This window comes from Arthrobacter sp. 260 (assembly GCF_013116745.1).
In the GTDB taxonomy this organism is placed as follows: domain Bacteria; phylum Actinomycetota; class Actinomycetes; order Actinomycetales; family Micrococcaceae; genus Arthrobacter_D.
The window spans coordinates 113832-339241 of sequence record NZ_JABFOE010000002.1; the positions used below are offsets into that span (position 1 = coordinate 113832).

At 65.2% G+C, this 225410-nt stretch carries 226 protein-coding genes, 1 tRNA gene, 1 pseudogene and 1 riboswitch (1 of these 229 only partly in view); of the genes and pseudogenes, 102 read left to right on the top strand and 126 right to left on the bottom strand.

All coding sequences use genetic code 11. From position 1 onward, the window contains the following. On the bottom strand, positions 1-876 hold the 5' portion of the coding sequence (locus HMI57_RS02970; RefSeq protein WP_171584420.1) for an aldo/keto reductase. It extends 108 nt beyond the left edge of the window; only the first 876 of its 984 coding nucleotides appear in the window; it begins with the start codon at positions 874-876; the stop codon falls past the left edge of the window. 107 nt (positions 877-983) lie between these two features. Between HMI57_RS02970 and HMI57_RS02975 the strand changes: the two genes are divergently transcribed. Beyond that, entirely contained in the window at positions 984-1772 is a 789-nt protein-coding gene (locus HMI57_RS02975; RefSeq protein WP_171584421.1) for an NAD(P)H-binding protein, read from the top strand. Between the two features lie 155 nt (positions 1773-1927). Here the strand turns inward: HMI57_RS02975 and HMI57_RS02980 are convergent, their stop codons facing one another. Then, the gene (locus HMI57_RS02980; protein ID WP_346655117.1) at positions 1928-3409 is read right to left on the bottom strand and encodes a glyceraldehyde-3-phosphate dehydrogenase; all 1482 of its coding nucleotides are present in this window, start codon (positions 3407-3409) and stop codon (positions 1928-1930) included. Between the two features lie 233 nt (positions 3410-3642). Here HMI57_RS02980 and HMI57_RS02985 point away from each other — a divergent pair, with 233 nt between their 5' ends. The 3 genes from HMI57_RS02985 to HMI57_RS02995 all read left to right on the top strand — a co-directional run bounded on the left by HMI57_RS02985 (position 3643) and on the right by HMI57_RS02995 (position 6276). After that, on the top strand, positions 3643-4476 hold the full coding sequence (locus HMI57_RS02985) for an ACT domain-containing protein (RefSeq protein WP_171584422.1): 834 nt from the start codon (positions 3643-3645) through the stop codon (positions 4474-4476). A 50-nt stretch (positions 4477-4526) separates the two neighbouring features. Continuing rightward, positions 4527-5483, top strand: a complete 957-nt coding sequence (locus HMI57_RS02990) for an acyl-CoA thioesterase (protein WP_171584423.1) — start codon at positions 4527-4529, stop codon at positions 5481-5483. Positions 5484-5784: 301 nt separating this feature from the next. Continuing rightward, positions 5785-6276: a MarR family transcriptional regulator gene (locus HMI57_RS02995; protein WP_171584424.1), complete on the top strand. Its 492-nt coding sequence runs from the start codon at positions 5785-5787 to the stop codon at positions 6274-6276. A gap of 42 nt (positions 6277-6318) precedes the next feature. Here the strand turns inward: HMI57_RS02995 and HMI57_RS03000 are convergent, their stop codons facing one another. Beyond that, a complete protein-coding gene (locus HMI57_RS03000) occupies positions 6319-6612 on the bottom strand; it encodes a DUF4287 domain-containing protein (protein ID WP_171584425.1) in 294 nt (97 codons plus the stop codon). Between the two features lie 114 nt (positions 6613-6726). Between HMI57_RS03000 and HMI57_RS03005 the strand changes: the two genes are divergently transcribed. The 3 genes from HMI57_RS03005 (at position 6727) to HMI57_RS03015 (ending at position 8361) form a co-directional block, all read left to right on the top strand. Then, positions 6727-7218 (top strand): GNAT family N-acetyltransferase, encoded by a 492-nt coding sequence (locus tag HMI57_RS03005; RefSeq protein ID WP_346655118.1) that lies wholly within the window; start codon positions 6727-6729, stop codon positions 7216-7218. A gap of 73 nt (positions 7219-7291) precedes the next feature. After that, on the top strand, positions 7292-7822 hold the full coding sequence (locus HMI57_RS03010; RefSeq protein WP_171584426.1) for a GNAT family protein: 531 nt from the start codon (positions 7292-7294) through the stop codon (positions 7820-7822). Continuing rightward, positions 7819-8361, top strand: a complete 543-nt coding sequence (locus HMI57_RS03015; protein WP_346655119.1) for a GNAT family N-acetyltransferase — start codon at positions 7819-7821, stop codon at positions 8359-8361. The genes HMI57_RS03010 and HMI57_RS03015 overlap by 4 nt, the downstream gene beginning before the upstream one ends. Here the strand turns inward: HMI57_RS03015 and HMI57_RS03020 are convergent. The 4 genes from HMI57_RS03020 to HMI57_RS03035 all read right to left on the bottom strand — a co-directional run bounded on the left by HMI57_RS03020 (position 8353) and on the right by HMI57_RS03035 (position 11156). After that, positions 8353-8871, bottom strand: coding sequence for an ASCH domain-containing protein (locus HMI57_RS03020; RefSeq protein ID WP_318779185.1), 519 nt, complete (start codon positions 8869-8871; stop codon positions 8353-8355). The two genes, HMI57_RS03015 and HMI57_RS03020, sit on opposite strands and share 9 nt — an antisense overlap. Before the next feature lie 72 nt (positions 8872-8943). Continuing rightward, positions 8944-10119, bottom strand: a complete 1176-nt coding sequence (locus tag HMI57_RS03025; RefSeq protein ID WP_228720899.1) for an MFS transporter — start codon at positions 10117-10119, stop codon at positions 8944-8946. A gap of 4 nt (positions 10120-10123) precedes the next feature. Continuing rightward, positions 10124-10861 carry a GntR family transcriptional regulator gene (locus HMI57_RS03030; RefSeq protein ID WP_171584428.1) on the bottom strand — a complete coding sequence of 246 codons (738 nt, stop codon included), beginning with the start codon at positions 10859-10861 and terminating at the stop codon, positions 10124-10126. A gap of 67 nt (positions 10862-10928) precedes the next feature. After that, positions 10929-11156: a hypothetical protein gene (locus HMI57_RS03035; RefSeq protein WP_171584429.1), complete on the bottom strand. Its 228-nt coding sequence runs from the start codon at positions 11154-11156 to the stop codon at positions 10929-10931. Between the two features lie 73 nt (positions 11157-11229). On the opposite strand from HMI57_RS03035, the gene HMI57_RS03040 reads away from it, so the two are divergent. Beyond that, positions 11230-14100 (top strand): FAD-binding and (Fe-S)-binding domain-containing protein, encoded by a 2871-nt coding sequence (locus HMI57_RS03040; RefSeq protein ID WP_171584680.1) that lies wholly within the window; start codon positions 11230-11232, stop codon positions 14098-14100. On the opposite strand, the gene HMI57_RS03045 is transcribed toward HMI57_RS03040, so the two are convergent. Continuing rightward, positions 14101-14550, bottom strand: coding sequence for a pyridoxamine 5'-phosphate oxidase family protein (locus tag HMI57_RS03045; RefSeq protein WP_171584430.1), 450 nt, complete (start codon positions 14548-14550; stop codon positions 14101-14103). 37 nt (positions 14551-14587) lie between these two features. Beyond that, positions 14588-14824, bottom strand: a complete 237-nt coding sequence (locus HMI57_RS03050; protein WP_171584431.1) for a PLD nuclease N-terminal domain-containing protein — start codon at positions 14822-14824, stop codon at positions 14588-14590. An 86-nt stretch (positions 14825-14910) separates the two neighbouring features. Between HMI57_RS03050 and HMI57_RS03055 the strand changes: the two genes are divergently transcribed. Next, positions 14911-17292: a phosphoketolase family protein gene (locus HMI57_RS03055; RefSeq protein WP_171584432.1), complete on the top strand. Its 2382-nt coding sequence runs from the start codon at positions 14911-14913 to the stop codon at positions 17290-17292. A 116-nt stretch (positions 17293-17408) separates the two neighbouring features. Here the strand turns inward: HMI57_RS03055 and HMI57_RS03060 are convergent, their stop codons facing one another. Together HMI57_RS03060 and HMI57_RS03065 are read right to left on the bottom strand one after the other, a co-directional pair. After that, a complete protein-coding gene (locus HMI57_RS03060) occupies positions 17409-18119 on the bottom strand; it encodes an S-layer homology domain-containing protein (protein WP_171584433.1) in 711 nt (236 codons plus the stop codon). A 317-nt stretch (positions 18120-18436) separates the two neighbouring features. Continuing rightward, a complete protein-coding gene (locus HMI57_RS03065; RefSeq protein ID WP_171584434.1) occupies positions 18437-19525 on the bottom strand; it encodes a Gfo/Idh/MocA family oxidoreductase in 1089 nt (362 codons plus the stop codon). Positions 19526-19647: 122 nt separating this feature from the next. Here HMI57_RS03065 and HMI57_RS03070 point away from each other — a divergent pair, with 122 nt between their 5' ends. Next, positions 19648-20493, top strand: coding sequence for an aldo/keto reductase (locus HMI57_RS03070; protein WP_171584435.1), 846 nt, complete (start codon positions 19648-19650; stop codon positions 20491-20493). Between the two features lie 37 nt (positions 20494-20530). On the opposite strand, the gene HMI57_RS03075 is transcribed toward HMI57_RS03070, so the two are convergent. From HMI57_RS03075 to HMI57_RS03090, 4 genes are all read right to left on the bottom strand, one after another. Then, entirely contained in the window at positions 20531-21382 is an 852-nt protein-coding gene (locus tag HMI57_RS03075; RefSeq protein WP_171584436.1) for a universal stress protein, read from the bottom strand. Continuing rightward, complete coding sequence (locus HMI57_RS03080) at positions 21379-21831, bottom strand: universal stress protein (protein ID WP_171584437.1); 453 nt, start codon at positions 21829-21831, stop codon at positions 21379-21381. The genes HMI57_RS03075 and HMI57_RS03080 overlap by 4 nt, the downstream gene beginning before the upstream one ends. 93 nt (positions 21832-21924) lie before the next feature. Next, positions 21925-23577 (bottom strand): SulP family inorganic anion transporter, encoded by a 1653-nt coding sequence (locus HMI57_RS03085; RefSeq protein ID WP_171584438.1) that lies wholly within the window; start codon positions 23575-23577, stop codon positions 21925-21927. After that, positions 23574-23969 (bottom strand): metalloregulator ArsR/SmtB family transcription factor, encoded by a 396-nt coding sequence (locus HMI57_RS03090; protein WP_171584439.1) that lies wholly within the window; start codon positions 23967-23969, stop codon positions 23574-23576. Before HMI57_RS03090 ends, HMI57_RS03085 begins: the two co-directional genes overlap by 4 nt. 167 nt (positions 23970-24136) lie before the next feature. Between HMI57_RS03090 and HMI57_RS03095 the strand changes: the two genes are divergently transcribed. Both HMI57_RS03095 and HMI57_RS03100 read left to right on the top strand, forming a co-directional pair. Next, complete coding sequence (locus HMI57_RS03095; RefSeq protein WP_171584440.1) at positions 24137-24595, top strand: universal stress protein; 459 nt, start codon at positions 24137-24139, stop codon at positions 24593-24595. A gap of 46 nt (positions 24596-24641) precedes the next feature. Further along, positions 24642-25499 carry a universal stress protein gene (locus HMI57_RS03100; protein ID WP_171584441.1) on the top strand — a complete coding sequence of 286 codons (858 nt, stop codon included), beginning with the start codon at positions 24642-24644 and terminating at the stop codon, positions 25497-25499. On the opposite strand, the gene HMI57_RS03105 is transcribed toward HMI57_RS03100, so the two are convergent. Then, positions 25500-25949, bottom strand: coding sequence for a pyridoxamine 5'-phosphate oxidase family protein (locus HMI57_RS03105; protein WP_171584442.1), 450 nt, complete (start codon positions 25947-25949; stop codon positions 25500-25502). Between the two features lie 137 nt (positions 25950-26086). On the opposite strand from HMI57_RS03105, the gene HMI57_RS03110 reads away from it, so the two are divergent. Next, positions 26087-27757, top strand: coding sequence for a GAF domain-containing sensor histidine kinase (locus HMI57_RS03110; RefSeq protein ID WP_171584443.1), 1671 nt, complete (start codon positions 26087-26089; stop codon positions 27755-27757). A gap of 108 nt (positions 27758-27865) precedes the next feature. Here the strand turns inward: HMI57_RS03110 and HMI57_RS03115 are convergent, their stop codons facing one another. After that, entirely contained in the window at positions 27866-28522 is a 657-nt protein-coding gene (locus HMI57_RS03115; RefSeq protein ID WP_171584681.1) for a response regulator transcription factor, read from the bottom strand. A 191-nt stretch (positions 28523-28713) separates the two neighbouring features. Between HMI57_RS03115 and HMI57_RS03120 the strand changes: the two genes are divergently transcribed. After that, positions 28714-29814 (top strand): SDR family oxidoreductase, encoded by a 1101-nt coding sequence (locus HMI57_RS03120; protein ID WP_171584444.1) that lies wholly within the window; start codon positions 28714-28716, stop codon positions 29812-29814. 2 nt (positions 29815-29816) lie between these two features. Here HMI57_RS03120 and HMI57_RS03125 read toward each other — a convergent pair whose 3' ends face one another. The 7 genes from HMI57_RS03125 to HMI57_RS03155 all read right to left on the bottom strand — a co-directional run bounded on the left by HMI57_RS03125 (position 29817) and on the right by HMI57_RS03155 (position 36373). Further along, positions 29817-30863: an LLM class flavin-dependent oxidoreductase gene (locus HMI57_RS03125; RefSeq protein ID WP_171584445.1), complete on the bottom strand. Its 1047-nt coding sequence runs from the start codon at positions 30861-30863 to the stop codon at positions 29817-29819. A gap of 35 nt (positions 30864-30898) precedes the next feature. Further along, positions 30899-32800, bottom strand: a complete 1902-nt coding sequence (locus tag HMI57_RS03130; RefSeq protein WP_171584446.1) for an alpha-amylase family glycosyl hydrolase — start codon at positions 32798-32800, stop codon at positions 30899-30901. Between the two features lie 125 nt (positions 32801-32925). Then, on the bottom strand, positions 32926-33396 hold the full coding sequence (locus HMI57_RS03135; RefSeq protein ID WP_171584447.1) for a GNAT family N-acetyltransferase: 471 nt from the start codon (positions 33394-33396) through the stop codon (positions 32926-32928). 50 nt (positions 33397-33446) lie between these two features. Continuing rightward, positions 33447-34112 carry an SDR family NAD(P)-dependent oxidoreductase gene (locus HMI57_RS03140; RefSeq protein ID WP_171584448.1) on the bottom strand — a complete coding sequence of 222 codons (666 nt, stop codon included), beginning with the start codon at positions 34110-34112 and terminating at the stop codon, positions 33447-33449. Next, positions 34109-35446, bottom strand: a complete 1338-nt coding sequence (locus HMI57_RS03145; RefSeq protein WP_171584449.1) for an LssY C-terminal domain-containing protein — start codon at positions 35444-35446, stop codon at positions 34109-34111. Before HMI57_RS03145 ends, HMI57_RS03140 begins: the two co-directional genes overlap by 4 nt. An 87-nt stretch (positions 35447-35533) precedes the next feature. Then, positions 35534-35794 carry a hypothetical protein gene (locus HMI57_RS03150; RefSeq protein ID WP_171584450.1) on the bottom strand — a complete coding sequence of 87 codons (261 nt, stop codon included), beginning with the start codon at positions 35792-35794 and terminating at the stop codon, positions 35534-35536. A gap of 117 nt (positions 35795-35911) precedes the next feature. Continuing rightward, the gene (locus HMI57_RS03155; RefSeq protein WP_171584451.1) at positions 35912-36373 is read right to left on the bottom strand and encodes a Fur family transcriptional regulator; all 462 of its coding nucleotides are present in this window, start codon (positions 36371-36373) and stop codon (positions 35912-35914) included. Between the two features lie 60 nt (positions 36374-36433). Between HMI57_RS03155 and HMI57_RS03160 the strand changes: the two genes are divergently transcribed. The 3 genes from HMI57_RS03160 (at position 36434) to HMI57_RS03170 (ending at position 38796) form a co-directional block, all read left to right on the top strand. Beyond that, positions 36434-37006: an MOSC domain-containing protein gene (locus HMI57_RS03160; RefSeq protein ID WP_171584452.1), complete on the top strand. Its 573-nt coding sequence runs from the start codon at positions 36434-36436 to the stop codon at positions 37004-37006. Positions 37007-37102: 96 nt separating this feature from the next. Further along, a complete protein-coding gene (locus tag HMI57_RS03165) occupies positions 37103-38149 on the top strand; it encodes an NAD(P)-dependent alcohol dehydrogenase (protein ID WP_171584453.1) in 1047 nt (348 codons plus the stop codon). Between the two features lie 68 nt (positions 38150-38217). After that, positions 38218-38796 carry an HhH-GPD-type base excision DNA repair protein gene (locus HMI57_RS03170; RefSeq protein WP_171584454.1) on the top strand — a complete coding sequence of 193 codons (579 nt, stop codon included), beginning with the start codon at positions 38218-38220 and terminating at the stop codon, positions 38794-38796. Positions 38797-38824: 28 nt separating this feature from the next. On the opposite strand, the gene HMI57_RS03175 is transcribed toward HMI57_RS03170, so the two are convergent. Together HMI57_RS03175 and HMI57_RS03180 are read right to left on the bottom strand one after the other, a co-directional pair. Beyond that, positions 38825-39199 (bottom strand): SdpI family protein, encoded by a 375-nt coding sequence (locus tag HMI57_RS03175; protein WP_171584455.1) that lies wholly within the window; start codon positions 39197-39199, stop codon positions 38825-38827. Between the two features lie 222 nt (positions 39200-39421). Next, complete coding sequence (locus HMI57_RS03180) at positions 39422-40156, bottom strand: response regulator transcription factor (protein WP_346655120.1); 735 nt, start codon at positions 40154-40156, stop codon at positions 39422-39424. A gap of 159 nt (positions 40157-40315) precedes the next feature. Here HMI57_RS03180 and HMI57_RS03185 point away from each other — a divergent pair, with 159 nt between their 5' ends. From HMI57_RS03185 to HMI57_RS03230, 10 genes are all read left to right on the top strand, one after another. Further along, positions 40316-40504 (top strand): hypothetical protein, encoded by a 189-nt coding sequence (locus tag HMI57_RS03185; protein ID WP_171584456.1) that lies wholly within the window; start codon positions 40316-40318, stop codon positions 40502-40504. Between the two features lie 175 nt (positions 40505-40679). Continuing rightward, positions 40680-41825 (top strand): cofactor assembly of complex C subunit B, encoded by a 1146-nt coding sequence (locus HMI57_RS03190; protein ID WP_171584457.1) that lies wholly within the window; start codon positions 40680-40682, stop codon positions 41823-41825. A 416-nt stretch (positions 41826-42241) separates the two neighbouring features. After that, the gene (locus HMI57_RS03195; RefSeq protein ID WP_171584458.1) at positions 42242-43180 is read left to right on the top strand and encodes an ABC transporter ATP-binding protein; all 939 of its coding nucleotides are present in this window, start codon (positions 42242-42244) and stop codon (positions 43178-43180) included. Continuing rightward, positions 43177-44100 carry an ABC transporter permease gene (locus tag HMI57_RS03200; protein WP_216607084.1) on the top strand — a complete coding sequence of 308 codons (924 nt, stop codon included), beginning with the start codon at positions 43177-43179 and terminating at the stop codon, positions 44098-44100. The genes HMI57_RS03195 and HMI57_RS03200 overlap by 4 nt, the downstream gene beginning before the upstream one ends. Before the next feature lie 40 nt (positions 44101-44140). After that, complete coding sequence (locus HMI57_RS03205) at positions 44141-45592, top strand: YcaO-like family protein (RefSeq protein ID WP_171584459.1); 1452 nt, start codon at positions 44141-44143, stop codon at positions 45590-45592. A 13-nt stretch (positions 45593-45605) separates the two neighbouring features. After that, positions 45606-46016 carry a hypothetical protein gene (locus tag HMI57_RS03210; protein ID WP_171584460.1) on the top strand — a complete coding sequence of 137 codons (411 nt, stop codon included), beginning with the start codon at positions 45606-45608 and terminating at the stop codon, positions 46014-46016. Between the two features lie 43 nt (positions 46017-46059). After that, positions 46060-47022: a hypothetical protein gene (locus tag HMI57_RS03215; RefSeq protein ID WP_171584461.1), complete on the top strand. Its 963-nt coding sequence runs from the start codon at positions 46060-46062 to the stop codon at positions 47020-47022. Positions 47023-47043: 21 nt separating this feature from the next. After that, on the top strand, positions 47044-48831 hold the full coding sequence (locus HMI57_RS03220; RefSeq protein WP_171584462.1) for a SagB/ThcOx family dehydrogenase: 1788 nt from the start codon (positions 47044-47046) through the stop codon (positions 48829-48831). A 1-nt stretch (position 48832) separates the two neighbouring features. Continuing rightward, a complete protein-coding gene (locus HMI57_RS03225) occupies positions 48833-49597 on the top strand; it encodes a CPBP family intramembrane glutamic endopeptidase (RefSeq protein ID WP_171584463.1) in 765 nt (254 codons plus the stop codon). After that, a complete protein-coding gene (locus HMI57_RS03230; RefSeq protein ID WP_171584464.1) occupies positions 49594-50634 on the top strand; it encodes a hypothetical protein in 1041 nt (346 codons plus the stop codon). Before HMI57_RS03225 ends, HMI57_RS03230 begins: the two co-directional genes overlap by 4 nt. Positions 50635-50665: 31 nt before the next feature. Here the strand turns inward: HMI57_RS03230 and HMI57_RS03235 are convergent, their stop codons facing one another. From HMI57_RS03235 to HMI57_RS03270, 8 genes are read right to left on the bottom strand one after another with little or no spacing between them, the layout of a single operon-like run. Continuing rightward, entirely contained in the window at positions 50666-51961 is a 1296-nt protein-coding gene (locus HMI57_RS03235) for a hypothetical protein (RefSeq protein WP_171584465.1), read from the bottom strand. Positions 51962-51989: 28 nt separating this feature from the next. Then, positions 51990-53300 carry a glycoside hydrolase family 36 protein gene (locus HMI57_RS03240; RefSeq protein ID WP_171584466.1) on the bottom strand — a complete coding sequence of 437 codons (1311 nt, stop codon included), beginning with the start codon at positions 53298-53300 and terminating at the stop codon, positions 51990-51992. A gap of 18 nt (positions 53301-53318) precedes the next feature. Beyond that, complete coding sequence (locus tag HMI57_RS03245) at positions 53319-54380, bottom strand: Gfo/Idh/MocA family oxidoreductase (RefSeq protein WP_171584467.1); 1062 nt, start codon at positions 54378-54380, stop codon at positions 53319-53321. Beyond that, the gene (locus HMI57_RS03250) at positions 54377-55558 is read right to left on the bottom strand and encodes a trehalase family glycosidase (protein ID WP_171584468.1); all 1182 of its coding nucleotides are present in this window, start codon (positions 55556-55558) and stop codon (positions 54377-54379) included. The genes HMI57_RS03245 and HMI57_RS03250 overlap by 4 nt, the downstream gene beginning before the upstream one ends. Then, positions 55555-56610: a zinc-binding alcohol dehydrogenase gene (locus tag HMI57_RS03255; protein WP_171584469.1), complete on the bottom strand. Its 1056-nt coding sequence runs from the start codon at positions 56608-56610 to the stop codon at positions 55555-55557. The genes HMI57_RS03250 and HMI57_RS03255 overlap by 4 nt, the downstream gene beginning before the upstream one ends. A gap of 28 nt (positions 56611-56638) precedes the next feature. Next, on the bottom strand, positions 56639-57562 hold the full coding sequence (locus HMI57_RS03260) for a carbohydrate ABC transporter permease (protein WP_171584470.1): 924 nt from the start codon (positions 57560-57562) through the stop codon (positions 56639-56641). Then, a complete protein-coding gene (locus HMI57_RS03265; protein WP_346655121.1) occupies positions 57562-58569 on the bottom strand; it encodes a sugar ABC transporter permease in 1008 nt (335 codons plus the stop codon). The genes HMI57_RS03260 and HMI57_RS03265 overlap by 1 nt, the downstream gene beginning before the upstream one ends. Then, complete coding sequence (locus HMI57_RS03270; RefSeq protein WP_171584471.1) at positions 58566-59969, bottom strand: extracellular solute-binding protein; 1404 nt, start codon at positions 59967-59969, stop codon at positions 58566-58568. Before HMI57_RS03270 ends, HMI57_RS03265 begins: the two co-directional genes overlap by 4 nt. 299 nt (positions 59970-60268) lie before the next feature. On the opposite strand from HMI57_RS03270, the gene HMI57_RS03275 reads away from it, so the two are divergent. Further along, positions 60269-61447, top strand: coding sequence for an ROK family protein (locus tag HMI57_RS03275; protein ID WP_171584472.1), 1179 nt, complete (start codon positions 60269-60271; stop codon positions 61445-61447). On the opposite strand, the gene HMI57_RS03280 is transcribed toward HMI57_RS03275, so the two are convergent. Further along, positions 61444-62037, bottom strand: a complete 594-nt coding sequence (locus tag HMI57_RS03280; RefSeq protein ID WP_171584473.1) for an SGNH/GDSL hydrolase family protein — start codon at positions 62035-62037, stop codon at positions 61444-61446. The two genes, HMI57_RS03275 and HMI57_RS03280, sit on opposite strands and share 4 nt — an antisense overlap. 93 nt (positions 62038-62130) lie before the next feature. Between HMI57_RS03280 and HMI57_RS03285 the strand changes: the two genes are divergently transcribed. Both HMI57_RS03285 and HMI57_RS03290 read left to right on the top strand, forming a co-directional pair. Continuing rightward, positions 62131-63969, top strand: a complete 1839-nt coding sequence (locus HMI57_RS03285; protein WP_171584474.1) for a class I mannose-6-phosphate isomerase — start codon at positions 62131-62133, stop codon at positions 63967-63969. Beyond that, positions 63966-65018: a LacI family DNA-binding transcriptional regulator gene (locus HMI57_RS03290; protein WP_171584475.1), complete on the top strand. Its 1053-nt coding sequence runs from the start codon at positions 63966-63968 to the stop codon at positions 65016-65018. Before HMI57_RS03285 ends, HMI57_RS03290 begins: the two co-directional genes overlap by 4 nt. A 37-nt stretch (positions 65019-65055) precedes the next feature. Here HMI57_RS03290 and HMI57_RS03295 read toward each other — a convergent pair whose 3' ends face one another. Beyond that, complete coding sequence (locus HMI57_RS03295; RefSeq protein WP_171584476.1) at positions 65056-65865, bottom strand: nitrilase-related carbon-nitrogen hydrolase; 810 nt, start codon at positions 65863-65865, stop codon at positions 65056-65058. Between the two features lie 115 nt (positions 65866-65980). Here HMI57_RS03295 and HMI57_RS03300 point away from each other — a divergent pair, with 115 nt between their 5' ends. The 4 genes from HMI57_RS03300 to HMI57_RS03315 are packed head-to-tail and all read left to right on the top strand — an operon-like array spanning position 65981 to position 69369. Beyond that, on the top strand, positions 65981-66154 hold the full coding sequence (locus HMI57_RS03300; RefSeq protein WP_171584477.1) for a hypothetical protein: 174 nt from the start codon (positions 65981-65983) through the stop codon (positions 66152-66154). After that, positions 66151-67614, top strand: coding sequence for a cytosine permease (locus tag HMI57_RS03305; protein ID WP_171584478.1), 1464 nt, complete (start codon positions 66151-66153; stop codon positions 67612-67614). Before HMI57_RS03300 ends, HMI57_RS03305 begins: the two co-directional genes overlap by 4 nt. Continuing rightward, entirely contained in the window at positions 67611-68705 is a 1095-nt protein-coding gene (locus HMI57_RS03310; protein WP_171584479.1) for a Zn-dependent alcohol dehydrogenase, read from the top strand. Before HMI57_RS03305 ends, HMI57_RS03310 begins: the two co-directional genes overlap by 4 nt. 25 nt (positions 68706-68730) lie before the next feature. Continuing rightward, positions 68731-69369 carry a TetR/AcrR family transcriptional regulator C-terminal domain-containing protein gene (locus HMI57_RS03315; protein ID WP_171584480.1) on the top strand — a complete coding sequence of 213 codons (639 nt, stop codon included), beginning with the start codon at positions 68731-68733 and terminating at the stop codon, positions 69367-69369. Positions 69370-69450: 81 nt separating this feature from the next. Here the strand turns inward: HMI57_RS03315 and HMI57_RS03320 are convergent, their stop codons facing one another. Next, positions 69451-70461 carry an aldo/keto reductase gene (locus tag HMI57_RS03320; protein WP_171584481.1) on the bottom strand — a complete coding sequence of 337 codons (1011 nt, stop codon included), beginning with the start codon at positions 70459-70461 and terminating at the stop codon, positions 69451-69453. Positions 70462-70967: 506 nt separating this feature from the next. Here HMI57_RS03320 and HMI57_RS03325 point away from each other — a divergent pair. Then, positions 70968-72395: a bifunctional diguanylate cyclase/phosphodiesterase gene (locus HMI57_RS03325; protein WP_171584482.1), complete on the top strand. Its 1428-nt coding sequence runs from the start codon at positions 70968-70970 to the stop codon at positions 72393-72395. Positions 72396-72408: 13 nt separating this feature from the next. Here the strand turns inward: HMI57_RS03325 and HMI57_RS03330 are convergent, their stop codons facing one another. The 8 genes from HMI57_RS03330 to HMI57_RS03365 all read right to left on the bottom strand — a co-directional run bounded on the left by HMI57_RS03330 (position 72409) and on the right by HMI57_RS03365 (position 80206). Next, positions 72409-72834 carry an SgcJ/EcaC family oxidoreductase gene (locus HMI57_RS03330; RefSeq protein WP_171584483.1) on the bottom strand — a complete coding sequence of 142 codons (426 nt, stop codon included), beginning with the start codon at positions 72832-72834 and terminating at the stop codon, positions 72409-72411. A gap of 120 nt (positions 72835-72954) precedes the next feature. Next, positions 72955-74361, bottom strand: a complete 1407-nt coding sequence (locus tag HMI57_RS03335) for a gluconate:H+ symporter (RefSeq protein WP_228720902.1) — start codon at positions 74359-74361, stop codon at positions 72955-72957. Between the two features lie 91 nt (positions 74362-74452). Further along, the gene (locus tag HMI57_RS03340; RefSeq protein ID WP_171584484.1) at positions 74453-75220 is read right to left on the bottom strand and encodes a triose-phosphate isomerase family protein; all 768 of its coding nucleotides are present in this window, start codon (positions 75218-75220) and stop codon (positions 74453-74455) included. Between the two features lie 10 nt (positions 75221-75230). Then, positions 75231-76181, bottom strand: coding sequence for a 3-hydroxyacyl-CoA dehydrogenase family protein (locus HMI57_RS03345; RefSeq protein WP_171584485.1), 951 nt, complete (start codon positions 76179-76181; stop codon positions 75231-75233). A 4-nt stretch (positions 76182-76185) separates the two neighbouring features. Then, positions 76186-76653, bottom strand: a complete 468-nt coding sequence (locus HMI57_RS03350; protein WP_171584486.1) for a ribose-5-phosphate isomerase — start codon at positions 76651-76653, stop codon at positions 76186-76188. Further along, the gene (locus HMI57_RS03355; RefSeq protein ID WP_171584487.1) at positions 76646-78385 is read right to left on the bottom strand and encodes a dihydroxyacetone kinase family protein; all 1740 of its coding nucleotides are present in this window, start codon (positions 78383-78385) and stop codon (positions 76646-76648) included. Before HMI57_RS03355 ends, HMI57_RS03350 begins: the two co-directional genes overlap by 8 nt. A 55-nt stretch (positions 78386-78440) precedes the next feature. Beyond that, on the bottom strand, positions 78441-79433 hold the full coding sequence (locus tag HMI57_RS03360; RefSeq protein WP_171584488.1) for a sugar phosphate isomerase/epimerase family protein: 993 nt from the start codon (positions 79431-79433) through the stop codon (positions 78441-78443). Positions 79434-79519: 86 nt separating this feature from the next. Then, the gene (locus tag HMI57_RS03365; protein WP_171584489.1) at positions 79520-80206 is read right to left on the bottom strand and encodes a GntR family transcriptional regulator; all 687 of its coding nucleotides are present in this window, start codon (positions 80204-80206) and stop codon (positions 79520-79522) included. Positions 80207-80339: 133 nt separating this feature from the next. Then, positions 80340-80457: riboswitch (SAM riboswitch) on the top strand. Between the two features lie 208 nt (positions 80458-80665). On the opposite strand from HMI57_RS03365, the gene HMI57_RS03370 reads away from it, so the two are divergent. The 3 genes from HMI57_RS03370 (at position 80666) to HMI57_RS03380 (ending at position 83306) form a co-directional block, all read left to right on the top strand. Then, a complete protein-coding gene (locus HMI57_RS03370; RefSeq protein WP_171584490.1) occupies positions 80666-81547 on the top strand; it encodes a MetQ/NlpA family ABC transporter substrate-binding protein in 882 nt (293 codons plus the stop codon). 71 nt (positions 81548-81618) lie between these two features. Next, a complete protein-coding gene (locus HMI57_RS03375; RefSeq protein WP_171584491.1) occupies positions 81619-82647 on the top strand; it encodes a methionine ABC transporter ATP-binding protein in 1029 nt (342 codons plus the stop codon). After that, positions 82647-83306, top strand: a complete 660-nt coding sequence (locus HMI57_RS03380) for a methionine ABC transporter permease (RefSeq protein ID WP_171584492.1) — start codon at positions 82647-82649, stop codon at positions 83304-83306. The genes HMI57_RS03375 and HMI57_RS03380 overlap by 1 nt, the downstream gene beginning before the upstream one ends. Here the strand turns inward: HMI57_RS03380 and HMI57_RS03385 are convergent. Beyond that, positions 83296-84498, bottom strand: a complete 1203-nt coding sequence (locus tag HMI57_RS03385) for an MFS transporter (RefSeq protein WP_171584493.1) — start codon at positions 84496-84498, stop codon at positions 83296-83298. The genes HMI57_RS03380 and HMI57_RS03385 overlap by 11 nt on opposite strands. A 26-nt stretch (positions 84499-84524) precedes the next feature. Here HMI57_RS03385 and HMI57_RS03390 point away from each other — a divergent pair, with 26 nt between their 5' ends. Continuing rightward, the gene (locus tag HMI57_RS03390; RefSeq protein ID WP_171584494.1) at positions 84525-85109 is read left to right on the top strand and encodes a TetR/AcrR family transcriptional regulator; all 585 of its coding nucleotides are present in this window, start codon (positions 84525-84527) and stop codon (positions 85107-85109) included. A 152-nt stretch (positions 85110-85261) separates the two neighbouring features. On the opposite strand, the gene HMI57_RS03395 is transcribed toward HMI57_RS03390, so the two are convergent. The 4 genes from HMI57_RS03395 to HMI57_RS03410 all read right to left on the bottom strand — a co-directional run bounded on the left by HMI57_RS03395 (position 85262) and on the right by HMI57_RS03410 (position 88216). Beyond that, positions 85262-86140, bottom strand: a complete 879-nt coding sequence (locus HMI57_RS03395) for a TPM domain-containing protein (RefSeq protein WP_171584495.1) — start codon at positions 86138-86140, stop codon at positions 85262-85264. Continuing rightward, positions 86137-87039, bottom strand: a complete 903-nt coding sequence (locus HMI57_RS03400) for an alpha/beta hydrolase (protein WP_216607085.1) — start codon at positions 87037-87039, stop codon at positions 86137-86139. Before HMI57_RS03400 ends, HMI57_RS03395 begins: the two co-directional genes overlap by 4 nt. A gap of 255 nt (positions 87040-87294) precedes the next feature. Beyond that, positions 87295-87663 carry a TfoX/Sxy family protein gene (locus tag HMI57_RS03405; protein WP_171584496.1) on the bottom strand — a complete coding sequence of 123 codons (369 nt, stop codon included), beginning with the start codon at positions 87661-87663 and terminating at the stop codon, positions 87295-87297. Between the two features lie 55 nt (positions 87664-87718). Next, positions 87719-88216 (bottom strand): DUF4188 domain-containing protein, encoded by a 498-nt coding sequence (locus tag HMI57_RS03410; protein ID WP_171584497.1) that lies wholly within the window; start codon positions 88214-88216, stop codon positions 87719-87721. A gap of 66 nt (positions 88217-88282) precedes the next feature. Here HMI57_RS03410 and HMI57_RS03415 point away from each other — a divergent pair, with 66 nt between their 5' ends. Both HMI57_RS03415 and HMI57_RS03420 read left to right on the top strand, forming a co-directional pair. Beyond that, on the top strand, positions 88283-88858 hold the full coding sequence (locus HMI57_RS03415) for a TetR/AcrR family transcriptional regulator (RefSeq protein WP_228720903.1): 576 nt from the start codon (positions 88283-88285) through the stop codon (positions 88856-88858). A 936-nt stretch (positions 88859-89794) separates the two neighbouring features. Then, positions 89795-91195, top strand: a complete 1401-nt coding sequence (locus tag HMI57_RS03420; RefSeq protein ID WP_346655122.1) for a DUF222 domain-containing protein — start codon at positions 89795-89797, stop codon at positions 91193-91195. Between the two features lie 293 nt (positions 91196-91488). On the opposite strand, the gene rbsD is transcribed toward HMI57_RS03420, so the two are convergent. The 6 genes from rbsD to HMI57_RS03450 all read right to left on the bottom strand — a co-directional run bounded on the left by rbsD (position 91489) and on the right by HMI57_RS03450 (position 97461). Beyond that, positions 91489-91872: a D-ribose pyranase gene (gene rbsD, locus HMI57_RS03425; protein ID WP_171584499.1), complete on the bottom strand. Its 384-nt coding sequence runs from the start codon at positions 91870-91872 to the stop codon at positions 91489-91491. Continuing rightward, a complete protein-coding gene (locus tag HMI57_RS03430; protein WP_171584500.1) occupies positions 91869-92933 on the bottom strand; it encodes a ribokinase in 1065 nt (354 codons plus the stop codon). The genes rbsD and HMI57_RS03430 overlap by 4 nt, the downstream gene beginning before the upstream one ends. Then, positions 92930-93871 (bottom strand): substrate-binding domain-containing protein, encoded by a 942-nt coding sequence (locus HMI57_RS03435; protein ID WP_171584501.1) that lies wholly within the window; start codon positions 93869-93871, stop codon positions 92930-92932. The genes HMI57_RS03430 and HMI57_RS03435 overlap by 4 nt, the downstream gene beginning before the upstream one ends. A gap of 68 nt (positions 93872-93939) precedes the next feature. Next, positions 93940-94923 (bottom strand): ABC transporter permease, encoded by a 984-nt coding sequence (locus tag HMI57_RS03440; protein ID WP_171584502.1) that lies wholly within the window; start codon positions 94921-94923, stop codon positions 93940-93942. Next, positions 94916-96451 (bottom strand): ATP-binding cassette domain-containing protein, encoded by a 1536-nt coding sequence (locus HMI57_RS03445; RefSeq protein ID WP_171584503.1) that lies wholly within the window; start codon positions 96449-96451, stop codon positions 94916-94918. Before HMI57_RS03445 ends, HMI57_RS03440 begins: the two co-directional genes overlap by 8 nt. Next, positions 96448-97461: a LacI family DNA-binding transcriptional regulator gene (locus tag HMI57_RS03450; RefSeq protein ID WP_346655123.1), complete on the bottom strand. Its 1014-nt coding sequence runs from the start codon at positions 97459-97461 to the stop codon at positions 96448-96450. The genes HMI57_RS03445 and HMI57_RS03450 overlap by 4 nt, the downstream gene beginning before the upstream one ends. Before the next feature lie 145 nt (positions 97462-97606). On the opposite strand from HMI57_RS03450, the gene HMI57_RS03455 reads away from it, so the two are divergent. The 4 genes from HMI57_RS03455 to HMI57_RS03470 all read left to right on the top strand — a co-directional run bounded on the left by HMI57_RS03455 (position 97607) and on the right by HMI57_RS03470 (position 99893). Then, positions 97607-98446: an alpha/beta hydrolase gene (locus HMI57_RS03455; protein WP_171584505.1), complete on the top strand. Its 840-nt coding sequence runs from the start codon at positions 97607-97609 to the stop codon at positions 98444-98446. Then, a complete protein-coding gene (locus HMI57_RS03460) occupies positions 98443-99114 on the top strand; it encodes a TetR/AcrR family transcriptional regulator (protein WP_171584506.1) in 672 nt (223 codons plus the stop codon). Before HMI57_RS03455 ends, HMI57_RS03460 begins: the two co-directional genes overlap by 4 nt. 81 nt (positions 99115-99195) lie before the next feature. Beyond that, positions 99196-99540, top strand: coding sequence for a lycopene cyclase domain-containing protein (locus tag HMI57_RS03465; protein ID WP_171584507.1), 345 nt, complete (start codon positions 99196-99198; stop codon positions 99538-99540). After that, entirely contained in the window at positions 99537-99893 is a 357-nt protein-coding gene (locus HMI57_RS03470; RefSeq protein ID WP_171584508.1) for a lycopene cyclase domain-containing protein, read from the top strand. The genes HMI57_RS03465 and HMI57_RS03470 overlap by 4 nt, the downstream gene beginning before the upstream one ends. On the opposite strand, the gene HMI57_RS03475 is transcribed toward HMI57_RS03470, so the two are convergent. The 7 genes from HMI57_RS03475 to HMI57_RS03505 form a co-directional block, all read right to left on the bottom strand. Further along, the gene (locus tag HMI57_RS03475) at positions 99883-100806 is read right to left on the bottom strand and encodes an NmrA family NAD(P)-binding protein (RefSeq protein ID WP_171584509.1); all 924 of its coding nucleotides are present in this window, start codon (positions 100804-100806) and stop codon (positions 99883-99885) included. The two genes, HMI57_RS03470 and HMI57_RS03475, sit on opposite strands and share 11 nt — an antisense overlap. Before the next feature lie 64 nt (positions 100807-100870). Further along, the gene (locus HMI57_RS03480) at positions 100871-101464 is read right to left on the bottom strand and encodes a small multidrug efflux protein (RefSeq protein ID WP_171584510.1); all 594 of its coding nucleotides are present in this window, start codon (positions 101462-101464) and stop codon (positions 100871-100873) included. Positions 101465-101570: 106 nt separating this feature from the next. Then, entirely contained in the window at positions 101571-102311 is a 741-nt protein-coding gene (locus tag HMI57_RS03485; RefSeq protein WP_171584511.1) for a GPP34 family phosphoprotein, read from the bottom strand. Then, a complete protein-coding gene (locus tag HMI57_RS03490) occupies positions 102308-103084 on the bottom strand; it encodes a MerR family transcriptional regulator (protein WP_171584512.1) in 777 nt (258 codons plus the stop codon). Before HMI57_RS03490 ends, HMI57_RS03485 begins: the two co-directional genes overlap by 4 nt. 95 nt (positions 103085-103179) lie before the next feature. Next, positions 103180-103443, bottom strand: coding sequence for a hypothetical protein (locus HMI57_RS03495; protein WP_171584513.1), 264 nt, complete (start codon positions 103441-103443; stop codon positions 103180-103182). Between the two features lie 67 nt (positions 103444-103510). Continuing rightward, on the bottom strand, positions 103511-103828 hold the full coding sequence (locus tag HMI57_RS03500; protein WP_171584514.1) for an SMR family transporter: 318 nt from the start codon (positions 103826-103828) through the stop codon (positions 103511-103513). Then, on the bottom strand, positions 103828-104184 hold the full coding sequence (locus tag HMI57_RS03505; protein WP_171584515.1) for an SMR family transporter: 357 nt from the start codon (positions 104182-104184) through the stop codon (positions 103828-103830). The genes HMI57_RS03500 and HMI57_RS03505 overlap by 1 nt, the downstream gene beginning before the upstream one ends. A 149-nt stretch (positions 104185-104333) precedes the next feature. On the opposite strand from HMI57_RS03505, the gene HMI57_RS03510 reads away from it, so the two are divergent. The 3 genes from HMI57_RS03510 to HMI57_RS03520 all read left to right on the top strand — a co-directional run bounded on the left by HMI57_RS03510 (position 104334) and on the right by HMI57_RS03520 (position 107404). Then, entirely contained in the window at positions 104334-104624 is a 291-nt protein-coding gene (locus tag HMI57_RS03510; RefSeq protein ID WP_171584516.1) for a zinc ribbon domain-containing protein, read from the top strand. Between the two features lie 31 nt (positions 104625-104655). Beyond that, positions 104656-105912: a formamidase gene (gene fmdA / locus HMI57_RS03515; protein WP_171584517.1), complete on the top strand. Its 1257-nt coding sequence runs from the start codon at positions 104656-104658 to the stop codon at positions 105910-105912. Between the two features lie 187 nt (positions 105913-106099). Next, entirely contained in the window at positions 106100-107404 is a 1305-nt protein-coding gene (locus tag HMI57_RS03520; RefSeq protein WP_171584518.1) for a cation:proton antiporter, read from the top strand. A 51-nt stretch (positions 107405-107455) separates the two neighbouring features. Here HMI57_RS03520 and HMI57_RS03525 read toward each other — a convergent pair whose 3' ends face one another. Together HMI57_RS03525 and HMI57_RS03530 are read right to left on the bottom strand one after the other, a co-directional pair. Beyond that, entirely contained in the window at positions 107456-107866 is a 411-nt protein-coding gene (locus tag HMI57_RS03525) for a VOC family protein (RefSeq protein WP_171584519.1), read from the bottom strand. A 4-nt stretch (positions 107867-107870) separates the two neighbouring features. Beyond that, complete coding sequence (locus HMI57_RS03530; RefSeq protein ID WP_171584520.1) at positions 107871-108314, bottom strand: AraC family transcriptional regulator; 444 nt, start codon at positions 108312-108314, stop codon at positions 107871-107873. Between the two features lie 140 nt (positions 108315-108454). On the opposite strand from HMI57_RS03530, the gene HMI57_RS03535 reads away from it, so the two are divergent. Both HMI57_RS03535 and HMI57_RS03540 read left to right on the top strand, forming a co-directional pair. Next, complete coding sequence (locus tag HMI57_RS03535) at positions 108455-108919, top strand: DUF1801 domain-containing protein (RefSeq protein WP_171584521.1); 465 nt, start codon at positions 108455-108457, stop codon at positions 108917-108919. A 56-nt stretch (positions 108920-108975) separates the two neighbouring features. After that, positions 108976-109704 (top strand): VIT family protein, encoded by a 729-nt coding sequence (locus HMI57_RS03540; protein WP_171584522.1) that lies wholly within the window; start codon positions 108976-108978, stop codon positions 109702-109704. A 67-nt stretch (positions 109705-109771) separates the two neighbouring features. Here the strand turns inward: HMI57_RS03540 and HMI57_RS03545 are convergent, their stop codons facing one another. Next, a complete protein-coding gene (locus HMI57_RS03545) occupies positions 109772-110140 on the bottom strand; it encodes a PDGLE domain-containing protein (protein ID WP_216607086.1) in 369 nt (122 codons plus the stop codon). After that, on the bottom strand, positions 110119-110715 hold the full coding sequence (locus tag HMI57_RS03550; RefSeq protein WP_171584523.1) for an energy-coupling factor ABC transporter permease: 597 nt from the start codon (positions 110713-110715) through the stop codon (positions 110119-110121). Before HMI57_RS03550 ends, HMI57_RS03545 begins: the two co-directional genes overlap by 22 nt. Before the next feature lie 248 nt (positions 110716-110963). Here HMI57_RS03550 and HMI57_RS03555 point away from each other — a divergent pair, with 248 nt between their 5' ends. After that, positions 110964-112370 carry an acetamidase/formamidase family protein gene (locus HMI57_RS03555; RefSeq protein ID WP_171584524.1) on the top strand — a complete coding sequence of 469 codons (1407 nt, stop codon included), beginning with the start codon at positions 110964-110966 and terminating at the stop codon, positions 112368-112370. A 6-nt stretch (positions 112371-112376) separates the two neighbouring features. Here the strand turns inward: HMI57_RS03555 and HMI57_RS03560 are convergent, their stop codons facing one another. From HMI57_RS03560 to HMI57_RS03600, 9 genes are all read right to left on the bottom strand, one after another. Further along, positions 112377-113987 (bottom strand): glycoside hydrolase family 32 protein, encoded by a 1611-nt coding sequence (locus HMI57_RS03560; RefSeq protein WP_171584525.1) that lies wholly within the window; start codon positions 113985-113987, stop codon positions 112377-112379. Positions 113988-114022: 35 nt separating this feature from the next. After that, positions 114023-115540: a glycoside hydrolase family 32 protein gene (locus tag HMI57_RS03565; protein WP_171584526.1), complete on the bottom strand. Its 1518-nt coding sequence runs from the start codon at positions 115538-115540 to the stop codon at positions 114023-114025. Further along, a complete protein-coding gene (locus tag HMI57_RS03570) occupies positions 115537-116580 on the bottom strand; it encodes an ABC transporter ATP-binding protein (RefSeq protein WP_171584527.1) in 1044 nt (347 codons plus the stop codon). The genes HMI57_RS03565 and HMI57_RS03570 overlap by 4 nt, the downstream gene beginning before the upstream one ends. After that, positions 116577-117512, bottom strand: a complete 936-nt coding sequence (locus tag HMI57_RS03575; protein ID WP_171584528.1) for an ABC transporter ATP-binding protein — start codon at positions 117510-117512, stop codon at positions 116577-116579. The genes HMI57_RS03570 and HMI57_RS03575 overlap by 4 nt, the downstream gene beginning before the upstream one ends. Beyond that, positions 117509-118540 carry an ABC transporter permease gene (locus HMI57_RS03580; protein ID WP_171584529.1) on the bottom strand — a complete coding sequence of 344 codons (1032 nt, stop codon included), beginning with the start codon at positions 118538-118540 and terminating at the stop codon, positions 117509-117511. Before HMI57_RS03580 ends, HMI57_RS03575 begins: the two co-directional genes overlap by 4 nt. A 10-nt stretch (positions 118541-118550) precedes the next feature. Continuing rightward, on the bottom strand, positions 118551-119528 hold the full coding sequence (locus HMI57_RS03585) for an ABC transporter permease subunit (RefSeq protein ID WP_171584530.1): 978 nt from the start codon (positions 119526-119528) through the stop codon (positions 118551-118553). Between the two features lie 92 nt (positions 119529-119620). Continuing rightward, entirely contained in the window at positions 119621-121291 is a 1671-nt protein-coding gene (locus HMI57_RS03590) for an ABC transporter substrate-binding protein (protein ID WP_171584531.1), read from the bottom strand. Between the two features lie 68 nt (positions 121292-121359). Next, positions 121360-122382: a LacI family DNA-binding transcriptional regulator gene (locus HMI57_RS03595; protein WP_171584532.1), complete on the bottom strand. Its 1023-nt coding sequence runs from the start codon at positions 122380-122382 to the stop codon at positions 121360-121362. Positions 122383-122636: 254 nt separating this feature from the next. Then, positions 122637-123656: a LacI family DNA-binding transcriptional regulator gene (locus HMI57_RS03600; protein ID WP_171584533.1), complete on the bottom strand. Its 1020-nt coding sequence runs from the start codon at positions 123654-123656 to the stop codon at positions 122637-122639. Between the two features lie 148 nt (positions 123657-123804). Here HMI57_RS03600 and HMI57_RS03605 point away from each other — a divergent pair, with 148 nt between their 5' ends. The 7 genes from HMI57_RS03605 (at position 123805) to HMI57_RS03635 (ending at position 131029) form a co-directional block, all read left to right on the top strand. Further along, entirely contained in the window at positions 123805-125172 is a 1368-nt protein-coding gene (locus tag HMI57_RS03605) for an ABC transporter substrate-binding protein (RefSeq protein WP_228720904.1), read from the top strand. Between the two features lie 2 nt (positions 125173-125174). Further along, complete coding sequence (locus HMI57_RS03610) at positions 125175-126158, top strand: sugar ABC transporter permease (RefSeq protein WP_171584534.1); 984 nt, start codon at positions 125175-125177, stop codon at positions 126156-126158. Beyond that, positions 126158-126982: a carbohydrate ABC transporter permease gene (locus tag HMI57_RS03615; RefSeq protein WP_171584535.1), complete on the top strand. Its 825-nt coding sequence runs from the start codon at positions 126158-126160 to the stop codon at positions 126980-126982. Before HMI57_RS03610 ends, HMI57_RS03615 begins: the two co-directional genes overlap by 1 nt. Before the next feature lie 36 nt (positions 126983-127018). Continuing rightward, entirely contained in the window at positions 127019-127999 is a 981-nt protein-coding gene (locus HMI57_RS03620) for a glycosyl hydrolase family 32 (RefSeq protein WP_171584536.1), read from the top strand. Continuing rightward, a complete protein-coding gene (locus HMI57_RS03625) occupies positions 127996-129174 on the top strand; it encodes a serine hydrolase (RefSeq protein WP_171584537.1) in 1179 nt (392 codons plus the stop codon). Before HMI57_RS03620 ends, HMI57_RS03625 begins: the two co-directional genes overlap by 4 nt. Before the next feature lie 139 nt (positions 129175-129313). Then, positions 129314-130546 carry a saccharopine dehydrogenase NADP-binding domain-containing protein gene (locus HMI57_RS03630; RefSeq protein ID WP_171584538.1) on the top strand — a complete coding sequence of 411 codons (1233 nt, stop codon included), beginning with the start codon at positions 129314-129316 and terminating at the stop codon, positions 130544-130546. A gap of 246 nt (positions 130547-130792) precedes the next feature. Further along, complete coding sequence (locus tag HMI57_RS03635) at positions 130793-131029, top strand: serine hydrolase (RefSeq protein WP_171584539.1); 237 nt, start codon at positions 130793-130795, stop codon at positions 131027-131029. A 387-nt stretch (positions 131030-131416) separates the two neighbouring features. On the opposite strand, the gene HMI57_RS03640 is transcribed toward HMI57_RS03635, so the two are convergent. From HMI57_RS03640 to HMI57_RS03750, 23 genes and pseudogenes are all read right to left on the bottom strand, one after another. Further along, positions 131417-131974 carry a hypothetical protein gene (locus HMI57_RS03640; RefSeq protein WP_171584540.1) on the bottom strand — a complete coding sequence of 186 codons (558 nt, stop codon included), beginning with the start codon at positions 131972-131974 and terminating at the stop codon, positions 131417-131419. Between the two features lie 410 nt (positions 131975-132384). After that, positions 132385-133422 (bottom strand): hypothetical protein, encoded by a 1038-nt coding sequence (locus HMI57_RS03645; protein WP_171584541.1) that lies wholly within the window; start codon positions 133420-133422, stop codon positions 132385-132387. Positions 133423-133495: 73 nt separating this feature from the next. Continuing rightward, positions 133496-134281 carry a DUF4238 domain-containing protein gene (locus tag HMI57_RS03650; RefSeq protein WP_171584542.1) on the bottom strand — a complete coding sequence of 262 codons (786 nt, stop codon included), beginning with the start codon at positions 134279-134281 and terminating at the stop codon, positions 133496-133498. Positions 134282-134451: 170 nt separating this feature from the next. Continuing rightward, positions 134452-134925, bottom strand: a complete 474-nt coding sequence (locus HMI57_RS03655; RefSeq protein ID WP_171584543.1) for an ASCH domain-containing protein — start codon at positions 134923-134925, stop codon at positions 134452-134454. Next, positions 134922-136823 carry a GNAT family N-acetyltransferase gene (locus tag HMI57_RS03660; protein ID WP_171584544.1) on the bottom strand — a complete coding sequence of 634 codons (1902 nt, stop codon included), beginning with the start codon at positions 136821-136823 and terminating at the stop codon, positions 134922-134924. The genes HMI57_RS03655 and HMI57_RS03660 overlap by 4 nt, the downstream gene beginning before the upstream one ends. Positions 136824-137111: 288 nt before the next feature. Continuing rightward, positions 137112-137193: pseudogene (locus tag HMI57_RS18995) on the bottom strand (helix-turn-helix domain-containing protein); the annotation flags it as partial. A 136-nt stretch (positions 137194-137329) separates the two neighbouring features. Then, positions 137330-139048, bottom strand: a complete 1719-nt coding sequence (locus tag HMI57_RS03670) for a dihydroxy-acid dehydratase (protein ID WP_171584545.1) — start codon at positions 139046-139048, stop codon at positions 137330-137332. Further along, positions 139045-140205, bottom strand: a complete 1161-nt coding sequence (locus HMI57_RS03675; protein ID WP_171584546.1) for an acyl-CoA dehydrogenase family protein — start codon at positions 140203-140205, stop codon at positions 139045-139047. The genes HMI57_RS03670 and HMI57_RS03675 overlap by 4 nt, the downstream gene beginning before the upstream one ends. 44 nt (positions 140206-140249) lie before the next feature. Beyond that, on the bottom strand, positions 140250-141443 hold the full coding sequence (locus HMI57_RS03680) for a CoA transferase (RefSeq protein WP_346655124.1): 1194 nt from the start codon (positions 141441-141443) through the stop codon (positions 140250-140252). Further along, the gene (locus HMI57_RS03685; RefSeq protein ID WP_171584692.1) at positions 141436-142335 is read right to left on the bottom strand and encodes a fumarylacetoacetate hydrolase family protein; all 900 of its coding nucleotides are present in this window, start codon (positions 142333-142335) and stop codon (positions 141436-141438) included. Before HMI57_RS03685 ends, HMI57_RS03680 begins: the two co-directional genes overlap by 8 nt. Before the next feature lie 70 nt (positions 142336-142405). Next, positions 142406-143179: an SDR family oxidoreductase gene (locus HMI57_RS03690; protein ID WP_171584547.1), complete on the bottom strand. Its 774-nt coding sequence runs from the start codon at positions 143177-143179 to the stop codon at positions 142406-142408. Next, positions 143179-144087, bottom strand: coding sequence for a dihydrodipicolinate synthase family protein (locus tag HMI57_RS03695; RefSeq protein ID WP_171584548.1), 909 nt, complete (start codon positions 144085-144087; stop codon positions 143179-143181). Before HMI57_RS03695 ends, HMI57_RS03690 begins: the two co-directional genes overlap by 1 nt. Beyond that, the gene (gene lhgO / locus HMI57_RS03700; RefSeq protein ID WP_171584549.1) at positions 144084-145322 is read right to left on the bottom strand and encodes an L-2-hydroxyglutarate oxidase; all 1239 of its coding nucleotides are present in this window, start codon (positions 145320-145322) and stop codon (positions 144084-144086) included. Before lhgO ends, HMI57_RS03695 begins: the two co-directional genes overlap by 4 nt. After that, entirely contained in the window at positions 145319-146551 is a 1233-nt protein-coding gene (locus HMI57_RS03705) for an MFS transporter (protein WP_171584550.1), read from the bottom strand. The genes lhgO and HMI57_RS03705 overlap by 4 nt, the downstream gene beginning before the upstream one ends. Next, positions 146548-148701 (bottom strand): TRAP transporter fused permease subunit, encoded by a 2154-nt coding sequence (locus HMI57_RS03710; protein ID WP_225667922.1) that lies wholly within the window; start codon positions 148699-148701, stop codon positions 146548-146550. The genes HMI57_RS03705 and HMI57_RS03710 overlap by 4 nt, the downstream gene beginning before the upstream one ends. Next, positions 148698-149219: a hypothetical protein gene (locus tag HMI57_RS03715; protein WP_171584551.1), complete on the bottom strand. Its 522-nt coding sequence runs from the start codon at positions 149217-149219 to the stop codon at positions 148698-148700. The genes HMI57_RS03710 and HMI57_RS03715 overlap by 4 nt, the downstream gene beginning before the upstream one ends. A gap of 6 nt (positions 149220-149225) precedes the next feature. Then, positions 149226-150245 (bottom strand): TAXI family TRAP transporter solute-binding subunit, encoded by a 1020-nt coding sequence (locus HMI57_RS03720; protein ID WP_171584552.1) that lies wholly within the window; start codon positions 150243-150245, stop codon positions 149226-149228. After that, positions 150242-150955, bottom strand: a complete 714-nt coding sequence (locus HMI57_RS03725; protein WP_228720905.1) for a carboxymuconolactone decarboxylase family protein — start codon at positions 150953-150955, stop codon at positions 150242-150244. The genes HMI57_RS03720 and HMI57_RS03725 overlap by 4 nt, the downstream gene beginning before the upstream one ends. Continuing rightward, complete coding sequence (locus HMI57_RS03730) at positions 150948-151685, bottom strand: SDR family NAD(P)-dependent oxidoreductase (protein ID WP_171584554.1); 738 nt, start codon at positions 151683-151685, stop codon at positions 150948-150950. The genes HMI57_RS03725 and HMI57_RS03730 overlap by 8 nt, the downstream gene beginning before the upstream one ends. 173 nt (positions 151686-151858) lie before the next feature. After that, positions 151859-152530 (bottom strand): FCD domain-containing protein, encoded by a 672-nt coding sequence (locus HMI57_RS03735; protein WP_171584555.1) that lies wholly within the window; start codon positions 152528-152530, stop codon positions 151859-151861. Positions 152531-152685: 155 nt separating this feature from the next. Next, positions 152686-153237 (bottom strand): NAD(P)H-dependent oxidoreductase, encoded by a 552-nt coding sequence (locus HMI57_RS03740; protein ID WP_171584556.1) that lies wholly within the window; start codon positions 153235-153237, stop codon positions 152686-152688. Then, entirely contained in the window at positions 153234-154292 is a 1059-nt protein-coding gene (locus tag HMI57_RS03745) for an LLM class flavin-dependent oxidoreductase (protein ID WP_171584557.1), read from the bottom strand. The genes HMI57_RS03740 and HMI57_RS03745 overlap by 4 nt, the downstream gene beginning before the upstream one ends. A gap of 6 nt (positions 154293-154298) precedes the next feature. Next, positions 154299-154700 (bottom strand): helix-turn-helix domain-containing protein, encoded by a 402-nt coding sequence (locus tag HMI57_RS03750; RefSeq protein WP_171584558.1) that lies wholly within the window; start codon positions 154698-154700, stop codon positions 154299-154301. A 138-nt stretch (positions 154701-154838) separates the two neighbouring features. Here HMI57_RS03750 and HMI57_RS03755 point away from each other — a divergent pair, with 138 nt between their 5' ends. Continuing rightward, positions 154839-155198: a DoxX family protein gene (locus HMI57_RS03755; RefSeq protein WP_171584559.1), complete on the top strand. Its 360-nt coding sequence runs from the start codon at positions 154839-154841 to the stop codon at positions 155196-155198. A gap of 48 nt (positions 155199-155246) precedes the next feature. Here HMI57_RS03755 and ybaK read toward each other — a convergent pair whose 3' ends face one another. Then, positions 155247-155732 carry a Cys-tRNA(Pro) deacylase gene (ybaK, locus tag HMI57_RS03760; RefSeq protein WP_171584560.1) on the bottom strand — a complete coding sequence of 162 codons (486 nt, stop codon included), beginning with the start codon at positions 155730-155732 and terminating at the stop codon, positions 155247-155249. 146 nt (positions 155733-155878) lie between these two features. Here ybaK and HMI57_RS03765 point away from each other — a divergent pair, with 146 nt between their 5' ends. Beyond that, positions 155879-156421 carry a hypothetical protein gene (locus HMI57_RS03765; protein ID WP_171584561.1) on the top strand — a complete coding sequence of 181 codons (543 nt, stop codon included), beginning with the start codon at positions 155879-155881 and terminating at the stop codon, positions 156419-156421. A gap of 195 nt (positions 156422-156616) precedes the next feature. On the opposite strand, the gene HMI57_RS03770 is transcribed toward HMI57_RS03765, so the two are convergent. After that, a complete protein-coding gene (locus tag HMI57_RS03770) occupies positions 156617-158731 on the bottom strand; it encodes an acyltransferase family protein (RefSeq protein WP_346655125.1) in 2115 nt (704 codons plus the stop codon). Between the two features lie 112 nt (positions 158732-158843). On the opposite strand from HMI57_RS03770, the gene HMI57_RS03775 reads away from it, so the two are divergent. Both HMI57_RS03775 and HMI57_RS03780 read left to right on the top strand, forming a co-directional pair. After that, a complete protein-coding gene (locus HMI57_RS03775; protein ID WP_171584562.1) occupies positions 158844-159053 on the top strand; it encodes a DUF2945 domain-containing protein in 210 nt (69 codons plus the stop codon). 1 nt (position 159054) lies between these two features. After that, positions 159055-160275 carry an FAD-dependent oxidoreductase gene (locus HMI57_RS03780; protein ID WP_171584563.1) on the top strand — a complete coding sequence of 407 codons (1221 nt, stop codon included), beginning with the start codon at positions 159055-159057 and terminating at the stop codon, positions 160273-160275. A gap of 30 nt (positions 160276-160305) precedes the next feature. Here the strand turns inward: HMI57_RS03780 and HMI57_RS03785 are convergent, their stop codons facing one another. Continuing rightward, complete coding sequence (locus HMI57_RS03785; protein WP_171584564.1) at positions 160306-160590, bottom strand: MerR family transcriptional regulator; 285 nt, start codon at positions 160588-160590, stop codon at positions 160306-160308. Positions 160591-160747: 157 nt separating this feature from the next. Between HMI57_RS03785 and HMI57_RS03790 the strand changes: the two genes are divergently transcribed. From HMI57_RS03790 to HMI57_RS03800, 3 genes are all read left to right on the top strand, one after another. Further along, positions 160748-161173 carry an Hsp20/alpha crystallin family protein gene (locus tag HMI57_RS03790; RefSeq protein WP_171584565.1) on the top strand — a complete coding sequence of 142 codons (426 nt, stop codon included), beginning with the start codon at positions 160748-160750 and terminating at the stop codon, positions 161171-161173. 147 nt (positions 161174-161320) lie between these two features. Further along, positions 161321-161692, top strand: coding sequence for a hypothetical protein (locus HMI57_RS03795; protein ID WP_171584566.1), 372 nt, complete (start codon positions 161321-161323; stop codon positions 161690-161692). A gap of 294 nt (positions 161693-161986) precedes the next feature. Further along, entirely contained in the window at positions 161987-162622 is a 636-nt protein-coding gene (locus HMI57_RS03800) for a uracil-DNA glycosylase (RefSeq protein WP_228720906.1), read from the top strand. Positions 162623-162716: 94 nt separating this feature from the next. Here the strand turns inward: HMI57_RS03800 and HMI57_RS03805 are convergent, their stop codons facing one another. Then, positions 162717-163349 carry a class I SAM-dependent methyltransferase gene (locus HMI57_RS03805; protein ID WP_346655126.1) on the bottom strand — a complete coding sequence of 211 codons (633 nt, stop codon included), beginning with the start codon at positions 163347-163349 and terminating at the stop codon, positions 162717-162719. Positions 163350-163410: 61 nt separating this feature from the next. Here HMI57_RS03805 and HMI57_RS03810 point away from each other — a divergent pair, with 61 nt between their 5' ends. Continuing rightward, positions 163411-164070 (top strand): Pr6Pr family membrane protein, encoded by a 660-nt coding sequence (locus tag HMI57_RS03810; protein WP_171584567.1) that lies wholly within the window; start codon positions 163411-163413, stop codon positions 164068-164070. Continuing rightward, positions 164063-164788, top strand: a complete 726-nt coding sequence (locus HMI57_RS03815) for a DUF2071 domain-containing protein (RefSeq protein ID WP_171584568.1) — start codon at positions 164063-164065, stop codon at positions 164786-164788. Before HMI57_RS03810 ends, HMI57_RS03815 begins: the two co-directional genes overlap by 8 nt. A 31-nt stretch (positions 164789-164819) precedes the next feature. On the opposite strand, the gene HMI57_RS03820 is transcribed toward HMI57_RS03815, so the two are convergent. After that, entirely contained in the window at positions 164820-165506 is a 687-nt protein-coding gene (locus HMI57_RS03820; RefSeq protein ID WP_171584569.1) for an SDR family oxidoreductase, read from the bottom strand. 197 nt (positions 165507-165703) lie between these two features. Between HMI57_RS03820 and HMI57_RS03825 the strand changes: the two genes are divergently transcribed. After that, positions 165704-167449 (top strand): choice-of-anchor I family protein, encoded by a 1746-nt coding sequence (locus HMI57_RS03825; RefSeq protein ID WP_346655127.1) that lies wholly within the window; start codon positions 165704-165706, stop codon positions 167447-167449. A gap of 125 nt (positions 167450-167574) precedes the next feature. Here HMI57_RS03825 and HMI57_RS03830 read toward each other — a convergent pair whose 3' ends face one another. Both HMI57_RS03830 and HMI57_RS03835 read right to left on the bottom strand, forming a co-directional pair. Continuing rightward, positions 167575-168807, bottom strand: a complete 1233-nt coding sequence (locus HMI57_RS03830) for a saccharopine dehydrogenase C-terminal domain-containing protein (protein WP_171584570.1) — start codon at positions 168805-168807, stop codon at positions 167575-167577. Beyond that, positions 168807-170366, bottom strand: coding sequence for an APC family permease (locus HMI57_RS03835; protein ID WP_171584571.1), 1560 nt, complete (start codon positions 170364-170366; stop codon positions 168807-168809). The genes HMI57_RS03830 and HMI57_RS03835 overlap by 1 nt, the downstream gene beginning before the upstream one ends. Before the next feature lie 107 nt (positions 170367-170473). Between HMI57_RS03835 and HMI57_RS03840 the strand changes: the two genes are divergently transcribed. After that, on the top strand, positions 170474-171016 hold the full coding sequence (locus tag HMI57_RS03840) for a TetR/AcrR family transcriptional regulator (RefSeq protein WP_171584572.1): 543 nt from the start codon (positions 170474-170476) through the stop codon (positions 171014-171016). A 33-nt stretch (positions 171017-171049) separates the two neighbouring features. On the opposite strand, the gene HMI57_RS03845 is transcribed toward HMI57_RS03840, so the two are convergent. Further along, positions 171050-172168 carry an alcohol dehydrogenase catalytic domain-containing protein gene (locus tag HMI57_RS03845; protein WP_171584697.1) on the bottom strand — a complete coding sequence of 373 codons (1119 nt, stop codon included), beginning with the start codon at positions 172166-172168 and terminating at the stop codon, positions 171050-171052. A 106-nt stretch (positions 172169-172274) separates the two neighbouring features. Here HMI57_RS03845 and HMI57_RS03850 point away from each other — a divergent pair, with 106 nt between their 5' ends. Next, the gene (locus HMI57_RS03850; RefSeq protein WP_171584573.1) at positions 172275-173501 is read left to right on the top strand and encodes a TerC family protein; all 1227 of its coding nucleotides are present in this window, start codon (positions 172275-172277) and stop codon (positions 173499-173501) included. 74 nt (positions 173502-173575) lie between these two features. On the opposite strand, the gene HMI57_RS03855 is transcribed toward HMI57_RS03850, so the two are convergent. From HMI57_RS03855 to HMI57_RS03865, 3 genes are all read right to left on the bottom strand, one after another. Continuing rightward, a complete protein-coding gene (locus HMI57_RS03855) occupies positions 173576-174949 on the bottom strand; it encodes an MFS transporter (RefSeq protein ID WP_171584574.1) in 1374 nt (457 codons plus the stop codon). A gap of 177 nt (positions 174950-175126) precedes the next feature. Next, entirely contained in the window at positions 175127-176155 is a 1029-nt protein-coding gene (locus HMI57_RS03860; protein WP_346655128.1) for a nitronate monooxygenase, read from the bottom strand. 150 nt (positions 176156-176305) lie between these two features. Then, entirely contained in the window at positions 176306-176530 is a 225-nt protein-coding gene (locus HMI57_RS03865; protein ID WP_171584575.1) for a hypothetical protein, read from the bottom strand. A 196-nt stretch (positions 176531-176726) separates the two neighbouring features. On the opposite strand from HMI57_RS03865, the gene HMI57_RS03870 reads away from it, so the two are divergent. The 6 genes from HMI57_RS03870 to HMI57_RS03895 all read left to right on the top strand — a co-directional run bounded on the left by HMI57_RS03870 (position 176727) and on the right by HMI57_RS03895 (position 182901). Continuing rightward, entirely contained in the window at positions 176727-178046 is a 1320-nt protein-coding gene (locus HMI57_RS03870) for a M20 family metallopeptidase (protein WP_171584576.1), read from the top strand. A gap of 73 nt (positions 178047-178119) precedes the next feature. Then, complete coding sequence (locus tag HMI57_RS03875; protein WP_171584577.1) at positions 178120-179694, top strand: AbgT family transporter; 1575 nt, start codon at positions 178120-178122, stop codon at positions 179692-179694. Between the two features lie 90 nt (positions 179695-179784). After that, positions 179785-180759, top strand: a complete 975-nt coding sequence (locus HMI57_RS03880; RefSeq protein ID WP_171584578.1) for an alpha-L-glutamate ligase — start codon at positions 179785-179787, stop codon at positions 180757-180759. Between the two features lie 84 nt (positions 180760-180843). Beyond that, entirely contained in the window at positions 180844-181239 is a 396-nt protein-coding gene (locus HMI57_RS03885; protein WP_171584579.1) for a ChaB family protein, read from the top strand. A 111-nt stretch (positions 181240-181350) separates the two neighbouring features. After that, the gene (locus HMI57_RS03890) at positions 181351-182415 is read left to right on the top strand and encodes an ABC transporter substrate-binding protein (RefSeq protein ID WP_171584580.1); all 1065 of its coding nucleotides are present in this window, start codon (positions 181351-181353) and stop codon (positions 182413-182415) included. Positions 182416-182595: 180 nt separating this feature from the next. Further along, positions 182596-182901, top strand: a complete 306-nt coding sequence (locus tag HMI57_RS03895; RefSeq protein ID WP_171584581.1) for a PRC-barrel domain-containing protein — start codon at positions 182596-182598, stop codon at positions 182899-182901. Positions 182902-183036: 135 nt separating this feature from the next. Here the strand turns inward: HMI57_RS03895 and HMI57_RS03900 are convergent, their stop codons facing one another. Both HMI57_RS03900 and HMI57_RS03905 read right to left on the bottom strand, forming a co-directional pair. Then, positions 183037-183270 carry a DUF6480 family protein gene (locus HMI57_RS03900; RefSeq protein WP_171584582.1) on the bottom strand — a complete coding sequence of 78 codons (234 nt, stop codon included), beginning with the start codon at positions 183268-183270 and terminating at the stop codon, positions 183037-183039. 10 nt (positions 183271-183280) lie between these two features. Next, positions 183281-183547 (bottom strand): hypothetical protein, encoded by a 267-nt coding sequence (locus tag HMI57_RS03905; protein ID WP_171584583.1) that lies wholly within the window; start codon positions 183545-183547, stop codon positions 183281-183283. Positions 183548-183722: 175 nt separating this feature from the next. Between HMI57_RS03905 and HMI57_RS03910 the strand changes: the two genes are divergently transcribed. Continuing rightward, the gene (locus tag HMI57_RS03910; protein WP_171584584.1) at positions 183723-184733 is read left to right on the top strand and encodes a bile acid:sodium symporter family protein; all 1011 of its coding nucleotides are present in this window, start codon (positions 183723-183725) and stop codon (positions 184731-184733) included. On the opposite strand, the gene HMI57_RS03915 is transcribed toward HMI57_RS03910, so the two are convergent. Next, positions 184730-184921 (bottom strand): hypothetical protein, encoded by a 192-nt coding sequence (locus HMI57_RS03915; protein WP_171584585.1) that lies wholly within the window; start codon positions 184919-184921, stop codon positions 184730-184732. The two genes, HMI57_RS03910 and HMI57_RS03915, sit on opposite strands and share 4 nt — an antisense overlap. Positions 184922-184930: 9 nt before the next feature. Further along, on the bottom strand, positions 184931-186316 hold the full coding sequence (locus HMI57_RS03920; protein WP_171584586.1) for an NAD(P)/FAD-dependent oxidoreductase: 1386 nt from the start codon (positions 186314-186316) through the stop codon (positions 184931-184933). A gap of 108 nt (positions 186317-186424) precedes the next feature. Between HMI57_RS03920 and HMI57_RS03925 the strand changes: the two genes are divergently transcribed. Further along, on the top strand, positions 186425-187246 hold the full coding sequence (locus tag HMI57_RS03925) for a CPBP family intramembrane glutamic endopeptidase (protein WP_171584587.1): 822 nt from the start codon (positions 186425-186427) through the stop codon (positions 187244-187246). Positions 187247-187338: 92 nt separating this feature from the next. Next, positions 187339-188391, top strand: coding sequence for a mechanosensitive ion channel domain-containing protein (locus HMI57_RS03930; protein WP_171584588.1), 1053 nt, complete (start codon positions 187339-187341; stop codon positions 188389-188391). Positions 188392-188422: 31 nt separating this feature from the next. On the opposite strand, the gene HMI57_RS03935 is transcribed toward HMI57_RS03930, so the two are convergent. Next, positions 188423-190294 (bottom strand): glycogen debranching N-terminal domain-containing protein, encoded by a 1872-nt coding sequence (locus HMI57_RS03935; RefSeq protein WP_171584589.1) that lies wholly within the window; start codon positions 190292-190294, stop codon positions 188423-188425. Positions 190295-190452: 158 nt separating this feature from the next. Here HMI57_RS03935 and HMI57_RS03940 point away from each other — a divergent pair, with 158 nt between their 5' ends. The 4 genes from HMI57_RS03940 (at position 190453) to HMI57_RS03955 (ending at position 195112) form a co-directional block, all read left to right on the top strand. Then, complete coding sequence (locus tag HMI57_RS03940; protein WP_171584591.1) at positions 190453-191496, top strand: substrate-binding domain-containing protein; 1044 nt, start codon at positions 190453-190455, stop codon at positions 191494-191496. A 58-nt stretch (positions 191497-191554) separates the two neighbouring features. Next, a complete protein-coding gene (locus HMI57_RS03945) occupies positions 191555-192820 on the top strand; it encodes an extracellular solute-binding protein (RefSeq protein ID WP_171584592.1) in 1266 nt (421 codons plus the stop codon). Between the two features lie 208 nt (positions 192821-193028). Then, positions 193029-194207, top strand: a complete 1179-nt coding sequence (locus HMI57_RS03950) for a sugar ABC transporter permease (protein WP_346655132.1) — start codon at positions 193029-193031, stop codon at positions 194205-194207. Next, positions 194204-195112 carry a carbohydrate ABC transporter permease gene (locus HMI57_RS03955; protein ID WP_171584594.1) on the top strand — a complete coding sequence of 303 codons (909 nt, stop codon included), beginning with the start codon at positions 194204-194206 and terminating at the stop codon, positions 195110-195112. Before HMI57_RS03950 ends, HMI57_RS03955 begins: the two co-directional genes overlap by 4 nt. A 54-nt stretch (positions 195113-195166) precedes the next feature. On the opposite strand, the gene HMI57_RS03960 is transcribed toward HMI57_RS03955, so the two are convergent. Then, on the bottom strand, positions 195167-196204 hold the full coding sequence (locus tag HMI57_RS03960) for an NAD-dependent epimerase/dehydratase family protein (RefSeq protein WP_171584700.1): 1038 nt from the start codon (positions 196202-196204) through the stop codon (positions 195167-195169). A 123-nt stretch (positions 196205-196327) separates the two neighbouring features. On the opposite strand from HMI57_RS03960, the gene HMI57_RS03965 reads away from it, so the two are divergent. The 7 genes from HMI57_RS03965 (at position 196328) to HMI57_RS19000 (ending at position 203973) form a co-directional block, all read left to right on the top strand. Next, a complete protein-coding gene (locus HMI57_RS03965; protein ID WP_171584595.1) occupies positions 196328-197437 on the top strand; it encodes a YihY/virulence factor BrkB family protein in 1110 nt (369 codons plus the stop codon). 103 nt (positions 197438-197540) lie between these two features. Continuing rightward, positions 197541-198527 carry a glutathione S-transferase C-terminal domain-containing protein gene (locus HMI57_RS03970; protein ID WP_171584596.1) on the top strand — a complete coding sequence of 329 codons (987 nt, stop codon included), beginning with the start codon at positions 197541-197543 and terminating at the stop codon, positions 198525-198527. A gap of 392 nt (positions 198528-198919) precedes the next feature. Next, positions 198920-199900, top strand: a complete 981-nt coding sequence (locus HMI57_RS03975) for an iron chelate uptake ABC transporter family permease subunit (protein ID WP_228720925.1) — start codon at positions 198920-198922, stop codon at positions 199898-199900. Positions 199901-200001: 101 nt separating this feature from the next. Next, positions 200002-200970, top strand: coding sequence for an iron chelate uptake ABC transporter family permease subunit (locus tag HMI57_RS03980; protein ID WP_171584701.1), 969 nt, complete (start codon positions 200002-200004; stop codon positions 200968-200970). A gap of 1 nt (position 200971) precedes the next feature. Continuing rightward, complete coding sequence (locus tag HMI57_RS03985) at positions 200972-201859, top strand: ABC transporter ATP-binding protein (RefSeq protein WP_171584598.1); 888 nt, start codon at positions 200972-200974, stop codon at positions 201857-201859. Further along, complete coding sequence (locus HMI57_RS03990; protein ID WP_171584600.1) at positions 201856-202992, top strand: siderophore-interacting protein; 1137 nt, start codon at positions 201856-201858, stop codon at positions 202990-202992. The genes HMI57_RS03985 and HMI57_RS03990 overlap by 4 nt, the downstream gene beginning before the upstream one ends. A gap of 291 nt (positions 202993-203283) precedes the next feature. Further along, on the top strand, positions 203284-203973 hold the full coding sequence (locus HMI57_RS19000) for a M23 family metallopeptidase (protein ID WP_228720907.1): 690 nt from the start codon (positions 203284-203286) through the stop codon (positions 203971-203973). A gap of 11 nt (positions 203974-203984) precedes the next feature. Here the strand turns inward: HMI57_RS19000 and HMI57_RS04000 are convergent, their stop codons facing one another. Further along, a complete protein-coding gene (locus HMI57_RS04000; protein WP_171584602.1) occupies positions 203985-204947 on the bottom strand; it encodes a diacylglycerol kinase family protein in 963 nt (320 codons plus the stop codon). Positions 204948-205056: 109 nt separating this feature from the next. Here HMI57_RS04000 and HMI57_RS04005 point away from each other — a divergent pair, with 109 nt between their 5' ends. From HMI57_RS04005 to HMI57_RS04050, 10 genes are all read left to right on the top strand, one after another. Then, complete coding sequence (locus tag HMI57_RS04005; RefSeq protein WP_171584603.1) at positions 205057-205827, top strand: GDSL-type esterase/lipase family protein; 771 nt, start codon at positions 205057-205059, stop codon at positions 205825-205827. 56 nt (positions 205828-205883) lie between these two features. Further along, positions 205884-206381 (top strand): MarR family transcriptional regulator, encoded by a 498-nt coding sequence (locus HMI57_RS04010; RefSeq protein WP_171584605.1) that lies wholly within the window; start codon positions 205884-205886, stop codon positions 206379-206381. Beyond that, on the top strand, positions 206378-207499 hold the full coding sequence (locus HMI57_RS04015; protein WP_171584606.1) for a sugar phosphate nucleotidyltransferase: 1122 nt from the start codon (positions 206378-206380) through the stop codon (positions 207497-207499). The genes HMI57_RS04010 and HMI57_RS04015 overlap by 4 nt, the downstream gene beginning before the upstream one ends. A 238-nt stretch (positions 207500-207737) precedes the next feature. Then, on the top strand, positions 207738-207974 hold the full coding sequence (gene rpmB, locus HMI57_RS04020) for a 50S ribosomal protein L28 (protein WP_019481733.1): 237 nt from the start codon (positions 207738-207740) through the stop codon (positions 207972-207974). After that, positions 207974-208141 (top strand): 50S ribosomal protein L33, encoded by a 168-nt coding sequence (gene rpmG / locus HMI57_RS04025; protein ID WP_019481734.1) that lies wholly within the window; start codon positions 207974-207976, stop codon positions 208139-208141. The genes rpmB and rpmG overlap by 1 nt, the downstream gene beginning before the upstream one ends. A gap of 4 nt (positions 208142-208145) precedes the next feature. Beyond that, a complete protein-coding gene (rpsN, locus tag HMI57_RS04030; protein ID WP_171584607.1) occupies positions 208146-208451 on the top strand; it encodes a 30S ribosomal protein S14 in 306 nt (101 codons plus the stop codon). Positions 208452-208582: 131 nt separating this feature from the next. Beyond that, positions 208583-209752 carry an MFS transporter gene (locus HMI57_RS04035; RefSeq protein ID WP_171584609.1) on the top strand — a complete coding sequence of 390 codons (1170 nt, stop codon included), beginning with the start codon at positions 208583-208585 and terminating at the stop codon, positions 209750-209752. A gap of 138 nt (positions 209753-209890) precedes the next feature. Further along, complete coding sequence (locus tag HMI57_RS04040) at positions 209891-210181, top strand: HU family DNA-binding protein (protein ID WP_019481737.1); 291 nt, start codon at positions 209891-209893, stop codon at positions 210179-210181. A gap of 188 nt (positions 210182-210369) precedes the next feature. Then, positions 210370-212526: a cytochrome c oxidase assembly protein gene (locus tag HMI57_RS04045; RefSeq protein WP_171584611.1), complete on the top strand. Its 2157-nt coding sequence runs from the start codon at positions 210370-210372 to the stop codon at positions 212524-212526. Then, positions 212523-214529, top strand: coding sequence for an NHL domain-containing thioredoxin family protein (locus tag HMI57_RS04050; RefSeq protein ID WP_171584613.1), 2007 nt, complete (start codon positions 212523-212525; stop codon positions 214527-214529). Before HMI57_RS04045 ends, HMI57_RS04050 begins: the two co-directional genes overlap by 4 nt. A gap of 29 nt (positions 214530-214558) precedes the next feature. Here HMI57_RS04050 and HMI57_RS04055 read toward each other — a convergent pair whose 3' ends face one another. From HMI57_RS04055 to HMI57_RS04090, 8 genes are all read right to left on the bottom strand, one after another. Then, a complete protein-coding gene (locus tag HMI57_RS04055; RefSeq protein ID WP_346655133.1) occupies positions 214559-215539 on the bottom strand; it encodes a hypothetical protein in 981 nt (326 codons plus the stop codon). Between the two features lie 32 nt (positions 215540-215571). Further along, positions 215572-217203, bottom strand: a complete 1632-nt coding sequence (locus HMI57_RS04060; RefSeq protein WP_171584614.1) for a helicase HerA-like domain-containing protein — start codon at positions 217201-217203, stop codon at positions 215572-215574. Positions 217204-217220: 17 nt separating this feature from the next. Then, positions 217221-218555 (bottom strand): sn-glycerol-3-phosphate ABC transporter ATP-binding protein UgpC, encoded by a 1335-nt coding sequence (gene ugpC / locus HMI57_RS04065; protein ID WP_171584615.1) that lies wholly within the window; start codon positions 218553-218555, stop codon positions 217221-217223. 52 nt (positions 218556-218607) lie between these two features. Beyond that, complete coding sequence (locus tag HMI57_RS04070) at positions 218608-219456, bottom strand: carbohydrate ABC transporter permease (protein ID WP_171584617.1); 849 nt, start codon at positions 219454-219456, stop codon at positions 218608-218610. After that, positions 219456-220433, bottom strand: a complete 978-nt coding sequence (locus tag HMI57_RS04075; RefSeq protein WP_318779141.1) for a sugar ABC transporter permease — start codon at positions 220431-220433, stop codon at positions 219456-219458. The genes HMI57_RS04070 and HMI57_RS04075 overlap by 1 nt, the downstream gene beginning before the upstream one ends. Next, entirely contained in the window at positions 220430-221677 is a 1248-nt protein-coding gene (locus HMI57_RS04080) for an extracellular solute-binding protein (RefSeq protein ID WP_228720927.1), read from the bottom strand. The genes HMI57_RS04075 and HMI57_RS04080 overlap by 4 nt, the downstream gene beginning before the upstream one ends. A gap of 245 nt (positions 221678-221922) precedes the next feature. Beyond that, on the bottom strand, positions 221923-222351 hold the full coding sequence (panD, locus tag HMI57_RS04085; RefSeq protein ID WP_171584620.1) for an aspartate 1-decarboxylase: 429 nt from the start codon (positions 222349-222351) through the stop codon (positions 221923-221925). 213 nt (positions 222352-222564) lie between these two features. Next, positions 222565-223425 carry a LysR substrate-binding domain-containing protein gene (locus HMI57_RS04090; RefSeq protein WP_171584621.1) on the bottom strand — a complete coding sequence of 287 codons (861 nt, stop codon included), beginning with the start codon at positions 223423-223425 and terminating at the stop codon, positions 222565-222567. Positions 223426-223597: 172 nt separating this feature from the next. Between HMI57_RS04090 and HMI57_RS04095 the strand changes: the two genes are divergently transcribed. Next, positions 223598-224920, top strand: a complete 1323-nt coding sequence (locus HMI57_RS04095) for an MFS transporter (protein WP_171584705.1) — start codon at positions 223598-223600, stop codon at positions 224918-224920. Positions 224921-224958: 38 nt separating this feature from the next. Beyond that, complete coding sequence (locus HMI57_RS04100) at positions 224959-225297, top strand: YnfA family protein (RefSeq protein WP_171584622.1); 339 nt, start codon at positions 224959-224961, stop codon at positions 225295-225297. A 39-nt stretch (positions 225298-225336) separates the two neighbouring features. Here the strand turns inward: HMI57_RS04100 and HMI57_RS04105 are convergent. Then, positions 225337-225410 (bottom strand) — tRNA-Gly (locus HMI57_RS04105).

A 225410-nucleotide genomic window follows, 5' to 3' on the forward strand; every position in this document is an offset into this window, starting at 1 on the left:
GCGTGCCTGCTCCACGGTGCGGGCACCAGGAATCACGCTGGTGACTCCGTCCTGGGCCACAATCCAGGCGATGGCCGCCTGGGCGGTGGTGACGCCGTCGGGAACCAGTTCCTCGAACTCCTTCACCGCGGTGAGTCCGGTGGTGAAGTCGACGCCCGAGAACGTCTCACCGACATCGAAGGCTGACCCCGTGCGGTTGTAGTTCCGGTGATCGTTCTCGGCGAACGTCGTATCCTTCGAGTACTTGCCCGACAGGAGGCCCGAGGCCAGCGGGACCCGCGCGATGATGCCGACATCGGCGGCCTTCGCTGCCGGCAGCACCTCGTCGAGAGGCTTGAGCCGGAAGGCGTTGAGGATGATCTGGATGGTGGCAATATTGCCGTGCTTCAGGGCGGCCAGGGCCTCGTCGGTGCGTTCAACGCTGACACCGTAGTTGCGGATGGCGCCTTCGCTGACCAGGGTGTCGAGCGCATCGTAGACCTCCGCGTCCGAGTACACGGACGACGGCGGGCAATGCAGCTGCACCAGGTCGAGGGTGTCCATGCGGAGGTTGGTGCGCGACCGGTCGATCCACTGGCGGAAGTTGGCCAGCGTGTAGTTCTCCGGCTGTTGTTCCACCCGGCGGCCCATCTTGGTGGCGACGGTGATGTCCAGCCCGGGGTTATCCGCCAGGAAGGCGCCGATGGTTTGTTCGCTGCGCCCATCGCCGTACACATCGGCGGTGTCGAAGAAGTTGATCCCCGCGTCGACTGCGGCGTGGAGGATCGCGGTGGCGTCCTTCGGGTCGACATCCCCCCAGTCAGCGCCGAGCTGCCAAGTGCCCAGCCCTACGGTCGAAACGGAGCGTGCGGTTTTGCCTAGAGTTCGTTGTTCCATGCTTCGACTCTAGTAGTCCGGCGCGGGTAACCTCCGCTTCCGGGAGTCCGGATGACCTAGCTTCCGCCCTCTGGCACGTCCTTCCACCCTCGCGTACCCTGAGGGCCATGGCGAGAGTAGTGGTTGTCGGGGGCACAGGCCTGGTGGGTCACCACGTGGTGGACGAGTGCGTCAGACGCGGCCACCAAACACGCTCAGTGAGCCGCCACGTTCCCGCCCATCACTCGCGCCGCTGGGTCTCAGGTGCCGATTACGTCCAGGCCGATGTGACGGAAGGCGACAATCTGGCGGAGGCGCTGGACGGGGCCGACGTCCTGATCGACGTCCTGGACGGCCGGGTCGGGAAAGGGGCAAGGGTGCTCGACGACGGCGCCCTGAACCTGCTGGCGGCCGCCCTCCAGGCCGGGGTGCACCGGGCGGTACTGCTCTCGATCGTCAACGCGGATCGCGCGGACTTCTCGTACTACCGTGCGAAGGTGCGGCAGGAGAAGATCTACCAGAACTCGGCGGTCCCCTCAGTCATCGTGCGGGCCACCCAGTTCCATAACCTCGTGGCCGGAGTGTTTGACGCGGGAGGGAAGGTGGGACTTGTTCCGGTTCTGAAAGGCGCAGCGTTCCAGCCGATCTCCGTCCAGGATGTGGCGGGCGCCCTGGCTGATGCGGCAACCCACGAGCCTGCCCCCACCGGAGTGATCAACATCGGCGGACCGCGCGTGCTCGCCATGGCCGAGCTTGCCCGGATCTACCGCGACGTCACCGGAACCACCAGCCGGCAGGTCACCGTCCCGTTGCCCGGTGCGCTGGGCAAATTTTTCAGCAGCGGCGACAACCTCGCCCCGGACAGCCCGGTCGACGGGCTCTCCTTCGAGGACTGGCTCCGCCACCGCTCGCCGTAAGGACCCTGTTCCGAGCAAGATCCCCTGACGCGGCCGCCGACCCGGGGCCGCCGAACGCAGAATCGCCGGTTAGGGCAAGATCCGCCGCTAGCAAGCGGCGAACCTGACCCTAACCGGCGATTCTGGTGGCGGTGCTGTGGTGCGGGCGGCGTGTCTTAGACCGCGGAGGACCGCACGGTCGCCGCGACGGGTTCCTTCGCGGGGAACGACGGCGGGTTAACGCCGGCCATCTCCTCCATGACGCGAACCACCTGGCAGCTGTAGCCGAATTCGTTGTCGTACCAGACGTAGAGCACCAGGTTGGTGCCGTTCGCGATGGTTGCCAGCCCGTCGACAATCCCGGCCCGGCGCGAGCCGACAAAGTCGGTCGAGACGACGTCGGGCGAGTCGATGTAGTCGATCTGTTTCCGCAGATCGGAGTGCAGCGACGTCTCGCGGAGGTAGGTGTTGACCTCGTCCTTGCTGGTGCCGTCGGCCAGGGTCAGGTTGAGGATGGCGATCGACACGTCGGGAGTTGGTACGCGGATGGAACTGCCCGTCAGCTTGCCCTCAAGCTCGGGTAGCGCCTTCGCGACGGCCTTCGCTGCGCCGGTCTCAGTGATGACCATGTTCAACGCCGCCGAACGGCCGCGCCGGTCGCCCTGGTGGAAGTTGTCGATCAGGTTCTGGTCGTTGGTGAAGGAGTGCACCGTCTCCACATGCCCGTGCACGACGCCGAACCGGTCGTTGATCGCCTTCAGCACCGGGGTGATGGCGTTGGTGGTGCACGAGGCGGCAGTGACGATCTGGTCGGTGGGCAGGATCGTGTTGTGGTTGATGCCGTGCACGATGTTCTTCAGCGCGCCCTTGCCCGGTGCGGTGAGGAGCACGCGGGCGATGCCCTTGCTCTGCAGGTGCTTGGACAGTCCCTCCTCGTCGCGCCAGCGGCCGGTGTTGTCGACCAGCAGTGCGTCCTTGATGCCGTAGGCGGTGTAGTCGACGGTGGAGGGGTCGTTCGAGTAGATGACCTGGATGTGGACACCGTTCGCGGTGATCGTGTTGGCTTCCTCGTCAATCCGGATGGTGCCCTCGAAGCTGCCGTGCACCGAGTCGCGGCGGAGCAGGCTGGCCCGTTTCATCAGGTCATTGTCGGCGCCCTTGCGGACCACGATGGCGCGCAGGCGCAGCCCGTGGCCACCGCCGGCCTTCTCGATGAGGAGCCGGGCGACCAGGCGGCCGATACGGCCAAATCCGTAGAGCACGACGTCGGTACTGGTGCGTTCGTCAGCGCCGCGCTTGTCGACGACGTCGGCCAGTTCCGCCCGGAGGAAGTCCTCCAGGGAGGCCCCGCCGCCGTCGGCCTTGAACTTCTGGGTGAGCCGGGCGATATCGATGGCCGCGGCACCCAGATCCAGGTCCACCAGGGTGCGCAGCAGGGGTGCGGTCTCCTCCAGGAACAGCTCTTCCTTGCTGATCCGGCGGGCAAACCGGTGGGCTTTGAGGATGTTCATCGCCGACTTGTTGATGAGGCTCCGCCCGTGAATGCTGATCACCACGTTGTTCTCGCGGTACAGCCGCCCGATGACGGGGATCATTCCCTCGGCCAGAGCCTCTCGGCTCATCCATGTGTCAAGGCATTCCGATGGGTCGCGGTGCACTATCTGTCCCTTCCTGCCGCTGGGTGTTCCAGCGCTGTGTCCGGCCAGCTGCCCTGGTCGGGCGGACCCGGTCTGCGGGTGCTGGCTCAGTCGCGCGTTCCGCCCGGACGACGGTGTCGGGGGCTTCGGTGGTGCGCGGGTAGTGACCCCAGAATATCGTCCCCACGGCGTTTGGTGATAAACGGTCACGACATCGCAATGCAGGCGAAACAGCTGGACCGCATGCTGGAGGTATGAAGCGACACCTGACCCATGCGGCGACTGCCGACCTGATCTGTGATTCGTGCGGTCAACTTCCCGAACCGGGAAAGACCCGGGTGACGCTCGCCAATGTGGCGGTGATGCTCCCCATCGAGTTGCTGGTGCACGCCGCCGTGGTCAACACCCACCTGCCGTACCTGGCCAAGGTGTTGGTCCTGGCGGTCACGGCGACCGCGCTGGTGATCTTCGTGGCTGACCCGGCGGCTGCCAGGCTGCTGCGTTCCTTCCTTCACGCTCCGGCGATCCGACGGCGACGCCGTCTCGACACGGCGGCGGCCCTGTGGCGGGCGCGCGTCCTGGTGCGTGACGAACCCGGAGCGTTGGAGCGGATCACGCGGCGGCTGGCCCGGCTCGACATCAATATCCTCAGCATCCACGTGCACCCCGCCGAGCTCGGCACGCTGGACGAGTTTGTGCTGTCCGCGCCGGGCGGCCTCAGGGAGGATGACATTCTGGGGGTCCTGCACGACGCCGGCGGGCGGGCTGCCAGCATCTGGCCGACGACGGCGCTTGCCCTCGCGGATGGGCAGACGAAGGCGTTGACGCTCGCGGCCCGGCTGACCCGGGATCCCAGCGAGCTGCGGCATGTGGTGGCCGAGTTGCTGTCCGCTGAGGTGGTGCAGCCCTGTGAGGTGGCGCCGTCGTCGTCGACGGACCGGACCATCCTGAAGATCCCGACGGCCTGGCACGGGCCGTTGCTGTTCCGGCGGACGGGCGAGCCGTTCACCCTCGCGGAATCCGCGCGGGCGCACCGTCTCGCGGAGATTGCAGAGAGTGTGGAGCGTCAGCCGGTCGGTGGTGGCTAACCGTCGACACAGATAGCCGCGGCCGGGCGGTTGTGAGCAATACTGTCTCCATGGATCAGACCAACTCGGTGACCTTGCGGTTCCTGGCCGCGCCCACAGACCTCGGGCACAGCGGGTCCGTCGACGCCGGGACAGTGCTGGAGTGGGTGGACAAGGCCGCCTACGCCGCAGCGGTCGGCTGGGCGAAAAGCTACTGTGTCACCGCGTATGTCGGCAACATCCACTTCTCCGACCCGGTCAACGTGGGCGACATGGTGGAGGTCGAGGCGACCATCGTGTACACCGGCCGGTCGTCGCTGCACATCCAGACGGTTGTCTCGTCTGGTGATGTAAAGGGCAGCGGGCCCACCATGCGCAGCCGGTGCCTGGTGATCTTCGTGGCGGTGGGGGAGGACGGCAAGCCGGTCCCGGTCCCGACGTACGAGCCGTCAACGCCCGAGGAGATCAGTCGTCGCGACGCGGCCATAGCCCGCATCGCCGTGCGCGAAGAGATCGTTGAGGCGATGCGCGGGCAGGTCTACACCGATGAAGGCACCGCCGAGAAGGTCGTGCTGCGGTTCCTTGCCGCGCCCACCGACGTGAACTGGGGTGGGAAGGTACACGGCGGCACGGTCATGGACTGGATCGACGAGGCCGCCTACGTCTGCTCGGCGCGATACTGCGGGCAGGACACTGTGGCGGTGTTCTCCGGCGGGGTGCGGTTTTACCGTCCGCTGCTGATCGGCGACGTGGTCGAGGTGGAAGCGCGGCTGGTCTACACCGGAAACAAGGGCATGCACATTGCGGTCCACGTCAGGTCCGGGAGGCCCACCGAGGATGAGATGCACCTGACCACCTACTGTCTGACCGTCATGGTGGCCCGGGATGAGACGGGGACGGCCGTTGCGGTACCGGGGTGGATTCCCCGGTCGGAGGAGGACCGCCGGCTGGAGGCCCATGCGCGGGAGCTCCTGGAGATCAGGGGCCGGGCGCCCGGGAACCGGCTCCCGAATCACCTGATCAGCTAAGGCGGATGTGGCGCCGTTCGTTTTGGTTAGTACACTAACTGTTAGTAGACTAACTAATACCGACACTCCCCTTGTTCTAAGGATCATTCATGGCTCGAAAGACACCCTTTGCGGTCCGTTTCATGAAAGCGACCAGTAAACTACAGGTAATCCTGGGTCCTGCAGCGCGCGGTAACACCGGCGGAAAGATCGTGTACCGGGGCGATGCGGCTGAACGGGGTAGGCAGCAAGAGCTGGAGCAATGGGAGATAGTCCGAAACGCCGATGGGTCGACGTACCTCAACCCCCGGACGCCGGAGCGATGAGCATTCCTCCCAAAGACGTTTCCCCCGAAGCTAATAGCACGGACACCAGTCCTGCCGCAGAGGATGATCTGCTGCTTGAGCACCAACTCTGTTTTGCCCTCTCGGTAGCCTCCCGAAGCGTGGTCAACGCCTACCGCCCCGTTCTGCAAGACCTCGACCTTACGCATCCTCAATACTTGGTGATGCTCGCCCTATGGGAGCAGAGCCCGCGGACCGTGAAATCCCTGAGCGCAGTTCTCCTGATGGAGTCTGCGACCCTCTCACCAATGCTCAAACGCCTTGAAGCGTTAGGGTTCATCACTCGGGAACGGGTTAGTGGGAATGAACGGGCCCTCAACGTAGGCCTGACCGATGCTGGGATGAAACTACGTGCGCAGGCGCTTTCTGTGCCCGGGACGATGATGGAACGCTTGAACCTTTCCCGGGACCAGGTGAGCGAACTGAACCGCACCATGCGTGCGCTTATCGCCGCCACCTCCCAGGACTAGTACTTCGTAGCCAAGGGGCTTGCCGGGATACTTCCGCAGCGTTCAGTAGTCCTCTGGCTTAGTGGCAATACCATCCAGCCACAGGTGATCCTTCGGGTCATTGTGGGTGGTCCCCGTGCCTACGTGTTTGCTACCGATGCTGTCGCCCTTTGTGATGACATGCACCATGGCCATACCGTGACCCCGGCCAAGTCCGTACTCCTCAGAGAGCCAGGTCAGGATGGGACCTGCCTTGGTGTCCGGACCTAAGCCGCGCCGATGAGCGATTTCGATCAGCTCGCGCGGGGTTAGCCCCGTCTTCTTTTCGACCGCGTCGAGGTAAGCCTGGAATGACATGGATCTTCCTTTCCTTCGGGCTACTGTTCCGCATCTGCTGAGAGTTCGCTAGCCCATCTTCACTGAAGATAGCGCTCCGGCTACGGGTCTCGTGGGGCGAGATAGGGTGGGGGAGTGCTGCGCATCACTCCATTTGTTGAGAGCCAAAGGGAAGACGTTCTGGCCTTATCACTGCGCGCGTGGGAACCGGTCTTTCCCTTAGTCAAACAGGCCGTATCTCATTTTGTTTACGATGCTTTCTACCCCGAAGGGTGGAGGGAAAGACAGCACAACGACCTTGCGGCGGTCCTCGACAAGGAGCCTGAAAACGTAAACCTGGCGTTTGTCGGCGCGGATCTAGCCGGATGGGTATGTACCCGGCTGCACCCGGAGGACAGCATGGGCGAAGTCTATGTACTCGCGGTGGATCCCCAGTTCCAGCGACAGGGAGTTGGGCGCGCCCTCCTGCGACATTCGTTCGAACGATCAAAAGCCGCGGGGATGCGAATGGTCATGGTGGAAACAGGGGATGACCCCGGCCACGCCGCAGCCCGGCAGGCGTATGAAGCCGTTGGCTTTGAGCGGTGGCCGGTAGCACGCTACTTCAAGGACTTATCGACGGAGTAGACGCCCTGCAGTGTGTATGAGCGACCGGCTGGGAACCGAGCGGTCACACTCGGGCCTGTGCCATGATCGGGAGATGGCGTTTCCTATCCCATTCCCGGAAGAAATCGGCGGTGAGTATCTCCAACTCCGGTGCCTGACAGAGGAAGACTGGCAGTTGGAATTCGACCTGAGCCGAGTTGCAGATGTTCCCCAGTGGACCTTCTATCCACCGAATCTCGAGGAACTAGGTGCCCGCAGCCGGATAGTACGAACCCAGGAACGTCACAGGAGCCGGCTCGCTGCCCGCTACGCGATAGTGATCGATGGCTCGGCGATGGGCACGGTTGGAATGGGGTGGCGCGACGGCGGTGAACCGGAAATCTTCTATGTGCTGAAACCCGACGCCCGCGGCCGCGGGATGGCCACGCAGTCAGTTCGGCTGCTTGCAACCTGGCTCTTCGACAATGGTTTTCCTGCAGTGGCACTGGAGACAGTCGCCGGTAACACCGCAAGTGAAAAGGTCGCTGAACGTGCGGGTTTTCTCCAAGTGGACTCCTACTGGGGGTCTCAGGGAGGAACCTCAGTGCAGGTCAACCGATGGCTCCTGTACCAGGGGGCCATGTGAAGACTTTGACGACCGACCGTTTGTTGCTCCGAGGGTGGGAGCCAACGGATGCCGAGTTTGTTTACGACCTGTACTCACGGTGGGAGGTCCAGCGCTTCATTGGGTTGGTTCCGCGGGTGATGGAGGATCGCTCTGCGGCAGACAGGCTGATCGAGAAGTGCCGGAGCTTCGATCACCCTGTCCAGGGTTTTTGGGCGGTGCAGCGAGCGAGTGATTCCCAAGTGGTGGGGACCATCCTGTTGAAGGGGATTCCCGCGTCGGGTGAGGCACCGCTTCAACCATCGGGTGACACGGAAATTGGGTGGCACTTCCATCCCGATTACTGGGGGAAGGGATACGCCACCGAAGCAGCATCAGCTGTGCTGGCACACGGTTTCGGGGAGGGCCTGGACCGGGTCATCGCGGTAACCTCGGTTGAGAACACAGCCTCTCAAAGTGTGTGTAGGCGCATCGGGATGAAGCATCAGGGTGCGACGAATGACTATTACAACGCAACGTGTGAGCTGTACCTGGCAGAGGCTGCCGGACGTCTAGCCTAGGGCGGAGTCAGCATGTTCCGGCGGCCACACCACGCCAAAACGCTCGAACACGATCTCATCGCTTTCGGACCAGTGCCTCCCCTGGGCTGCTGCTACCCGGGTCCAGTACCGGCGGTGTTCGCGCCGCCAGCTCTCCAGGCTCAGATCGTCCTCGCCTTCGTCGACGGCGAACGCAGCATCTGCACTGGTGAAATCACCGATCCGGAGTTCCAGGCTGCGAATGATGATGCGAGGTATCCCACCTCCGTCACAGGCTATCCAGTGGGATCCGATGCGGGGCACCTGATCGCCGCGGGCGATGAAGTCGAGCACAAGCTCCGCCGTCGCACGCTTCCGTCCGCTGAGGACATGGGCAAGCAGTTCATCAGCCAGTCGCCGGGTGTCTCCGAAATGTTCGATCGTGTACTCGGGTGACGCCGCGACGGCCTCGGGATGAGCGGCGCAATAGTCCTGCCACATCCGAATACCTGCTTGCTGGTCTACGGGGGCGACAGATTGAGATTCCACCACACCATCGTGCCAGAAGTCGCACCGCAGGCCGACCAGCTCGGGACGGTGTCCTGGACTTCTGACGGCTGACACTCAGGAGCGTGCCGCAGCCAGGACTCCAAGGGTTGCCACCCCAGCCATGGCCAGCGCCATCGCCGGATATCCTCCGAGCAGCCCCGCGAGGAGAGGCCCCGCTGCTGGAGCCAGAGCACCGACGGCTGTCACCGGCGCCACGAACACGCCCTGCACGGCCCCGAAGTTCGCGGTACCCCAGCGGTCGGCAACCGCTGTCGCCTGGAGCAGGGTGACGCAGCCGCGGACCGCGCCCGCCAGAACCGTCACCGCAATGAGCGCAAACGCCGGCCCGGGCAGCAGGCCCAGTAGCCACAGGCTGGTCGCGCCCGCGGCCAGCAACAGCACCGCACGGCGCACCGGGTTCGCCTTACCGGGGAGAACGGCGAAGAACAGCCGGCCGATGACCTGGCCCACCCCGATCAGGCTGAACGCGAGCACAGCGGTCCGGTAGTCGAGGCCGCGTTCCAGCAGGAGGGGAATCAGGTTGAACGTCACCGCGAAGAGGGCAAGGGTGGCCGCTGCAACCGCCACCTGCAGCATGATGAACCGACGGCTGCGCGTCGTCATCCGGACGTCGCGGGTGACTGCCTGCCGGGGTTGAACAGGTACCGGCACCGACCACTGCGCATTCAGGAAGAACCAGTGCAGCGGGATGGTGACTACCGCCAAGGCGACCGCGAGCACCACGTAGGCCGAGCGCCAACCGACACTCTCGATCAGCAGCGCCGTCAACGGCGCGTAGATCGGCGACGCAAACCCAGCAACCAGGGTCAGGGTGGTCAGGGCACGTACCCGGGCCGGCCCATACCAACGGGTCAGCACCACAAAGGCGGGTTGATAGAACACGGCGGCCTGCGCCAGTCCTGCCACCAGCCAGGCGGCAACAAAGACGGGCAGGTTCGGAGCCGCTGCCACCAATAACAGTGCAGCAACACCGACCAGGCTGCCGGTCACCATCAGGCGCCGGGGTCCGCGCTGGTCCAGCAACCGGCCCACCCAGATCCCCACCACCGCCGAAACAATTAGCCCGGCAGAGAACGCGGCGGTGATCGCTGCTGCGCTCCACCCGGTGTCCTGCGCGATGGGCACCACGGCCACGGGCAATGAGTAGTACAGCAATCCCCAGCTCGTGGTCTGGGTGATGCACATTGCGGCGAGCCCACCCCGGGGGCGCCGCTCCACCTCTTCGGTCATCCGGTTACCTGTCGCCCGGTCCGGACACCGGATCGACCAGGTCCTCCCACAGCGACGTATCCCTGGCTCCCATTGCACCCCGCAGGAGCAGCTTCCCAGTGGATTCCAGGTGGAGGCGCATGGCGGCACCGGCGGCGCCCGGGTCGCCGTCGTCGATCGCGTCCAGGATGGGCCGGTGCTCCCGGTACACGTCGTCCAGGGACCGCGATTGTTTGATCGTCGACGCGCCGACCAGCCGGGTGGCATCCCGCAGGTTGTCAATGATCCGGGCAGCGTGCGCGTTGCCGGCGAGATCCAGCAGCAGCCCATGCAGGCGATGGTCGTGCAGCATGAAGGCCGTTTCGTCGCCCGCGAGCACCGCCTCCTGCATCGCCAGGTGTTCGGCATGTAGGGCGGCTCGGTCGACGTCGGTGGCCCGGACCGCCGCCCGTTCCGCCGCGGGCACCTCAAGGGCCAGCCGGACAGCGATGATCTCGGTCAATTCCCTGGCGCCGGGCACCACCACCCGGAACCCGCGGTTGCGTTCGAACGCCACCATCCCGGTTTCCGCCAACCGCAGCAGTGCGTCGCGGACCGGACTGCGGGAGACACCCAGTTCATCAGCCAACCGGTAGACCGAATACAGCTCGCCGGGGACCAGTGAGCCGTTCCGGATTCCCTCCCGAACGGCCTCGATGGTTCGGTCGGTGAGGGACGGCGGCCGCGCGGTGGGGGTGCGGGCGTCGTCGTCGGCGGGTGACATGACTCCAAGGGTAATGCGCGACGGCGGCGCACCCGCCGTCCGCGCAGCGTGCCGGACGGAAAGCCGCCTAGAAATCCTCGCGGTAGGCGTGAACCAGGGTGGGATTGGGGCTGAACTGGCTGGTGAACGCCTCGTCAGCCTTCCGCCGGCGTTGGATGACCACCTCATTGACCAGGGTCAGGAGGACGGCGGCAATGGGGAAGCAGAGAGCTAGGGGCAGCTCGACAGTGCCAGCCATCATGGGCCAGAAGGACAGGATGAACAACAGGGAGGTCACATGCCGTAGATACTCCATGAGCCTCACGCTACGTTCCCCATGTGGGTTCCACAATGGTTCAGGGAAGGATGGGCTGGACACGGTGAGTAACATGTTACTCATGGCGACGACGCTCACAGCACCTACCTCCCTGGTTTCCGAACTCCAGTCCCGGGGCGTCCCCGACGTACGGGTGGATCCGACGTCGCGCGCCACCTACTCCTCGGACGCCTCGCTGTACCGGGTGCAGCCCACCGCCGTGGTCTTCCCCCGCCATCTCGACGAGGTGTTGGCCACCCTGGACGTCTGCCGGGAACGCGGGATCCCCTTCACTTCCCGCGGCGCTGGCACCTCGCTGGCCGGGAACTCAATCGGCGCCGGCGTGGTGATCGACTTCAGCCGTCACCTGAACCGGGTGCTGGACTTCAACGCCGAAACCCGCACCGCCGTCGTCGAACCCGGCGCCGTGCACGCCACCCTGCAGAAGGTGGCCCTGACCCACGGGCTCCGCTTCGGACCCGACCCGTCCACCCACACCCGCTGCACCGTCGGCGGGATGATCGGCAACAACGCCTGCGGATCCCGGGCACTCGCGTACGGTCGCACCGCCGACAACGTGACCCACCTCGACGTCGTCACCGGCTCGGGCACCCGGCTCTACCTTGGCGCGGACGGCACGCCGTCGTCGCCGGAAACCGACGCCCTGCGCTCGCTGGTGGGCGCCGAACTCGGCACTATCCGGACCGAACTCGGCCGCTTCGGCCGTCAGGTCTCCGGCTACTCCCTCGAACACCTGCTCCCGGAACGCGGCTTCGACCTGCGCCGGGCGCTGGTCGGCAGCGAGGGCACCCTCGCCGTCGTGCTCGAGGCCGGCGTGCGGCTCGTCGCCGACGCACCGCACAAGACCATGGTGGTGCTCGGGTTCGACACCATCGGCGACGCCGGCGACGCCGTCACTTCCGTCCTGCCCTTCCGTCCCACCGCCTGCGAAGGCCTGGACTCGCGCATCGTCGAGGTGGTCCGTTCCCGGAAGGGACCGCAGGCGGTGCCGGAACTGCCCGGCGGTGCAGCCTGGCTGTTCGTCGAGATCTCCGGGGACGACGCCGTCGACGTCGTAGATCGCGCCGGACGCCTCAGCGCCATCGAGCAGGCCAGGCATGCCCGGATCATCACCGATCCGCGGGAAGCGCTGGCGCTCTGGCGGATCCGTGAGGATGGCGGCGGACTCGCTGGCCGCTCACCCACCGGCGCACCCGCCCACGCCGGCTGGGAGGATGCCGCTGTGCCTCCGGAACGGCTCGGCGATTACCTCCGCGAATTCGACGACCTGCTGCTCACCCACCAGTTGACCGGCTTCCCCTTCGGCCACTTCGGCGACGGCTGCGTCCACATCCGTCTCGACTTCCCCCTGGGCAACGACGGCACCACAGTCTTTCGCGCCTTCCTCACCGACGCCGCGAAACTGGTGGCCCGCTACGGCGGCTCCCTCTCCGGTGAACACGGCGACGGCCGCGCCCGCAGCGAACTCCTGCCCTACATGTACTCGCCCGCAGCCATCTCCCTGTTCGGGAAGGTCAAGGGCATCCTCGACCCGGACAACATCCTCAATCCCGGCATCCTCGTGAACCCGGAACCGCTCGACGCGAACGTCCGGGTGGCCGAGGCGGGTCCACTGCGCTCCAAACTGGGCTTCGGGTACCTGCACGACGACGGCGACTTCAGCCAGGCGGTCCACCGCTGCACCGGCGTGGGGTTGTGCCGGGCATCGCACGCTGACAACAGCTCAGTGATGTGCCCGTCCTACCTGGCCACCCGGGAGGAAAAGGACTCTACCCGGGGCCGGGCTCGGGTGCTGCAGGAGATGATCAACGGGTCGGTCACCGGCGGCACCACGGGCGGGAAACCGAACTGGCGGGCACCCGAGGTACACGACGCCCTGGACCTCTGCCTGTCCTGCAAGGGGTGCGCCTCGGATTGCCCCACCGGCATCGACATGGCCGCCTACAAAGCCGAGGTGTTGCACCAGAGCCACAAGGGCCGGATCCGGCCCGCTTCGCACTACTCGCTGGGCTGGCTACCGCGCTGGGCGAAACTGGCCGCCTTCGCACCTCGGCTGGTGAATGCCCTGGTCCGGTTACCCGGCGTCCGTCAGCTGGGACTCCGGCTGGCCGGCGTCGACCAGCGGCGCTCCATCCCCGCGTTCGCGCCGCAGACCTTCCACTCCTGGTTCACCGCGCGGGCCAGCGCCAGTGCCGGAACCAGTGCCAAGGACCGGCCGCAGGTGCTGCTCTGGGCGGATTCGTTCACCAACAACTTCTCGCCGGACGTAGGACAGTCAGCGGTACGGGTGCTGGAAGCCGCCGGCTATGAGGTGCTGATCCCCGACGCGCCGGTCTGCTGCGGTCTTACCTGGATTTCGACCGGCCAGCTCGATGCCGCCCGGAAAATCCTGCGCTCCAGCGTCACGGTGCTGGGGGAGTCGGTTGACCGGGGCATTCCCATCGTCGGCCTGGAACCGTCCTGCACGGGCGTGCTCCGGTCCGACGCCGTCGAGCTGCTCGGTCACGCCACGGCCGGTCGGGTGGCCGAGGCCACCCACACCCTCGCCGAGTTTCTCGCGAAGGCCCCCGGCTACACCCCACCGTCGCTCGTTGGGACCTCTATTGTTGCGCAGCCGCACTGCCACCACCATGCGGTGATGGGCTGGAGCCCCGACGCGGCCCTTCTGGAGGGCGCGGGTGCCACGCTGCAGAAACTTGGCGGGTGCTGCGGTCTCGCAGGGAACTTCGGTGTGGAGCGCGGGCACTACGACATTTCGGTGGCGGTCGCCGAGCAGCAGCTCCTCCCGGCAGTCCGGGGAGCCACTGACGCCGCCGTCGTGCTGGCCGACGGGTACTCCTGCCGGACCCAACTGGAGGACCTCAGCGAGCGCCGCGGCATTCACCTGGCGCAACTGCTGGACCCGGAACGACCCGAGGGGTAGCTAATGGGTCGGGTGGACGCGCCGTCCACTGATCTTGTCGGCGGTGATGCCGCAGAAGAGGTTGCGCTGGCCGGGGGCCCACGGCTCGTCGGTGGGCCGGCCCCACAGCGTCGTCAGCAGTTCGGGGTCCGCGACCCGTTCCACCCTGCCGTTGACCAGGATGGTCCAACCGCTCCGGGCAACCGTGTCGATGTGGTCGAACTGGAACGCTGCCCGCTCCAAGGCGCTCCGGGCGATCACGCCGTCTTCAGCGGTGCGGAAGTACACGCCCCGGTCGTAGACGATGCAGTTCAAGGGGAAAATCGTCACCAGCCCCTCGTTCAGGAACCCGATCCGCCCCGTGGTTTGCCCAGCCATCAGAGCCCAGCATTCGTCGGTGCCCAGCGGCTCGGAGGCGCGGAGAAGGCCAGGACCGTCCCAGAATTCGTCGTTGGTGGTGGAGGAGGTCATGGAAAGCCTTCGTTTGTTGGGGCGGGTGAGGTGGTGTCTAGCGGCGACGTCCGATGACGAAGTACAGCACCGGGCCAACGAAATTGATGGCGATGATCGCGGTCCAGGCGAGCTTGGGCCCGTTCACCTGTTCGGGCGGACGCTTGGCGAGATCCGTCCAGGCGGTCGCCGCGAGGGACAGCTGGATGGAGCCCATCACCAGCGTCATAGCCTTCTGGCGGTCCGACAGGTCGCTCCACTTGCGGGACTTTTTACCTTCAAGTTTCTTGTCCATTTATTCACCGTAGCTTCAGCGCCGGGCTCACGATAAGGGCCTTTCGGCACTAGATCCTCGGCACCGTTGGGCGCACGCTTGAACCCATGAGCCAGCAGCCGGTCCTGAATCCTGCCCAACTGTCGAACATCCACGCCTGGTGGCGTGCGGCCAACTACCTGTCGGTGGGACAGATCTACCTGATGGACAATCCCCTCCTGAAGGCACCCCTGGAACCAGAGCACATCAAGCCCCGGCTGCTCGGACACTGGGGGACGACGCCCGGGCTGAACTTCATCTACGCCCACCTGAACCGGGTGATCATGGCGCGTGACCTCGACATGATCTACATCATGGGACCCGGCCACGGCGGGCCGGCGGCGGTCGCCTCGGCCTGGCTCGAAGGGACCTACAGCGAAACCTACCCGGACATCTCCTTCGACGGCGACGGGATGCGGCGCCTGTTCCACCAGTTCTCCTTTCCCGGCGGCATCCCCAGCCATGTGGCACCGGAGACCCCCGGCTCGATCCACGAGGGCGGCGAGCTGGGATATGCGCTGTCCCACGCGTACGGGGCGGCGTTCGACAACCCGGATCTCACCGTCGCGGCAATTATTGGCGACGGCGAAGCTGAGACCGGCCCCCTCGCGGCCAGCTGGCACTCCAACAAGTTCGTCGACGCCCGCAGGGACGGAGCCGTCCTGCCGATCCTGCACCTGAACGGCTACAAGATCGCCAACCCCACGGTCCTGGCCCGGATCAGCCACGAGGAACTCGAAGGGCTGCTCCGCGGCTACGGCCACACCCCGCACTACGTGGAGGGCTCGGATCCGGAGCAGATGCACCAGGACTTCGCCCGGGTCCTGGATGACTGCCTCAACAAGATCCAGGAAATCCAGCATCGCGCCCGGATCGAGGGTGACGATCATCGTCCGCTCTGGCCCATGATCGTGCTGCGCTCGCCGAAGGGCTGGACCGGGCCCGCCGACGTCGACGGCGTCAAAGTGGAAGGCACCTGGCGTGCCCACCAGGTTCCCTTCAGCAAGGCGCGGGAAGACCCGGGGCACCGGAAGATTCTCGAGGAGTGGTTACGGAGCTACCGGCCCGAGGAGCTGTTCGACGACGACGGCGCACCCGTCCCGACCATCCGTGAGCTCCACCCGGCGGGCCCTCGCCGGATGAGCGCCAACCCGCATGCCAACGGTGGGCTGCTGCTCCGGGATCTGACGATGCCCGACTTCCGGGACTATGCGGTGCCCGTGGAGACGCCCGGGACGGGCGCTGTGGAGTCCACCCGGGTGCTGGGCACCTTCCTGCGGGACATCATGGCGTCCAACATGGACTCCTTCCGGGTGTTCGCACCCGACGAGAACAACTCCAACCGGTTGGATGCGGTGTTGGAGACCACCGATCGGGCGTGGAACGCCGAGGTGGTCCCCGGGGACGATCATCTGGCCCGCGACGGCCGGGTGATGGAAATCCTGTCCGAGCACACCTGCCAGGGGTGGCTGGAAGGCTATTTGCTGTCCGGCCGGCACGGGTTCTTCTCCTGCTACGAGGCGTTCATCCACGTCGTCGATTCGATGTTCAACCAGCACGCCAAGTGGCTCGACACCACCAACCGCATCCCGTGGCGGCGGCCCGTCGCTTCCCTGAACTACCTGCTGACCTCGCATGTCTGGCGGCAGGACCACAACGGGTTCTCCCACCAGGATCCCGGCTTCATTGACCATGCCGTCAACAAGAAGGCGGACGTGATCCGGGTGTACCTGCCACCGGATGCGAACACGCTCCTGTCGGTGGCCGACCACTGCCTGCGCAGTCGGCAGTACGTGAACATCATCGTCGCCGGGAAGCAGCCCCAGCTGCAGTACCTCGACATGGAGTCAGCGATCCAGCACTGCATCAAGGGGGTCGGGATCTGGGAATGGGCGAGCTCCGACGCCGGGCTGGAGCCCGACGTCGTTATGGGCTGCGCCGGTGATGTGCCGACGATGGAAACACTCGCCGCCGTCGAAATCCTGCAAACCTACTTCCCGGATCTGCGGATTCGGGTGGTCAACGTGGTGGATCTGATGAGGCTGCAGGACCAGGGCAACCATCCGCACGGCCTGTCCGGACCGGAATTCGACGCGGTATTCACCCAGGACAAGCCGGTGATTTTCGCGTACCACGGCTACCCGTGGCTGATCCACCGCCTGACCTACCGCCATACCAACCACGACAATTTCCACGTGCGGGGATACAAGGAGGAGGGCACTACCACCACACCGTTCGACATGTGCGTGATGAACCAGATCGACCGGTTCAACCTGGCCATCGACGTCATCGACCGGGTGCCCCGGCTGCGGGACGTCTCCTCCCACGCGCGGGAGGAACTGAAGGACAAGCTCATCACCCACCACCAGTACATTCGCGCGGAGGGCGAGGACCTACCCGAGGTGAGAAACTGGCAGTGGACGGGCCGGTCTTCGGTTGGCGGGCCCTAGCCGTCCATCAGGTGAGTGACCGGGTCCCTTGGTGGGCACTCTGAATTTTCGGCTGAAAATGCTGGCCAACGAAGTCCAAGTTGCCCACCGGAAACGGTTTGGTGATTCGCCGGGGCTTACCGCAGCTGACCCCAGGCCAGGTAGCTCCTGTAGAAGAAGGCCGCCGAAGCTTCGCGGGGAAGTTCCGTCATCGGGCGGAAGACCCGCGTGCCGTCGCCGAGCATCCACCCGGTGCCAATGCCGCTCTGGTACAGCCAGGCTATTTCTCGGTAGAACATATGGTTCAACGGGATATCGGCGAACGGGGACTGCGCCGGGGGCCGGTAGGTCGCGGTTCCCACGCCGATCGCGCGGAAGAAGAACGCCGCAATAGCGTCGCGATCGACTGGCTGGTGGGGGCGATAGGTTCCATCCGGGTACCCCGTGGTGATGTCATTTTCGGCCAGCCAGTGGATCTCCGTGAAGAACTGGTGGCCAACCGGGACGTCGGTGAACCGCGACACTGCGGGTGCAGTGTAATCACCCGGAGCCGTAAAGTACCGGTAGAAAAAGGCTGCGGCAGAATCGCGGTTAACAATGGCGCCCGGTCGGAAGGAGAAGTCGGGGTAGCCGGTGCTGATTCCCTCGTGCCCCATGAAGTCGATCTCCTTGAAGAACATGTGATCGTAGGGAACATCAATGAATCCGACGGGCGAGTGGTATACCGGCGGAGGCTTGGCGGGTGTCACCACGGGGCCAGCCGCGGCAGGCAACGCCAGGGGGAAGAGGAGGGCGAGGGCGGCCATGCTGGCTGTTCCTGCGCGGACTGCACGTCGAACAAAGGTCATGGTGCTCCTTTCGGAGGCAATACGGCTACTCCACGGGGCAGCAGCGGGCGAGTGACGGTGGCACGCCGCAGCGAGGCGCCCCCATATACCGAACAGTATCCGCGGGGTGCTGGGCTGAACAGCACAATCCAGCCACGGAATCGAACCGTTACTTACGTCAAGTGCCCATCCTGGAGGTAGCTCATCTCGCGACTCAGCTGTCCATCAGGAGCCCGGTCCGAGGAGCGTCCGATCGATGTGGAGGATGCCAGCGTCGTCGGGGGCTCCGGCCAGCTCCTCAACCATCCCTGCGACGTCCGCCACCTTCGGGGCCGGGTTCATGGTGCCCACGGTTGCCGTGAGGAGGTCACGACCTCACCGGTGGCGACAGCCTGCCTCATCAGCAGCTGGAGGTAATGATCCTGCGACGCCTCGGCGAGACTGTAGAACTCGGGGCCGCCGTCAACATGGTCACTCATGCGGGCCAGGCATTCAGCGATCGCCAGTTCGTCGTCCATCAGCCGGGCGGGCATGAACTGGTTGCGGTACACCCATTCATCACCACAGATGAGCCCCCGGAGGAACTTGCCTTCAAGGTTCCCGCCAACACCGGTGTCGACGCGACTGATGGTGCTAAATATCGGAGTGCGGAAGTCCTGGAGGTAGCTCACCTCGTGGTTGTTGATCTCTCCCCGATCCCCACGGATGAGCAGCCGGTTGGCGCGAATCCAGGAGCGGTAGTGCTCGTTGGCGAAGTCGTACACCCCCAGTTGGCCACCGAAATCCAGCCGGGCGGTGATCTGGTGCGACGTCACCCGGGTCTCCCGAGTGGGATCGCCGGTCCGGTCCGGACCCTGCACCAGGGGCGACTCGAAGGCTGAGGCGCTGATCCGGACGTCCGAGAATCCGACCCCGAGTGCCCGGCGGATGAGGCTGACCCCGTGGTAATCGTGGCACTGCGCCACCGTCGCCTGGCTGATCTCCCCCAGTTTCCCGGACCGGGCGATCGCCAGCTGGGCGGCGAGCAACGGGGAAAGGTGGTACTGCTCGGCCACCTGGATGAGCGCGCCGTCCGCCACGAGCTGGTGCAGGGGAAGCATTGACTCCACGTCGGGTCCGGGAGGGGTTTCGGTGAGGACCGGAACGCCGTGGCCTGCCAGACGGGTGATCGTCTCGGGAGCCACCGTCCGAGGAACCGACACCACAGCAAATTTCGGCATGGTGTGGTTCAGGAGCTGGTCGATCGTCCGGTAGGTGGGAACACCCCACGCGCTTTCAATATTGGCTCCGGTAGCGTCGCTGCGGGTCACCAGCCCGACGACCCGGAAGCGTTCCGGTAGTTCACGGGCTATCCGGAGGAAGAAGAGGCTACGCCAGCCGCTGCCGATGACTGCGAAGTCGGTGCGCACCGGGTCGGCAGCGGTCACGGGGCTGCCGTCGGGGCAGGGGCTGCGGGAGTCAGGCTCATGGCCCCATTCTGCACTGCCGGCTCCCAATTCCGGTACAGTCCTATCCGACGAAACCAATCCGACCACCCGAGGAATTGATGATGTCCCAGCCAACTGAAAACACCGTTCCCACCGTGACCCTCAACAACGGCGTCGAGATCCCGCAGCTGGGGTTCGGCGTCTTCCAGATCCCGCCGGCCGAAACGCAGCGGGTTGTCGAGGACGCACTGGAGGCAGGCTACAGGCACATTGACACAGCTGCCGCCTACCGGAATGAGGCGGGCGTCGGGGCGGCACTCGCCGCATCCGGCATCCGGCGGGAGGAACTGTTCATCACCACCAAGCTGCGCAACGGTGAGCAGGGCGAGGCCTCCGATGCGTTCAACCGCAGCCGCGATGCCCTCGGGCTCGACTACCTCGATCTGTACCTGATTCACTGGCCGGTGCCGTCGCAGGGGTTGTTCACCGGCGCGTGGAAGGAAATGGAAAAGTTCTACGCCGACAAGAGCATCCGGGCCATCGGTGTCTCGAACTTCCTGTCGGACCACCTCGACACCTTGCTCGCCGCGTCGGAGATTGTCCCGGCGGTCAACCAGATCGAAATCCATCCCACCTTCCAGCAGCAGGATCTCGCAGCGAACAACCGTTCCCTGGGCATTGCGGTGGAGGCCTACAGCCCGCTGGGCCAGGGCGCAGACCTCACAGCCGCACCCGTCGAAGCGCTGGCGGGCAAGTACGGGGCCACCCCGGCCCAGGTAGTGCTCGCCTGGCATCTCGCGCAGGGCACCATCGTTATCCCCAAGTCGTCGGATTCCACCCGCATGCGGGAGAACCTGGCGGCCGTCAGCCTCACCCTGACCCCGGCTGAGGTGGACGAAGTGTCAGCGCTGGAGTCGGGTGGCCGCATCGGCGCCGATCCCGCCGTGGCTGCTTTCACCCAGATGTAGGCACCGGCCGCCCGGATGGTGGGCTGAGACCGAGGGATCAGCCCCGGGGTCTCCGGGAGATCATGATGTTTCCGGGGGCGTGGTGCAGGATGGTTTGCGCTGTCGAACCGACCGCGCCCAGGAAGTTTCCCTGACCCGTCTCGCCCACCACCATGATCCGGGCGGTGGTGGCCGCTTCGAGGAGGGTGCCGGCCACTGAATGGCCGGTGACCAGCACCGATTCGAGCTCGATGCCGGGAACGGCCGCCCGGGCGCGGATCGCCGCATCCGCGAGGATCTGCATGGCCAAAACGTCAGACCCCGGGTAGGAATGGTTGCGCCCAAACAGGCGGACGTCGTCGCGCACGTGCATGAGCTTAAGCGGAGCCTTCCACGCCGCCGCGAGCGCGATGGCGTCATCGAGTGCAGTGTCACTTTTCGGCGAACCGTCGAGGCCAATGAGGACTGGTCCGGCAGGGTTCGCCCGGGACCGCACCACCACGACCGGACAGTGGGCCGTACCTGCCAGCTTGAGACTGACCGATCCGACCAGCAGACCCATGAATCCGCCTAGCCCTCGGCTCCCCACCACCACCAGATGCGCGGTGCGCGACATCCTCTCCAGCACCCCCGAGGAGACGCCTGAGACGAGGCTTGTCCTCACCTCAAGGTCCGGGGCCAGCCGCTTCGTCTCCTCGACGCCTTCGGCCACGATCGCCTCGGCTGCGTGCCTCAGCCCGCTGTCCGCCACTCCTTCCACCGGACCTAGGTCATCCGTGAAGAGGGGCCAGATCCAGCAGTGCACCAGATGCAGGGACCGCTCCTCGAGTACCGCCTGCCGGACGGCCCATTCAAGAGCCAGGCGTGACTGATCCGAACCGTCGTAACCGACGACGATGCTGTGCTTCATCCGATGCTGCTTCCGCTAGGGGGAGAGTGCTTTTCTGGTTCATGGGCGATCAAAACGGCACAGCTGGCGTGCTCAGCGACCGCGGAGCTCACCGACCCAAGCAGCAGGCCGACGAATCCGCCGTGGCCCCTACTGCCCACAATGAGCATTTCGGCGTTCCGGCTCTCCTCCATGAGCACACCAGCCGCCGGGCCCTGACGGGTTTCTGCGCTGACAAACGGCGGGGGTTCGCTGTCGAAGGCCTCATCCAAGGCTTTGGACAGGATGGTCCGGGCGACACTCTTCGGGTCCCACCCCGAGACCGGGAACTCGTAGTAGGTGAAGGGCACCTGCCAGGCGGCCACCGCAGTGACCGAGTCGGCGACGGTGGGAACCAGTCGGGCCGCCCACTGCAGCGCGAGGAGTGACGACGGCGAACCGTCGACGCCGACGACGATGCGGTGTTCCATGGGTGTCCCTCCCGGCAGTGGTAGCTGTCTACCCACCGTGGCGCGTCAGGGTTGGCTGGTCCAGAGGCTTTGGTCCCGCGGCTGGCGGGAAATCTAGGCGAGAGGATGGGCCGCGGCGGGTGTCTCCCGGTTCCGGGCGACGTGGCTGCGCGCGTGCTCGATGGCGGGCTCCAGTGCCGTGAAGAGATGATTCCGATGCCGCAGGGACTCGAGGACCCCAACCTTGGTAATCAGACGCAGGTGCTGCTCCTGGACACCCTTCACGAGCACGGTGATGCCGCGCCGTTCAAGAGTGTTGATCAGCTCCGCGATGACCCGCGCGCCGGTCGCGTCAAGGGACTGCAGCTGGGACATCCGGATGATGGCCACCTCGACATTGTCGATGTCGCTGACCCGTTCCAGGACCCGCTCCGCGGCGGCGAAGAAGAGTGCGCCTTCGATGCGGTAGACGGCGATCCGCGCATCACCGTCCCTCGCGGGGCCGGTGATCTCCTCGCGGTGGACCCCACCGGACTTCACCAACGCCCGCAGGGCGAAGAACGCTGCCGCCAGCACTCCGATGCCCACCGCTTGGATCAGGTCGAAGGAGACCGTGACGACGGCGGTGATGACCAGGACCACGGTGTCCCCGCGGGTCGACCCGACGACGCTGCGCAGGGTTGAGATCGAGACCATTCTGACCGCCGTCACCATCAGGACGCCGGCGAGGGCAGCCAACGGTATGCGGGACACCGGTCCCGTTGCCAGGTAGACCACGAACAGGAGGATCAGGGCATGGGTGACGGCGGCGAGCCGTGTCCGGCCGCCCGACCGGATATTTACTGCGGTCCGGGCAATCGCACCTGTTGCGGGCATGCCGCCGAAGAACCCTGACGCGACGGATGCCAGACCCTGCCCGAAGAGCTCGCGGTCCGCGTCGTAGGGGCCGGTGTCGGAGATGGAGGTAGCCACCCGTGCTGACAATAGTGACTCGATCGCAGCGAGGATGGCGATCGTGGCGGCTGGTCCGGCCAGCATCAGGATGAGTTGCCAGTCCCAGCCGGGCACGGTGGGGGCGGGCAGGGAATCCGGGAGGGCGCCGATGCGCGCCACCGGCAGGGCGAGTAGCTCGGCCAGGAGGCTGGCTGCGATGATCGCGATGATGGAGCCGGGAATGCGGTGGTGGATCCGCGGCGCCACCACCATGATGAGGGCGACGAGCGCGACGAGGGCCGCGGCCGCCAGGAACTCGGCCGACGAGGCGCCGCTGGCCGCCTGCAGTGCTGAGATGGCCGCGTTGCTGCTGGGGCCGGCGTCCTCACCAATGGCGGCGGGTACCTGCTGCAGGAAAATGATGATGGCGATCCCGAGGGTGAAACCCTCGATGACGGGCCAGGGCAGGAAGGACACCACCCGCCCCAGCTTCAGGACCCCGGCTGCAACGACCATCACCCCGGCGAGCACGCTCACCAGGGCCAGAGCCTCGATTCCGTGGGTTGCAATGACCGGCCCCAGCACCACGACCATCGCACCGGTCGGACCCGACACCTGGACATGGGAGCCGCCGAAAATAGCTGCTACCAGGCCCGCGACGACGGCCGTGATGAGACCGCTGGCCGCCCCGGCACCGGAGCTGACACCGAATGCGAGCGCCAGGGGTAAAGCGACAATGCCGACCGTGAGGCCAGCAATGAGATCCCCCTTCCAGGTGCGGGGCAACTGGGCATAGTCCTTGACCGAGGGAAGTAGTGCCGGGAGGGCCCTCACAGGGTGTCCCTGGTGGTGGACGAAGGACGGGGGACAGTCGCCGTTTCAAGGTCTTCCTTGGTCGCGTGGAGCACGTTCTCAAGGAGTCCGCGGGCAACCGCCAGCAACTCCGCCACGAGGGGATCGGCAAGAGTGTAAAACTGCTGGAGTCCCCGGCGGTCCGACGTCACGAGTCGGTAGCGCCGCAGGACCGACAGGTGCTGCGACAAGTGTGAGGCTTCCAGTCCTGTCGCCGACAGGAGATCGGACACCGACACCTCGGGGGCGGCGGAGAGGAGTTCCAGGACTCGGATGCGCACCGGGTGGGCAAGCCCCTTGAAGAGGTTGGCCTTCACCTCATACAGGGGCGCACGGAAGTCGGCGAACGCGGGCCCTTGGTTTTCCTGTTCCATTGACATCCGGCTCCCTCTACTTGATTGTTTGATGATTCTATCATTTAAGAAGTACCGACGGTCTTTACCCCAAGAACGGGCCGTAAGACCCTAACGCCGGTGGGTCCCGCGGGCGACACTGAATGAAGCTGCTGCAAACCCTGCCGCGCTGACCCGGGAGGCACACCATGGACGCATCCACCTCACCCCGCATCGTCGTCGGAGTGGACGGTTCAGAACAGTCAATTGCCGCGCTGCGCTTCGCGAGGAAACTCGCGCCGCCGTTCGGGGCAGTGATCCAGGCGGTCAGCACCTGGGACTACCCGCCGGAGTACGCCGGCTACGTCCCTTTGGGGAGCGACAACTTCGAGGCAATCACCCAGAAGCACCTCGATTCGGCAGTCGAGGCCGCGTTCGGGGGGAATCCGCCGGAGGGGCTGGAGAAGCTGGTCATCTTCTCCCATCCGTCCAAAGGGCTGGTCAAGACGGCTGAGGGGGCAGTGATGCTGGTGCTGGGTCGCCGCGGTCACGGTACCTTCAGGGGGTTGCTGATGGGGTCGGTCAGCGGCGCCTGCGTGGCGCACGCCAAATGCCCGGTCCTGGTGGTTGAAGGATCCACCGGTGAGATGCCCGAGGATGGCGCGTGAAGGCGGTGCCTAGCCGGGCGGTCATCGTCCCCGAGGGACCTACGGCATGACCGATGCGCAGCCCTCCTCCCGGGTCCGCGAACACCCGATCGTTGTCGCCTTCAGGGACCAGGTCACAGGTCCAGCGATCCTGCGCTGGGCGGTGGCGCGTAGTGCGCTCACCGGACACCACGTCACGGTGCTGCACGCTATCCCCGACCCATCGCTTGTCCCTCCGGTGGCGGCCGGAGGGACCCCCTACGGCAGCCTGATCGCCGCGGCACGGCAGATGCTGGATGAGGAGTCGAGAAAGGTGTGTACCGACTATCCGGCGGCGCATGTCACCGCTAATGTGCACTCCGGGGACATCGTGGACGCTCTCGTGAATCTTTCAGCTGACGCCTCCCTCATTGTGGTGGGCGCAGACAGGATGGACCATCGCAACGGTGAGTATTTGGGGTCAGTGGGGCAGCAGGTGGTGCTGGGAAGCTTTGCGCCGGTGGTGGTGATCCCCCGGGATGCGCCAGCCGTGCGGCAGGAGGACGGAGCGGTGGTGGTGGGCGTTGATGGTTCAGCTGAGTCCCTGACGGCCCTCCAAGCGGCTGCCACCGAGGCGTCCAGTGCGAACCGTGGGCTGGCGGTCGTCACGGCGGTCGATGGTTCCACTGAGGATCCGTTCGGGGAAGGTAAGACCCAGGAGACGCTCGCAGAGGTGCAGGCAGCCCATCCGGGCCTCGTAGTGTCGAGGGTGGTCGACCGGGAGCGCGCACCGACCGAAGCGCTGTCGTTTCACGCGGCGGGTGCATACCTGTTGGTGATCGGCAGGCACGGACGTGGGGCTCGACCCGGCATCCAGTTGGGCTCGGTCACGCATACGCTGCTGCTGACTCCGCAGTGCCCCACCTTGGTGGTCACCCGCCGGTAGTCACTCGTCGCTGGCTACCGGGGCCCCGTGCTGAGGAGGGGCGGGAGTGACAGTGAAGCTCCGCCCGGAGATGGACGCTGGAACGATCCGCATGAAACGGTCTTTACGCCCCGGCTCCCACGCGTGCAGCGGGAGGTGGATGGTCGCGATCAGCTCGGCGGTCAACTGGATCGTTGACGCATGCCCCTTGATCACCACGCTCCAGGCCCGCGTCCCGTCCGCCATGACGCCGTCGGCCTCGAAGGCAATGGGTGCGCCCTCGGCCGCCCGCTGTTTGGCGCCTTCGGCGGTCCGGAAAACCAGGGTCCCGTGGTCCACCTGGGTATTGATCGGGAAGATCTCCGGCTGACCGTCGATGCAGAGGGCAAGCCGGCCATAGGGGGCATCCCTCAGCAACTCCCAGCAGGTGTGGGCGGGCAAAACGGTGGTGGGTGTATCCTCGGAGTCCATAGCCCGAGAGTATGGTTTTCATACCCGCTGGACTAGGGCCGGAAGACCTTATCAGCCGGGTCAGCTTAAGCAGGCGCCTTCACCATCAGCAGGCTGACGGAGTGAAGGTTCACCGGTTCAATCACTGGAGCCGCACAATGAGTCCCGCACGAACCACTCAGGTCGCCGATCCCGATGATGAATTTCCGGCCGACAGCGCGCCACCCGGCGGGATCGACCACTTGCTCGCCGGCTTCGCCGCAATTGCCGAGAACCAGGGCCTGCAGACGGTGCTTGAACGGGTGGTTTCGGCGGCCTGCCGGTTGGTGGATGCCAGGTTCGCTGCCTTGGGGGTCATCGGCCCGGATGGCATTCTGAGTCATTTCATCACTGTGGGCTTGGACGAGGACCAGATCAGCAGGATTGGTGAGCTGCCGGTGGGGCACGGCGTGCTTGGTCTCCTCATCACCGAGCCGAAGCCTCTCCGGCTGCATGATTTGCGCAAGCACCCGTCGTCGTTCGGTTTCCCTGCCGGCCACCCCCAGATGACGTCCTTCCTCGGCGTGCCGATCAGGGTCCGCGACACTGTCTTTGGCAACCTGTATCTGACCGAAAAGAACGGTGGTGGGGACTTCAGTCAGTCCGATGAGGATCTGACGGTGGCCCTTGCTGCCGCTGCCGGGGTCGCCATCGAGAACATGCGCCTGTTCGAAGCCGAAACCCGGCGGTCCCGCTGGCTTGAGTGTGGGCAGGACGCCGTCCGGGCGCTGCTGAACACGTCCCCCGAGCGGAGCCTCAGCGATGTGGAACTCGTTGCCGAATACGCGAAAGAGGCCTCAGGATCGTCCCTGGTACTGATCCTCACCCGGATGGAGCCCGAGGAGTCCCTCTACTGCGAGGTGGCGCTCGGGCTGCACAGCGACAGCCTGCGCGGCAGGCTGGTCGGTGACGGGTCCGCCCTGCGCAAGGTGATGCTTCCCTACCGGGACACTGCGGTGCTGAACGGAGACTTGCTGCACAATGTGCTCCCCGCCACCGAAGCCAATCTGTTCGATGCCGCGATGTATACGAGGATCAGCGACCGGGGGAACCACGCCCGATTCCTGGTGATTGTTCGAACCCGGGAAGATCCGCCCTTCTCACCGGTGGACCAGAGGATGGTCGCGGCCTTCGCCTCCCAAATCTCGACCGCCCTGGAACTGACCCAGATGCAGATCCAGCGGGAACAGGACGCCGTCTTCGGGGATCGTGACCGGATCGCCCGGGACCTGCACGACCTCGTGATCCAGCGGATGTTTGCTGCAGGCCTGAGTATCCAGAGTCTCCGGAAGCACGTGGTCGGGGAGGAACCCCTTGCCAGGATTGCCTCGGTGACCACTGAGCTCGACGCCACCATTGGCGAGTTGCGGGACACCATCTACTCGCTGCAGTCGGACACCCACAGCGGGGACGCGCTCAGTTCGCGGATCCTGGCGTTGGTCCGCAGGGTGCTCGATGGGTCCGAGGTTGAACCGGTGATCCACTTCTCCGGGCCACTGGACACAGCGGTCCGGGAGGCGACAGCCACGCAGCTGGAAGCGATCCTGAGCGAATCGCTCTCCAACGCCCTGCAACACTCCGAAGCAACCACGGTCACGGTTGCCCTGATTGCGGGAAAGCAGTCAGTCAATCTGCGGATCTCCGACAACGGGCAAGGGTTTGAGCAGAACGGGCGGCGCAGTGGCCTGCGGAACATGCAGCACCGCGCTGAAGCACTCGGGGGGACCGTGACGATCACATCGGCGCTGGGGCAGGGCACCACCATTGACGTGACGCTTCCACTGGGCTGATGATCCGGTGAGCAACCTGGACCGGCGGGATCAACCTGGACTTTCGGGTCGAAGATGTTGCCCACCGTTGTCCAGGTTGCTCACGAAACCCCAGCCAGGGGGTGGTACTCAGGTCGGTGGACGTGAAATGTAGACGGCTGCCTGGGTGCGGCGCTGGAACCCCAGCTTCGCCAACACGGAGGAGACGTAGTTCTTGATGGTCTTCTCAGCGAGGAACAGTTCCGCGCCGATTTCCCGGTTGGTCATCCCAGCCCCGATCAGTGCCAGTACCTTCTTCTCCTGGACTGTCAAACCGGCGAGGCGCGGATCCTCGGGCTGCGCCGCCGAGAATCCGGCAATGACCCGCGCCTTGACCTCTTCGTCGAAGAGCGTCTCGCCGCGTGAGGCGCGGCGCACCTTGTCGAGCAGGTCGGAGCCGAGGATCTCCTTGAGGATGTACCCGGCAGCACCGGCAAGGATCGCGCCGCGGACGGCGTCGTCGTCGTCGTAACTGGTGAGGATCACGCACTGCAGCGAGGGGTCCACCGACCGGACGTCCCGGCACACCTCGATGCCATTCCCATCGGTCAGCCGCGCATCAAGGATGGTCACGTCGGGCGCCAGCGCCGGAATGCGGCGGACGGCCTCCACCGCCGAACCGGTTTCGCCGATTACGGTGAACCCCTCACCCTCCAACAGGTCCCGCAGTCCTCGTCGGACCAGTTCGTGGTCATCCAGAAGGAAGACCGTCACGGGTCGGGTGGGACTGGGTGCATCGTGTGTCATCATCGTCTTTCATCATCCGTCAGTTGTTCCATCATCGACGGTGACACCCCCTATGGGCAGTGCCATAAGACCCGGTCACGGGTGCCAGCGGCGGAATTATTCGGTGTGGAACCGGCTTGCCGTAGGTAGGACAGTTCGACGTTCCGCTGGAATGTGCCTGTCACCCGAGGTTCAACGCAAGGAGACCACCCATGAGTCATAGCGAACTTTCATCCCCGTCCGACGGACCAGCAGGCGGCACCGCGCTGGTCGTCGGCTCCTCAGGCATTGCCGGGTCCGCCCTGGTGGAGAAGCTGACGGGGGAGGGATGGCAGGTGCTCGCCATGTCCCGCAGCGCCGGGGCACCACGGGACAACGTGCAGTACGTCCCTGCCAACCTCTCCTCACCCCAGTCGCTCAGCGACGCCCTGGCGGAGGTTGCCCCCACCCATGTGTTCTTCACCGCGTGGGCGCGGCAGGACACCGAGGAAGCCAACATCCGGGTGAACGCCGCGATGCTGCGGAACCTGTTGGAGGCGCTCGCCGACAAGCCGGTGGCCCACGTGGCATTGATGACCGGTCTGAAGCACTACCTCGGCCCGTTCGAAGCCTACGGCGAAGGGGACATGCCGGACACGCCCTTCCGCGAGGAGGAGCCTCGTTTGCCCGTCAACAATTTCTACTACGCCCAGGAAGACGAACTGTGGGCTGCGGCAGCCAACCAGGGCTTCACCTGGTCAGTGCACCGCGCGCACACAGTGATCGGTCACGCCGTCGGCAACGCCATGAACATGGGCCTGACCCTCGCTGCCTACGCGGCCCTCTGCAAGGAGGCCGGCCGGCCGTTCATCTTCCCCGGGTCCGCTACCCAGTGGAACTCCCTGACCGACATGACCGACGCCGGGCTGCTCGCGGACCACATGGTCTGGGCGGCAACAACACCCACCGGTGCCAACGAAGCGTTCAACGTGGTCAACGGCGACGTGTTCAGATGGCGCTGGATGTGGCAGCAGCTCGCCACCTATTTCGGGGTCGAAGCCGAAGGATTCAGTGATGAGCCGCGCACCCTGGAAGTCCAGATGGCAGGAGCGCAGCCACAGTGGGAGCAGCTCGTCGCAGCACACGGCCTGGCCGAGCCGCGCCTCGACCGGGTGGCGTCCTGGTGGCACACCGACGGCGATCTAGGCCGCAACCTCGAGGTCGTCGCTGACATGAGCAAGAGCCGGGTCGCCAGATTTACCGGGTACCGCCGGACCCTCGATGCGTTCACCGACCTCTTCGAGCGTTACCGCGCCGAGAAGCTCATTCCCTGACGTTACCGGTTGGCGGCGTCCTCGAGCTGTGAGGAGCGCCGCCAGCCGATGGCGGGAGCAACATGGGCGGCAACGTTCTCCAGCAGCCGCGCGTTGTAATCGACCCCCAGCTGGTTGGGCACGGTGAGCATCAGGGTGTCCGCCGACTGAACGGCGGCGTCGTTGGCCAACTGCTCGGCGATGACGTCCGGCTCACCGATGTAGCTCTTCCCGAAACGGGACAGGGCCCCGTCGAGCACTCCGACCTGGTCGCGGGTTTCCCTGAGGGCGCTCAGCGCGAAGTACTGGCGGTCCTCGTCGCTGACCAGGGGAATGACGCTCCGGCTGACTGACACCCGTGGCTCAAAACCATGCCCCTGCTCGGCCCAGGTGTCGCGGAACATCTGAATCTGCTCGGCCTGCAACTCGTCGAACGGCACTCCGGTGTCCTCGGTCAGCAGGGTGGAGCTCATCAGGTTCATACCCTGCTCGGCGGCCCAGACGGCCGTCTTGCGTGTCCCTGCGCCCCACCAGATCCGCTCGCTCAGCCCGGGAGACTGCGGTTGGATCGGCAACAGCCCCGACCCCATCCGAGGGTCGGCTTCGGCGATACCGGCGCCGCTGATCCCATACCTGAACACTTCGGTGTGGCGGCGGGCCAGGTCTGCGTAGTCCTCGCCGTCGCCCGGGACATAGCCGAAGGTTGCGGCCCCGTTGAGCGCTGGCTCGGGTGATCCCCGGCTGATGCCCAGCTGCAACCTGCCGCGGCTGATCAGATCGGCAGCAGCAGCCTCCTCGGCCATATATAACGGGTTCTCATACCGCATGTCGATGACGCCGGTGCCGATCTCGATCCGGCTGGTGCGCGCAGCAACCGCAGCGAGGAGCGGGAAGGGCGAGGCATGCTGACGGGCAAAGTGGTGGACCCGGAAGGACGCGCCGTCAATCCCGATCTCCTCGGCCGCGACTGCCAGGTCAATCGCCTGGAGGAGCGCCTCACCGCCGGTCGGGGTGCGTGATCCCTGCGCCGAGGACCAGTTACCAAAGGACAGAAACCCAATCTTCTTCATACCGGGTGCAACCACTGTGGGCAGGGCGGCATTCCCTAACGGGGCTGCGCCCGGAGCCAGAGGTAATCGCGGGGTTCCAGCGTGATCCCGCCGTCGAGCCGCTGGGCCGCATGGGTCAGCAAGTTGACGACGTCGGCCGCAAACCCGCTCAGCGTAAGGGCGTCCACGGTCTGGGGTTCGTCGCTGAAGTTCGCCAGCACCAGGATGGTTGAATCCTCTCCGGGACGCTGGTAGCCCAGCACGCTGCGGTTGCCGGTGGCGAAGTCGACCAGCCAGGTACCCGCGAATTCGCGGGTGGCAGCACGGACTTCGATCATCCGGCGCAACCCGGCGAACACCGCCCCCTCGGGGGTGCTGGCGTCGTGACGGCGCGCGTAGCGGTCCTCCGGGAAGCGTGGGCGGTGCACCCAGCGGCTATCGGCGGCGTGGCCGTCCTCGAACATGTACTCGTCGTCGTTGACCTGGGCCACCTCGTCGCCGAGGTACAGCAGGGGAAGGCCACCGGTACTGAAGATGATTGAGTGCGCCAGCAGGATGCGCTCGACGGCGGCCGCCTCGTCGTGGTCCACCCCGCACAGCGACGCCGTCGTTCCGGAAATCCTGCAGTCCCCCGTGCGCGGGTTGTCCTGGAACGGCACCCCACGGGCAAAGCTGCCGGGGAACCGGTTGACGTAGAAGGAGTTCAGGAACTTCCGGTGATCGAAGCCGTTGATCCCCAGCTCGGCGGCGTCCTCGTCGGCGAAAGTCCAGCCGATGTCGTCGTGGCTGCGCACGTAGTTCACCCAGGCGGTGTTTTCCGGGATGGCGTGGCGCCGTTCCAGCGCCTGGCCGAGCAGCGACGCGTCGCGGGTGGCGAGGGCTTCCCAGATCAGGGCCATCTGCAGCGGATTGTAGGAGAGCTGGCATTCGGCGGTGTCGATGTAGCGTGCCACCTCGTCCGGGTGCACGATGGCCTCGGATTTGAACAGGAGCGACGGCGCAGCCAGCCGGCAGAGGGCGTTGAAGGCTTGCAGCAGCGTGTGCGCTTCCGGGAGGTTCTCGCTGGTGGTGCCCAGTTGCTTCCAGATGAAGGCGACTGCGTCCATCCGCAGGATGTCGATGCCCTGGTTGGCGAGGAACAGCATCTCGCGGGCCATCGCCCTGAAGACCGCCGGGTTGGAATAGTTCAGGTCCCACTGGAAACGGTGGAAGGTGGCCCAGACCCACCGTCCGTCGGGGGTCGGCACGAAAGATCCGGGATGGTCATCGGGGAAGATCTCCCGGACATGCTGCTCGAAGGCGTCCGGCATGGTCCGGTCCGGGAAGATCCAGTAATAATCGCTGTACTCGGGGTCCCCGGCGGCTGCCTTCCGCGCCCACTCGTGCTCGTTGGAGGTGTGGTTGAAGATGAAGTCCACCACCAGGGAGATCCCGTTGGCGCGGAGCTCCGCGGCCAGTGCCCGTAGCTGCTCCATGGAACCGAGTGCCGGGTTTACCTCCCGGTAGCTGGAGACCGCATACCCGCCGTCGGAGTGCGGCTCCGGTGCGAGGAAGAGCGGCATCAGGTGCAGGTAGGTGAGCCCCAATTCTTTGAAGTAGGGGATCTTCGCGTGGACGCCGTCGAGGTTCTCCGCATAGCGGTCGACGTAGCAGACACCGCCGAGCATCGAATTGGAAAGGAACCATCCGGGGTCCGATTCCTTCGCTGCGTCGATGGCTTTCAGGTCGCTGGGGCGGTCCCGCCAGGAACCGGCTGCCTCAAGGACCAGACGGGTGAGCTGGTCGAGCCAGTCGTTCTGCGGTCCGTAGAGCGAATAAAACAACCGGCACAGCTCAGGGAAGTTCTTGTCGAACCGGCGCAGGAACGCGGCGCCGTCGTCGTCCGCCACCCACGCTGGCTGGGTGGCAAGGGCCGCGAGCACATGCTGCCGCGCGTCCTGGGCGACGATCTCGTCCATTGAGGAGGGTCCTTCCGTGAGGTGGTCAGCACCATCCTTTCATCTTCGGGCTGGAGTCCGCCGTCGCGCTGTTCATGGGGTACGACGGCGGACCCGGTCATGCCGCTAGATGATGCTGCGCGCGCCTAGGGGAGGGTGGGCAGCTCGAGGTGCATGAAGACGCTGTTGGGGTCCAGGCGGTAGTGCGCAAACGGCGGGCATTCGGCGAATCCGTGGCGCTGATAGAGCCGGCGGGCCGGAGCGAAGTACTCCTGGGTCCCGGTCTCCAGATAGAGCCCATCGAGCCGGTCCCGGCGGGCAGTGTCGACGAGGTGCGAGAGCAGAAGCGAGGCGACACCACGGCCACGTGCGGAGGTGGCGGTGCGCATGGACTTGATTTCGCCGGCATTGGGCAAAATCCGCTTAAGGGCGGCGCAGCCCAGGAGGGCCGGTCCCTCGCGGGCCGTCCAGAACCTGATGTCCGGACCGGAGAGCGCTGTGTGGTCGAGTGCGTGAACGCTGTCGGCGGGCGAGGTGGCGAACATGTCCAGAAGGTGCTCATCCAGGAGCCGCGCGACGTCGTCGCGCGCTGGGTTGTCGAGCTCAATCCGGATCATTGAATCATCCTCGCCCGCCGAAGCGGTGAAACCTAGTTGTCCCAGTAAATCTAGTCTTCGCTGACCTGGTGGCGGAAGCGGTCGCGCTTGGTGTGCAGGTCCCACAGGATCTCCGCGAGGACAGCGGGGTCCTTCTCCGGGTCGCCGGCCTCGATGCGGCCGCCGATGATCAGCTGTGACACCTGGATTCCCTCCTCGCCGAGCACCTCGTTGAGGAGCTGGGCGTAGGCTGCCTGACCGGCGAAGGCCACCGAGGTTCCAGTGACCCCGCGGCCCGGCTTGACCGCAGATCCGCCGTTGACGAAGAGGATGGTGCCACGGTTCTCACCGAGGAAACGCATGCCGGGCACCACCTGGTGCACAGCGGCGACCGGGCCGTAGATGGAGAACTCGATGGGTCCCACCAGGTCCGCCGGGGTGGTCTCCAGCACGGGGCGCATGAAGTCCTTCTGCGGCAGCGGGCTGTACTGGAGGACCTCGATGGGGCCGAGGGTCTCCGTCACCTGCTCCAGCGCCTTGGCGATGGAGTCCGGGTTGCGCACGTCGGCGACGAATCCCTTCGCGTGGACCCCGTCCTTTGCGAGGTCGTCAGCCAGGGCGTCGAGGCGGCCCTGGTTCCGTGAGATGAGTCCCACCGAGTAGCCTTCAGCGCCAAACTTGCGCGCGACGGCGGCTCCGAGACCTGCTCCTGCTCCGATAATTGCAATAGTTGTCATACTTCGTGCAAGTGCTCAGGGGACTGAGGTATTCCTTCGGCGGTGTTTTGCCGGCTGCGATTCCTGGTCCGGTGCCCGCTGCGCCGATGAGCGTAGGTGCGGGAACGCTGACTGGTCAGCGCAATGATCAGGAGAATATCCAGGCCCACCCCGATCAGGTTGGTGCTGAGGGTGATCCCCGGGCCGCCATTGACGACGTCGGTCGCCGCAGTGATGATTCCCGCCACACTCAGCAGCATGGCCGCGATCCGCGCCCTGTTGCTTCCGCGCAGCAACAGCCACGCCAGGAGGACCTCGAGCAGCGCGAAGGCACCGACGATGCCGGCGACCACTGGCGCGTACTCGTCGAGCTCCTGCCCCGCGACGACCGTCAGGTCACCGGTCCAGAGCAAGGCGGCAAGGATGAGCGCCGTCAGGCCACGCAGAAACACCAGGGAGGCGCCGAAGGTGGTGGGCGCCGGGCGGCGGTCCCGACTGTCGGTAACCAGGGATTGGGCCGTGGAACCGACGTCGACGGGCCGCAGATCGATGACCGGCAGGTGCCCGTCGGTCTGGATATTGTCCCCGCCCCCGTTGCGGGAGTGGTAGCCGGTGGAGAAGTTCCGCAGGATCCGCACCGTCGCCTCCGGCTCGGAGGAGGTGAGCGAGTCGATGACGTAGTCGCGCTCTTCGTCGATGTCGGTTTCGATCTTGTGCGTGATCTGCAGGGTGAAGAGCGAGAACCCCACCGATTTGTCGTAGGTGCCCGCCGCCAGCCAGTCCACGTCGGTGCCGCCCGGCAGAACCCATCCCGGAGGGCAGCGCCAGAACCGGATGTGGTGCCGCTTCCCCGGGTTCCCATTCACCTCCTGCTGATAGGCGAAATCCTGCTGCCGTCCGAAGACGAACAGGGGGCTGACGGGTGCTTCGTCGTAGCTCCGGCGGGTGACTGTGGAAACGATGATGCGCCGGGTGCTGGTTGCGTCGATCTCGTCGGCGCGGGTCCAGCCAGCCCTCAGCATGGAGGTATGGACCGCGGCCTCGGAACCGAGCAGGGTCACGTTGATGGGATCGCCCAGCAGTCCATCGCTGGTGCGCGCCCTGCCGATGAAATAGTCGGGAAGGTAGATCCTGCTCAGGATCCGGTGCAGTCGGGGCAGGACCAGGTAGGCAAGCACCGCCCAGAAGATGATGGTGAACCACCAGTGGTTCCACTGGAAGCTCTCCTGAAACAGGAGCGCAGCCAGCCAGATCGCGGCCAGGCCGCTGAAGACGAACAATGCCGTGTCGAGGGGGCTGCCCGTCGCGGGCTCATCGTCCGCCACGGCGCCCGTCCCGGAAGGGGAACCGGTCATGGGTCAAGGCAAGCATCAATCAGGGGCTATTTGAAGGGACTTCAGGCCCTGGTTTCGTCCCTGTTGCCGGAGTTCCCGGAGTGCCGCCTAGCCGCGGTCGGTGTAGCGGCCTTCGGTGCGTCCGGCGGGCCGGTTGGTGGACGTCACGTAGGTACCCCGGGAGACAACCGCGGCGTTGGAGCCGGTGGTCACATACCGTCCCTCGGCCGCTGAGCCGGGGCCCCCGGTGGTGACGTAGCGTCCGCCCAGCAGGGGCAGCGGTGAAGTTGCCGTGCCGGAAGTGGCAAGTGTGTCTACGGTGCGACGGGTGGCTGAGTGAGCGGGGGCGGTACGGTTCAGGACTGACATGGTGGATCTCCTTTTTGGGCACGACAAAATAGCCGGGCTGTTCAGCGTTGAAAGTTTGGGTGGGCATGACAGATCGCGGTGTGCCGCGTCGGCAATACCTAGGGGAAGTGCTGTGGTCTACCCGGTTTCGGGCGGACCGTTGGTCTGGCAGGAACGGCACAGACCGTTGAAGGTGACCTCGGCCGAGTAGATGGTGAAACCTGAGTCGTCGGACGGGGTGAGGCAGGGCGCCTCGCCGATGACGCAGTCGACATCTTGGATCAACCCACAACCAACACACGACAGGTGGTGGTGATTGTCGCCTACCCTGCATTCAAACAGGGCCGGTGAGTTGGGAGGATCGAAGCGCCGCACCAGTCCGGCGCCGGTGAACGACGCCAGAATTCCATAGACCGCCTGGGCGGAGGTTCCACTCAGGGTTTTCCGTACCTCGGCAAACACCTGTTCCGCGCTTGAATGCGGTGCGTGCTGGAGAACCTCCAGCACGGCGACACGCGGGGCAGTCACCTTCAGGCCCGATGCCCTGATGGTGCCCTTGAGCTCCTCGGGATGAGTCTGCGGTTTAGTGCCGGTGGCCATGCCTCAACTGTACCAGTTGTTTTGATTAGGTCAAAACAACTAAGACGATAGCCTTGGACGATGAGTGAGACCTACCGGTACGACGTCGAGGTGCTGCACCTGCTCGTCTCGCCAGCGCACGCCTACTTCGGCCGCGCCCGCGACGGTGCAGCCGACGTACCCACTGCCGACGCCGACCGGGCTGAGGTGGTTGCCGGGAAGGGGATCGTGGGGGACCGCTTCTTTGGCAAGGCCGCCCACATGGACGCCGCCGTGACGCTGATGGCCGTGGAGGCGCTCGAAGACATTGCCTCTCTCCTGGGTGCCGACCCGTTCGATCCCCTGCTGACCCGGCGGAACGTCATCGTGCGGGGCGCCCAGCTGCACCCACTGCTCGGCTACGAGTTCGAACTGCACTCCCAGGGTGATGTGGTGCGGCTGCTGGCAGGGCGGCCCGCCCACCCCTGTGCCTGGATGGACCGGATGCTGGCGCCTGGAGCCCACGCGGCAATGCGGGGGCGCGGTGGGGTGCGCTGCCAACCGGTCTCCGACGGGGTGCTTCACCGTGGTCCCGCGGTACTTATCAGCCCGGTCCCGCTTCAGCCGGAGCTTGCCGGAGAGGCGACCATCCGCCGTCCCTCCCGGCTGCCCTGACCCACAATGACTTCGCTGGCGGGGAATACGCAGCCGGCTGACGACGTTGCCGCTAAGGAACCAGAATTTCCAGCAACCAACCTGCAGGAGCTATCTATGCCTACGACCGTCAACGCTTACGCCGCGCCCTCGGCCTCAGAAGACCTGATTGCCACCACCATTGAGCGCCGCGACGTCGGCCCCGATGATGTCATGATCGACATCAAGTTCGCCGGAATCTGCCACTCTGACATCCACACCGTCCGCGGCGACTGGGGACCCCAGTCCTACCCGCTGGCACCCGGCCACGAAATCGCCGGCATTGTCACCGAAGTCGGCTCCAACGTCACCAAGCACTCGGTCGGCGACCGCGTGGGTGTCGGCTGCATGGTGAACTCCTGCGGCGAGTGCAAGAACTGCGAAGCCGGCGAGGAGCAGTACTGCCTCAAGGGCAACACCGGCACCTACGGCGCCAAGGACCGCGACGGGTCGATCACCCAGGGCGGCTACTCCACCCACGTCGTCGTGACCGAGGACTTTGTTGTGCGGATCCCTGAGGGCATCGAGCTCGACGTCGCCGCGCCGCTCCTCTGCGCCGGCATCACCACGTTCTCACCCCTGAAGCACTGGGGTGCCGGACCCGGCAAGAAGGTCGCCGTCGTCGGGCTGGGCGGACTCGGCCACATGGCCGTGAAGCTGGCTGCCGCGATGGGCGCCGAGGTCACCGTGCTGTCGCAGTCCCTGAAGAAGCAGGAAGACGGTCTGCGTCTGGGCGCAAAGCACTACTACGCGACCAGCGATGAGAACACGTTCTCCGAACTCGCCGGCTCGTTCGACCTGATCATCAACACGGTCAGCGCCACCATCCCGATCAGCGACTACCTGGGCCTGCTGTCCCTGGACGGCGCCCTGGTCAACGTTGGCGCACCGGCTGAGCCGTTGCCCGTCAACGCCTTCGCCCTGATCGGTGGCCGCCGCTCCTTCGCTGGCTCCATGATCGGTGGCATCCGCGAAACCCAGGAAATGCTGGACTTCTGCGCCGAGCACCACCTGGGCGCCGAGATCGAGGTTATCTCCGCTGACAAGATCAACGAGGCCTACGAGCGCGTCCTCGCCTCGGATGTTCGCTACCGCTTCGTCATCGACACCGCGACGCTGAACTAACCTCTTGAGTTGCTGAACCCCCGGCGGGAGCTACTCCCGCCGGGCGTTCGCCCGTTAAACTCAGGGTTATGACTGCGCACCTGAACATCACCGACGATCCCGCCGCCGATCAGCTCCTGTCCGAGGAACCACTGGCCCTGCTGATCGGGATGCTGCTGGACCAGCAGGTTGCGATGGAGACCGCGTTCATCGGTCCCGCGAAAATCAAGGACCGGCTCGGGGCATTCGACGCAGTGACGATCGCCCACAAGGACCCCGACGAGTTCGTCGACCTCTGCCGCACCCCTCCCGCCGTCCACCGGTACCCGGGAAATATGGCAGCACGCATCCAGACACTCTGCACCACTCTTCTGGAGGACTGGGACGGCGACGCCTCCCAGATCTGGACCCGCGGCAACCCCGACGGCGCTGAAGTCTACAAGCGGCTCAAAGCCCTGCCCGGATTTGGGGAACAGAAGGCCAGAATCATCCTGGCGCTGCTGGGCAAGCAATACGGGTACGACGGCGACGGCTGGCGTGAGAGCGCCGGCGCCTATGGCGAGGAAGGCAGCTTCCGCTCAGTAGCCGACATCGTGGATCCTGAGTCTCTGACCAAGGTGCGCGAAACCAAACGTGCGGCGAAGGCTGCCGCGAAGGCGAAGGGCTGATCAGCCCCGGTTGATCAGCGGGGCTGATTCACCCGGGGGCGGACTCCGGCGGCAGGTTCCGCGCCGCCCGGCTACCTTGTTTCGCGCCGTACAGCACGAAGCCCAGCAGGGCCATCGAACCGATGAACACGGCCACCATGGCAACCGACATGGAGACCGGAAGAATTGACGGAATGCCGCTCGCGACGGCGCACCAGCCAGCTATGTGCGTGGGCCTCTTGGCTGCCTGATGGGCCGCGAGCCACGCTTGGTCGCTCGCCATGGTCACCGGGACCCGGATACCCGCATACGGGTTCCGTTTCAGTCGTCCGCTCGCCGCGGCCCCCGCCAGCCACAGCATCAGGATCCCCGATCCCACCATGACGACGAACAGAAGCCCCCGAACCACAATCTCCCCATCCATGATTTCACCCTAGCAACCCGTTTTTTTTTGGGGGGAGTCCTCCGAGCGGGCGGGTGATGTGCAGCTGTGGCGGGTGCGGGCCGGGTGGGGGCCGCCGTCGTGACCAGAATGTGCAGTTGTGGCGGGTGTAAAGCCGGACAACACGCCAGAGCTGCACGAGTTATCCAGGCCACCCGCCACAGCTGCACACCCCAGGGCAGGAGGATACGATCGCCCGGCAGGTTAGTGGGGGTTCCGCGAGGGATGGATGCTGGGTTGATGGATGCCGGGCTGCCCGGGAGTGCCGCTATTCAGCTGGATGACCCCGTTCTTCGCCGCGAAGATCACCACCTGCACCCGATCCCGCACTTTCCACTTCGCCATGATGCGACCCAGATGGGTCTTGACGGTGGCTTCTGCGAGGTGCAGTTCGCGGGCGGTCTCGGCGTTGGACATTCCCTGGCCGAGTAGCTGGACGATCTTCGTCTCCCGGGGAGTCAGCGCCTCGACCGACGCGGGGGAGGACGGCGGGAGCTCCTCGGGAATCTCGGGCGCCTCGCGGATCGAGGAAATCAGCGCTTCGGTGACGTTGCGGGAGAGGACGCAGCCGCCGTCGTGCACCGCCCTGATCGCGTCGATGATCTCCTCGGGTTCGGCATCCTTGACCAGATACCCGGAGGCGCCAGCCCTGAGCGCGGGCACCAGGTACCGTTCGGAGGAAAACGTCGTCACCGCGATCACCCGCACGCCGGGACAGGTTTCAATGATCTTCCGGGTGGCTTCCACGCCATTCATGACAGGCATCTGCATATCCATGAGCACCACGTCGGGCTTGAGGGCGGCGCATTGCTGGACGGCGATGTTTCCGTCAGTTGCCTCACCCACTGTCGTCATGCCGCTGGCAGCGTTGACGAACATCTTCAGTGCCCGCCCCATGAGCGGCTGATCGTCCACCACGAGAACCCGGATATCTTCCACGATCGTCAGTCTAACGTCGTCACCGGCCGGGCAGTATGCGACAAAAGTAGGAAGTATTCAGCAACGATAGACGTCTGCCTTTCCCCCGACGCAGCGCCAATGATCAAGGTGGTTGCACTGCTACCGCGTGCAGCATCACAGTATCTGCCAGGGGGAACCATGAAAACTGCATCTCTTGCTCTTGCTCTGTCACTGCTTTCGGTGAGCACCTCGTCCGGAACGCCGGCGCTCGCCCACACGTTGCCTGCAGCCACCCACCAGGCGCAGAACGCACCGGAGTCGGCGTCTCCCGATGGCCTCGGCGACAGCATGCGCCGCTACCTGTGTCGTTTCGTTGACTGGTGTTGATCCCGATTCAAGGTCTTGCCTCTTGTCGGCCCGGCACAAATAGGGGCGGGAATAGCCCCTCAAGCGGGGGTGTCTTGGTCATAATAGGTGAATGAAACTCTCGGATGCGCGCCCTCGCCCCGTCCGACAGTCCGTGGAACGTGTCGTTGGCCGTGACCGGACCCCGGGAAAGGCAGTGTCGCGGCCTAAGAAGTTCTGGGACGCACGGCCCATCCCCGCTTTCGTCAGGGTCTTTGTCATTCTTGCGGCCCTGCTCTCCTCGGCCTCGGATCTGTTCCTCATCACCCAGGAACAGTCATCGCTGACATCGGCGGCGCTTCCCACCCTGATCTGGTCCACGCTCGCAGTGTGCCTCCTGGTATGGCGGTCCACTTTCAGCGCGGCAGTCTTCATCCCCGCCGGGTTCATCTGTATCGCCACCGGCAACACCACCTACGCCGCCCTGGCCTTCAGCATCATCGGCGGGTTCGTCGCCGCGACCGCCGTCCAACGGTTCTTGGTCAGTTACCTCGCAGTCTTTGGTGTGTGGTGCCTGGTGGTTGCCGTCGCCGTCCCACGCGAAGTTCCCTTTCTGGTGGCCTACATCCTGCTTTTCGCCATCGGGTGCACCACCGGCCTCTACTTCCGTCGGGCGGCCGCGAGGACCGAGCGGCATCAACTCGACCTCCAGCAGCGCGAGGAACATGAGCAGGAGGCTATCTGCGCAGAACGGCAACGCATCGCCCGGGAGTTGCACGACGTCGTCGCTCACGGCCTGACCATTGTCGCCATGCATGCGCGGGTCCTCAACGGCACCGTGACCGACGTCGAGCGCAGGGAGTCGCAGGACGTCATTGGCGACGCCGCCCGGCAGACCCTCGTTGACCTGCGACGGATGTTGCAGGTGCTGCACGGCCCCGACTGGGATGCCGCGCGATCCGAGGCGGACGACCCGGCCGTCACCCTGGAAGGCCAGCTCCAAAAGGTCGTGGGAACAATGCGGTCAATGGGGATCGCTGTCACCTGCGATGTCCCCGAGCAGCTGCAATTACCCCGAAGCATCGAACTGGCGCTGATCAGGATCACCCAGGAATCCACCACCAATATCCTCAAACACGCTGGCACCTCCACTTCCGTGTCCATCTCCATCACCGAGGGCGAGCACGGCGTAATCCTCGTGGTCAGCAACACCCCTCCGCGGGACGCGCGGCCCATGAGCCTTCCCGGCTCCGGGATCGGACTGGTCGGCATGAAGGAACGGGCCACCCTGTTCGGGGGCACCCTCTTCGTGGGTCCCGACGCCGACGGCTGGACCGTACGGGCCATCCTCCCCCACGCCTGAGCCCGGTCCTGCGAGGCCATACCCTGCTTTGCGGTCTTTTTGGCGTGCTCCTTTAGTCGCACAAGGTCGACACGTTTGACCGATACCCCCTGGTGTTTCCCGTTGCGAGGATGAGCCATGAAGGTCGGACTGGCCGACGCATCCGGTGCTCTGCCGGAGAGGCCGGTGATGGTCCGTAAACCTTCCAAAAGGAGGTGAACAACATGCTCTCAACTCTTGGACGCACTGAAGAAAAGCACTTCACCGGCGAGAACGCAGTGGCCCCCGGCGGGTGGTGCTGCTCCTGCTGCTGCTGGTGTTGGGCATCCATTTTCTAGGACCCCACCAGGCAGGTGGTGTGGGTGGTGCCGGACATTCAGAGGGCGGCACCGCCCACACCAAACACCCACCCGCACACTACGAGGAACGGTTACCTCATGACTATCGCGACTATGACAAACGTATCGAAACGCTATCCGGGGATTGATCGCCCAGCCCTGGATGAGCTGAACCTGAGCATCAGCCCAGGCAGCATCGTGGTTCTGGTCGGCGCCAACGGCTCCGGCAAGACGACAGCGATGGAAATTCTCTCAGGCCTTCGATCGGCGGACTCCGGCACCGTGGTCATCAATGGCAAGAAGGTGGTCCCCGGTGGTCTTCACCGGTACGACATCGGGGTCCAGCTGCAGGAGGGCGGACTGCCGCAACGGCTCAAGGTCAAGGAAGCCGTGAGGTCCGTTTCAGCCCTGTACCAGGATCCGGGGCCGGTGGATTCCATCCTGCGCCAGCTGGGCCTGACTGACCGGATGAACCAGATGGTGGACCGCCTTTCCGGAGGCTGGCAGCGCCGGCTGGACATCGCCCTCGCCTGCGTCGGACGGCCGCAACTGCTGATCCTCGACGAACCCTCCAGCGGACTGGATCCGATGGCCCGCGCCGAGCTGTGGGAGTTCCTCCGCAGCCTCCGCTCCCGTGGGACGGCGGTGCTGGCATCCACCCACGACCTGACCGAGGCCGAAGCCTTCGCCGACCGCCTGCTGCTGCTGCACCGGGGAAAGCTGCTCCTGGACGGCACGGTGCCGGAGGTACTGGCCTCCGCCGGCGGCGCCTGGCGCATCCGGCTCACCGAGGCTGGCGACCGGACCTCGGACTTCTTCAGGGACCGCGGCGAACATCCCCTTCGCCAGGGGGAGAACATCAGCGTGATCGGCGAGCGGCAGCACCTCGAACGGCTTGCGCAGGATATTGACCTGGAACGCTCGGCCGGTGGGCTCACCTATTCGGACCTGCTCAGTGGCCCCATCCGCCTTGAAGACGTCTACGCCTACGCGGCAAACCTCACCTCAACAGCTTCCCCAGCTCAAGGACCGTCATGACCCGCAAACTCACCGACCGGCCCACCCCAAGTGGTCCCGCCGCAGACAACAGCACTCCTCCCGTGGATGGCACCCGTCCCGGAGACAGCCCCAATGCCATCACCGGCCACCGTCCCGGTGATACCGATGGGCCGGGAACGCCCGGACCGCGCGGCATCACCGCCCAGCGGGCCCCCGCCGGTCGGATGCTCTGGGCCTGGCTCCGGCAGGAACTGACGCTGCTGCTCCGTGAACCTGTCGCAGTCTTCTTCTCGCTGGCCTTCCCCCTGGTGATCTATGTCTTCATCGGCATCCCCTACGCGAGCGAGATGTTGCCCAATGGCGCGCGGTTCATCGACGTGATGTTCCCGGCACTGGTGGGAACGGTGGCAGCGAACCTGCTCCTGATGGGGCTGCCCATCTACCTGTCGGAACTGCGCATGCGGTCAGTGATCCGGCGCTACCGGGTGCTCCCGCTGCCCGGCTGGCTGTTCGCGTCCGCCACGCTGCTGTCGATGCTCACCCTGGTGGTCGCGGCGTGCGCCGTCATCACCGGAATCATCGCGGCACAGCACGGACTGCTGCCCGCCGCCGGCAACTGGCGCTTCATCGCGCTGGCCCTGGGCCTGATCGCCTGGCTCAGTGCGCTGGGCTTCCTGCTGGGTACCCTTCCCGTGGGATCGCGCACCATCCAGGCACTGAGCGCCGTCGTCTTCTTCGTCATGTTCTTCGGATCCGGTGCTGCAGCGCCGGTCGACGGCCTGCCCCAACTGCTGCAGGACATCCTCGAGTGGAACCCCCTGAAGCAGTGGTTCGACGTCATGACCGGTGTGTACGCCGGGCTCGAGCTCACCAGCACCCAGTGGCTGCGCCTCTGGGCGGTGCTGCCACTCACGGTGGGAAGTGTCCTGCTCGGGCTGCGCTTCTGGAAACGCGCCTGAACCCACTTCCCTAGCACCCACCAACCAGCCAGGAGGCATCATGAAGCACACCGTCTACAACCACGAAATTCCGTGGGCCCCCGTCGCGCAAAGCCACGAACGCGACGCCGCGCTGCAGGACATGCTCGCCGTCTACAGCCCCTTCGGACAAATTCGCAACGTGTTGACGACCTTTCGTTCGGGCCTCGGCACCGGCGGGTTCCAGGGATCAGCCAGCCCCTTCTCGCTGGACCACACCTTCCGCCGGATGCTGGGCCTCGGCGCCCTGAATGCCGGGCTGGACCGCGACATCTACGGCGGCGGCAAGGGCCTCACCCTGTTCGACTCGGTGGCGTCCTCCCTCGGCGAAGCGATTGAACGCATGCTCGGTTCCTTCTCCTCAATGACCCAACTGGGACCCGAGGACAAGTTGGTGGCGACAGCAGCCCAGATGCAGGACCGGGGCCTGACGTTCGTCAGCCCGGAGGACTACAGCCTGTTCACCGAGGAACAGCTCAGCGCCGAAGGGTTCAGGTGCGAACGATGGACCTGGGACACATCGCTGGCCTGGCACCGCGGAACCAACCTCCTGACCGGGGAGGACCACTGGGTGCCAGCCCAACTGGTGCACCTGTTCTACATTTCCGAACCGGGGGAGGCCCGCATTGGGGCTTCCAGCTCCGGCGGCCTGGCCACCCATGTCAACGACGAGGAAGCGCTCAGCCACGGCCTGCTGGAGGTCCTCGAACGCGACGCCGTGAACCTCTCCTGGTTCTGCAAGGTCCCGTTGACCAAACTGACCGTGGACCGGACCTTCAACGACCCCCGGATCAACAGCTGGCTCGCGGACGCCGAACGTGCCGGCGTCACCATGGATTTCTACCTGCACCAGCTCGACCTCGAGGGCATCTACGTCGTCACCGCAATCACCTGGGATGAGGGCCTGAAGGAAAACGCCTACATGGCCGGCGGTGGCGTGGGGCTGACCATCGATCAGGCGGTGCGCAGCGCCCTCAGCGAAGTGGTCCAGGCCGAGCGGATGGTGCGCACACCGCTGCTGGCCGCCGAATGGGAACTCGCGATGGGCTTCAGCCGGATGTTCGGCATCAACCGGGACGCCAAGCCCCAGGATTTCAAGAACTTCATTCAGGTGGTCCCCTACTACGGCTACCAGGAGAACCAACCGAAGCTCGACTGGTACTTCAGGGCACCCGACCAGCCGACGGTCCTGCTGTCCGAGCTCCCGGTGGAGAAGCCCGCCAACGAGTACCAGGCCATCCTCGACCTCTTCGCCCGCCACGGGCTGACACCCATCGCCTTCGATCTGACCCCTGAAGGGTTCGACAAGGTCCGGCTACGGAAGGTCTTCGTCCCCGAGGTGGTTCCCGCCTTCCCGCCAAACCTGCCCATGCTCGGCCACTCCCGTTACCGCCACCTCCGGACGAAGCTCGGTCTCCAGTCCACCGACTGGACCCTGGCGGACATGCCCACCGACCCCCTGCCCTACCCCTAAGGAAGGACACACCATGGAAACCACCCAGCATGGCCTCACCGAAACCACACCGCGCGCCATCACCCCGGTCTGGCTCGTGGCGGCCATTGTCGCACTGGGCCTGAAGGCTCCACTGATCGTGATCGGACTCCTCAACCCCGAAGGAATCGCCGGTGTGGTGCCGCCGACGGCGGTGGGCCCGGGCCTGTTCCTCACCCTCGCCTTCCTCGGCTCAAGCATCGTGTTCCTGGCCCTGCGGTCCTGGTTCGGCGTGGTCTCCACCGGTGCCTACTGCCTCTACTCGGCTATTGGCGGTGCCCTGCTCCTGGCCGAATACCCGTGGTGGGCTGCAGCCATCGTGGCAACCAGCGTCGGCGCGCTCATCTTCACGCTGCTGGCCACCCGGTCCGGCATCTTCTCCGCCCCAACCGCCTCCACCCGCTAAACCCAACAGCTAAGGCCCTATCTAAGTCCACCAAGGAGCAGCCATGACTGACACCATCTCCACCGAAACCCCGCAGGACTCCGCAGGCATCCCGACGGACGCCGATGCGCCACGACTGATCATCAATCCGGCGGTGGCCATCATCCGATGTTCAGACAACGAGGTATTCGTCCGCCACGGATCGCGGTCCAGCAGCACTCACCGGATTGAAGACACGAAGAATCGGCGGCAGCTCGCCAACTTCACTGAGGCCTTCTCCTCACCCGTCACTGCCGAAGAGGCAGCGACGGCCAGTGGGCTGGACCCGCAGACGGCGGCCGAGTTCACCCGGCATCTGCTGGACGGCAAGGCGCTGATCACTGAGGCTGCCCGCGACTACGGATACCTGGTGGCGGGGATGGGAGTCGACAAGGCGCCGCCGCCCGCCGTCGTCGTCGTCCTCGGCGAAGGTAGGGTGGCCGAGGCGATAGCCCGCCAGCTCGGTGACCTGCTCGCGGCCGAGGTACCGGTGGTGGGTGAGCTGGCCGGGTCGTTCGAGTCCAGCGACCTGGTGGTGGTGGCATCCGACACGCTCAATCCCGGGCTGTTCTACGACGCGGATGAGGCCGCGATGGAGACCGGCACCCCCTGGCAGCTGGTCTATGTGGACGGCGGGGAAGCGATGGTGGGCCCCACCTTCGTGCCGGGAATCACCGTGAGCTACTACGACCTGGACACCATGGACGAGGCCGGCCGCACCATGCGGATGGACTACCAGTTCATGAAGACCGCCGCCCCGTCGATACCCGCGACAGCGCAGGTGCCGCTCGCGGTAGCCGATCTGGCCGCGTCCTATGCCTCCTTTGCGGCGCTCCAGCACCTGACCGGGAAGGGCAGTTTCCTGGAGAACCACGTGATCAGGATCGACGTGGAGCGCCTCCACATCATCCGTGACCGCGTCATTCGCCTGGCGCGCACCCCGCGTGACATCGCCAGCCGCGACGACCTCCGCCACCCCTTCCTCTAACCGAAGTCCGAGGAGCACACCATGACCACACGCCCGGATGACCAGCTGCGCCGCATGCTGGAGCAAACCCTCATCCCGCCGACCACCGTGACCGAGCTTGACCCCGACACCATCGACTCAACGACCAGCCGGGTGGGATCCGTCGCCGGTTCCCTGGCCGAGTCGTACCAGCTGAACTCCCAGCACACGCTGGCCAGCTACACCCGCCTGCCCGACGACGACACCCGGTCCACGGTGCGGAAGTTCTACTTCGAGACCACGCTCAACGCGTTCAACAGGCTCCATGAGCAGGAGACCCGGTGGACGCTGCACGCCAGCGAACTGCCGGCACGACTTCAGCAACTGCTCAGCCCGATGTGGAGTAACCCCGCGGTGGTAGATTCCCTGTACGCGCTGGACGTGCTGGTGCTGATCGACGGAGCGCTGTGGCGGTGCGTGCCCGGGGCGCCCGGATTCCTGCTTGAGAAGAGCTGGGAGAGTGCCCACCAGAGCAAACTGCAGGCAGCAGTTCCGGACCAGGATCTGGGTGCCAGCGACGGGCTGATCTTCGTGGTGGGGCACCTGGCCCGATCCTCGTACCTCTCCGGGGACCGGGCGGTGCGCAGCGTCGGGCTGACCGCCGGGGTGCTCACCGGGGCGATCTTCGCTGCTGGAGCCCACCCCGCCGTCGAGATCGGCGTGCGGATCATCGAGAACTTCATCGACGCGACAGCGAACCAGGTGCTGGGGTGCGACGGCGTCGAGCGGTCCCTGGTGGCCGTCCTGAACCTGGCAGCGGCACCGCAGCCCGGCCCGCCGCCGTCAGCACCCGCACCAGCAGCATCAGTGCCGACCTCCCCTCCGACCCCTTCTCCAGCAGCGGCTGACGCAAAGGCGGACCCGGCGACGGACGCGGTTCCGGGCTCGCATCAGCCGGGTCCGGTGGCTGGACGAAGCGCCGAGGCGTTGGAGGTGGCCGCGCAGTTCGACGGGCTCACGGCAAGTGACCGGCTGGCGGTAAACGAGGCGCTCGCGGCGACAGCCGACGTACTCGAGCTGGGTCTGCCGGCGACGCTGCAGCGGGTGACTCACCGGATCTTCGAACGCTCGGTGCAGGAATTCTTCACCGCTGAGCAGGGCAGCACCCAACTCCCTGATGAGCTGGTGCATTTCACGCGGCCGGATGGGGCCGGGATCCCGCTGCCCGAGGTGCCCGACGTCCCGGAGGCAACCCTCGCCGAAGCACTGCAACTGCGCCGCTCGGTCCGCAGTTACGAAAACATCCCCCTGGAACTCGACGAACTGGCCGGGCTGCTCCATCTCGCAGCAGGCAGCACCGGGACGGAGGACGGTTACGGGGTCCGGGGCATGCCCAAGTTCCCCTACCCGAGCATCGGCGGCCTGGACAGTAACGAACTCGGGCTGATCATCAGCCGGGTCGAGGGCGTTGTCCCGGGGTACTACGTCTACGACAAGGTGGGGCACGCGCTGGTCCCACGCCTCAGGGGAGATCTGCGCCTGTCCCTGGTGACCGCCACCTTCGAATCGGAGTGGCTGTTCTACGCTCCGGTGGTGCTGGCTCTGGTGAACGACCAGAAGAAGGTGAACTGGAAGTACAAGACCCGCGGGTACCGGATCTCCCACCTGGACCAGGGTGCGCTAATGCAGAACCTGGGACTGGTGGCGGCGGCGCTCGGGCTCGGCTCCTGTGCCGTGGCCGGCTACTTCGATGAGGTGTTGAACCGGATCCTCGGCTACGAGGGCCAGGACGCGTTCGTTGCAGCGCTGATGGCCGTCGGGCGCCCCAACAGGTTGAGTCACGGCGGTTGAGATGAGCCAGGTGCTGGCGGTTGCACTGGGGGTCTTTGTTGCGGTTGCCCTGAGCGTGGCGGCCTGCAGCATCCGGCCGGCGTGGCGCCGCCACATTGTGGTGGCAGCGCCGGTGACGCTGGGATTGGCGAGTCTGGTGGGCGCCTGGCTGCTGCTCTCCGACGTGGCCCTGCTGGCTGGGGCCGGCGGTACCTCTCTCGCGGTCGCCTGGACCCTAGGAGGGGCCGCAGCCAATCCCTGGGTGACCGCCGGTGTGCTGGTGGCCTGTGGGTTGGCTGCCCGGGCGGCGTTCCGCGCCGAGTCGCTGATCCTGCGGTGGGTCAGCCGGATGAAGAAGCCACGCAGCGGCGCACTGCCCGCCGAACTGTTGGCGTTGAATCTCCCGGAGCGGGCCGAGACGATGAGCGAGGTCGGCCGGACCGCTGCCCGGCCGGGACGCTACTGGTCGGTGTCGCTGCTGGCCGTCGCCGGGGAGGAGTCACTGTTCCGTGTCGCCATGCCCGTGGTGCTGGTGCTGCTGGGGTTCCCGGTCTGGGTGGCCATTGTGGTGCCCGCGGCACTGTACGCGGTGAACCACATCGGGTTCGGCCTGGCCTCGGTGCTGGGGAAGTTGCTCTTCGGCGTCGTCCTGGGCTGCGGGGCCTGGGCGGCCGGCGCGTTGTTTGTGTCGGCTCCGATCCACCTGCTCTACCAAAGTTGGGTCCGCCGCCAGTTCGTCAGCCGGAAGCCCGGCCGTCCAGCCAGAATCAAGGAGACAGTCGAATGAATCCCCTTCACGGCACCCGCGAGCACGGCGGAATGGTGCCGGGTGCCCACGCCACAACACCGCTCGCCATCGACGCCTCGGTGGGAATCGGGGGGTACCGGAATTCCCTCACCGACCCGCTGGAACGGGCGACCGTTGCCATTCTCGGCTTCTGGGCCGAGCATGGGCTGACAGGGGTCCGCATCGAGAGTTCCACCTGGGAGGAACTTGCGCTGCTGCGCGCACTGGTCGCACGCCGGGACCCCGGCGAGCGGCCCCTTCCCCGGATCACCGGCGGGGGACCCACACTGGTTGACGCTTCACCCCGGTCGGAACGGGACTACTGGGTGGGCGATCCGGCGTCGATAGCGGCAGCAGTCGACACAGCGGTGGCGCATCACACCGGATGGGTCAACGTCCGGGTCAGCAGCACGGCGGCGGCGCATGACATCCTCACGGCCGCCCACGCCCGGGGACAGCGGGTGTGCTACCGCGGCCCCTGGCACGGAACCGAGGACCTGCTCCCCGGCGACCACATCCCCTCGGTGGCTGACCTGCTCCGTGAAGGCGACGAGGGAGCGGTCGGGATTCTGCACCGCTGGGCCGACGACGCATCGCCCGGCGTCGGCCGGGGCCAGGAGTTGCACGACCGCGGTGTCACAGTGGGCACCGAGCTCCTGGCGCTGCGGCGCTCGGTGTTCCTGCGGGAGGCGCTGGAGGCGCCGTTCCTGGAGGAACTTGAGCCGGTCCTTCCCCACGCCGCGTACGTGCGGCAGATGAAACGGCCCGGCGGGTACCTGGTCGGCAAACGGCAGTTGCGCCAGCACGCGGGCCTGATCGAACCCACCCGGGACGACGCGGTCCGGGCCGAGGACGGCTGGGCCAACCTGCTCACAACGGTGGGCCAGCTGCCCGGGCCGCTGATTCCCGCCACCCGGTCACCCCAGCTGACCTCGCTCCCGGGCTATTCCTGGCGGGAGGAGTGCAGCATCCTGCGGCACGCCGGCATCGTCGATCCACAGCTGCTGGGGGTCGCCCTCTTCGGGCCGCCTGACTGACGGCGCCACTGGTCGGGCGCCCCGTCCGGGCTTACACCGACCGGTGCAGCAGATCCAGCGCCAGGGCGGCGGTCCAGCTGAAGTTCCGGGTGCCGTGCGGGGCGCCGGTCAGGGGATCCACATACTCGGGGAACCCGTGCTCCAGGGCCAGGGACTGCAGGTTGGCGGCCAGGCGATCCGCCTCGGCGGAGTGGGCGCCCTGCACCCGCAGCCCGAAGATGACCAGCCAGGTCATGTTGAACCACGCGGGTCCGCGCCAGTACTGGGCCGGTTCGAAGTCGGGGGCGCGCAGGTCGTAACTGGGCACCATGTGGGGTGCGGCGGCCAGGAACCCTGGCCCCATCAGGGTTGCCAGTACCGCCTCGGCGTGCGCGAGGCCCGGCAGGATCAGCGGAATGATCCCGGAGATGGTGGGTTTGCGCACCAGGGCGCCCGTGGTGACATCCCGGGCAACGTAGAGCCCCAGGTCGTCGTCGTACAGGTGCTCCAGCGCATCGGTCAACGTTTGGGCGCGCGCCAGATGGCCGCTGTCGTCCTTGCCGAGTGCGGCGGCGATGAGGGCCAGGGCTAACTCCGACTGCGCCCAGAGCGCGTTGAACGTGGGGTCCTCGAGCACAAAGCTGTCCTTCCCGCCGAGGTCGTCGCACCCGTGGTCGCGGTACTGCTCCGCCAGCCAGAAGTAGCGGCCGTACTCCTTGGTACTGGGGCGCTCGCCGGCGTCGGCGTGCAGGAGGTCAGGGCGGCGGATCGTGTGCTGTGGGGTGTCGGGGATGCGCGCCAGCGCTTCATCCCACAGCGGTGAGTTGTCCATTCCCGACTCCCATGGGTGGATGACGCTGGCCAGCCCCCTCCCGCCGCGGTTCCTGCGGGTGGCGAGGTACTCGTGCCAGGCCACCAGGCGCGGATACACGCGGGGGAGGAAATCGTTCCGCTCCGACGCCGCCGGATTGGTGCGGTGCACTTCCCACGCAGCCCACGCGTGGTTGGGCGGCTGGATCAGCCCGGTGGTGGGCACCACCGGTGCCGCGGGCAGGTCGGTCGACCGCCAGAACGAGGCGCCCGGCGAGTAGTCGTCGTCGCGGCTGACGTCGTAGATGATTTGCGGGAGCCGGCCGTCGTCCCACTGCCCGCTGAGGATGGACTCCAGCTCCTGTTGGGCGCGGTCGGGTTCAACGTGTCGCAGCCCGAGGGCAATGAACCCCGAGTCCCAACTCCACTGGTGGGGGTAGAGGCCGCTGGCGGGAAGGGTGTGCGATCCTGCCCAGTTCTTGCTGAGTACCGACACCGCGGCAGTGGATAACGCGGTTGGGGCAGGCAGGGCGGTCATGAGACTCCATCCAGGGGTTGAGGAAACATCAGGCACCCGGCAATTCGGCGAACGGTCTGGGTGGTGGGACATTGCCGAGCACCTGCCGGGTCAGCTCCAGTCCCCGCTGGTCGAGGTCGGCGATGCGGTCCGAGCTGGACCTCAGCCCACCCCAACGGTCGACGACGGCGGCCCACTCCTCGCGCAGAGCAAAGGTGGGACGGGCGACCAGGCAATCGGGGTCGTTGACCCAGAACCGGCCATGCTGCCACGCGCGGGCAGTGGTTCCCATGGCGCCGCGGAGTTCACCCGCCGCATCCTGAGCGTGTTCGTGGAACGTATCGGGGGAGACGCGCATCCCGTCGAGAAGCCCCACGCTGGGCAAGATGGGTGCACCGCAGCCCAGCAGGAAGCTGTCGGGCCCGACGGCGTCGCGGATCAGTTCCAGCCCCGACCGGTAGGCGTCAACCGCCGTCGCCTCCCCATGCCGGGCACCGGGGAGGGCACCGCCGTAGAGGAAGTCGAGTTTGAAGTAGTCGAAGCCGTCGTCGCGCAGGCCCCTGAAGGTGGTCCACAGGTAGTCCTGCAGCCCCGGCTGGGTCAGGTCCAGTCCACGGAAGTCGTGTCCCCAGTTGAAGCCTGCCTCGTCCATCAGCCAGTCGGGATGATTGAGGGCCAGCTCGCTGGTGGGGCTGGCGATGAAGGGGGCCAGCCAGATACCCGCCCGGCGGCCGGTCCCGCGGATGCGTTCAGCCAGGCCGGGCAGGGAGCTGAACTTGTGGTGCAGGGGAGTCCAGTCGCCGATCCCGGCTTCCCACCCATCATCGAGCTGGATGACCTCGACGGGGAGCGCTAACCGGTCAATGGCCTGAAGATTCTCGATGATGTCCTGTTCCACCACGCCCTCGAAGTAGCGGTACCAGCTGCACCACGCCGTCGGCGGTGTCGTGAGGGTCGGCACACCGGCCGTTGCGGCGAACCGGTCGCCGAACTGGGCAAGCCCGGTCGCGGCGTCGGTGGCGTCGAACGCGGTGACGGGGCCGGAAGCGGTGATCCGCAGGGTCTGACCCACCAGCTCAGCCCTGATGGAGGGAATGTCGTCAGGGGTTGGCGCCCCGTAGACGCGCATGGGTGCGCCGGTTCCCGGGTCCACCAGCAGCAGCCCCTCGGCGTGGAACCCGGTGGCGGGCTGCTCGGCGCCGGCGCGGAACCGCATCCGGTGGCGGAGCATCGACTCCGGCCGCCGGGACGTCTCGGTGACCCCATAAAGGGTGGTGGGGCTCCAGCTTTGCCAGCCCTCCTCATACACGCGGCCACGGTTGAGTGAGACGGCGACCTCGTCGATCAGGGTGTAGGTCATGGGAAAACTCGCTTCACTCTAGAGCCGCAGGGACAACGGCTGGCGTGCCCCCGCGGGATCGTCGGCGGAGGTGCGGGCGGCAAGCATCAGTGCAAGCGAGGCCACATTGTGGGCCGCACTGTTGAAGGGCTGCCGGTCCTCCGCAATGGCACACATCAGCTCACCCATCGCGCCAGCGAACCCGTCCACAAACCATTCGCCGTCCAGCGCATACTGCGTCACGACGTCGTCCCGCTCGAGTTCCAGCCGATCCGATCCGCCCAGCACACTGCCTCGGAGGGTGCCTGCTGTCCCGTGGATCCAGAACGGGCAGGACGGCTTCCTCGTCTTGACGTCGCCGACCACCCGCAGCAGGGCCTGCGCGCCGTCGGCGCACGCCACCTGGATCGACGCCGACCACTGGTTTTTTGCCGCCGCCGGTTGCCCCGGAAGCCGCGCGTCGGTGGCCTGCACCCAGGCCAGGCTCTTGCCGCCCAGCCAGCAGCGGGTGATGTCGATCCAGTGCATCAGGTAGTCCGTGATCAGCATGTGGGGAAGGTCGTCGAAGGGGGTCCCGACGATCGGGGGGAGGGGCTTGTCGTGCAGGTGGGTCACGCCGACCACCTCGCCGATCGCACCGTCCTCGACGAGTAGGGTCGCCAACCGCCAGGCCGGAGCCCAGCGGGCGTTCTGGTTGACCGCGATCAGCACCCCGCGCTCCGCGGCATCGGCGAGGATGGGCGCCAGCGCCTCCAGGTCTGTGGTGAGAGGCTTCTGTGCCAGCACATGTTTCCCGGCTGTGACGGCTGCCTTCAGCCAGACGAGCCGGTCAGCTGCCGGGGTGGCGAGGTCAACGATCCCGACGTCGGGATCCTCCAGCAGCTCCTCCGGCGTCGCGTAGACGCGCCGGACCGACGGGAAGCGATCGGTGATTCCCTCGGTCGTGGCGGGGGTGCGGCTCCACACCCCGGCCAAGTCCAGGTCGTACTTCTGATAGGCGGGCAGATGGGCGGTCTGGGCGATGGCGCCGCACCCGAGAATCCCGATGGCAGGTTTGGTGCCGGTGGGGAACTGCGGGCGGTAATCGGGTACCGGTGTCATGGGGTGCCCCGTTGCATGACAAGGGCCAGGCCCGTCCACGACTGGGGGACCGCGCCCAGGCCCTCGCCCGTTTCCGGGTTCCAGTACTCGGCCCAGCCGCTGTGCAGAGCCGCAGTGGTGGTCTGTGCGGTGAGCCGGGCTGCGGCGTCGGCCCGTTTCCACCGCAGCTGCGCGAGCCACAGCAGGTAGTTCAGCGGCGGCCAGGCGGGACCCCGCCAGTACATGCCGGGATCGTAGGAGGGGTGGGTCCGTGCCACGTTGGTGGGCCCGAACGGGCTGCCGAACCGGGCCGGGTCCTCCAGTTGGTTCAGGGCCGCGGCGGCCTTCGCCCAGTCCGAGGTCACCAGGGCGCCCATCACCCCGTCGCTGGTGGGGTACCGGGTGGACGGCCCGCCGCCCACCACTGCCAGATCCGACCAGAGCTGTTCCTCCTCGTCCCAGAGGTGGGTGTCGATCGCGGCGCTGAGCCGTTGGGCGCGGGCCGTGAGATCGCCGTCGTCGAGCGCCTTTCCGAGCTCGGCCAGGTTGAACGCCACATAGGCGTTGAAGCTGGCGGAGCAGGTGACGAAGCTTGAGGACCACTGCGCGGCGCCGTCGTCGGCGAAGGAAATGTCGTGCACCCGCTCCTTGTTCCAGGCGGTCCGGGCGGGCCGGCTGTAGTTGTCCTTGGTCCGCCCGGGTGCGCCCCAGTCGTCCCACCGGGGTGAGTGGTCGTTGCCGCCTTCCCACGGGTGAACGATGTAGATCAGGCCGTCGTCGGTGCGCCGGCGGTCCCACAGCCAGTCGAGACCCTTCCTCGCCCTGGCCTTCGTCTCGGGCGAGGGGTTCAGGCCCAGATCCTGCAGCACCTTCACCGCGTGGCCGAACATCGGCGGCTGGGTGAGGGATGACGACGACGCCAATGGTCCCAGCCAGGTGTCGGCCGGGTCGATGCCGTACCGCATGTGGGGGACCATCCCATCGGGGAGTTGTCCCGCCAGCACCGCCTCGAGTTCGAGCAGCGCCCGGCTGTCCCCGAGCGTCGCCCAGATGATCGAGTGGAAGCAGGAATCCCACAGCCACAGGTGGGGGTAGGTGTCGGGGCTGGGCACACACCAGCCGCGGTCGCTGTCCCAGTGCGCCTCGAGGAGTGAACGGACCTGCGCGCTGAGGTCCCCGGGGGGCTGCTGTCCGCTCACCGTTCCGGCGCCCCGTCGAAGCGGAGCACTGTTTGAAGGGTTTCCGGTGCGCCGTCGTCGAGGCGTCGGAAAGCCTCAGCGACCTCGCTGGCGTCCACCACATCGGTGATCAGCGGGGCAACGTCGACGGCGCCTGCCGCCAGTTGCCCCATGAAGACCGTCACCAGCCGGGCGGGGGTCCAGCGGGCGCCGAGGTTCGCAGGCGTCCCACCGATCTGGCTGGCAATGATCCGGACCCGGTTGTGATGGAACTCCTCGCCGAGGGAGAGGTGCCCGCCGCCGCCCTGGTAGAAGCCGGCCGCGATCACCCGACCATCGACTCCCACCGACCGGACCGCCTCATGCAGCGCGCGGTAGCTGCCGCTCAGGTCGATGGCAACGTCAACACCCGCCTGGCCGGTGAGGTCGCGGATCTGCTGGCCGGCGCCGGCGGGCGTATCGGCGGCGACGACGTCGTGGGCGCCCATAGCCAGCGCGAGGGCCCGGCGGGCTTCGAAACCGTCGACGGCGATGACCCTCGCCCCGCTCAGGTGAGCCAGCCGGGTGGCGAGCAGCCCAATGACCCCCTGCCCGAAGATGGCGGTGTCCTCCCCGAGGTGCAGGTTGGCTCCGAGCACGGCGTTCAGGGCGATTGCCCCGACCCGCGCGAAAATGCCGTGCAACGGGTCAAGGCCGGGCGGGATCTGCTTGCCGGCGACGGCCTGGGCGTTGAGCACTGCCTCGCTGCGGTGCCCCCAGATTCCATAGACAACGTCGCCGACCGCCACTCCTGACACGTCAGGGGCGGCCTCGACCACCTCGCCGACCTCGGAGTAACCCCACCCGGCCACCGGGTAGCTGAACGACGGCGCTCCCTCGGTGAACAGCCGGCGCTCCACGTCCCAGGTCTTGGTCAGGTAGGGGTTCGACCCACGGTAGGCCGTGAGTTCGGTGCCAGCGGAAATCCCCGAGTACCAGGTGCGGATGCGGACCGTGCCAGGCATGAGCTGCTGCTGGTCACAGTCGACGAGTTCGACCGATCTGGGCGCGGAGAATTGCACGATGTTGGGCATAACTTCTTTCGTTGTAATGAGTGGTGGGTCAGCCCTTCTCCGCGCCCGCCGTGAGTCCCTCGGTGAGAAGGCGCTCGGCCGCGAAGAAGATGATGATGATCGGCAGGGTCAGGATCACCGATCCGGCCATCAGGACGGTGGTGGGTACCTCGATGCTTCCCGCGAGCTGTGACAGGCCCAGGGACACGGTCCAGTTCTGTCGGGATTCAACGAGGAACAGCAGTGCGAACAGGAACTCGTTCCACGCGATCATGAAGATGTAGAGGCCGTTGGACACGATTGCTGGCATGGCCAGCGGGAGGCTGATCCGCCGCATAATGGTGAAGCGGTTGGCCCCGTCGATGGACGCCGCTTCCTCGAGGCTGATCGGAATGGTCTCGAAGTAGTTGCGCAGCATGTAGATGCTCACGGGCACCACCTGCGCCACGTAGACCAGGAGCAACCCCAGCAGTTCACCCCGCAGGCCGATGCGGGTGAAGAACACGAACAGGGGGATCGCGAGCAGGATGCTGGGAAACAGGTACACGGCCAGGAACAACGCGCTGACCTTCCGCCGGCCGAAGAAGTCGAGGCGGCTGATGGCATAGGACCCGGGGATCGCCAGCAGGAGCGTCGCGAACACGGTGCCCACGGCCACCAGCGCACTGTTGCGCATGAAGATCAGGAAGCCCTGCCCGCCCTCGGACGGGTTCTGCAGCACAGAGGTGTAGGTGTCCAGGCTGAACTCGCTGGCGGAGACCCAGAGCGACCCCGGGTCCTGCAGCAGGCTCGAGATCGGGCGGACCGACAGGATGATCATGTAGTAGAACGGGAACAGGGTGACGAGGAGGATCCCGGCGATGACCACCCATCTCAGGATGGTCAGGATCAACGTCTCCACCCGGTCGCGTGACCAGGGGCGTCGGGCAGCGATGGCGCCGCGTTCACGACGGGTGCGCACGTTAGTCGACATCAGCTGACCTCCTCTTTCTTCGCAAAGAACTTCAGGTAGATGCCCACCAGGACTGCCAGGATGGCGGCGAGCACCACTGCCTGGGCGGCCGCGGCACCAATGTCACCGCGGGAAATCAGGAAGTTGTAGACGCGGACGGCCACCACTTCGGTCCCGGCTCCACCGCCCGTGAGCAGGTAGATGTCATCGAAGCTGTTGAAGGTCCAGATGAAGCGCAGCACCGAAAGCACCGCGATCGTGGGGAGAAGCTGGGGCAGCAGGATGTAACGGAACCGCTGGGTGGGAGTAGCGCCGTCAACCCGTGCTGCCTCGTCGAGGCTCGCGGGGACCGCCTGCAACCGTGCGGTCAGGAACAGGAACGCAAACGGGAAGGACCGCCAGGCTTCGAAGGCGATGACGGTGAAGAGCGCCGTCGGGACGGTGAAGGTGATCCCCAGGAAGGACACTTCGCGCTGGCGTTCGCTCAGAAAGGGCACTGCCTCTTCCCAGCCGAGGAAGGTGGTCCCCCAGTGGTTGATGATGCCGAACTGCGGGTTGAGCATGGTGGTCCACACGAACGTCACCGCAACGATCGGAGCCACGTAGGGGATCAGGGTGGCGGCCCGGACGAAGGTCCTGCCGCGGAAGGGCTTACGGAGGGCGAGCGCCGTGACCAGTCCCAGGCCGATTGCCAGTCCGGTGCCGGCGACCGAGTACACCAGGGTGATGATCAAGGCTTCGAGGAAGCCGGGGGAGGAGAAGACTTCGGCGAAGTTGGAGACCGTGTAGTTGCCCAGGACCCCCGCGGTGCGGAGGTTCAGAAGCCTGATCTGTTGGAAGGAGAGCATGATCGTCCACAGGATGGGGATCACGATCAGGACCAGCACAATGATTAGGGTGGGCGAGATCAGGGTGAGACCAGCCCGCTGTTCCGCCTTCGCCATCGACGACCGTTTGTTACGGGTGCGCTGCACCGGCGCGCTGTCGCGTGCCGGTGCAGCGCTGTCCCCGCGAGGGGTGGTACTCACTCCAGCGAGTCCTGAATGGAACGCAGGGTCTCTGCAGCCTGTTCAGCCGCAGTGGCCGGATCCACTCCGCCGTTGGTCACCTCGGCGACCGCGTCAGAGATGGGCAGTTCGCCCAGTGCGGCTCCAGCCAGGTCACCCTGGCCCTGCGGGATGCCCCACAGCAGCAGGTCGTCAACACCAACCTGCAGGGCTTCGAGCACGTCCTCGGAGTAGAAGTCCTCGAGGGGAGCCTTGGTATCGACCCCCACCGGGAGGGTCTGCCAGGCATCCGAGAACTCGGTGGGATTCTCGGCAGTGCCGAACCTGACGGGCACCTTTCCTTCGGGGGCGATCGCCAGCCAGTCGACATAGCCGTCGCTCATCATGTATTCGACGAACTGCTTGGCAGGCTCGGTATCGGCGCTCGCGGTGATGGACCAGTTGGTGATCTGGCCGAACTGGGCCGGAGTGTCGCCGTCCGGCCCCAGGATGGCGGGCACCACTCCGGTATTCTCGGCCAGGAACGCCGGGTTGTCGGCGCACTCCGGGCAGGTGGGCAGCGCGTCCGCCCGCAGTCCTGCCATCTCGTCGAGGACGAAGGTGGACCAGATGAACATCGCCGACTGGCCAGCGAAGTAGTTCGCGCGGACCGTGTCGACGTCCTGGGCTCCGGAGACCGAGTAGTTCCCGATCAGGTCACCGTAGAACTCCAGTGCGCCGACACATTCAGGGCTGTTGAAGGTGATTTCTCCCGCTTCGTCGACCATCTCGCAGCCGTTGCCGAGCGCCACGTGCTCGATGGTCTGCTGGGTGAAAGCATCTCCCGGGGAGGTGGCGCCCACGAACCCGGCCATTTCGGGTGAGTCCAGGGCTTCGGCGGCGGCCAGGATGTCGTCGTAGGTTTCGGGGGCGGCCAGCCCGGCTTCCTCGAAGAGGTCGGTGCGGTAGTAGAGGAGCTGCGCCCAGGATTCGCCGGGAATGGCAAGGAGTTCGTCGCCGTCGCGGTTGAGTTCCAGTGCCCGCGGGGAGAAGGTGTCTTCGCCCAGCGCATCCAGCACCTCCTGGTTGGCCTGGGCGTTCACCAGGTCGTTGGCGGCGAGGGTCCGCACCTGGGTGAGGCCGATGGACCCCATGACGTCAGGCAGTTCGCCGGCCGCCGCACCGGAAGTGAGGACCTGGTTGAACTGGTCCTCGGCGACGCCGACGAGTTCCACCTCGATGCCGGTCTCCGCGGTGAACGCGTCGATGATTTCCTGGGTGGCTGCAACGCGGTCGGGGATGGTGTCAGTGGTCTGGACGGTGATCGACTCTCCGTCGCTTTCCCCCTCACCGCCACTGCCGCAAGCGGCCAGTGTGCTCATGACCAACGCCGCCAGTGCGACGGTCGTGACCACATTCCGTTTGGGGATCCTACTTGTCATTCGAAGCTCCTATTCGCTGTACACGGAACACCCTTGTCCATGCGCACCATTGGTTAGGTGACACACTGCGTTCCCGCTATCGGGATGCCCTCGTCGCGAGGGGATGTGGCCCCCGCCATGAGTGTTTGGGCCCACGGTGAGACCCTCATCACAAACTTATGTCTAAACAGTAGCCTCAGGCTAACTAGCTGTCGAGCATTTATGTATAAGTTGTTACCAAATTGGATGTACACACTGGGCAGATCGCGGCAAGCTGTGGGGAAGCGGGATATTCTTACACGGCACCTAAGGAGTAGCTGATGACGACTGGACCGGGGGAGTTCTTCGACCTGATTCGCTATGGTCATGCACGGACGCGGGGAGACCTCCAGGCGGTCACCGGGTTGTCGAGGATGACCGTTGCCCAGCGGGTGGACGCCCTGCTCTCCGCCTCGCTGATCCGGGAGGCAGGCTCGGACCGCCCGTCGGGAGGTCGCCGTCCCACCCGCCTGGAGTTCAATACCGAGCACTCGTTGGTTGTCGCTGCAACCATTGACACCACCCATTCACGGGTGGCGCTGACCGACCTTGCTGGACTGATGCTGGCCGAGGAAAGTATTGACCTCGCCGTGGTTGACGGCCCGGAAAAGGTGCTGCACGGCATCACCGAGGCGATTCACCGGCTGCTGGCCCAAACCGATACAGCGGTCAGCGGGGTGTCGGGGATCGGCATCTCGGTTCCCGGCCCGGTGGATCCGCGCTCCTCCCGTCCCAGCCAGCCGCCGATCATGCCCGGATGGGATGCCTACCCCATAGCCGAGTACCTCCACGACGCGGTGCCGGTTTCGGTGCCAGTGCTGGTGGAGAACGACGCCAACGCGATGGCCATTGGCGAGCACAGCGTCGGGTTCAAGGACTGCCCCTCCCTGGCGCTGGTGAAGATCTCCACCGGTATCGGGACGGGGATTGTGATCAACGGACGCGTCTACCAAGGGATTGACGGCGGTGCCGGGGATATCGGTCATGTGCGGTTGGGGGACCACCCCGATGTCATCTGCCAGTGCGGTGCCCGCGGGTGTCTTGCAGCGGTGGCGAGCGGCCGGGCGATTGCCCAGAAGCTGACCGCTCTCGGTATTAAGGCGTCCTCAGGACGGGACGTGGGGGATCTGCTGGCCCAGGGGAACGTGGAGGCGCTCCGGCTGACCCATGAGGCAGGGCGGCGCATCGGTGAGGTGATGGCAACCCTGGTTTGCCTGATCAACCCGGGGGTGCTCCTCATCGGCGGTCCGCTGGCCTCCTCGTCCCTCCTCAGTGGCGTCCGGGAAACCCTGTACCCGATGTCGCTGCCGCGGGCCACGCGCAACCTCGATGTCCGGCTGGCAACCACCGGCGACATGGCAGGCATTACCGGGCTGACCCGCCTGGTCGTGGACAAGGTTTTCTCCAGCAGTGCCGTCAATGCCCGGCTGAACGAACCGGACTTGGCCCCCGCACGTTAGCGCTGGAGGTCAGGACTGCTGGCTGGAACGGCCCGGGCCGTGGCAGCGACGGTCTCCGCCAGGCAGGCGTGGCCCGCGTCGTTCGGGTGCACCGTGTCGGCGTCGAGCATGAGTGTCGGGACCCAGCGGTCGGCCACCGCCACTGTCGCGCGTGAGTGACCTGCGGCGACCCGATCGAGGATCAGGTTGTACTGGTCGATCAGGGTGTTCGAGCCGCGGTGATGCGGCGCATGCCGGCTGAAGTCGAGGAGGTGGGGCTGGGCCACAGCGATGACGGGCGCACTGGGGGACGTTCGGCCGAGGGTAGCGAGGATGCTGTGCAGCGATTCCTCATAGCGCCGGGCCGACGGCGCCGAGTCCCCGCCGAGTCGCAGATCGTTCAGCCCGGTCATGAGCAGGTAGCACTCCGCCACCGGGGGTGGTTCAGTGGCGAGCAACTCGGCGGTGCTGACGCTGGCGCTTCCGCCGGCGGCGCGGTTGTCGAGGAGAATTCCCAGTTGTCTGGCCGCGAGCGTGGCGAAGCTGGTCTCCACCGAGGAGGCGCCATCGCCGTCGACCCAGGAGTGACCATACGCCACCATCAGAGCCATGATGAAGCACCTCTTTGTTCGCCCACATTAGGAGCCTTCCTGCTGACAACAGCAATGGTAACGTTATCAGCCAGAGTCCACGAGGGGGTTCCGATGGCAGCATCCAGCAACGAGAAATCCGGCTACGGGAAGTTTCCGCGTGTGATTGTGCCTGCAGCCAGCGGGGCCGGGGCCGGCCGGGTCTGGGCTGGCACGGAAGCGTGGGCTGAGGTGGCGCGTCACGCGGGGGCGCACGGCTCCTCAGTGCCCATTGTGGTGGACACCTATCCCGGGGTGGACCTCGACGAGCTGGAAACGTTCATCCGCCAAGCCCTACCGGGGTACCTGGTCCTGAATGTTGAGGCGCTGGCGGCACGGCCCATCACTGAGATCGACACGATGATCGCCACCAACCTGACCGACGATCGCGTCTTCGGTGTGCTGAGTCATCACCGGCTCGTCGACTTCTATCTGGAGGACCGGCTGGCCGACGTCGCCGCCCGGGTGGATGCGTCCGAATCCCCGGTGGCCCTGGTGGGGTGGGGTGCGGCCCTGGTCCCCCTCCGGGAGCGGATCCTGGTGCTCGCCGATCTGGCGCGCTGGGAGATCCAGCAGCGACAGCGCGCGGGCGCCCCCAACTGGCGCAGCGCCAACGGTGCCGAGGACAATCTCCGCAAATACAAGCGCAGCTTCTTCGTGGAGTGGCGGGTGGCGGACCGGCACAAACGGGACCTGTTCCCCGCACTGGACTACGTCCTGGACACCAATGGCGGTGTCAGCGGCGGGAAGGTCATCAGCGCCGACACCTTTCACCGCGGGATGGCGGCGGCGGTATCCGGGCCCTTCCGGGTGGTGCCGTTCTTTGATCCCGGGGTGTGGGGCGGCCAGTGGATGAAGGAGGTGTGCGGTCTGGATCCCGACGTCGAGAACTACGCCTGGTGCTTCGACTGCGTACCCGAGGAGAACAGCATCCTGCTCGACGTCGACGGCGTCGTCGTGGAGCTGCCGGCCCTCGACGTGGTGCTCACGCAACCGACCGCGCTCCTGGGGCAGCTCACCCGTGCCCGGTTCGGCGCCGAATTTCCCATCCGATTCGACCTCCTCGACACGATGGGCGGAGGGAACCTGTCCCTGCAGGTGCACCCGCTGACCGAATACATCCAGGACCGGTTCGGCATGCCCTACACGCAGGACGAAAGCTACTACCTGCTCGACTGCGATGAGGAAGCGGTGGTCTACCTTGGCCTGAAAACCGGGGTGGACGCGCAGACCATGGTGGGGGCGCTGAAGGACGCGTCCGACGGCGGTGGCTCCTTCCCAGCGGAGGACTTCGTGAACGTGTTCCCGGCGAAGAAACACGACCACTTCTCCATCCCGGCGGGCACAGTGCACTGTTCGGGTGCCAACTCAATGGTCCTGGAGATCTCCGCAACCCCCTACATCTTCACTTTCAAGATGTGGGATTGGGACCGGGTGGGACTGGATGGCAGCCCCCGGCCGATCCACCTTGACCATGCCCGCCGCAACATCCAGTGGGACCGGGATACCGAGTGGGCACGCCAGCAGCTCCTGGACCAGGTCCGGGTGGTGGACTCCGGCCCAGGATGGACCGAGGAGCACACCGGGCTCCACGAGCTGGAGTTCCTCGAAGTCCGCCGGCACTGGTTCACTGAGGCAGTCCACCACCACACCCGCGGCACGGTGAATGTGCTGAACCTGGTGGAAGGAGCCGAAGCCGTGGTCGAGAGCCCCGACGGTTCCTTCGCACCCTTCACCGTCCGGTATGCGGAAACGTTCATCATTCCAGCCGCAGTGGGGGCGTACACCCTCCGCCCATCAGGGGCAGGGGTTGGACAGCGTTGCGGCACGGTGAAGGCGTACGTCCGGGGCACCCACACCGACGCTTGCATCCAGACTGACGCCGGTCCGGACCGCGGAGAATCACCCTCATGACCGGGTCCGTGCCGAACGCCCCGCGGATCCCGACCGTCAGGGATGTCGCGGCGCTCGCCGGGGTGAGCCCGATGACCGTGTCCCGCACCATGTCCGGCGGGCAGAACGTCAGCGCCGAGGTGCGGACGCGGGTCCATGCTGCCGCCGACCAGCTGGGGTACCGGCCCAACCAGAACGCCCGCAACACGCGGTTGCGCCAACCCACCGGTCTGATCGGGGTGGCGGTGACAAACCTGGGGAACCCCTACTACGGACAGTTCGCGCTCGGGATCGAGGACGAGGCTGCCCGGCACAACCGGCACATCCTCATCGGCAACAGCCGGGAAGATCCGCTGCGGGAAGCCGAACTGCTCGACGGGTTCACCGGGCGGCAGGTTGAAGGACTGATAGTGGTGCCCGCCGGGAATGGGCTGGGCTTTGCGGACCGGCTTGGTTCCTTGCCGCGGGTTCCGTTGGTCCTGGCCACCCGCTCCATCGAAGGACTGGAGAAGGACACGGTGCTTGTTGACGACGTCGGCGGCGCCCACGCTGGCACGGCATCCCTGATCGGGGAGGGCCATCGGCGGATTGCTTTCCTCGGCGACGTTGACGGGATTCCGACCGCCCGCCGGCGCTTTCAGGGGTTCACGGAGGCGTTGGCGGCCGCCGGGATCCCCTTCGACCGCGCACTGCTCGCCCCGGTCCGGGACACCGCGGCTGCCTCTGTGGCGGTGCAGCAGTTGCTCGGACAGCCCGACCCGCCCACCGCCTTCTTCTCGGTCAACAACCGCACCACCGTCGGTGCGCTGAGGGCGCTGAGCGGGCATCGGTCAACGACGGGGGGTCGTGCCTCAGCTCTGGCCAGTTTCGACGATGTGGAGCTGGCGGACCTGTTGGGCATCCCGCTGACGGTGATGTCTCACGACCCGCGGGCCCTCGGGGCCCAGGCGGCGTCGTTGCTCTTCGACCGCCTTGCCGAAGACCGCCTTCCCGAACATGGGCCGGCTCGCCCTCGGCTGGTGCAGATGCCCGTCACGGTACGGCGCTACCCCTCCCCGCCGAAGGGTTAGATCTGCCGACTTCACCGGCGCCCCGACCCGCCAGAGCTCACGCTTCGGCGGAAGCGGGGACGTAGTAGCCCAGATCGGGAAGGTAGGTGTTGATGCGGCGGGCCCGTTGCACTTCGTCTCGGCTTAGCTCAGCGACCAGCAGTTCCTCGTCCTGGTCCGCCAGCGCGAGGACGTTTCCGTGCGGTCCAACAATGCAGCTGAGACCGGTGAAATCCGGGGGAGTGTGGTTGGCGTAGGCAATGTAGATGCCGTTCTCCAGCGCCCGACACGGCACCATGATCGTTGAGATCCGCTCGGCGTTGTACGTCTGCTGGGAGGGGAAACCGTCCACATCGCCCGTATGTGGCACCGCAGTCGGAATCAGGAGCGCGTCGGCGCCGCGTACCGCAGCTGCCCGGGCAAACTCCGGAAATTCGATGTCGTAACAGATGCCCAAGGCCAGGCGAAGGCCTGCGTACTGGAACACCTCGGCTGGCTCGGACCCCGGCATGAAGACCGACTTCTCTTCCTCCCCGAACAGATGAGATTTCCGGTAACGCGACAGCTCCGTACCGGCGGGGTCAAAGAAGGAAGCACTGATGTACCGCAGGCCGTCAGCCTGATCAACGCTGGACCCGACGATAGCTATCCTGTGACGCTGGGCAATAGCTGCCAGCCCCCGGCGCACCTCACCGCCATCCAGGGTGTGAATTTTCGCTGGTGCATAACCGGTGGCGAACAGCTCCGGGGTGACGACGACGTCGATCCCCTCCCGGGCGGCCCGGGTGGCCGTCTGATCCAACCGCGCCAGATTCTGTTCACTGCTGCCTACCGTTCCGGTAGCTTGCCAGACGCCGATCCGAACCACGATGCCTCCTTCATATAGAAAAGCTTTCGCCAATTCTATTGACACTTCGATGCCTTTGGGTCTCTTATGAACCTGGAAACCGAAACATATTCGATTAGTTGGTAAGGAGACCGTCGTGGCTAGAGATTCCGCCCAGGTACAGCAGGAATTACATCGTCGCATCGAGGAAATCAGGACGGTCGAGGGAGCCGATCCGGCGCGGCGTGCGCTCAGCCGCGCCGACCTGGTCATGTATGTCGGCGCCACCGTCCTGATCAGCCTGCTCGGCGTGCTGGTGATGGTCCTGTGAACCGGCCCAAGGACACCGCAACCGAAGAAATCGAGAATGCCAACACCTTTGGATCCCTTCCCCTGCTGAAATCCGAGCGGGTCTGGAGCGCACTGGACTTCAGCTGGGTGAACGTTGCCCTGGCGATCGCCACCTGGGCCTTCCTGGTGGGCGGAGCGACCGCGTCATTCGTGGGTTTCCAGCAGGGTATTGCGGCGATGATCATCGGCAACGCGATCGGGCTGTGCTTCATGGTGCTCGCCAGCACGGTAGCCAGCCAACGGTACGGCGTCGAGCAGTACACGATCCTCCGGCCGGTCTTCGGAGTGGCGGGCGTTGCGGCGCTGGTCTTCACCGTCGTGTTGATCACCGAGATGGGATGGTCCTCGCTGCTGGGCATCATGGTGGGCCGGGCAACGACCCAGGTCGCCGGGGTGGCTACCGGGATGGAGTTCGACGAATACGGGCTGATGGTTACCGCGGGAGCGCTGGTGGCCCTGGCCATCGCCTGGTACATCCTCTCCCGTGGCCCCATCACGATTGGTCGCCTCAACAAATTCATCGCCCCCGGGCTTCTGGTGATTACCGCCCTCCTGATGGTCTTCCTGGTGGTCAATACCTCATGGGCTGACCTGTTGGATGCCGGACCGCTCGCACCCTTCGATGACCCACAGCTGAACTTCATGATCGCCGTCGAGTTCAACGTTGCGGTGGGTGTGTCCTGGTATCCGGTGATGGGCTCTTTGGCGCGCATGACCACGTCGCCCAGGGCCGCCATCTGGCCTGCCTACGGGGGACTGCTGATCGCCACCCTGCTCGCGCAGATTGTTGGGATGGGCGCGGCCCTCACCCTGGGGGACTCCGATCCCACAGTCTGGATGATCCCCTTCGGCGGTCCGCTGCTCGGAGCCTTCATCCTGCTGTTTATCTGCTTCGCCAACATCACCAGCATGTCCTCGATCGTCTACTCAACAGTCCTTGCCCTGCGCCAATCCAGTGGCGAGCTGCTCACCGGCCTGCACTGGAAATGGCTGTGCGCGGGATTCTTCGTATTGCCCGCACTGCTGGCCTTCTTCCCGCAATTTATGTACGAGCGTTTTGTCCTGTTTGTCACGCTCAGCGGTGCATTCCTCGCCTCCATGTGCGGTGCGATTATTGTTGACTATTTCATTTTGCGTAAGCAGCACATCGACCTGTCCGAGCTATACGCACCGGGAGACCGGAGCGCCTATCACCTGCCGGGCGGGGTCAACTGGGCGGGGATCGCGGCCGTGCTTGCCGGCGCCGCGTTCTACCTGTGGATCTACAACCCCGTCACGCTTGCAACCCAGCCAATCTTCAACATCATCTCCGCTTCCCTGCCCGCCGCCGTTCTCGGCGGGATCGTGTACTGGATTCTGGCCGTGGTGCTGTACAGGAATCGCGGCGTCGGCGGATTCCAGCTCGCCGCATCCCACAAGCAGAAAGAGCCACGTTCATGAGCATCAGTTCACGCGCTGCAGTGCACCGCGGCGGACCTTCGTTGGAGATCACGCAGGTAGAGGTCGCTGCGCCCGGGCCAGGGAGCGTCCTGATCCGGCTGGGAGCCTCAGGGGTGTGCGGTTCCGATCGACATGTGCTCGACGGCGAGTGGGAGATGCCTTCCCCCACGGTAATGGGCCACGAGGGCGCGGGAGTGGTGGAGGCGATCGGCGAGGGTGTCGAGGACGTGGCAGTCGGGGACCATGTGGTCCTCAGCTGGTTCTACCCCTGCCGGCGCTGTACTGCCTGCCTTTCCGGCCGGGCCTTCGTCTGTACCGGAAGCCGCTCCGAGGAATGCGTCCTGCCGGATGGCAGCACGCCACTGTCGGAGAACGGCACACCCGTGTACCCCTATCTTGCGGTCGGGTCGATGAGCGAATACACGGTGGTCCCCGAATCAGCGGCTGTGAAGATACCGTCGGACGTGCCGTTTGATGTTGCCTCACTCCTCGGCTGCTCGGTGTCTACCGGTGTGGGAGCAGTCGTCAACGATGCGATGGTCGCGCCGGGCAGGTCGGCCGTCGTCGTCGGGACCGGCGGAGTGGGACTGTCGATCATCATGGGCCTGAATCTGGTGGGAGCGTACCCGATCATTGCCGTCGACCTCAGTGAGGAAAAGCTGGCGATAGCCCGGCGCTTTGGGGCCACGCACTCAGTGATCTCCGGGCCTGACAGCCAGGAGCAGATCCGGAGCATCACCGGGGGTGGAGCTGATTACGCGTTCGAGGCGATCGGACGCAAGGACACCATCGAGTCGCTGCCGGGCCTGTTGGTGCGCGGTGGCACCGCAGTCCTGGTGGGCCTGCCACCGGCTGACCAGACCATCAACTTCGATGGGCTGGCACTGGCCGAGGGCGGGATCAGGATCGTCGGATCCAATTACGGTTCAACGGTTCCCGGCCGTGACTTTCCGCGGTTGGCCGCGCTTTACCTGGCGGGCAAACTTCCGGTGGATGAGCTGATCTCGGATCGGATCCGCCTCGATGATGTCAACGAGGCCTTCGAGGCGATGCGCCGGGGCGAGCGGGCCCGCAGTGTCATAGTGTTTTAGCTTTCCGCAACCACTAAGGAACTCCATGGCCAGGCCAACTACCCAGATCCTTACGCCTGGCAAGATTTTCCGGGCGGCTCTTGAACGGTTTGACGAGCGACAGGAATTTTCCATCCCTCAACTCGCCAAACGGCTGGGCGTGAGTCCGTCCTCCCTGTACCACCATGTGAAGGGAGGACGGACCGAGATTATCGAGGGGATCCGTTCCCTCATCAGTCAGGACGCCCATGACCGTGGGGATTTCCCGCCGGGGGATGGCAGCTGGCAGGAGCAGACGCGCCGCTGGGCGATCAACTACCGTTACGCGCTCGGGCTTCACCCGATGGCTATTCCGGCCCTTGTGGGTGAATCGGTCGACGACGCGCCTACCCTCGAGATCTACGAAACGTTGGCGCAGATCCTTGAGTCGGCAGGATTCCGGGACGACCGACTTCTGGACGCTCTTTCCCTCATCGATCTGCTGGTTCTCGGCTCAGCGATCGACGCGGGATCTCCCGAACCGCCGTGGGAGCCGTCGGAGACCGACTATCCCTCCCTGTCCCGGGCGCTGGCGGCTCAGACCGGTGCCCGGCGACAGGACAGGGCCTTCACGCTTGGCCTTGACGCGGCCATCGCCGAACTGGACCGCCAGTTGACCACTCGCCCCTACCCGCCGAAGAGTTAGATCGGGCGACTCATCGGCGCCCTCACCCGCCCGGGCTCACGCTTAGGGGGAGGGGACAGGGGATGGTCGGGTCAGGCGTTACTAGTTCGTCGGAACGGGAGCCAACGGTGAGATGAGCTGTTCCTCACGCAGCGCGTCCCAGAAGGCGGCCGGGATCGTCTCCTGGAGTGCGGCGAGGTCCTCAGCGATGCGGCTTGGCTTGGTGGCACCTGGGATCACCGCGGCCGTTGCCGGGTGGGCGAGCGAGAACTGCAGTGCTGCCGCTTTGATGCCGATCCCGTGCACAGCAGTCAGCGCCTTGATGCGTTCCACCTTGGCGATGATCTCGGCTGACGCTTCCTGGTACTCAAAGTGCTTGCCGCCGGCGAGAATGCCCGAGCTGTAGGGCCCGCCCACCACGATATCGACCTGCCGCTCGACTGCAGCCGGGAGCAGACGCTGCAGGGCGCGATCATGGTCAAGGAGCGTGTACCGTCCGGCCAGCAGGAAGGCATCGGGCTGGGGCTCATCCAGGTCGAGGGTCAGTTCCAGCGCCTCCACGCGATTGACGCCGACGCCCCATCCCTTGATGACACCCTCGTCCCGCAACCGGGTCAGGGTGCGGAATGCACCGGTCCGGGCCGATTCGAACACGGACAGCCATTCGTCACCGTAGAAGTCCTGGGCGATGTCATGAACCCAGACAATATCCAGCCGGTCGGTCTGCAGTCTCTTGAGGCTGTCCTCGATGGAACGGAGGGTGGCGTCTGCCGAGTAGTCGTTGACCACCTTGTTCGGGCGGCCGTGGGCGAACAAGCCGCCTTTCTCCCCCAGATCGCGGGCTGAGACGTCCTCCGTCTCGTCGAGGATCACGCGGCCCACCTTGGTGCTGAGCACGTAGTCGTCCCGGGGATACGCGGAGAGTACGTCGCCGAGGCGGATCTCGGCGAGTCCGGCACCGTAGAACGGTGCGGTGTCGAAGTACCTGATGCCCTGGTCCCAGGCGGCTGTGACGGTGGCCGCGGCCTCTTTCTCGGGGATGGCCCGGAACATGTTGCCGAGCGGCGCAGTGCCGAACCCAATGGGTGCCGACAGCAGGGATGTGATCGTCATGGAGGGGTTTCTCCTTCTGGGAGTTCGGCGGCGTCCCGCGCAGGTTTGGCGCAGGTTCTTCAAAGTAAGGCGCCTTCGCATCTAGGCGGGGTTACAATGGAAAAACCGGCGCGAAGGTGGCAAACGTGAAGAACAACAACACTGATTAAGCATATCGGTCGGGCTGGGCGGGTCTGCGCGAACCTCTGACACCCCACATGTTGGTCTCTCATTCACTACTCTTCTTTGTCGGCTTCGATTTTTCGTCAGCCGGTTTCACAGAGCAGGTCACCCTGCACTTAGCGACATCCTGGCCTGAACTCTCGTCCAAGATTCATCCGTATGCCCCGGTCGTTCCGGCACTCTCGCCGTGGAAGCACCTCGCTGTTCGAAGAAATCGGACGCGCGGGACTTCAGACTTCCACCGATTCATCCGAAAGCGAATTGCCCACATGCTCGACCCCGCAAGTGATTCATCCCCCGCCTTTTCTTCGGACACTCAGTACACCCAGGAATACACCGACTTCATGGCCGGGCACAGTGCCCGGTCTTATGTGCTTGCCCTCGAGGACGTCCGTCGCGGCATCGGTGACCAGCCCACCCGGGCTGCGGCCGAGGCCGGACTGGCCCACCTGATGAGCCACGACCCCCTGACCGGGTTGGTCAACCGGCCCGGATTCCTTTCCGATTTGTGGGTCCTGCTCGCGGAAAGTAGCGCTAACCAGTCGTCAGTGGGTGTCCTGATTCTGGATATTGACCACTTCATGGCGGTCAATGAGGGCCTGGGCGTCGCCGCCGGCGACGAGGTGCTCCGCATCGCGGCATGGCGGCTCGGTTCAACTGTGAGCAACACAGCGGTTGTCGCGCGCCTCGATGGTGACGAGTTCGCGGTAGTCGACACCTATGCCGACACAGCGGCGGCGTGTCAGGTGGCGGCCTCGCTGCTCGCCGCACTGAACGCGCCAATGATCATCGGCGACTCCACGCTCGATCTTTCGGCCAGTATCGGCTTCGCGATGGCTGGCCCCGGCGATACCGCCGACGGAGTGCTGGGCAGGGCCACCACAGCGGTGAACCGGGCGAAGAAGCTTGGCCGCAACCGGTTCGAAGTTGAACTTGCCAGCACCACGGATCCAACGGATGGTCGGCTCAGGCGCCGAAGTGAACTGCGGCAGGCAATTGACGACGACGAGCTGCTGCTCTTCTACCAGCCGCAAATCGACCTGGCCAACGGGCAGATGAGCGGTTTCGAAGCACTGGTCCGCTGGGATCATCCGGACCGGGGACTGCTTGACCCGGCAGCCTTCATCGATTTCGCTGAGGAGTCAGGGCTTATCCTGCCGCTCGGCGCGTGGGTCATCAACGCCGCAGTGGCGCAGCAGGCTGACTGGCACCGCTCCTCACCCGGCCGGGCGCCGGTACGCATGTCAGTGAACATCTCGGCCATCCAGTTGAACGACCCCCATCTGGCGGACATCGTCACCTCGGCCCTGGAACGCCACAAGGTGGCCGCAGGACTGCTCACTCTTGAGATCACCGAGACGGCGCTGACGGTTGACCCAGAAAGTGCGCTCCGAACCCTCAATATGCTCAGCGCGTTGGGCGTCAGGTTGTCCATTGATGACTTCGGCACCGGCCACTCCAGCCTGGTCTACCTGCGGCGCTTCCCCATCGATGAGCTCAAGATTGACCGCTCGTTCATCGCCGGTCTCACCTCGGATACCAAGGACCACGCGATCGTGACCTCCTGCATCCAGCTTGCCCACGCAACGAACATGTCTGCAGTGGCCGAGGGCGTCGAAACGGCCGACCAGTTGGAAGCCCTGCTGGAGCTCGGCTGCGACCTGGCTCAGGGTTACTTCTACACCCGGCCCATGACTGCAGTTGATCTGGAGCCCTGGTTCGTTCCGCGTCCCGACAACCAGATCCTGTCCCGGCAGCAGCTCACCGGCTAGTTACGCCGCAGCATTACCCGCGGTGCAGCATCACCGTCGAGGTGTCGAAGTCCACCGGAGCCGACGTGTGTTCGTGGATGATCTTCCACTTATCGTCGGTGTTCTTGAGCACCCACGTGAGCCGGTTCTGCATTGACCCTTCCTCAGTGCCGTCGGGGCTGAGGTCCCGGTAGGTGATGATGGCGTTCACCGTCGCGAGGTCGTCACCCCCGATGATGCTGACATCGTCGAAGCCGACGCCCACCCGCTGGGCGCCCAGGGACGCGAACCAGTCAGCGACCGCCTGCCGCCACGCGGGAGCACCCTCGTAACTCCACACGCCCCACAGGTCGAACAGCCGTACGCCGTCGTCGTACAGGCCGAGCAGTGCATCGACGTCCTTGGCGAATACCGCCGCTGCGTAGCGCTCCGGGAATTGATCAACCGTCAGTGAATTCATGGGAGCGAGTGTGGCACATCCGCAGCCGGAGCGGAACGGAAAGCACAGGTTAACCTCCAGGAGCGGCCCCCATTGGGAGGCCGCGCCTGGCGTGGTGTTTCGGTGGACGCCCCGGTCGGGTTAGACGAACAGGTACAGGATCCAGACCAGGCCGAAGGCCATGAATCCGATGGCTGTCGCGATGACCGACCAGGTCATCAGGGCCTGCTTGGTGGTCATGCCGAGGAACCGGCTCACCAGCCAGAACCCGGAGTCGTTGACGTGGGAGAACGTAATGGCTCCGGCAACAATCGCCACGACCAGGCAGGCGAGGGCCAGCGGACTGGTTTCGCCCGAGGCGGCGACGGCGGGTGCCATCAGGCCGGCGGCGGTGGTGCCGGCAACGGTCGCCGAACCCTGGGCCACACGCATGATGACGGCAATCAGGAACCCGGCGAGGATGAGGGGCAGGCCGATCGCGTCGAGCCCGTCAGCCATCGCGCCACCGATACCGGTGGCTGTCAGGACGCCGCCGAACATGCCGCCCGCGCCGGTGATGAGGATGATCGAGCAGACGGGTGCCAGCGCGTCGTCGACCAGGTTCTCCAGCGCGCCGTCCAGCTTCTCGGTACGGCGACGGATCACCAGCAGGTACATGGCCAGCAGCGTGGAGATCAGCAGGGCAATCGGCGTGTTTCCGATGAACACCAGGACGTTCACCCACAGCGCGTCTTCCGGCAGGGCGCCAGCGGTGCCCAGGGTGTTCAGTCCCGTGTTCATGAAGATCAGGACCAGCGGAAGCAGCAGCACCAACAGGACGGTGCCGAACTTCGGCGGGTTGGGGTTGTCCTTGGGAGGCTCGCCCAGGAGATTGGGTACCGGCATATCGGGGTGCTGCCGGGCGAGAACCAGGGCCAGACGGTAGCCGGCCACATACCAGGTGGGAAGACCCACGAGCAGGGCCACCATCAGGACCAGGCCGACGTCGGCGCCCAGAATTCCGGAGGCGGCAACGGGGCCCGGGTGGGGCGGAACCAGGGCGTGCATCATCAGGAACGCGCCGGTTGCGGGCAGCGCGTACAGCAGCAGTCCGCCGCCCAGGCGCCGTGCAACGGTGTAGATGATCGGCAGCATCACAATGAAACCGGCATCAAGGAAGATGGGGAAGCCGAAGAGCAGCGACGCGACCGAGAGGGCCAGGGGAGCGCGCTTTTCGCCGAACCGCTTCAGCAGGCTGTCCGCGAGGACCTTGGCGCCACCCGAGGTTTCAACGATGCGGCCCAGCACGGCGCCGAAGCCCACCAGGAGCGCAATGTTGCCCAGAGTGGTGCCGAACGGCCCCACCAGAGTGGCCAGGAGCTCGTCGGCGGACACGCCCGCCACCACCGCGGTGATGAGGCTGACGATGATCAGCGCGAAGAAGGCGTGCATCCGCACCTTGATGATCAGGAACAGGAGCACCACGATGGATGCCACCGCGATGCCCAGGAGGGCGGGGATCGGTAACCCGCTGGTCACCGCCTGGGTTGTCATGGGTATTAAGGGCATGTCAAAACTCCTCTTCGCAACTACGTTGGTGCTTGGGTAGACGGCTTCCGCACGGTGCTGGAGCCGCCGGTCGTTAGATGGTGGTGCCCGGTTAGGAGGTCCGGGCGTCCGTTCTGGCCAGTGCTTCATCGAGCACCAGGCCAAAGTTTTGTGGCTCATGCGCGAACCGGCCCAGGAACAGGCCGTCCACGGCGTCCAGCCGGGGCAGCAGGCCGGGACCGGCACTGCCGCCGTAGATGATCGTCGCGCCCTGGCCGTCGCGGCCCGAGTCCAGCTGGGCGCGCAGCCCGGTGACGACGTCGTTCACGTAGTCCGCCGGGGCGGGTTCAGCGGCGCCGATCGCCCACACGGGCTCGTACGCGAGGACGACGTCGTCAATCGCCGCGTTCCCGAGCACTGCGTCCACCTGGGCCCGGCAGAAGTCAGCTGCGTCCGACGCGCTGGTCCGCTCCGCTTCGCCGACGCACAGCAGGGGTGTCAGCCCGGCGTCGACGGCGGCGGCCACCTTCAGCCTGGTCACCGCATCGTCTTCGCCGAACAGCCGACGGCGTTCCGCGTGTCCCAGCTCCACCAGGCTCACGCCGAGCTCGGCCAGGAGTCCCGCACTGACCTCACCGGTCAGCGCGCCGTCGGCGGTGCTGCAGTTCTGTGCACCGACACGCACCCCGGTCCCGGAGAAGATGCGCTGGGCACTCTCCAGAACCGGGAACGACGGCGCCACGAACGTGTGGACCAATCCCGCCAGCGCGGGGCGCGCCAGTACCTCGGCGCGGATCCCGTCCATCCAGTCAAGGCTCTGCTGGTAGCCGAGGTACATTTTGGTGCTGACCCCGATGTACTGGGGGCGTGGAGCGGTCATGGGTGCCGGCTCAGTTCAGTGGTGCAGGACCGAGGTCCTTCATCAGCTGCTGCATCGCGACGTACGCCTTGTTGCGGTACGCGATCAGCTCGGGGGTCCGGTCGGCGGGCACGTTGAGGAAGCCGGCGCCGGTCTTGGTGCCGAGCTTGCCGGCGTCCACCAGGTCGGACAGCACCTTCGGGGTGGCGAACCGCTCCGGGAAGTCAGTCTGCAGCGACTTGTAGCAGAAGTTGTAGACGTCCAGACCGGCCATGTCGGCGATCGCGAACGGCCCGAAGAACGGCAGCCGGAAGCCGAAAGTGGTGCGGACCAGGGTGTCGATGTCCTCGGGCGTGGCGACTCCCTCTTCCACCAGCTGGGTGGCTTCGTGGAACAGCGCGTACTGGAGCCGGTTCAGCACAAACCCGGTGACATCCTTGACGACTGCGGTTTCCTTGCCGGTCTCGTGGACAATTTCCTGTGCGGTGGCCACTACGGCGTCGGAAGTGCCGGTGTGGGGGATGATCTCGACGCCCGGGATGAACGGTGACGGGTTGGAGAAGTGCACCCCGAGGAAACGCTCCGGGTTGGTGACCGACTTGGCCATCTCGCCGATGGAAATGGTCGAGGTGTTGGAGCCGATGATGGCGTCTGCCGGCGCCGCGGTGCTGATCCGGGTGAGGATGTCGTTCTTGATCTCCAGGACCTCGGGGACGGCTTCGACGATGAAGTCGGCGTCGGCGACGGCGGCTTCCACCGAGGCGGCGGCAAAGATGTTCTTCTCAATGGTCTCGGTGGCGCCGTCAGGGAACAGTCCGGCCGAGACGAAGTCGCGGGACTCTGTGATCAGACGCTGGTAGCTCTTCTGCGCGACCTCCTCGGAGATGTCCGAGAGGGCCACCCGGGCGCCGGACAGGGCCAGCACCTGGGCGATGCCGCCGCCCATGTAGCCGGATCCAACAATTGCAACTGTGCGTGTCATGCGCTTAGTCCTCTTTCGGTTCGTAGGAGCTGATGGCGTCCACCTTGGCGGCGGAGGAGCTGGTCTCGTCGAAACGGTGCTCCAGCCACTCCTTCACGAGCTTCTTGGCGAGCTCCAGGCCGATGACGCGCTGGCCGAGGGTGAGGACCTGCGCGTTGTTGCTGAGCACCGACCGCTCCACCGAGTAGCTGTCGTGGGCGGTGACGGCGCGGATGCCCGGCACCTTGTTGGCGGAGATCGCGACACCCAGGCCAGTCCCGCAGATCAGCAGGGCACGGTCGGCCTCGCCGGCGGCAACCTTGCGGGCCGCGGCGACGGCCACGTGGGGGTACGCGGTCGTGTCGTCGGAACCGACGCCGACGTCGAGCACCGACTCCACCCGGCTGTCCGCTTCCAGCAGCGCTTTCAGCGCCGTCTTGAACTCGACTCCTGCTTCGTCATTTCCGATGACGATGCGCAGCTTTTCACTCATGGCTGTTCTCCTTTGTGGTGATCAATTCTTGATAGGTGCGGGCCACCGCTTCGGCGATGAGCGCAAACGAAATGGCTCCCGGATCGGCGTGGCCCACGCTCTTCTCGGCCAGGGGCCGGGCGCGGCCCTTGCGGGGGCTGAGCGCCGCCGTCTCGTCGGCGGCAGTGGTGGCGGCCGCGGCGGCGTTGCTGAGGTTCTCCGTGACTGACGCGCCGCCCGTGTGGCTGGAGGTGTACGCCTCGACGTAGGGGAGGAGGGCGTCGACCATGGTCTTGTCCCCGGCCTCGGCTTTGCCCAGCCCCACGATCGCTCTCTGGAATGCAACGGCCGCGGCGTGGGCTTCGGCGGCGGTGTAGGCGTCACGGTTGCCGAGGGCATGCCCGACGGCGATGATCCCCGATCCCCATAGGGCTCCGGAGGTGCCGCCCGCCTTCTCGGCCCAGGCTTCACCGGCAACGACCAGCACGCGGTCCACGCCGGCGTCGGCGGCTGCAGACGCAGCGGCAGCAGCTGCCGCTGCGTCGACCCCGCGGCGCATCCCGATACCGTGGTCGCCGTCGCCGGCGACCGCGTCCAGCCGGCCGAGTTCTTCCTCATGCTCGATGACGACGGCGCGCACCGACTCCAGGAGGGTGACGGCGGCGCTGCTGAGCGCTGCCGCTGCGGCGGTGGGGGGTTCCACGGGGGCTTCGGCTGCCGCGGCGAGCTGTTCGACGTCGCGGTGGGCACGGGCCGCGACGTTGCCCTTGCGGAAGGCGGGGGTGTCGGCGGGTGCGGCCCAGTGGGTTCCGATTTCCTCATCCAGCCACAGCAGGGTCAGGGAGACCCCCGCCATGTCCAGGCTGGTCACCAGTTCACCGCACTCGGGTTCAACGATCTCGAGCCCTTCGGCGGTCAGCAGCGACTCGATCCGGCCGTACAGCAGGAAGAGCTCGTCGTATTTGACCGTCCCGAGCCCGTTGACGATGGGCACCACGCGGGTGCCGGCGTCGTCGGGCTTGTCCTTGAGCAAAGTGCTGACCAGCAGCTCGGCGAGCTCGGTGGCGGTGGGCATGGGGTGGTCGGATATCCCTGGTTCGCCGTGGATCCCCAGACCCAGGGACATGTGGCCGGGCTCAACGGTGAACAGTGGTTCCTTCGCCCCGGGAAGGGTGCACCCGTCAAACGCGACGCCGAGCGAGCGGGTGCGGTAGTTGGTCTTCTGCGCCAATCGCTCCACCTCGTCCAGGCTCAGCCCGGCTTCGGCGGCGGCGCCGGCGACCTTGAACACGGTCAGGTCCCCGGCGATCCCGCGGCGCTTCTCCAACTGGTCGATGGGGGCGCTGGCAATGTCATCGGTGACCACCACGGTGCGCGTCTCAATGCCTTCGGCGTTGAGGCGCAGCTGGGCCTGGTCGAAGTGCAGAACGTCGCCGGCGTAGTTGCCGTAGCTGAGCAGCACCCCGCCGCCGTTGTTCGCGGCACGGGCCACCCGGTAGACCTGTCCCGCGGCGGGGGACGCGAACATGTTGCCGCAGGCTGACCCGGCGGCAAGGCCTTGGCCCACCAACCCGGCGAAGGCAGGGTAGTGTCCGGAGCCGCCGCCAATAACCAGGGCAACCTGGCCCTCGTCCATTTCGGTGGAGCGGACCACGCCGCCGTCTACGCGGGCAACGTACCGGCGGTTGGCCGCAGTGAAGCCGTCAAGGGCATCATCGGCGAAGGTGGCCGGCTCATCAAAGATACGTGTCATCATTCCTCGTTGAATCGATGTGTCCCGGCTGGGCCGGGCGGGCTGGTGGGATGCGTTAGACCGAGGCGCCGCGTGGCTGCTGCCGGCCCTGCGCCACGAGCGGCTGCCCGAGCGCGTAGTCCACGGTCTTGGGGAGGATGCGGTTGCGCAGGTAGTCCTGGTTGGACGCTGACACGCTGAGGCCGTCTCCGCCGTAGTGCTCGGCGCAGATGATGCCCTGGAACCCGTGCGCCAGCGCGGTGCGGAAAGCCTCGCGGTAGCTGATCACTCCGGATTCGAGAGGAGCGGGGATGGCCACGAACTGGTTGCGGGCCAGGTTCTCGTCCCGTGTGTAGTTCTTGACGTGCCAGTAGTTGGCGTAGGGAACGGTCTTGGCGATCATTTCCTGGATGGACTCGATCGGGCGGTGCAGGCGTACCAGGTTGCCCAGGTCCGGGTTCAGGCCAACGTTGGGCAGATCGATGTCCTGCACCAGCTGGGCGGCGGAGTCGCCGGTGCCCAGATAGGTGTCTTCGTAGAGTTCGAGGGAGAGCAGCAGGCCCAGGTCGGCGGCGTGGTTGCCGAGTTCACGGAGGCGGGTGACAGCCTTCTGCCAGACTTCGGGATCGTTGACCGGGTCCTTGTGACCTTCGACGGTCCAGAACCACAGCTGCTTCTTCTGCTCGGCGGTCAGCGCCTGGTGCAGTCCGAAAGAGACCACTTCGCAGCCCAGCTGCGCGCCGGCCTCGAGGGTGCGGTGGCTGTAGGCGAGGTTGTCTTCCCAATTCTGCTCGTCGATGACGCTGCGGCGGATGGCGGAGATGGCGGGTGCACCCACTCCCACTTCGGTGGCAGCGAGCTTCAGCTCGTCGAGGCGTTCGGTGGACAGGTCCCCGGGCTTGATCCAGGTGTCGAAGAAATCGACGTTGTCGAAGCCGGCGTCGCGCACTTCGGTGAAGACGCTCTTCCAGACCTCTGCGTCCGCGTCCTGCATGGACCCGGAAGAAGTCTCGTGCGGGAACTGAAGCAGGGCGGCCGTGATGGGCCAGGTGTCAGCTGTATAAACCATTAGTCACTCCATTGTGTAATCGTATTTCCTATAGGATTGTCGATCACACGCCGAGAGTCAAGGGTTCCGCATCAGGACGGGAAGTTCTAGGGGTGCTCTGCGCTGTCCAGGATGGACCGCTGCTTGACGCCATTGAGGTGGGCAACCATCGCTGCGCGGGCCGCGGCAGCGTCCCCCGCCGCGAAAGCATCGAGGATGGCGGTGTGCTCAGCGATGGCGTTGTCGGCGTCGGTGACGCCCAGGCCGGCGAAGAACCTGAAGCGCTGCACCTGGCCGCCGAGGGTGCGGTAGGCGTTGAGGATGAAGGGGTTGCCGGTGTGCTCGGCGATCAGACGGTGGAAGTCCTCATCAGCCTTCCAGTATTCGCGGAACTCAGCGTAGGAGGCACCGGTGGGGGCATGACGTAGATCCTCGATGGTCTGCTTCAAGTCGTCGACCAGCTGCGGAGTGCTCCGGGCGCAGGCGAGCTCGGCGTTCACGGGTTCGATCATCAGCCGGGCATCGACCAGCTGTGCCAGCTCGGGCGCGGTGAAGAGCGGCGCCACCTTGTAGCCCTTGAGCGCAACGCGGCGCACCATGCCGGTATGTTCCAGACGGGCCAGCGCCTCGCGGACCGGGGTGGGGGAGACATCCAGGTCACGGGCGATGCCGTCAATGCTGAGGTTCGCCCCTGCTTCCAGCCGGCCGTCGATCAGCCAGGACATGAGCTCCTCGTGGACATGATCGGCGAGCACCTGACGGTTCAGGGTGCGGCGGGGAGCGGCGGCGGACATAGATAAATCCTATAGGAACTACCGATACAGGTCGGCGGGCATGAATTCCTGAAGGTCTCCGGAAGGTCATTTATGACGATCCTTTTCGCTAAATTTTTGACCCGGTGAATTATCTGCTTTAGGTTGAACTCAGAATCAAGAGTTCAACCAATGGCTCCCTGGCCGGTTGAACAGCAACCCTCTCCCGTAGTGGGGTGCTTCAGGTGAAGATTCGGCCGCCGGAACAAGTCCCCGGATGGCAAGTACGGCGTATCCAGGAGTACCCACAAAGGTCTCGGCGATACCGCCCGCAATCTCGAAGCGAGCCAGTATGTAACACCCGAGGAATCCCCACCCGATTGTCGCTGCAGTTTCCGCAGCGCATTCGCCTCCCTTTTCTTTAAGCCGATCCAGCAGGAGCCTCCGGCCGATTTCGCCTGCCCGCTGGACTTTTCCAATATCCCGTTCAAAGGAAAATCAATGAATTCCCGCAAACTCCTGTCCCTTGCCGTGGTCCCCTTTCTGGCCCTCACCGTCGCCTGCGGTTCGTCGGAAGGCTCCGACTCCGGCAATGAAAGCATCAGCCTCGGCGTCGTCGGAGCCAGTGACCCGGAATGGGGGCTGCTGACCGAAGCCGCGGCGGAGGAGGGCATTGACCTCGAGGTCATCGACTTCGCCGAGTACACCCAGCCCAACCCCGCCCTGAGCGAGGAGGAACTTGACCTCAACCAGTTCCAGCACCTGGTGTACCTGGCCCGCTACAACGTCTCCAGCGGTGAGGAGCTCACCCCGATCGGGTCCACGGCGATCTACCCCCTCGGTCTGTACTCCACCCAGTACGGGTCGGTCGACGAGATCCCCGAAGGCTCCACTGTCGCCGTCCCCAATGACGAGAGCAACCTCGCCCGGGGTCTGCTCGTGCTCCAGTCCGCTGGACTGGTGGTGCTCGACGGCGGTGGCAGCGCCTTCTCGACCATCGACGACATCGACGAGGAGGCCTCCAAGGTCACCGTCACCACCCTCGAAGCCTCGCTGACCCCTACGTCGCTTCCCGACGTCGCCGCTGCGATCATCAACAACGACTTCGTGCAGGACGCGGGGCTGAACTTCGAGGACGCCATCGCGCAGGACGATCCGACGGATCCCGCCGCCGTGGCGTACGTGAACGTGTTCGCCGCCCGCGCCGGTGAGGAGAACAACGAGACCTACCAGAAGCTGGTGAGCATCTACCAGGAGAACCAGGAGGTGCAGGACGCCGTCCAGGAGACCTCGGGTGGGACGGCCGAGTTCCTGGTGGTCACTCCCGAGGAACTGCAGTCGACCCTCGACACCGTTGAGGAAGACACCGCAGCCCAGGGCTGACCAGGCCCGCCAACTCCTGCGGCCGGCCGGCGATCCCGGCTGGCCGCAGGGCTCTTCCGACAAGGAACACCATGCCCCTCATCTCTTTGCAGGACGTCACCAAAAGCTTCCCTCCGGGGCGGCGCGGTGGCGATCCCGTGCGCGCTATCGACAACGTCAGCCTCGACATTGAGGCTGGCGAGATCTACGGGATCATCGGATACTCGGGTGCCGGCAAAAGCACCCTGGTCCGGCTGATCAACGCGCTGGAAAAGGCGACCAGTGGCACGATCATCGTCGACGGACACCAGGTCACCAACGTGCCGGACCGCCAGCTACGCAAGCTGCGCCTCGACATTGGCATGATCTTCCAGCAGTTCAACCTGTTCAACGCCAAAACGGTCTGGAACAACGTGGCCTACCCGCTCCGCGTCGCCGGGAAAAGCCGGGAGGAAATCCAGGCCCGCGTCACTGAGCTCCTCGACTTTGTGGGGTTGGCCGACAAGGCGTCGAACTACCCTGAACAGCTTTCCGGGGGCCAGAAGCAGCGCGTCGGGATTGCCCGGGCGCTGGCCACCTCACCGAAGATCCTCCTGGCCGATGAGGCCACCTCGGCGCTGGACCCCGAGACCACCCACGAGGTGTTGCGGCTGCTGCGCCGGGTGAACGAGGAACTTGGCATCACCATTGTGGTGATCACCCACGAGATGGACGTCATCCAGACCCTCGCCACCAAGGTGGCGGTGATGGACGGCGGGCGGATCGTCGAGCAGGGCGACGTGTTCGACGTCTTCTCCAACCCGCGCCAGGCCTCATCCCAGCGGTTCGTCTCCACAGTGGTCCGGGGCATCCCGGCACCCGACGAGCTCGCCGCACTGCGCGAACGGCATGCCGGGCGGATCGTCACGTTTTCCTTCCGCGACGGCGACTCATCCCAGGCATCGGTGTTCCTTGAACTCGCCGCCGCAGGGGTCGAGTTCGAGCTGATCTACGGCGGGATCAACGACATCAGGGGCCGCGCGTTCGGGCATCTCACCCTCGCCCTCACCGGACCGGGAGCCTCGATCGACGCAGCACTCGCCAGTCTCGCCGCCCGCACCACTGTGAAGGAGCTCAGCTGATGGATTCCGTCATCGACCTCTCCCCGGAACTGTGGGTTGCCACCTACGAGACCCTCTACATCGTCGGGTTCAGCCTGTTCTTCGGTGGCCTCGGTGGGCTGCTCCTCGGGATTGGCCTGTACACCACCCGGGCGGGCAGCATCCTGGGGAACAGTGCCGTGTTCGGCACCTTGAATATCATCGTCAACATTTTCAGACCCATCCCGTTCATCATCTTCCTGGCCGCGGCGCAACCCCTGGCCCGGGCTGTGACCGGGACCGGTATCGGCAACAGTGCCATCATCTTCACACTGTCGCTGGCGGCCGCATTCGGGATCAGCCGCATCGTGGAGCAGAACTTGTTGACTGTGCAGCCCGGCGTGATCGAGGCAGCACGCTCGGTCGGCGCAGGCCGGCTCCGGATCATCCTGACCATCCTGATCCCGGAAGCCCTGGGGCCGCTGATCCTTGGCTACACGTTCATCTTCGTGGCCCTGGTCGATATGTCGGCGGTCGCCGGGTATGTGGGCGGTGGCGGCTTGGGTAACTTCGCCATCCAGTACGGTTACCGGCAGTTCAACCCCTGGGTCACCTGGGCCGCGGTGATTGTGATTATCCTGCTGGTGCAGGCGGTCCAGTTCCTGGGGAACGTGCTCGCCCGGAAGGCGCTCAGGCGGTAGTTTCCAGTTCCGGCGCCGAGGCTTTCCCTTCAGCTGTAGAGTGAGGTCGCGGCGCCGGTTTCAGCACCCCGAGCAGGCAGATCACCGCAGCGATGGCGAAGGCCGCGGGAAATCCGAGCCTCTCGATCAACGAGCCGGTCAGGGGTGCCCCGACCGCCTGTCCGAGCACCAGGCTGGTGAAGAGGATCGACGTTCCGGCGGCGCTGTGCGTGGCCGAGTGGGTGGCCCAGATAATCAGTACCGAGGTGGCGGCGGTGTAGGCCAGGCCAAACAGCGCTGCGGCTGCGAAACTGAGGGGCAGGTTCTGGGGTGCCAGGGCGAACACGCCCGTTGCGGCGGCCACGGTGACGACGGTGGCCGGCCACGTGGTCCGGAGGGTGTGCCGGGCCAGCCACGGTGCCGTCAGCACAGCGCCCGCTCCGCCGACGCCGAGCGCAATCCACGCTCCGGCCGACAGGGTCACCGCCATGCCCTGATCCTCGAGGAGGGTGCGGCCGTGCACCCAGATGGCTGACGCGCCCACTCCGAAGCTGAACGCCGCCACGATCGGGTGCCACAGGGCGCGCAGTTCGGCGCCCGTCCTTGTTGACGTCACCGGATGATCCGTGGTTCCTTCAGCGATGCGCGACTGGTCGGTCCTGAGCACGCCGATCAGGGCGCCGAGCGCGACGACGGCGATCAGCGCCCACGCCAGTCGCCAGGAGGAGGCGACCACCAGGGCCAGCACCCCAGCGATCACCACGCCGAAGCCGGTCCCCGAATTCACCACCGACTGTACTTTGTTCTGCTCCGCGAGAGGGATATTGCGGCGCACCAGTTCCACCAGTGCCGGCGAGGCAAAGCCGGCGCCCATCCCCGCAATCAGCACTGCCGCAGCGAAAAAGACGGTGTTCTGCGCGGCGGCAATTCCTGCGCTGCCCGACGCCGCAGTGGCACCGGCGAGGATGGTCACCAGGCGTGGCCGGGTGGGCGCGAAGCGGAACCCGATCAGTGCCGACACGCAGTAGATCACCGACGCACCGGAGGCCAGCAGGCCACCGACCGTCGGCGTCAAGGCGAACGCTGCGGAGAACGAGGGGAGAAACAGTCCGTAGCCCAGGCGGGCCAGGCCGTAGGTGGCGGCGATTAGCGCCAGCGCCATCACTGAGAAGCGGGGAGCTGTCGGCTGCGAGGACTGTAACGTACGTTTCATTGAAACGAACGTTATAGGATGGAGGTATGACTGCACAACCCAGCGCACGAGAACGCCTCCTGGAAGCCGCCGAGGATCTCGCCTTCACCCAGGGTGTTGCAGCCACTCCCGTGGACGTAATCCTGAAGCAGGCGAACGTTGCTCCGGCCACGCTGTACGCCCACTTCGGCAACAAGGAGGGGCTCATCATCCAGGCGCTGCAACGCCGTCTGGGCCGCTGGGATGAGGCCTGGCGGCTGGCGGTGGACGAAGCATCGACGCCTCGGGACCGCCTCGTGGCGCTGCTGCCCGCACTGCAGAACTACAGGGAGAGTGTCACTCCCGCACGGTGGTGCGCATTTCTCGGTGTCGCTGCCGAGTCGCCCCAGCCGGGCGACGCCCTGCAGGAGACGCTGGCCAGTGACACGCACCTCCTCAGTACCCGTCTGCGCGAACTGGCAGTCCCGGTGGTGGGGCCAGCGGGTGCTGATGCTTTGGCGGAGCAATTACTCCTCATCTATACGGGGGTGCTGGGGATGATTCTCCGCGGGGTGGCGACCGTTGACGCCGTCGCGCTTGGACTGAAAACCTCTCACCTCGCGATCGACGCCGCCGTCAGCCAGCCGGCATGACACCTGGGTTTGGCGCCGGACGCTAGGGTCCCTGGTTCGCTGGCCTGTGATCGGGAAAGTCTTCCTCGCCGATTCCGCCCGTCTCGTAGAACGCCTCGACGAACCCCCGTGCCTCGGCCGTCAGGAGTCAACAGTTCGAAGTCATCCGGGGTTCAGTACTTGCCGGATGCTCCGCCGCCGGTGAAGCCGCCGCCCCCGCCGAACGACGAGCCCGCCTGAGTGCCGGTACTGGCCCCCGAATACAGTGCCGGGTTGGCGATATACAGGGGGAGCCAGGTCGGCGGGTAGTTCACGGCGTCGTCGCCGCGATTGCTGTAGCGGTACTTTCGGTACGCCTTGCGTTGTTCTTCGGTGAGGCGGAAGGTCGGATCCTTCTCTTCGGCCTCCCGGATCTCGGCGTCGGCCACCCGACGATGGCGGCGGGAGTCGACGGTGATAGCGGAGATGATGATGCCCAGCAGGGCGGTGATCCCTCCGACGACCCACGCGAGGAGTGCCCAGTTGAATGGTTCCTGGACCGGCTCCTGCCCGTCGGCGTGCAGGTAGATCTGTTCGACCGCCTCGGTGAGGCCTTCGGCATACTGTTCATCGGCGAACGCCGGTTCAAGAACGTCCTCGATCACCACTGCCGCCTCATCGTCGGAGAACTGCTGGCGGACGCCGTCGGCGGTTTCAATCCGCAACTCCCGCTCAGCGGTGTCGGCGACCACGAGCACACCGTTGTCCGCGCCCGCGTCGCCCACTTCCCACTCGTTGGCGACGCTGCGGGCATAGTCCTCGATGGAACCGCCGGCGTTCTCGACGGTGAGCACGGCGACGCGGGCGCCATCGGTGCTGATGTTCCGTTCCTCGATCAGCGCGTTGAGGCTCTGCTCCTCCGCGGTGGTCAGGACGTCGGCACTGTCGAGCACGTTGCCCTCGGCGGGGCGATCCGGCGCCGTCGCCGGTTCGCTGTTGCCGCATCCGGTGAGTACGAGGAGCAGCATCGACAGGGTGGCTGCTGCTCCGCCGGCGCGTCTGCTGATCGTCATGGTGCCCCCTTGTGGCTGCCCGGTGGTCCTTCCGTGAGTCTAACGATCGCCGTGACAACCTCCGGCCAGAACGTGCGGGGCGATGTCTGGTGGCCTACGCCGTCGAGCATCAGGAGCGGGGCGTCCAGCGCGGCTGCCAGCGCCCTGCCATGTGCGGGAGGGAAGAGTGGGTCCGCCGATCCGTGGACCACCAGCGTCGGGATGCCCCGCAGAGCGTTCAGGTCCACTGACGGTCCCGACGACGCAATCATGAAGTGGTTAGTGAAGGCACTCGCCATTGACGGGGTGCGATCCCACACCCGCGCCACCAGATCGCGGACGGCTGCCTCGTCGAAATAGCCCGGGCCTGCGTAGGGCCGTTCGCCGTCAACCACCCAGCTAACGGTACTTTCGCGGTCCGACCAATCCGGCTCCGGTGGCGCATTGGCGAAAAGGGCAGCGACCTCAGGTGACGGTCCGGGGAGGTCGACGCCGGTGTGGCTCACCGGGCTGGTCGACATCAACACCAGGGCGGCAACCCGATCGGGGTGAAGCGCGGCGATCTCCTGTGCGATACCGCCGCCCATGGACAGGCCGGCAATTGTCGCCGTCCGGGCGTCGAACGCGTCAAGGATCGCGACGGCGTCGCGGATCAGGTCCTCTCCGGTGTAGGCGGGTTCACCCGGGGGAGACCAGGTGGATTCCCCGGTATCCCGGGTGTCATAGCGGATCACCCGTAGACCCTGGTCAGCGAGTGTGCCGCAGAAGTCCTCAGCCCACCAATCCCGCGACCAGGTGGCTCCGCCGATCAACAGGATGACAGGGTTGGTTGGGCTCCCGGTCGCCTGGGCAGCGATCACTCCGCCGGTCACCTCGACCATCACCGACTGCCACTGCACGCCTGGCTCTCGTTCAGTCATGGGGCCAGCATAGGGAAACCGTCGATCGCTGCACAGGGTGGGCAGCTTCGCTCCTTTACCCCCAATTCGCGCAGCAGCAGCCTGTCGGCACAAGCCGCCCGGGCAGGAGTCTCACCGGGCGCGGGGTTGAACTGTCCGAGATGCAGGTCTATGCCCGTGATGGTCTCCGCCCCCGGCTCCCCGAGGATGATCTGAACAACGTCGGTTTCTGCACCTTTGCTGACCCGGATGGCAACCGCTGGACCATCCAGCAGATCAGTGATCGTGAGCGCTGACGGGTTTACCTTTGGCAGGTTCCCCGGAGCTGATGCCGACGTTCACCCAGTACGCGAGCTCGGCGTCGTCGTCGAGCTGGTGGCGTGGCACGGTCAGCCATCCGCGTCCCATCGGTTTGTCCTGGCCCATCAGCGCCGGAACCGCGCCGCGTCGGAGGAGGTCGTCGTAGTCGGTTGGGTTGGTTCGCACCAGCAGGTCGCCAGCACGATCGGCGGCTACTGCCATGCGGTCATTCACCATGAAAGAGATTCCGCCGAACATTCGGATCTCCCGCACGTCCGGGTAGGAGGCGAAGAGGTCTCGAAGCCGAACGGAAAGATACTCACGCGATGAAGAAGTGTTGATCACGGCAGCCCCCTCGGTTACGGATGCCCTTTGAATATGAGACGAGGGGCGGATTCTGTCAAGGGACCTTCGGCCCGGGTACCCGGCCCATCCGTTGCTTCGCCGTATTGTTGCGCACCCCGATGGGAACGTGCGCAGTCGCTTTTGCCAGGCCGAACAGTGGCATTCCGTTGTAGACGGTCTCGATTCCGGTGGTGGGGACCTGGTACGTTTCGTGCCAGATACCTACATCGCCGGTGCCCGAGAGTTCTTTCATAAACCGTCGCCAGGGTTCCAGGTGGGGCGATTCCCTATCCGCCGCGAATTTTCGCAGGTGTTCAGGACTCTCCCAGTAGCTGAGCAGCATGGTGGTACGGCCGAACCACTGCTCGTAGCCCAGCATTCCCGCGGCCGGGTCGGAGGCCAGATGCTGGAGCATCCGCGGCATGGCGGCTGCGACCCTGCTGACTTTCCTGATCTTCCACCAGCGGTTGGCCCGCATGCCGATGAGGAACACCGTGACGGTTTCACTTGCCGGGTCAGCAGTGTGCCGGCCCGCGTAGATCTGCTGTGCCATCGGAACTCCCTCGGCTCAAACTTCTGTAACGTTGTTATGGAACAATGTTATGAAACAATGGATCTCATGGCAAGACCTGTAGTTCATAACGATTCCCTGCGGCAGGACCTACTGTCCGTGGCTGCCGACCTGCTTGACCGAGACGGGCCCGCGCGGGTGACACTGCGCGATGTTGCCTCGGCGGCGGGGACGTCCACGTCGGCTGTTTATTCGCTGTTCGGTGGGAAATCCCAACTGTTGACGGCCGTCGTCGACGACGGGTTCCGCTCGTTCCGTGATTCGCAGCTGGCAGCCGCCGACGGCGGGTTGGATGCTTTGGGGGTCGCTTACCGGACCTGGGCGCTGGAGCATCGGGCCCTGTACCGGCTGATGTTCGGGGGCGCCCTGGCTGCGTATGCCGATTGTCAGCCCAGCCCGGACGCCGCGAGCGATGCGATGCAGCCGCTGATGGAAGCGGTCGCGGCAGCGCAGTCAGCCGGCGTGCTGGTGCAGGCACCGGTGGAGTTGGTTGCCGTCGCGATCTGGGGTCAGGTGCACGGGATTGTCAGTCTGGAGCTGGCGCAGATGGGTCGTCCCGATGCCGATTGGGCTGCGGTTTACCGTTCGGCACTCGACGCCATTGCCCGTGGCTGGGCTGCCTGAGTCAGGTGGCAACTGGGCGGGGCTTCTTTGCCTGATGGAGCGACGCAACTTGTGTGATCGTCTTACCACCTGAGTCGGATGGGAAGCGGGGGCGGTCGGCCAGTTGAAGTATGGGTATCATCCGAGGAGGGTTCGAGTGGATGTGAGAAGGTTTGCACCGGACAAGGCGGCAAGCTTGCATGAACGCTTGGGGAAATTCAGCGGTTTCCCGATGACCAGACTCGCTAATTTTCGGCACTCGACAGTGGTGAAGCTTTGGACTGGAGCCTGTTAACGCCCCGTTCAGTGTCCTTTGCCACCCCTGAAAATTCATGGAAATTCTTTTTGCGCAGCCCCCAGTTGGGACCTTATTTTGGGGGTGGCGGGTGATCGAATAGAGGTATGGAAAGCAGTGAAGCTTCTTCTACCGGACCGGTGATTCCTCCCGGATCCGCGGATTCCGCTTCTAATAGCCGGACCGCGGACGTGTCCGCGGAGACCGCCGCCGATACGTCTACGGAGGCGCCCACCGGGTGTTCTTCGGGGTATGGGGCTGCTGGTCCGTTGGGTGTTGAGTCGGTGTGGATGGCTCCGGTCGTTGCGCCGCCGGAGCCCGCGGCGGATACTGATTCGGCTGAGACCGAGGCCGATCGGAACGATGCAGACCCGGCTGAGTCCGACTCAGTCGGGTCCGAGGTAACAGGGCCGGACTCAACAGGGCCAGAATCAACGGGGCCAGATTCAGCGGGGTCGGGTTCAACAGGATCCGATTCAACGGAGGCGGATTCAGCAGAACCAGATTCGGGTGAGCCGGGTCCTGAGTGGTTGTTTTCTGAAGCGTGGGAACTCTTTCACTTCGGGGATGACCCGGATGTGCGGGTGCGCTCCAGTAGTGAGCCTCCCGCACTGACTGGGCAGTTACGGTTGGCTGCTGTGGGTGGTTTGGACGCTTGCCAGGTGTTGGACACGTTGAAGGACATCGACGAGGCACGGTCCTGGTTGGACGCCCAGGAAGCCAAAGTCGTGACCCGGGCCCTTGACCTGCAAACCGAACACACCCACCACGATCCGAGGGACTGGGGGTACGAGAAAACCGTGACCGCGTCGGAGATCAGTGCAGCCCTGCACGTGCCCGAGCGGACGGCTGGGTTCCTCGTCGAGCACAGCACCCTGCTCACCCGGTATTGCCCAGCCACCCTGGAAGCGTTGGAGGCCGGGAAACTCAGCAAACGGCACGCGTGGGCTGTGGTCGAGGAAGCCACCAGCATCCCCGACACCAACCCAGCCGTCACCGCGGATTTTGAGGCACGACTCATCGGCATAGCGGCCCTGACCACGGTGACGAAGTTCCGACAGCAAGCGAACCGGCTCCGCGAAGAACTCCACCCCGAATCCATCACCACCCGGCGTAAGAGGGCGGTGAAGGAACGCGGGGTGTTCCTGACCCCCAGCTACGACGGGATGGCCTGGCTCGAAGCCTACCTACCCGTGGATCAGGCTGCCGGGATTTTCCACCGCGTCGACACCGCCGCCCGTGCGTTGCAAGGCCCCGACGAACCACGGACCCTCACCCAGCTACGCGCCGACGTCCTCGCAGACGTCCTCACCAGTGCCGGCGCCACCGGGCACATGACGGACCACGAAGGGCACCCCACCACCGGAAGCACCACCGCCGGGGGCACCACCACCGGCGAGATGAGTTCCGGGCAACAAGTCGCCGATGGTGCCAGCGAGCCGGATCAGACCTTCAGAACGACGACGCCGGACAGTATCAGCGGACTGGGCGGGACGCCGGGGAACAGCGGATCGACTGTCGTGGGCGAGCCAGCTAGCCGTGGTGGTGCAGGTGCGTATTGGGGTGTGCAGGCGAAAGTGTTCGTCACCGTCCCCGTGATGACCCTCCTCGGCGGGGATACCCCGGGCGAACTCGAGGGGTACGGGCCGATTGACCCGGAGACGGCGAGGAAGCTCGCCGGGCACGCCCCATCGTTCACCCGGATCCTTACCCACCCGTTCACCGGGGCCAGGCTGGGGGCCGACGCCACCACCTACCGGGTCCCCAAAGACCTCCAGGACGCGGTCCGGGTCAGGGATCGGACCTGCCGGCATCCGGGATGTAACCGGTTGGCGGTGTTCTGCGAACTCGACCACACCAAACCCTGGTCACACGGCGGGAAAACCAGCTATTCGAATCTGGCCGCGCTGTGTAAACGCCACCACAAACTCAAATCCGAAGGCTACTGGCACTACCGACAACCCGAACCCGGAATGATCATCGCCATCTCACCCGCCGGCGAAACCTACCTCACCAGACCAGACCCACCACCGGCACCAAAGAAAGACCCACCGCCCTTCTAAGCGGCACCTCTTCCACAACTGCGCAGTTTTCAAGACCCAGGGATCAGCCAGTCTGTCCACGAGGTGCGGGCACCTCCTGACCATGAGGTGCGGGGCCCTACGGTTCCGAGTTTCTGTGGTCCCGAAGTCCCGAGGCTCAATGCCCACGATGCCCCGAAGTCTGCTGTTCACGATGTTTAGGGCGAAGGACGAGCTAGTGCGGCAAATCTAGCCAGTGAGCAAGAACGTCTCCGGGACGCACCGAACCAGTGAGGCAGAGCAACCAGCGACCCATCAGATCCGCCTGACAGCTGTTAGAAGGTGACTCCGCAGCGCAACACCACGTTGGCGTATGGAGTCGCCTCGCCGGTCCGAATGATCAACCGTGCCGAGGGCAACAAAGCCTTCAGGTCTTCGTGGCTCACAAAGTCCGGATTCAGCCCTTCGGCGCGGACGATCGTCTCAACGGAGGATCCGGTCGCTTCGGAGGCCAGCAGCGACGATTCGACCTGAACATCAGCCAGCACAGCCTGCAGCACCTCGGTGAAGGACGGGATGCCCTTCACCAGCGCCAGATCAACGACCGTGTCCGCGTCGGGCAGTGGCATCCCGACGTCGGCAATCACCACTAGATGTCCGTGACCCAGAGTGCCGAGGATCCCGTTCAGAGGTCCGTTGAGGATTCCGGTCTTCTTCACGCGTCAGTGTCCTGTTCAGCAGATGATTGCGCACCCGCAAGCGAGTGTGCGGTGGTTCCCGGTGCAGCAGGCAGCGGATCCTCAAGCGACGGGTAGGACGGCTGGGCGCCCTCGGTCCCGACGGCGTACGCTCCGACCAGCACGGCAACCCGAACAGCGTCGGGCAGCGAATCCCCGGCACTCAACCGGGCAGCCAACGCGCCGGTGAAAGCATCACCGGCGCCGGTGGTGTCCACGACGGGCACCTTCGGCGCAGGGATCTCCAGCAGGTCAGAGGCAGTAGCCAGCAGAGCGCCGCTCCCACCGAGAGTCATAACAACCGAAGCAAACCCACACTCAACCAGTGCCCGCGCCGTCGCGGCGTGCTGGGAAGGAACAGCGTGGTTGGAAGGCGCAGCATGCGAAGAAGGAACAGCAGGCTCAGTAGAATCAGCATCCTCGGAAGGCAAAGCCCCACCAGAAGCAGACCCGGCCAGCTGAGCCAAGACCAGCGCGCCCTCGTGCTCGTTGACCACCAGGGGATCGGCCCGGAGCAGCGTCGAACGGTCCAACACGATAACCGGCGCCAGGTTTATGACCACCCGGCCGCTAGCCACCCCGACTGCCGCCGTGACCGACCCCGCAGGGATCTCACCCTGTAGCACCAGCACGGCGGCGTCGGCAATGGCCTGCGACGAGGCGGCGACCAGCTCGGGGGTCACCTCGGCATTCGCGCCGGGGATCACCACAATGGTGTTCTCGCCTGAGTCGTCGACCTCCACAATGGCAACACCGGTGCTGACACCAGCGACGCGCTCCACGGCCCCGGTATCAACCCCGGCGTCGTTCAGCCCGGACAGGGCAACCTCTGTATACGTGTCCTGACCGACTGCGCCGATCATGACGGTACGGGCGCCAAGCTTCGCCGCAGCAACGGCTTGGTTGGCGCCCTTGCCGCCGGGCATCACTGTCATGGTCCGCCCCAGCAGGGTTTCGCCCGGCTGGGGGTGGCGTTCCAGGGTGACTACGAGGTCGGCGTTGATGGACCCTACGACGACGACGCCCGACGGCTCAGTGCTCATTCGGTGAATTCTCCGACATTGTCAGCGTTCACGGTGGTGACGGGAACGGGGATGGTCTCTTCGACGGTTTCGCCGGCGAGGATCTGTTCCAGAACTTCAACTGCCTGGCGGCCCAGCTCGGCTGGCTGCTGTGCGATGGTCGCGGTCAGGGTGCCTGCCTCGATCGCAGCAAGACCATCCTCGGTGCCGTCGAAGCCAACAACGCTGACGTCGTCGCCTGCGCGGTCGCCCAGGGCCTGGATGGCGCCGAGCGCCATTTCGTCGTTCTCGGCGAAGATGCCGGTGACATCAGGGTTGGCCTGCAGCAGGTTGGTGGCAACGTTCAGTGCCTCGGCACGGTCGAAGTTGGCGGTCTGCATCGCCACAACGGTGATGTTGGGGTAGGCGGCCATGCCCTCCTCGAAGCCTGCACCGCGGTCGCGGCTGGCTGAGGTGCCGGCGACGCCCTGGAGGACAATCACTTCGCCCTCTTCGCCCATGGCTGCTGCCAGCTCATCGGCTGCCTGGCGGCCGCCCGCTACGTTGTCGCTGGAGACGAGGGACTGGACCTCGGCGCCGTTGACGGTGCGGTCAACTGCCACTACCGGGATGTCAGCCTCGATCAGCGGTGCCACCGAGGCGGCAGCTGCGTCGGAATCCACTGGGTTGATCAGAACGGCGTCGGTGCCGCTGGTGGCGGCGGTGGCCAGCTGGTTGGTCTGCGTGGCGGAGTCGTTCTGCGCGTCGACGACGTCGAGCTCCATGCCGGCAGCCTCGGCTGCTTCTTCGGCACCATCGCGCAGTTCCACGAAGAACGGGTTGTTCAGGGTGGATACGGCGAGCGTGGCCGACGCCGAACCCTCGGCGCTTTCGCCGCTGTCGCGGTTGCAGGCGGTCATGCTCAGGGCAAGTGCCAGTGACACGGTCAGTGCGGCGGTCTTGCGGGAAGTGAACTTCATTGTTGATTCCTTACTCGGTGAATGAACTTACTCAGTGATTGATCGGTCGATTACGGGGGAGGAAAGTTTTAGTGCGGTGAGTTCTTGCGGCGCAGGGAGTCGATGCCGACGGCGACGGCGATCACCACGCCGATCACCACCTGCTGCCAGAACGAGGAGACGTTCAGCAGGTTCAGGCCGTTGCGGATGACCACCAGCACCAGCGCACCAACCAGGGTGCCGGTGATGCGACCGACGCCGCCGGCCAGCGACGCGCCACCGATGACGACGGCGGCAATCGCGTCCAGCTCATACCCGGACGCTGCCTGTGGCTGCGCGGAATCCAACCGGCCGGATAGCAGGAGACCCGCGACGGCGGCGAACAACCCGGACAGCGCGAAGACCGTCACCAGGACCTTGCGGACCGGGACGCCCGAGAGCCGTGCGGCTTCCCTGTTGCCGCCCACCGCGTACATGTAGCGGCCCATCACCGTGAAGTTCAGGATGAACGCGGCCACCAGGCCAGCGACCACCAGAACCACGATCGGCATCGGGATGATCCCCAGGTTCCCGCCGAGGAAGGACACCTCGGGGGCGGTGGCGATGGGGCGGCCATCGGAGATGACCAGGGTCAGGCCGCGGGCGATGCTCAGCATGGCCAGCGTGGCGATGAACGACGGCAGCCTGCCGAACGCCACCGCGTACCCGCTCACCGCACCGCTCAGGGTGCCGATCGCGAGACCGCCGACGACGGCAACCCAGCCCGGCATCGAGCCCGTCGAGAAGATCCATGCGGAGCCCATCGCTGACAGCGCCGCCACGGAGCCGACCGACAGGTCAATGCCCGCCGCGACGATGACGAAGGTCAGCCCGAATGCCAGAACCGCGATGACCGAGGCCTGGATTCCGATGTTCAGCAGGTTGGGCCCGGTCAGGAAGTCGGGGGTGGCGATGAACAGGGCGAGGCCCAGCACCACCAGGCCCACGAGCGCCCCGTTGTCGGCGAGGAACTTCTTCGCCTTCGCACCGCTGGACACCTGCTTCCTCGCGGTGGTGGTTGCTACCTTATTCATGCCCGTCCTCCATTGACTTGTCTTCGAGATCGCGCTGCACGTCGCGGACGGCGAGCGTCATGATGGCGTCCTGTGTGGCATGCTCGGCCGCCAGTTCACCTGAAATATGTCCACCGCTCATCACCAGGATCCGGTCGCTCATCCCAAGAACCTCGGGGAGTTCACTGGAAACCATGACGACGGCGCCACCGGCTGCGGTGATCGCGTTCATCAGTTCGTAAATCTCTACCTTCGCGCCGACGTCGACGCCGCGGGTCGGCTCATCGAGCAGCAGCACCGACGAGTTCGCCACGATCCACCGGGCAAACACTGCCTTCTGCTGGTTTCCGCCCGAGAGCGAACCGACCGGCTGGTCAAGGGTGTGCATCCGGATCCTGAGCTTGTCAGCGATGTCCTGCGCCCGGCTGCGCTGACCGGACCGGTCCACCAGGCCGGACTTCGAGGTCGAGGCGAGCGTCGCATAGCCCACGTTCTCGTTGACCGTCGCGCCGAGTACGAGGCCCTGGCCCTTCCGGTCCTCAGGCACGTGCCCGACGCCGGCCCTGATGGCCGCGCCGATGTTGGACTTGGGGAGGTCCTTGCCGCGGACCTTGACGCTGCCGCCCACATACGGGTCGGCTCCGGCGATGGCTCGGATGACTTCGGTGCGGCCTGCGCCGACCAGGCCGGCCAGACCCACGATCTCCCCCGCACGCACCGAGAACGTGACGTCGTTGATGACTCCCTTGGTGGAGAGGCCCTTCACCTCAAGGAGGGTGTCGGCGGGGCCGTCCCATTCGCGGCGGCGGGGGAACTGCGCTTCGATGGAGCGGCCCACCATCAGGCGGACCAGCTCGTCCTCGTGGGTGTCCGCGGGCACCTCGGCGATGAATTCGCCGTCGCGCAGCACTGAAACCGAGTCGCCGATCGAGGCGATTTCGTCCAGGTGGTGGGAGATGAAGACCATTCCGACGTCGCGCTTGCGGAGATCCTCGACGACGGCGAACAGTGCGGCGATCTCCCGCTTGGTGAGGGCCGCTGTTGGTTCGTCGAGAACCAGCATCCGCGCGTTGAGGCTGAGTGCCTTGGCGATTTCGACGAGTTGCTGGCGGGCGATGCCGAGGTCGCCGACCCTGAGGTCCACGTCGATGTCGAGGCCGATCATCGCCAGGGCCTCCCGGGCGGTCTCGCGCATCTTGCGCTTGTCCACCAGGCCGAAGCGCCGGGGGAAGCGACCCATCGAAATGTTCTCGGCAACGGTCATGGAGCCCACGAGGTTGAGTTCCTGGTGGATGGTGGCGATGCCAAGGGCTTCGGAGTCCTTGGTGTCGGTGATCTTCACTTCCTTGCCGTCGACCAGGATGCGGCCGCCGTCGGGCTGGTGTACTCCCGCCATCATCTTGATCAGGGTGGATTTGCCGGCACCGTTCTCGCCGAGCAGCACCTGGACCTTGCCGGGGTAGACGTTGACCGTCACCCCCTTGATGACGGTGACGGGTCCGAAGGACTTGGTGACGCTGTCCAGGGTGAGGATGGGTTGGGTGTTCACAGTGCTGTGCCTCCTGGGAGGGGCGGGGTGGAGCCACGGATGATGAGCCTGCTGGGAAGGATGACTGATGCGGGGGTTTCCCCGGCGATGACCTGGGTCAGCATTTCGACGGCCTGACGGCCCATGGCGTCGACGTCGTGAGCGATGACGGTCAGCGCTGGGTTCAGGAGGGCGAAGGCTTCGATGTCGTCGTACGCCACAAAGGCAAGGTCAGCTCCGATTCCGATACCCCGCTCGTTGCAGACCCCGATGGCACCGATACTCATGAGGCTGTCAGCGGCGAGGAGTGCGGTCGGCGGCTCGGCAAGTTCGAGAAGGTGCCGTGCTCCAGCCGCGCCGCTGGCTGCCTGGAAGTCGCCGAAGAAGATGAGGTCGGCGTCGTCGTCGGCCTCGGTGCTGGCAAGCGCGTCCTGGTAGGCGGCGAGCCGCTCGCGGCCGGTGGAGGTGGACTGCGGTCCGGCGATGTAGCCGATGCGGCGGTGGCCCTGGTCGGTCAGGTGGCGGACGGCTTCTTGGACCCCGGTGACGTTGTCGGGGGTGACGCTGGGGACGTCGGTGTCAGCGATGACGCGGTCAACGAAGACGGTGGGAATGCCGCTGTCGAGGATGCTGCGCAGGCTTTCGAGGTCGCCCAGCGGTGCGGCGATGAGTCCGTCGACGCGCTGGGAGAGCATCACGTCGAAGTAGCGATCCTGCTGCTCAGCGCTTTCATTGGCGTTGCCGAACAGGGTGAGGTACTTGAAATCGCGGGCGCGCTGTTCAATGGCGTGCGCGAGGTCGGCGAAGAAGGGGTTGCGGACATCAGGGAGGACCAGGCCGATGGTTTCGGTGGTGGTCTTGCGGAGGGAGCGGGCCTGCGCGTTGGGCCGGAAGCCGAGTTCCTGGGCTGCCTCGGTGACGGCGGTGCGGGCCTCGGCGGAGGTGGAGGGATGTCCTGAGAGCACGCGGGATGCAGTTGCTACTGAGACACCCGCCTTGTCGGCGACGTCTTTGATCGTCAGTGATCGCACCCTGTTGCTCCTCGGCCGCCATGGAATCGTTTCCATGGAATCGATTCCAAACTATGCCACAGGTTCTGGAGGCGGTCAACGCGTCTTGTGAAAACGAACCTATGACCGATTGACCGTTTGCGGTCATCCGGTCAATACTTGGCTCATGAGCAGCACTGCCGACCAGTCACGCGTGATAGTCCTTGACCGTGCGGACAGTCGGTTGCATGCCTGGGTGAGCGGCCCGACGTCGGCCCCGCTGGTGGTGCTGGTGCATGGAGCGACGATGGATCACCTGATGTTCAACGGGCAACTGGAACCGTTGCTCGCCGCGGGATACCAGGTGATGGCAGTCGACCTTCGAGGGCACGGCGAGTCCAAGCCCCTGGGTCTCACCACCCTGACGGTCTCGGATTTGGCCGACGATGTCCTTGCCCTGGTGGATGAGGAAGGGGTGGGCCAGTTTGTCGTCGTCGGGCAGTCGCTCGGCGGATATGTCGCCCAGGATCTGGTGCTGCGCTACCCGGAGCGGATCACTGCGCTGGGAATCATCGGGTCCACCTGCACGACGGCGCCCATCTCGCGCTGGTCCCTCTTCCTCCTGCGCAGTTCCCTGACGTGGTTCCGGTGGTGGCCCTACCGCCATCTCCAGGAAACAATGGTGAAGTCCCTCGCCCACAGTCCCGAGGTGCGCTCCTATGCGCGGGAGGCGATGAACTCACTGAGCAAGCAGGAGTTCCTTACCGTCTGGGAGGCGGTTACACGGGTCGCCCGGCCACAACCCGGTTATCGCATTGAGCACCCGCTGCTGCTCACCCACGGTGACCATGATCAGACCGGCAACATCCGGAAGGCGGCACCTCTCTGGGCCGCGCGCGATCCTCTTGCACGCTACCGGGTGATCCCTGATGCCCGTCACAATGCCAACCAGGACAACCCGAGGTTCTTCAACCGGGTGCTGATGGAATTCCTCACAGAACACGCGCCAGTGACGAGTACCTCATGAGCGGTCAGAACGCCGATCGGCGGGAAAACCTTCTCGATGCCACAGTCGCACTGATCCTCCGGGGAGGGGTGCGGCGTGCTTCGGTAGATGGGATCGCGCGCGAAGCCGGGGTCTCCAAGGGTGCCGTGTACCTGGAATTTCCGAGCAAGACCGACCTCGTCGATGCCGCTGTGCAGCGGGAGATGGGCCGCTACCTGGACTCCACCGCGGCCCGGATCGCCGCCGATCCCGAGGGTGGGCGCCTCTCCGGGATCTATCGTCATTCGATTGCGGAGTTGCTCGCACGCCCGTTCATGCGGGCGATCTACGAGGATGACGGGCAGATCCTTGCCGGCCTGATCCGGGGACCAGAACGCTACCGCCCCCGTGTCCTTCTCGGAGAAGATTTCCTCCGCACAATGGCCGACGCCGGACTGGTCAGGACCGATCTCGACCCCGCGACCATGAGTCACCTGCTCAGCGTGCTTTCCGTCGGTCCGCTACTCGCCGAGCCTGTTCTGCGGGATGAGTCCGCACCGGGGCTGGAAGCCACCTTCGAGCTCCTGGCCGGTCTGGTTGTCGCCGGGCTGGAGCCCACGTTCCGGGCCGACCCAGCAGCAGGGGTGGCGGCCTTCCAGAAACTCGCTGACGGTGCCGCCCTGACATTTGATGGCGAGCGGCCCCGGTAGTCTTCGATCATGACATTTCGCCAGCAACGGGTCCGGCCTTTGCGCTTACGGCAGCGGCCACCGGCGAAGCGACGGTAGGGAATGGGCCTGATCTATCTGGGGGCGCTGCTCTTCTCGCTCGGGGGTTCGATGCTCCTGGACTGGAGGTTCCGCCTCACCTTCTGGCGGGACGCCCGCAAGGCGACCTGGACCATGCTTCTGGGGATCAACTTCTTCATTGTCTGGGACCTGTTCGGCATTGAGCTCGGGATCTTCTTCCGTGGCGTGACTGACCTGATGACGGGAATCCTGCTCGCCCCCGAACTGCCCCTCGAGGAAGTGTTCTTCCTCGCGCTGCTCTGCTACACCACCCTCAATGTGCTGGGTGCGGTCGCCGTGTGGGACGAAAAACGGGACCATAAGCGTGAGCGGAGGATGGCTGCATGACGTATCTGGTCCTCAACATCATCTTCTTCGTCCCGATCCTGGCCATCGCCGCGTGGGCGTACCGGACACGACGTCGTCAGCTCCCCACCCGACGGGCAGTCGGTATCACCCTGCTCGTGCTGCTGGTCGCTACGGCCGTGTTCGACAATGTGCTGATCGCTATCGGCATCGTCGACTACAACCCCGACCTCATTCTCGGAGTCCGGCTGGGGTCGGCCCCGATCGAGGACTTCGCCTATACCGTCGGCGCCTGCATCCTGCTGCCAGCGCTGTGGGCGCTGATTCCAGGCCGGGCCGCACGCCAGACGGCGGGGCCTACTCCGCCGACGGCGGACCCCACAACTACGCTGTGACCGGTTGGTCAGTGGTGGCGAGATGGGCGCCCAAGAGGTCCCGCACGGTGCTCCACTCGCGCTGACCGTAGCGGAGATTGTCGACATGGTGCAGCTGCGCCTCCCCGCTGAACATGCTGACGAAATACTGCATACCCTGCCAGACAGGGAACGGCTCGGCGCCGTCCTTCGAGAAGCGGCGCATCGCCTTGCTCATCACCGAGAGGGAACCGGCGGTCCCCGCCCACTGCAGTTTGAACGGGGTGCCGGTGAGCTCCGTCAGGACCGCTGCCACATCCCGGGCGCTCACCCGGTCTCCGGCGATCTCGACGACGCGCGGCGCGTCCCGGTCGAGGGCGACGAGGGCGGTCACTGCTGCGACGTCGTCCTTGGTGGTGAAATCGAGGATCTGATCCGGTGACGACCAGTACATCACCCGACGGCGGGTGAACGAGATCATCGGCATCTGGCCGGTGAGCATGTCCATGAAAGCCCCGTTGAGGATCGAGGTCACGCGGATCGGTGCCGTGTCGAGGTCGGCAGCAAACTCTCTCCGGAGCTCGAAGTTGCGGTTGCTTCCGACCGAGATCCGACGGTAATCGGATGAATAGTCGGAGGGGATGAATCGTGCCACGCCGGCGTCGACGGCGGCACCGAGGAGTGCGCGTTGGGCATCGACGATCACCGGGCGGGTACCGCTGACTGCGGAGATGACAGCCTCCACGCCGCTCATGGCGGTGCCCAGCGCGACTGGGTCCGTGTAGGCGGCCCGCACAATGTTGATCCGGGGATGATGGGAACCGTACAGTTCCTCGGCCACTCCGCTACCCGGTCGGGTGAGGACCCGGACGTCGACGTCGTGAAGCAGGAGTTCTCTGACGATGCGTTGCCCGAGGTCGCCGGTCGCACCAGCAACGAGGATTTCAGTGGTCATAAGACCTAAGAGTACTGATCAATGCTGACCCCGCCGGCCGGACGCCAGCGGGGTCAAGCCGAAGTCACCAGCCCAAGAGGCTGATGAAGCCCAACGCGGCTGCTGCAACCAGTCCGGTCCACAGCACGATGGCCACGACCTGCCACAGAATGACCCAGCTCTTCTTGACCCCTGAGGCGACGAAGAACGCCGCCGTGAGTTGTGTCGGCAGGGCGAGCGGAGCGAGCAAACTTGCCCCGGGAACGCCGAAGCGGTGCATCCAGTCGTTGAGCCGCTTCCGACCCTTCGTTCGACGCGTCGGTTTACCGCCGTCGTCCTGAAGGTCGTCCCGGGTACTCTCGGCCGGTGACCGGTGTGGGTGGTCGAGCGTCAGGGTGGTCCCCGTAGCCGATGGGGCGCCGGCGGTCGCGGCTCGCCGGGCCACGACCGACTGGCGGATCCGTGAGCTCACGAGCACGACGGCGATGACACTGAGGATATTGCCGGCCGCCCCCGCGACGGCGGCGACTATCGGGTTGATCCCAGCGATAATGCCGAGTGCCGCCGAGCCCTCGCCTTCGACGTAAGGGATCATTCCCAGTGCGGCGACGATGAGGGGCTGGAAGACGTCGGGCAGCTGGTCAATGAAGTTCTGGAACCCTTCGTACGGGTTGGACATCGTGGTCTTCCTTCGGTGATTGGTGGTTTACCGACAGGCCTTTCGCGCCCATCGGGGTCGTACCAATCCAGTCAAGACCGTGTGGTTACCACAGGGTCAAGACCCATCAGGGGTGCGGCACCTGCACCGCCACCGCACTCAGCGCACCGGTGATAACTGCTGTCATGGTCCGGGTAACCGCCGACGATGCGGCAGCCGCACCCCAGTCGCCCTTCTCCAGTTCCTTGCCGCGGGTGTAGACCGCACCGCTCCAGGGGATCTCGCGGTGGAACTGGGGGAGGGTGCCGCTCGCGGAGAGCAGGGCAGTGGTGGCCGCGGTCCGCGGGTCGGGATCCTCGCCGCGGAGCAGGACCCCCTGCACGCGGCCGAGGAGGTCCTCCCGTCGTCCGCTGTTCAGGACGTACTTAGTCGACGGGATGAAGCCAAGAGACTTGTAGCGCTCCCTCCGGAGGTCGCCGCGTGCCACCAGACGATCCAGTACCGGCGCACGCAGCTGCGGCCCGATCGCAGCGAGGACGGTCTGTGCGCCCCTCGGTTTCTCGGTGAGATAGTCCCACACAGGGGTTAGGAGATTGTCCGTGGGCGGGACCGTGCCGATCGGATGGATCGGTTTCGAAAAGAGCCCGGTGGGGCGGGGCTCGGCGCGGCCGGACAGGGCCAGTTCCGCGACGGCAGCGCCGCCCAGGACGTAGAACAGGATGTTCTCGCCCGCGATCGTCCCCGAGTCCGGCTGGAAAAGCAGCAGCAGGACGTCCTCCACCAGGGTGCGGTCGGCGGGGATCGTGTCGGGCTGGCCGGGCTCCGGTTGGTCTGCTTCGGTGGCAGGTACGTCGTCGTTGGTGGTCATGCTGGCTCCTCGCCGTCGTCGTGGTTGGTGTGCGCAGCTGCGGCCCGGCCCGCGGCCAACCGCTCCATCGCCAACAGGCTTGCGCGGCCCAGCACATCCAGCTGCGCCGGATTGAAGAGGGCAGCGACAGACTCCATCAGCGTCTCCCGGGTCACGTGCGGCCCCTTGGACTGGTGCGCCCCCGGGTCGGTCAGCCACGCATACTTCGTCAGGTCACGCACCATCGGTATCGCATAATCCTCGGCCAGCTGCTGGCGGGTACGCTCATCGGCGTCCGGGGTCAACGCGTCAAAGGCGACGCTGGCGTCATCCACCTCGGCGGCCACCATGTCCCGCACATCGGCCATCGCCTCGTCGTCGTACAGCTGCGAATAGATCAGCATCAGTGACCGTTCGCCGGTGGTGAGCCGGGCGCCGACGTTCTCAAACCCTGCCGGTAGGTCCGCGGCAGCCGACCCCTGCAGGATCGACCTGATCTCGGCGCGTGCGCGCTCCAGCTGCTCGATTGTCGTGGTGAGGTCAGCCTCGATGGTTTGGAGCGCCTCCACCGAGGTGTCGCCGCCCACCCCCACCTTCTCGATCTGATCCAGCGGGACGCCCAGCTCGCGAAGGCGCCGGATCTGGAGAATCCGGACCAGGTGACGCACCTGATACTTCTTGTAGCCGTTCGACAGCCGGTCCGGCTGCTCCAGGAGGCCGATCTGATGGTAGTGCCGCACGGCGTTCACCGTGGTGCCCGCGAGATCCGCGACCTCCCGTGTGCTCCATGACATGTCTGAAGTTCCGCTTCCCGTTGTTCGTTCCCTCCAAGGGAACACCATGTGGTCACCACACAGTCAAGAGGTCTTGCCAACAAAGGTGGCCGGTACTACCGTCGCTCGACAGGTGGGTGCACGTCACGAGGGGAAGGCATTCCCATGCTGAAGCAGGTCGCTGAAGGCTGGAGGCGGCTGACCCGCTGGAAGATTACCTGACCGCGCTGCGGCAGTTCGACGGCGTGGCCGACGGCGTCCACGCCGTCATCCCCGGCCACCAACGTGGCGTCGACCCCCACGATCCCCGGGTGGGGCCCGACGCGCCGCTGGAATGGCTGCGCGACGTCGACGACTGGCAGCGCGAACAACTGGTTCATCCTCGTGAGGAAGCCTGAGCGGCACTCAAGCTCAGGCGACCATGCCGCCGAACAGCTGGAACTCACCTCAGTGGGCCGCGCCGAGTTCGATCAGCAGGACGCCGCCGACAATCAGGATGATGCCGAGCCCCATGAGCCAGGTGAAGGGTTCCTTGAACAGGAACTTCCCGATCACGGCGGTCAGCGCGACGCCGGACGCCGCCCAGATCCCGTAGGCCACCCCGAGGGGGAGACCGGACGCGAGGGTGAGGGTGAGCATGGTGAAGGCAACGAGATAGCCGACGACAACGGCACCGTACCAGCGCTTGTCGTCCACCGCGAGGCGGAGGGAGACGGTGCCGCCGACCTCAAAGAGTATTGCTCCGAGGAGGAACAGGTAGGCCACTACGCCACCCCCGGCTTGTCATGCGCGGCCTGAGCACCCAGTTCGACGCAGAGCACCCCGGCGATGATGACGACGATGCCCAGGCTCATCAGCGGGGTGATCGGCTCGCCGAACACAAGGAGCGATCCGATTGCGGTCAGGGCGACGCCCGCCGCAGCCCAGATGCCGTAGGCGACACCCAATGCCATCCCGGTGCGGAGCACGATGGCGAGCAGGATGAACGCACCCACATAGCCGGCGGCAACCACGGCGTAAAGTGCAGGCTGGTCAAGCGCCCCCTTGAGGGACAGGGACCCGGTCACCTCGGCCAGTATCGCGGTGGCCAGGAGCAGCCATCCCTTGAGGGTCTTGTTCATCGGTCGGTTCCTAGGTCGGTCAGCTGGTGGTGGGAGCTCGCTGTGTGAGTGTAGCCGCGAGGACCGGCGGCTGCCGAGTCGGCACCCATTGACAGCAAATTCGGGCACTACTACCGTCGCCGTCACCCCCAGAGAGGACGGTCCGGCCGATGCCGATCTATGAATACCGTTGCCCCGCCTGCAGTATCTTCGAGGTCATCAGCCCGATGGGGGCGGCGTCCGACCAGCAGTCCTGCCCCACCTGTGGGCAGGCATCCCAGCGGAAGATCAGCGCACCCAACCTCTCCAAAACCTCATCGGCGGCCTTCCAACTCATTGACTCAACCCACCGCAGCGCCTCGGAACCCCAGGTGGTCTCCGGGTCGCTGCCCAGGGGCGCACCGCGCCGCAGCCAGCCCTACACCTCCAACCCACTGCACCGTAAGTTGCCGCGCCCTTGAACCCAGCCGCGGCCAGATCAGAGGAGATCAGATGCCCGATGTGATATTCCCGCTCGATTCCACCCGGAAGTTTGAGGATCAGGAGAAGCTCGGCCACAACCGGTGGCACCCGGAGATCCCACCAGTGGCTACGGTCAAGCCGGGGGATTCCTTCAGGGTCCACTGCCGGGAATGGTTCGACGGGGCGATTGTGAACGACGACTCCGCTGACGACATCCTCAACGCGCCCCTGCTGACGGTGCACAAGCTCAGCGGTCCGTTCGCCGTCGACGGCGTCAAACCCGGCGACCTGCTGGTCGTCGACATTCTCGACGTCGGTCCGATCCCGCAGGAGGACTCGGGCCCGCTCGCCGGACAGGGCTGGGGGTACACGGGGATCTTCTCGCGGAACAACGGCGGCGGCTTCCTGACCGAGCAGTTCCCCGACGCGTATAAGGCCATCTGGGACTTCACCGGCCAGGTGGCAACCTCGCGGCACGTTCCAGGGGTGTCCTATGTGGGGCTGATCCATCCGGGGCTGATGGGGACCGCTCCGTCCGCCGAACTGCTGGCCAGGTGGAACAAGAGGGAGGGCGACCTGATCGCCACAGACCCCACCCGGGTCCCACCGTTGGCGCTGCCACCGGAACCACAGTTCGCGGTGCTCGGGGGAGTGCCGGCGTCGGACTTTGACCGGGTGGCGGGGGAAGCGGCCCGCACCGCACCGCCGCGGGAGAACGGCGGCAACCAGGACATCAAGAACCTGTCCAAGGGGTCCCGCATCTTCTACCCGGTGTTCGTGGACGGCGGGAACCTGTCGCTCGGGGACCTGCACTTCTCCCAGGGCGACGGCGAAATCACCTTCTGCGGTGCCATCGAGATGGGCGGGTTCATCGACCTGCGGGTCGACGTCATCAAGGGCGGGATGGAAACCTACGGGGTGAGCGAAAATGCTATCTTCATGCCCGGCATCGTGGATCCCCGGTACAGCGAATGGATCGCCTTCTCGGGCACCTCGGTGACCCTGGACGGCACACAGCACTACCTGGATTCGCACCTGTCCTACCAGCGGGCCTGCCTGCACGCGATCGACTACCTGACCAAGTTCGGGTACAGCCCGGAACAGGCCTACCTGCTGCTCGGGTCGGCGCCGATCGAGGGCAGGCTGTCCGGCGTCGTGGACATCCCCAACTCCTGCTCGACGGTATACATTCCGACGTCGATCTTCGACTTCGACGTCCGCCCATCGGCCGCCGGACCGCACCAGATCGATCCGGGGATGGGGGCGCCCAGGTCTGCCAACGCCTGATCCCCACAGTGCCTGATCTCCACAGTCCACCGGTGCCAGTGCGCGCTACTAGCCGCTGGCATCGGTGCTGTGGATTTCTTCTCTGACCGGGGTCGGATGGCAGTAAGATCTGATTCGAGGATCTAGCGGAACCACACTGACATGGTTCATAGAGGGTGCACCGATCCGCATACGGAAAGAGGCACCGGTGTTCGAAGCGCAAAGTCTGATGTTTGTTGCCGCCGGGATTGCGGTCTTCGCCGCTGCATTGTTGCCCCGCCTGCTGATGCGTGCTCCGGTGTCAATGCCGATGATGTTTCTGGCCGCCGGCTTCCTGACGTTCACCTTCGCCACGGACCTCCCGGATCCGGACCCCATCGCGTACAGCGATATCACCATCCACCTCAGTGAAATCTGTGTGATCGTTTCACTCATGGGTGCAGGACTGGCCCTGGACAGGAAAGTGGGCCGCAAGAGGTGGGCCACCACCTGGCGGTTGTTGGGTATCGCCATGCCTCTGTGCCTGATCGTTTTCACCTTGCTGGGGATGTGGGTGCTCGGCCTGGGACTGGCCGGGGCGATCCTGGTCGCCGCTGCTCTGTCACCGACCGATCCGGTGTTGGCATCGGAGGTGCAGGTCGGGGAGCCCTCCGAAACACAAGAGGACCTTGCGTCTGAGGATGAGGTGCGGTTTGGCCTTACGTCCGAGGCGGGACTGAACGACGGCCTCGCTTTTCCCTTCGTCTACCTCGCCATCGCTATAAGCCTGGTGGGTGCTGCACCCTCGGCCTGGTTCCCTGAGTTTTTTGCCCTGGATGTTGTCTGGCGGATCGGCATCGGATGCCTGCTCGGGTTTGGGATGGGCAAGCTTCTGGGCCGGATCTTCTTCCGGTCAAGTATCGAAAGCGCGCGGATGGCGAGTCACTCGGAGGGATTCGTTGCGCTCGCAGCCACCTTCTTGACCTACGGGGCCACCGAGATGATCGAGGGGTACGGATTTGTTGCGGTGTTCGTGTGCGCAGTGACCATCCGATCGGAGGAGCAAACCCACGGGTTCCACGGTGTTCTGCATAGCTACATCGAGCAACTTGAGCGCCTCCTCACCGTGGTGGTCCTCGTGCTCCTGGGTGGCGCCGTCGCGCGCGGCATGTTGGCGGGGGTCACCATCGACGAAATCCTGCTGGCCCTCGCTTTCCTTCTCCTGGTAAGGCCCATCGCCGCCTGGATCAGTCTCGCCCGCGGGACCACTGGGCCGTGGGAACGTGGCGTCATCTCCTTCTTCGGCGTCCGCGGCATCGGTTCCATCTACTACCTGAGCTACGCACTCTCGAAAGGGGAGTTCGCCAGCGAGGACGAAGCCCTGTGGCGCTTCGTGGGTCTCGTGATCGTGATGTCCATCCTGCTCCACGGCGTCACGGCCGCACCCGTCATTAACGCACTAGATCGGGCGCGAAAACGCAAAGCGCTTCGGGAATCCGGGACCGAAGACGCTGCGCCAACAACCGCCATCTAGCACCGCGGTTCGCGTTGCCCATGTTCCGGCTAGGCAGCCGGAACCGTTGTCCTAGGTGAGCTGGTTGAAGCGGAGCAGGTTGCCGGCCGGGTCACGGAAGGCGCAGTCGCGCACGCCGTAGTCCTGGTCGGTGGGTTCCTGGATGACGTCGGCACCGGCGGCGGCGAGGCGTTCGAACAGCCCGTCAAGGTCGTCAGTGCCGAACGTGATCGCCGTGTAGGCGCCCTTGGCGATCAGCTCCAGGATGGTGTGCCGCTCGTCGTCGGTGATGCCCGGGTCGACGGCGGGCGGGTGCAGCACGATCGACGTGCCCGGTTGGCCTGCGGGGCCCACCGTGATCCAGCGCATGTCTTCGTAGCCGACGTCGTTGCGGACCTCGAACCCGAGGACATCGCGGTAGAAGGTCAGTGCCGCCGCGGCATCGGTGTGGGGAAGGAAGGTGTAGTGAATGGTGATGTTCATGCGATCACCCTAAACCCGGCTTGAGGAGCGGCGCTTCTTGATTCCTGACCGGTCTCATGACCTGCCGAGCCAGGCAGGGCGGGATTCCCGCTCCGGCCTGCGAATGGTCGCGGCGGTACACACTGGGTGGCACTCCAACCAGCTCGGTGAACCGGGTGCTGAAGGTGCCCAGCGAGGAGGAGCCCACAGCGAAACACACCTCGGTGACGCTGAGCTCGCCGCGGCGCAGCAGGGTCATGGCTCGTTCGATGCGCCGCGTCATCAGGTAGGAGTACGGCGATTCCCCATAGATGCGCCGGAACTCCCGGCTCAGATGGCCCACCGACATATGGGCGCCCCGGGCCAATTCCTCAAGGTTGAGCGGCTGGGCGAACTCGCGGTCGATCCGGTCGCGGACCCGACGCATCACCACAATGTCCCGCAACCGCCCGGTCTCATCGACAGCCATGTGGTCATCCTGCCACGACGGGCGCGCCCGTGGGCCGGCAGTGGCCAGCGAACCCGCATCGGTCAAGAATAGAGAAGCGGCAGGCGTCGCGAGCAACTAGCGTCGGAAGGACCACAGACGATCACTGGAAGGGGACCACGATGAGCACGGACACCACCAAGCAGCGCAGCGGGAGAAGCGGGGGCTTCTCGGAAGAGGAGCGCGCCGCCATGAAGGATCGTGCAGCCGAACTGAAGAAGGAATCCGGCCGGGGCCGCGGCAACAAAGCAGCCGCCGAGGAACTTGATGTACTGACAAAGATCGCCGAGATGGAATCACCCGACCGGGCGGCCGCTGAACGGATCCATGCCATCGTCACCAGCAACGCCACGGATCTTGCGCCGAAACTCTGGTATGGCCAACCGGCTTACGCGCGGAAAGGGAAGGTAGTGTGCTTCTTCCGGAGCGGGAGCCAGGACAAGGAACGGTACTCGACGTTCGGTTTCACGGCCGAGGCTCACCTTGACGACGACACAGGCCTGTGGCCCACCTCGTACGCGGTGGGCGACCTCAGCGAGGAAGCGGAGAAGGCCATCACTGCACTGGTGAAGAAGGCGGTTCGCTAACTAACCGCAGGCTAACCTTGCTGGTGCGTCAACACGGCTGGGCTTACATTACGGGCATGACTAGTTCGCAGATCAATGGCGCACATGATGAAGAGCCCCATGACAGTTCCATTCATGGTCGGCTCAATTGGTTGCGAGCGGGAGTTCTTGGAGCGAACGACGGCATCGTTTCGGTCGCGGCGCTCGTCGTCGGCGTTGCAGGGGCAACCACCGCGACGCCGGTCATTCTCACCGCGGGTATCGCCGGTCTGGTTGGTGGTGCGATTTCGATGGCGCTGGGGGAATACGTTTCGGTGAGCAGCCAGAAAGACAGCCAGGAGGCCCTGATTGCCAAAGAGCGCCTCGAGCTCGAAACGGAACCCGAAGCGGAGCTGATCGAACTTGCGGGGATCTACGAGTCCAAGGGGCTCAGCCCGGATACAGCCCATCAGGTTGCGGTTGAACTTACCAGGCACGATGCCCTCGGGGCCCACCTTGAGGCAGAACTTGGGCTGAGTGAGGATGCGGTGGCCAGTCCGCTCGCCGCTGCCGGTGCATCTGCCCTGGCATTCACTCTCGGAGCCATTCTTCCGCTTCTCACGATCCTCTTTTTCCCTGAAAGTACGCGTGTTCCCGCAACGTTCGCCGCAGTGCTGATTGCCCTCGCCGCAACGGGTTATGGAAGTGCGCGGATCGGCGGGAACTCAGCCACCCGCCCGACTCTGCGGATTGTGGTGGGCGGGGCGCTGGCGTTGGCGGCGACGTTCCTGATCGGATCGCTGCTCGGCACTACGGGCGTGGTCTAACACCTCTCGCGGCTGACTGCATGCTCAGGCTGAGCGCGAGTTTTGGACACAGGTGCGGCAACAGAACCTAACTGGCCGGGGACACCGACGACGATCGCTTCAGCGGAAGTAAGACGGCGGCAGCCACCAGTGCGGCGAGCACGGTCCCCACAACGCCGACGACGCTCACCGGAATACCCGAGACCGCACCATAGTCGGCGAACCAGGCCGACGCGAAGGCGTGCGATCCCGCCGCATCGGCGAAGTTGAAGGCGGCGGCCACCGATTCCAGGCCGTCTGGGTTCGACGACGCCGCGACTGACAGCACTGCCCCGCACAGCACGGCGGCAGCCCCGAGTCCTGCCACACCGGGAACGAGCGCGGCAGGGGAGCACGCGCGGGTGTCGGCAGCAGCCAGACCCGGTGCCAGGGCCATCACGAGGGCCAGCACCGCCACGGCAACGGCGGCTTCGCCAGACCAATGAGGGCGTGCACCCCCACCATCGAGGCCACCAGCTCATTTAGCGGTACTGGCACAGCACCTCCTATTGCATACAGGGCGCAGAAGACGAGAGCCGACGCTGGCACGGACAGCGCAGCACCCAGGCCAGCTGCCAGCAGCGGCAGGGGGTGTCCTGACACTTTTCGGACCAGCGCCGTCAGACCGGTGGCGACGACGACCCCCACCACCGCCATCAGCAGCACGTTCGCGCCCAGGGCACTCAGGCCTCCGTCGGCGAAGACCAGCGCCTGAACGGTCAGCACGGCCGACACCACAACAATCCCCAGCCAGGGGCCCAGCAGTGCGGCAGCAAGAGCCCCGCCCATGAAGTGCCCGCTGGTACCTGGGAGAACTGAAAAATTGACCATCTGTGCCGCGAAAACGAAGCCCGTCGTGACGGACGCCAACACCAAACGTTTCCGCGAGGCTGCCGCGCGGGCCCGGTGCAGGGAGTAGGCGACGCCGCCTGCCGGCACCACGGCGGCGGATGCACTGACTACGGGGCTGAGGAAGTGATCCGGCAGATGCATGGGTAAGACCTTCCACCACAGGCCCGGCTTTCCAGGCCACTTGAGAAGATAGTGGCACCTCGGTGTTTCCAATGGAATACGGCCGGGTAAGCACCTTCGCGAACTTCTGCGGGGTCACAGTTCCCAGTCACCCGTGACCGCACCGTCATCAGCAGCATCTCTCCAACGACTGGGAGACATCTACCAGAAATTCGCCCGAAACAAACCCTCAGTACGGTCGGCAAAACGACCTGCGGAGGGAAATGATCATGAGTGACAGTTTCAATAGGGAAGCAGCCGAAACCCTGGTCAAGGGGCTGGGCCGGCGAAAATTCATGGGAGTGGTTGCGGCGTTCGGAACGCTGACAGCGGTCACTGCTTGCTCGTCGCAGGCGGTGGGAGCAGGGTCGAGTGGTTCCACACTGGCGGCGGTGCCGGCAGCGGCCGGGTCTTCCGGCGGTGGCGGAAAGGCAGGATCGGCCAGTGGGTTTGGGCAGATCCTGCAACCCAACAGTGGCACGATCATGGGTGACGCCTATCTGGCGTCCACCCCCGAGGATGTCCTGTGGGGGTACGTGCCGACGGTCCATGCGACGCCGGTGATGACCATCCGCTCCGGCCAGACGGTCACCATCGACGCCATGTCCCACGAAGGGATTCTCGAGGACCAGGGCCGGAACCCGCTGGAGTACTTCGGTGGACTGGGGGTCCCCGAAAGCAGCATCCTGCAGGACGCGGTGAGTATCGCCGCCGAGTACAACCGCACGCCGCGGGACTTCGACGTCGACGGGCCACACATTGTGACCGGCCCGGTGGCTGTCGAGGGGGCGCGGCCGGGTGACGTGCTCAAGATCGAAACGCTCGAAGCTGTGCCGCGGGTTCCCTACGGGGTGGTCTCCAGCAGGCACGGCAAGGGCGGGCTCGCGGTGCAGCCGGAGGTCCAGCCGCCGGCCGGCATCAGCCTTGAGGAAGTCATGCCTCCCGTCGACACCGACAACAGGTCCTCCGGTGTCCCCTCGGACTACGGGAACGTCTCAGTCTTCACGGCCATCGAAGACGGCAAGGGGGTCATGAGAAGCGGTGACATGTCCGTCCGGTTCCCGCTGCGTCCCTTCATGGGCATGATGGGTGTGGCCTTCGCCGAGACCGACGGGCTGACCTCACCGGAGGCGAATTCGGTGCCGCCCACGCTTGGTGGCGGAAATATCGATATCCGGCACCTGGGTGCCGGGTCGACCTTCTACCTGCCGGTCAAGGCCGATGGGGCGCTGTTCTATGTCGGCGATCCGCACATGGGCATGGGTGACGGCGAGGTGGCCCTGACCGCGATGGAAGGGTCACTGCGCGGCACCTTCCGGTTGACCGTCTGCAAGCCCGGATCCGGGGATGCTCCCTCAGTTGCCTACACGTATCCCTTCGGGGAAACCAGCGACTCCTGGATTCCAATTGGGCTGTCGGATCCTGATGGACTGGATGGTGGTGGGGTCAGCGGGGATTTGAACGTCGCGATGCGCCGAGCCATCGTCAATGCCCTGGATTTCCTGCAGAACGATCGGGGTATGGACCGGGCCGTCGCGTACGCCTACCTCTCCGCGGCTGCGGACTTCGCGGTGTCGCAGGTCGTCGACCGCACGGTCGGCGTCCACGGGCTCATCAGGAAGGCCGACTTCGGGTAGCAGGTGCTAGCCCCGGCGGGTGCGTGCATCGAGTTCGCGGATCACGAGGTCTTTGTAGACGGCGGATCCGCCGTCGACAAACAATCGGATGCGGTTGTCCTGGACAGGGGGGAACACGCGATGAGAGTGCACCACCCGCCCATCGCCGATGAACAATTCAACGCTCGCATTGTCAACGAGGATCCGAAGCCTTAGCTGGCCTGCGGCGGGATCGAGGGGAGTTTGGGATTCACCTCGGTCTCCGGGGTTGAAGGTGGGACGCCGGTTGACATAGGCATAGCCGCGATCAAGGGCTGCACCCACGGCAACATGACGCGTGCCTCCGGGCGAACGGCGCAGTTGGAAGCCGACGTTTGCTGGTGGTGTCCCGGAGTCCCAGGCGATGGTGCACGACAGCTCGTATGCGGTGGACTGGATGTCCAGATCGAGGTGACCGGCCAGCCGGACATCACCTAGATGGTGCTCGGACGTGACGTAGTTTTCCAGCGCTGAAGTCGGCTGTGAGGCGAGGTAGTACACGCCGTCGGGGTCGCGCAACAGGTGCAGATCCCGGACGATCATGTCATCGCCGTTGTAACCATCAGTGATCATGCTTGGCGCATTGTGGGGGTAATCCCAGAAATTGGCCCAGCCGATCGCTCGGCGAAGAGTGGAATCCTCTGCGCCGTCCGCGTGGTGGTGGGGATAGGTGACGGCACCGTAGAAATCGAATCCCCAGTCAAGCCACTGGGGCTCTTCGATGCGCGGGGTGAACGTCGCACCGTCGAAGGTCCCGGTCCAATACGCGTACGTCGCAGGAAGGTCGCGGAACTTGGCGTTCCCGCTGATCCCGAGCACCCAGTGGGAACTACCGTCTGCTGCGTCCATCCGGAAAATATCGGGGCACTCCAGTAGACCGAGGTTCTCTCTCCTGAACTCGCCTACCTCCTGCCACTGGTGAAGATCTGGAGAAGCATAAAACCCGATCCGGAGTCCTTCGGCATTTGCCATGATCCAGCGGCCGCGTTCTTCGTCCCAGATGACTTTTGGATCGCGGAAATGCTCAACTCCAGGGTTGGCTAGCACCGGCCTGGTTCCGGCCGGCCGGAACGTCCGGCCGCGGTCTGTCGAGTACCAGAGGTATTGGGCTTGCCCGGTGTTAGCCGGTGCCTGGGTGACCAAGGCAATGACAGCCCCGCGGCCGTACCCGGCAGAGTTGTCGTGATCAACGACAACGCTTCCGGACCAGCAGTCGCCGTTGCTGTTGGTGTTCTTGGGAATCGCCACATCGTGATCGGTGAAGTGCACATGGTCGCGGGTGGTGGCCAGCCTCCAGGCGGTGCCGACCCCGCCTTCAAGGTAGTCGGCGTTGTAGAGGTAGTAGTAAAGGTACTCACCGTCGATGTAGATCGGTCGCTGAGGGTCGTTTTTCCAGTTGTCGGGGACGCTGACGTGGTAGGCGGGACGATACGTCTGAAGCTTGTTTCGCCCCCGTGAGGGCGGATTCCCAGGTGTGTGTTCGGGACGCAACGCTGGTTCCTTCTTTCCTGGGTTGGCCGTGGCGGCGACGGCACCGAGTGCGAGGCCGCTTGCGCCGAGGAGCATGCTTCGGCGGGGAAATGAGGGGACAGGTGACATGGGGTCCTTCCGGCGAGTGGGGGGAACCAGTGGAGTTAGGGCCTGAGGTTCCTTGAATGGTTGAAGATTCCCTCCATGCGCCACGCATCCGAGGCGCGCAGCTGCACGGCACCGGTAGCGGACAGCCGGATGGCCTCACCGTCGAGAGAGGGGTAGACACGGGCGGTCAGCGGTTTGCCGTTGGCGAAGATTTCGAGCGCTGAATGGTCCACCAATACGCGCAGGCGCAGCACGCCGTCAGCCAACGGAACAGGGCCAGACTTATCCTCGACGTCGACGTCGGGATCCAGGCTTGAGGCTGAACGGTCGAGGCGAAGGGTTCCGGCCTCCAACCCGTCGTGGGTAACCGAGACCATGGTTTCCTCGGCCGCGGAACCGTCACTGTTCACCGAAGCGAGAAGTCCCAGACGGAAAGTGGCTCCGGGCTCCAGCCTGAGATCGAGTTCCAGGTCCAGCTGATTTCCCGCCACACCGTCGAGAATCTCGACTGTCCCCAGGTTGCGGGCATCTATTGACTGATGGTCACGGCGCAGATTGGCGACTTCGGCGACTGGTGCGAAAGACAGTTCACTCCCCACCAGCTCAGCGGTTCGGGGCAGGCTCATCGCCCCGGACCAACCAGAAGCCTGGACGGCGGCTTCGCCACGGCCTTCCTGCAACCAACCGAACATGACTCGACGTCCGGCCTCGTCCTCGAAAGACTGTGGCGCGTAGAAGAACCGTCCGCCGTAGTCCAGCCGCAACAGGTTCTCGGGGGAGAAGGTGTCTCCGGTATAGGTGCCGATCCAGTACAGCGGGTGCAGGGTTTCCTCGTCATTCCAGGCCGAGAAAACGAGGATGTCGCGGGTGCCCACCCGGAATAGATCGACGCACTCCCACATGGTGCCCTGCCAGTCGCTGGCATCACGATCCTGGGATGCGGCTTCTCCGACCAGTAGTGGACCCAGATAGCTCCAGTTCCGTAGATCACCCGATTCGTACAGGAACGCGGCACCTCCCTGGCCCTGAACTCCTGAGCCGACCAACTGGCGCCACATTCCGTCCTGCTTCCAGACACAGTGGTCTCGGAACGCGGGAACTTCCACTCCGGGCGGGGGAGCCGCTATGACCGGGTTCTCGGGAGCCTTGGACCAGGTGCGCAGGTCGGGTGACCCCACGGCCACACACGGCAGTTCGACACCGTCGTGGCGGCCCGAGTAGATCAGCGTGGGGACGCCGTCGTCGTTCACCAGGACACCTGACCAGCAGCCCTCGGCGTCCGGACCGGCGGACGGCTCCAACGCTATGGGTTCGTCGTGCCAGTTCACCAGGTTGGTGCTGGACGCGTGTCCCCACTTAATGTTGCCGTGGAAAGGCCCATCCGGGTTGTACTGGTAGAAGAGGTGATACGTTCCGTCCCATTGGGCAACACCATTGGGATCGTTGAGCCAGCCTGCCGGGGAGACAAAGTGGAAGCGTGGCCGGTGGCGATCCGATTCGGCCAGCGTCACCAACTCATCCTTTGAATGGATCGGCGCGCTTTCACCCGCAGTGGGCTGGAAAAGGTCAGTCATGAGGCCTGTGTTTCTGTGAGTGCGGTTGATGGTGCGACCGTGTGAGCGGTGGATGCGTTCTGCGGGCGGTACAGGTGGCAGCGAACCCAATGGGTGCCCGTTTCGCCAACCTGATGCCGGACCGGCTCGCTTGAGGAGCAGCGCTGGTTGGGGTCGGTGTCGAAGGCGCACGACGACGATTTCATGACTGCCGCACGAAGCCTCGCCCGCTCTTCCGGGTCGTAGGAGCCACTGCGGGCAGGGTCGGGGACCGCCGACACCAGAAGTTGCGTGTAGGGATGGGCGGGTTCGGCGAGCAGCTCAAGAGACTCCCCCTCTTCAACCAGCTCTCCGGCAAACATGACGGCCGTGCGGTCAGCGAGGTAGCGGGCAGAGGCAAGATCGTGGGTGATGTAGAGCATCGAGATGCCCTGTTCGTCCCGGAGCCGGGCCAACAGGTTCAGGATGCCGATGCGGACTGAGACATCGAGCATCGATGTGGGCTCGTCGGCGAGGATGACCTGAGGTTCGACGGCGAGTGCGCGGGCAATCGCAACCCGTTGGCGTTGCCCGCCGGAGAGCTCGTGCGGGTAAGAACTGAGCATGTCCTCGCTCAGCCCGACGGTCTGGAGGAGTGCCGCAAGTTGTTCGCGCAGCGCAGCGCCCTTGTGCGCCTTGCCATGGATCTCCAGCGACCTGGTGAGGAAGTGCTCAATGCGGTGTGCAGGGTTGAGCGATCCGAAGGGATCCTGGAAGACCATTTGCACCTGTGACCGGTACTCGCGTGAGGCTGAGAACCGATCACGGCGCAGGACATCCACGCCGTCGAGAAGGATCTTCCCGGAGGTCGGTTTTTCCAACCGGGCGACACAACGGGCAAGGGTCGACTTCCCGGACCCTGACTCTCCCACGAGAGCCACAATTTCACCGCGTCCGATGGACAGGTTTACACCACCGAGCGCGCGGACGCTGGTGCGGGAGAAAAGCCCTCCGGAGGGGAAGTCTTTGACCAGGCCCTGCACCTCCAGCGAGGGGATCTGCGGAACGGTTGGGTCGGTCATAGCGATGCTCCTAGCGACGGTGCGGCGGGTGCCACGAAGTGCCCAGGTGTTACTTCTTCGAGGTCGGGAATGTCACCGAATGTCACGTCATCTCCCAGACCACGCAACGGTCGCCGTGGACCGGTCAGGGGCGGGAAGGCGTTCATGAGTGCCTGGGTATAGGGGTGCCGAGGGGACGCGTGAATCGTCTTCGCGGCGGCGGTCTCCACGATGCGCCCAGAATTCATGACGGCCATCCGGTGCGAGAGCTCCACCATGAGGGACATGTCATGAGTAATGAAGAGCACCGAGAAGCCAAGTTCGCGCTGCAGGTCCTTGATCTGGGCCATAATTTCCTGCTGCACCACGACGTCAAGGGCAGTGGTCGGCTCGTCCAGGATCAACAATGACGGCTTCAAAGCGACTGCCATGGCGATCACTGCACGCTGCCGCATGCCGCCGGAGAGTTGGTGCGGGTAGGAGCGGAGCCGCGCCGGGTCAATGCGGACCAGCTCCAGGAGTTGCGCGGAGCGACGGAGCGATTCCTTGCGGGAGTACCCTGCGTGGGTGGTGAAAATGTCGACCATCTGGTCGCCGATGGTCATGACGGGGTTCAGGGAGTTCATGGCTGATTGGAAAACCATCGCCACGTCCTGCCAGCGGAACCTGCGCAGCTCGTCGGTGTCCATCGCGAGGACGTCGCGGCCCCCGAAGGTGATGCTGCCGCCTGCAATGAGCGCGGGGTGGCGCAATAGCCGCATGATTGAGTTGGCGATGGTGGATTTACCGCACCCGGACTCGCCTGCGAGACCGAAGATCTCTCCTACCCCAATGTCGAATGACACTCGATCAACAGCGGTGATGGCGCGGGTATCGCTGACGTACTGGACCACCAGATCGCGTACCTCCAGCACGCTGTCGTGACTGCCGAAGGACGTTTGTGAGACGGTCATGCTGAAGCCTTTCCTTTATCAGTGGGGTCCGCCTGGCGCTTGCCCGTTCGGAAAGTGACCTTGCGCAGACGGGGGTTGGTAACCTCGTCCACCGCGTAATTGATCAGGGCGAGGGCAAAGGCGACGAGTGCGATGCACAGCCCCGAGGGGATGAACGCCCACCACGCGCCGACCAGCAGGGCTCCGTCGTTGCTGGCCCAGTAGAGGTTTGTTCCCCACGACACCGTGCTGACGTCGCCGAGGCCCAGGAATTCGAGGCCAGCCTGGGCTCCGATACCGTAGATGACGCAGGCAAGCAGTGTTCCCATGACGATTGATGCCATGTTCGGCAGGATTTCCCGGAACATAATGCGGAGGGGCCGTTCCCCGGCGACAACCGCAGCCGCCACGAAGTCTTTCGCGCGGATCGATAGCGCCTGCGACCTCAGGACACGCGCGCTTCCAGCCCAACCGGTGACGATCAGTACCAGGATGACGGTACCCAGACCCGGAGGGAGGAACGCCGCGAGAATCACCAGCAGTGGCAGCCCGGGGAGCAGCAGGAAGACGTTGGTGAGCAGTGAGAGTGCGTCGTCGGCGAGTTTGCCGAAGTAGGCCGATGCCAATCCGACAAGGAGGCCGACAAACGTTGCGACAATTCCGACCGTCAGCCCGACAAAAAGGGAGCTGCGCGCACCGTGAACGGTGAGTGCCAGGACGTCCTGTCCCTTCGCGGTCGTTCCCAGCGGAAAGTCTGATGACGGCGGTTGTGAGGCAAGCGCCGTAATCCGTGAGGGATCGTCCGGGTAGAGCACCGGCGCGAGCAGCGCAGCGACGATAAATACGCCCAGGATGAGGGCCCCGGTCGCGGCTTTGCGGTTGGTGAGCAGCCCGTGCACGAGGCTGCCGCCGGGTCGGCGCGGCGGACCCGCGATGGGTGTGGCGCCGCCGTCGTCGTTTCCGGCGATCGCGCCCCGGTGTCGTGAGCCCGAGGGTGGACGGGTACGCTGCGGGACCGTGCTGGCGGTGCCTTCAATTGAGTTGGTCATCTGTAACTCCTTAGGAGGTCCGCACGCGTGGATCGAGGCGGACGTAGAGGATGTCCACCAGGAAGTTCGCGATAAGAACGGCTGCGGTGATGGTGAGGAAGAGCCCCTGCATGAGCGGGTAGTCGAGTCCCTGGACGGCTGCCAGTAACTGGTAACCGACGCCTGGATAAGCGAAGACGACCTCGGTGAGCAGCGCCCCACCCACCACGAAGCCGAGGCTCATGCCGAAGCTGGTGACGGCCGGGAGCATGGCGTTGCGGGCCGCGTAGCGGAACATGATCCGGCCCGGCTTCAGACCCTTGGCTTCAGCCATGATGATGTAGTCCTCAGCATTGGTGGCGATCATCGTGTTGCGCATTCCGAGCATCCACCCACCAATGGAGACCAGCACGATGGTGAGTGCAGGAAGCACGAGGTGATGGGCGACGTCGAGCAGGTATTCGCCGGTGAAGCCGGGTTCGAGCCCGCTGGTGAAGGCGTGCCGGAGAGGGAACCAGCCGAGAACCACCCCGAACAGGTACAGGGCCGCCATCGCGAGCCAGAAATAGGGGAAGGATCCGATGAAGATCAGAAGCGGGGGAAGGCCCGAGTCAACCAGTCCGCCGCGGCGCCAGGCTGCGAGTATGCCCAGCAGGTTGCCGACGACGGCGGCGATGATCAGGGAAACACCGCCGAGCAGAATCGTCCAACCGATCTGTGAGGCGATGACCTCGGTGACCGGGGTGGGGAACCGGGAGATGGAGACGCCCATCTGGCCGGTGAGGACATCCCCGATGTAGTTGATGTATTGCTCCCAGATGGGGCGGTCGTCAACGCCGAAGAGTCGGCGTAGCTGGTCAATCTGTTCGGGCTGCATGCGGTCCTGGGAGCGGGCGAACATGCGTGAGACAGGATCGCCGGGCATGAAGCGGGGAAGCATGAAGTTTAGGGTGATGCAGGCCCAGAAGGCGATGAAGTAAAAACCCAGGCGGCGCAGGATGAAGCGCACGGTTTTCTCCGTTCAGGAAAAGGGTGGGGTGTCGTCATGCGTGTCCGGCACTGGTGGGCGCCGGACACACATGACGAAAGGTCGCTGTGTAACTACTCGGCTGAAGCAGGCTTCAGGGAGGTCAGCAGCAGGACAGTTGTGGGAGCACGAACAGAGAGGGTGGCGTACGGGTTCTCCTCTGTTGGCCACCCCTCGAAGTTCACATCGGTGTAGGCGCCCCACTCAGGGCCGGGGAACAGCGGTACGGCTGGCGCATTCTCGCTGTAGACCTCCTGGAGCTGATTCACGATCTCGCCTTGCTCGGCTTCATCGGAGCTTGCAGCGAAGTCAGTGAGGAGCTGCTCCGCTTCTTCGCTGCCATACCGGTGGTAGTTCTCGAAGGTCTTCTCACCTACCGCCTCGACGGTGGAGGTGCCCATCATGCCCCTGAAGTACTGGTAGGGGGTGGGTGCCGCGTTGCTCCAGACGATGCCGGTGTCGAACTCGCCCAGTTCGTACCCGGAGACCACAGTGGCCCAGTCGGGTGCGTCGACAGTTGCTGTGATCCCGACGTCTGCCAGGTTCTGCGAGATGACGTTGGCGACGGAGAGCCAGTCCGAAGATGCTGAGCCGACGGAGATGTCGAAGGCGAACGGCGAGCCGTCCTCCATCGTCCGCATCCCGTCTGCACCCTTCGCGTAGCCGGCCTCGTCAAGGAGTGCGTTCGCGGCGTCGACGTTGTATTCGGTCCAATCGCAATCCGCGAGGACTTCGTCGCTCTTCCAGTTCTCGTAGGCACCGGAGAGGCCGGTGCAGTCGGCAGGCTCCGTGTAGCCGGTCATGCCGATGCTCGTGACCTGCTCACGATTGACCGCCATGCTCAGCGCTTTGCGGACATCAACGTCATCGAAGGGTGCCTTGGCGGTGTTCAGCTGCCAGTTGATCATGGCGCCGGTCGGAGGGAACCAGTAGTCGCGGTTTTCGGGGTCCTTCGAGATGAAGGTTTCCTCGATGTTGGGCATGAACTGGGGTGCCCAGTCGACGTCGCCATTTACGGCGGCCAAATTCGCTCCGTCGTTGCCGGCGAACGCCAGCATCCGGATGCCCTCGATCTGCTGCTTCTCAGGCTGCCAATAGTTGGGGTTTTTTTCCAGAACGAAAGACTGGGCCTGGAATTGGGCCACCTCAGTGTAAGGGCCGGTGCCGACGGGGACGGCGTTTGTCTCCCGGGAGGGATCCTCGATTGCCGACCAGACATGCTCCGGCACGATGATCTGCTGGCCCACCTCGAAAAGCGCGGGGGAGAACGGTGTAGTGAACGTGAAGGTCACTGTATTGCCGTCAGCGGTCACCGTGTCCAGGTAGTCATAGCCGCCGAGGATCTCGCGTTGCAGGTCGAAGGTATTCACTACATCCTCGCCAACGAACGGCTCACCGTCAGACCAGGTCACGCCATCACGCAGGGTGAAGACGATTGACTTCCCATCCTCGGCGACCTCCCACTCAGTCGCGAGCCACGGCGTCGTCGTTCCGTCAGCGGGGTTGTAGATCAACATTGATTCGTAGATTGCCTGCTGTGTCATGGGCGCGACAGTAGGTGAGAACGGGTTGAAGTTCTGTACGAACGTGCCCATGTCCTCGCGCGGGATCGTGAGCAGGGTGCGCTCGGGACCGTCAGCACTGGTGGATGGCGGGTTTGCCGAGCAACCGGTCAGCACCAGCACGCTCAGGCTAAGGACGGCCGCAGCATTGCGGACTGACCTCAGAAATCGGGGGTGTGTCATAATGAATGTCTCTTTCTACTTTCCGTATTAGGGGGTTGGAAGGTTCACTTTTCAGATGTTGATTGGCGTCAGACTGAAAAGCGTTCTAGCAGCGGACAGTCGACCACCTGCTGATGTGCAGGGATCGGCTGTCCAGCTGTAAGTTGTGCGAGCGACTGCACTCCCAGGGCTCCCATTTCCTCGAATGGCAGCGCAACGGTAGTGAGTTTCGGCCGTAGGTAGGCCGCGATCAGCTCCTGATTATCGAAGCCGATGACCGCGATGTCGTGGGGGATCGAAAGTCCCCGTTCCTTAATCGCGTCGTAAGCGCCCATGGCCATGCGGTCATTTCCGCAAAAGAGCGCCGTTGGCGGATCCGCCTGGTCAAGGATTTCGCAGACAGCCTCGTACCCGCCGTCTGCCGTGGCGTGGCCAGACGCTATGAGGCCCTCGTCAATGGAGATACCTGCCGAGGTCAGTTCCAGGCGGTAGCCCTCGAGGCGGCCAACCGCTGCTGGAATGTCCGGATCAAGGTTGATAAATCCCACCCGGCGGTGTCCGGCGTCCAGCAATCGGCGTGTAGCCCGGCGCCCACCGTTGACCTCGTCGGGGACGATCGACGGCAGTTCTCCGTTCACGTCGAAGCAGTTGATGAGGAGTGTCGGGACTTCCCGGGCGATGTCCGGGACCTGCACGGCCCGGTGCCAGGTCGCCGCGTAGAGAAGGCCCTCAACACGCTGCTCCAGAAGCTTTTCTATAGCGGCCTCTTCAACGCTCTTCTGTTCTCCGTCAGTGTTGCTGGTGCCCTCGGGCGTACCATGATCGGTGCTCGCGATGAGAAGGAAACGTTGGTCCTGCCAGGCTCGGCCCTGTGCGCCTTTGATGATGTCGACGGCAAACGGATCCGTCACAATGTCCGTGACCAGCCCGTACCAGTCGCTGCGTCGGGAAGCGAGAGCCCGTGCACCGGCATTCGGTCGGTAGCCAAGAAAATGAACGGCTTCGTGGATCCGGCGGCGGGTGTCCTCAGAGATGTTCGCATCGGACCTGTTACTGAGGACGAAAGAAACCGCGGTGCGGGAGACTCCCACGTGCTTGGCGACGTCAGTCATGGTGACGCCCCGACCCGCTGGCCGCGGTACGCCAGTTGTGGATGTCTGCCCTGCCACGATAGGCCTCCAAGAGTCGTCATTGACGCCGGCTGCAAGCCTAGCGAGGTTGGTAACGCGCGTTATCTGTGATCTAAGTTACGCGCGTTACCTAACGCTGTCAATAGATTTCTCCTCACAAATGTGACGTCATCCACATTGAGGCATGCAGCTTCCAGCGCCACGGTCCTAGCCGTGTCGGCGGGGCGTAGCTGTTGCTAACCCTGGCGGATGGAGTCGCGCACGACGACGGGCATCTGAACGAGGTGTTCGCCCCGTGCCGACCCGTCCAGGAGCAACTCAACGGCCCTGGCGCCCATTTCCTCATGGGGAAGGGCGATCGTCGTCAGGCCGGGGCGCAGGTACGAGGCGATCTCGTCGTTGTCGAACGAGACGATCGAGACGTCGTCGGGCACCCGGTACCCGTGCTCGGTGAGCGCTTGATAGGCGCCGAAGGCGAGCGGGTCGTTCAGGCACAGCAGAGCGCGCGGCACAGTCCCCTCAGCGAGGAGCGCATCCACGAGTGCATACCCATTATTGGGCACCCAGTCCCAGACGGATTGCTCGCTCATGAAGGTCAAACCGCGGTCCTGCATCTCCGCGCGAATGCCCGCGAGGCGACGCGCGACCGTGGTCGATCGGAAGAGATCTCGCTCGGTCACCTCGTTATGTCCGAGCAGGACAATCCCTTCCCGGTGACCGGCGTCGGCAAGGAGCGACACAGCCGCCCTGCCGCCACGTTCCTCGTCCGGCAGCACCGATATTGAGGGGCTATCGCTGATCGCGTTCAGCAACACCACCCGGGTGTTTCCGGGGAGGGTGGGAACCTCCACCTCGCGAGACCGCATGGTCGCGAAAACAATGCCGTCTACCTGCCGGTCCAGCAGGGCAGCAATGGCTTCGGCCTCCCGGACGGGATCACCGCCGGTCTCGGCCAGCAGGATGACATGCTCCGCCTGTTCGGCGGCCGCGAGGGCGCCTTTGATCAGGCCGCTGGCGAAACGGGTGGTGGCCACGGTGTCGGAGATGAAACCGATGGTCTGGGTCTTGTCGACCCGGAGGCTGCGGGCCGCGACGTTAGGTCGGTACCCCAATTCGGCGGCTGCGCGGTTGACCCGATCGTGGGCGTCCTGGGACAGCCGGGTGTCCGGGCGGCCGTTGAGAATCATTGAGGCAGCGGAAGACGACAAACCTGCCCGACGTGCGACGTCGGCAAGGGTCACACGCTTGGTGGTCATCAAATCCTCCTGCTCGATGCTAACTCTTGATAACGACTTGGCAAACTACTTGCGCAATCCGCAATTAGGCCGCAAGCTGAGTGCTGAATGGATTTAGCATTCATCACAGTGGATCTCGTGCAGAGAATCATCGACGAAGGAGTCACCCATGAATTCACCACTACGGCGCCCAGGCCGCCGTCGACCCGTAGCCGTAGTAGCCTTCATGGCCGCCGCTGGCTTCGCCCTTGCCGGGTGCGCCCCGGGCGGCAGTGCGCCGTCGGACGAGGACGCTTCGGCAGCAGCCGCCGTCGAGGTCAACACCGAGCTCACCACCGAAGAGGTCACGCTGACCATCGCTGACGAAACCGGCTTCCCGGTGACCGACGTGCTGGCCGAGGAGTTCACCAAGCAGCACCCCAACGTCACGTTCGAAATCACGCGCGACACCTTCCAGAACCTCACCGCCAACGCACCCCGGCTCCTCGCCGGCGACAACCCACCGGACCTGATCCGCCTCCCAACCATTGGCGAAGCCGCCAATGACGGACTGCTCGCCAACCTGGATCCCTACGCTGAGGCCTACGGCTGGGACGCCTGGCCCGAAACGCAGCTCTCCCCGCTGCGGATGAATGACGAAGGCACCCGTGGCTCCGGCCCGCTCTACCAGGTGGGCCTCGGTTACAGCATCACCGGTATCTACATGAACACCGCCATTGCCGAGGAACTGGGCATCGACGGACCGCCCCAGACCATGGCTGAGCTCGAGGAAGACCTCGCGACGGCCAAGGAAGCCGGGGAAATCCCCATCATGGCCGGTGACCAGGACGGCGTCGTGAACTTCGTTGTCCAGGCCGCGATGAACCAGTACGCGGACAAGGACGAGTTCCTGTCCTGGATGTTCAATGAGCCAGGCAGCAGCTACAACACCGAAGGCAACATTCAGGGTGCAGAACTTATCCGCGACTGGGCCGACGCGGGTTACTTCCCCGAGGACATCAACGCCGTTGACTACTTCACCTTCGTGACCCGCTTCTCCGAAGGCGAGGGCCTGTTCGCCTTCAACGGCAACTGGGAAGCAGCCAACTACCAGGAAGCACTGGGCGACGACGTCGAATTCTTCCTCGTCCCACCCGTTGAAGAAGGCGGCGACCACGTTGCCATGGGTGCAGCCAACTCGTTCTCCGTCGCCGCCGGCTCGGACGACCTGGACACCACCGCGTACTTCCTCGACTGGATCCACACCGATCCGGCAGCCCGCCAGATCATCACCGATGTGACCGGAGCGTCCCCCGGTGGCGACCCCGCCCTGGAACAGCCCACCGTTGAAGAAGGCTCACTGATCGCCAACGCCCTGGAAATGGCAGCACAGATCGGTGAAGAAAACGGCCAGGTGGACTTCATGTCCAACACCACCGCAGGCATCTACGCTGGAGCCATCATCCCCGAGTCGCAGCTGCTCGTGACTTCAATGATCACTGGCGAAGAGTTTGTCACTCGCGTGCAGGAGTTCTACGAAAATGAAGTAGGCGAGTAGTAATGAAAGAGGCCACCACCGGCCCTGTCCGCGATACCGGGCAAGGCGAACCAGTAGCCACCGGTTCCGCGCCAACAGGGCCGGTAGTGGCCATCCCCAAGCAGGGCAAACGCAAGTCAGTAGGCCGAGCCGGTTATGCGGCCTGGCTTATGCTGCTCCCCGCCCTCGCCGTGTACATCGGGTTTGTCATCTTCCCGATGCTCATGGGCCTGCAGTACTCGTTCTACGACTGGAACGGCGTGGGCGCCTCCACCTTTGTGGGGATCGCCAACTACACGGAGGTGCTCACCAACCCGGTGCTCCTCGGCTCCATCCTGAACGCCATCACCCTGATCATCTTCTTCACCCTGATCCCGATCGGCACCGGCCTGATGCTGGCCAGCCTGATCCGGTCCATGCGGCAAGGGCCTGCGGCCTCGGCAGCGCAGACCATCCTGTTCCTGCCGCAGATCGTTCCCCTCGCTGCGGCGGGTATTGCCTGGGCGTGGATGTACGCGCAGACCGGAACGGTCAACCAGTTCCTCAACGCCATTGGTCTCGGCGGCATCACGCGCTCGTGGCTGGCCGACTACAACACGGCACTGCCCGCCGTCGGGCTCATCGGCTCCTGGGTCCTTACCGGACTTTGCACCGTCCTGTTGCTGACCGGCATCGGCAAGATCGACTCGTCCCTCTACGAAGCGGTACGCCTCGACGGCGCCGGCTGGTGGCGCGAATTCTTCACCGTCACCCTGCCAGGCCTCAAGCAGGAGATCGCCGTCCTCGCGACCCTCACGATCATCGCCGCGCTAAGTAGCTTCGACATTGTCTACACCTCCACCCAGGGTGGGCCGGGCCGCGCGACCCTGGTCCCCGGCATCTCCATCTTCCGGATCGGGTTCACCCAGAGCGACGTTGGCCTGGCGTCAGCCTTCGGCATGGTGCTGATGGTTATTGTCCTGCTCGTGGTTCTCCCCATCCAGCGACTTTCGAAGGTAAACGACTGATGCGTACCAGCCGTAGCGAACTATTCCTGGGCCGACTGCTGCTGGCGGTCGCCATCATTCTCACCCTCCTGCCCCTGATCAGCATGCTCTCAGCGGCGCTGCAGCCCGCGGACCGGAACCCCACCGGACTCGTCTGGCCCACCGACCCGCAGTGGGGCAACTTCGTCACCGCGTTCGAAGTGGGCAACGTCTGGCGGCTCATGCAGTCCAGCGCGTTCATCGTGCTGGGTGTGGTGCCGGCGTCGCTGCTGATCGCCACCCTCGCGGGCTACGCGCTCGGAACATTGGCGCCCAAGGGCGGCCGGGCGATCCTGATCTTCTTCGTCGCCGGGCTCACCATCCCGTTCGAAGCGCTGATCATTCCGCTGTACTACCAGTCGCAGGCGATGGGCACCCTCAACACCCAGTGGGCAGTGATCTTCCCGCTGCTGGGGCTATTCATGCCGTTCAGCGTGTTCTGGATGCGTGCCCACTTCATCAACGTACCGAAGGAATTGTCCGAGGCGTCCCGGGTGGATGGCGCGTCGATCTGGCAGGAGTTCCGCCAGATTCAGCTTCCGCTCGCTGTGCCCGCCCTCTCGGCGCTGGCGATCCTGCTGTTCCTCTGGACCTGGAACCAGTTCCTCCTGCCGGTGGTGCTGATTGCCAACCCGCTCGACCGAACGGTGGCTGGCGCGCTGACCTTCTTCCAGGGTCAGTACTCGCTGAGTATCCCGCTCCTGAACGCGGGGGCGCTGCTCATCATCACCCCGGCCATCATCGTGTTCCTGATCTTCCAGCGCCAGTTTGTCCGCGCTCTGCTCCAGGGTGCGGTGAAGGGCTGACGCCGCTTCACCTCCCGCTTCCACTAAGGACCATCCATGAGCTTCACTCTCGCCGACCATTGGGTCTGGGATTTCTGGCACGCCGACGACGGCGACACTCACCACCTCTTCTACCTCCACGCGCCGAAGTCGCTGGGGGATCCCAATCTCCGGCACCGGAACGCCCGGGTGGGGCACGCCACCTCAACGGACCTGACGACGTGGGAAGACCACGGGGTGGTTCTTGAACCGGGGGAACCGGGTTCCTTTGACGGCAGTGCCACCTGGACCGGCAGTGTGGTCCGCGGTGACGACGGCTTGTGGAACATGTTCTACACCGGGTCACGGTTCCTGTCCCCGGATGCCATCACCAATGTGGAGACGGTCGGCAGGGCTGCGTCACCAGACCTTGCCTCCTGGACCAAGCAACCGGGACTCATTTCGGCGGATCCCCGCTGGTACGAGACCCTTCCTGACGGCACTTGGCATGAAGAGGCGTGGCGGGACCCGTGGATCCACAGGGACTCCACCGGGCTCTGGCACATGCTGGTCACCGCACGTACCCGCTCGGGTGACGGGCGGGACCGCGGAGTCATCGGGCATGTAACGTCGCCCGATCTGGAGCAGTGGACCACCCAGCCGCCGCTAAGCGAGCCGGGTGCGGGGTTCGCGCACATCGAGGTGGTGCAGCTGGTGACCATCGAGGGCCGGTCAGTGCTGCTCTTCTCCTGCGATACCGGGCATCTCGCCGGAGCGCGGGAGGCGGACGGAGAGCAGGGCGGGATCTGGGCGTTGCCCCTCGAATCGGACTCGCTGGATGGCCCGCTCGACACTTCTGCTGCCGTTCGCCTGACCGACGAAGACCTCTACGCAGGACGTGCGGTGCAAACCCGATCGGGGCAGTGGGTGCTGTTGGCGTTCGAGAACGTTGACCGGGACGGCACCTTCATCAGCGGTATTTCGGATCCCTTGCCCTTGTCCTGGGCGAGCGATGGATCACTTTCACTTTCAACAGCACGAGCAAAGGTCAACGCGTGAGCGATGTCAACGGTATTCATGGGTCAGTCGATGAGCGCTTCGCCTCGGTGCGGGACGCTTTTGAGGCTGCTTTCGAGGGGCGACCCCGGATGGGTGCGGCCTTGGCGGTGCACCATCAGGGTGAACTCGTAGTCGACCTCTGGGGTGGGGTGGCAGACGCCCGCGATTCCACCCCCTGGACCCGCGACACCTCCTCTGTGGTCTTCTCCTGCACCAAGGGGATCATGTCGATCCTCATCGCGCGCCTCGTGGAAGCCGGGCGGCTGGACTACGAAACCCCGATCACCGACGTCTGGCCGGAGTTCGGCGCCCACGGCAAGGGCGGGATCACGATCGGTGACGCGCTGGCGCATAGGGCGGGCGTATCGGCGCCCCGACGTTCGGTGAGCCTTGAGGAAGCACTCGACTGGGACACCATGACCGGCCTCCTCGCCGGGCAGGAGCCTCTGTGGGAGCCAGGTTCGGGATACGGGTACCACGCGCTGACCCACGGCTGGATTACGGGCGAAATCATCCGCCGAGTCACCGGGAAGATGCCGGGTGAATACCTGGCCGAGACCCTTGCACGGCCGCTGGGAGCTGACCTGCGGGTGGGTGTTCCTATGGATGAGCAGCTGAACATTGCCCACCTGGAGGCAGGGGAGAGCCTCCGAGAGCTCGTCCAGATGCAGATTGCCGCAGCAGATCCTAGGGTCATTGACTGGCCCAACCATGCGATGACGCTGGGGGAGGCGTTCCCGCAGGAACTGGTGAGCCCCAACTCCGGTTTCAACCGTTCCGATGTCAGGGCTGGGTCGTTCCCCGGAGCCGGTGGAATCGCCACCGCTCGTGGGCTGTCGGCTGCCTGGTCCTCGGTCATCCACGACACTGCCACCACTCAACGTCTCGATCCGACGGTGCTCAAGCTGGCCACCGAGGCACGGAGCGAAGGCGCCCCGGTGTTCCCGGCACCCGCTCCGTGGCCACGTTGGGGGGCTGGGTTCCAGCTCGATTCCGAGGCTCGGCACTATGTCTCTGCTGATGGGATCGGTCACGACGGCGCAGGCGGCCAGGTCTCGTTCGCTGAACCTGAACTGGGTCTCAGCATCGCCTTCGTGACGAACTGGATGGAGGCTGGTGACGACCGGAGGGCCACGAGCATCGTCGATGAGCTGCGCACGATCCTCGTCAGCTAAACGACGCATACTGCGCCTGCTCCGGTCGGTGTCTGGTCGAGGATCGGCGTTGAAGAGTCCCGCAGCGGACGAGGGTGGGACTGCTGAAGGTTCAGGTGACAGTTGGAATGGATAGTTTCTATTGTGGAAGACTGCTGGCATGGAGGCTCTAGCGCGCGATCACGACCTGGTTCTCTTCGGAGCGACCGGCTTCGTTGGTGAGCTGATCGCCGGATATCTTGCGAACCACGCTCCTGCGGGCCTGCGTGTGGGACTCGCAGGGAGGTCGAAAGAGAAGCTCGAGGCCGTACGTTCCAAGCTGCCCGTCGCCGCACAGGGCTGGGACCTCATTGAGGCCGATTCGGAGCGTCCTGACTCGCTCGCGGCGCTTGCAGAGGGCACCAGGGCTCTCTTCACCACGGTGGGTCCCTACGCGAAGTATGGGCTGCCGGTTGTCGAGGCGTGTGCCCGCGCCGGCACCCACTACGGGGATCTGACGGGCGAGGTGTCCTTCGTCCGTGAAGCCATCGACCGTTGGGACGCACTGGCGAGGACTACAGGTGCACGGATCGTCCATGCGTGCGGCTACGATTCCGTCCCGTCCGACCTCGCGGTGCTCCTTTTGCATCAGGCTGCGGAGGCCGATGGTGCGGGTGGCCTGACCGAGGTTCAGCTCGTCGCCAGGGCGAAGGGCGGTTTCAGCGGCGGCACCATCGAGTCGATGCGTGGCCAGTTGGACGGTATGCGGGCGGACCCTGTGCTGCGATCGCTCGCCGACGATCCCTACTCCCTCAGCCCGGACCGGGCGACGGAGCCCTCGACCAGGCAGCCGCCGGATCTGGGGTGGGTCGGCCGGTCGGAGGACGGCATGCGGACCGCTCCCTTCATCATGGCATCGGCGAACACGCGAATCGTGCGTCGCAGTAACGCCCTGCAGGGTTGGGCCTACGGTAGGTCCATGCGGTATGGCGAGGTGATGGGTATGGGGCGAGGGCCCATCGGCGCCGTCATTGCCGGAGCGACGGCGCTCGGACTACGGGTGTTCGGAGCCGCAGTTGCCCTTCCTCTCACGAGGAAACTAATGGACCGCATCCTTCCCTCGCCCGGGGAGGGACCGAGCGAGGCCGCGCGGCGCTCGGGCTGGTTCCATTCTCAGGTGACTGCTTCCACGGAGAGTGGCCGGCGGTACCGGGCCGTTGTAGCGGGGCCCGGCGACCCGGGATACGCAGCCACCGCCGTGATGGCCGGGGAGGTCGCGCTCTTACTCGCCTCGGACGGCGACCGCCTGCCGCCCAGCACAGGATCGCTGACCCCAGCGACTGCCCTCGGTGTCGTCCTGGTGGAGAGGCTGCGCACCGCTGGCCATACTTACGAGGTCACCTCCCTCACCTGACCGAAGCGGAATCGGACCACAATCTCTGAGCTTTAGCCCTGCAGCAAGCGGAAGTCGTTGAACATCGTCCATCTGGAAGCAGGCGAGAGCCTCCGTGAGTTGGCCCAGATGCAGATTTCCGCTGCTGAACCGGGGGGTCATTGACTGGCCCAATCACGCGATGACTTCTATGACACCGTCACCGCCCGGTGGCTCGATCCGACAGTGCTCAAGCTGGCCACCGAGGCGCGGAGCGAAGGTTCGCCGATGTTCCCTGCAACCGGCCCGTGGCCTCGCTGGGGAGCGGGTTTCCAGCTCGGCTCAGAGGCACGCCGCTACGTCTCCGCCGACGGATTCGGTCACGACGGCGCAGGCGGGCAGGTCTCGTTGGCCGAACCAGAGCTGAGTCTGAGCATCGCCTTCGTGACGAACTGGATGGAAGCGGGCGACGACAAGAGGGCAACGCGCATCGTCAACGCACTACGAAACGTTATGCTCGGCTAAGAGATGCATACGGCGCCTTCTGGAACCAGTATGGGTGTCCCGAGAGATTGTTTAGTTGACATATTTGAACGTTATCGGCGTTTCGCGGAAGCGAATGAAGGCGGCAACAGAACCTTCAGCAGGCTCCCGACCCTTCCAGGATTAATGCCTCTAACGCCTCGTGGGCCTCATTGTAGGGAGGGCCGGCAGTAGTGATCCGGCCTCTCTTCGGATCACCAACGCCGTGCACAATCCTCTTCAGCTCCAGATGGCAGGCGTCCAGTCCATTATTTCTCGTTGTGCTTTGAGCTCGCCTTCTTTAGCCGCGCGTCTCTCTTTGGCTGAGGCATAGTTTTTGGGGCACTGTGGCTGAACGAACTTTCAGATTCCTTCACCACTCGTACGGTACTAGTTGGTCGTTTGGGCGGTACGGGCGGTGGTGTTGACGATTTGGGGGGCATTCGGTTCCGATTCTGAATTGATGTTGGTCGATAGGTGAATTGCGGCAGCAGCTAGTGACAATGCTAGAACGGTGTACCCACTTAAAAGTACCTGCCGACGCCACAGCAAGGATTTTTCATCTTGCCGAAGTATGCTCAGCTTTTGGTGCATGAGATCCCGATTAAGCTCTACTTCATCGGAGTCCCATAGGTCCGTTTCGTTTCCTTGAATACTTAGCTGGTCACCTAAACGCGGGAGCAGCACCACCGCGCCAAGGATTGCAGCCAATACGGAGAGCCATATAGCGGCTACGAAAAAGAGCCCCTGCTGGCCAGATTGCAGCGCGGTTGAAAGGCTTGCTGCAGCGACAAGGATCGAGGCGCGGGTGGACATCATTCCGGTGCGGAGTGAGACGTCCTCTCGTTGAAGGTCAGTCTCTTGGTGGAGAGCCGAAAGAAGTTCCTTATTCCTTCGGGTATCTCTGCGGTTTTTTCGGAGGTCTCGACGGCTTGGTTGATCACTCATGGGAAGGAAAGTATCGCATAACAAGGAAGCCCTCTGGGTGCAGAAGCGCCAGGCAACGATGAATTCCGAGACGGCGACGGCTGATACAGGACACGCCGACGATTCGCGTCCCGTTTCCCGTGCCCGTTTGATTTGTCTCACGAGGGGCTGCTTTCCGAAGCTGACAGCCGGGTCATTTTCCTGGGTTGAGGATCTCAATGCAGAGAGTCGTCAGGTAGTCGGAGAGCCAGTCAAAGCCATCGCCTGCAGGATCAGTGGCTGGACCCGACTATGACAGAGCGGGACCAGGTGCAGCACTACATCGACACCATCCCCGAACCCAGCCCTAATCCCGCGGATCGTCGGCAAAGAGGTTGGATCAGTTCGCGATAACCGGCCACACCTGATCGCACCCGTTAACTAGTGGCGCATCAGTTGCCGTTAATTTTTCGTTGCAAATATGCAGCTGCACTCTGTGGACCTCGACTTCCACTCACTCGGCAGTAACGATCGAAAAGCTCTATCGTCTCAGAGTCATCCTGATCAGTAAGGAAGGCGATCACCCTTTCAAAGGGAATGTCAGGTAGCTGATCCGCAAAAATCGCGGGTAGATCATCCCGTAGACCATTCGCTCTCAGGCGGACCTGTGCCCGTTCGACGGCCGATTCCGGTTTTGCTAAAGCTAGGGATGCCTCGAAGCTTTTGTGCCCAACGGTGATATCTCGGTGCGGGGGTATAGGTGTGCAATCTGTGGTGCCTAAGACGATCACGGGTATGGCTACCGTTCGGGTCCATTCCTCAAGCTTCCTCAGCTCGTGGATGATGATTTCCCACGAACCGGTGTGAGGGCGTCGCATCATCAAAGCTGGCCAAACGGAAACTGGGACAGGGTTTCCGAGCGGGACGGTAGAGAGCACATCACCGACTGCCACCGTTTCGTCGTCTTTGTAGGCGGCCCGCACGCGGAACCCAGGAACCGCTCGATCCGGTATCACTCGACCTAGCCTGGTAGCAACAGTCGCAGTCTTCCTGTGCTTGGAGAAATTTGAGTGTTCGCTCAGAACGCGTAGTGGGTGGGTTCTCTTGTCGTCGTGGTGATAAGGCTGGAGAAACTCGATTCGCCTACCGATGACGGAGTCCTCGTGAAGTACGGTCAAGGTCTTCCGTCGTTTATCCCGCATCCACTCAAGCAGTTTGTCGTTGTCCACTTTGGCCGGCATCTCGATGTTGCGATCTTCCTCCGGATTCAGAGGTCTCCCCACCTGGTGCTCAACCTCGGCGAAGAGAGCGTGCTCTACAGCTGACCGCATCTGATTGATGGCGTCGGCGGTGAGGCGGGGTACTGCCTCGGGAATCGGTGCGATGCTCGCAAGGGTGAGGTGGTCTACACCGTCCCGCGCTTCATTGACGAAGCCGAAAACGTCGCCTTTCATGTAGTCAAAGACTACGCGGGACACCTGATCGATCACAGCATCAATGTGAGCGAGCGTGTACAGGAGATGTTGTTGGTGCGATGGAAGCCAGTGACTCACGATGAGTTGTTCAATCTTCTGAGACTGGTTTGGGGTCGTCCGTCAGTACTGCCTCAATGTTCTCGACGGGCACGAGCTCGACGTCCTCAGCGGGTACGAGGGAGCCCTTCCGCAGCGTCCCCGGGTAACCAATGAGCCATCGTCGGCAGTTGCTCGCAATAGTCAGATTGACATACGCCGGACGGTCGAATGGCTTCCCGATAAAGAGGAGCTGTGTAGGCGAGAGCGGAAATGCGACGGTGCACACAGGCGCACTCTTGTTTTCATGAATCACCAGGACTGCCCCGTCACCGGTGACATACTCACCGGGAAGAATCTGCCACTCCCACGATTCGAGACCGAGCTCTTTCAAGCGGATGACCTCTTGCATGGACTGAGAGAGCAGGATCCGGTCCGCGGCGTTCAACTCGACTTCTTCAATCGTCCCATCCATCTTCAACCGAATGGCTGGCGTGTGGACCTCCGCTTGATCGGCATATCGGCCACGGTCGAGGTGCATGTCCAAGAACGCGATCATGGCGGCCACGGTCTCCTCGTCCAACGTGGGGTCGTCAGCACGGAGCCTGGTGATAGCCTGCATTCCCCTGCTCTCGATCACGGAGTATTCCTGCTCGAGATCGTGAGTCAGTACGTTCGGTTCGTATGCGTAGTTGCGGACCGTCGCCTTGTTCACCGATGACGGGTAGCCGTGGTTCCGGCCCAGATCGATAACGTCGACCCGATTGCCCTCGTCAGCCCACGCGCGGATATATGACTTGGTCAACATATGTGCGTTGCGCACTTCTTCTCGGGCCATACCTGCACCCTATCGTCTGCGACGCTGCTGGCGGAGTACCCGCCCGGGCTGCTCGCGCTTAGGTTTCGCCACTCGTCCTGAGATGTTGCGTTTCGGTACACCCATACGAAACAGGAAACAGGAATCTCCGGCCCTGTTCTGTGTTTACATGTCGACGTATTGGACCGTTATCAGTGTGAGCTGTGGTCCTCATTTACGGTTGCCAGCAGGCGCGCGTATGAATCTGCTTGAAGATACCTCCAGCTTTGTGGAGGCTCAAGGCCATGGTCTGTACGCAATTCAGTAAGCGGCACAGGGCGCTGGCTAGCTGTCACGTTTTCTAGCTTGAGCGCGTGGGCGACTTCAGCACCAAGAAAGTAGTCATCAAACTCTTTCCGAGTAACTCCAAGATGAATCTCAAACTGGTTCCAGATGGCTTCGGGTGTACCTGTTGCCACCTCGGAGACCTTGGCTCGGGCCACGATGGCTTTGTCACCGCCTGAGGAGTAAACGATGATGTCAAGGCCAGCTGCATGTCGAGGTACTTTCCTCCGCAGCTCAAAAGTTTTGCTGCCATCCAGGATGGCGCGGACAAATCTGGTTCGTATGGATATTAGGACGCCGCCCTGGCCGGCAGCAGCCTGCGATCCCGTGTAGTAGGTCATCGCTTCATCCCCATTGCGTAGATTTCCTGAAAAGCTTCACCGTCTATCCTTCGCACCGTCGGGACGGTCCCGAGTATCCTCCCGTAGTGCTCGACGATACGTGATGCCTCAGACAGCTTGACGCTATGGCGCAGGATCTCCGTATCGCCGAAACGAAGAGCGACGGCATAGCCGGTTTTCCCTGCCCTTTCTTCTATGTCCTGGTAGGTCCAAACGCCGTACTTTTGGAATCTTGTGTGTAGAGACTGCGCTGATCCTTTGTGGGATGAGACCAATTGGGAGGCGGCGACTATCGCGCCACCGGCCTTCCCACTCACGTACCAAAGGATTCGGCCTGGGGCGGTAGGGAATAGGTTTGCCGACTTGTAGTAGACATGTCGGCGTCCGATGCCAAGGCCATCGGAACGAGCTAGAAGTGGCGTGTCGTAGCCAAGCAGCTCGCTGGCATATCGCTGTCTAATCGGCACAACGTAACAGGGCAGAGGGGCATCGATAACTTTAAGAGGCCAGAGCTCGTGCTCGAGCCGAGCGATTTCTTTTCCTGTGGCCTCTCCTTGTCTGATCCAAGGACGCAGATCCCAAGGTGCGTGGTTTCCTGCATGAATATCGGTTTGCTTCAATTGCGCGTCCACTACTTCAACTGACCAGCGGCCGTCTAGCGATCGGAATCCATCTTCGCCAAAGATCGGTTCCGCGATTTCGCCGCCTCCGGGTTCCGGATCAGTTATTACCGCACGGAGGGCTCCAGATTGCAGAGCTTCTTGCCGCAGTTGAAAGAGTATTTGTTTCAACAGAGTTGGACCCAGGGGAGACCTGCGTACGCGGAGGATCGGTACTTCAAGAGCGTCTCCAGATCGCGTTGTCGCTACTAATGCGTCTGCGAGAGTGCTGTCCGCTGAATGGACAGTTCTCACGTTGGCATTAGTTTGCGATCGAAGATGCTTCGCGAATGCTGCCCGGGTTTCGCCTCGGTGGGATGTTATGAGGTGGTTGTGCTCTCTATCCGCTCCGGCCAACGCGCGCCTGATGGTGATTGACGTGTTCTGTATCCGGTCCGGTGCATCTCGTCGAACTCCCTTGAGCTCCTCAATTTTTACGACAAGTTGGGAGGGGTGAAGAATGTCTACACCATGGAGTTCCGCTCGGGGACGCAAGATTCTGCCCGCGTTATCGTCGTTGGTGATCATTACCGAGGCCCCAGCGACGATCGTTTCGGCCAAGACTCGGGCATCGCTAGGGAGACTACGATCTCTTAGTATCTCGACTGGGTCGATGCCATCCAGCAACTCCTCAACGAGCTGGTCACTAATCGCGAGGTCTCCGGTTAGCGACTCATACTTTGAGATTCCCGCCATGACAATGCGCCGTTCCGCGAGGTTCGGAGTCTCTGAAAGTTCGTTCTTGACTGATCTGGTTACGCAGTAGATGACCTCTTCGCTGAGCGACGGAGCCTCGAAGTACTGCTGTGTGAGCAGGTCACGCCCCAACGTCAGATCTAGTACAACGTTCGTGTCCAGGACAGCTTGAATACGTAAGTCATCTTCCCGAGCAGCGGCGAACAGATCTGCGTGTCCAAATCCCCGCCACCAAGCAGTCATTTCAGCCTGGTCTCGGCCTCTTCCTGTCGGCAGGCTTTCGGCTTGAAAACCAAGCTTCGGCCATACTTTGTGGGCTGCGTAGTCTCTACGGCACTTAAGGCGGATTCCTTGGCGATCACCATGTCTTGTTTGTATTTCGTCGATGAGTTTGCGTGCTGTGCCGGTGCCCTGAAGGTCGCTTCGAACGCAGAGGTGAACGAGCCTGACATCAGAGTAGGGGAGATCAAATAAGACATATCCTGCGAGGTCGGACCCTATGAACGCTCCAAGTACACGCGCATCGCAAATGGCTTCCAGCATGGCTTGAGCTGGATAAAGGCCGAGATGTTTCTTGAAACGGTCGCCTAGATCGACTACATCAGCCCAATCGCCCTCAAGACATTGTCTGATAGTCAAGCTAGGGGCTACTGTCGATTTTCTTCCGACCGGTTCCAAGATCTACCCTCTGCTCAGCTGGCTACCCACCTATCTGTGCCCTAAGTTCTGTACAGGCTGAACAACGGCAAAATAGTTTCCACTTCATACCTAAATCCGAAAGCTTGGGCCGCACCATATTCTTCTTGCTCTTAGTTGTTCGAGGATAACCGACTATTGAGACGTCCGTTGCACAATGCGATACACCGTTGACCTCGCGATTTTGAAGAGTTCGGCGATTTCGGTGGTGGTGTGTTGTCCTCCCTAAGTCTGCATGACACTCAGCCAACGGCTCAGCCTGTTCCAACGGACGCTGTAATGAACCACAGGATCGTGGCGCATCTTCGTCGTCCCGCTCGCTCGAGTGCTAGACAGATGGCCGGCCCAGATGTCTAGCCCTGCAGGAAGCGGAAGTCGCAGCCCTCGTCCGCCTGGGTTACCTCGGTGACGAAGAGCTTCCGGTAGCCCCGCTCCGGAACCACTTGTGATGCCGGACCCATGGCTTCCTCACGCCTGGCCAGCTCTGCATCGGACACCTCCAACTGGATCAGCCGCTGGCTCACGCTCAAGGTGATCGTATCCCCGGTCTGCACCAACCGCAGCGGGCCACCTACCGCCGACTCAGGGGTTACGTGCAGGACGACGGCGCCAGCCGCGGTGCCGGACATCCGGCCGTCCGAGATGCGCACCATGTCGCGGACGCCCTGCGAGGCAAGCTTCTTCGGGATGGGTAGGTACCCGGCCTCGGGCATGCCGGGGGCGCCGACCGGACCGATGTTCTTCAACACCAGCACCGACTCGGCGGTGACATCCAGGTCGGCATCATCGATCCGAGCTGCCAGGTCCGCGGTGTTCTCGAACACCACCGCAGAGCCGGTGTGTTCCAGCAGCGCAGGGGATACGGCAGCCTGCTTGATGATCGCCCCACCCGGCGCCAGGTTCCCCCGAAGGAACGCAAGGCTGCCCTCCGGATACACGGGGTTGGACAACGGCCGGATGATGTCCTGCGGAAAGCCGGGACCGGCGTCGTCAATCTCCTCACCCAGCATCCGGCCAGTCACGGTCGGCACATCCCGGTGAATCAGCGACCCCAGCTCCCGCAGCACAGCGGGAACCCCGCCGGCACGGTGGAAGTCCTCCATGTAGTACTTCCCGGACGGCTTCAGATCCACCAGCACGGGCGTCTCAGTGCTCATCCGGTCCAGCTGCTCCAGCGACAACCGGATCCCCAACCGACCAGCCACAGCGGTCAGGTGAATGATCGCGTTCGTCGAACCGCCGATGGCCAACAGCACCCGCAACCCGTTCTCGAACGACTCCTGGGTCAGAATGGTGTCCATCTTCGTCCCGGCAGCCGCCAGGGCAACGGCCTGGGTCCCGGTCGCCTCGGCGATCCGCACCCGGTCGGCCGTGACCGCGGGAGCCGACGCCGAACCCGGCATCGCAATCCCCATTGCTTCGGTCAGGCAGGCCATGGTGCTGGCCGTGCCCATCACCGAGCACGTGCCGACGCTGCCGACCAGCCGCGAGTTCACGTCGTCGATCTCTGGTTTGGAAATCTCCCCGCCCCGGAACTTGCCCCAGAATGCGCGACAGTCGGTGCACGCACCCACCCGCTCGCCCCGGTACCCGCCGGTCAGCATTGACCCGGTCACCAGCGAAATCGCGGGCACTCCCGCCGACGCCGCACCCATCAGCTGGGCGGGAACGGTCTTGTCGCAGCCGCCGATCAGCACGACGGCGTCCATCGGCTGGGCGCGGATCATCTCCTCCGTGTCCATCGACATCAGATTCCGCAGGAACATGCTGGTGGGTTGCGAGAAGCTCTCGTGGATGGAGATCGTGGGGAAGTCCACCGGCAACCCGCCGGCGAGCATCACCCCACGCTTCACCGCCTCCAGCAGTGCCGGCATGTTGCCGTGGCACGGGTTGAACCCGCTGCCCGTGTTGATGATCCCGATCACCGGCCGGTCCAGGGCATCGTCGGAATAACCGGCACCCTTGATGAACGCCTTCCGCAGGAACAGCGAAAACTCGGCGTCCCCGTAGTTGGTCAGGCCCTTGCGGATGCCGGTGGCAGGTTTACCAGCGGGGGCAGCGGCGTCACTCACCGGAACGCGGGGACGCCGGTGATGTGATTGCCCAGGATCAGGGTGTGAACCTCGTCGGTGCCCTCATAGGTCCTGACACTCTCCAGGTTGTTCGCATGCCGCAGCGGCGAGTAATCCAGGGTGACGCCGTTGCCGCCGAGCATCGCCCGCGCCTCACGGCAGATCGCGATCGCCTCACGGCAGTTGTTCAGCTTGCCCACCGAGATCTGGTACGGCTGCAGGGTTCCGGCGTCCTTCAACCGGCCCAGCTGCAACGCGAGCAGGGTGCCCTTGTTGATCTCCAGCGCCATGTTCACCAGCTTCTCCTGCGTCAGCTGGTACCCGGACAACGGCTTCCCGAACTGCAGACGCTCCTGCGAGTAGGCCAGCGCGGTGAGGTAGCTGTCCCGGGCTGCGCCCATGGCGCCCCAGATGATGCCGTAGCGGGCTTCGTTCAGGCACTCGAACGGGCCGCGCAGTCCCTTGGCGTTCGGGAGCATCGCACTCTCTGGCAACCGGATGTCGGTCAGGGTGATGTCGCACTGGATGGACGCCCGCATGGAGAGCTTCTGCTTGATCGGCGTCGCCACGAACCCCGGACTGTCGGTGGGCACCACGAAGCCGCGGACGCCGCCGTCGGTCATCGCCCAGATGATGGCCACCTTCGCCACCGAAGCCAGGCCGATCCAGCGCTTCGCACCGTTGAGGATCCAGTCCGACCCGTCGCGCTTGGCGAAGGTCTGCATCGCGCCGGGGTCAGATCCGGCGGTCGGCTCGGTCAGCCCGAATGCACCGATCGCGGTTCCGGCAGCCATCTGCGGGAGCCACTCGGTCTTCTGCTCCTCGGAGCCGTGCTTGTAGATGGCGCTCATCGCCAGCGAGCCCTGCACCGACACGAAGGTCCGCAGGCCCGAGTCGCCGGCCTCCAGTTCCATCGCGGCCAGTCCGTATTCCACCGACGACTTCCCGGGGCAGCCGTAGCCCTTGATGTGCATGCCGAGCAGGCCCAGCTCGGCCATCTGCGGGACAATCTCCATCGGGAAGACGGCGTCGTCGTACCATTGGGCGATGTTCGGCTTGATCTCGGTGTCCACGAAGGACCGTACGGTCTCCCGCAGGGTGATCTCCTCAGGGGAGAGGAGGCCTTCAATACCGATCAGGTCTGACATGTCAGTCATGGTTCTGCTTTCAACTGTTGAGGAAGTCACTGGGGATCCTGCTTTCACTGTAGGTGGTGCAGTGCGGGTACGGCGGGGACGTCGAAGGCGGCACCGGTGTGCTCGCCGAGGAGGGGCGGCGGGCGCCGGTAGCGGGCGGGAGTCCCGGAGAGGTGGATCGGATTGGCGACCTGCTGGCTGGTCCGCGACCCGTCAGCGTTGGCGATTTCGACGACGGGGGCCAGGCCCAGCGTGTCAGCCAGTTCCAGCGCCTCGACAATCGAGTTCACCTTCCCGGCCGGCACCCCGGCGACGCTGAGCAGCTCCGACCACTCGGCGGCGGACTTGGACCCCAGCTGTTCTTCCAGCAGGGACTTCAGCGCCACCCGGTTAGCGACCCGGTTCGAGTTCCCAGCGAACCGCTCATCGCTGGAAAGCTCGGGCACGCCAAGCACCCGGACCAGCCCCGCGAACTGCTTGTCGGTCCCGACGGCGACGGCCAGCGGACCATCGGCGGTCCGCAGCGTCTCGTACGGTGCGATGCTCGGGTGCGCGTTGCCCATCCGTTGCGGCGATTCACCGGTGGCCAGTGTGCTCGAGGCCTGGTTCACCAGCCCCGACAGCAGGGACGACAGCAGGTTCACATCCACCCGCTGGCCCACCCCGGTCTGCTCCAGCGACCGCAGGGCGGCGAGGATCCCGACGACGGCGTTCTGCCCGGTCACCACATCCACCAGGGCAACGCCGACCTTGCTCGGTTCGGAGTCCAGCCCGCCAGTGACGCTCATCAGCCCGCCGACGGCCTGCACCAGCAGGTCATAACCCGGCAGGTGAGCGCCGGCGGTGCTGCCGAAACCGGTGATGGAGCAGTAGATCAGGTCCGGCCGCCGGTCTTTCAGGGAGTCATAGTCCAGTCCGAACCGCTCCATGATGCCGGGCCGGAAGTTCTCGATCACGACATCGGCCGTCAAGGCGATCTCCAACGCCGCCGCTTGCCCCTCGGGGGTGGTCAGGTCGCACACCACCGAGCGCTTGTTGCGGTTCACGCTGGAGAAATACGTGCCTACCCCGTACTCGTCCACCGGCGGCGTCCAGCTGCGGGTGTCGTCACCGGACGGGCTTTCCACCTTGATGACGTCGGCCCCGAAATCAGCCAGCATCATCGAGGCAAACGGCCCCGCGAGCACCCTGGAAAAGTCGGCCACCTTGATTCCGTCCAGGGGTCCCGCCGGCAATCCGTCGTCGGGTGAGTTACTCACTACCGCCACTGCCTTTCTGATGGTGGTCCTCCTGGGCAGACGCTTCCTGATCCACCACCGGGTTGCTGAGCACACCGACGCCGGGGATGCGGCATTCCGCCACGTCGCCCGCCTTGATGTGCACGGCACCCGGTGTGCCGGTGGAGATGATGTCGCCGGGGTAGAGCGGCATCACCTTGCTGTGGAAGCTGACCAGGTACTCGGGGGAGTACCTCATATTGCCCACCACGTTGCTGCGGTGCACCTCGCCGTTGATCACTGTGGACACCTCGACGGCGGCCAGCGAGCCGGCGTCGTCGGCCACCTCCGCTAGGGGCACGATCTCCGGGCCGAAGGAGAAGAAGCCGGGGAAGTTCTTGGACCGGGTGAGGAACCGGGGGTTCTTCTCCAGGATGTCCTCGGCGGTCTGGTCCAGCAGCGTGACGACGCCGGCCACGTAGGACAGCGCGTCCTCCGGCTCCACGTCGCGGCAGTACCTGCCGATGACGAGACCCAGCTCGGCTTCGGCGGTGGTGCGCACGCTCTGGTGCGGGATGGTGATGTTTTCGCCCGGGCCGATGATGGTGTGGTCGCCCTTGATGAACGACGCCGGCTCATCCGGGACACCCTCGGACAGGTCCGAGGCGTGCTCCACATAGTTCAGGCCGATGCCCCACAGCATCCGGGGATGCCGGTAGGGGGCGCCGAAGGTCACCGAATCGCGGTCACGGAACACCGCGGTGTCCGCCGTCTCGGCGAACGACTCCAGCTTCCCGAGCGAATCGGTGGCCAGCAGTTCGAGGAGGTCGCCGGAGAAGCCGGGGATGAGGTCGCGGACCAGCGCGACGCCGCGCTCGGGGTGGATCACTGCGGCGAGTTCGTCGCCGCCTTCGCGGACTGAGGCCAGGTGCATGGTCAACGCTTCTTTCTGTTCAGAGTCGAGAGGTCGAGAGATTCTTCAGGGTCAACTAGGAGACGCAGGGCTAGTACGCGCGGACCAGTCCGCCGTCGCAGCGGATCTGTTCGCCGGTCACGTAGGCGGCGGGCACGCTGGCGAGGAACGCGACGACGGCGCCGAACTCCTCGGGCGCACCGTACCGGCCGGCGGGGATGGTCTTTTCGGACGCGGCGCGGGCTTCGTCGGGTGTGCTGCCGGTCCGCTTGGCCGCTGCGGCGTCGAGCGAGGCCACCCGGTCCGTGTCGATCCGGCCCGGGAGCACCATGTTCACGGTGACGCCGTCGGCCGCGACCTCGGCGGCGAGGGTCTTCAGGTAGCCGGCGAGCCCGGCCCGGCCGATGTTGGAGAGCGCCAGGTTGGGCAGCGGCTGCTGCACGCCACTGGACCCGACGGCGACGATGCGGCCCCAGCCGCGCTCGCGCATGCCGGGCAGCACCAGGTTGGTCAGCCGCATGTGCTGCAGCAGCAGCTGGTGCACGGCGGCGAGGGCCTGCTCGTCACTGACGTCAGCTGCCCCACCGGGAGGCGGGCCGCCGCTGTTGAGGATCAGCACATCGATCGGTCCGAAGGCCTTCTCGGCCGCCTCGACCAGCGCGGCGGGGGCGCCGTCGTCGGTCAGGTCCATCGCGATCCCGACGGCGGAGGGCAGCTTGGCCGCTTCGGCCTGCACCACGTCCTCACGGCGGGCCGCGAGCACCACGTTGGCGCCCTCGTCGGCCAGCGCTTGGGCGATGGCCAGGCCGATGCCCGAGCTTGCGCCCGGCACCAACACGTTCTTCCCTTTGAGTCCGGTATCCATCAGGCAATCTCCTTCACAGCATCAAGGTGGGCGTCGATCATGTCGGCCAGGGCCGGCGGCAACGTGGGCGAGGGCGGGCGGACCGCGGCGTCGGCGATGATGCCGCGACGGCGGAGGATCTCCTTGCGGACTGCGAGGCCGATCCCGGGCTGGCCCTCGAAGTTGGCCAGCGGCAACCACGGGGCGAACGCCGCGCGGGCGGCCGGGAAACCGCCGTCGGCGAACGCGGTCAGCGCCGCCTGCAGCCCTTCCGGGTGGGAGAACCCGGTCATGGCCCCGGCAGCACCGGCGGCCAGTTCATCGAGCAGGCCGACGCCGCCCAGTCCGCCGAAGACCGGCACCGTCGTGGCTGCGGTGAGCGCCGCGATGGGAACGGCCGTCGGAGGTGCTTCGGATTTCACGGCGCTGATGAACTGGCACAGCTCCAGCACGCTGAGGATCTGAGCGGCGCTGATCTTCACGCCCGAGGCCACCGGGTAGTCCTGGAGCACAATCCCGGCGCCCGTGTCGGCGGGGATGACCTCGTTGATCGCTGTCAGGTGCGCGGCGAGTAGCTCCGGGTCGGCGCTGTTGGCCTGCACCATCAGGGCGCCCAGGTTGCTGCCGGCAGCGGCGACGGCGGTGCGTGCCTGCTCGACGGCGACCGCCGTCGACCGTGCCGACAGGCCGACCACCAGCGGGGTGTCCCCGGCTTCGTCGGCGACGGTCTGCACAATCAGGGTCTGCTCGGCGGTGTCCAGGGTGACGCCCTCGCCGAAGACGCCGAGGACCACCATGCCGGTGGCGTTCAGGCCGGTGTAGAGGCGGACCTCGCTGCGGAGGGACTCGGTGTCGACGGCGAAGTCACTGCCGTGGAAGGGCGTGGCGAGCACGCCCCAGAGGCCTTTGGAAAGAGGTGAAATAGTCACAGGGATGAGGTGTCCTTTCGGTCGGAGTTGTTCTCGAGTGCCAGCGAGACAATGTGCTCCGCGATGGCGAGGGAGGAGGTGGCGGCGGGGGAGGGCGCGTTCCTGACGGACAGCACCGAGCCCTGCCGGGTGATCCGGAAGTCGTCGACCAGGGATCCGTCGCGGGTCAGCGCCTGGGCGCGGATGCCGCGGGGGCCCGGGATGACGTCGTCGGCGGTGATCTCGGGAACGTACTTGCGGGCTTCGGCGACGAACCGGCGCTTGCTCAGCGATCCGAGCATCTCGGCCGCACCGGTGCGCCAGTGCTGCTTCGCGAAGGACCGGAAGCCCGAGTACATCACCGCGTCCATGAGGTCGCGGGGTGAGATGGTGGACCACTTGTAGCCTTCGCGGGCCAGGGCGAGCACCGCGTTGGGGCCCACCATCACCTGGCCGTCAGTGGTCGGGGTCAGATGTACGCCGAGGAACGGGTACCGGGGGTCGGGCACGGGGTACACCAGGCCGCGGACCAGATGCTTGCGCTCGGGGCGGAGCAGGTAGTACTCGCCGCGGAAGGGCACAATCTTGGGGTCGTCGTCGTCGCCGGCGAGCTTCGCCACCCGGTCCGCCTGCAGTCCGGCGCAGACGATCACCATGTCGTAGGTGTCGGAGGTTTCGGTGCCGCGATGCTTGCCCGTGACCACTGTCTGTCCGGCGCGTTCGGTCAGCGCAGTGACTTCGAAGTTGGTGTGGACGGTGCCACCGGCAGCCTCGACATCCATGGCGAGGGAACGGGTGATGGCTCCGTAGTCAACGATCGCCGTGTGGGGCGAGTGCAGGCCAGAGGTTCCCATGACATGGGGCTCCAGTTCCAGCAGCTCGGCCTGGTTGATGATGCGCACACCGGGCACTCCGTTGGCGACGGCACGCTCCATGATGTCGCCCAGCCGGCCTTCCTCGACCGGGTTGCGGGCGACGAGCACCTTGCCGCACTCGTCGTAGGGCAGGCCCTTCTCTTCGCAGTACTCCTTGAGCATGTCCACACCCTGCCGGCAAAGTTTCGCCTTCAACGAACCGGGCGTGTAGTAGAGCCCGGCGTGGACAACGCCTGAATTCCGGCCGGTCTGGTGACCGGCGAGGATGGGCTCCTTCTCAAGCACGGTCACCTCGGCGTCGGGCTGGACCTGCAGCAACCGGCGGGCGACGGCGGCACCAACAATGCCACCTCCCACCACTGCGAAACGCGTGGGCGTCATTTTTTCTCCTCCATGGGGGTCAGGGTGTGGTTTGGTTCTCCGGCCGCAGTCAGCGCCCGCGACCGGCGGATCATCCGCCGCGCCACCGTGAAGGTCACGGCGGCCAGGGCGGCGACGACGGCGGCCGCCAGCCAGGCGGTGTCATACGAGGTGGCGGCCGTCAGCAAACCGAACAGCAGCGGACCGGCCGCGGCGCCCAGGGACAGCCCGGTCTGGATAACCCCGGTGGCGGTGGCCGCGTTGGCGCGGTTGTCCCGGACCACTGCGAAGTGCACCAGGCCGGGCCAGGTCCAGCCGGCACCGTAGGCGAGCAGCGCCCCGAGCACGAACAGCAGCGAACTGGTCCCCAGGGCGAGCAGCAGGTAGCCGATCACGCCGAGGGCCAGCAGGTTGGTGATCAAGACCAGTGGGCTGCGCTGCGGATACTTGTCCATACCGAGGCCCAGCAGGATCCGGATGACCAGCCCCAGCAGAGCGGCACCAGCGAACAACAGGCCGGCGGTTCCGGGTGCCATCCCGGATTCCACTGCTGAGTCCACCAGGAACACGCCCAGCGAGGTGGCAGCAGCGGCAGCAAACCCCGCGCCCAGGCTCAGCATTACCAGGCCGCCCCGGGGGGTGCCCCGGTCAGCCTTGGGGGTTTCCCCCGGCTGGGTGGGGCGGGTGCCGGGTGCGCTGAAGAACGCCCAGACCGCAATGGCGATGGCCATCAGTGAGCCGAGCAGGAACGCGTACCGCCAGCCCACCGCGAGGGCAATCACCGGGACGGCGATCCCGGCGATCATCGAAGCCGCCGGAATGGACGACTGCTTGACCCCGAACGCCAGCCCCAGCCGGTTCGGATTGACCGCCCGGGAGATCCCGAGGTTCGCCGACGGCTGGGCCATGGCGTTGGCCAGCCCGCCGACGAACAGGGCGACGATCAGCAGGGCGAACGTCGGCGCCAGACCGGCGCCGGCCAGCGCGACGGCGGCAAGGGTTGCCGAAGCGACCATGCCCTTCGCCGCACCGATCCGCTGCACCAGTCCGCCCAGGGGGCGGGCGAGCACACCGGACACCGTGAACAGGGTGGCTGCTGCCATCCCCATCTCGGCCGGTCCGATGTCCAGATCCCCGCGGATCTGCACCGCCAACGCACCCAGCAGGAAGGCAGGAAGCACCCCTGTGGTGGTGACAGAGACGGCCTGCAGCATGGTGACTGCTGCATGCGTCGACGGTGCCTGGGTCATGGAGCGGTGGGATCCGTTGTCTTCGCTGGGGCAGCGTCAACCTTGGCGGCATCCGCGACGGGTGGGTCGGTGTCCGGATCATACGGGTGCCGCTTCCGACCGATGAGGTGCACCACGACGCCGACGGCGATGATCGCCACACCGATGCCGATGTTCACCGGGTCAAGGGTGAGCAGCGGCAGGGAGCCGATGGCCAGGATGACCCGTTCCGGCCAGCGTGCCGGTCCGAGCAGCCAGCCGCCCGTGGAGACCGCGAGTGCTGCCACGGCGAGGAGCGACACTGAGAAGGCCAGCGCCACGGTAGCGACACCGCCCTGCAGCAACAGTCCGACGCCGTCTCCGGAGAGGACGAAGATGAACGGCACCAGGAAGGCGGACAGGGTGTACCGCCAGGTGAGCCACATGGTTTTGATTGGTTTGCCGCCGGTGATCGCCGATGCTGCGAACGGGGAGAGCGCCGTCGGCGGCGACACCTCGCTGAGTACCGAGTAGTAGAAGATGAACATCGCCGCGGCGAAGCCGGGAACGCCCACGTCCTGCAGGGCGGGTCCGATGATCACCCAGGAGATGATGAAGCTCGCCGTAACCGGTACGGCCAGGCCCAGCAGGATCACGGCGATGGCCGAGAAGATCGCGGTGAGCAGCAGGCTGCCACCGGCGAAGTCGACGATGATGCTCGCCAGCTTCAGGCCCAGACCGGTCAAGGTCATGATGCCGACGATCAGGCCGGCCGCAGCCATCACGGGGATGACTGAGAGGGCGCCAGTGGCACCGGTGGCCAGGGCGTCGAAGATCTTCCGCGGAGTCATCCAGGATTCGCGGTCGAAGAAGCTCAGCACGAACGCGAGGATGGTGGCGAACACCACGGCGCGGAAGGGGGTCATGCCGAAGGCCATGAACACCACGATGGCGGCCAGCGAGCTGAAGTGGTAGCCGAACCGCAGCAACAGCTTGCCGACCGGTTTGACGTCCATGGCGACGGCCTTCGTCTTGAATCGGCGGGCGTCCATTTCGATGGCGAGGATGATGCCGAAGTAGTAGAGCAGGGTGGGGATGGTGGCCCAGATCAGCACCTCAAGGTAGGACACCCCGAGGAGCGCGGCAATGATGAACGCCGCCGCGCCGAGGGTGGGAGGCGACATGATGGCGCCGATACCCGCGGCGGCGAGAATACCGCCACCGTGTTCCTTCGGGTAGCCAGCCTTGCGGAGCAGTGGCCAGGAGATGCCACCGAGGGTCACGGTGGTGGCGACGCCGGAACCGGAGACGGTACCGAGCAGGAAGCCCGCCAGGGTGACGGTGCGGCCGGGGCCGGACTTTGACTGGCCGAACGCCGAGAAGGAGAGGTCAATGAAGAACTTGGTGGCGCCCGAGGCGCCCAGCACCGCACCGTAGACGGTGAACAGGATGATGTACGTCGCGGCGACGTCGGTGGGTACCCCGAAGATGCCCTGGGTGCCCATCACGTTGTGACCCACCAGCCGGATCCAGTCGAATGAGGACGTGTTGAACGGCGCCGGAATGTACGGACCCCAGTAGGCGTAGGCGAAGAACCCGATCACCACGAGGGGCACCAGGATGCCGACGGTGCGCCGGGCCGCTTCCAAAACCACGAGGATAGCGATGACGCCCATGATCAGGTCAAGGTAGGTGGGGGTGATAGCGCGGCGGAAGAACGGGTCCCAGTCGGAGATGATGTAGGCGAACGGCACAATGGCCACGATCGCGCACACCCAGTCGAGCAGGTGCGGGTTATCGGACTTGCCCGCTTCCTTGGCTTTCGCTGACCTGCCCCATCCCCGGTAGACGAGGAACGTCAGGGACAGGCCGATCATCAGGAACGCGGGGAGGTAGAACTGCGTCGCCATCGGGTTGAACACCCAGTACAGCGCGAACAGGGACAGTCCCGCGCCGCCGATCTTGACCACCATGGCCGGGATCCCGGTCAGCTGCCGGGCGGGTTTCTCCGCCTCGAACTCGGCGATCAGCGCCTCTTCGTCGATCTCTTCGCTGCGCTGGATCGGGTTGATCGGCGCGTCGTCGGGTATTCGCGCTTCGTCGCGCCGTGCCGGATCGATTGCCTCACTGGGGGTGGGGCGGTGCTGCTTGCCGGCCTTGAGGGCGCCGTCGCCGTCAATTCGCTCGGTCATGGGGTCTCCTTGATGTCTAGCAGGATGAAGGGCTGATCGTCGTCGACCAGGGTCCACAGCGAAACGGGCGCTGCTCCGGGCAGGTGGAGGGTGCGTTCACCAAGATCGGTGGCGGCAATGGAAAGTTCGGTGAACACAGCGGGGTGCGCGGGGTCGGGGTCGACCACGTACTTCCGCCGGTCGGTGGGTTCCGCGGGGGTGGGGGCCCCGGGGACGCCGTAGTACTCTTCGAGCACTGCGAGCTGGTCGGCAGCGATCTGGTCGAGCCGGAAACTGCCGTCGGGGAGGACTGTGTAGCGTTCCTCGGCAACTGTTTTGTAGATGGAATTGCGGTAGCTGACCGCGAAGGTGTCCCCGGGGAGGGCCACCGAGGCCAGCCCGCCGTCGTCGTTGGTGATCACGATGCTGCGCTCGGAGGCTCCCTGATCGGGGGCGTCCTGGGCAGCAACCGCGAACGCCCCACCACCCAGCGTGCCAAGGCACACCAGGACGGCGACGACGACGGCGGGCTTGCGCATCAGTGCTTAGCCTGCGGCTTCGTCGAAGTACCGCTGGGCGCCGGGGCAGGTTTCGACGTAGGGGATGTCGCCGGCGGTGGCGGCATCCAGTTCGACGGCTGCGGGGTGCACCTGGGTGAGGGCTTCCACGTTGTCGAAGATCGCTGCGGTGATGTTGTATTGCAGCTCCTCATCCATGTCAGGGCTGGCGACGAGGATGTTCGGTGACGCAATGGCTGAGACTGCCTCGGTCTGGCCCTCGTAGGTATCGGCCGGAATGTCTTCCTCGACGTAGTACTCGCCGTATTCGGTGGCGAGCTGTTCGGCGTACTCGCCGATGTTGAGGAGGTTCATGTCGCCGTCGCTGGCCAGGTCGATCAGGGCGCCGGTGGGCAGACCACCGGACCAGAAGCCGGCGTCGATGGTGCCGTCGCGCAATGCCGCAACCGTCTCGGCTGCGCCGAGCTGACGGCGCTCGAAGCCTGACTCGGGGTCAATGCCGGCAGCCTCGAGGATGCGCAGTGCTGCGACCTCGGTGGCCGAACCGGGAGCGCCGACCGAGACGACCTTGCCTTCCATGTCAGCGACACCCTCGATGCCGGTGCCGTCAACGGTGACGGCCTGCATGAAGTTGTTGTAGGTGTTGCCGAGCGAGCAGATCTCGATGGGGTTGCCGTCGAAGTCGTTGACACCCTCCACCGCGTCGGAAACGACGTCGCCGACCGCGAAGGCCAGCTGCGCAGAGCCGTTTTCGATCAGCAGCATATTGTCCACGGAGGCGTTGGTCTCCTGGACGGTGGCGTCGTAGCCCTCGATGTTGTCGCGGATCATGGTGGCGAAGCCGCCGCCGAGGGGGTAGTACACGCCGCCGGTGCCGCCGGTGGCGATGGAGAGCATGCCGCCATCGGCGCCGCCACTGGCGTCACCGCCGCCGCTTCCTCCGCCGCTGGTGTCGGGGCTGCCGCAGGCGGACAGGAATAGTGCGGGGACGGTGAGTGCCGCTGCGGCAAGCCGGACCCTGCGACGGTGCAGTGGTGAGGTTGTCATGAGTGTTCTCCCTTGGTGGTGATGGTGGTGGTGAGTGATTGCGGATGGGTAGTGGGGGTGGAGTCTGGCGTCTCCACGGCTGGCGTCTCCACGGCTGGTGCCTCCACGGCGCCGGCGGCGAGCAACCCGGACAGTGCCCGGTAGTAGCCCACCAGGACTGACAGTTCGGTGATGCCGGAGTGGCCGTGGTGGGCGAGTGTGGTGGCGTGGTCCTCGGTGGAGACGGTCCGGCCGTTCAGCAGGGCGGCGGTGAAGGTCAGGGCCGAGCGTTCGTCATCGGGCAGGTCTGCGGGGAGGTGGCCGCCGCGCAGGCTCTCCAGTTCGTCGACAGAGATGCCGACGGTGAGGGCGACCCGGCTGTGGGCGTACCACTCGTAGGCCGAGGAGCGTTCGGCGGCGACGGCGCAGATCACCAGTTCCCGGGTGCGGTTGGACAATTCCCCGCCGAACCGCAGGGCGGCACCCAGTGCCTGGACGGCGTGGCCGATCTGCGGTGCGTAGAGCAGGGCATTGAACGGGCCGGCCAGATGGCCATCATCGTCGACCACCAGGAACGGTCCGCCCGCGCGGGGCGGGCCGGCGATCGTGTTGTAGAGGGCGAGCTGCTCGTCGGTCAGCGCTTCGGGTGCCAGCAACGGGAAGCGACCGCCGTGCGCCTTCTCGGTCTGGGGCTCAGGCTGCTGCTGACCTGGCAGTGGTTGGTTAGACAAGGGTCCGCCCGCCGTCGACGTAGAGCACATGGCCGGTGACGAACGCGGCCTGACGGGAGGCGAGGAACAGGGCCGGGCCGGTGAGGTCGCCGGTCGATCCCAGCCTCCCCGCGGGGACCAGCGAGGTGTAGTTCTCGCGGACTCCCGGCTTGTCGAGGTGCCCGCGGGTCAGGTCGGTTTCCACGTAGCCGGGGGCGATGGCATTCACGGTGACCCCGTCGGCTGCCCACTCGCGGGCCATCACGCGGATCAGCTGGTTGAGGCCGCCCTTGCTGGCGGCGTAGGGGCCGTGGTCCGGGTGGGCGAGGAGGCTCGACACGGAGGAGCAGTACACCTGGCGGCCGTACCCGGCGGCCACCATCAGCTTCCCGGCGGCCCGGCCCAGGCGGAAGGCGCTGGTGAGGTTGACGGTGAGCATGCGGTCCCAGTCGTCATCGGTGGTGTCGAGGATGGGGACCCGGTGGTTGACGCCCACTGCGTGCATCAGTACGTCGAGGCCGCCGAGCTCCAGGGCCGCGCGGGCAATGGCGTCCTCGCAGCCAGCGGTGGTTGACAGGTCGATCTCAAGCGCCTGGACTCGTGGGTCGAGGGCCGCGAGACCAGCTGGATTGACGTCGGCGACCATGACGAGAGCCCCGGCGTCGGCGAAGGCTGCGGCCAGTGCGCTGCCGATCCCGCCAGCACCGGCCACAAGGACCCGCTGGCCGTCCAGGCCGAGCCAGTCACTCATGAAGATCATCCGCGCGAAGGTCGTTCCCGGGCTGCGTCACGCACCACTTGGGTACCCGGAGCAACCAGGGTGCGGACAGCAAGGATTTGCTCGGCGGTGACCAGATCATTTGGATACTGTATCCAATTAAGTCGCGGAATGTAACGACGGTCACAAATATTACGTGATGGGGCTCACCTGGCGTCCAGGAAGGTCCTCAGGGCGTCGACCGCGTGGTCGCGGTGTTCGTTAAGAAGGGTAATGACCTGCTCCGCATCGCGCGCGGCGAATGCGTCGATGATCCGGCGGTGTTCGTCTTCCACCCGGTGCCGGTTGACCTCGTCACCGTAGTAGACAAACCGGTACGTTTCGGTGGCGTCCCACAGCACCTGGATCAGTTTCTCCAGGCGCGGCATCCGGGCTGCGGTCACCATGAGGAAATGGAACCGGCGGTTGGCCTCGGTCATGACGAGCAGGTCACCGGACGCGCTCGCCGTCTCGACCTCCAGTGCTGCTGCCCGCAGCTTGCCGACCACGCCGTCGTCGGACCTTCTGATTGACACCCTGACGGCCTCCGCCTCCAGGATCTCGCGGATGCGGTACACCTCCAGGAGGTCGGTGAGGGAGAGAGTGGCCACCTTGTAGCCGCGGTGTGGCGTGTACACCACCTGGCCTTCGCCCTCGAGCACTTTGAAAGCTTCGCGGAGAGGGACGCGGCTAACGCCGAAGCGTTCTGCGAGCGCATCCTGGCGGAGTGCCTGGCCGGGAAGAAGTTCACCAGCGATGATGGCCCGGCGCAGTTGTGCGAGCACAAAGGCCGGGGCGGTGATGGGCCGCCCGGAGTCGGTATCGGCGTCGTCGATCACGCTACACCGGGGGTCCGTAGGGCATTCATCACCTGTATAACTCTAGTCGAATACCCGAAAGACTCTCAGCGGGCCTCTTCCGGTGAGCAACCAGGACACCGGGGGTCACGGTGGACATCCGGGATGGAGATTTCCCTATCGGATGTCCACCTTCCTCACCTGACCGTGGTGAGGCGCTGCAGGCTGCCCATCACGTCGCCCAGCCCCACCTCGATGCGGCTGTACACCTCGGCGTTGAGCACCATGTCGCCGTCGAAGTCGCCGGAGTTCGCGTAGAAACCTACGGGGATGGTGGCCGCCTGGAAGAACCCGAACAGTGGCCGCAGCGCGTGTTCAATCACCAGGGCATGGCGGTCGCTGCCGCCCGTGGCGACCAGGATCACCGGCTTGTTGGTCAGGGCGTACTGGCCCACCAGGTCGAAGAAGTGCTTGAACATCCCGGCGTAGGAACCCCGGTACACGGGGGTGGCCGCGATGAGCAGGTCCGCGGACTCGACGGCCGCGAATTCCTCCTCGACCGATGGGTCCAGCTCATCCCGCGATGTGGCCCCGGTGAAGGAGGGGCCGAGGTGGTAGACGTTGGTCTGGTGGATCTCGATTTCAAGCTTCTGCGCCAGCGAATCGGTAATAAGCCGGACCAGGCCCATGGTCTTGGACCGTTCGGTGGGGCTGCCGTTGACGACGACGACGCGCAGCGGCCTGCTCACGCGTTGACCGATTCGCGCGAGGCGATTTCGGCGCGGATGACCGGTGCCACTTCGGTGCCCAGGCGTTCGATGGCTTCCAGGTGGGTCTGCTGCGGCACGCCGCCGAAGCCCATCTGGAACACGGCACGGGAGACGCCGTAGAGGTCGTGGTAGGTGAGGAGCTTGTCGATGATCTCCTGGGGGCTGCCGACCAGCAGGCCGCCAGCGGGTGAGGCCTGGGCCTCGAAGGCGTTCCGCGGCATGTTGAAGCTGGCACCGCGCTGGTGGTTGTTCTCGCCCAGCCCGCGGGTGAAGTAGGGGTAGAAATCGTCACGGGCGCTCTGGCTGGTCTTGCCGACCATGCCGTGCGCGTTGATGCTGATCCGCTGGGTGGCGGGATCATGCCCGGCGGCGGCGGAGGCCTGGCGGTAGAAGTCCACCGGACGCTCGAACTGGGTGATCGGTCCGAGCAGCAGGGCCAGGGCCAGGGGCAATCCCAGCTGACCGGTGCGGACCGCCGAAGCGGGTGTCCCGCCCACGCCCACCCAGATGGGCAAGTCGCTGACCGGTCGCGGCGCGATGTCGGCGTCGATCAGCGGCGCCCTCAGCGTGCCCTGCCAGGAGACGGGGTTCTGGGCGCGGATGGCGAGGAGCAGGTCCAGCTTTTCCCTGAACAGGTCGGAATAGTCGGCCAGGTCATAGCCGAACAGGGGGAAGGACTCGGTGTAGGAGCCGCGGCCGGCGATGATCTCGGCCCGGCCCCCGGAGAGCAGGTCCAGCGTGGCGAAGTTCTGGAACACCCGGACCGGGTCCTCGGAGCTGAGGACCGTGACACCGCTGGTGAGCTGGATGTTCTTCGTGGCCATGGCGGCGGCGGCCAACACCATGTGTGGCGCTGAAGCGACGAAGTCCGATCGATGGTGCTCGCCCACGCCAAAGACGTCGAGGCCCACCTCGTCGGCCACCCGGGCCTGTTCGATGGTCTGCATCATCCGCTCCTGGGGGGAGGGCATGCGTCCGGTGGTGAGGTCGGTGGTCAGCTCACCGAAGGTGAGGATGCCAAGTTCGAAAGCCATAGTCGTTTATCGTCCCTTGCTGAGGTTGTGGTCTGGAGATGCTGTGCGTGCTGGGGCCTGTTCGGTGACCGAGTAGGCGTGGCCCCATGAGGTGATGTCCCGGAGGATGGGCAGCAGGGCCAGCCCGGCGACGGTGAGGGAGTAGCGCACCCTGATGGGGCGCCCATCGATCACTTCACGCTGGATGAGGCCGTCCGTTTCGAGCTCACGGAGACGCTTGGCGAGCATGGTGTCGCCGATCTGCGGGACGAAGCGGCTGACGTCGGCGAAGCCAGTGTTGCCCTTGCCGATCGCCTCGATGATGATGCCGCTCCAGCGTCTGCCGATGACGTCCATGGCGGCGACGAACGAGGGGCAAGCCCCGCCGTCGGCCTCGGCCTGATGCGCCGGGATGGCTGAGTCACTCATCGTGCGCTCCCTTCGGTGATGTACTCCCATTGCGGTAGTAACTACGTCAACTGTAGTGACTACTGATCTATTCCTGGCTCTCCGCAGGGTGGTACTTTCGCCCGGAAAGGTGATCCCCTCCAGTGATCCGAGGACCTCATGTCCACTCTTCCCGAGCCGGTCTGGCCCGTCATCGCGCTGGCGCTGATCCAGGTCATGGACGGGGTGCTCTGCCTGAAGCCGGTGGGTTTCGTGGCGCGCTGCTTCGAGGATGTGAACTGGCCGCGCCGTTACTGGTGGGTGATGTCGCCGATCAAGTTCGCCGCCGCCGCCGGACTGCTCCTCGGTCTCTGGGTCCCGTACCTGGGGGCAATTACCACCGGCGCGCTCGTCCTGTACTTCGTCGGTGCCGTGATCATGCATGTCCGGGCAAGGGACTTCGGCCGGAACCTCTTCGTCAACGCGACGGCGATGCTGGCCATCTGTGTCGGAACCCTGGTGGCCTGCTTCCTCCTCTGAACCGGCGTGCGGTTGAATCGGCGCGCCATTCGCGCCGCGGTGCCTGCGTCAGGGGGCGGCGATGGGAGCCACTGCCGCGCCGGTGGCCCGGACGAGGTCGGCCGGTGCCAGTTCGATCTCCAGACCGCGCCGCCCGCCGGACACCAGGACGGCGTCGAACTGCATGGCCGACGCGTCAATGACCACCGGGCTCCGCTGCCGCTGCCCCAGTGGTGAGATTCCACCCAGCACGTATCCGGTGCGCCGCTCGGCGACGTCGCTGGCTGCCATCATCGCTTTCTTGCCATTGCGGGCGGCGGCGAGCGCCTTCAGGTTCAGCGTGCCGGAGACCGGGACGACGGCGACGGTCAGGATGCCATCCACGTCCACCATCAGCGTTTTGAAAACCCGCTGCGCGTCGACGTCCAGGGCCGCTGCGGCCTCCGTGCCGTAGCTCGCGGTCCTCGGATCATGAGCATAGGTGAGGACGGTGAAGGGAATTCCGGCAGCATCGAGGGCTGCGGTCGCTGGAGTGGCGCGCTGTGTCCGGCTCATGAGGAAAGTCTATTTCGGTGGGACCCGAGCGGCGCCCGGGACGTCATGATGCGTCAGCATGTGCATTGTGGACCAATAGTAAGTATGCTTAGGGAATACTTTCTGCAGTTGTTTCGACGCAGGACCTAGTTGAAGGAGTGATCATTATGGCTGGAAATCTACTGGCACGATCCGTTCACGATTTGAGTGCCGCCGCATGGTTCGGCGGATCACTGATGGGTGCCGTCGGACTGAACGGCGCAGCAGCCGAAGCGAAGGATCCGAAGGAACGGACGCGCCTCGCAACCATTGGGTGGGCCAAGTGGACCCCCGTTCAGGCGGCAGCCTTCGGCGCACACGCCATTGGCGGAGTCGGCCTGATTCTCGGCAACAAGGGCCGGGTCGCCGGTCAGGACGGCGCACTGGCCAACACCGTCGTCAAGTCAGTCGTCACGGTCGCCGGAATGGGCCTGTCGCTGTACGCCGGAATCCTGGGCGCGAAGGTTGGGAAGCTTGCCGATGAGGGAGCGAAGGGTCCAACCGAGCCCGGCGCGTCAAGCTCACCTGAGCTGGCGAGCGCACAGAAGCAGCTCAAGATTGTGCAGTGGGCACTGCCCGTCGTCAGTGGTGCGGTGATTGTCCTCGGTGCGCAGCAGGGCGAACAGCAGCGTCCCACTAACCTGTTGACCGGGCTCACCAAGCGCCGCTAGGCAGGTCTTGGTGCTTCGCTGCCAGCAACGCACGAGCCGGACGGGGTGACCCAACCGGCATGAAGGGACAGGGCCAACGGCTCTGTCCCTTTTCGTTTGCCTGGACTGAAGTCCAGTTTGCCCTGGCGGGAGCCCCATGGCCGGGCGGTAGTGCCGCCGTGACGCCGCCAAGCCTGAGTCCAGAGGCGGTTGACCTCAGCTCAGAGCCGCGTGGAAGCGTTCCTCGAATTCGGGAAGGGTAGTTCCGGTGTAGGTGATCGTGAGGTGGTTGTCGTCCAGGTAAACGTAGACGTTGCCGACCACCGGGGTGCAGACCCCCTCGGGGCAGATCAGGTCGGTGAGGTCCATCAGCCGGAGCGCTCCGCCCGTCTCCGCCGTCGGCACCGGCGCCGTCGCGGGGAGTTTCTCGTCAACCGGGAAGATGCACTCGGCGGCATCCTGACCGTGCTCCTCGACACAGGAGATCATGTTGACCTCGAACCGGGGGTTATCCCGCATCCCGATCACGGGGATGCCCGCCGCGCCGAGAATCGCACTGGCCTCACCGATCCCCGCCACAGACCGCTCCCTGGTGGTGTCCTTGGTGGAAATGGTCGCCATGGTGAACACGGCGTCGGGCTCCATCCGCAGCGCGTAGTCAGTGGCGGCGTCGTTGAACGTATTGCAGACCTCGTTGCGTGCGTCGCTCTCGGCGCCGTAGCTGCATCCGCCGAGCAGCAGGGCAGTGACCTGGTAGTTGTTCCGCTGGGCCATCAGCTCGATGGGTTCCAACCACTGTTCGGCATGGGAATCACCGATCACCAGAATCTCTTTCGCCGGCTCGCCGTCGGCCGGGGTGAAGGAACAGCCGCGGACAGCAGCGTCGTTCCCCACCGGGACCTGCTCCCCCTCGCACTTTTCGCCCAGCACACCCCACTCAGCGTCAAGGCTCCCCAGATCCGGTAGCGGTGGCGACTCTCCCGTGGACTGATCGACGAAGCCGGGCAGCAGGGAGTAGGCGCCGGGGTTCTCGGTTTCGGCCTGGCTCAGGAGGGCCTGGGCCTGGGTCTTCATGACCAGTTGCACGCTCGCCACCGAGACTGAAATCAGCATGATGCAGGCAACGATCACCGCCAGGCTGCGCACCCGACTCGCCTCGACCTTCGGCATGCTTCGAAGCGGCCGCTCAACGAAACGGGTGGTGAGGTAGGCCAGGGCGAGGGACAGGCCGATGATGGCAAGCCCACCGAGGGGCCCAACGGTGTCACGCCCCTGGTGCACGAGGTAGATGACGAGGATGGGCCAGTGCCAGAGGTAGAGCGCATAGGACAGGTCGCCCATCCTGACCAGTGGCCCCCAGGAGAGGAACCGGTCCGCCCCAAACGGGCTTCCGGTCTGGCCGGCGGCGATGATCAGGGCTGCGGACAGGAGCGGCCAGAGGGCGACAAACCCGGGGAACTCGCCTTCGACGTCGAGCACGTAGCCGACGCTGAGCATCCCGGCCAGCCCGATCCAGCCGGCCACGACGGCGGCAGCACGGGGAAGGCTGATCAGCGGCAGCACCAGCGCGAGCAGCGTACCCAGCGCGAATTCCCACAGCCGGGCGCGGGTGTCGAAGTAGGCGAAGGACTGGTTGGTATTCGTCTGGTAGATGGAGAAGGCGAGCGACGCGAGGAAGATCGCGCCGAAGATCACCGCCGCGACAGTCTGGAACCGCGCGTTGATCCTCCTGGCGATCAGGCTCGCCCCCAGGAACAGGAGCGGCCACAGCACGAACACCTGTCCCTGGATGGACAGGGACCAGAAGTGCTGGAGGGGGCTGGCCACGCTGGTGTCCGCGTAGTAGTCGACGGATTCAGCGGCCAGCAACCAGTTCTGGAAGTAGAACAGCGCAGCCCACGACTGGTCGAGCACCATGCTCCAGCGGGCGCGCGGCAGCAACAGGAGCGAGGCGACCAGCGTGCCGATCAGCACGACGGCAACGGCGGGCAGCAGCCTCTTGAACAGGTGCACCCAGTGCCGCAGGAGGGCGAAGGGGGTGCCGCGATCAGACCTCCTGACGAACGTCAGGGTCATCAGGAACGCCGAAATGAGGAGGAAGATGTCGACGCCGCCGGATACCCGGTCAAACCAGATGTGATAGGTCACCACCATCAGGACGGCGAGCGCGCGAAGGCCCTGCACCTCCGGGCGGTACCCTTCCCGGAGAGGGGCGGCCGGAGCTTCCCGGCGGTGGCGGCCGCGGACAGCGGTACTTTCGCGGTCGGTCATGAAAGTCCCTTCGCCGTCCTGGAGATTGATGCTTCCTGGGTTCAGGACAGCGTGCTTCACGTGGTCCCCATCTTTTCATAGCCGGATCCGTAGGCTCTTCGGTGCCGGACCGGCGTCGGGGGCTGTAATTGCCCGTAGGCTGGTAAGCACACTGTCAATCTGAGGAGTCACTGTGGCACTGAGCAAAGGCACGTCCGTGGAGTGGAACACTCCGCAGGGCACCACCTACGGGAAAATTGTCGAGAAGAAGACCAGCGACTTCCAGCTGGACGGCAACACGCACCGCGCCAGCGAGGACGAGCCGCAGTACGTCGTCGAGTCCGGTAAAACGGGGGCCCGTGCCGCACATAAGGCGAGCGCCCTCACCGAGAAGTCGGCCTAGCGTGGCCGCTGCGGACAACGGTTCGGCTGGGACCCACCATCAGATCGTCGTGATCGGCGGGGGTAACGCCGGGATCTCCCTCGCAGCACGGCTGCGCCGGTACGGTGCCAAGGATATTGCGGTGGTCGAGCCCAGCTCCGACCACCTCTACCAGCCGCTGTTTTCCCATATAGCCGGTGGAACCGCCCAGGCTTCGGAGGCCATCAGGCCCCAGCAGTCGGTGATTCCCCGCGGGGTGACCTGGGTGCAGGACGCCGCCGCCGACGTCGACGCCGCCCACAACACCGTTCTCCTGGCCTCCGGTGCCCGGATCGGCTACGACCAGCTGGTGGTGTGCCCCGGCATCCAGAAAGACTGGGATGCGGTGCCCGGTCTGGCCGACGCCATGGCATCGGAATATGGTGCCTCGAACTACGAGATCGAGCTGGCGCCCAAGGCCTGGGACCTGCTGCGCGCCCTGCGCCGCGGAACTGTGGTGTTCAACCTGCCACCGGGGCCGCTGACCTGCGGGGGTGCTGCCCAAAAGCCCATGTACCTGGCCTGCGACTACTGGGCTCAGCAGGGAGTCCTGGATGACATCCGGGTGGTCCTGGTGGTTCCCACCCCGACGGTCTTTGCGGAGTCGGTGGCCAACGAGGAGCTCAACCGCAAGATCGCCGAGTACGGTATCGAGCTGCGCTACAACAGTGAGGTCACCGCGGTCGACGCCGCTGGGAAGACCGTCACCGTCCAGGACAACCTGGCCGGGAAGACGGAAATTCTGGGCTACGACGTGCTGCACGCCGTTCCGCCGCAGTCGGCCCCCGACTGGCTCAAATCGACCGACCTCCCGGCGCCGGGCGACCCCTCGGGGTTTGTTGAGGTGGACCCGGAAACGCTGCGGTCCCTCAGATACCCGGCCGTCTGGTCCCTCGGCGACGCGGCGGCAACCCTGAACTCGAAATCGGGTGCTGCGCTCCGTCAGCAGACTCAAGTGGTGGCTAAGAACCTGATGGCAGTGCTCAAGGGCAAGAAGGTCAGCGCAAAGTACAACAACTATTCGGCGTGCCCGTTCACTGTGTCCCGGTCCACCGTGGTGTTCTCCGAGTTCGACGACCAGTACCGGGCGATGCCATCCATCCCGTGGAAGGGCATCATGCGGGAACGGCGGGCCACCTTTGTTCTCGAACGCCGGATCCTGCCCCGGGTCTACTGGAAACTGATCCTGAAGGGGCGCGCCTAAAGGGCACTTCGATACCGGACTGGATGCGCTCTAGTCAGCGGCATCCAGTTCGTCGCGCAACTTCCCGTTAGCGGCCTCCAGCACCAGCACCATCCTGATCCCCGCGAGGTTCAGTCCCTCGGCGAGGAGCTGCTCGATGCGCCGCAGCGTCGCCAGATCCAGCTCACTGTACTTCCGCGTCCCGCCGGGGGTCCGGGCGGGATCGAGTAGCCCTTTGCGTTCGTACAGCCGCAGGTTCTGCTGTCCCATTCCCACCAGTTCGGCCGCCACCGAGATGGCGTACACCCCCGTGCTTGGATCTTGTTTCTCCGCCATCTCCAACACCTCCGCTCGTCCTGAGTGATCGTTTCGATCCCGTCAAAAATTGTTGTTGCATCAGTCTCTCACTGGTGATATAAAAAATCTATGTCAGCCACTACAGAATGGTTGACAGGATATCCATCAACTCAAGATGCTGAAGGAGTGCAGAACCATGTTGATGCGTACCGACCCATTCAGGGAGCTGGATCGTCTTGCCCAGCAGGTACTGGGAACCACCGCCCGGCCGGCAGCCATGCCGATGGACGCGTGGCAGGAGGGGGACAGCTTCGTTGTCACGTTCGATCTCCCCGGTGTCGACACGAACTCCATCGACCTCGACGTGGAGCGCAACGTGCTGACCGTCCGCGCTGAGCGGAGCCCATCGGCCCCTGACGGCACCGAGTTGATCGCCGCAGAACGTCCACGCGGGGTCTTCAGCCGACAGCTGATCCTGGGTGACACCCTCGATACCGACAGGGTCAAGGCCAATTACGACGGCGGCGTGCTGACGCTGCGCATCCCGATCGCCGAGAAGGCCAAGCCCCGGAAGATCGAAATCGAAAGCAATGGCCAGGCGCGGCAGGAGATCAACGCCTGACGCACGGGTTCGTCACTCAAGCAGCCCGTCACGAAGCAGGGGTGGTTCCCGGAGGGGGCAACGGGGGTCACCCCACTGACGTATCGGAACTGCAGGCGTCAACCAAGGCAGAGGAATAGGTAAGGCACAGCGGGGAAGGGGTAGGTAATGTCCGGATGGCGGCGGTACGACGCGCAGTTGGTTCCAGCCTTCTACGAGCGCTTCGAGGAACGCTGGGGCAAGGGTGCCGCCCCGTTCCTTGACCCGGCCGTCGGCGGCGAGCCTCTACCGAGGGCGCAGTGGATCAATGTGGACACAGGTGCGGCCGTCGCCGCGGTACCCATCTGGGGAGATGACCAGCGGCAGCGCTCCTTCGGGGTGTTCTACCTGCCACCCGAGGGGGATATCTGGGTGTTGCGGCCCGGGCACACGGCCTATCTCGAATCCGAGGATGTGGCAGATGAGATCTCCCTGCGGAACGATGCGTTCAAGAAGGCTGTCGCCTTCGCCAAGGGTTTCATTTACGGCGAGGATGCCTAGCGGCCCGTCGGGCAGCCAGGTTGGCAGCCCAGGGAGGGCGAGAGGCCGTCGTCGCCCGCTGGGCAGGCCGCCCTCGGGTGTGCAGGTTTCCCCACTTTCACCAGTCCAACCAGAGGAAATTCGGCGTGTTGGGGCCGACACGCCGTCGCCATCGGTAGTACCTGAGGGTATTTGCGCGTGTGAGATTAGTTCCCACAGGCGACCAGTTGATTCAGCGTCCAGCTTGGGCGCGTAAGCTGGAAGACTGCGGACAAAATTATTGCCACTTCAGGCATTGTCCGCGAGGAGGCAACATTGGCACGACGCATGGCGGACCCGGCTTACCGAGCACAGCAGTGGGAACGACGTTACGACCCGAATATCGAAGAAATCAACCGGATGTGTGACACTCTGGCCGAGCAGAAGCCGGACCGTTCACTTCCCTACATTGACCCAGCACACGACCTCGACGAGTGTCGCATTGTGAGCCTGTTCTCCAACCCGGGCGCAAACCTCGCCTCAGGATTTGTGTCCGCGGAGAACGACGATCAGAGTGCCATCCGCACCGCCGAGATCTACGAGAGCGTTGGGCTTCAGCCCAAGTTCGTGATGCCCTGGAACGTTTATCCCTGGTATGTCACAGAGGTGAAGGAAAAGGCGCTCACCCCCGAGCAGATCGACGAGGGCGTCAAGCCGTTGCTGGCTTTCCTGCAGCGCGTCTCGCGTGCCTCAGCCCTGGTGGCTCACGGCACCGACGCCCACAAGGTGGCACGCCGCCTCACGCAACTGGAGAACCGGGCCATTCAGCGCCGCGGCTTCAAGGTGTACAAGGTGAAATCCACAGGTGACCGCGCGTTTGCGGGATCACCGGCGAAGCAGGAGGTGTGGCGCCAGGAAATGCAGGCCGCCTACACTGACGCGATGGCTCGGGCTGGCATCAGCCGCGCCTGATCCTGAACTGGGTCCACCGGTACTGGGTTACCAGTGCCGCCTGACGGCACCCGGAGAGCAGCCTTGAGGGCTCTCGCCGGGTGCTGTTTGTCGTTTAAGGGCCGACGTCGGCCGTAGTAGTGGGCGGCGCCGCCTGGCTGGTCCGGGTAAGAATTGCAACCAGGAACGACGACGTCGGCTCCCTTGGACGCAGGTCCCAGGTGGAGAACTCGTTACGGCGTTCCAGGCCGGCGGCCGACGCATCAGTGAAGAACCTCTCCGCTGAATACCCACGCTCGCTGCCAAAGCCCACCACCAGCCGGCCGCCCGGAACCAGATGCACCTGCAGCCGGCGCAGTACCTCCGGCGCGGTACCGGGCGCCAGGAACGGCAACACGTTCCCGGTGCACACGATCAGGTCAAACGTCCGCTCCAGCGCCAGCCCGCTCAGGTCCGCCACCTGCCACTCGGAGAGAGGATGGTCCCGCCGCGCGGCACCGATCAGCTCGGCGTCCGCGTCGACCCCGGTGACCAGGTGACCCCGGCGGGCCAGTTCCCCGCCTACCCGGCCGGTGCCGCACCCGGCGTCGAGGATCCGGCTGCCACGGGCGGCCATCGCGTCGAGAACCCGTGCCTCACCGTGCAGGTCACGGCCCTCCGCGCGCATCGCCTCGAAGCGTTGAATGTAGCGGGTGGAATGGCCGGGGTGCTCGCGGTTTTCTGCCGCCCAGAGTGTCTCTTCGTTCACTGGGACAGCCTACTGGGCATACGATCAGTGGAGGGTCGTCAGCCAGCGTGGGAGGGTACCGATGGGGTTAGCTGCACGGGGTTGGCACGGCGTCGTCGCATTGATCGGTTTGGTGGGCCTCGGCGCCCAGGTGATCGCCCTGATCAACGGGGAAAACTACTCGGTACTCGGCCCCGTCATGTCGTGGTGGAATTTCTTCAGCTACTTCACCATCCTCAGCAATATTCTGGTGCTGGTGATCAACGCGGACCTGGCCCTGAACCCATCGGGCCGGTCGTCAACGCTGTGGCGGGTGCTGCGGCTGAACGCCGTCGTCAATATCTCGGTCACCGGGCTGATCGCGTTCACGCTGCTGCGACGCCTCCCGGAGGTGCAGGCACTGGTGGGCCTCGGCCGGCTCTCCGACACCCTGCTGCACTATGTGGTGCCAATCCTGACGGTACTCGGGTGGCTACTGTTCGGCCCCCGGCCCCGCTTCACCATCCAGACGGTCTGGCTCTCGCTGATTTTCCCGGGGGTCTGGCTGGTCTACACGCTCCTGCGCGGGGCGGCGGTCACCTGGTACCCGTACCCCTTCGTCGACCTAAGGATCATCGATCCGCTGGAAGTACTGATCAACTGCGTCTTCATCGGGGCCATGTTTGTGGGGTTCGGCTTCGCCGTGCTGCAGGTCGATAACCGGATGAAACCGCTATTTTCCAAGGAGCACGCTGATGTCTGACTCAATCGCCTGGCCGGCGGCACCGCCCCTGGTCAGCTGGCCAATCATGGATCAGGCGTGGATGGACGCCGTGTTCCTGCACTGGCGGATTCCGGTGGAGACCGCCGCCGGTTTCATGCCGCCCGGGACGGAACCCGACGTGTTCGACGGCGACGCGTGGGTGGGGCTGATCGGGTTCCGGATGGTGGGCGCCGGGATTGGCTCAGGGATGCCCGTTCCCTATTTCGGGTCCTTCAGCGAAATCAACGTCCGGTTGTACTCCCGGGAACCCGATGGGACCCGCGGGGTGGTGTTCCTGACCCTCGATGCGTCCCGGCTGGCAGTGGTCCTGGTGGCCCGGGCGGCTGGGATCCCCTACGTCTGGTCCCGGTGTGCGCCGGTGCCCGACCCCGGTCGTGCCGGGTACACGGTGCGGCGGTTCCGCGGCGGGGCGTCGTCGTCGTTCGCCGTCAGGCCGAACCGGGCGGTGGTCGCGTCCGATCCGTTGACGATCAACGTGACCGCACGGTTTGGCCTGCACTCGCAGTTGGCAGGGAGGACGCTGTTCATCCCGAACACGCACGCGCCGTGGCCCCTGCACCCGGCGACTATCGACCATCTCGACGACGGGCTGGTTGCCGCGGCCGGGATCACCGTCACCGGGCCACCCGAGTCGGTGCTGTACTCGCCGGGCGTGCAGACGCAGTTCGGCAAGCCCCGGGTGATCCGGCGCGGATAGCCGCGGGTCAGGCAGCGGTCAGGACGGTCGGTCAGACCATCCCGGAAGGGCGGATATTCAGCGACTCGATGGTGGAGTCCCGGGAGGCGTCGACCGCCAGCCGGACCGCCTTGGCCACCTGATCGGGCTGGATCCATTCCTCCGGCCGGTAGGGCTTGCCCTCGAACGTATGCAGTTCCTGCTGCATGTCGGTGGCTACCCGGCCCGGGTGGATCGAACTGACCCGCACCCCGTTGCCGCGTTCCTCCTGCCGGAGGGCGTCGGTGAGGGCGCGCAGCGCGAACTTCGTGCCGCTGTACAGGGCGGAGCCGTCGCCCGAGGCGTACCCGGAGCCCGAGTTGATGGCGATGACCTGCCCCTTGGCGGCCCGCAGCGCGGGAAGCAGCAGCCGGGTCAGGTTAGCGACGGCAAACACGTTGACCTCGAAACTGTTCCGCCACTGCTCGGCGGTCAGCTCGGCCACCTGGCCCATCTGCAGCACGCCCGCTGAGTGGACGAGCACATCGAGGCTGGTGATGCCCTCGACAGCGTCAGCGGTGAGCGCGGTGAGCTCGGCGGCGAACGGCTCGGCGGAGGGGAACTCGCGGGCCAGGTCCTGCAGGGCGTCGGCGTCGCGGCCGCCGAGGAACAGGTGGTGGGTGGGGGCGAGTTCGCGGGCGATGGCGAGGCCGATGCCCCGCGATGCACCGGTGATCAGGGCTACAGGCAGTTCAGTCATGGTGGACATCCTAGCTTTGGGACCGCCAAGTGCCGGTGTTGGTGATCAATTTGCCCACCGTTCACCGGCAGTTTTCTTACCCGGCGGATACCGGTCAGACGGCGGACCTAGTTTGAGGACTGTTGCGCCCCTGTTTGACCTGACCCATCCAGCTATCTCCCCACTGCACCGTCGCACCTACCTGAGGGAAGCCCATCGTGAACAAACTGAGCAAGCGGACATTGATTGCCGCGACAGCCATCGCCTGTACCTTCGGCGTCGCCGCCCCAGCCACCGCCAATGTGGTTGCCGATCCGGTCAGGTATTCAGCGGATCGCGCGGCGCTATCGCTGAACCCGATCGGCACCTATGAGACGGGAATCTTCGACGCCAGCGCGGCCGAAATTGTCACCCACTATCCGGCTGCCCAACGACTGCTCGTCGTCAACGCAGCTGAAGCCCTCGTCGAAGTACTCGATGTGAAGAATCCAGCCCAGCCCACCAAGCTGTTCGATCTGGTCACTGAAGGAGTGAAGTCCGGGGACGGGTCACGGATCCCCGACGGGGCAGTGGTGAACTCGGTGGCGGTGCGCGACGACGGCCTGGGGGTCCTCGCCGTCGAGGCACCCACCAAGACCGATCCAGGTTGGCTGGTGTTCTTTGACGCGAACGGCGACGGCGAAACCCTGGGCTCCGTGCGGGTTGGCGCCCTCCCCGACATGGTGACCATCACCGCAAAGGGGGACAAGGCCGTCGTCGCGAATGAGGGCGAGCCAGCCGAGGACTACTCAGTGGACCCCGAAGGGTCGGTCTCGATCGTGAAACTCAAGCACCACAGGATCGAACTCCCGCGCCAGAAGGATGTCAAAACTGCAGGTTTCCGCGCGTTCGAAAAGAAGCTGCCCGACGGCGTGAGGATCTACGGCGGGCGTGAGGACGCCACCGGAGTGAAACCCAAGTACCCGGTGTCGGAAAACCTTGAACCCGAGTACGTGACGGTAGCCAAGGACGGACGCACGGCGTACGTGTCGCTTCAGGAGGCCAACGCGATTGCCGAAGTGAACCTGAACTCAGCCACCATCACGAGGATCACGCCGCTCGGGACGGTGGACCGTCTGAAGACACCCGCCGATATGTCGGACCGGGATGACGCGATCAACCTTGCCACCTGGCCAGTGAAAGGCTTCCACCAGCCAGATGCCATGTCCTCCTACACGGTGAAGGGTAAGACCTACCTCGTCACAGCCAATGAGGGGGACGCCCGGGCCTGGGAGGGCTACTCGGAAGAGGCCCGGGTCAAGGATCTGGGCGACGGCCTGCCGCCCATTTGCGATGGCTTCGACACCAGGAAACGCAACGCCGACGGCAGCAAGATGACCATCGAGCAGTTGCAGCAGGATCAGAACCTGGGCCGCCTGAACATCACCCTCGCGGACGGTCTTTCTGCTGACGGATCTTGCTACCAGGAGCTGTTCACCTACGGCACCCGGTCGATGTCCATCTGGACCGACAAGGGCAAGAAGGTCTTCGACACTGCAACCGATTTCGAACGGATCACCGCCAAGGTGCTGCCTGAATACTTCAACTCGAACCACAGCGAGAGTAACTTCGAGGGACGCAGCGACGACAAGGGCCCCGAACCCGAGGGCATCACCATCGGAGAGGTGGACGGCAAGACCTACGCCTTCGTTGGTCTTGAACGGGTGGGCGGAATCATGGTGTACGACATCAGTTCCCCCGAACGCTCGAAGTTCGTCACCTACGTCAACAACCGAGACTTCTCGGCCTCCGTCGAGGAGGACCCGGCATCGTTGGGTGCCGCCGGGGACCTGGGTCCCGAGGGGCTGGCGTTCATCAGTGCCAAGAAGTCACCGACCGGAAAGCCGCTCCTCGCCGTCGGCAACGAGGTCAGCGGCACCACCACACTGTTCAGCGTGGACCGGGTGCTCAAGCACCGGTCGTGACTGCCCTCTGAGCCCAAAAACGGCCCTCAGGGCAAGGATCGCCGGTTGCAATCGGCGGGTCTTGCGCTGAGGGCCGTTTCTTCGTGGCGGTCGGGGCGGCCGTGACGGACGGGGCGGACCGAGGGCTAGCGCTCCTCCATCCCCCACGGCGACCCGTAGCCTACCGGCGTGTCTGCGGAGAGCAGGTCCAGGAACGGCCGGGAATCGAAAGCCTCCGGCCCGAGGACGCCGGTGCCCTGCCAGATCCCGTTCGCCAGCAACTCCAGCGCGATCACCGGGTTCACCGCGGTCTGCCACACCACCGCCTGCGATGCGTACTCGGCCATCGACCACTCGTTGTCCACCACGTGGTACAGGTACACGGCCCGGGGGTTACCATCCTTGCCGGTGCCCGTCACATACAGTCCGGCGCAGGTTTTGCCCGTCATCCGGTCGCCCAGGGTGGCGGGATCGGGAAGCGCGGCCGCCACCACGTCACGCGGTGCCACCGACACCCCCTTCACCATCAGGGGCTCGGTCGAATCCAGACCTAGCTTGTGAAGGGTCTTGAGCACGTCGATGAACTCGTCACCGAGGCCGTACTTGAACGTCACCTTGCGCGCCTTGGTCCAGCGCGGCATCAGGATGACCTCCTCGTGTTCCACGTTCACGCACTCCACCTCGCCGATCCCCTCGGGGAACCGAAACACCTCGGGTTCGCTGAACGGTTCGGTGGTGTACCAGCCTCTCTCGCGCTCAAAGACGACCGGCGGGTTCAGGCACTCCTCGATGGTGGTCCAGATGGAGAACGACGGCGCGAAGGCCGGCTCGCCGTCGGCCCCCGCCACGACGAGGTTGGCGCCGTCGCGCACCCCCAGCTCGTCGATCGAGGTGAACAGCTCATCCTCCGCATAGCGGGCAAAAACGTCCGACAGGCCCGGCTCCACGCCCATGCCCACCAGGGCCAGCCGTCCGGCATCCTCCCATTCCTGGGCCACCGCGAACTGCTCGTCGCCGAGCATGACCCCGGTTTTGGTGAAGGGCTCCTCCGGGTGCCTGACGGACAGGCTCATCGCCATGTCAAGGTAGGTGGCACCCGCCGCGAAGCAGCCGTTGAAGATGGGCATCACAAACCGGGGGTCGACGGCGTTCAGGACGTGGGTGATGTGGTGTTCCTTCACGACGGCGGCAACCGCCTCAGCGGAGGATGCATCCACCTGCGTGGCCACCAGTCGGTCGTCGTCGAGCGCATCCACCAGGGCCTGCGGCCGGGCGGGGTCGTAGTCGGCCACCACGAGCAGGTCGAAGAACGAGCGTCGGACGGCGATCCGCACGGCGGCGGATCCAACACCTCCGGCACCAACAATGAGAATGCGCATTAGGCCAAGCCTCCATCAACTGAGCGTCGGTAGGTATCGGGGGAATCGGGGACGAGGACGGGGGTGTCGGCGTTCAGGCTTTCCCCCCGGAAGAACGGCAGCGCCCCAGAGCGGGTCCGCCAGATGACCATCAGCACCAGACCCAGGGCAAGGGAGCCGATGCCCACCACGAAGGTGCCGCCGACGCCCAGCAGCACGCTGTACCCGTAGTCGACGTCGGCCATGTCGATGGCGGACTTGATGAATGCGGCGGTGAGCATCAGGGCACCCAGCAGGGGAAGCAGGAACCTGAAGAAGAAGTTGTGCCGCGAGTTGAACAGCTCCCGGCGGAAGTACCAGACGCAGGCGTACCCGGTGATGGCGTAGTAGAAGGCGATGGCCAATCCCAGGGACAGGATGGAATCCGCCAGGATGTTCTCGCTGATCAGGGTCATCACCACGTAGAACCCGATCGCCGCCACCCCCATCACCAGGGTGGAGAAGGAGGGGGTCTTGAAGCGGTGGTGCACGGTGCTGAACCGGTGGGGGAGCGCCTGGTAGACGGCCATGGACAGGGTGCCCCGGGCGGTGGGCAGGATGGTGGTCTGCGTGGAGGAAACCGCCGACACGAGCACGGCCACCACCAGCAACCAGGCGGCGGGGCCCAGCACTGCGTCCTTGAGGGCGAAGAACACGTCTTCGGCGTTGACCTCGTTTCCGAGTCCGGAGCCTTCCTCGCCCACCCCGGCGTACATCATCGCTGCGACGGTGACCCCTACGTAGGTGATGAGCAGCAGGACCGTCGAGATCAGTGCTGCCCGGCCGGGGATCCGGCGGGCGTCGCGGGTTTCCTCGTTCAGGGCCAGGCAGGCGTCCCAGCCCCAGTAGATGAACAGGGCGAGCAACACCGCCTCCGTGAACCCTTCAACGCTTTCGAACGCGAACGGGTTGAACCAGTCCAGCGAGGGAGCAGTGGCGTTCTCCGCCGTGCCGTTGGCGATGCCGATCAGGGCGAACACCACGAACAGCCCCAGCGCCAGGTACTGGATACCCAGGAGGACATTCTGCAGTTTCGCGCCGATCTCGACGCCGCGGTAGCTGACGTACGTCATCGAGGCGATGAAAAAGACACCGGTCGCGGTCACGAGGAGGGTGTTGTCGGCGAGGGACCCGTCGCCGATCAGCAGCCACAGGTAGATCCCGGCGATCTGGGCGAGGTTGGCCAGCACGATGATCCCGGCAACAGCCACACCCCAGCCAGCCATCCAGCCCACCCACGGGCCGAACGCCTTGGTGGCCCAGGTGAAGGACGTACCGCAATCCGGGATTTCCCGGTTGAGCTCCCGGTAGGCGAAGGCGATGAACAGCATGGGGATGAACGCCAGGATGAAAGCGATTGGCGCCTGCGCCCCGACCGCGAGGACCACGAAACCGAGCGAGGCCGCCAGCGAATACACCGGGGCGGTCGACGCCAGGCCGATCACCACCGAGCCCCAGACGCCGAGCGTGCCGGCGGCGAGCCCCTTGCCCTCACCCGACGGCGCGCCGGGGGCGTTCTTCCCTACTGTTGCGTGACTCATGGTGCGCCTCCGATGTCCGGCCGGCCGGCGTCGTCGGCCGTTGACCCTGTAACGCAAGTCACTATACCGACTAGTCGGTTTTTTGAGAAGGCCCTAGAATCGTCCCCATGGGTCACGCTCCGAGCACTGTTCACCGGCTGGTTGACGCGTACCAGGACATCCTGGTGTCCGACGGCGAACGCAGCGCCACGCTCGACGCCATCGCGCAGCGGGCCGGAGTGTCCAAGGGCGGGCTCACCTACCATTTCAAGTCCAAGGACGAACTGGCGTCCGCGCTGTTCGAACGGCTGCAGGCGCTGGTCGAGGCGGACCTCGAGGTGATGCGGGCCGACCCCGGGCAGGCGGCCACCTACTACGTGAAAAGCTCCCTCGACGTCGCGAGCCCGTTGGAGCGGTGCAACATGGCGGTCACCCGGCTGGCGCAGGGATCCCATCCGGAAGCCAACGAGCTGCTCGCCAAGTGCCGGACGCAGTGGTTCGACGTGCTCATGGATGCGGTCGGGCATGAGGACATGGTGCACCTGGTGATGTTGCTCGGGGACGGGATCTACTTCAACGCCTCACTCACGGGCACTGGGGCCATGCCGGAGGAGACCGATCCGGCCACCATCGACCGCATCATCGGCCTGATCGGGACCATCAGGTACTGACCCCTTCTCCCGACCCCGCCTGACGGTGAAGCCCTACCGGAGGGTGAAGATCCGGCGCACCACGCGGCCGTCGGCCAGGGCATCAAGGCTCTCGTTCAGGTCGCCGAGATCCCGGGTATCGGTGTGGAGGAGCTCGACCGGCAGCTTCCCCTCCCGCCAGAGGGCAAGGTAGGCGGGAATGTCCCGGGCAGGGACCGAGTCTCCCATGTAGGAGCCGAGCAGTCGTTTGCTGGCCCCGGCGAACTGCAGGGCCTGGGTGGTGATGGTCTGGTCGGGGTGCGGCAAACCGACCGATACGAGGGCGCCCCCGCGGGTCAACAGTGCCAGGCACGCCTCCATCACCCGCCCGCTGCCGACCGCCTCAAGCGCCACATCCACCCCGTCGCTGCCCAGGGCCCGCACCAGCTCTGCTGCCTCGTCGGGGGCGCCCACCGTGGTCGCCCCGCAGCGCAGCGCCAGGTCACGCTTCGCGGGCAGCGGGTCGATAGCGATCACCGTGGTACCTGGAACCTGCGCGGCAGCCATCACGGCCATCAGCCCCACAGCGCCGAGCCCGAACACAATGACCGACTGCCCCTCGGACACCTGGGCCGTGTTCAACACCGCGCCGATGCCGGTGAGCGCCGCGCATCCGAACATCGCCGCCACATCGAAGGGGACGTCGTCGTCAATCACCACCACCGACTCACGTGCCACTACCGCGTACTCCGAGAATGCCGAAACGCCGAGGTGGTGGTTGATCCGGTCACCCTCTGCGGTCCGCAACAGGGCGGGCCCGTGCAGCAGGTCGCCACTGCCGTTGACCTCGGCGGCCCGGTGGCAGAGGGCGGGACGGCCGGCGTCGCACGCACGGCAGGACCCGCAGCTGGGCACAAACACCAGCACCACCCTCTCACCCACTGTGATATCGGCGACATCAGGGCCCACCACGTCGACGACGCCGGTCGCCTCATGTCCCAGCGCCATCGGCAGCGGCCGCACCCGTGAGCCGTCAATCACCGACAGGTCGGAATGGCACAGGCTCGCCCGCTCGATCCTTACGCGTACCTCGCCCGATCGTGGTGACGGGACCTCGAGTTCCTGTAGATGGAGGGGAGTGCTGTCCGCGTAGGGGCGGACAGCGCCGGCTTCGTGGAGGACTGCGCTGCGCATCGTTGAGGGGTTCATGGGTTCAATGTACGGCCTGAGGCTGCCTTGCCGTCCACCCCCTCGCAAACTACCGTGAGTACACGCCATCTGCACGAGGAGAACTGACCGCATGGACGTATCCCCAATTGTTTGGGCTTTAACGATCGCCGGAATTGTGGGGCTGCTGCTCTTCGACTTCTTCTTCCACGTCCGCAAGGCGCACACCCCCACCCTGAAAGAGGCAGCGGTGTGGTCCTCGATCTACGTGGGCATCGCAATCCTCTTCGGTCTCGGCGTCCTGATCTTCGGCGGACCCACCATGGGAACCGAGTACTTCGCCGGCTATGTGACCGAGAAGGCCCTGTCGGTCGACAACCTGTTTGTCTTCCTCATCATCATGGCCAGCTTCAAGGTGCCGCGCGCCGACCAGCAGAAGGTGCTGCTCTTCGGCATCGTGTTCGCCCTGATTGCCCGCACTGGGTTCATCTTCCTGGGAGCTGCGTTGATCAACCAGTTCGCCTGGATCTTCTACCTCTTCGGCCTGGTCCTGCTGATGACCGCCGGCAACCTGCTCAAGCCCACCAACGATGACGACCACGGCGACACCATAGTGGTCCGCCTAGCAAAGCGGTTCCTTCCCGCCACCGATCACTACGACGGCGACAAGCTGTTCACCATCGAGAACGGCAAACGCGTCCTCACCCCGATGCTGCTGGTCATGATCGCCATTGGCGGCACCGACATCCTGTTCGCGCTGGACTCCATCCCCGCCATCTTCGGCCTCACCCAGAACGTGTTCATCGTCTTCACGGCCACCGCGTTCTCCCTGATGGGGCTGCGCCAGCTGTACTTCCTGATCGACGGTCTGCTGGACCGCCTCATCTACCTGTCCTACGGGCTCGCGATCATCCTTGGTTTCATCGGTGTGAAGCTGATCCTCCACGCCCTGCACGAGAACAACCTGCCGTTCATCAACGACGGCGAGCCGGTTCCGGTAGTCGAGATCTCCACCGGGTTGTCGCTCACTGTCATCCTCGGCGTCCTTGCCGTCACGGTCCTCGCGTCGATCTTCAGCCCCAAGGGCAAGGCGAAGACCGCAGTCCGCGGCGCGAAGCGCCACGCCACCGAGTACCTGGACCTCGGTTACGAGACCAACATCGACGAACGAGAGAAGATCTTCGGCCGCATGGTCGAGGAGGAAAAAATGTTGCGCGACCTTCCAGAGAAGTACAAGAAGCTCATCCGCAACGAGACCGAGTTCATGGATCTCATCAAGAAGGCCCACGAGTCCCACGGTGCGGCGGTCGATCGGGAGCCAACCCGCGAATCCGGCGTCAGCGGCCCGACCAAGATCTGACTAAGGGCAATAACCCTCTGAGGGCGGCCTCGCAGCGATGAGCTGCGGGCCGCCCTTTCACATGGTGCCGGAGGCTAGCTGCGGGTGGTGGCCAGCTCAGCAGCCGTAGGGTCTCCCGGCGTATCGGTGCCCCTGATGGATTCGCCGGCGGTCTCGCGGACAAACGGCATCGCGATCATGCCGATCAGGCAGGCGGCCATCATGTAGAACGCGGGAACCAGCAGGTTCCCCGTGGATTCGATCAACGCCTCGTTGGCCAGTGGTGCGGTGCCCCCGAACAGCGCGGTCGCGAGGTTGTAGGTCACCGCGAACCCGGCGAACCGCACATGGGCCGGGAACATGGCGGGGAAGGTCGCGGAAATGGTGGCCAACTGCAGCACATAGAGGATGCCCAGCACAGCGAACCCGATCAGCGCCCCGGTGAACCCGGTGCCGATCAGCATGTACATCGGCAGCGCGGCAACGAAGAGGCCAACCAGGGAGACCCACCACAGCGGTTTGCGGCCCACCCGGTCCGAGAGCGCTCCGGCAAACGGGATCAGCAGCATCATGACCACCTGCCCGATCAGGATCAGGGTAAGGGACCCGTCGTCGGACAGGCCGATCTGATTCTGCAGGTAGGTGGGCATGTAGCTGAGGAGGGTGTAGTTGGCGACGTTGAGCGCGATGACCAGCCCCGCCATGGTGAGGACCGGACGCCAGTACTTGCTGGCCAGATGCTTGAGGGTGGTGGGTCCGCTGTCCTCGGTGCCCGACTCGTTCTCAAGTTCACGGAAGACCGGGGTGTCCTCCAGCTTGGACCGCAGGTACCAGCCGATGAGTCCCATCGGTCCGGCGATCAGGAAGGGAATGCGCCAACCCCAGTCGGTCATCGCTTCAGCGCCGAGGAGGATCTGCAGGAACAGGGTGACGGCAGTGCCGAGGGCGAATCCGCAGATCGTACCGAACTCAAGGAAGCTGCCCAGGAAGCCGCGTTTCTTGTCGGGGGAGTACTCGGCCATGAACGTCGCGGCACCGCCGTACTCGCCGCCGGTGGAGAAGCCCTGCAGGATGCGCAGGGCCACCAGCAGGGCCGGAGCCCAGTAACCGATCTGGTCAAAGGTGGGCAGCAGTCCGATGGAGAAGGTGGCGCCCGCCATCAGGATGATGGTCAGCGACAGGACCGCCTTGCGTCCCAGCCGATCTCCCAGCGGGCCCCAGATGAACCCGCCGAAGGGCCGCGCCAGGAACGAAATGGCGAAGGTGGCAAGCGCCCACTCGGCTCCGCCGGGGAAGAAGTTAGCGGTGATGTAGGTGAGGACTACCGCGTACACGCCGTAGTCGTACCACTCGGTGGCGTTGCCTACTGCCGATGCGCCAATGGCCCGTCGGATGGTCTTCTTGCCTTCCGGAGTGTCAGTCTCCGGAGTATCGAACCCGCCTGCGGGTGGTTGGTTTTCGGCAGTCAAATGTGTCTCCGTCCTGAGTGCGTGGGCCCGTTCGACAACCTCAGGAAGGGACAAACAGGGAAAGGTCAGCCATCAACCCTAGCGACGCGGCCGCTCGATGGCTAACGCACACCAGATCCTGCCCGCGGCGGGCATGGGCTGGAGACGTGTTGGGGGAAGGGACGGTGCTACTCGCGATCAGGGAATGAGGTCGGCGATGATGTCCGCGACCGGTCCGGTGCGGGCGTTTCGGTAGCCAGTTCCTGCCCACAGATGCAGTGCTTGCTGATCGTTGTTGGCTAAAGCGGCCGCGCGTAGCGGCGCGGTGATGTAGTGAATCTGCGGGTAGGCGGGGCAGCGTCTATCGTGTTCGTCCATGAACCGGTTCCTCAAGCCCCGCGCAGGACGCCCGGTGAAGGCCCAGGTAATTTTCGTTTCGGTGAAAGCAGGGTCTCGCAGGGCTGCGCGGTGGGCTGCGTTCGTTCCGGCTTCGTCAGCGAGGAGTAATGCGGTGCCGAGTTGGACGGCAGCCGCCCCAGTGTCGAGGATCTCCTGCACCTCGTGGCGCGTGCTGATCCCGCCTCCCGCGATGATCGGAAGGTTGAGAGTTGCGCTGATTGACCTGATCAGATCCGGGAGCGGCTCGGTGCCAGGTTCTGCGGCCGGATCGAAGGTGGCCCGGTGACCACCGGCGTGAGGTCCCTGCACGATGAGTGTTCGAGCCCCGCGCTCGGCCGCGGTCTGCGCTTCCGCTGAGGAGGTGACGGTAACCGCCGTGTGGATGCCCGATCGGTTGAGGGTAGTGAGCACATCGGCTTCTGGGCAGTTGAAAGTGAAGGACACGACGTCGGGTCTGAGGTCGTTAATGACCTCGAGCTTGCCCGTCCACATGTCGTCGTCCCATTTCTGGGCACCGACCTCTACGCCGTATCGGTCAGCGTCGTACTGCAGTTCCCGACGGTAGGCGTCGAGCTCTTCCTCATCTGCGTCATTTGCTGCTACGACGAAGAGATTCACCCCGAAAGGGCCTACGGTCAGCTTTCTCGTCGCGGTGACCTGGTCCGCGAGTTGCTGCGGGGTTTTGTACCCTCCGGCGAGGAATCCCAGCCCGCCAGCGTTCGTGACGGCAGCGACGAGTTCCGGTGTGGAGGGTCCTCCTGCCATCGGCGCCCCGATGATGGGACGAGCAAGGTCAAATGGCTTGGGTAAAGAGGTCGGCCGGTTCACGCGAGACTGCCTTTCCACGGCGGGCTGTTCCTTCTGCCCTGTAGAGGAAAGGACCACCGGTCAGCGTTCAGCTGGTTATCTCCTCCACTGTAGGTACTCGGAGACGGAGAAGATATTGCTGCTCACGCAGACTTGCAAGCCGCTGCGGTGCTACTCGGCGCTGATCTGCCAGATGGCATACTCGTCGGCGTGCAGGATCGCCCGGCGGCCGTCGGAGAGATCCCGGATCCAGACGATCCCGAGGCCGGGAGCCGTGTCTTCCACATAGCCGCTGTAATGGACTTCGCGGTTACGGTGGGCCTCAATTTCGTCCCCCCGGTGCAGCATACCGAGGTCATGGATGCGGGTGATGGCGGTGGCGGTAAGCAGGGACATGGTGACTCCTTGGATCTGTGGCCAGGTAGGCGGGTCCGGCCGATGGTTTGATTCAACTCCTACGGTGTTGCGAGGGTGTTTCGGCCCGGTGAATTTGTCGCGACCGGCCCCGCGCGCCCGCGGCGGGACCGGCATTATTACCCAGGATTGCGCTCCACGACTGCCATGCCAGCAAATAGTTGCCTAAGCTACCAGGATGACCGAACCAGCCTTGCCGGACCCGGCATACCTCAACCAGATCGACGCCGACACCCAGCGCCGCCTCCTCACAGCCGTCCCCCCGACCTCAGACTTCGATGGCGCACCCGAGGACCTGCGTGCCGCCGTCGACAGCAATGTCGCAGCGCTGCACGATGACCTCCAGCGGATCGTGCACACCCTGCACGCCCACCCGGAGACCGCGTTCCAGGAGCACGACAGTGCACGCCTGATCGCCGACATCCTCACCGAACACGGGATCGTCGCCGATCTTGGCGCCCACGGCGTCGAGACCGCCGTCCGAGCCGAGATCCGCGGGACCGGCGACGGACCCACCATCGCCGTCCTCAGCGAGTACGACGCGCTCCCGGGCATCGGGCACGCCTGCGGCCACAACGTCATCGCTGCCACCGGAGTGGGTGCTTTCCTGGCGCTCGCCGGCGTCCGGGACCGGCTCAACGGCACAGTCGTCTTCCTCGGCACCCCCGCCGAGGAGGGCCACTCCGGCAAGGAACTGCTGGCCCGCAACGGGGCGTTCGACGGCGTCGACGCCGCCATTATGGTCCACCCCTACGGCTACGATTTGGCCGACCAGGTCTGGCTGGGGCGCCGGCTGCTCACCATCACCTTCACCGGTATCGCCGCGCACGCCTCCGCCCAGCCGTTCATGGGGCGCAACGCGCTCGACGCCGCCAGCCTCACCTACCAGGGCATCGGCCTGCTCCGCCAACAGCTGCCACCATCGGACCGTGTCCACAGCAACATCACCGAGGGCGGGCGCAGCCCCAACATCATCCCGGACACCGCGGTGATGAAGCTGTACGCCCGCTCAAAATACCCGGAGACGCTGAAGGACCTCAGCAAGCGGCTGGAAGACATTGCCCGCGGTGCGGCCCTGATGACCGGCACCGCCGTGGAGCTGGACTGGGACCAGCACCCGCCGTCGCTCCCTATTCGTACCAACGACGCGCTCACCGGCCGCTGGGTCGAATCGCAGCAGCGGCGCGGACGCAGCCCGCTTCCCGCCGGAGTGGTCTCGGACACGCTTGCAGCCTCCACCGACTTTGGCAACGTCAGCTACCGCATCCCGGGCATCCACCCGTTGATCAAGATCGCCGACCAGAGCACCGCCCTGCACACCACCGACTTCGCTGCCGCTGCCGCGTCCGACGCGGCGGTGCAGGGAGCGTACGACGGCGCCGCCGGCCTCGCGCTGACAGCCCTGGATTACCTGATGGACCCAGTACTGCAGCAGCAGGTCCGGCAGGAGTTCGAGGAGCAGGGCGGGGCCATCGACGTCCCGTCCTACTTCGACTGACGTCCAGAACCGCCGGCACGACCCGCCCTCCTCAACTGAAACCCGCGTGAAATAAGTCAAGGGAGCACCACCCATGTCCAGTACCGCCAGCGCACCGCGCGGATTCACCGACAAGTTCCTCAACGGGGTGGAACGGGTCGGCAACAAGCTGCCCGACCCGTTCATGCTCTTCCTGATCCTGTTTGGCATCACCGCCGCAGTGTCGACGGCGATGGCGTGGGCGAACGTCACCGTCCAGCTGCCCGGCAGCGATGAGATCACCGAGATCAAGGGTCTCTTCACCGCCGAGGGTCTCACCTGGCTTACCACCAACCTGGGCCCGAACTACCTCGGCTTCCCGCCGCTCGCCACCGTGCTGCCAATCCTCCTGGCGGTGGGTGTGGCGGAGAAGTCAGGCCTGCTGGGAGCCATGATCCGGCGGGCCTTCGGCAGCGCGCCGCGCTGGGCGCTGCCGTACGCCGTCGGCGTTGTCGGGGTGATGGGTTCGATCATGTCGGACGCCGCGTTTGTGGTGATCCCTCCGCTGGCGGCCCTGGTGTTCAAGGCCGCCGGCCGTCACCCGGTAGCGGGTCTGCTGGGCGGTTTCGCCGCTGCTGGCGCTGGCTACTCGACAAACGTGCTGGTGACCAGCCTCGACGCCCTCTTCGCGGGCATCACGACGGCGGTCACCGAGACGCTGCCCAACGCCGGGTCCCCGGTGACCCCCGTGTCGAACTACTTCTTCAATGTGGTGGCCTCGGTGGTGCTGATGCTGATCGCCGGGTTTGTGATCGACAAAATCCTTGAGCCCCGGCTGGAACGCCAGGGCATCCCCCGCGACGAAATCCGCGACGAAGACGCACCCGCTGCGCCCACCAGCGCCGAGCTCAGTGCCGACCTGACGGCCACCGAGTCCAAGGGCCTGCGGTGGGCACTGATCGGCGGGGCGATCCTCGCCGCCGTGCTGGTGGTGGCGTTCACCCTTCCCGCCTCACCGTGGCGTAACGAGGACGGCGGGTTCCTGCCCACCTCCCCGCTGCTGAGCTCCATCGTGTTCGTGGTGTTCAGCATGTTCGTGGTGCCGGGGCTGGTCTACGGCAAGATTGTCGGCACGATCACCACCGGCCGGGACATCCCGCGGGTGATGGGCGAGGCGATCAAGGACATGGCCGGGTTCCTGGTGCTGGCGTTCATCCTGGGGCAGTTCATCGCCCTGTTCAACTGGTCGGGGATCGGGCAGTGGATCGCGGTTGCGGGCGCCGGGGGACTGGAAGCGATCGGGTTGACCGGCTATCCGGCCATCCTGGGCTTCATCCTGCTGGCCTCGCTGCTGAACCTGTTCATCATCTCCGGGTCCGCGATGTGGACGCTGATGGCCGCCGTCTTCGTGCCCCTGTTTGTGCTGCTCGGCTACGAGCCCGCCTTCATCCAGGCCGCGTTCCGGGTGGGCGACTCGGCCACCCAGGTGATCACCCCCCTGAACCCCTACATGATCGTTCTCCTGACGATGCTGCGGAAGTACGAGCCGGACGCCGGCCTGGGCACCCTGATGGCGCGGATGCTGCCCTTCGTGGTGCCCTTCTGGCTGGCGTGGGTGGCCATCCTGAGCGTGTTCTTCTTCCTTGACCTGCCACTGGGACCCGGCAACGGCATCTTCCTGCCCGAGTAACCAGGACCACTGGTCAAACTCGCCCGGTCGAACGGAATAGGCCCGCAGGCCGGGCGGTTATGCCTAACGAACCCAAGCTGGAGGTACATCGTGACCAAGATTTTTGCCCTGCATGAGAACCCTGAATGGTTCCCACCCTTCGCGAAGGCTTTCGAGGCCGAGGGCGTCGAAGTGGAAGAGTGGCTGCTCACCGACGGCGTGCTCGACCTGGACCAGGTGCCACCCGAGGGCATCTTCTGGTCCCGGATCAGCGCTTCGTCGCACACCCGCGATCACCATCTCTCGAAGGATTACGCCCGGGCCGTCCTGTCCTGGCTGGAAGCGCACGGCCGCCGTACAGTGAACGGCCGCCGCATCCTCGAGCTGGAAATGAGCAAGATCGACCAGTTGACGGCGCTGAAGGCGGCCGGCATCGACACGCCCCGGACCGTTGCGGCCATCGGCAAGGACCGGATCCTCGACGCCGCGGCAGGCTTCCCGACCCCCTTCATTACCAAGCACAACCAGGGCGGCAAAGGCCTCGGCGTCCGGAAGTTTGAGAGCCACGAAGAGCTGGCCGAATACGTCGGCTCGTCCGAGTTTGAGGAACCCCAGGACGGCATCACCCTGATCCAGGAGTTCATCCAGGCAGCCGAACCCATCATCACCCGGGTCGAAATCGTCGGCGGTGAGTTCATCTACGCCATCCAGGCCGACACGGCGCGCGGCGGCTTCCAGCTGTGCCCGGCTGACGCCTGCGCGATCGACCCGGTGACCGGCAAACCCATCATGCCGCCCGGCGCCACGATCCAACCCGAGGAAGGCCAGCAGCTCTTCAGTATCCGCGAGGGCTTCGACCACCCGATCATCGAGAAGTACCTCGAGTTCGCGCGACGGAACAACATCGAGGTGTGCGGGATCGAGTTCATCGAGACCGCCGACGGCAGGGTCCTCACCTACGACGTGAACACCAACACCAACTACAACGCAGTGGTTGAGGCCGAGGCGCCCCGCTCAGCCCCGGGCGCACTCGTGAAGTACCTCTCTGGGCTCGCCGCTCCCGCGCCCGAACCTGCGCTTCGCTAGGGTAGGCGAACAGGGACGACGCATCCGAGGACGACGACGGCCCGCCAGCAACGCGTCGTCGTGCGGACCGGGAGGGGTTGAGCAATGAAGAAGAGTGACCTGCCGAGCACGCTGCAGCGCTCCGGGAAGAAGGCACAGGACACCTTCGCCAAGACTCTTGAGTCGGCGGAGGAGGAATACGGTGAGGGGGAGCGGGCTCACCGGACCGCCTTCAGCTCGCTGAAACACACGCACGAGAAGGTGGGTGACCACTGGGAACCCAAAGAGGAGAGCGGCCCATCTGATGCTGCCTCCGAGCGTGGCGGGCAGAACCCGGGGGAGACAGCCGGAGGAGTGGACGCGAACGCCTCCAAAGATCACCTGTACGGGATCGCCAGAACCCTCAAGGTTCAGGGCCGATCACGGATGACGAAGGCCGAATTGGTGGAGGCCATCCAGCGGGCCAACGACCGCGAGACGCGACGGGCACGGGACACCTGACCTATTACGCAACACAAACATTTCGTAATCATCGTGAGGATAGGTTAGCCTTACTTCGTCGCGTCCGAACGGGCGTGAGTCACAGTTTCCCGAAAGTCGAGGAGCCCCTCCATGGCCCCCACCCGCATGCGCGGTTTCGCTGCCGCCGCGACAGCAGCCGCCGCCATCCTGGCCCTATCCGCCTGCAGTACCGGTCCCGCCGATGATGGCTCAGCGACCGACGCCCCTACCGCTGCTGGCGCGGCAGACCAGTTCCCCGTCACCATTGAGCACGCGTACGGCGAAACGGTCATCGAGGAACTGCCCGAGCGCGTGGCCACCGTTGACTGGGTCAACGCGGACGTCACCCTGGCCCTCGGCGTCGTTCCCGTCGGCATGCAGAGTGACGAGTACGGCGGCAACGAGAACGCCTCCACCCCGTGGAAGGATGCCAAGCTCGAAGAGCTCGGCGCCGCGATCGGCACCGACAACGCCCCGGTCCAGTACTCGGAAGCCGATGGGTACGCTTTCGACGAGGTCGCCGCGACCAACCCCGACGTCATCCTGGCCGCCTACTCAGGCCTGACCCAGGAGGACTACGACACCCTGAGCGCCATCGCGCCGGTTGTCGCGTTCCCCGAGGTCGCCTACGGCACCCCGTGGCAGGAATCGACCCGCATCATCGGCGAGGCCCTGGGCCTGACCGACGAGGCCGAAGAACTGATCACCGAGACCGAAGAGACAGTGGCCTCCGCCGCCGCCGACTACCCGTCGATCGTGGGCAAGACCTTCATCTACGGCAACCTTGATCCGGCTAGTGCCGAAGGCGTAAGCATCTACACGGCCAACGACAATCGGCCGCGCTTCCTGGAGTCAATCGGGATGGTCCAGGCCGACGTCGTCACCGACAACACCGAGGGCTCGGAAGAGTTCTTTATCGCCTGGTCTGCCGAGCGGGCGAACGAGCTGGAGTCGGACATCTTCGTGACCTGGGTGCCCGACGAGGCCACCACCGAGGCCATCGTCGAGGACCCCCTGCTGAGCCAGATTCCGGCCGTGGAGTCCGGTGCACTGGTCGCTGACCCCGACAACACGCTCACCCTGTCCATCTCCGCGGCGAACCCGCTGAGCCTCCCCTGGGCGCTGGACACCTTCCTCCCCATGCTGGACGAGGCAGCCCAGGCCGCCGAAGGCTAAACCTCCCGCGTCAAAGACGGCCCTCAGGGCAAGGCCCGCCGGTTGCACACGGCGGGTCTGCTTCTGGGGGCCGTTTCTGTGTCCGCGGCTGGGAGGTGTGCAGCTCCAGTTGCTCTCAGGGGTCATCCTCGGATGAAATAGGATCAGCACACTTAGTTTCATCAAGGATGGAGATGCACCATGGCACAACCGGACATTCAGGAACTTCAGGAAGCCACCGCCTGGGACGCCGACGGCGAGAAGCTGGGCGAGGTGTCGCAGGTCCACCTCGACGGCCGCACCGGCGAGCCCGTATGGCTGACCGTTCCGCTGGGGCTGTTCAACACCCGTGAGCACTTCATCCCCTACCAGGGTGCACGGCTCGACGGCGGCGACCTCCACGTTGCGTACACCAAGGACAAGATCAAGGACGCCCCAGACCTGGAGGCGGCGTCGGAACTCACCGACGAGCAGATGGCTACCCTCAGCGAGTACTACGGGATCTAGGGGCCACGCTCCTTCGGGAGCCCGTTTAACGGCAAACGCGCCCGCCGTCAGCGGGGAACTGCCAGCCTTTAGTGGCCGGTTTTCTCCCCCTGACTGCGGGCGCGCTGCGTTGGTAAAGCGTGTGAGACTGGTTCCCTAGAACACGTCGACCAGCCGGCCGACCACAAACAGGACGATGCACGCCGCAAAAACCACGCCGATGCCGATCAGCCACGGGAGCGGGTTGTTCGACTTTGAGGTGCCCTCGTCGTGACCCTGGGGTCCCACGGTTGAGGATTCGCCCGGAGGGGTTTCGCCCGGGGGGACGCCGCCGCCCGGCTCTAGCCCGGTGATCTTGTCGCCCTGTGGATCGGGATTCTGTCCTGTCATGCGGTGCCTCCTAGATTTCCCAATCAGACCTCTTGGGTGATGGATCTTTCGTGTCACGCGGCGTCCAGGACATGGTGATATCGGCGCCTTCTTCTGTTTCACGGACAAACAGATGAAGGTCCTCACCGTAAAGGTTCTCGTTTTCGACCACGTCACCCGCCTCGTGGGCCAACTCCACCAGACGGCTGATGGCCACTGCCATGGCACGGCCCCAGTCGTGTGGATGCTTGCTTGACGATTCCTCGGTTACAGAGAACTTTCTATCCATAGTTGCCATTGTGCTCCTTAGGTCTCTGCAGTGGGAACGCCAGTGAGGCAGCGGGTTCATGCCCCACAACAAAGAATGGTAAGTCCCCTGTGCAGTTTCGGAATGATCCAACCCTAGCAGCACAGCCGTTCACAATGACCGGGCAATTGCGTGCGGCCAGAGCGGGCGTGGTAGATCCTTAGATATGCCTGCATCCCCTTCCGCACCCCAGACACCGCCTACTTCAGCCGACCCTGAGGCCGAGGAACGCAGCGCCCGGATCGCCGTCACGTTGTTTCCGCTGCTGATTCTCGCGGGCGGCGCGGTGGCTGTCCTGACACCGGGGACTTTCGCAGGAATGGGACCCTGGATCAACCCGCTGCTCGGGCTGATCATGTTCGGGATGGGGCTGACGCTCACCCCGCCGGACTTCGCGCTGATCGCCAAACGCCCCATCCCGGTCGTCATCGGTGTGGTGGCCCAGTTCATGATCATGCCGCTGCTCGGCTGGCTCATTGCAGCCGCGCTGGGGTTGCCGCCGGCGTTGGCGGCCGGGGTGATCCTGGTGGGATGTTGCCCTGGCGGCACTGCCTCCAACGTGGTCGCCTACCTGGCGAAGGGCGACGTTGCCCTGTCGGTGGCCATGACCTCGGTATCGACCCTGATCGCGCCCCTGTTCACCCCGGTGCTGGCGCTCTGGCTCGCCGGCCAGTACATGCCGGTCGACGCCGGCTCGATGGCCTTCTCGATTGTGCAGATTGTCCTGCTTCCCGTCCTGCTGGGTCTGGTGGTGCGCCGCTTCCTGCCCGGGGTAGTCGCCACATGTCTCCCGGCACTGCCCTGGCTGTCGGTCGGAGCGATCACCCTCGTGGTCATCGCGGTGGTCTCCGGAAGTGCCGGGATCATCTTCTCGGCTGGACTGCTGGTTCTGGTGGCCGTCATCGCACACAACGGCCTGGGGTACGCGCTGGGCTACGGCGCCGCACGCCTGTTCAAACTGCCGATCGCCTCGCGGCGGACCACGGCGATCGAGGTCGGCATGCAGAACTCCGGTCTCGCCGCTGGCCTCGCCCGCCAGTACCTGACCCCCGAGGCCGCGCTGCCCGGCGCCATCTTCTCCATCTGGCACAACGTCTCCGGTGCGGTGCTGGCCGCCTACTGGCGGCGTCGGGACGCGCGTAACACTGCGCCACGCGACCAGCAGCCCGTCGGCTAGGAGACCAACCCGGTCAGGTTCAGGACCAGCAGGGCCAGCGAAACGAATACGCCGACGGCGACGGCGACGCCCGCCGTGTAGACCCACCACTGGCGGGAGCCGACCGGATGACTCTCCTGGTGGGCCCGTGACTCAGTGATCCCAATGAAGTCGAGAACTCTCCGCACCTTGCCCGGTTCCTGTGTCATCCGCTGATGCTACCTCGCAGCCTCACGCCGCAGGGCTGCGCGCGCCGCCTCACCGATGATTGCCGTGTACGTCGGATAGGCGAACTTCACGCGGGCCAGCGTCGCCACGTCGGTGCCGGCCGCCATCGCTGCCGCGACCGCCTGGATCACTTCGACGGCATTCTCGCCCACCGCGTGCGCACCCAGAATCAGCTCACGATGCCGATCCACCACCAGTTTCAGGAAACCCTGTTCGCGGTCATCGATGATCGGTCGTTCAACGTCGCCGTAGGGCACGACGACGACGCCCGCCTCCCGGTCGCGCACCCGGGCCGCCTCCTCGGTGAGTCCCACCCCGGCGTAGTCGGGATCGGTGAACCCGCCGGCGGGCAGCAGGTGGTGCGGGGTGGTCCGCTGCGTCCCCAGCACGGCGTTCTCCGCCGCCGTCTCACCCTCGAAGACAGCTGCCTGCACCAGCATGCTGGAGCCGTTCGCGTCTCCTGCCACGAAGATATGCTCCACGTTGGTGCGTAGATATTCGTCCACCGGGATCGCGTTCCGGTGCGCCTCGACGCCAGCGGCGTCCAGCCCCAGACCTTCGGTGTTCGCCGGCCAACCCGCAGCCATCACCACGGCGTCGAGCACCTCGACGTGGTCGCCGGCGGCGTTGCGCCAGTGGAGGTGCAGCGCACCGTCGTCGTCCCTGTCGATCTTGTCGATCCCGGCGATCCCCGTCTCCACCCGCACCCCGCGGGTCCGGAAGCCGTCGGTGACGGCGGCGGACACGTCAGCGTCCTCGGTGGTGAGGATCCGCGGCGCCAGATCCAGCAGCAGCACCCGGGTGCCGAGGGCATGGAAGATGGTGGCAAGCTGCGCACCCGTGTGGCCGCCGCCGATGATCGCGAGGGTGCGCGGCAGGGTCGGGAGGTCGAGCACCTCGGGTGGAAGCACCGCGTGCTCCGCCCCGGGGATGGGTAGCCAGCGTGCGTTGCCGCCGACGCCGAGGATCACCGAACCGGCGGTCGCGCTCCGGCCTGCGACGTCCAGGGTGTGCGGGCCGGTGAAGGTCGCGTTGCCGGTCAGTAGCTCGATGCCCAGCCGGCGGGCGACGGCGTCGTAATCCTTCGCCGCGAGCACCCGGTCCACCGTCGACCGGACCCGCCGGACGATCTGCTGCCAGTCGACGGCCGGTTCAGCGACGACGATCCCGTAGTCGTAGGCGGTGCGCACTTCCCGGTACAGCCGGGCGGTTTTCGCCAGGACCCGGGTGGGCACACAGCCGGAGTTCACGCAGGTGCCGCCGAGCCGCGCCCGCTCCACCACCGCAACGCGGGCCCCCAGCTCCGCCGCTCGCACGGCTGCGGCCATCCCCGCCGGTCCGGCCCCCACGATCAGGACGTCGAAGTCGTATTCCATGAGTTACTCCTGGTGACTGGTTGGACAGGCGTACGGTAGTGCTTCCTGTATAGCGCCAAACGGCTCCAAACTCCCGTCCCGCGGGCCAGCTTAGGTAATCTCTTGGGTATGACTACCCAGCCGGCCGCCTTACGTCAGACCCAAAAGACCGCAGCGAACCTGATCCCGGCGGTGCTGGTCGCGGCCTCGGGATTTGCCATGTTCGGGCTGGACGAGCGGTGGCTGGGCTACCTGCTGCTCGCTGCGGCGCTGGTGTCGGCGTTCTTCATCGGACGGCAGCTGTTCAAGGATCTGGGCCTGCTGGCGCTGGGCCTGGTGATCATGTCCCTGGTGCCGATCACCACCGACATCAGCTTCAGCCACATGCTGATCATGGGCACGGCCATGTTCTTCGCCGTGGGCCTGCCGTATTCGATCTCCCGGTTTGTGTTCAAGGACCACGCCATCCGGTTCCCGGTACTCACCGGCCAGAAGTGGACCCGGACCGAACGCTGGTACCTGGCCGCCGTCGTCGTGATGGGCTATCTTCTGTTGCCCGTCTACATGATTCCCACCGGCGTGTATGAAAACTGGCCCGCAGCCTCGGACGGCAGTACGGTGGCGCGGCTGTTCCTCGGCACCAACGTCCTGGGGATCTGGGATGAGCTGTTCTTCATCTGCACCGCCTTCACCCTGCTGCGTCGGCACCTCGCCGATTGGCAGGCCAACATGTTGCAGGCAGTCCTGTTCACCTCCTTCCTCTGGGAGCTCGGTTTCCATGCGTGGGGCCCGCTGCTGATCTACCCCTTCGCCCTGGTCCAGGGGTGGATCTTCAAGAAGACCCAGTCCCTGAGCTACGTGGTGGCGGTGCATCTGCTCTTTGACTTCGTGCTGTTCCTGGTGCTGATTCACGCCCACAACCGCGACTGGTTCGACATCTTCCTGTATTGATCCCCGTTTGTGACGCGCTTGCGGTGAGAGCCTGCCCACAGTTCCCCGGCCCGGCTGGACAGGCACCCACACCCATCTGAGACCGTGAGGTCATGGACGAACTACTGAACACCCTGGCCCCGGTCGCTGCCGTCGTCGGGGCCCTGCTCGCGGCAGTCATCCTGGCGGCGCTGCTGCGCCGGATCGCTGCGCGGACCCTGCGCAAAGTTCCAGCCATCCAGGGGGCGTCCCGGCGGGCGCTAAACCCGGTGCGGCTGGTGCTTGCAATCGTTGGGGTGCGGATAGCCCTCGGTGTGACCGCCGGCGACACGTCGTGGTTTCCGCCCGTCGATTACTCGCTGGTGCTGGCCCTGATCGGGGCGGTGGCGTGGCTGATCGTCTCGCTTCTGCTCGTGGTGGAGGCCGTCGCGCTGCGCAAGTACGGCAAGGATGCGGGCGACCACGGGCGCATGCGCCGCCTCAAGACGCAGATCATGCTGGCCCGCCGGGTGGGCGTGGCTGGGGTGATCACGCTCGCGCTGGCCAGCGTGCTGCTCACCATCCCCGAGGTGCGGGCACTCGGCGCGGGCATCCTGGCCTCGGCCGGACTGATTTCGATCGTCGCCGGCCTGGCAGTGCAGAGCTCGCTCGCCAACGTGTTCGCCGGGGTGCAGCTGGCCTTCACCGACGCCCTGCGTATCGACGACACGGTGTTTGTGGAGGACCAGCTGGGCACCGTCGAGGAAATCACCATGACCTACGTGGTGGTCAAGGTTTGGGACGACCGCCGGATCATCCTGCCGTCCACCTACTTCACCACCACCCCGTTCGAGAACTGGACCCGGAGCCGTTCCGAACTGCTGGGCACTGTGGACCTGGACCTTGACTGGCGGGTCCCCATCGAATCGATGCGGGCACACCTGGTCGCGGTGCTCGACGACACCACACTGTGGGACGGGCGCACCAGCACCCTGCAAATCACACAGGCCACCGACGGTATGGTGCGCGCCCGGGTCCTGGTCAGTGCCGCCGACAACGACGCCCTGTGGGACCTGAAGTGCCTGATCCGCGAATCAATGGTGGTGTTCCTGCAGACCCACCACCGGGACGCGTTGCCGCGGCAGCGCTGGGAAGCGGTCCACGCGGAAGCCGCGTTCACCGACTGATCCCAGCCCCTGCCGGGCAAAGCCCCAAGAGTTAGGCGAAGCCTCCGAGGGCCGTCACGATCGGCACCGCCGACGCCGCAGCCCAGGCCTGTGGGCGGCAGGACGACGGGTAGGGGACAGGCGGCCAGACGTCGTCGGCGGAGTGCCCGGAGAACAGTTCCGGTAGCCGCCAGTCGAAGCCTTCTGCTGCGCGGAGTAGTCCGGACGCCAGGGTGCGTGCGTCGTCGGCGAAGCCATCCTTGACCAGGCCGCTGATGATCATCCCGGTGTCGTGGCTCCACACGGATCCCGCGTGGTAGCGGGTGGGCCAGAAGCCGCCGTTGGTGGTGGAGACGGTGCGGATGCCGTACCCCGAGAACATGGTCGGATCCATCAGTCGGCGGACCACTGCTGCCTGCTCCTCGAGGTTCAGGATCCCGGTGCCGAGCAGGTGCCCCATGTTGCTGGTCACTCCGTCGACCGGGCGCTTGGCTGCGTCCAGTGCGATGGCCGGGTAGGGGCCCAGTTCGTCGCTGCACCAGAACGACTCGCGGAACCGCAGCTCCAGCTTGGTGGCGTAGTCACGCCAGTCGCCGGCGCCGGGACGGCCGAAGGCCTCCAACAGTGCGGCGCCGCCCATCGCAGCCTCGTACGCGTACGCCTGGACCTCCGCCAGGGCGATCGGCCCGTCGGCGAGGGCGCCATCGTGCCAGCGGATCGAGTCCCCGGAATCCTTCCAGCCCTGGTTGGCCAGGCCGTGGCCGCTGGTGTCGAGGTACTCCAGGAACCCGTCGCCGTCGGAATCGCCATGGTCGCGAAGCCAGACCAGCGCCGCCTCCAGGTGGTCGAGCAGCCCCTCCACCTCGGCAGTGGGCAGCCCCGCCCGCCAGGCGTCGTGGAGCAGCGAGATCCACAGGGGAGTGGCGTCGATGGTGCCGAAGTAGACCGGCGGCAGGGAGATCCCGGTGCCGTTCTCCTCGAACTGGAGTGTGCCGCGCCGCACCTCGTGCAGGATCTTGCCCGGCTGCTCGGCTGTCATCGGATCGGTGGTGTCCCCCTGGCGGGAGGCCAGGGCCCGCAGGGTGCTCCCCGCCAGAGCGGTATCGAGCGGCAGCAGCATGCGCGCGGCGATCAGGGAATCGCGTCCAAACATGGTGAAGAACCAGGGTGCGCCGGCGGCCAGAAAGGTGTCCTCCGGCTGGTCAGCGGTGGCCATCCGCAGCCCATTGAGGTCGGAAACGGACTGGCGGAGCAGGCTGTTCTGCCGCGCTTCGCTGAGCTGGGGGGCCTCAAGGGGAGCGGTGCTCGGCGCCACCATCGGTGCTGCCGAGTCTGTCAGGGAGACGCGCCAGGGCAGGACGACGGAGCCACCCGGCTCCACCTCGGTTACCCACGTGAGGTTGATCCGGTTGCCGTCGTACTCGGTGCGGGCGCCGCCCGCATCCAGCGCGACGGTGGTGTCGGTGCCACGCCAGTTCCACCGCGGGCCAACGACTGTGACATCGGCCTGGGTGGCGGCACCGGATTTCACTTTTTCCATCGGGGTGCTGTCGGCGACGAGGCGGCACTGCACCTCAAGGTGGGCCAGGAAGCTGTGGGCAGACTCGATCCTGATCTCCTCGCTGATGCCCTCGGCATCGGCGATCCGGGACCGGGTGAGGTACAGCAACGGGTCAGCAACGGGGGACTGGACGCGCACGAAGTAGAGGTAATCCACCCGGCTGGCCGATCGCACCTGGGTGGAGACCCACTCGGGCTCTTCCCCGTTGACGGTCAGGATGGCCTGCTTGAGGACGCGGTCGTCGCCGCAGTGGATGCCCTGGGCGCCATGGCCGCGAATCTGCCCGTGATCGTCAGCCCAGGCCTGGACCGGCGCGCTGAAAACGCCGGAGAGGTTGTGCAGATAAGGCTGGCGGTAGGCCACATGAACTCCTGGGTAGTGGGTGTTGTCGCCTTGACACTATCGCCAAAACGTTATTTGATCGTTCAACTTAGTGATTGACATCATATTTGAACGTTCATATTGTTGTAAACAGGCAGTAGGTCCAGAGCTGCCGTGAGTGTGGAGCGCAAGGGAGTGCAATGGCGAAGACAACGTTGGTCAGCCTGGCCGAGTCCCTTGGCGTGTCCCGGCAGACCATTTCCAACGTTATCAACGCCCCCCACCGCGTCAAACCGGAAACCCGGGAGCGGGTGGAGCACGCCATCGCCGAAAGCGGGTACCGTCCCAGCGCCGCCGCCCGGCAGTTGCGGACCCGCCGCTCGATGAACCTCGGCATCCGGATGATGCCGGTCGTCGATGGCATCAACGGATCTATCCTCGACCGCTTCCTGCACGCCCTGACGGAGGCCGCACAGGAGGAGGGTTACCGCCTGACCCTGTTCAGCGCCGCCACCGACGACGACGAGGTCCGCCAGTACGAGGACCTCCTCAACGTCGCCGACCTTGACGGATTTGTCCTCACCGGCACCCACCACGGCGACCAGCGGACCGCCTGGCTGCTGGAAAACGAGGTTCCGTTCGCCTCCTTTGGGCGCCCCTGGAGCGACACCGAGGACCCTTTCACCTCCCTGCACCCCTGGGTGGACGTCGACGGCGGCGCCGGCACCGAACAAGCCACCCGCCTTTTGATCGATCAGGGACACACCGCAATCGGTTTCATCGGCTGGCCTGCCGGCTCCGGAGCCGGCGATGACCGCCGGGATGGCTGGCGACGGGCACTGCAGGCCGCGGGCCTTCCCGCCGACCAGCTCGACCTCCGGGTATTCGACGGCGTCCCCGCGGGGGCGCGGGCCGCCGAGCAGGTCATCGCTGCCGGGGCTACCGCAGTAGTGTGCGCCAGCGACAGTCTTGCACTTGGGGCCTTGTCCACCTTCAGGAGCCGGTACCCGGCCCCCGCGAGCCCCGACGTGATCGGTTTCGACGACACACCGGTCGCGGCCGCCGTCGGGCTGTCCAGCATCGCCCAGCCGATCGAGGACGCCGCGCGCCACATCATCAGGGTGCTCGCCCACACACTCTCGGGCGACGAGGCGAGCGGCCGCCCCGACAAACACTTGCTGCTGACGCCCACCCTGGCGCAGCGCTTCCCACACCCGCTGGCCGGCGACGGCTGGCTGGCATGACCCACCTGCCCATCCCCCTAGATAGCCCGAAATAAACAAAAGAATGAGGAAACAGACAATGAAGACTGGAAACTTCCGCACCCGCAGGAAGACGCTCGCCGTCGCTGTGACAGCCGCGGCAGCCCTGGCACTGAGCGCCTGCGGCGGATCAGGATTCTCGGGCTCCGAGGGCGAATCAGCCGAGGCGGAAGGCGCAACTGACGCACCGATCACCGTGCTGATCGGCTCCTCCGGCGAAGCCGAGACCACCTCGGTCACCGAGGCAGTCGACGCGTGGGCCTCCGAGTCCGGCATGGACGCCAGCGTCAGCGTGGCCTCCGACCTGCCCCAGCAGCTCAGCCAGGGCTTCGCGTCAGGCGAGCCCGCCGACGTCTTCTACGTCTCGACCGACCTGTTCGCTGGCTACGCAGCCAACGGCTCCCTTGAGCCCTACGGCGACGACCTGGAAAACAAGGACGACTTCTACCCCGCCCTGCAGGAGGCCTTCACCTACGAGGACCAGCTGTACTGCGCCCCGAAGGACTTCTCCACCCTGGGCCTGGTCATCAACAACACCCTCTGGGAAGAGGCAGGCCTCAGCGAGGACGACGTGCCCACCACCTGGGAAGAACTGGCGTCAGTGGCTGAACAGCTGACCACCGACGACGTCGTCGGCCTCGGCTACGGTCCCGAGTTCCAGCGCCTCGGTGTCTTCACCGCTCAGGCCGGCGGCGGACTCGTCACCGACGGCGAAGCAACCGTCAACAGCCCTGAGAACGTCGAGGGCCTCACCTTTGTCCAGCAGATGATGAACGACGGCGTCGCCGCCTTCTCCTCGGACCTCGGCTCGGGCTGGGGCGGCGAGGCCTTCGGTAAGGGCCAGGCCGCTATGGTGATCGAGGGCAACTGGATTGCCGGTGCGATGAGCAACGACTTCCCCGACGTCGACTACCAGGTCGCCGAACTCCCCGAGGGTCCTGCCGGCCCCGGCACCCTGCAGTTCACCAACTGCTGGGGCATCGCCGCAGACAGCGACAACATCGAGGGTGCCAAGGAACTGGTCGCACACCTGACCACCGCCGAGACCCAGCTCAGCTTCGCCGAGGCTTTCGGCGTCATGCCGTCGCTGCAGTCGGCCGCCGAGGACTGGTCCACCCAGTACCCAGACCTCGCAGCCTTCATCGCCGGTGGCGACTACGCCCAGAACCTGCCAGCCCAACAGGGCGCATCGGACGTTCTCGCGGAGCTGAACGCCCAGCTCGAGACGATCAAGACCGCTGACATCCAGCAGCTGCTGGACACCCTCCAGACCGACATGGAGTCGGTCGTGGCGGACGCCGGATAACCGGCACCCAAACAACCGCAGGAGCACCCTGACCGTCCGACAGATCGGGTGCTCCTGCGGTACCACCCAGAGTTCACCACTCAGCATTTCACCACTTTCGTAATTCACCCCGGGGTAACAGAACGAGGACGCAGTGGCACGACGTACAGCGGCAAAGAGGCCGTCCGGCACCAAGGATTCACCTCCTGCGTACCGCAAACGCACGGGCATCCAGGGCCGCACCGGCCTCACCGGATGGCTCTTCATCTCCCCGGTCGTACTGATCCTCGGCCTGTTCCTGGTCATTCCCGTCCTCATGGCGGCGTGGGTCAGCATGTCTGACTGGACCGGCCGCGGCAGCCCCTTCGGAAGCGACGTCGAGTTCGTGGGCGGGGAGAACTTTTCCGCCATCCTTGGTGGTGAGGGACTGGCCGCCCGTGATTTCGGCACCGCGATCCGCAACAACTTCTACTACGTGCTGCTGGTGGTTCCGCTGCAGACCGCGCTGGCCATGTTCTTGGCAGTGATGGTGAACAAGCAGGTCCTCAAGGGCCGTGGCCTGTTCCGGACCGCCTTCTACTTCCCCTCGGTCACCAGCTCCGTGGCGATCACCGTGCTCTGGTTGTTCCTCTTCAGCGCCACCGGCGTGGTCAACAAGGTGCTGTCCTTTTTCGCCATCTCCGGGCCGAACTGGTTCCAGGATCCCCGCGGTATCTTCCACATCCTCTTTTCGATCTTCGGCCTCAACCAGGCGCCCGCCGGGTTGCAGGACCCCGGTTTCCTGGGGATCCCCGGCTGGGAATGGTTGGCCGGCCCCTCCGTCGCGATGAGCGCCTTCGTGCTGATGGCCATCTTCACCACCTCCGGCACCTTCATGCTGCTCTTCATCGCAGCCCTGCAGAACATCAGTGGGGAAGTGCAGGAAGCGGCAATGGTCGACGGCGCCAGCGCCTGGCAGCGGTTCTGGCAGGTCACCCTGCCCATGCTGCGGCCCACCCTTTTCACCGTCCTGACCCTGGGGCTGATCGGGACCTGGCAGGTCTTCGACCAGATCTACGTCGGCACGCAGGGCGGACCAGCGAAGACCACCCTGACCCCGGCCTACCTGTCCTTCAACTCCGCCTTCAACAACCAGCGGTGGGGCGAAGGCGCAGCCATCGCCTTCATCCTCTTCGGCATCATCGTGGTGCTCACCGTCCTCCAGCGATACGCGCTCAGGGAACGGGACGTGCCCAAACGAAGCCGCATGGTCCCGGTCGGCGCCGACCCCAAAACCGCCGCCGCAGCGCAATCCAGCGCCCGACATGCGGACCGCGTGAAGGGCCGGGATCCCGGTGGCACCGGCCCGGGAGGCTCCACCCCGGACGGCACCAATCAGACTGGCACCACTGAAGGAGACCGGCGATGAGCACCACCGTAGCCCCATCCGCGGCACCCGAGCCCTCCTCGGCGCCCCCGGTCCCTCAGCGGATCAAGAACCGCCGCAAGAAGGTCACCCGCGGCGTCTGGATTTCCTATGTGGTGCTGATCATCCTGGCCATCATCTACATTTTCCCGTTCCTGACCCAGGTGGCCACGTCCTTCAAAACCGAGCCCGACGCGGCGCAGGACCCGCTGGGTCTGATCCCGCAGCACTGGACATTCGCCGCCTATGAAACCCTGTTCGCCAACTCCGACTTCCCCATCTGGGGCCGGAACTCGTTCATCGTCACCGTCTTCGTAACCGCGGGGCGGGTGTTCTTCAACTGCCTGGCCGGGTACGCGCTGGCCAGAATCAACTTCCGCGGCCGCGGGCTGGTGTTCGCCCTGCTCGTCGCAGTGATGGCGGTGCCCGGCGTCGTCCTGCTGATCCCGAAGTTCCTGGTGATCAACCAGCTCGGCATCTACGACTCCTATGCAGGCATGATCCTGCCCCTGCTCGCTGACGCTGCCGGTGTCTTCATCATGAAGAACTTCTTCGAATCCATTCCGCCCAGCGTCGAGGAACAGGCACGCGTCGACGGAGCCGGGACCTTCCGTACCTTCTGGTCGATTGTGTTGCCGATGGCCCGGCCAGCGGTGATGACCATTGTCATCCTGTCCTTCCAGGGCTCCTGGAATGAGCTGAACCACTTCATCATTTCCACCCAGGACCCCGCCCTGACCACCCTCACCAAGGGCGTGGCGCAGCTGGCGTCGGGCCAGCTCAGCCAGGGAACCCAGTACCCGTTGAAGCTGGCGGCAGCGGCCCTGATGACCATTCCGGTGGCCATCGTGTTCTTCGTCTTCCAGAAGAAGATCATGAACGCCTCGGCCGGGGCCGTGAAGGAGTAGGGCTGTAAAGCAATAGCCCGCCCGGAGGAGTAGCGCCGGGGAACGGTGTGGGAGTCAGTTCCGGGGCTTGAGGGCGGGCGAGGCGGAGACGCCGTCGCCCGCGCTGAGTCCGGTGAGCACGGCGCTCATCGCGTCGAGTGACGAGTGCTCGGGCTCCCACCCAAGCAGCGTCCGGGCGCGATCCGTCTCCATCAGCGGCGCCTGGGTTGCCATATCGATCCACCCCGGATCGGTGCGCTGCAGGCCGAGCGCCCAGGAAACCCCGACGACGGCGCGCAGCAGCCGCACCGGAAGACCCACGACCCGGCGGGCACCCAACTGGGACGCCAGTCGGGTGGGGGTGAGGATCGGTTCGGCGGCGATGTTGAATGCACCCGGAACGCGGCGATCCACGGCCCGCCAGTACGCGTCGGCGACGTCGTCGGCGTGGACGGCCTGGAAGACCAGTTGTTCAGGGATCGGCAGCAGGGGTAGGCGAAGGCGGTCCAGCAGGAACTTCGGAACCAGCGGGCCGAGGAAGTATCGCCCGATCTCGCTGCCCGCATCCTGCTGGAAGATCAGCCCCGGGCGAAGGCGGGTGACGACCGTCTCCGGGTGCCGCGCCGCGAAGTCATCGAGGAGCGCTTCCTGCTTTCCCTTGTGGCGGCTGTAATGCGACGTCTTGATGCCGCCGTGTGGCCAGCCCTCGTCCACCCGCTGGCCCTTGGTCGCCGGAAGGTAAGCGCCGACTGAGGACGCGCAGACGAAATGGCGGACCCCGGCGTCGGCTGCTGCCTGCAGGGCGTTCGCGGTGCCCGTCACGTTGGTGCGGTGCATTGCCGCTTCGTTGCGGTTCGGCTGGATGGCCCAGGCCAGGTGCACGACGGCGTCGACACCGTCGAGCGCAACGGTCAGGTCGCGTCGGCCCTCATCGGTCCCCACATCCAGCCCATGCCACTGGCAACCCGCATAGGGTGCCACGGTGGTGTCGGGGGTCCGGCGTGCGAAGCCCAGGATCTCCAGACCGCCCGGCCGCTCGAGGGCAGCACGCTGCAACCGGCGCAGCACGGCGGTTCCCACGTTGCCCGTGGCACCAATCACCGCAACGCGCAGGGGTCCGGCAGAAGATTCAGGGGTAAGGGCCATGCCTCAACGGTAATCCTTAGGTACGCTTATGTACTAGTAAGTGTCCTTACGATCTGGTCGAGGGCGCAGCAGACTACGTGGAGGTACCAATTGGCACAGAGCAGCGGGCCGGCGTCGGGTTCCCCCGAAACGCAAACCCAGGACAAGGCGCAGAACGCACCCCATCCCGACGACGACCGGAAACCGGATAGTCCCTCCGACCTGAAGAAGCCGGCCTGGGGATACGTGTTCAAGCGCACCCTCCGCGAATTCGGCAAGGATCAGTGCACCGACCTGGCAGCTGCGCTCACCTACTACGCGGTGCTGGCCATTTTCCCGGCCCTGCTGGCCCTGGTCTCGCTGCTCGGCGTGTTTGGGCAGGCTCAGACCACCACCGACACGGTCCTGGACGTCCTCGGAGGGGTAGCACCTGAAATCGCCGATAACCAGACTTTGGAAGACACCATCCGGGGTCTCGCATCGTCACAGGGTGCTGGCCTCACCCTGGTCATCGGTATTCTCGGCGCCCTCTGGTCCGCATCCGCCTATGTGAACGCCTTCAGCCGGGCAATGAACCGTATCTACGAGGTGGAGGAGGGCCGGCCGATCTGGAAGCTGCGCCCCGTGATGCTGCTGATCACCGCCACTGTTCTCCTGCTGGTAGTGCTGATGGCCCTGCTGCTGATCCTCTCCGGTCCCATTGCCGAATCGGTGGGTAACGTGATCGGGCTCGGCGACACAGCCCTACTGGTGTGGAACATCGCCAAGTGGCCGGTCATGGTGCTCTTCGCCGTCCTGATGATTGCTGTCCTGTACTACGGCGCCCCCAATGTGAAGCAGCCCAAGTTCAAATGGATGAGCATGGGGTCCTTTGTGGCACTGCTGGTCCTCGGCCTCACCACCGCTGGATTCTCCTTCTACGTCTCACGGTTCGGCAGCTACGACGAGACGTACGGGGCGATCGCCGGCGTCATCGTCTTGCTGCTCTGGATTTGGCTGGCCAACCTCTCCCTCCTCTTCGGCGCCGAGTTCGACGCCGAACTGGAGCGCGGGCGTCAGCTGCAGGCAGGCATCGAAGCTGAGGAGACCCTGCAGCTTCCCCCACGGGACGACACGATGAGCCGCAAGAAGCATGACAAGGAACTCGAGAACATCGACGAGGGCCGGGAACTGCGCCGGAAGTACGAGCGCGAGTCCAGCCAGCACCGCAAGAACGACTGATCCCTTTCCGGCACTGCGTCGTTCCCACCCGCAGTGATTAACTCCACCCCGTACCGCGGGCTGTTCTGTTCGACAGCCCGCAGCGGGATATTAGGCTGAGGATATGACTGAGAACGAGCACAGCACGCGCGGCGCCTACGTAAATACTGGCAAAGAATTCAACCGCGACACCACCTACATCGAAACCCGGATCACCCGCGACGGGGCGGACGGCTACCCGGTGGAAGCCGGACGCTACCGGCTGATCGCGGCCCGCGCCTGCCCGTGGGCCAACCGCGCCATCATCGTGCGCCGGTTGCTCGGACTCGAGGACGCCATTTCCCTCGGTACTCCCGGCCCCACCCACGACAAGCGGTCCTGGACTTTCGACCTGGACCCCGACGGCCGCGACCCGGTCCTGGGCATCGAACGCCTGCAGGAGGCATTCTTCAAGCGGGACCCCGAGTACCCGCGCGGCATCACCGTGCCGGCGATCGTTGACGTGCCGAGCGGCGCCGTCGTCACGAACAACTTCCCGCAGATCACTTTGGACTTCTCCACCGAGTGGAAGGACTTCCACCGCGAAGGTGCACCCGACCTCTACCCGGAGAAGCTGCGTGCCGAAATCGACGAGGTCAGCAAGAGGATCTTCACCGAGGTCAACAACGGGGTCTACCGCTGCGGCTTCGCCGGTTCACAGGAAGCCTACAACGACGCCTACGATCGGCTGTTCGCCGCGATGGACTGGCTTGAGGAACGTCTGAGCCACCAGCGGTTCCTGGTCGGCGACACCATCACCGAAGCCGACGTCAGGCTCTTCACCACGCTGGTGCGCTTCGACGCCGTCTACCACGGCCACTTCAAGTGCAACCGGAGCAAGCTCACCGAGATGCCGGCCCTCTGGGGCTACGCCCGGGACCTTTTCCAGACCCCCGGATTCGGTGACACGGTGGACTTCGACCAGATCAAGGACCACTACTACATCGTGCACGAGGACATTAACCCCACGGGGATTGTGCCCAAGGGTCCGGATCTGGCCAACTGGCACACCGAGCACGGCCGGGAGCGCCTCGGCGGGCGACCGTTCGGAAACGGTACGCCTCCCGCCTAGCCCGTTCGACAGTCTTACTGGGTGGGATGCCAAGCCCCCCCACGTCAGACATCAAGGCCCCGCCCGTACCGGAATTCCCGGCTTCTGGCGGGGCTTTCGGCGTGTTGGGGCAACACGCCGCGGTACGGCGACGACGGTCCGCGGTACCCGGGGAAACCTGCACGCGCTGGGCCTCGGTGCGGTCAAGCAATCGCACGGAAGAGCACCAATTAAGTAACATAACCGTTTCCTAATGGAGGTAACCCTAGGCTAGCCTTACTTGAGTCGGTGTTTAGGTTCCCGGCGATCGACGGTCCGGACGGATAAGGAGGCGCGCCATGGCAGTGCAGACTGCACCCGCGCCTCTGCAGAGCCCTCCCGCCACCCCGTCGAAGCCACGCGGCCAACACCGGATGCTCAAGCTGGGTGGGGCAATGCTCGTGCTCGCCCTGGTCTGCGCCGCGTCCCTCGCCTTCGGGTCCCGGCCCATCAGCTTCGACGTCCTGGTCGCCGCGCTCACCGACTTCGACCCCACCAACGGCGACCACGCGGTGGTCCATTCACGGATTCCGCGCACCGTGACCGGCCTGATGGTGGGCGCCGCCCTCGGCCTCGCCGGCGCCGCCATGCAGGGAGTGGCACGCAACCCGCTCGCGGATCCCGGCATCCTCGGCGTCAACGCGGGAGCAGCACTCGCCATCGTGATGGGCATCTACCTGTTCGGCGTGGCCGACGTGAGCGGCTACATCTGGTTCGCCTTCGGCGGTGCGGCGCTGGCCGCCGTCGTCGTCTACGCCATTGCCAGCCTGGGCCGGGAAGGCGCCACACCGATCAAACTCGCCCTCGCTGGCGCCGCGCTTTCCGCTGGCCTGGGCAGCCTGATGAACGCTGTCCTGGTGTCCAACCAGGAGACTCTTGACCGTTTCCGGTTCTGGCAGGTGGGCACCGTGGCGGGCCGGGGCTGGGACATCCTGCTTCCGGTGCTGCCGTTCCTGATCATCGGCACCCTCCTGACGCTGGCGACCGGCAAGGCACTCAACAGCCTCTCCCTGGGCGACGACATCGCCCGCGGACTCGGACAGAACGTTGCGGTGGCCCGCGGCGTCGCCGCCCTCGGCGTGGTCATCCTGTGCGGCGCGGCCACCGCCGCGGCCGGGCCCATCGCCTTCGTCGGCCTGGTGATTCCCCACATCGTGCGCGTCCTCACCGGCCCCGACTACCGCTGGATCCTCCCATTCTCGGTGGTCCTCGCACCGGTGCTGCTGATCAGCGCCGACATCGTCGGCCGCCTGATCCTGCCGCCTGGCGAGGTACAGGTGGGAATCATGACCGCCGTCATCGGCGCGCCGGTCTTCATTTGGTTGGTCCGGCGTCGGAAGCTGGCCCAGCTGTGACCCTGCAGACCTCCCCGCCGGCCACACCGACCGGCCCGGTGAGGAACACCCACGACGTCCTGAGCGGCGCCCGCCGCCACCAGTCGGCACAACGACGCCGGATGATCCTGATCCTCGCCGCGATCACCGTGGTGCTGTTTGCCGTCAGCGTGCTGCTCGGCAGCTACACCGTCACCATTCCCGACTTCTTCAGGATCCTCGGCGGCGCTGACATCCCCGGGGCCACCTTCATCGTGATGGAGAACAAACTGCCCCGCGCGGTCATCGCCGTCCTGATCGGGGTGGCCTTCGGTCTGGCCGGCACCATCTTCCAGACCATGCTCCGCAATCCGCTCGCCAGCCCCGACATCATTGGGATCAGCTACGGTGCCAGCGCCTCGGCGGTCGCAGCGATGGTGCTGTTCGGTGCAGCAGGCGTGGCGGTGTCCCTCTCCGCCCTGATCGGGGCGCTGGCCGTCGCCGGCGCGATCTACTTCCTCTCACGCCGCGGATCAGTGGCCGGGTACCGGCTCATCCTGGTGGGGATCGGGTTCGCCGCCGTCATGCACGCGATGGTCAGCTTCCTGCTGACCCGCACGGACATCCGCACCGCGTCGGACGCGATGGTCTGGCTGAACGGCTCCCTCAACTCGAGCAACTGGGACCGGGCAACCATCCTGGTCCTGGCCCTGCTGCTCCTGATCCCCGCCGCGGCGGTCCTCTCCCGCGGGCTGCGCGGACTGGAACTCGGCGACGACATGGCCGCCAGCCTGGGGCTGAAGGTGGAGCCGTCCCGGCTCGGCCTGATCACCGTGGGCGTAGCCCTCGCCGCCGTCGCCACAGCTGCGGCCGGCCCGGTGGCCTTCGTCGCCTTCCTTGCCGGCCCCATTGCCCGCCGTCTCGTCAAGGGCGCCGTCTCACTCACCGCCGCTGGCCTGGTCGGCGCGGTCATTGTCCTCGCCGCCGATTTCGTGGCAGCCAACATGATTCCCGGTGTCTCACTGCCGGTCGGAGTGGTGACGGGCGTTCTCGGCGCACCGTTCCTGCTCTGGCTGCTCGTGACCGCCAACCGTTCAGGCCAGGGAGGCTGATATGGCACTCACAGCCAGCGAGCTGACACTCGCATACGATGACCGCAAAGTGGTCCAGGACCTCACCCTCGAACTGCTGGCCGGGAAGGTGACAGTGATCGTCGGCGCCAATGCCTGCGGCAAGTCCACCCTGCTCCGCGGGCTGGCCCGCCTGCTCAAGCCGTCCGCCGGCGTCGTCAGCCTCGACGGCAAGGACATCCACTCGCTTTCCACCCGGGCCGTCGCCCGCACCCTGGGCCTGCTGCCCCAGACGCCGGTAGCGCCGGACGGCATCACCGTCGCCGACCTGGTGGGCCGCGGCCGCTACCCGCACCAGGGCTGGTTCCGCCAGTGGACCGACGACGACGACGCCGCCGTGGCCGCAGCGCTGGAAGCCACCGACACCCTTGAACTGGCGGACCGGTTCGTCGACGAACTCTCCGGCGGTCAGCGGCAGCGCGTCTGGATCGCGATGGCCCTGGCGCAGCAGACCGACATCCTGCTCCTGGATGAACCCACCACGTTCCTTGACGTCACCCACCAGGTGGAAGTGCTCGACCTCATCACGGACCTGAACCGGCGCGATGGCACCACCGTGGCCATCGTGCTCCACGACCTCAACCTCGCAGCCCGCTACGCAGACCACCTCATCGCGATGACCGACGGCCGGATCGCCGCCCAGGGCAGCCCTGCCGAGGTGGTCACCGAAGAAACGGTGACCGCCGTGTTCGGTCTGCAATGCCGGGTCATCCCCGATCCCGTGTCCGGAACTCCCATGGTGGTCCCGGTCGGCAGGCATCACTCCGGCGACGGAACCACTCCCGCAGCACCCGAATCGACCACCGGGCAGGGGTTCCTGCCTAATCCGCAGGACACGCTGTCCGCGCACCACCTGGAGGCAGCATCATGACCGAAGTCAGCAACCGTACCGCCCGCCCGGGCCAGCGGAATGCCGAGCGCGCCGAGTCCGCCGTCGCGGCGGTGACGGCGTTCGACGTCGTCGTCACCCGGGTCCAACGCCTCAGCGACAACTTCCAGCGGATCACCTTCGGGGGAGCCCACCTCCGGGACTTCGGCGTCCAGGGCCCCACTCTCGACCTGCGGATCAAGATGATGATCCCCGCCACCCGCGACGACGACGCGCCCCGGCTGAACCTGCGCGAACTGCTCGAGACGCCCACCGAGGGGCCCGGCTGGTACCAGCAGTGGCTCGCCATGGATCCCGCCGAGCGTGGATCGATGCGCACCTATACGGTCCGGGAAACCCGGTGCGACGCCGAGGAGCCCGAGATCGACGTCGACTTCGTCATGCACTTCGACGCCGATGGCAACGGGGGACCGGCATCGCTCTGGGCCGCCGCAGCGACCCCCGGCGACCGGATCTGGATGATCGGTCCGAACATCCACGCTGCCACCTGCACCACTGCCGGCTCCTACGGCGGCATCGAATGGCGTCCCGGACTGGCCCAGCACGTGCTGCTCGCCGGTGACGAGACCGCCGTGCCCGCCATCAGCGCCATCCTGGAATCCCTGCCGGCCGACATCGGCGGACATGCGTTCCTCGAAGTGCCGGATCCGGCCGACTTTCAGGACGTGATCACCTCGTCAGCGGTCGAAATCACCTGGCTGGCCCGTGGCCAGCGACCCCACGGGGAACTTCTCGACGCCGCGGTGCGCGACGCCGTCCGGGTGCCGGGCTGGGTATCCCTGGCTACGCCATTCGCCGTCGGGGTGGATCCGAGTTCGCGGGCTGGTCTGACCCTCGCGGCTGCGGCGGCGGCCGCCGCCGGCCCGGAACCCGAGGAAGTCAACATCGACGAGACGATCCTGTGGGAAACCCCGCAGCGGCTCAACGCGTCAACCCTGAATACGTCGCTGAACCCGGACCGGCCCTCGGGTGCGCTGCCGTTCTACGCCTGGATTGCCGGCGAGGCTGCGGTGGTGCGCGGGCTCCGGCGCTACCTGGTCCGTGACGTGGGTATCGACCGTAAGCAGGTGGCCTTCATGGGGTACTGGCGACAGGGACGATCGGAACTAAGCTAGTCGCCGCGCCGCAAGTCGAGTAACGAAATTGTAACTTTCTGGTAACTCGCCTACGCTGGAGGGAGCCAACCGCATCTTTTTGGCTCCCCGACTGCACGCCCGACCCTGCCAGCAGCCGGCTCCCAATCCATCGTGGCAGGGGTGGAGGATCACCTTCAGGCAGTCGGCTGACCACAGCGCCGTCGCCCTCCGCGGACCTTACCTCCCCTTTGGGAGCCGCAGCAGTAGGCCGAGCCATCCCGTGCTCGCACCCGATAGCTATCCTCACCGGCGTCAAGAGAGGTAATCGTTTTGCTTCAGCCGGTCACGTCCGGACGCCGCCGCGCGCCCGCCCAGTCCACATCCACCCGTCGGCCAGCTGCACTGGCCACCGGCGCGCTCGCTGCAGCAGCGGGAATCGCCCTCACCGCGTTCTTCCCGTCGCCGGAAATGTCGCCCACAGCGGCTCCCACTGCTGGCGACGGACCCGCCGTGGCCGCACCCGTCACTGCCGATGCCCAGGCAGTGATCGATTTCGGCAAGGAATCGCCGCAGGCCACTGCCGCGACCAAGGCCCCGAAGACCACTGTGCTGTCCACGTCCGTCGATGAGATTGCGTTTGCGGCCCCCATCAAGGGCGCAGCGATCGCCTCGTCGTTTGGGTACCGGGTCAACCCGATGGGCGGGTTCGGCGACGAACTGCACACCGGAACCGACTACGCCGGAGCCTGCGGTACCGCAGTGCAGGCCTCGCGGGCCGGCACGGTGGTCGAATCAGGCTGGCACGCCTACGGGGGAGGCCAGCGGATCGTCGTGGACCACGGCGGTGGGCTGGAAACCTCGTACAACCACCTGAGCGTGCTCGGGGTCAACGTCGGCGCCAAGGTGTCCAAGGGCCAGAACCTCGGCGCGGTCGGCAGTACCGGCAACTCGACCGGTTGCCACCTTCACTTCGAACTCCTGGTCGACGGCGAGAAAGTGGACCCCCAGAGCAGGCTGTAGCCCCCTTCCGCTTACGGAGTGGGGTTGGTGACTACCGCTGGGTCCTTCTTGCCGTAGGGCATCCGCAGCCGCAACGAGTTCGGGTCCACGCGCAGGGCCATGTGGGTCCCCTTGCCGAGGGGGTCCCCGTCGAGCTGGATCTCCTGCGGCTCGTCCAACTGGATTTCGGCGCTCTTGCACTGGAAGTACTCCAGCGACGGGTCCTTGCCCTTGCCCCGGGCGAACAGCTTGCCCACGACGCCGAACCAGCCCAGCCGGCCGTGGGGGGCCACGGTCATGATGTCCAGCAGCCCGTCGTCAATCTTGGCGCCCGGGAAGATCTCCAGGCCGCCCATGATCTTGCCGCAGTTTCCGCCCATCACGCTGCGCAGCCGGCGGGTGATCGTCTCGCCGCCGTCGAGTGTGATCCGGGTGCGGGCCGGTTTACCGCCCAGGTTCCGGATGCCGGCGTCGACGTAGGCCAGCCAGCCCACCTTGTCCTTCAGGTCATCGCGGGTGTCAGCCATGATTGACGCGTCAAAGCCCAGTCCGGCCATCACCAGGAACACGTGGGACTCCTGGGCGCGGTCAACCTTCACATGGACGACGTCGACGTTGCGTTCAGTGCCGAAGAGGGCTGCTTTCGCGGCCTGCTCCGGATTGTCGACGGCAATGTCCAGGTTGCGTGCCAACAGGTTTCCGGTGCCGAGCGGGATCAGCCCCAGGGCGGCCCCCGTGCCCGCCACCACCTCGGCGACGCAGCGTACCGTTCCGTCACCGCCGGCGGCAATGACGACGTCGACGCCGGCGTCAACAGCCTCCTGAGCCTGGCCGCGGCCAGGATCGTCGACGGTGGTCTCCAGGTACAGCACGTCTTCCCAGCCCTCAGCCGCGCAGAGCTCCGAGACGATCGCACGAATGTCAGCGCCGGTGTTCTTGACCGGGTTGATGATCAACGCGGCGCGCTTGGCCCGGGTGTCGGAGGGCTGGGTCATGATGTCCTTCTCGGATGGAGGGGGAGGGATGGTGGACGCTGTACAAAAGAAGTTGTCAGCATACTTGCTACCTACCTTATCCCGCGGCGGGAGCAGGTAGCCTCGTCTAGTGGAATTCTCTCAGCGTTACGTGGCCCTTGGCGATTCATTTACCGAAGGTGTCGGCGACTGGCACGCCGCCAGCCCCAACGGGGTGCGGGGGTGGGCGGACCGGGTGGCCGAGCAGCTGATCCTCGCCGACGGTACATGGGGCTACGCGAACCTCGCGGTCCGCGGCAAGAAAGTGCGCCAGGTGCTCGATGAGCAGGTGGACCGGGCCCTCGCCCTGGAGCCCACACTGATCACCCTCTACGCCGGCGGCAACGACATCCTGCGGCCACGGATCGACATCGACGCGCTGATGTCAGCGTACGACGACGGTGTGGGCCGGCTGGCAGGCTCGGGGGCCGCCGTCGTGCTGTTCACTGGATTCGACTCGGTGGGCTCAGCGGTGTTCGGGAAGACCCGTGGCCGGACCGCCATCTACAACGAACTGGTCCGTGAAATCGCCGACCGCCACCACGCCGACGTGGTGGACTACTGGCGGTTCAGGGAGTTCCAGAACTGGGGTTACTGGGACACCGACCGGATGCACATGTCCTCCGCCGGCCACACCCTGATGGCCAAACGGGTCCTTGAAGTGCTGAGGGCCTCCCACGAGATCGACCTGCCCGAACTGGACGCTGCGCCGGCCGCCTCGCGGATCAACCAGTTGCGGGCTGACGCCCAGTGGGCGCGGGACTACCTTTCGCCCTGGGTGGGCCGCCGGCTGCGCGGCGTCTCATCAGGGGATGTGCTGACCGCGAAGTACCCGGAGCTGACCCGCCCGGTGTGGGAGTAGCAGCCGAAGCCAAGGCGGGCGCGGTCCGGGGGCGCGGTGTGTGCCAGAATGACCAGATGAATGGTGTCAGGTGGTTGAATCCCGAGGAGCGGCAGGCCTGGCTGGCGCTTTATGCGGTCACCACCATCCTTCCGGGATCCCTGGACGGGCACCTGTTCCGACAGGCAAAAATCACCCTGTTCGACTACCACGTCCTGGCGATGCTCTCCGAGGCTGACGACCTGACCCTCGCCATGAGTGACCTCGCGGCACGGTCGAACGCCTCCCTGTCCCGGCTCAGCCACGTGGTGAAGAAACTGGAGGGGCGCGGCTGGGTGTCCCGCAGCCCCAGCACGGTCGATGGCCGCGTGACCACCGCCACCATTACGCGGGACGGGATGGAGAACCTCAAGGTCCTCGCCCGCAAGCATGTGGAGCACGTGCGGCAGGCGGTCTTCGACGCGCTGACCGACGACGACGTCCGGGACCTGGAGCGGATCGGGAAGAAGATCCTCGCCAGTCTCGATGACACCCACTGGATCCTCGACCAACCCTCACCAGGAGCACAACCATGAAGCCACCCTCAGTCCTCGCCATCGTCTTGGCCGGAGGATCGGGCGGTCGCCTGGGAACGTTAACCGACAGGCGCGCCAAGCCTGCCCTGCCCGTCGCCGGCAGTTACCGTCTGATCGACATTCCGCTGTCCAACCTGCACCACAGCGGGTTTTCGGATGTCTGGATGGTGCAGCAGTACCAGCCGAACTCGCTCAACGACCACCTGGCCAACGGCAGGCACTGGGATCTCGACCGGACCAACGGGGGGCTGCGGGTGATGCCCCCGTTCGAGGGACGGGACGGTGAAGGGTTCGCCGACGGCAACGCCGACAGCCTGTACCGGCAGGCGGCCTTCATCAGGGAGTTCAACCCCGACCTGGTGCTGCTGCTCAGCGCCGACCACCTGTACCAGCTGGACTTCCGCGACGTCGTCCAGACCCACCTGGACGCCAAGGCCACCGCAACGATCGTCACCACACGGTTCGACGGCGACGCCTCCGCCCACGGGGTCGTCGAGGTTTCCGGGGGTGCAGTGACCGGCTTCGAGTACAAGCCCGACACACCGAAAACCGACCTGGTCGCCACCGAGGTGTTCCTGTTCGACGCCATGCACCTGCTGGATACCCTCGAACTGTTGGAGAAGGAAGAGGGCGGGCTCGACGACTACGGGGACCAGCTGCTGCCCCACCTGGTGGAACACTCAACAGTGGTCGAGCACCGCCTCGAGGGGTACTGGTTGGATCTCGGCACCCCCGAGAACTACCACCGCGCCCACATGGAACTGCTCGACGGCGATGGTCTGCGGTTCGACGACCCCGACTGGCCCATCATCACCGGCAGCCCCCGGCGCGTACCGGCGTTCGTGGGGAAGGGCGCGGTCGTCACCGACTCGATGCTGGCACCCGGAAGCCGCATCTTCGGTGAGGTCACCCACAGCGTGATCGGGCCCGACACCGTGGTGGAGGCTGGCGCCGTCGTCGTCGATTCAATCCTGCTGGACGGGATCGTCGTCCCGTCAGGGGCTCGGGTCCACCGCTCGATCGTTGACTCCGGTGCCACGCTCGACGACGGCGCCCGGATCGGCAGCGACGACGCCGTGACGGTAGTCGATCGCGACGGCGACACCACCAGCGATTAGCCATAACTGACGCCAGCTCCTAGAATGGAAAGGCATCAGGTGGCGGAGCGTGCGCAATTGCTCCGATTTTCTGGGAATCATCTTCCGGGGAATCGGTAGTTAGGGGCTCAAGTTGCGCGAAAACCGCTAATAATCCCGACAGTCTCGGCTGTCGTTTTGGGCGCCCCTGGCCGCATTCCAAGGCGGGTAAGACTGCCGGTACCTAGGTACATTTCATTTAACTCTTTGGAGGATCGTCATGGCAGCTCACTGCCAAGTGACTGGAGCCGAGCCGGGCTTTGGGCACAGCATTTCCCACTCACACCGCCGCACCAAGCGCAGGTTTGACCCGAACATCCAGAAGAAGCGCTACTGGGTTCCGTCCCTGCGCCGCAATGTCACGCTGCAGGTTTCTGCCCGCGGCATCAAGACCATCGACGTGCGCGGTATTGACGCCGTCGTCGCGTCGATCCTGGCCCGGGGAGTGAAGCTCTAATGGCAAAAGATAAAGACGTACGCCCGATCATCAAGCTGAAGTCCACGGCCGGCACCGGGTACACCTACGTGACCCGCAAGAACCGCCGTAACGACCCGGACCGCATGGTTCTGATGAAGTACGATCCCAAGATCCGTAAGCACGTCGAATTCCGAGAGGAGCGCTAATCACATGGCTAAGAAGTCTAAAATTGCCCGCAACGAACAGCGCAAGGTAATTGTTGAGCGCTACGCTGCGAAGCGCCTCGAGCTGAAGAAGACCCTGGTTGACGCCAACGCAACCGATGAAGCCCGCGAAGAAGCACGCCTCGGCCTGCAGAAGCTTCCCCGCAACGCCTCACCAGTGCGCCTGCGCAACCGCGACCAGATCGACGGTCGCCCCCGCGGAACACTCCAGAAGTTCGGTATCTCCCGTGTCCGCTTCCGCGACATGGCTCACCGTGGCGAGCTGCCCGGTGTAACCAAGTCCAGCTGGTAACACCCGCTGGCTGGTAGCTACCAGTAACGCACGAGGACGACGACCCACGGGTCGTCGTCCTCATGCGTTAAGTCTCGTGCATTAAGTTGGGTACGTCGGTGACCGAATCCCCGGCCTGAAAGGTCAACCCCGTGCCGCAGCAGAAACTGCTTCAACCGCCCATGCTGCTCCTAGCCGTCGGCGGGTTCCTTGCGGTCGCCACCGAGGTACTCCCCATCGGGTTGCTGCCCCTGATGGCCGAGGATCTGGGCGTCACCGAGTCATCGATCGGGCTGTTGGTCTCCGCCTATGCTGCCGTGGTGGTGTTCGCGTCGATTCCCCTGAACGCGTGGACCAGCGCTCTGCCGCGCAAGCCACTGCTGGTGGGCCTGTTGGCAGGCTACGGCATCAGCAACGTGGTCCTGTGCCTGGCGCAGGACTATTCGATCGCCCTGACCGGGCGGGTACTCGCGGGAGCCTGCCACGCCCTGTTCTTCGCGGTGGTGTTCGGTTACGCCACCCGCTTGGCGCCGCCGGGGCGGATGGGCGCAGCCGTCGCCCTCGTCAACGCCGGAAACGCCGTCGCCATCGCGGTCGGGGTGCCGCTGAGCACGTGGCTGGGCGCCACGGTGGGCTGGCGGTGGTCCTTCGGCTGCGCGGCGATCATCGCGCTGCTGCTCGCGGTGGGCGCAGCCGTGGTGATGCCAGCGATCCGCGGATCGGCGGTATCCGGTGGGACGCAGCTGAGGGAAGCCCTCGCGGAGCCAGCCCTCCGGCGGGTAATCGTCGCGGTAGTGGTAATGATGACCGGCCAGTTCGCGCTGTACACCTTTATCACGCCGGTGCTGCTGCAGTCCGGGTTCACCGCGACCAACGTGGGGTTCGCCCTCCTCGCCTACGGAGGAGCCGGAATCCTGGGGCTGCTGCTGTGCAGCCGTTTCACCGACACGGCGCTCCGGCCCGCGCTCCTGCTGTCCCTGCTGGTGATGACCGGCTGCTTCCTGGCGATCGCCCTCCTCGGGGGCTCACCGGGCTGGACCCTGGCCGTGGTGATCGTGTGGGGTCTGCTGTACGGGCCAGTGCCGTCCTACGTGACCACTGCGGCGCTGAGCGCCTCCCGCGACCACCCCGACACGGTGGCTGCCGTCCACAATTCGACCTTCAACATCGGGATCAGCGCCGGGGCACTCGTCGGAGCGCAAATGCTGTTGGTGAGCGATCCCTCCGGGATTGGATTCGCCGCGGCAGCGCTCACGCTGGTCGCATTGGCAGTCGTGTTCACGGGTGCCAGGCAGGGATTTCCGCGAAAGACCCCAAAATAGTGCCCTTTGGCACCTAAAATCCCTCAAAAAGACCGGAAACGACCGGAGTTTGATGCTCAAGCTGGTAAGTTTTCGCACAGAGGCTTTCAGAACCGTGAAGGCTTTACAAATAAACGGACAAGTCCAGGAGGACGTAAATTGGCAACGAAAGAAACCAAGAACCGCAGCGAACTGGTAGCAGAAGTAGCAGCGAAGGCTGACACCAGCCAGACCGCCGTTAACGGCGTTCTTGACGCACTGTTCGATGTACTGGCAACCTCAGCTGCCAACAACGTCAAGGTCACCATCCCCGGTTGGCTCGCTGTCGAGCGCACCGAGCGTGCCGCCCGCACCGGCCGCAACCCTCAGACCGGCGAGACCATCCAGATTGCAGCAGGCAGCAGCGTCAAGCTGACCGCCGGCTCCAAGCTGAAGGCTGCTGTCAAGTAGTCACACACGCCGTCCGCTAAGGACTGTAGGCCGCCACCCTTTCCGGTGGCGGCCTTCCCTTTTTAACCCTGCCGTCCCTTTTGCCCGGCCGGCCGCATCAGCCCCGGCACGTGGCAGAACCCCGCGGCGTCGGGAAATGACGTAAGCCGAATTGTTACCCCTTCTACGCAGGGTAGACAATAGGAAGCGTGGCTACGACAACCAAGGTGCCCCGGCCGACCGACCGCCCGGGAACGGATACCCCCGGGGTGAAGGTGGGCTGGCTGATTGCTGGCGGGGCCGCCGTCATCGTGGCACTGGTGCTGGCGCTCCTGTTCTCGGGTGCTGCGGGGCCGCGACAGCTTGGCGACCCGGGCCCGCTCACCCGCTGGGGGCTGCCCACGGCGAAGGCGTTGAACAACATCTCCGTGGCAGCGGTGATCGGGTCACTCGTCTTCGCCGTCATGATTCTTCCGCGCCGGGTCAGCCCAACCCATCGGCGCTCCGACGCCGGAAAGCCCGGCGAGGAACACCCCGCCTTCAGCGCGGTGATGACCCTCGCATCGGTTGCAGCGGTGTCATGGACCCTCTCCGCCGTCGGTGTGCTGCTGTTCACCTACTCGGACGCCGCGGGGCTGCCGCTGAGCAGCGACCCCGGCTACACGGAGGGCCTGGCGTCCTACCTCACCGACTTCGACACCGGCAGGGCCTGGCTGTCGACGGTCATGATCGCCGCCGTCGTGGCCACCATGACATTCGGTGCCCGATCCAGCGGGTGGCTGGCGCTGACCGGCATCCTGTCCCTGATCGGGTTGATGCCGATGGCGCTGATCGGCCACTCCTCCAGCGGCGACGACCACTACGCCGCGATCAACTCGATCGCCCTTCATCTGGTGGGGGTCTGCCTCTGGATCGGTGGGATCACCGTCCTGGCCGTGATCGGTGGACGCCTGGGATCGCTCACCCCGAGCGTGCTGCGCCGCTTCTCCGCCCTGGCAGGATTCGCCTTCATCCTCGTGGTGTTCTCCGGGGTAATCAACGCGAGCCTGCGGATCGACAATCTGGGCCAGCTGGGATCGGAGTGGGGCCTGCTGGTCACCTTCAAGACGATCGCCACCCTCCTGCTGGGCGGGATCGGCCTGATGCACCGGCAGTGGATCATCCCCCAGCTGGGCGGGGGGACAGGGTCACTCACCGGCGGCCAGCTCTCCGCACGGCGGGTTCTCTGGCAACTGATCGCTGTGGAACTGCTGATCATGGGCGCGGTGTCGGGAGTCGCCGTCGCCCTGGCGCGCACCGCACCACCGGTCAGCGACGAGATTGCCCCCGATGCGTCTCCGGCGAGGATCCTCACCGGCTACGAGCTGCCCCCTGAACTGACCGGTGCGCGGTGGCTCACCGAGTGGCGGTTCGACTGGCTGTGGGTCACTTTCGCCGCGGTGGTTGCCGTCGCCTACATCTCGGGTGTCGTGAAGCTCCGCCGGCGCGGGGACACCTGGTCCCTCCTGCGGCTGACCTGCTGGCTGATCGGGCTCGCGCTGCTGACCTACATCACCTCCGGCCCGCTCGCCGTGTACGGGATGGTGCTGTTCAGTTCCCACATGGTGGGCCACATGGCGTTGACGATGGTGGTGCCGCTGTTCCTCGTGCTCGGCGCCCCCGTCACGCTGGCGTTGAAGGCCCTGACGCCGCGCGGTGACGGCTCCCGGGGCATCCGCGAGTGGATCCTGGTGATCGTTCACTCGCGCGCCTCAGCCCTGGTGACGCATCCGTTGTTCGCGGCCGCGAACTTCGCGGGCTCCATTGTGATCTTCTACTATTCGCCGCTGTTCGGGTTTGCGATGCGCGAGCATGTGGGCCACGAGCTGATGTACGTGCATTTCCTCATCACCGGCTACATCTTCGTGCTGTCGATGCTTGGCTCGGACCCGGTGCCGCGCCGGGCGCCGTACCCGCTGCGGATCCTGCTGCTCTTCGCCACCATGGCCTTCCACGCCTTCTTCGGCGTCGCGCTGATGGGGTCGACGTCACTGCTCCAGGCCAGCTGGTTCGGCAACATGGGCCGTGACTGGGGCCCTTCGGCGCTCGAGGACCAGCAACTGGGCGGCGCGTTGACTTGGGGAATCGGTGAGATTCCGACGCTGCTGGTGGCGATCGGCGTGGCGATCATGTGGTCACGCGACGACGCCCGGGAGTCCAAACGGACCGACCGCGCCGCTGACAGGAATAACAACGCCGACCTGACCGCTTACAACAACATGTTCGCTTCGCTCGCGGAACGCGACAACCGCCGCGGTCCGGGTACACCGGGACCCGGTAAGCCAGCACCATCCCAGAAGCCTGACCGACCAGGAGCACGTGAATGACTGAGACTTCGATCCGCACCGACTACCGGGTGCGCGCCTCCGAACTGGTGGGCCGCAACTGGCTCAACACCGGTGGGCGCCAGCTCACCCTGGAGGACCTGCGCGGAAAAATCGTGATCCTCGACTTCTGGACCTTCTGCTGCATCAACTGCCTGCATGTCTTGGACGAGCTGCGCCCCCTGGAACAGAAGTTCAGCGACGTTGTGGTGACGGTAGGTGTCCATTCGCCCAAGTTCGAGCACGAAGCCGATCCGGACGCCCTCGCAGCCGCTGTTGAACGCTACGACATCCAGCACCCCGTCCTGGACGACCCCGAGCTAACCACCTGGCAGGCGTACACCGCCCGCGCCTGGCCCACCCTGGTGGTCGTGGACCCGGAAGGGTACATCGTGGCGCATCTCTCCGGTGAGGGCCACGCTGCCGGACTGGAGTCACTGGTCCAGGAACTCGTCGAGGAACACTCGGCCAAGGGAACCCTGCACCGCGGCGACGGACCCTACGTCCCCGCCGAGGCCACCGCGGGTGACCTGCGCTTCCCCGGTAAAGCGGTACCCCTGGCCGGCGGAACCCTGCTCATCGGTGATACCGGCCACCACCGGCTGGTCGAGCTGGACGCTGACCTCGTCACCGTCCACCGCACGATCGGCTCGGGGGAGAAGGGCGCCGCTGACGGCACCGCCGCCGAAGCCCAGTTCAACGAGCCGCAGGGCCTCGCCGTCCTCCCGCCGGAGGTAGCGGAACAGGCCGGGTACGACGTCGTCGTCGCCGACTCCGTGAACCACCTCCTCCGGGGCGTGACCCTCGCCGACGGGTCGGTGCGCACGATCGCCGGCAACGGTGTGCAGCGGCTCCTCGATGCCGGAAACCACGTCAAGGCACGCCCTGCCGAACTGCAGGAGAGCCCCGACCAGCTGGGCGGGTACGACGGCGACACCCCCGAGGACGCCACCCCGCGCCTCACCGACACCCACCTGGGCACCGAACCGTTGCAGGTGTCGCTGTCCTCGCCGTGGGACGTGCTCTGGTCGACCGTTCTGGAACGGGTAGTGATCGCGATGGCGGGAACCCACCAGCTGTTTACTTTCGACCCGGTCACCGGCGCAGTGGACATCCTCGCGGGTACCGGGCTGGAGGGACTGCTCGACGGCGACGGCTCCGAGGCCTGGTTCGCCCAGTCCTCGGGACTCGCGGAGGACGCCGCCGGCAACCTTTGGGTCGCCGACTCGGAAACCTCAGCGGTCAGGACCCTGTCCTTCCCCGAGGTCAACGGCCGACGGCGTACCCAGGTGCGGACCGCTGTCGGGACCGGTCTGTTCGACTTCGGGTTCCGTGACGGTGCAGCCGAGCAGGCCCGGCTGCAGCACCCCCTCGGAATCACTGCGCTCCCCGACGGGTCGGTGGCCATCGCCGACACCTACAACGGTGCGGTGCGGCGCTTCGACCCTGTCACCGGACAGGTCTCAACCCTGGCACGCGGCCTCTCAGAGCCCTGTGACGTCCTGGTTGACCTCACACCCACTGCGTCGGGTAGCGAGCCGCTCCTGATCGTTGTGGAAGCCAACCGGCACCAGCTGGTGCGGGTGCCCATCCCCAAGGAGGCACTGGCCGTCGACGAAGGGGCTTCCCAGACGCAGCGCCCCCAGACACCCGTCGCACCGGGCACGCACGCGCTGACCGTCCGCTTCGCCGCTCCGAAGGGGCAGAAGCTGGACGACCGGTGGGGCGATCCCACCCAGTTGAAGATCTCCTCGTCCCCCGAGACGCTACTGCTTTCCGGCGGTGGAACCTCGGTAGGCCTGACCCGCGAGCTGGTGCTCAACGACGCGGTCACCGAGGGTGTCCTGCACATTACCGCGCGCGCGGCCGCCTGCGACGGTGAGCCGGGCGGCGAGATCCCCGACCACGCGGCCTGCCACCTGTACCAGCAGGATTGGGGTATCCCGGTGCGGCTGAGTTCCGAGGGCGAGACCGAACTGACGTTGGACCTCCGCGGCCTCGACTAGTCCGGTACCGGCCGTCCAGTACTGGCCCGCTAGTACTGGACGACTGGTGTGACCGTGACGTCGTCGCCGGTCACTGACAGCCGGGCGGTGAAACCGAATTCGCGGGGGACCGTGACCGCCTCGATGGTGCCGGTGAACAGGTCCTGTAGTGAGGTGGTCAGCTCGGCGGTCCCCGCGAGCGGCTCCATCACCCAGCTGCCGTCGAACGGTTCAATGGCCACCGTGGGGTACTCGGTGATCGCCCAGCGGATGTCCCCGGCGACCCGGCTTTCGGTCTGGAAGTTGAACGGACAGTTGGCTGGCTGGAAGACGGTCTGCGCGGCGCACTCGTCGAGGAAGCGCCGCACCTGGGCGTTGACCTCCTCCACCAGAACGTCGGTGGCAGCGGTGGCCAGGGCCAGCTGTTGGCTCCCCCCGCGCTCGGTGACCGCGACCGTCTGAGCGGGCGCCGCGAAGTACTCGCTGGTGTAGTGGGCTTCGAAGCCGCCCGGATAGAACACAGCGAACTGGTTTCTGCCCTCCGGCATGGCAACACGGGTGTTATTGAGGGTGGCTTCGCCCTGGTTGATGACCGTGAGGTCGAGGGTGGGAAGCACAGTGGGCACGAACTCCCACGTGTTGAAGAAGAGCCACTCGTTGCCGGTACGTTCCAGCGGAAAGGTCGAGGAGTGTTCGGTGCCGCGGACCGTATAGGTGACCGTAACATCCGCCCGGTTTGCGCCCACGGGTACCGCATCGCCCACCACCACATCCTCGACGGCGGCGGCTGACTGCTGCAGCGGGGCGCCGTCGAGCATTGCCGCGTTGGCAGCCGGAACCGAGGCGTTCAGCAGGCCCAGGGCGCGCTCGCCGTCGCCGTCGTCGAGCGCCTCGAGGTAGTCGTGCACCTGCTCCTCGGGGTTGAAAATGAACGAATTGGCGACCACCACTGCCGTAACCGCTCCCGCGATCACCAGCAGCAGCCCGAGCAGCCAGGCTGCGAGGACTTTGATCACCGAGGACGTTTGCACGCTCAACACGTTACCTGTTGAGCGCCGGGTGCCTACCAACGGCGCCGGCTGCGCCTCCGCTGCGTCCCGAACAACCCGCGCGCCAACTCAGCCCCGATCGCTCCCGCCGCCTTCATCGCGAAGTCCATCAGTTCGTCGTTCTGAGCTCCGCCCGACGACGTCGGCGCACCCAGCGGTGGCGGTGTCATCCTGCGCGGGCGGGAGGCGCGATCCGAGGGGGTATTCTCTGTCGGCGCGCCGAGGATGGATTCCTCGATCCGGCGGGCGTCGTCGTCGGCGCTGGTTGTCGTGCGGGCACTGGCGTTGCCAGCCGGAAGCGTCGCAAGCTTCTCGGCTGCCGAGTGGCTGTCGACGGGTGTTACGTACCGACCCAGCAGCGGGGAGGCGCTCACAACCTTCTCGACCACGTTCGGCGCCGATGGCCCCATGGTTGACTCCGGGGAAGTCATGCGGGTCCACGCCACGGGAGTGGGTGCACCGCCGTCGTTCATGACCGTTACCACCGCCTCGCCGGTCCCCGCTGAGGTGAGAACCTCGGCTAGGTCATAGCCGCTCGTCGGGAAGGTGGACACGGTTGCCTTGAGCGCCTTCGCGTCGTCAGGGGTGAACGCCCGTAACGCATGCTGGACCCGGTTGGCGAGCTGGCCCAGCACGTCAGCCGGCACGTCCTTCGGAGTTTGTGTCACGAAGAAGATGCCGACGCCCTTGGACCGGATCAGACGAACCGTCGTCTGGATGGACCGGAGAAACTCTTTGGACGCGTCGTTGAAGAGCAGGTGTGCCTCGTCGAGGAAGAACACCAGTTTCGGTTTGTCCTGGTCGCCCACCTCGGGGAGGTCGGCGAACAGATCGGCAGCGAGCCACATGAGGAAGGTGGAGAACAGCTGGGGCGTGTGCAGGAGTGTGGGCAACTCCAGGCAGCTAATGATTCCTTTCCCGTCGTCGGTCACACGGAGGAGATCGGCCGTATCGAATTCCGGCTCGCCGAAGAAGTCAGTCATGCCCTGAGCTTCGAGCGTGATGAGCTTCCGGAGAATGACACCGGCTGTGCTCTTGGACAATCCGCCCAGCTCGCTCAGCGAGTCCTTGCCTTCGGCGGAGGTGAGATAGGCAATCACCGCCCGCAGATCGGCGAGATTGAACAGCTCGAGTCCCGCCCCATCGGCGTAGTGGAAAATCAGGGTGAGGCTCGACTCCTGCGTCTCATTCAGATCCATCACGCGGGACAGCAGCAGGGGGCCGAATGCCGAAATGGTGGCACGGATGGGAACCCCCACACCGTGCCCACCGAGCGCAAAGTACTCCACCGGGAAACTCTGTGCCGACCACTGCTGGCCCACACTCATGGTGCGAGCCAGCAGTTTCTCGGTGCCCGATCCGGGGGTGGAAAGTCCCGTCAAATCACCCTTGATGTCGGCGAGGAACACCGGTACCCCCTGGGCGCTGAGCTGTTCAGCCATCACCTGCAGCGTGATGGTCTTTCCGGTGCCAGTGGCACCGGCCACCAACCCATGGCGGTTCATCATGGCCAGAGGCAGCCGCACCTCCGCTTCGGGATGCGGTATGCCGTCGAGCAACGCCGCCCCCAGATGGATCGAGGCACCCTCGAACTGATAGCCGGAAATGATCCCGGCTATCAGCCCCGACTCCTCGGCGTCAGCCATGGCCAGCTGCTTAGACGTCAGCTGGCCGCAGCGTGCTTGCCGCCACCATTCTGATCGGTGCCGTTGCTCGCGCCGGCCTGCGAGCCGTCCGTGCCGTGGCCGTTTGCGCGGTCGGCCTCCTGAGCGGTGGCGATCTCCTCGGCGCGTTCCTCGCCTGCTTCGGCGGTGAGCGCGGCGCCGGCCTCGGCATCACGGGTGAGGTTCTCGCCGGACTCGGGATCGAACAGGTGCAGCTTGCGGGTGTCGAGCCAGATCTCCGCCTCGCGACCGCCGCGGATACGGCTGGCGGCGTCGAGCGTAACCACAATCTGGGGGCGCAGCTCATCGGCGTCCATCTCGCGGGCCAGGTTGTTGAGCAGCTCGCGCATTTCCGGGTCCGGGTTGAAGTTGATGTACCCGTACTGCTCGTTGCCGAGCCACTCGGTGTGGGTGAGGGTTGCGGTGAAGATCGAACCGTGAGGCAGCTTGGACTCCTCGACCAGTTTCGCGTCCTCGAAGAATTCGGGCCGCACGCCCACCAGGACAACCTTCTTGCCTTCGACTTTCGCCAGCTTGTCGGCGGGGACATCGAGCTCGCCGAGGACGGTCTGCAGTTTGCCGTTCTCGATGGTCGCGGGGATGAAGTTCATTGACGGTGAGCCAATGAACCCGGCCACGAAGAGGTTGCGTGGCTGCTCGTACAGTTCACGAGGGGAGGCGATCTGTTGCAGTTCGCCCATCTTCAGCACTGCTACCCGGTCACCGAGGGTCATGGCCTCGGTCTGGTCGTGGGTCACATAGACACTGGTGACTCCCAGACGACGCTGCATCTGGGAGATCTCCGAGCGCATCTGACCGCGCAGCTTCGCATCCAGGTTGGAGAGCGGCTCATCGAAGAGGAACGCATCAGCCTGGCGCACGATGGCCCGGCCCATGGCGACACGCTGACGCTGCCCACCGGACAGGTTCGCTGGCTTCCGCTGCAGGTGATCGGTGAGTTCAAGGGTGGCCGCGGCCTCGGTGACGAGCTTCTTGACCTGCTCCTCACTGTGCTTGCCTTTGGCGAGGCGCAGCGGGAAGGCAATGTTCTCGTACACCGTGAGGTGCGGGTAGAGGGCGTAGTTCTGGAACACCATGGCCAGGTTGCGGTCACGGGGTGCCTTGTCGTTCACACGCTCGCCGTCAATGAGCAGCTCTCCGTCGGTGATGTCCTCCAGGCCAACAATCATGCGCAGGAGGGTCGACTTGCCGCAGCCCGAGGGGCCCACCAGGATGATGAACTCGCCGTCGGCGATGTCGATGCTGATGTCATTGACGGCGGGGAACCCGTCGCCGTATTTCTTGACCAGGTTGTTGAGGGTAATTGAAGCCATTTTCTGGTGATCCTTTTCTATGTATCTGGCGCAAGCGGCTGGGACTGCGCCATTAGCCCTTGACGGCGCCCGAGGTCAGGCCGGAAACGATTTGACGTTGGAACAGCAGTACCAACAGGACGATCGGGATGGTGACGATGATCGCAGCTGCCGAAATGGCGCCGGTGGGTGACTCGAACTGCGAGGCGCCAGTGAAGAACGCCAGCGCCGCCGGCACCGGCCGCGCAGCCTCCGTGGATGTGAGCGAGATGCCGTAGACGAAGTCGTTCCACGCGATGAAGAACGCAATGATCGCCGTCGTGAAGACCCCGGGTGCGGCCAGCGGAACGATTGCCTTGCGGAAGGCCTGCCAGGTGGTGGCACCGTCGACCTGTGCCGCCTGCTCCAGCTCCCACGGGATTTGGCGGAAGAATGCCGCGAGCGTCCAGATGGAGATCGGCAGGGTCAGGGACAGGTAGGGAATGATCAACCCGAGCCAGGTGTCGTAGAGCCCGATGTTGCGCCAGAGGTTGAACAACGGGGTAACGATCGAGATCACCGGGAATATCGAAACTGCCAGTGCGGTGGTGAGGACCAGCTTCTTCCCGGGGAAATCGAGCCGGGCAATCGCGTAGGCGCATAGCGTGGCCAGGACGACGGCGATCGCCGTCGCGATAAGCGAGATGCCGATCGAGTTGCGCAGCGAGGTCAGGAACAGCTCCTGCGCGTCGCCGACCAGGATCTGCTCGTAGTTGGAAATGGTGGCAGCGCCCGGCGTCGGCAGGAAGCTTCCGTTGGTGAGGTCGCTGGGGGACTTGAAGGAGGTTGCCAGGATGGAGGCCACCGGGAACAGTGCGTACAGCAGCACCAGAACCGAGATGACGGCCCACCAGATCTTTTCGCGCCGGGAAGAGTTCTTCATTACTTTTCTCCTCTCGTGCCGGCAAGATCCACTTTGAAGATCTTGATGGCAGCGAAACTGATCAATATGACACAGAGGAACAAGAGCACCGAGACCGCTGAACCGAGCCCAATCTCAAGGCGGCTGATCGACGTCCGGTAGGCCAGGAGGGAAAGCACTTCCGTATTGTTCTCGCCGTTGGTCATGATGAACACGTTGTCGAATATTCGGAAGGCGTCGAGGGCCCTGAACAGGACCGCGACCATGATGGCCGCCTTCATGTTGGGAATGACCACCTTGCGCATCTGTTCCCACCACGTGGCGCCGTCGACCTTGGCGGCTTCGGTGAGCTCATCGGGGACCTGGGCCAGGCCTGCCAGCAGCAGGAGGGAGATGAAGGGGGTGGTCTTCCAGATCTCGGAGGCCATGATGACGAACAGTGAGGTGCCGGTCTGGGCGAACCAGTTCAGGTCCGAGTCGATGCCGGGCACCCAGTCGAACCAGGCGTTCACGTACCCCGAGTTGATGTCGAAGGCGTAGAACCAGGCGTAGGCGGACACCACGGTGATGATGCCGTAGGGCACCAGGATCGCGGTCCGGAGGATCCCCTTGAGTGACTTCAGTGCCTTGCTCATCACCAGTGCCAGCGCGAACCCGAGCACCAGTTCGACGGCGACGGTAATGACGGTGATGAGGACGGTCACCAGGAGGCCCTGCCACCAGACACTGTCCCCGAGGATCGTGATGTAGTTCGCAAACCAGATGAACTCACGCTCATCCGGGGCGGTGAGCCTGAAGGCGAACAGGGATTCGAAGAAGGCCTGCAGGATGGGGTACAGCGTCACCAGCAGCATCACCACGAAGGCGGGACCCGCGAGGTACCAGCCCATCCGCCGTTCGGCTTTGACCCGGTCGCTGTGCTGTGTCTTCGCCTTCTTCGCCTTGTCCGGATTCGGTGACTTGCCGGCGTCGGGCTTGTTGATCGTTGAGCTACTCACAGTAGCCTCTCCCCTCTGAGCACTGCGGTGATGAACTCCTGGGACCGTTCGGGGGTTGTGTCAGGATCCACTTCGTTCGGTGGTGACCATTCCTGCTGCAGTCCGGTGGAGATTTCGTTGTAGAACGGTGTCTGGGGGCGGGGAGCCGCGAGTTCGAGTGAATCCCTGATGGTTGTTGCCATCGGGAAGTCTTCCTCGATCGTCGGATCGTCGTATGCCTCCGAATTGGACGGCGGGTTGCCGTTGGTGATGAAGTACTCGGTCTGGTTTTCGGGCTTAACAATGCACTCGATGGCCTCGTAGGCCAGATCCGGATCGTCGCTCGCCGCACCGACACCCAGGTTGATGCCGCCCAGCGGTGGTGCTGTGTCTTCGCCCTCGGTGACCGTGGGGAACAGTGCCCAGCCGATGTCGTCGACTACCGACTGATCGATCGACCCCGCTTCGACGGCACCCAGGGTAGCGGGCCAGACGAACGGGTAGTTGACCATGAAGGAACCGTCATCGCCCTGGAACAGGGTGAGTGAGGTGTTCTCGGTGGAGGTCGGCAAGCCTGGGCCGCCGAGACCCTCGGTGCCGATGGTGCCGATGATCCGCGCCGCCTCCTGGCCGGCCTCGGAGGTGAGGCCCAGCTCCAGTTCGTCGGCGGACGCTTCGGGGTTCTCGAGAATCTGGCCGCCAGCGGATTCCACCAGGGCGTTGATCCAGACGGTCATCGACTCGGCTGGTGAACCCTGGACTCCGAGGAGCTTGTCCTGCTCGGTGGCCGCGTCGATCAGCTGGTCCCAGGTGACCGGCTGGGACATATCCAGCCCAGCGGCCTCGGCAACCGATTCGCGATACCAGAGAATTTGGGTGTTGGCCCAGAAGGGAACGGTGACCAGTTCGTCCTTCCAGGTGGCACCGGCGAGGGCGCCTTCGAGGACGTTCTCGGAGAAGACGTCCACCGAATCCGCGGGGATGGGTGCCAGGAAGCCCGGCTCCGCAAGTTCGGGGATGAACGGCGGGTCAATGCTCATGATGTCCATTGACGTGTCCCCGGCGGCGAGCCGTCGCGCGAGCTGTTCGCGCTGGGCGGCCGCATCGGTCGGGAGAAGCGACGTCTCAATCCGGTAGGCGCCGTCGGCCTCTTCGGTGCAGCTGGCGGCAATTGCTGCCTGCCCTCCCGCATCGGGATTGATGTACCAGGTTAGTGTCGTGACGCTTTCCGTCGGGCCACAGCCCGTCAGCAGCATCGTTCCCATTGCCAGTGTTGCCACAGCCGCCGCTTTCGGCCGGCTCCGGACTGGATCGATTTTCCTTCGCCTGTTCGGCATTCCCACCGTGCCTCCACATCGTTGTAGATAGCCCGGTCGCCCTAGGTACAGCAGGCGAACCGAAGCAACCTTGTCTTTGAGACCATATGCCCTGAGTGGGAAATTCGCCACAACCTCAGGTTGCAATCCGGGCAAGGTTGAGCAGGAAAAGCGCCCCTAAACGTAAGCGCTTACTAAAGTAGTGCTGAATTATTCAACGCGTGGGGCGGCCTCTCGAGGCCGTCGACGACGCTCTCGGCGGGGTCGTTGCCGAGGTCCACGATGCGGTTCTGTTCGTTGACGTGCACCACTGTGGGGAGGTACTCATGCGCTTCGGCGTCGGTGAGCTGCGCGTAGGTGATGAGGATGACTGTGTCACCCTGGTGGACCAGGTGGGCAGCCGGGCCGTTGATGCCCAGTACCCCTGATCCGCGTTCACCGGCGATGATGTAGGTCTCCAGGCGTGCGCCATTGGTGACGTCGACAATGGAGACCATCTCGCCGGGCAGGATGTCTGCCGCTTCGAGCAGGTCGAGGTCCACGGTGACGGACCCCACGTAGTGAAGGTCAGCGTGGGTTACCGTTGCGCGGTGGATTTTGGACTTGAACATTGTGCGATTCATCAGGATCAAGTATACGGTCGCGGTCGAGTACCCGGCTATGTGGTGTTGGGCACTGCAGTTCCGGCGGACGGGACCGTGGCGTGCAGGTTTCCCCAGGTTGTGGTGCCCGACGTCGTCGTCAGGCGGCGTGTCCATTGACGACACGCGGTCCGGGTCCCAGAACCCGGGGAAACCTGCACAGCCCGGACGCCCGGCATGCTCCACGAGGTGCTGTCAGGCGTCCGGAGCCTTCCGGAGGGCGCGGCCCATGATCGCTGACGTGAGCGCCGCGACCAACTCATGGTTCGCCAGCGGGTTGCTCAGCAGGGTGAAGTCAACCGCGCCGACCGCTGGCAGGTTGAAGCGGTTGCTGACCTGGACCAGGTCCTCTGGGATGAGGGATTGCGGAAAGACGGCCAGGCCAATTCCGGCTCGCGCCGCGGCAAGGACCCCGTTGATCTCCCGGGTGTTGCAGGTGATCCGCCAGGTACGGCCGGCCTTTTCCAGGGCGTCTATGGTCATCTGGCGGGTGAGACTGGGGGACTGGTAGACGATCAGCGGCACAGGCGCGCCGTCCTCAAGGGTGGTCTTCCCGTGACCGGCCCAGACCAGCTGGTCGGTCTGCACCAGGGTCCCCTCTCCGGTGCCGCTCATGTACTTGATGAAGATCAGGTCCACCTGGCCAGCCCGCAGCCGGCGCAGCAGCAGGGGGCTCTGGGTGACAGTGAGCTCAAGGTTGATCTGTGGATAGAGCTGGCGGAAGTGGCGGAGGATGCGGGGGAGCTGCGTGATTGCAAGATCATCGGCCACGCCAAATCTGAGCCGGCCCCGCATGGCCGAACCGGAAAAGTACGCCACTGCCTGTTCCTGCGCCGCGAGGATGGTCCGGGCGAAGCCGGCCATCGCATCCCCGTTGTCCGTCAGGCTGACGCCCCGGGTGTCACGCGAGATCAGCAGTCGCCCTGCGGCCTCCTCCAGCTTCCGGATGTGCTGGCTGACCGTGGGCTGGCTCAGGTTCAGCCGGCCCGCCGCACCGGTGAAACTCAGGGTTTCCGCAACGGCGAGGAACGTTCTGAGTTGAACCGGGTCATACACGTTTGAACCACCTATTACGTTTCCGAATACGAGTTATAGCCACCATACGCTTTCATGATGATTCGGCGGTGCGTAGCGTGGAAGGAGTTCCCCACTCCCAGCACAGGAAGACACCTTGGCACCCCCACCGCCCTCCGCCAGCCCGGCCGGAGACCCCACGCTCACCGCACCCATGCCCATCACCACTGCGCGGCCCGCATGGCGCGACACCTTCATCTCCCTCCGCATCCCCAACTTCCGCCGCTTCGCGATCTCCCACCTGATCGCAGTGATCGCGGTGTGGATGCAGCGCATCGCCCAGGACTGGATGGTGCTGGAACTCTCCGGGTCGGTCACCGCCGTCGGCATCACCGTGGCGCTGCAGTTCGCGCCGTTTCTCCTCCTCGGGCCCTACGGCGGCATCATCGCGGACCGCTACCCAAAGCGCATCCTCCTGATCATCACCCAGAGCCTCGCGGCGCTGATGGCAGCCGTGATGGCCGTCCTCGCCCTGACCGGTCTGGTGGAGGTGTGGCATGTCTATATCATCGCGTTCACCCTGGGGCTGGTCACCGTGGTCGACGCTCCCGCCCGGCAGGTCTTCGTCAATGACCTGGTGGGGCCGGTGCACCTGCGCAACGCCATCAGCCTGAACTCCTCGATTTTCCAGGTGGGTGCCATGGTGGGCCCGGCGATCAGCGGTGTGCTGATCACTGCGATCGGCGGCGGGTGGGCATTCGCGGTGAACGCCGTCGCGTGCCTGTACACGGTCATCACCCTCGCGCTGCTGCGGACCGATCAGCTGTCGGTGGCCGTGCGGGCACCCCGGGCGAAAGGGCAACTCCGCGAAGGTGCCCGGTACGTGATGCGAAAGCCCGCGATCTTCTGGTGCATGCTCACCGGGGCCTTCGTCTCGGTGTTCGCCATGAGTACGCCGGTGCTGATGGCGGCGTTCGCCGACACCGTCTTCGACTCCGGCGCGCAGGGTTACGGATTCCTCAACACGGCGCTGGCCACCGGGTCGCTGGTCGGTGCGCTTGCCTCCACCCGACGGACCACCCTGAGGCTGAGGGGCGTACTCGGTGGTGCCGCCGCGTTTGGTGGGTTCATGGCCCTTGGCGCGGTTGCCCCGAACCAGGCGGTCTTCGCGATCCTGATGTTCTTTGCCGGGATCGGCTGCCTCTGGTTCATCACCGGCGCTAATCAGCTGGTGCAGATCTCGTCCAACCTCGCGATCCGGGGCCGGGTCATGGCCCTGTACATGATGGTGCTGATCGGTGGGCAGGCCATCGGCGGTCCGATGATCGGCTGGCTGGCCGAGAACATCGGTGCGCCCACCACGGTGCTGATTGCCGGTGGGGTGCCCTTGCTAGCGTCGGGAGTGATCGCCGTCGTCCTCGCCCGGAAGGGACAACTGACCCTGCGGTTCCGCTACACCCACGCACCGGATCGCCGACGTCGGCTGGTGGCGATCGTCCCGAAGGACCCCGCCGCGAAGCGCCACGCGATTGTCTGACCAGGGACCCGGCCGGGGCGTGGCAGGGATAATGCACTATGACACTTGCCCTGGTCGTGGTCCTTTTCGTCTTCGCTGCGCTCGCTGAAATCGGCGGCGCCTGGCTGGTCTGGCAGAGCATCCGTGAGGGCAAGCCCTGGTGGTGGGCGGGCCTCGGAGTGATGGCGCTCGCCGCCTACGGGTTCATAGCAACCCTGCAACCGGACGCGAACTTCGGGAGGATTCTCGCAGCCTACGGAGGGGTCTTCGTCGCTGGCTCACTCGCCTGGGGAGTGGTTTTCGACGGATTCCGGCCCGACCGCTGGGATCTCGCCGGGTCGGCGCTCTGCCTGGTGGGAGTGGCGGTCATCATGTTCGCACCGCGACCAGTGGTGTGAAACGAGAACCCCGGAACGCTATGGCGCTCCGCAGAAAAGTGGAGCGGGCGACGGGAATCGAACCCGCGTATCGAGCTTGGGAAGCTAGCGCTCTACCATTGAGCTACGCCCGC

Bases quoted from the DNA above. Each gene is read 5' to 3' on its own strand.
- HMI57_RS02975 (WP_171584421.1), top strand. From the start codon at position 984: ATGGCGAGAGTAGTGGTTGTCGGGGGCACAGGCCTGGTGGGTCACCAC.
- HMI57_RS02985 (WP_171584422.1), top strand. From the start codon at position 3,643: ATGAAGCGACACCTGACCCATGCGGCGACTGCCGACCTGATCTGTGAT.
- HMI57_RS02990 (WP_171584423.1), top strand. From the start codon at position 4,527: ATGGATCAGACCAACTCGGTGACCTTGCGGTTCCTGGCCGCGCCCACA.
- HMI57_RS02995 (WP_171584424.1), top strand. From the start codon at position 5,785: ATGAGCATTCCTCCCAAAGACGTTTCCCCCGAAGCTAATAGCACGGAC.
- HMI57_RS03000 (WP_171584425.1), bottom strand. From the start codon at position 6,612: ATGTCATTCCAGGCTTACCTCGACGCGGTCGAAAAGAAGACGGGGCTA.
- HMI57_RS03010 (WP_171584426.1), top strand. From the start codon at position 7,292: ATGGCGTTTCCTATCCCATTCCCGGAAGAAATCGGCGGTGAGTATCTC.
- HMI57_RS03025 (WP_228720899.1), bottom strand. From the start codon at position 10,119: ATGACCGAAGAGGTGGAGCGGCGCCCCCGGGGTGGGCTCGCCGCAATG.
- HMI57_RS03030 (WP_171584428.1), bottom strand. From the start codon at position 10,861: ATGTCACCCGCCGACGACGACGCCCGCACCCCCACCGCGCGGCCGCCG.
- HMI57_RS03035 (WP_171584429.1), bottom strand. From the start codon at position 11,156: ATGGAGTATCTACGGCATGTGACCTCCCTGTTGTTCATCCTGTCCTTC.
- HMI57_RS03040 (WP_171584680.1), top strand. From the start codon at position 11,230: ATGTTACTCATGGCGACGACGCTCACAGCACCTACCTCCCTGGTTTCC.
- HMI57_RS03045 (WP_171584430.1), bottom strand. From the start codon at position 14,550: ATGACCTCCTCCACCACCAACGACGAATTCTGGGACGGTCCTGGCCTT.
- HMI57_RS03050 (WP_171584431.1), bottom strand. From the start codon at position 14,824: ATGGACAAGAAACTTGAAGGTAAAAAGTCCCGCAAGTGGAGCGACCTG.
- HMI57_RS03055 (WP_171584432.1), top strand. From the start codon at position 14,911: ATGAGCCAGCAGCCGGTCCTGAATCCTGCCCAACTGTCGAACATCCAC.
- HMI57_RS03060 (WP_171584433.1), bottom strand. From the start codon at position 18,119: ATGACCTTTGTTCGACGTGCAGTCCGCGCAGGAACAGCCAGCATGGCC.
- HMI57_RS03070 (WP_171584435.1), top strand. From the start codon at position 19,648: ATGTCCCAGCCAACTGAAAACACCGTTCCCACCGTGACCCTCAACAAC.
- HMI57_RS03075 (WP_171584436.1), bottom strand. From the start codon at position 21,382: ATGAAGCACAGCATCGTCGTCGGTTACGACGGTTCGGATCAGTCACGC.
- HMI57_RS03080 (WP_171584437.1), bottom strand. From the start codon at position 21,831: ATGGAACACCGCATCGTCGTCGGCGTCGACGGTTCGCCGTCGTCACTC.
- HMI57_RS03090 (WP_171584439.1), bottom strand. From the start codon at position 23,969: ATGGAACAGGAAAACCAAGGGCCCGCGTTCGCCGACTTCCGTGCGCCC.
- HMI57_RS03095 (WP_171584440.1), top strand. From the start codon at position 24,137: ATGGACGCATCCACCTCACCCCGCATCGTCGTCGGAGTGGACGGTTCA.
- HMI57_RS03100 (WP_171584441.1), top strand. From the start codon at position 24,642: ATGACCGATGCGCAGCCCTCCTCCCGGGTCCGCGAACACCCGATCGTT.
- HMI57_RS03105 (WP_171584442.1), bottom strand. From the start codon at position 25,949: ATGGACTCCGAGGATACACCCACCACCGTTTTGCCCGCCCACACCTGC.
- HMI57_RS03110 (WP_171584443.1), top strand. From the start codon at position 26,087: ATGAGTCCCGCACGAACCACTCAGGTCGCCGATCCCGATGATGAATTT.
- HMI57_RS03115 (WP_171584681.1), bottom strand. From the start codon at position 28,522: ATGACACACGATGCACCCAGTCCCACCCGACCCGTGACGGTCTTCCTT.
- HMI57_RS03120 (WP_171584444.1), top strand. From the start codon at position 28,714: ATGAGTCATAGCGAACTTTCATCCCCGTCCGACGGACCAGCAGGCGGC.
- HMI57_RS03125 (WP_171584445.1), bottom strand. From the start codon at position 30,863: ATGAAGAAGATTGGGTTTCTGTCCTTTGGTAACTGGTCCTCGGCGCAG.
- HMI57_RS03130 (WP_171584446.1), bottom strand. From the start codon at position 32,800: ATGGACGAGATCGTCGCCCAGGACGCGCGGCAGCATGTGCTCGCGGCC.
- HMI57_RS03135 (WP_171584447.1), bottom strand. From the start codon at position 33,396: ATGATCCGGATTGAGCTCGACAACCCAGCGCGCGACGACGTCGCGCGG.
- HMI57_RS03140 (WP_171584448.1), bottom strand. From the start codon at position 34,112: ATGACAACTATTGCAATTATCGGAGCAGGAGCAGGTCTCGGAGCCGCC.
- HMI57_RS03145 (WP_171584449.1), bottom strand. From the start codon at position 35,446: ATGACCGGTTCCCCTTCCGGGACGGGCGCCGTGGCGGACGATGAGCCC.
- HMI57_RS03150 (WP_171584450.1), bottom strand. From the start codon at position 35,794: ATGTCAGTCCTGAACCGTACCGCCCCCGCTCACTCAGCCACCCGTCGC.
- HMI57_RS03155 (WP_171584451.1), bottom strand. From the start codon at position 36,373: ATGGCCACCGGCACTAAACCGCAGACTCATCCCGAGGAGCTCAAGGGC.
- HMI57_RS03160 (WP_171584452.1), top strand. From the start codon at position 36,434: ATGAGTGAGACCTACCGGTACGACGTCGAGGTGCTGCACCTGCTCGTC.
- HMI57_RS03165 (WP_171584453.1), top strand. From the start codon at position 37,103: ATGCCTACGACCGTCAACGCTTACGCCGCGCCCTCGGCCTCAGAAGAC.
- HMI57_RS03170 (WP_171584454.1), top strand. From the start codon at position 38,218: ATGACTGCGCACCTGAACATCACCGACGATCCCGCCGCCGATCAGCTC.
- HMI57_RS03175 (WP_171584455.1), bottom strand. From the start codon at position 39,199: ATGGATGGGGAGATTGTGGTTCGGGGGCTTCTGTTCGTCGTCATGGTG.
- HMI57_RS03185 (WP_171584456.1), top strand. From the start codon at position 40,316: ATGAAAACTGCATCTCTTGCTCTTGCTCTGTCACTGCTTTCGGTGAGC.
- HMI57_RS03195 (WP_171584458.1), top strand. From the start codon at position 42,242: ATGACTATCGCGACTATGACAAACGTATCGAAACGCTATCCGGGGATT.
- HMI57_RS03200 (WP_216607084.1), top strand. From the start codon at position 43,177: ATGACCCGCAAACTCACCGACCGGCCCACCCCAAGTGGTCCCGCCGCA.
- HMI57_RS03205 (WP_171584459.1), top strand. From the start codon at position 44,141: ATGAAGCACACCGTCTACAACCACGAAATTCCGTGGGCCCCCGTCGCG.
- HMI57_RS03210 (WP_171584460.1), top strand. From the start codon at position 45,606: ATGGAAACCACCCAGCATGGCCTCACCGAAACCACACCGCGCGCCATC.
- HMI57_RS03215 (WP_171584461.1), top strand. From the start codon at position 46,060: ATGACTGACACCATCTCCACCGAAACCCCGCAGGACTCCGCAGGCATC.
- HMI57_RS03220 (WP_171584462.1), top strand. From the start codon at position 47,044: ATGACCACACGCCCGGATGACCAGCTGCGCCGCATGCTGGAGCAAACC.
- HMI57_RS03225 (WP_171584463.1), top strand. From the start codon at position 48,833: ATGAGCCAGGTGCTGGCGGTTGCACTGGGGGTCTTTGTTGCGGTTGCC.
- HMI57_RS03230 (WP_171584464.1), top strand. From the start codon at position 49,594: ATGAATCCCCTTCACGGCACCCGCGAGCACGGCGGAATGGTGCCGGGT.
- HMI57_RS03235 (WP_171584465.1), bottom strand. From the start codon at position 51,961: ATGACCGCCCTGCCTGCCCCAACCGCGTTATCCACTGCCGCGGTGTCG.
- HMI57_RS03240 (WP_171584466.1), bottom strand. From the start codon at position 53,300: ATGACCTACACCCTGATCGACGAGGTCGCCGTCTCACTCAACCGTGGC.
- HMI57_RS03245 (WP_171584467.1), bottom strand. From the start codon at position 54,380: ATGACACCGGTACCCGATTACCGCCCGCAGTTCCCCACCGGCACCAAA.
- HMI57_RS03255 (WP_171584469.1), bottom strand. From the start codon at position 56,610: ATGCCCAACATCGTGCAATTCTCCGCGCCCAGATCGGTCGAACTCGTC.
- HMI57_RS03260 (WP_171584470.1), bottom strand. From the start codon at position 57,562: ATGTCGACTAACGTGCGCACCCGTCGTGAACGCGGCGCCATCGCTGCC.
- HMI57_RS03270 (WP_171584471.1), bottom strand. From the start codon at position 59,969: ATGACAAGTAGGATCCCCAAACGGAATGTGGTCACGACCGTCGCACTG.
- HMI57_RS03275 (WP_171584472.1), top strand. From the start codon at position 60,269: ATGACGACTGGACCGGGGGAGTTCTTCGACCTGATTCGCTATGGTCAT.
- HMI57_RS03280 (WP_171584473.1), bottom strand. From the start codon at position 62,037: ATGGCTCTGATGGTGGCGTATGGTCACTCCTGGGTCGACGGCGATGGC.
- HMI57_RS03285 (WP_171584474.1), top strand. From the start codon at position 62,131: ATGGCAGCATCCAGCAACGAGAAATCCGGCTACGGGAAGTTTCCGCGT.
- HMI57_RS03290 (WP_171584475.1), top strand. From the start codon at position 63,966: ATGACCGGGTCCGTGCCGAACGCCCCGCGGATCCCGACCGTCAGGGAT.
- HMI57_RS03310 (WP_171584479.1), top strand. From the start codon at position 67,611: ATGAGCATCAGTTCACGCGCTGCAGTGCACCGCGGCGGACCTTCGTTG.
- HMI57_RS03315 (WP_171584480.1), top strand. From the start codon at position 68,731: ATGGCCAGGCCAACTACCCAGATCCTTACGCCTGGCAAGATTTTCCGG.
- HMI57_RS03320 (WP_171584481.1), bottom strand. From the start codon at position 70,461: ATGACGATCACATCCCTGCTGTCGGCACCCATTGGGTTCGGCACTGCG.
- HMI57_RS03325 (WP_171584482.1), top strand. From the start codon at position 70,968: ATGGCCGGGCACAGTGCCCGGTCTTATGTGCTTGCCCTCGAGGACGTC.
- HMI57_RS03330 (WP_171584483.1), bottom strand. From the start codon at position 72,834: ATGAATTCACTGACGGTTGATCAATTCCCGGAGCGCTACGCAGCGGCG.
- HMI57_RS03335 (WP_228720902.1), bottom strand. From the start codon at position 74,361: ATGCCCTTAATACCCATGACAACCCAGGCGGTGACCAGCGGGTTACCG.
- HMI57_RS03340 (WP_171584484.1), bottom strand. From the start codon at position 75,220: ATGACCGCTCCACGCCCCCAGTACATCGGGGTCAGCACCAAAATGTAC.
- HMI57_RS03345 (WP_171584485.1), bottom strand. From the start codon at position 76,181: ATGACACGCACAGTTGCAATTGTTGGATCCGGCTACATGGGCGGCGGC.
- HMI57_RS03350 (WP_171584486.1), bottom strand. From the start codon at position 76,653: ATGAGTGAAAAGCTGCGCATCGTCATCGGAAATGACGAAGCAGGAGTC.
- HMI57_RS03355 (WP_171584487.1), bottom strand. From the start codon at position 78,385: ATGACACGTATCTTTGATGAGCCGGCCACCTTCGCCGATGATGCCCTT.
- HMI57_RS03360 (WP_171584488.1), bottom strand. From the start codon at position 79,433: ATGGTTTATACAGCTGACACCTGGCCCATCACGGCCGCCCTGCTTCAG.
- HMI57_RS03365 (WP_171584489.1), bottom strand. From the start codon at position 80,206: ATGTCCGCCGCCGCTCCCCGCCGCACCCTGAACCGTCAGGTGCTCGCC.
- HMI57_RS03370 (WP_171584490.1), top strand. From the start codon at position 80,666: ATGAATTCCCGCAAACTCCTGTCCCTTGCCGTGGTCCCCTTTCTGGCC.
- HMI57_RS03375 (WP_171584491.1), top strand. From the start codon at position 81,619: ATGCCCCTCATCTCTTTGCAGGACGTCACCAAAAGCTTCCCTCCGGGG.
- HMI57_RS03380 (WP_171584492.1), top strand. From the start codon at position 82,647: ATGGATTCCGTCATCGACCTCTCCCCGGAACTGTGGGTTGCCACCTAC.
- HMI57_RS03385 (WP_171584493.1), bottom strand. From the start codon at position 84,498: ATGAAACGTACGTTACAGTCCTCGCAGCCGACAGCTCCCCGCTTCTCA.
- HMI57_RS03390 (WP_171584494.1), top strand. From the start codon at position 84,525: ATGACTGCACAACCCAGCGCACGAGAACGCCTCCTGGAAGCCGCCGAG.
- HMI57_RS03395 (WP_171584495.1), bottom strand. From the start codon at position 86,140: ATGACGATCAGCAGACGCGCCGGCGGAGCAGCAGCCACCCTGTCGATG.
- HMI57_RS03400 (WP_216607085.1), bottom strand. From the start codon at position 87,039: ATGACTGAACGAGAGCCAGGCGTGCAGTGGCAGTCGGTGATGGTCGAG.
- HMI57_RS03410 (WP_171584497.1), bottom strand. From the start codon at position 88,216: ATGGCACAGCAGATCTACGCGGGCCGGCACACTGCTGACCCGGCAAGT.
- HMI57_RS03415 (WP_228720903.1), top strand. From the start codon at position 88,283: ATGGCAAGACCTGTAGTTCATAACGATTCCCTGCGGCAGGACCTACTG.
- HMI57_RS03430 (WP_171584500.1), bottom strand. From the start codon at position 92,933: ATGAGCACTGAGCCGTCGGGCGTCGTCGTCGTAGGGTCCATCAACGCC.
- HMI57_RS03435 (WP_171584501.1), bottom strand. From the start codon at position 93,871: ATGAAGTTCACTTCCCGCAAGACCGCCGCACTGACCGTGTCACTGGCA.
- HMI57_RS03440 (WP_171584502.1), bottom strand. From the start codon at position 94,923: ATGAATAAGGTAGCAACCACCACCGCGAGGAAGCAGGTGTCCAGCGGT.
- HMI57_RS03455 (WP_171584505.1), top strand. From the start codon at position 97,607: ATGAGCAGCACTGCCGACCAGTCACGCGTGATAGTCCTTGACCGTGCG.
- HMI57_RS03460 (WP_171584506.1), top strand. From the start codon at position 98,443: ATGAGCGGTCAGAACGCCGATCGGCGGGAAAACCTTCTCGATGCCACA.
- HMI57_RS03465 (WP_171584507.1), top strand. From the start codon at position 99,196: ATGGGCCTGATCTATCTGGGGGCGCTGCTCTTCTCGCTCGGGGGTTCG.
- HMI57_RS03470 (WP_171584508.1), top strand. From the start codon at position 99,537: ATGACGTATCTGGTCCTCAACATCATCTTCTTCGTCCCGATCCTGGCC.
- HMI57_RS03475 (WP_171584509.1), bottom strand. From the start codon at position 100,806: ATGACCACTGAAATCCTCGTTGCTGGTGCGACCGGCGACCTCGGGCAA.
- HMI57_RS03480 (WP_171584510.1), bottom strand. From the start codon at position 101,464: ATGTCCAACCCGTACGAAGGGTTCCAGAACTTCATTGACCAGCTGCCC.
- HMI57_RS03485 (WP_171584511.1), bottom strand. From the start codon at position 102,311: ATGACCACCAACGACGACGTACCTGCCACCGAAGCAGACCAACCGGAG.
- HMI57_RS03490 (WP_171584512.1), bottom strand. From the start codon at position 103,084: ATGTCATGGAGCACACGGGAGGTCGCGGATCTCGCGGGCACCACGGTG.
- HMI57_RS03495 (WP_171584513.1), bottom strand. From the start codon at position 103,443: ATGAACCAGTTGTTCGCGCTGCCAGTCGTCGACGTCGCGCAGCCATTC.
- HMI57_RS03505 (WP_171584515.1), bottom strand. From the start codon at position 104,184: ATGAACAAGACCCTCAAGGGATGGCTGCTCCTGGCCACCGCGATACTG.
- HMI57_RS03510 (WP_171584516.1), top strand. From the start codon at position 104,334: ATGCCGATCTATGAATACCGTTGCCCCGCCTGCAGTATCTTCGAGGTC.
- fmdA (WP_171584517.1), top strand. From the start codon at position 104,656: ATGCCCGATGTGATATTCCCGCTCGATTCCACCCGGAAGTTTGAGGAT.
- HMI57_RS03525 (WP_171584519.1), bottom strand. From the start codon at position 107,866: ATGAACATCACCATTCACTACACCTTCCTTCCCCACACCGATGCCGCG.
- HMI57_RS03530 (WP_171584520.1), bottom strand. From the start codon at position 108,314: ATGGCTGTCGATGAGACCGGGCGGTTGCGGGACATTGTGGTGATGCGT.
- HMI57_RS03535 (WP_171584521.1), top strand. From the start codon at position 108,455: ATGAGCACGGACACCACCAAGCAGCGCAGCGGGAGAAGCGGGGGCTTC.
- HMI57_RS03540 (WP_171584522.1), top strand. From the start codon at position 108,976: ATGACTAGTTCGCAGATCAATGGCGCACATGATGAAGAGCCCCATGAC.
- HMI57_RS03550 (WP_171584523.1), bottom strand. From the start codon at position 110,715: ATGCATCTGCCGGATCACTTCCTCAGCCCCGTAGTCAGTGCATCCGCC.
- HMI57_RS03555 (WP_171584524.1), top strand. From the start codon at position 110,964: ATGAGTGACAGTTTCAATAGGGAAGCAGCCGAAACCCTGGTCAAGGGG.
- HMI57_RS03560 (WP_171584525.1), bottom strand. From the start codon at position 113,987: ATGTCACCTGTCCCCTCATTTCCCCGCCGAAGCATGCTCCTCGGCGCA.
- HMI57_RS03565 (WP_171584526.1), bottom strand. From the start codon at position 115,540: ATGACTGACCTTTTCCAGCCCACTGCGGGTGAAAGCGCGCCGATCCAT.
- HMI57_RS03570 (WP_171584527.1), bottom strand. From the start codon at position 116,580: ATGACCGACCCAACCGTTCCGCAGATCCCCTCGCTGGAGGTGCAGGGC.
- HMI57_RS03575 (WP_171584528.1), bottom strand. From the start codon at position 117,512: ATGACCGTCTCACAAACGTCCTTCGGCAGTCACGACAGCGTGCTGGAG.
- HMI57_RS03580 (WP_171584529.1), bottom strand. From the start codon at position 118,540: ATGACCAACTCAATTGAAGGCACCGCCAGCACGGTCCCGCAGCGTACC.
- HMI57_RS03590 (WP_171584531.1), bottom strand. From the start codon at position 121,291: ATGACACACCCCCGATTTCTGAGGTCAGTCCGCAATGCTGCGGCCGTC.
- HMI57_RS03595 (WP_171584532.1), bottom strand. From the start codon at position 122,382: ATGACTGACGTCGCCAAGCACGTGGGAGTCTCCCGCACCGCGGTTTCT.
- HMI57_RS03600 (WP_171584533.1), bottom strand. From the start codon at position 123,656: ATGACCACCAAGCGTGTGACCCTTGCCGACGTCGCACGTCGGGCAGGT.
- HMI57_RS03605 (WP_228720904.1), top strand. From the start codon at position 123,805: ATGAATTCACCACTACGGCGCCCAGGCCGCCGTCGACCCGTAGCCGTA.
- HMI57_RS03610 (WP_171584534.1), top strand. From the start codon at position 125,175: ATGAAAGAGGCCACCACCGGCCCTGTCCGCGATACCGGGCAAGGCGAA.
- HMI57_RS03615 (WP_171584535.1), top strand. From the start codon at position 126,158: ATGCGTACCAGCCGTAGCGAACTATTCCTGGGCCGACTGCTGCTGGCG.
- HMI57_RS03620 (WP_171584536.1), top strand. From the start codon at position 127,019: ATGAGCTTCACTCTCGCCGACCATTGGGTCTGGGATTTCTGGCACGCC.
- HMI57_RS03630 (WP_171584538.1), top strand. From the start codon at position 129,314: ATGGAGGCTCTAGCGCGCGATCACGACCTGGTTCTCTTCGGAGCGACC.
- HMI57_RS03635 (WP_171584539.1), top strand. From the start codon at position 130,793: ATGTTCCCTGCAACCGGCCCGTGGCCTCGCTGGGGAGCGGGTTTCCAG.
- HMI57_RS03640 (WP_171584540.1), bottom strand. From the start codon at position 131,974: ATGAGTGATCAACCAAGCCGTCGAGACCTCCGAAAAAACCGCAGAGAT.
- HMI57_RS03650 (WP_171584542.1), bottom strand. From the start codon at position 134,281: ATGGCCCGAGAAGAAGTGCGCAACGCACATATGTTGACCAAGTCATAT.
- HMI57_RS03655 (WP_171584543.1), bottom strand. From the start codon at position 134,925: ATGACCTACTACACGGGATCGCAGGCTGCTGCCGGCCAGGGCGGCGTC.
- HMI57_RS03660 (WP_171584544.1), bottom strand. From the start codon at position 136,823: ATGCTGGAAGCCATTTGCGATGCGCGTGTACTTGGAGCGTTCATAGGG.
- HMI57_RS03675 (WP_171584546.1), bottom strand. From the start codon at position 140,205: ATGACTGACATGTCAGACCTGATCGGTATTGAAGGCCTCCTCTCCCCT.
- HMI57_RS03685 (WP_171584692.1), bottom strand. From the start codon at position 142,335: ATGCACCTGGCCTCAGTCCGCGAAGGCGGCGACGAACTCGCCGCAGTG.
- HMI57_RS03690 (WP_171584547.1), bottom strand. From the start codon at position 143,179: ATGGATACCGGACTCAAAGGGAAGAACGTGTTGGTGCCGGGCGCAAGC.
- lhgO (WP_171584549.1), bottom strand. From the start codon at position 145,322: ATGACGCCCACGCGTTTCGCAGTGGTGGGAGGTGGCATTGTTGGTGCC.
- HMI57_RS03705 (WP_171584550.1), bottom strand. From the start codon at position 146,551: ATGACCCAGGCACCGTCGACGCATGCAGCAGTCACCATGCTGCAGGCC.
- HMI57_RS03710 (WP_225667922.1), bottom strand. From the start codon at position 148,701: ATGACCGAGCGAATTGACGGCGACGGCGCCCTCAAGGCCGGCAAGCAG.
- HMI57_RS03715 (WP_171584551.1), bottom strand. From the start codon at position 149,219: ATGCGCAAGCCCGCCGTCGTCGTCGCCGTCCTGGTGTGCCTTGGCACG.
- HMI57_RS03720 (WP_171584552.1), bottom strand. From the start codon at position 150,245: ATGACAACCTCACCACTGCACCGTCGCAGGGTCCGGCTTGCCGCAGCG.
- HMI57_RS03730 (WP_171584554.1), bottom strand. From the start codon at position 151,685: ATGAGTGACTGGCTCGGCCTGGACGGCCAGCGGGTCCTTGTGGCCGGT.
- HMI57_RS03745 (WP_171584557.1), bottom strand. From the start codon at position 154,292: ATGGCTTTCGAACTTGGCATCCTCACCTTCGGTGAGCTGACCACCGAC.
- HMI57_RS03750 (WP_171584558.1), bottom strand. From the start codon at position 154,700: ATGAGTGACTCAGCCATCCCGGCGCATCAGGCCGAGGCCGACGGCGGG.
- HMI57_RS03755 (WP_171584559.1), top strand. From the start codon at position 154,839: ATGTCCACTCTTCCCGAGCCGGTCTGGCCCGTCATCGCGCTGGCGCTG.
- ybaK (WP_171584560.1), bottom strand. From the start codon at position 155,732: ATGAGCCGGACACAGCGCGCCACTCCAGCGACCGCAGCCCTCGATGCT.
- HMI57_RS03765 (WP_171584561.1), top strand. From the start codon at position 155,879: ATGGCTGGAAATCTACTGGCACGATCCGTTCACGATTTGAGTGCCGCC.
- HMI57_RS03785 (WP_171584564.1), bottom strand. From the start codon at position 160,590: ATGGCGGAGAAACAAGATCCAAGCACGGGGGTGTACGCCATCTCGGTG.
- HMI57_RS03790 (WP_171584565.1), top strand. From the start codon at position 160,748: ATGTTGATGCGTACCGACCCATTCAGGGAGCTGGATCGTCTTGCCCAG.
- HMI57_RS03795 (WP_171584566.1), top strand. From the start codon at position 161,321: ATGTCCGGATGGCGGCGGTACGACGCGCAGTTGGTTCCAGCCTTCTAC.
- HMI57_RS03810 (WP_171584567.1), top strand. From the start codon at position 163,411: ATGGGGTTAGCTGCACGGGGTTGGCACGGCGTCGTCGCATTGATCGGT.
- HMI57_RS03815 (WP_171584568.1), top strand. From the start codon at position 164,063: ATGTCTGACTCAATCGCCTGGCCGGCGGCACCGCCCCTGGTCAGCTGG.
- HMI57_RS03820 (WP_171584569.1), bottom strand. From the start codon at position 165,506: ATGACTGAACTGCCTGTAGCCCTGATCACCGGTGCATCGCGGGGCATC.
- HMI57_RS03830 (WP_171584570.1), bottom strand. From the start codon at position 168,807: ATGCGCATTCTCATTGTTGGTGCCGGAGGTGTTGGATCCGCCGCCGTG.
- HMI57_RS03835 (WP_171584571.1), bottom strand. From the start codon at position 170,366: ATGAGTCACGCAACAGTAGGGAAGAACGCCCCCGGCGCGCCGTCGGGT.
- HMI57_RS03840 (WP_171584572.1), top strand. From the start codon at position 170,474: ATGGGTCACGCTCCGAGCACTGTTCACCGGCTGGTTGACGCGTACCAG.
- HMI57_RS03845 (WP_171584697.1), bottom strand. From the start codon at position 172,168: ATGCGCAGCGCAGTCCTCCACGAAGCCGGCGCTGTCCGCCCCTACGCG.
- HMI57_RS03850 (WP_171584573.1), top strand. From the start codon at position 172,275: ATGGACGTATCCCCAATTGTTTGGGCTTTAACGATCGCCGGAATTGTG.
- HMI57_RS03865 (WP_171584575.1), bottom strand. From the start codon at position 176,530: ATGTCCCTGCTTACCGCCACCGCCATCACCCGCATCCATGACCTCGGT.
- HMI57_RS03870 (WP_171584576.1), top strand. From the start codon at position 176,727: ATGACCGAACCAGCCTTGCCGGACCCGGCATACCTCAACCAGATCGAC.
- HMI57_RS03875 (WP_171584577.1), top strand. From the start codon at position 178,120: ATGTCCAGTACCGCCAGCGCACCGCGCGGATTCACCGACAAGTTCCTC.
- HMI57_RS03885 (WP_171584579.1), top strand. From the start codon at position 180,844: ATGAAGAAGAGTGACCTGCCGAGCACGCTGCAGCGCTCCGGGAAGAAG.
- HMI57_RS03890 (WP_171584580.1), top strand. From the start codon at position 181,351: ATGGCCCCCACCCGCATGCGCGGTTTCGCTGCCGCCGCGACAGCAGCC.
- HMI57_RS03895 (WP_171584581.1), top strand. From the start codon at position 182,596: ATGGCACAACCGGACATTCAGGAACTTCAGGAAGCCACCGCCTGGGAC.
- HMI57_RS03900 (WP_171584582.1), bottom strand. From the start codon at position 183,270: ATGACAGGACAGAATCCCGATCCACAGGGCGACAAGATCACCGGGCTA.
- HMI57_RS03905 (WP_171584583.1), bottom strand. From the start codon at position 183,547: ATGGCAACTATGGATAGAAAGTTCTCTGTAACCGAGGAATCGTCAAGC.
- HMI57_RS03910 (WP_171584584.1), top strand. From the start codon at position 183,723: ATGCCTGCATCCCCTTCCGCACCCCAGACACCGCCTACTTCAGCCGAC.
- HMI57_RS03915 (WP_171584585.1), bottom strand. From the start codon at position 184,921: ATGACACAGGAACCGGGCAAGGTGCGGAGAGTTCTCGACTTCATTGGG.
- HMI57_RS03920 (WP_171584586.1), bottom strand. From the start codon at position 186,316: ATGGAATACGACTTCGACGTCCTGATCGTGGGGGCCGGACCGGCGGGG.
- HMI57_RS03925 (WP_171584587.1), top strand. From the start codon at position 186,425: ATGACTACCCAGCCGGCCGCCTTACGTCAGACCCAAAAGACCGCAGCG.
- HMI57_RS03930 (WP_171584588.1), top strand. From the start codon at position 187,339: ATGGACGAACTACTGAACACCCTGGCCCCGGTCGCTGCCGTCGTCGGG.
- HMI57_RS03940 (WP_171584591.1), top strand. From the start codon at position 190,453: ATGGCGAAGACAACGTTGGTCAGCCTGGCCGAGTCCCTTGGCGTGTCC.
- HMI57_RS03945 (WP_171584592.1), top strand. From the start codon at position 191,555: ATGAAGACTGGAAACTTCCGCACCCGCAGGAAGACGCTCGCCGTCGCT.
- HMI57_RS03955 (WP_171584594.1), top strand. From the start codon at position 194,204: ATGAGCACCACCGTAGCCCCATCCGCGGCACCCGAGCCCTCCTCGGCG.
- HMI57_RS03970 (WP_171584596.1), top strand. From the start codon at position 197,541: ATGACTGAGAACGAGCACAGCACGCGCGGCGCCTACGTAAATACTGGC.
- HMI57_RS03975 (WP_228720925.1), top strand. From the start codon at position 198,920: ATGCTCAAGCTGGGTGGGGCAATGCTCGTGCTCGCCCTGGTCTGCGCC.
- HMI57_RS03980 (WP_171584701.1), top strand. From the start codon at position 200,002: ATGATCCTGATCCTCGCCGCGATCACCGTGGTGCTGTTTGCCGTCAGC.
- HMI57_RS03985 (WP_171584598.1), top strand. From the start codon at position 200,972: ATGGCACTCACAGCCAGCGAGCTGACACTCGCATACGATGACCGCAAA.
- HMI57_RS03990 (WP_171584600.1), top strand. From the start codon at position 201,856: ATGACCGAAGTCAGCAACCGTACCGCCCGCCCGGGCCAGCGGAATGCC.
- HMI57_RS04000 (WP_171584602.1), bottom strand. From the start codon at position 204,947: ATGACCCAGCCCTCCGACACCCGGGCCAAGCGCGCCGCGTTGATCATC.
- HMI57_RS04010 (WP_171584605.1), top strand. From the start codon at position 205,884: ATGAATGGTGTCAGGTGGTTGAATCCCGAGGAGCGGCAGGCCTGGCTG.
- HMI57_RS04015 (WP_171584606.1), top strand. From the start codon at position 206,378: ATGAAGCCACCCTCAGTCCTCGCCATCGTCTTGGCCGGAGGATCGGGC.
- rpmB (WP_019481733.1), top strand. From the start codon at position 207,738: ATGGCAGCTCACTGCCAAGTGACTGGAGCCGAGCCGGGCTTTGGGCAC.
- rpmG (WP_019481734.1), top strand. From the start codon at position 207,974: ATGGCAAAAGATAAAGACGTACGCCCGATCATCAAGCTGAAGTCCACG.
- rpsN (WP_171584607.1), top strand. From the start codon at position 208,146: ATGGCTAAGAAGTCTAAAATTGCCCGCAACGAACAGCGCAAGGTAATT.
- HMI57_RS04050 (WP_171584613.1), top strand. From the start codon at position 212,523: ATGACTGAGACTTCGATCCGCACCGACTACCGGGTGCGCGCCTCCGAA.
- HMI57_RS04060 (WP_171584614.1), bottom strand. From the start codon at position 217,203: ATGGCTGACGCCGAGGAGTCGGGGCTGATAGCCGGGATCATTTCCGGC.
- ugpC (WP_171584615.1), bottom strand. From the start codon at position 218,555: ATGGCTTCAATTACCCTCAACAACCTGGTCAAGAAATACGGCGACGGG.
- HMI57_RS04070 (WP_171584617.1), bottom strand. From the start codon at position 219,456: ATGAAGAACTCTTCCCGGCGCGAAAAGATCTGGTGGGCCGTCATCTCG.
- HMI57_RS04080 (WP_228720927.1), bottom strand. From the start codon at position 221,677: ATGGGAACGATGCTGCTGACGGGCTGTGGCCCGACGGAAAGCGTCACG.
- panD (WP_171584620.1), bottom strand. From the start codon at position 222,351: ATGAATCGCACAATGTTCAAGTCCAAAATCCACCGCGCAACGGTAACC.
- HMI57_RS04095 (WP_171584705.1), top strand. From the start codon at position 223,598: ATGCCCATCACCACTGCGCGGCCCGCATGGCGCGACACCTTCATCTCC.
- HMI57_RS04100 (WP_171584622.1), top strand. From the start codon at position 224,959: ATGACACTTGCCCTGGTCGTGGTCCTTTTCGTCTTCGCTGCGCTCGCT.